General features: G+C 55.1%; 194 protein-coding genes, 4 tRNA genes, 2 pseudogenes, 1 riboswitch and 1 other annotated feature (2 of these 202 cut by a window edge). Of the genes and pseudogenes, 127 read left to right on the top strand and 73 right to left on the bottom strand.

All coding sequences use genetic code 11. From position 1 onward, the window contains the following. On the top strand, positions 1–997 hold the 3' portion of the coding sequence (dnaJ, locus tag ACL2XJ_RS02080; RefSeq protein WP_413725504.1) for a molecular chaperone DnaJ. It extends 128 nt beyond the left edge of the window; only the last 997 of its 1,125 coding nucleotides appear in the window; the start codon falls outside the window, past its left edge; the stop codon is at positions 995–997. Positions 998–1,254: 257 nt separating this feature from the next. Then, positions 1,255–2,424, top strand: coding sequence for a Na+/H+ antiporter NhaA (gene nhaA / locus ACL2XJ_RS02075; RefSeq protein WP_413725503.1), 1,170 nt, complete (start codon positions 1,255–1,257; stop codon positions 2,422–2,424). Between the two features lie 71 nt (positions 2,425–2,495). Here nhaA and rpsT read toward each other — a convergent pair whose 3' ends face one another. Continuing rightward, a complete protein-coding gene (gene rpsT / locus ACL2XJ_RS02070) occupies positions 2,496–2,759 on the bottom strand; it encodes a 30S ribosomal protein S20 (protein ID WP_203523918.1) in 264 nt (87 codons plus the stop codon). A 453-nt stretch (positions 2,760–3,212) separates the two neighbouring features. On the opposite strand from rpsT, the gene ribF reads away from it, so the two are divergent. From ribF to folA, 11 genes are all read left to right on the top strand, one after another. After that, positions 3,213–4,151: a bifunctional riboflavin kinase/FAD synthetase gene (gene ribF, locus ACL2XJ_RS02065; RefSeq protein ID WP_413725502.1), complete on the top strand. Its 939-nt coding sequence runs from the start codon at positions 3,213–3,215 to the stop codon at positions 4,149–4,151. 32 nt (positions 4,152–4,183) lie between these two features. Then, positions 4,184–7,000 carry an isoleucine--tRNA ligase gene (ileS, locus tag ACL2XJ_RS02060; protein ID WP_413725501.1) on the top strand — a complete coding sequence of 939 codons (2,817 nt, stop codon included), beginning with the start codon at positions 4,184–4,186 and terminating at the stop codon, positions 6,998–7,000. After that, complete coding sequence (gene lspA, locus ACL2XJ_RS02055) at positions 7,000–7,506, top strand: signal peptidase II (RefSeq protein WP_203523915.1); 507 nt, start codon at positions 7,000–7,002, stop codon at positions 7,504–7,506. The genes ileS and lspA overlap by 1 nt, the downstream gene beginning before the upstream one ends. Before the next feature lie 5 nt (positions 7,507–7,511). Then, positions 7,512–7,985 (top strand): FKBP-type peptidyl-prolyl cis-trans isomerase, encoded by a 474-nt coding sequence (gene fkpB, locus ACL2XJ_RS02050; RefSeq protein WP_132925901.1) that lies wholly within the window; start codon positions 7,512–7,514, stop codon positions 7,983–7,985. Next, on the top strand, positions 7,966–8,916 hold the full coding sequence (gene ispH, locus ACL2XJ_RS02045; RefSeq protein ID WP_413725500.1) for a 4-hydroxy-3-methylbut-2-enyl diphosphate reductase: 951 nt from the start codon (positions 7,966–7,968) through the stop codon (positions 8,914–8,916). Before fkpB ends, ispH begins: the two co-directional genes overlap by 20 nt. Positions 8,917–9,194: 278 nt before the next feature. After that, on the top strand, positions 9,195–10,016 hold the full coding sequence (gene dapB / locus ACL2XJ_RS02040) for a 4-hydroxy-tetrahydrodipicolinate reductase (RefSeq protein WP_413725499.1): 822 nt from the start codon (positions 9,195–9,197) through the stop codon (positions 10,014–10,016). A gap of 465 nt (positions 10,017–10,481) precedes the next feature. Further along, positions 10,482–11,630 (top strand): glutamine-hydrolyzing carbamoyl-phosphate synthase small subunit, encoded by a 1,149-nt coding sequence (gene carA / locus ACL2XJ_RS02035; RefSeq protein ID WP_413725498.1) that lies wholly within the window; start codon positions 10,482–10,484, stop codon positions 11,628–11,630. A 14-nt stretch (positions 11,631–11,644) separates the two neighbouring features. Then, positions 11,645–14,872 carry a carbamoyl-phosphate synthase large subunit gene (gene carB / locus ACL2XJ_RS02030; RefSeq protein ID WP_132925909.1) on the top strand — a complete coding sequence of 1,076 codons (3,228 nt, stop codon included), beginning with the start codon at positions 11,645–11,647 and terminating at the stop codon, positions 14,870–14,872. Positions 14,873–15,051: 179 nt separating this feature from the next. Then, positions 15,052–15,822 carry a threonine/serine ThrE exporter family protein gene (locus ACL2XJ_RS02025; protein WP_413725497.1) on the top strand — a complete coding sequence of 257 codons (771 nt, stop codon included), beginning with the start codon at positions 15,052–15,054 and terminating at the stop codon, positions 15,820–15,822. Further along, the gene (locus tag ACL2XJ_RS02020; RefSeq protein ID WP_165934301.1) at positions 15,819–16,283 is read left to right on the top strand and encodes a threonine/serine exporter; all 465 of its coding nucleotides are present in this window, start codon (positions 15,819–15,821) and stop codon (positions 16,281–16,283) included. The genes ACL2XJ_RS02025 and ACL2XJ_RS02020 overlap by 4 nt, the downstream gene beginning before the upstream one ends. A 121-nt stretch (positions 16,284–16,404) precedes the next feature. Continuing rightward, positions 16,405–16,887: a type 3 dihydrofolate reductase gene (folA, locus tag ACL2XJ_RS02015; protein ID WP_413725496.1), complete on the top strand. Its 483-nt coding sequence runs from the start codon at positions 16,405–16,407 to the stop codon at positions 16,885–16,887. A 238-nt stretch (positions 16,888–17,125) separates the two neighbouring features. Here the strand turns inward: folA and ACL2XJ_RS02010 are convergent, their stop codons facing one another. From ACL2XJ_RS02010 to lptD, 7 genes are all read right to left on the bottom strand, one after another. After that, entirely contained in the window at positions 17,126–17,758 is a 633-nt protein-coding gene (locus tag ACL2XJ_RS02010) for a hypothetical protein (protein ID WP_413725495.1), read from the bottom strand. Positions 17,759–17,943: 185 nt separating this feature from the next. After that, positions 17,944–18,792, bottom strand: a complete 849-nt coding sequence (gene apaH / locus ACL2XJ_RS02005) for a bis(5'-nucleosyl)-tetraphosphatase (symmetrical) ApaH (protein ID WP_413725494.1) — start codon at positions 18,790–18,792, stop codon at positions 17,944–17,946. A 2-nt stretch (positions 18,793–18,794) separates the two neighbouring features. Beyond that, positions 18,795–19,172: a Co2+/Mg2+ efflux protein ApaG gene (apaG, locus tag ACL2XJ_RS02000; protein WP_132925919.1), complete on the bottom strand. Its 378-nt coding sequence runs from the start codon at positions 19,170–19,172 to the stop codon at positions 18,795–18,797. Positions 19,173–19,187: 15 nt separating this feature from the next. Beyond that, positions 19,188–20,006 (bottom strand): 16S rRNA (adenine(1518)-N(6)/adenine(1519)-N(6))-dimethyltransferase RsmA, encoded by an 819-nt coding sequence (gene rsmA / locus ACL2XJ_RS01995; protein WP_132925921.1) that lies wholly within the window; start codon positions 20,004–20,006, stop codon positions 19,188–19,190. After that, positions 19,999–20,991 carry a 4-hydroxythreonine-4-phosphate dehydrogenase PdxA gene (pdxA, locus tag ACL2XJ_RS01990; protein WP_132928010.1) on the bottom strand — a complete coding sequence of 331 codons (993 nt, stop codon included), beginning with the start codon at positions 20,989–20,991 and terminating at the stop codon, positions 19,999–20,001. The genes rsmA and pdxA overlap by 8 nt, the downstream gene beginning before the upstream one ends. Continuing rightward, entirely contained in the window at positions 20,981–22,312 is a 1,332-nt protein-coding gene (gene surA, locus ACL2XJ_RS01985; protein ID WP_413725493.1) for a peptidylprolyl isomerase SurA, read from the bottom strand. Before surA ends, pdxA begins: the two co-directional genes overlap by 11 nt. A 66-nt stretch (positions 22,313–22,378) precedes the next feature. Beyond that, positions 22,379–24,721, bottom strand: a complete 2,343-nt coding sequence (gene lptD / locus ACL2XJ_RS01980) for an LPS assembly protein LptD (protein WP_413725492.1) — start codon at positions 24,719–24,721, stop codon at positions 22,379–22,381. A gap of 182 nt (positions 24,722–24,903) precedes the next feature. Here lptD and djlA point away from each other — a divergent pair, with 182 nt between their 5' ends. Continuing rightward, positions 24,904–25,728: a co-chaperone DjlA gene (gene djlA / locus ACL2XJ_RS01975; RefSeq protein ID WP_132925927.1), complete on the top strand. Its 825-nt coding sequence runs from the start codon at positions 24,904–24,906 to the stop codon at positions 25,726–25,728. An 83-nt stretch (positions 25,729–25,811) separates the two neighbouring features. Here djlA and rluA read toward each other — a convergent pair whose 3' ends face one another. The 3 genes from rluA to ACL2XJ_RS01960 form a co-directional block, all read right to left on the bottom strand. Beyond that, entirely contained in the window at positions 25,812–26,465 is a 654-nt protein-coding gene (gene rluA / locus ACL2XJ_RS01970; RefSeq protein WP_132925929.1) for a bifunctional tRNA pseudouridine(32) synthase/23S rRNA pseudouridine(746) synthase RluA, read from the bottom strand. A 46-nt stretch (positions 26,466–26,511) separates the two neighbouring features. Continuing rightward, a complete protein-coding gene (gene rapA / locus ACL2XJ_RS01965; RefSeq protein ID WP_413725491.1) occupies positions 26,512–29,418 on the bottom strand; it encodes an RNA polymerase-associated protein RapA in 2,907 nt (968 codons plus the stop codon). A gap of 337 nt (positions 29,419–29,755) precedes the next feature. Further along, the gene (locus tag ACL2XJ_RS01960; RefSeq protein ID WP_413725490.1) at positions 29,756–32,131 is read right to left on the bottom strand and encodes a DNA polymerase II; all 2,376 of its coding nucleotides are present in this window, start codon (positions 32,129–32,131) and stop codon (positions 29,756–29,758) included. Between the two features lie 229 nt (positions 32,132–32,360). Here ACL2XJ_RS01960 and ACL2XJ_RS01955 point away from each other — a divergent pair, with 229 nt between their 5' ends. Next, positions 32,361–33,128 carry a DedA family protein gene (locus ACL2XJ_RS01955; protein WP_413725489.1) on the top strand — a complete coding sequence of 256 codons (768 nt, stop codon included), beginning with the start codon at positions 32,361–32,363 and terminating at the stop codon, positions 33,126–33,128. An 86-nt stretch (positions 33,129–33,214) separates the two neighbouring features. Here the strand turns inward: ACL2XJ_RS01955 and ACL2XJ_RS01950 are convergent, their stop codons facing one another. The 5 genes from ACL2XJ_RS01950 to sgrR all read right to left on the bottom strand — a co-directional run bounded on the left by ACL2XJ_RS01950 (position 33,215) and on the right by sgrR (position 40,227). Continuing rightward, the gene (locus tag ACL2XJ_RS01950; RefSeq protein WP_413725488.1) at positions 33,215–34,633 is read right to left on the bottom strand and encodes a S8 family serine peptidase; all 1,419 of its coding nucleotides are present in this window, start codon (positions 34,631–34,633) and stop codon (positions 33,215–33,217) included. A 469-nt stretch (positions 34,634–35,102) separates the two neighbouring features. After that, positions 35,103–35,816, bottom strand: a complete 714-nt coding sequence (thiQ, locus tag ACL2XJ_RS01945; RefSeq protein ID WP_413725486.1) for a thiamine ABC transporter ATP-binding protein ThiQ — start codon at positions 35,814–35,816, stop codon at positions 35,103–35,105. Beyond that, positions 35,803–37,410, bottom strand: a complete 1,608-nt coding sequence (gene thiP, locus ACL2XJ_RS01940; RefSeq protein ID WP_413725485.1) for a thiamine/thiamine pyrophosphate ABC transporter permease ThiP — start codon at positions 37,408–37,410, stop codon at positions 35,803–35,805. The genes thiQ and thiP overlap by 14 nt, the downstream gene beginning before the upstream one ends. Then, on the bottom strand, positions 37,386–38,366 hold the full coding sequence (thiB, locus tag ACL2XJ_RS01935) for a thiamine ABC transporter substrate binding subunit (RefSeq protein ID WP_132925943.1): 981 nt from the start codon (positions 38,364–38,366) through the stop codon (positions 37,386–37,388). Before thiB ends, thiP begins: the two co-directional genes overlap by 25 nt. 43 nt (positions 38,367–38,409) lie before the next feature. Beyond that, positions 38,410–38,528, bottom strand: a riboswitch (TPP riboswitch). A gap of 37 nt (positions 38,529–38,565) precedes the next feature. After that, positions 38,566–40,227 carry an HTH-type transcriptional regulator SgrR gene (sgrR, locus tag ACL2XJ_RS01930; RefSeq protein ID WP_413725484.1) on the bottom strand — a complete coding sequence of 554 codons (1,662 nt, stop codon included), beginning with the start codon at positions 40,225–40,227 and terminating at the stop codon, positions 38,566–38,568. Between the two features lie 108 nt (positions 40,228–40,335). Between sgrR and sgrT the strand changes: the two genes are divergently transcribed. Continuing rightward, the gene (gene sgrT / locus ACL2XJ_RS01925) at positions 40,336–40,503 is read left to right on the top strand and encodes a glucose uptake inhibitor SgrT (protein WP_413725483.1); all 168 of its coding nucleotides are present in this window, start codon (positions 40,336–40,338) and stop codon (positions 40,501–40,503) included. A gap of 443 nt (positions 40,504–40,946) precedes the next feature. On the opposite strand, the gene leuD is transcribed toward sgrT, so the two are convergent. From leuD to leuA, 4 genes are read right to left on the bottom strand one after another with little or no spacing between them, the layout of a single operon-like run. Further along, a complete protein-coding gene (gene leuD / locus ACL2XJ_RS01920) occupies positions 40,947–41,549 on the bottom strand; it encodes a 3-isopropylmalate dehydratase small subunit (RefSeq protein ID WP_413725482.1) in 603 nt (200 codons plus the stop codon). Positions 41,550–41,562: 13 nt separating this feature from the next. After that, positions 41,563–42,963 carry a 3-isopropylmalate dehydratase large subunit gene (gene leuC, locus ACL2XJ_RS01915; RefSeq protein WP_132925951.1) on the bottom strand — a complete coding sequence of 467 codons (1,401 nt, stop codon included), beginning with the start codon at positions 42,961–42,963 and terminating at the stop codon, positions 41,563–41,565. 5 nt (positions 42,964–42,968) lie between these two features. Next, a complete protein-coding gene (gene leuB, locus ACL2XJ_RS01910) occupies positions 42,969–44,060 on the bottom strand; it encodes a 3-isopropylmalate dehydrogenase (RefSeq protein WP_413725481.1) in 1,092 nt (363 codons plus the stop codon). 2 nt (positions 44,061–44,062) lie between these two features. Continuing rightward, on the bottom strand, positions 44,063–45,640 hold the full coding sequence (gene leuA / locus ACL2XJ_RS01905) for a 2-isopropylmalate synthase (RefSeq protein ID WP_132925955.1): 1,578 nt from the start codon (positions 45,638–45,640) through the stop codon (positions 44,063–44,065). 593 nt (positions 45,641–46,233) lie between these two features. Here leuA and ilvI point away from each other — a divergent pair. From ilvI to cra, 3 genes are all read left to right on the top strand, one after another. Continuing rightward, positions 46,234–47,952 (top strand): acetolactate synthase 3 large subunit, encoded by a 1,719-nt coding sequence (gene ilvI, locus ACL2XJ_RS01900; protein WP_132925957.1) that lies wholly within the window; start codon positions 46,234–46,236, stop codon positions 47,950–47,952. Positions 47,953–47,954: 2 nt separating this feature from the next. Further along, positions 47,955–48,452, top strand: a complete 498-nt coding sequence (gene ilvN / locus ACL2XJ_RS01895; RefSeq protein WP_165934232.1) for an acetolactate synthase small subunit — start codon at positions 47,955–47,957, stop codon at positions 48,450–48,452. Between the two features lie 192 nt (positions 48,453–48,644). Continuing rightward, on the top strand, positions 48,645–49,649 hold the full coding sequence (cra, locus tag ACL2XJ_RS01890; protein ID WP_203523895.1) for a catabolite repressor/activator: 1,005 nt from the start codon (positions 48,645–48,647) through the stop codon (positions 49,647–49,649). A 52-nt stretch (positions 49,650–49,701) separates the two neighbouring features. On the opposite strand, the gene ACL2XJ_RS01885 is transcribed toward cra, so the two are convergent. After that, positions 49,702–50,145, bottom strand: a complete 444-nt coding sequence (locus tag ACL2XJ_RS01885) for an L-alanine exporter AlaE (protein WP_132925961.1) — start codon at positions 50,143–50,145, stop codon at positions 49,702–49,704. An 860-nt stretch (positions 50,146–51,005) separates the two neighbouring features. On the opposite strand from ACL2XJ_RS01885, the gene mraZ reads away from it, so the two are divergent. From mraZ to lpxC, 16 genes are all read left to right on the top strand, one after another. After that, positions 51,006–51,464: a division/cell wall cluster transcriptional repressor MraZ gene (gene mraZ / locus ACL2XJ_RS01880; RefSeq protein WP_132925963.1), complete on the top strand. Its 459-nt coding sequence runs from the start codon at positions 51,006–51,008 to the stop codon at positions 51,462–51,464. A 2-nt stretch (positions 51,465–51,466) separates the two neighbouring features. Beyond that, positions 51,467–52,408 carry a 16S rRNA (cytosine(1402)-N(4))-methyltransferase RsmH gene (gene rsmH / locus ACL2XJ_RS01875; RefSeq protein WP_413725480.1) on the top strand — a complete coding sequence of 314 codons (942 nt, stop codon included), beginning with the start codon at positions 51,467–51,469 and terminating at the stop codon, positions 52,406–52,408. Beyond that, on the top strand, positions 52,405–52,725 hold the full coding sequence (gene ftsL / locus ACL2XJ_RS01870) for a cell division protein FtsL (RefSeq protein ID WP_132925967.1): 321 nt from the start codon (positions 52,405–52,407) through the stop codon (positions 52,723–52,725). Before rsmH ends, ftsL begins: the two co-directional genes overlap by 4 nt. A gap of 27 nt (positions 52,726–52,752) precedes the next feature. After that, complete coding sequence (locus ACL2XJ_RS01865) at positions 52,753–54,516, top strand: peptidoglycan glycosyltransferase FtsI (RefSeq protein WP_132925969.1); 1,764 nt, start codon at positions 52,753–52,755, stop codon at positions 54,514–54,516. Further along, positions 54,503–55,990 (top strand): UDP-N-acetylmuramoyl-L-alanyl-D-glutamate--2,6-diaminopimelate ligase, encoded by a 1,488-nt coding sequence (gene murE, locus ACL2XJ_RS01860; RefSeq protein WP_413725479.1) that lies wholly within the window; start codon positions 54,503–54,505, stop codon positions 55,988–55,990. Before ACL2XJ_RS01865 ends, murE begins: the two co-directional genes overlap by 14 nt. Next, the gene (gene murF, locus ACL2XJ_RS01855; protein WP_413725478.1) at positions 55,987–57,345 is read left to right on the top strand and encodes a UDP-N-acetylmuramoyl-tripeptide--D-alanyl-D-alanine ligase; all 1,359 of its coding nucleotides are present in this window, start codon (positions 55,987–55,989) and stop codon (positions 57,343–57,345) included. The genes murE and murF overlap by 4 nt, the downstream gene beginning before the upstream one ends. Further along, on the top strand, positions 57,339–58,421 hold the full coding sequence (mraY, locus tag ACL2XJ_RS01850; protein WP_132925973.1) for a phospho-N-acetylmuramoyl-pentapeptide-transferase: 1,083 nt from the start codon (positions 57,339–57,341) through the stop codon (positions 58,419–58,421). Before murF ends, mraY begins: the two co-directional genes overlap by 7 nt. Before the next feature lie 2 nt (positions 58,422–58,423). Next, positions 58,424–59,728, top strand: a complete 1,305-nt coding sequence (gene murD / locus ACL2XJ_RS01845) for a UDP-N-acetylmuramoyl-L-alanine--D-glutamate ligase (RefSeq protein ID WP_413725477.1) — start codon at positions 58,424–58,426, stop codon at positions 59,726–59,728. Further along, a complete protein-coding gene (gene ftsW, locus ACL2XJ_RS01840; RefSeq protein WP_132925977.1) occupies positions 59,728–60,930 on the top strand; it encodes a cell division protein FtsW in 1,203 nt (400 codons plus the stop codon). Before murD ends, ftsW begins: the two co-directional genes overlap by 1 nt. Beyond that, positions 60,927–61,994 (top strand): undecaprenyldiphospho-muramoylpentapeptide beta-N-acetylglucosaminyltransferase, encoded by a 1,068-nt coding sequence (murG, locus tag ACL2XJ_RS01835; protein ID WP_132925979.1) that lies wholly within the window; start codon positions 60,927–60,929, stop codon positions 61,992–61,994. The genes ftsW and murG overlap by 4 nt, the downstream gene beginning before the upstream one ends. Before the next feature lie 87 nt (positions 61,995–62,081). After that, positions 62,082–63,563, top strand: coding sequence for a UDP-N-acetylmuramate--L-alanine ligase (murC, locus tag ACL2XJ_RS01830; protein WP_203523888.1), 1,482 nt, complete (start codon positions 62,082–62,084; stop codon positions 63,561–63,563). Beyond that, positions 63,556–64,473: a D-alanine--D-alanine ligase gene (locus ACL2XJ_RS01825; RefSeq protein ID WP_413725475.1), complete on the top strand. Its 918-nt coding sequence runs from the start codon at positions 63,556–63,558 to the stop codon at positions 64,471–64,473. The genes murC and ACL2XJ_RS01825 overlap by 8 nt, the downstream gene beginning before the upstream one ends. Before the next feature lies 1 nt (position 64,474). After that, positions 64,475–65,314, top strand: coding sequence for a cell division protein FtsQ (gene ftsQ, locus ACL2XJ_RS01820; RefSeq protein WP_203523886.1), 840 nt, complete (start codon positions 64,475–64,477; stop codon positions 65,312–65,314). Continuing rightward, positions 65,314–66,570 (top strand): cell division protein FtsA, encoded by a 1,257-nt coding sequence (ftsA, locus tag ACL2XJ_RS01815; RefSeq protein ID WP_132925987.1) that lies wholly within the window; start codon positions 65,314–65,316, stop codon positions 66,568–66,570. Before ftsQ ends, ftsA begins: the two co-directional genes overlap by 1 nt. Before the next feature lie 71 nt (positions 66,571–66,641). After that, entirely contained in the window at positions 66,642–67,802 is a 1,161-nt protein-coding gene (ftsZ, locus tag ACL2XJ_RS01810; RefSeq protein WP_132925989.1) for a cell division protein FtsZ, read from the top strand. Positions 67,803–67,902: 100 nt separating this feature from the next. Further along, positions 67,903–68,820, top strand: coding sequence for a UDP-3-O-acyl-N-acetylglucosamine deacetylase (gene lpxC / locus ACL2XJ_RS01805; protein ID WP_413725474.1), 918 nt, complete (start codon positions 67,903–67,905; stop codon positions 68,818–68,820). A 77-nt stretch (positions 68,821–68,897) separates the two neighbouring features. Here the strand turns inward: lpxC and ACL2XJ_RS01800 are convergent, their stop codons facing one another. After that, the gene (locus tag ACL2XJ_RS01800) at positions 68,898–69,425 is read right to left on the bottom strand and encodes a DUF721 domain-containing protein (RefSeq protein ID WP_132925993.1); all 528 of its coding nucleotides are present in this window, start codon (positions 69,423–69,425) and stop codon (positions 68,898–68,900) included. Between the two features lie 27 nt (positions 69,426–69,452). On the opposite strand from ACL2XJ_RS01800, the gene secM reads away from it, so the two are divergent. The 3 genes from secM to mutT all read left to right on the top strand — a co-directional run bounded on the left by secM (position 69,453) and on the right by mutT (position 73,228). Next, on the top strand, positions 69,453–69,974 hold the full coding sequence (secM, locus tag ACL2XJ_RS01795; protein ID WP_413725473.1) for a secA translation cis-regulator SecM: 522 nt from the start codon (positions 69,453–69,455) through the stop codon (positions 69,972–69,974). A gap of 88 nt (positions 69,975–70,062) precedes the next feature. After that, positions 70,063–72,777 carry a preprotein translocase subunit SecA gene (gene secA / locus ACL2XJ_RS01790; protein ID WP_413725472.1) on the top strand — a complete coding sequence of 905 codons (2,715 nt, stop codon included), beginning with the start codon at positions 70,063–70,065 and terminating at the stop codon, positions 72,775–72,777. 55 nt (positions 72,778–72,832) lie between these two features. Beyond that, positions 72,833–73,228 carry an 8-oxo-dGTP diphosphatase MutT gene (gene mutT / locus ACL2XJ_RS01785; protein WP_132928012.1) on the top strand — a complete coding sequence of 132 codons (396 nt, stop codon included), beginning with the start codon at positions 72,833–72,835 and terminating at the stop codon, positions 73,226–73,228. On the opposite strand, the gene yacG is transcribed toward mutT, so the two are convergent. Genes yacG through coaE form a run of 3 tightly spaced genes read right to left on the bottom strand, consistent with a single transcriptional unit; the run spans position 73,225 to position 74,813 of the window. Continuing rightward, entirely contained in the window at positions 73,225–73,422 is a 198-nt protein-coding gene (gene yacG, locus ACL2XJ_RS01780; protein ID WP_132925999.1) for a DNA gyrase inhibitor YacG, read from the bottom strand. The genes mutT and yacG overlap by 4 nt on opposite strands. A 15-nt stretch (positions 73,423–73,437) precedes the next feature. Continuing rightward, the gene (gene zapD, locus ACL2XJ_RS01775; RefSeq protein ID WP_413725471.1) at positions 73,438–74,193 is read right to left on the bottom strand and encodes a cell division protein ZapD; all 756 of its coding nucleotides are present in this window, start codon (positions 74,191–74,193) and stop codon (positions 73,438–73,440) included. Beyond that, positions 74,190–74,813: a dephospho-CoA kinase gene (gene coaE / locus ACL2XJ_RS01770; RefSeq protein ID WP_413725470.1), complete on the bottom strand. Its 624-nt coding sequence runs from the start codon at positions 74,811–74,813 to the stop codon at positions 74,190–74,192. The genes zapD and coaE overlap by 4 nt, the downstream gene beginning before the upstream one ends. A 196-nt stretch (positions 74,814–75,009) precedes the next feature. On the opposite strand from coaE, the gene ACL2XJ_RS01765 reads away from it, so the two are divergent. After that, positions 75,010–76,053 carry a GMP reductase gene (locus tag ACL2XJ_RS01765; protein WP_413725469.1) on the top strand — a complete coding sequence of 348 codons (1,044 nt, stop codon included), beginning with the start codon at positions 75,010–75,012 and terminating at the stop codon, positions 76,051–76,053. 140 nt (positions 76,054–76,193) lie between these two features. Here ACL2XJ_RS01765 and hofC read toward each other — a convergent pair whose 3' ends face one another. Genes hofC through ppdD form a run of 3 tightly spaced genes read right to left on the bottom strand, consistent with a single transcriptional unit; the run spans position 76,194 to position 78,982 of the window. Then, the gene (gene hofC / locus ACL2XJ_RS01760; RefSeq protein ID WP_413725468.1) at positions 76,194–77,399 is read right to left on the bottom strand and encodes a protein transport protein HofC; all 1,206 of its coding nucleotides are present in this window, start codon (positions 77,397–77,399) and stop codon (positions 76,194–76,196) included. Then, positions 77,396–78,538 carry a GspE/PulE family protein gene (locus tag ACL2XJ_RS01755; protein WP_413725467.1) on the bottom strand — a complete coding sequence of 381 codons (1,143 nt, stop codon included), beginning with the start codon at positions 78,536–78,538 and terminating at the stop codon, positions 77,396–77,398. Before ACL2XJ_RS01755 ends, hofC begins: the two co-directional genes overlap by 4 nt. Before the next feature lie 3 nt (positions 78,539–78,541). After that, positions 78,542–78,982 (bottom strand): prepilin peptidase-dependent pilin, encoded by a 441-nt coding sequence (gene ppdD / locus ACL2XJ_RS01750; protein WP_132926011.1) that lies wholly within the window; start codon positions 78,980–78,982, stop codon positions 78,542–78,544. Between the two features lie 328 nt (positions 78,983–79,310). Here ppdD and ACL2XJ_RS01745 point away from each other — a divergent pair, with 328 nt between their 5' ends. Continuing rightward, positions 79,311–80,162, top strand: a complete 852-nt coding sequence (locus ACL2XJ_RS01745; protein WP_413725466.1) for a DUF4339 domain-containing protein — start codon at positions 79,311–79,313, stop codon at positions 80,160–80,162. 57 nt (positions 80,163–80,219) lie between these two features. Here the strand turns inward: ACL2XJ_RS01745 and nadC are convergent, their stop codons facing one another. Continuing rightward, on the bottom strand, positions 80,220–81,110 hold the full coding sequence (nadC, locus tag ACL2XJ_RS01740; protein ID WP_413725465.1) for a carboxylating nicotinate-nucleotide diphosphorylase: 891 nt from the start codon (positions 81,108–81,110) through the stop codon (positions 80,220–80,222). 264 nt (positions 81,111–81,374) lie between these two features. On the opposite strand from nadC, the gene ampD reads away from it, so the two are divergent. Further along, positions 81,375–81,953 (top strand): 1,6-anhydro-N-acetylmuramyl-L-alanine amidase AmpD, encoded by a 579-nt coding sequence (gene ampD, locus ACL2XJ_RS01735; protein WP_203523876.1) that lies wholly within the window; start codon positions 81,375–81,377, stop codon positions 81,951–81,953. After that, the gene (ampE, locus tag ACL2XJ_RS01730; RefSeq protein WP_413725464.1) at positions 81,950–82,804 is read left to right on the top strand and encodes a beta-lactamase regulator AmpE; all 855 of its coding nucleotides are present in this window, start codon (positions 81,950–81,952) and stop codon (positions 82,802–82,804) included. Before ampD ends, ampE begins: the two co-directional genes overlap by 4 nt. Before the next feature lie 5 nt (positions 82,805–82,809). On the opposite strand, the gene ACL2XJ_RS01725 is transcribed toward ampE, so the two are convergent. The 3 genes from ACL2XJ_RS01725 to ACL2XJ_RS01715 form a co-directional block, all read right to left on the bottom strand. After that, a complete protein-coding gene (locus ACL2XJ_RS01725; protein ID WP_413725463.1) occupies positions 82,810–83,766 on the bottom strand; it encodes a family 43 glycosylhydrolase in 957 nt (318 codons plus the stop codon). A gap of 26 nt (positions 83,767–83,792) precedes the next feature. After that, complete coding sequence (locus ACL2XJ_RS01720) at positions 83,793–85,196, bottom strand: glycoside-pentoside-hexuronide (GPH):cation symporter (RefSeq protein WP_132926022.1); 1,404 nt, start codon at positions 85,194–85,196, stop codon at positions 83,793–83,795. 248 nt (positions 85,197–85,444) lie between these two features. Further along, positions 85,445–86,821: an amino acid permease gene (locus tag ACL2XJ_RS01715; RefSeq protein ID WP_132926024.1), complete on the bottom strand. Its 1,377-nt coding sequence runs from the start codon at positions 86,819–86,821 to the stop codon at positions 85,445–85,447. A 521-nt stretch (positions 86,822–87,342) separates the two neighbouring features. Here ACL2XJ_RS01715 and pdhR point away from each other — a divergent pair. The 9 genes from pdhR (at position 87,343) to ACL2XJ_RS01670 (ending at position 103,872) form a co-directional block, all read left to right on the top strand. Beyond that, positions 87,343–88,107: a pyruvate dehydrogenase complex transcriptional repressor PdhR gene (pdhR, locus tag ACL2XJ_RS01710; RefSeq protein WP_132926026.1), complete on the top strand. Its 765-nt coding sequence runs from the start codon at positions 87,343–87,345 to the stop codon at positions 88,105–88,107. A 128-nt stretch (positions 88,108–88,235) separates the two neighbouring features. Continuing rightward, the gene (gene aceE / locus ACL2XJ_RS01705) at positions 88,236–90,905 is read left to right on the top strand and encodes a pyruvate dehydrogenase (acetyl-transferring), homodimeric type (RefSeq protein WP_203523871.1); all 2,670 of its coding nucleotides are present in this window, start codon (positions 88,236–88,238) and stop codon (positions 90,903–90,905) included. 15 nt (positions 90,906–90,920) lie between these two features. Further along, entirely contained in the window at positions 90,921–92,900 is a 1,980-nt protein-coding gene (aceF, locus tag ACL2XJ_RS01700) for a pyruvate dehydrogenase complex dihydrolipoyllysine-residue acetyltransferase (protein ID WP_413725462.1), read from the top strand. Positions 92,901–93,132: 232 nt separating this feature from the next. Further along, the gene (lpdA, locus tag ACL2XJ_RS01695) at positions 93,133–94,560 is read left to right on the top strand and encodes a dihydrolipoyl dehydrogenase (protein WP_165934234.1); all 1,428 of its coding nucleotides are present in this window, start codon (positions 93,133–93,135) and stop codon (positions 94,558–94,560) included. A 365-nt stretch (positions 94,561–94,925) separates the two neighbouring features. Further along, positions 94,926–97,523, top strand: a complete 2,598-nt coding sequence (acnB, locus tag ACL2XJ_RS01690) for a bifunctional aconitate hydratase 2/2-methylisocitrate dehydratase (protein ID WP_413725461.1) — start codon at positions 94,926–94,928, stop codon at positions 97,521–97,523. Between the two features lie 288 nt (positions 97,524–97,811). Next, positions 97,812–99,245 (top strand): ankyrin repeat domain-containing protein, encoded by a 1,434-nt coding sequence (locus tag ACL2XJ_RS01685; RefSeq protein WP_413725460.1) that lies wholly within the window; start codon positions 97,812–97,814, stop codon positions 99,243–99,245. A gap of 23 nt (positions 99,246–99,268) precedes the next feature. Continuing rightward, positions 99,269–100,675: an ankyrin repeat domain-containing protein gene (locus ACL2XJ_RS01680; RefSeq protein WP_413725459.1), complete on the top strand. Its 1,407-nt coding sequence runs from the start codon at positions 99,269–99,271 to the stop codon at positions 100,673–100,675. Between the two features lie 111 nt (positions 100,676–100,786). Then, positions 100,787–102,355, top strand: coding sequence for an ankyrin repeat domain-containing protein (locus ACL2XJ_RS01675; protein ID WP_413725458.1), 1,569 nt, complete (start codon positions 100,787–100,789; stop codon positions 102,353–102,355). A 137-nt stretch (positions 102,356–102,492) separates the two neighbouring features. Continuing rightward, on the top strand, positions 102,493–103,872 hold the full coding sequence (locus tag ACL2XJ_RS01670; RefSeq protein ID WP_413725457.1) for an ankyrin repeat domain-containing protein: 1,380 nt from the start codon (positions 102,493–102,495) through the stop codon (positions 103,870–103,872). Between the two features lie 69 nt (positions 103,873–103,941). On the opposite strand, the gene ACL2XJ_RS01665 is transcribed toward ACL2XJ_RS01670, so the two are convergent. Together ACL2XJ_RS01665 and ACL2XJ_RS01660 are read right to left on the bottom strand one after the other, a co-directional pair. Continuing rightward, positions 103,942–106,728: a hypothetical protein gene (locus ACL2XJ_RS01665; RefSeq protein ID WP_413725456.1), complete on the bottom strand. Its 2,787-nt coding sequence runs from the start codon at positions 106,726–106,728 to the stop codon at positions 103,942–103,944. Between the two features lie 22 nt (positions 106,729–106,750). Then, positions 106,751–110,494 carry a hypothetical protein gene (locus ACL2XJ_RS01660; protein ID WP_413725455.1) on the bottom strand — a complete coding sequence of 1,248 codons (3,744 nt, stop codon included), beginning with the start codon at positions 110,492–110,494 and terminating at the stop codon, positions 106,751–106,753. A 570-nt stretch (positions 110,495–111,064) separates the two neighbouring features. Between ACL2XJ_RS01660 and yacL the strand changes: the two genes are divergently transcribed. Further along, positions 111,065–111,427 (top strand): protein YacL, encoded by a 363-nt coding sequence (yacL, locus tag ACL2XJ_RS01655; protein WP_413725454.1) that lies wholly within the window; start codon positions 111,065–111,067, stop codon positions 111,425–111,427. Between the two features lie 76 nt (positions 111,428–111,503). On the opposite strand, the gene speD is transcribed toward yacL, so the two are convergent. From speD to ACL2XJ_RS01640, 3 genes are all read right to left on the bottom strand, one after another. Then, positions 111,504–112,298, bottom strand: coding sequence for an adenosylmethionine decarboxylase (gene speD, locus ACL2XJ_RS01650; protein WP_413725453.1), 795 nt, complete (start codon positions 112,296–112,298; stop codon positions 111,504–111,506). Continuing rightward, entirely contained in the window at positions 112,286–113,191 is a 906-nt protein-coding gene (gene speE / locus ACL2XJ_RS01645; protein ID WP_132928013.1) for a polyamine aminopropyltransferase, read from the bottom strand. The genes speD and speE overlap by 13 nt, the downstream gene beginning before the upstream one ends. 120 nt (positions 113,192–113,311) lie before the next feature. Next, a complete protein-coding gene (locus ACL2XJ_RS01640; RefSeq protein WP_132926052.1) occupies positions 113,312–113,659 on the bottom strand; it encodes a YacC family pilotin-like protein in 348 nt (115 codons plus the stop codon). Positions 113,660–113,911: 252 nt separating this feature from the next. On the opposite strand from ACL2XJ_RS01640, the gene hpt reads away from it, so the two are divergent. Continuing rightward, positions 113,912–114,448 (top strand): hypoxanthine phosphoribosyltransferase, encoded by a 537-nt coding sequence (gene hpt / locus ACL2XJ_RS01635; RefSeq protein WP_413725452.1) that lies wholly within the window; start codon positions 113,912–113,914, stop codon positions 114,446–114,448. Between the two features lie 178 nt (positions 114,449–114,626). Here hpt and can read toward each other — a convergent pair whose 3' ends face one another. Beyond that, the gene (gene can, locus ACL2XJ_RS01630) at positions 114,627–115,283 is read right to left on the bottom strand and encodes a carbonate dehydratase (protein WP_132926056.1); all 657 of its coding nucleotides are present in this window, start codon (positions 115,281–115,283) and stop codon (positions 114,627–114,629) included. A gap of 109 nt (positions 115,284–115,392) precedes the next feature. On the opposite strand from can, the gene ACL2XJ_RS01625 reads away from it, so the two are divergent. Together ACL2XJ_RS01625 and ACL2XJ_RS01620 are read left to right on the top strand one after the other, a co-directional pair. After that, complete coding sequence (locus ACL2XJ_RS01625) at positions 115,393–116,328, top strand: ABC transporter ATP-binding protein (protein WP_132926058.1); 936 nt, start codon at positions 115,393–115,395, stop codon at positions 116,326–116,328. Further along, positions 116,328–117,095, top strand: a complete 768-nt coding sequence (locus ACL2XJ_RS01620; RefSeq protein WP_203524051.1) for an ABC transporter permease — start codon at positions 116,328–116,330, stop codon at positions 117,093–117,095. The genes ACL2XJ_RS01625 and ACL2XJ_RS01620 overlap by 1 nt, the downstream gene beginning before the upstream one ends. Before the next feature lie 69 nt (positions 117,096–117,164). Here ACL2XJ_RS01620 and panD read toward each other — a convergent pair whose 3' ends face one another. From panD to thpR, 9 genes are all read right to left on the bottom strand, one after another. Beyond that, complete coding sequence (panD, locus tag ACL2XJ_RS01615) at positions 117,165–117,545, bottom strand: aspartate 1-decarboxylase (RefSeq protein ID WP_132926062.1); 381 nt, start codon at positions 117,543–117,545, stop codon at positions 117,165–117,167. 115 nt (positions 117,546–117,660) lie between these two features. Next, positions 117,661–118,515, bottom strand: a complete 855-nt coding sequence (gene panC / locus ACL2XJ_RS01610; RefSeq protein WP_132926064.1) for a pantoate--beta-alanine ligase — start codon at positions 118,513–118,515, stop codon at positions 117,661–117,663. A 17-nt stretch (positions 118,516–118,532) separates the two neighbouring features. After that, positions 118,533–119,327, bottom strand: coding sequence for a 3-methyl-2-oxobutanoate hydroxymethyltransferase (gene panB / locus ACL2XJ_RS01605; protein ID WP_132926066.1), 795 nt, complete (start codon positions 119,325–119,327; stop codon positions 118,533–118,535). A 190-nt stretch (positions 119,328–119,517) separates the two neighbouring features. Then, entirely contained in the window at positions 119,518–120,024 is a 507-nt protein-coding gene (gene folK / locus ACL2XJ_RS01600) for a 2-amino-4-hydroxy-6-hydroxymethyldihydropteridine diphosphokinase (protein WP_413725451.1), read from the bottom strand. Further along, complete coding sequence (gene pcnB, locus ACL2XJ_RS01595) at positions 120,024–121,439, bottom strand: polynucleotide adenylyltransferase PcnB (RefSeq protein ID WP_413726838.1); 1,416 nt, start codon at positions 121,437–121,439, stop codon at positions 120,024–120,026. Before pcnB ends, folK begins: the two co-directional genes overlap by 1 nt. A gap of 59 nt (positions 121,440–121,498) precedes the next feature. Next, entirely contained in the window at positions 121,499–122,416 is a 918-nt protein-coding gene (gene gluQRS, locus ACL2XJ_RS01590; RefSeq protein WP_413725450.1) for a tRNA glutamyl-Q(34) synthetase GluQRS, read from the bottom strand. A gap of 82 nt (positions 122,417–122,498) precedes the next feature. Further along, positions 122,499–122,954: an RNA polymerase-binding protein DksA gene (dksA, locus tag ACL2XJ_RS01585; protein ID WP_132926073.1), complete on the bottom strand. Its 456-nt coding sequence runs from the start codon at positions 122,952–122,954 to the stop codon at positions 122,499–122,501. Between the two features lie 145 nt (positions 122,955–123,099). Next, positions 123,100–123,858 carry a DNA/RNA nuclease SfsA gene (gene sfsA, locus ACL2XJ_RS01580; protein ID WP_132926075.1) on the bottom strand — a complete coding sequence of 253 codons (759 nt, stop codon included), beginning with the start codon at positions 123,856–123,858 and terminating at the stop codon, positions 123,100–123,102. Between the two features lie 32 nt (positions 123,859–123,890). Continuing rightward, the gene (thpR, locus tag ACL2XJ_RS01575; RefSeq protein WP_132926077.1) at positions 123,891–124,430 is read right to left on the bottom strand and encodes an RNA 2',3'-cyclic phosphodiesterase; all 540 of its coding nucleotides are present in this window, start codon (positions 124,428–124,430) and stop codon (positions 123,891–123,893) included. Positions 124,431–124,681: 251 nt separating this feature from the next. Between thpR and hrpB the strand changes: the two genes are divergently transcribed. The 3 genes from hrpB to fhuC all read left to right on the top strand — a co-directional run bounded on the left by hrpB (position 124,682) and on the right by fhuC (position 130,968). After that, positions 124,682–127,141 carry an ATP-dependent helicase HrpB gene (gene hrpB, locus ACL2XJ_RS01570; RefSeq protein WP_413725449.1) on the top strand — a complete coding sequence of 820 codons (2,460 nt, stop codon included), beginning with the start codon at positions 124,682–124,684 and terminating at the stop codon, positions 127,139–127,141. Positions 127,142–127,236: 95 nt separating this feature from the next. Further along, complete coding sequence (mrcB, locus tag ACL2XJ_RS01565; protein ID WP_413725448.1) at positions 127,237–129,771, top strand: bifunctional glycosyl transferase/transpeptidase; 2,535 nt, start codon at positions 127,237–127,239, stop codon at positions 129,769–129,771. A gap of 399 nt (positions 129,772–130,170) precedes the next feature. Further along, complete coding sequence (fhuC, locus tag ACL2XJ_RS01560; protein ID WP_132926083.1) at positions 130,171–130,968, top strand: Fe3+-hydroxamate ABC transporter ATP-binding protein FhuC; 798 nt, start codon at positions 130,171–130,173, stop codon at positions 130,966–130,968. A gap of 85 nt (positions 130,969–131,053) precedes the next feature. Here fhuC and hemL read toward each other — a convergent pair whose 3' ends face one another. Then, positions 131,054–132,334, bottom strand: coding sequence for a glutamate-1-semialdehyde 2,1-aminomutase (gene hemL / locus ACL2XJ_RS01555; RefSeq protein ID WP_413725447.1), 1,281 nt, complete (start codon positions 132,332–132,334; stop codon positions 131,054–131,056). A gap of 350 nt (positions 132,335–132,684) precedes the next feature. On the opposite strand from hemL, the gene erpA reads away from it, so the two are divergent. Beyond that, positions 132,685–133,029, top strand: a complete 345-nt coding sequence (gene erpA, locus ACL2XJ_RS01550; protein ID WP_132926086.1) for an iron-sulfur cluster insertion protein ErpA — start codon at positions 132,685–132,687, stop codon at positions 133,027–133,029. 154 nt (positions 133,030–133,183) lie between these two features. Here erpA and ACL2XJ_RS01545 read toward each other — a convergent pair whose 3' ends face one another. Genes ACL2XJ_RS01545 through mtnN form a run of 3 tightly spaced genes read right to left on the bottom strand, consistent with a single transcriptional unit; the run spans position 133,184 to position 135,353 of the window. Further along, positions 133,184–133,792: a TRIC cation channel family protein gene (locus ACL2XJ_RS01545; protein WP_413725446.1), complete on the bottom strand. Its 609-nt coding sequence runs from the start codon at positions 133,790–133,792 to the stop codon at positions 133,184–133,186. Between the two features lie 2 nt (positions 133,793–133,794). Further along, positions 133,795–134,655, bottom strand: coding sequence for a vitamin B12 ABC transporter substrate-binding protein BtuF (gene btuF / locus ACL2XJ_RS01540; RefSeq protein ID WP_413725445.1), 861 nt, complete (start codon positions 134,653–134,655; stop codon positions 133,795–133,797). Next, positions 134,652–135,353 (bottom strand): 5'-methylthioadenosine/S-adenosylhomocysteine nucleosidase, encoded by a 702-nt coding sequence (mtnN, locus tag ACL2XJ_RS01535; RefSeq protein WP_203523839.1) that lies wholly within the window; start codon positions 135,351–135,353, stop codon positions 134,652–134,654. The genes btuF and mtnN overlap by 4 nt, the downstream gene beginning before the upstream one ends. Positions 135,354–135,528: 175 nt before the next feature. Here mtnN and dgt point away from each other — a divergent pair, with 175 nt between their 5' ends. The 4 genes from dgt to ACL2XJ_RS01515 all read left to right on the top strand — a co-directional run bounded on the left by dgt (position 135,529) and on the right by ACL2XJ_RS01515 (position 140,433). Next, positions 135,529–137,043, top strand: coding sequence for a dGTPase (gene dgt, locus ACL2XJ_RS01530; RefSeq protein ID WP_413726837.1), 1,515 nt, complete (start codon positions 135,529–135,531; stop codon positions 137,041–137,043). 167 nt (positions 137,044–137,210) lie between these two features. Continuing rightward, complete coding sequence (degP, locus tag ACL2XJ_RS01525) at positions 137,211–138,641, top strand: serine endoprotease DegP (RefSeq protein WP_132926094.1); 1,431 nt, start codon at positions 137,211–137,213, stop codon at positions 138,639–138,641. A 188-nt stretch (positions 138,642–138,829) separates the two neighbouring features. Next, positions 138,830–139,987: a CdaR family transcriptional regulator gene (locus ACL2XJ_RS01520; RefSeq protein WP_132926096.1), complete on the top strand. Its 1,158-nt coding sequence runs from the start codon at positions 138,830–138,832 to the stop codon at positions 139,985–139,987. 152 nt (positions 139,988–140,139) lie between these two features. Then, positions 140,140–140,433 carry a helix-turn-helix domain-containing protein gene (locus tag ACL2XJ_RS01515; RefSeq protein ID WP_203523837.1) on the top strand — a complete coding sequence of 98 codons (294 nt, stop codon included), beginning with the start codon at positions 140,140–140,142 and terminating at the stop codon, positions 140,431–140,433. 70 nt (positions 140,434–140,503) lie between these two features. Here the strand turns inward: ACL2XJ_RS01515 and ACL2XJ_RS01510 are convergent, their stop codons facing one another. Further along, complete coding sequence (locus ACL2XJ_RS01510) at positions 140,504–141,850, bottom strand: enolase C-terminal domain-like protein (protein ID WP_413725444.1); 1,347 nt, start codon at positions 141,848–141,850, stop codon at positions 140,504–140,506. Between the two features lie 53 nt (positions 141,851–141,903). After that, positions 141,904–143,241 carry an MFS transporter gene (locus ACL2XJ_RS01505; RefSeq protein WP_413725443.1) on the bottom strand — a complete coding sequence of 446 codons (1,338 nt, stop codon included), beginning with the start codon at positions 143,239–143,241 and terminating at the stop codon, positions 141,904–141,906. Between the two features lie 512 nt (positions 143,242–143,753). Here ACL2XJ_RS01505 and gudD point away from each other — a divergent pair. Continuing rightward, on the top strand, positions 143,754–145,079 hold the full coding sequence (gudD, locus tag ACL2XJ_RS01500) for a glucarate dehydratase (protein WP_413725442.1): 1,326 nt from the start codon (positions 143,754–143,756) through the stop codon (positions 145,077–145,079). Positions 145,080–145,138: 59 nt separating this feature from the next. On the opposite strand, the gene garD is transcribed toward gudD, so the two are convergent. Beyond that, the gene (gene garD, locus ACL2XJ_RS01495) at positions 145,139–146,713 is read right to left on the bottom strand and encodes a galactarate dehydratase (RefSeq protein ID WP_203523834.1); all 1,575 of its coding nucleotides are present in this window, start codon (positions 146,711–146,713) and stop codon (positions 145,139–145,141) included. Positions 146,714–147,218: 505 nt separating this feature from the next. Between garD and ACL2XJ_RS01490 the strand changes: the two genes are divergently transcribed. The 4 genes from ACL2XJ_RS01490 (at position 147,219) to ACL2XJ_RS01475 (ending at position 151,554) form a co-directional block, all read left to right on the top strand. Beyond that, positions 147,219–148,550, top strand: coding sequence for an MFS transporter (locus ACL2XJ_RS01490; protein WP_413725441.1), 1,332 nt, complete (start codon positions 147,219–147,221; stop codon positions 148,548–148,550). A gap of 61 nt (positions 148,551–148,611) precedes the next feature. After that, positions 148,612–149,382 carry a 2-dehydro-3-deoxyglucarate aldolase gene (gene garL / locus ACL2XJ_RS01485; RefSeq protein ID WP_413725440.1) on the top strand — a complete coding sequence of 257 codons (771 nt, stop codon included), beginning with the start codon at positions 148,612–148,614 and terminating at the stop codon, positions 149,380–149,382. 59 nt (positions 149,383–149,441) lie between these two features. Further along, positions 149,442–150,329, top strand: coding sequence for a 2-hydroxy-3-oxopropionate reductase (garR, locus tag ACL2XJ_RS01480; protein WP_165934236.1), 888 nt, complete (start codon positions 149,442–149,444; stop codon positions 150,327–150,329). An 82-nt stretch (positions 150,330–150,411) separates the two neighbouring features. Further along, complete coding sequence (locus ACL2XJ_RS01475) at positions 150,412–151,554, top strand: glycerate kinase (protein ID WP_203523831.1); 1,143 nt, start codon at positions 150,412–150,414, stop codon at positions 151,552–151,554. 283 nt (positions 151,555–151,837) lie between these two features. Here ACL2XJ_RS01475 and barA read toward each other — a convergent pair whose 3' ends face one another. Next, positions 151,838–154,666 carry a two-component sensor histidine kinase BarA gene (gene barA / locus ACL2XJ_RS01470; RefSeq protein ID WP_413725439.1) on the bottom strand — a complete coding sequence of 943 codons (2,829 nt, stop codon included), beginning with the start codon at positions 154,664–154,666 and terminating at the stop codon, positions 151,838–151,840. Positions 154,667–154,725: 59 nt separating this feature from the next. On the opposite strand from barA, the gene rlmD reads away from it, so the two are divergent. The 6 genes from rlmD (at position 154,726) to queE (ending at position 163,500) form a co-directional block, all read left to right on the top strand. Then, complete coding sequence (gene rlmD / locus ACL2XJ_RS01465; RefSeq protein WP_413725438.1) at positions 154,726–156,060, top strand: 23S rRNA (uracil(1939)-C(5))-methyltransferase RlmD; 1,335 nt, start codon at positions 154,726–154,728, stop codon at positions 156,058–156,060. A 9-nt stretch (positions 156,061–156,069) separates the two neighbouring features. Further along, on the top strand, positions 156,070–158,304 hold the full coding sequence (gene relA / locus ACL2XJ_RS01460; RefSeq protein WP_132926122.1) for a GTP diphosphokinase: 2,235 nt from the start codon (positions 156,070–156,072) through the stop codon (positions 158,302–158,304). A 1-nt stretch (position 158,305) separates the two neighbouring features. Further along, positions 158,306–159,118 carry a nucleoside triphosphate pyrophosphohydrolase gene (gene mazG / locus ACL2XJ_RS01455; protein WP_413725437.1) on the top strand — a complete coding sequence of 271 codons (813 nt, stop codon included), beginning with the start codon at positions 158,306–158,308 and terminating at the stop codon, positions 159,116–159,118. A gap of 265 nt (positions 159,119–159,383) precedes the next feature. After that, positions 159,384–161,021, top strand: coding sequence for a glutamine hydrolyzing CTP synthase (pyrG, locus tag ACL2XJ_RS01450; RefSeq protein WP_132926125.1), 1,638 nt, complete (start codon positions 159,384–159,386; stop codon positions 161,019–161,021). 83 nt (positions 161,022–161,104) lie between these two features. Beyond that, entirely contained in the window at positions 161,105–162,406 is a 1,302-nt protein-coding gene (gene eno, locus ACL2XJ_RS01445; protein WP_413725436.1) for a phosphopyruvate hydratase, read from the top strand. A 422-nt stretch (positions 162,407–162,828) separates the two neighbouring features. Then, positions 162,829–163,500 carry a 7-carboxy-7-deazaguanine synthase QueE gene (gene queE, locus ACL2XJ_RS01440; RefSeq protein WP_132926129.1) on the top strand — a complete coding sequence of 224 codons (672 nt, stop codon included), beginning with the start codon at positions 162,829–162,831 and terminating at the stop codon, positions 163,498–163,500. A gap of 28 nt (positions 163,501–163,528) precedes the next feature. On the opposite strand, the gene ACL2XJ_RS01435 is transcribed toward queE, so the two are convergent. After that, positions 163,529–163,657 carry a hypothetical protein gene (locus ACL2XJ_RS01435; RefSeq protein ID WP_413725435.1) on the bottom strand — a complete coding sequence of 43 codons (129 nt, stop codon included), beginning with the start codon at positions 163,655–163,657 and terminating at the stop codon, positions 163,529–163,531. 109 nt (positions 163,658–163,766) lie between these two features. Here ACL2XJ_RS01435 and ACL2XJ_RS01430 point away from each other — a divergent pair, with 109 nt between their 5' ends. After that, positions 163,767–164,126: a LysR substrate-binding domain-containing protein gene (locus ACL2XJ_RS01430; RefSeq protein WP_413725434.1), complete on the top strand. Its 360-nt coding sequence runs from the start codon at positions 163,767–163,769 to the stop codon at positions 164,124–164,126. Between the two features lie 63 nt (positions 164,127–164,189). On the opposite strand, the gene queD is transcribed toward ACL2XJ_RS01430, so the two are convergent. Continuing rightward, positions 164,190–164,558, bottom strand: a complete 369-nt coding sequence (queD, locus tag ACL2XJ_RS01425) for a 6-carboxytetrahydropterin synthase QueD (RefSeq protein ID WP_165934302.1) — start codon at positions 164,556–164,558, stop codon at positions 164,190–164,192. A gap of 341 nt (positions 164,559–164,899) precedes the next feature. On the opposite strand from queD, the gene cysJ reads away from it, so the two are divergent. From cysJ to ACL2XJ_RS01405, 4 genes are all read left to right on the top strand, one after another. Further along, positions 164,900–166,705: an NADPH-dependent assimilatory sulfite reductase flavoprotein subunit gene (gene cysJ / locus ACL2XJ_RS01420; protein WP_413725433.1), complete on the top strand. Its 1,806-nt coding sequence runs from the start codon at positions 164,900–164,902 to the stop codon at positions 166,703–166,705. Next, entirely contained in the window at positions 166,705–168,405 is a 1,701-nt protein-coding gene (gene cysI, locus ACL2XJ_RS01415) for an assimilatory sulfite reductase (NADPH) hemoprotein subunit (protein ID WP_413725432.1), read from the top strand. The genes cysJ and cysI overlap by 1 nt, the downstream gene beginning before the upstream one ends. A 13-nt stretch (positions 168,406–168,418) precedes the next feature. Next, on the top strand, positions 168,419–169,153 hold the full coding sequence (locus ACL2XJ_RS01410; RefSeq protein WP_413725431.1) for a phosphoadenylyl-sulfate reductase: 735 nt from the start codon (positions 168,419–168,421) through the stop codon (positions 169,151–169,153). A gap of 890 nt (positions 169,154–170,043) precedes the next feature. Then, complete coding sequence (locus ACL2XJ_RS01405; protein ID WP_413725430.1) at positions 170,044–170,304, top strand: hypothetical protein; 261 nt, start codon at positions 170,044–170,046, stop codon at positions 170,302–170,304. A 57-nt stretch (positions 170,305–170,361) separates the two neighbouring features. Here the strand turns inward: ACL2XJ_RS01405 and ACL2XJ_RS01400 are convergent, their stop codons facing one another. Then, complete coding sequence (locus ACL2XJ_RS01400) at positions 170,362–171,417, bottom strand: aminopeptidase (RefSeq protein WP_413725429.1); 1,056 nt, start codon at positions 171,415–171,417, stop codon at positions 170,362–170,364. Between the two features lie 260 nt (positions 171,418–171,677). Between ACL2XJ_RS01400 and cysG the strand changes: the two genes are divergently transcribed. From cysG to ACL2XJ_RS01330, 14 genes are all read left to right on the top strand, one after another. Beyond that, complete coding sequence (gene cysG, locus ACL2XJ_RS01395) at positions 171,678–173,129, top strand: siroheme synthase CysG (RefSeq protein ID WP_413725428.1); 1,452 nt, start codon at positions 171,678–171,680, stop codon at positions 173,127–173,129. A gap of 10 nt (positions 173,130–173,139) precedes the next feature. Then, a complete protein-coding gene (gene cysD / locus ACL2XJ_RS01390; protein ID WP_203523820.1) occupies positions 173,140–174,048 on the top strand; it encodes a sulfate adenylyltransferase subunit CysD in 909 nt (302 codons plus the stop codon). A 12-nt stretch (positions 174,049–174,060) separates the two neighbouring features. Further along, positions 174,061–175,488 carry a sulfate adenylyltransferase subunit CysN gene (cysN, locus tag ACL2XJ_RS01385; protein ID WP_413725427.1) on the top strand — a complete coding sequence of 476 codons (1,428 nt, stop codon included), beginning with the start codon at positions 174,061–174,063 and terminating at the stop codon, positions 175,486–175,488. A 2-nt stretch (positions 175,489–175,490) separates the two neighbouring features. Next, positions 175,491–176,099, top strand: a complete 609-nt coding sequence (gene cysC, locus ACL2XJ_RS01380; protein WP_132926148.1) for an adenylyl-sulfate kinase — start codon at positions 175,491–175,493, stop codon at positions 176,097–176,099. A 64-nt stretch (positions 176,100–176,163) separates the two neighbouring features. Then, the gene (locus ACL2XJ_RS01375) at positions 176,164–176,517 is read left to right on the top strand and encodes a DUF3561 family protein (RefSeq protein WP_132926150.1); all 354 of its coding nucleotides are present in this window, start codon (positions 176,164–176,166) and stop codon (positions 176,515–176,517) included. A gap of 157 nt (positions 176,518–176,674) precedes the next feature. Further along, positions 176,675–176,992 (top strand): cell division protein FtsB, encoded by a 318-nt coding sequence (ftsB, locus tag ACL2XJ_RS01370; RefSeq protein WP_132926151.1) that lies wholly within the window; start codon positions 176,675–176,677, stop codon positions 176,990–176,992. Next, on the top strand, positions 176,992–177,714 hold the full coding sequence (gene ispD / locus ACL2XJ_RS01365; RefSeq protein WP_132926153.1) for a 2-C-methyl-D-erythritol 4-phosphate cytidylyltransferase: 723 nt from the start codon (positions 176,992–176,994) through the stop codon (positions 177,712–177,714). Before ftsB ends, ispD begins: the two co-directional genes overlap by 1 nt. A gap of 28 nt (positions 177,715–177,742) precedes the next feature. Continuing rightward, positions 177,743–178,219 carry a 2-C-methyl-D-erythritol 2,4-cyclodiphosphate synthase gene (gene ispF, locus ACL2XJ_RS01360; protein WP_413725426.1) on the top strand — a complete coding sequence of 159 codons (477 nt, stop codon included), beginning with the start codon at positions 177,743–177,745 and terminating at the stop codon, positions 178,217–178,219. Further along, positions 178,219–179,256, top strand: coding sequence for a tRNA pseudouridine(13) synthase TruD (gene truD / locus ACL2XJ_RS01355; RefSeq protein ID WP_413726836.1), 1,038 nt, complete (start codon positions 178,219–178,221; stop codon positions 179,254–179,256). Before ispF ends, truD begins: the two co-directional genes overlap by 1 nt. A 191-nt stretch (positions 179,257–179,447) precedes the next feature. Continuing rightward, entirely contained in the window at positions 179,448–180,209 is a 762-nt protein-coding gene (gene surE / locus ACL2XJ_RS01350) for a 5'/3'-nucleotidase SurE (RefSeq protein WP_132926156.1), read from the top strand. Then, positions 180,203–180,829, top strand: a complete 627-nt coding sequence (locus tag ACL2XJ_RS01345; RefSeq protein WP_132926158.1) for a protein-L-isoaspartate(D-aspartate) O-methyltransferase — start codon at positions 180,203–180,205, stop codon at positions 180,827–180,829. The genes surE and ACL2XJ_RS01345 overlap by 7 nt, the downstream gene beginning before the upstream one ends. 295 nt (positions 180,830–181,124) lie before the next feature. Continuing rightward, positions 181,125–182,297, top strand: coding sequence for a murein hydrolase activator NlpD (gene nlpD / locus ACL2XJ_RS01340; protein WP_413725425.1), 1,173 nt, complete (start codon positions 181,125–181,127; stop codon positions 182,295–182,297). A gap of 53 nt (positions 182,298–182,350) precedes the next feature. Beyond that, entirely contained in the window at positions 182,351–183,340 is a 990-nt protein-coding gene (rpoS, locus tag ACL2XJ_RS01335) for an RNA polymerase sigma factor RpoS (protein WP_132926162.1), read from the top strand. Positions 183,341–183,612: 272 nt separating this feature from the next. Next, positions 183,613–184,326, top strand: a complete 714-nt coding sequence (locus ACL2XJ_RS01330) for a helix-turn-helix transcriptional regulator (protein ID WP_132926164.1) — start codon at positions 183,613–183,615, stop codon at positions 184,324–184,326. A gap of 120 nt (positions 184,327–184,446) precedes the next feature. Here the strand turns inward: ACL2XJ_RS01330 and mutS are convergent, their stop codons facing one another. Next, positions 184,447–187,011 (bottom strand): DNA mismatch repair protein MutS, encoded by a 2,565-nt coding sequence (mutS, locus tag ACL2XJ_RS01325; RefSeq protein ID WP_413725424.1) that lies wholly within the window; start codon positions 187,009–187,011, stop codon positions 184,447–184,449. Between the two features lie 102 nt (positions 187,012–187,113). On the opposite strand from mutS, the pseudogene ACL2XJ_RS01320 reads away from it, so the two are divergent. Continuing rightward, a pseudogene (locus ACL2XJ_RS01320) lies at positions 187,114–188,046 on the top strand (tyrosine-type recombinase/integrase). A gap of 102 nt (positions 188,047–188,148) precedes the next feature. On the opposite strand, the pseudogene ACL2XJ_RS01315 reads toward ACL2XJ_RS01320, so the two are convergent. Then, a pseudogene (locus ACL2XJ_RS01315) lies at positions 188,149–188,280 on the bottom strand (IS3 family transposase); the annotation flags it as partial. A gap of 161 nt (positions 188,281–188,441) precedes the next feature. Here ACL2XJ_RS01315 and ACL2XJ_RS01310 point away from each other — a divergent pair. Then, positions 188,442–188,612 (top strand): hypothetical protein, encoded by a 171-nt coding sequence (locus tag ACL2XJ_RS01310; RefSeq protein WP_413725423.1) that lies wholly within the window; start codon positions 188,442–188,444, stop codon positions 188,610–188,612. Here ACL2XJ_RS01310 and ACL2XJ_RS01305 read toward each other — a convergent pair. Beyond that, entirely contained in the window at positions 188,609–189,226 is a 618-nt protein-coding gene (locus ACL2XJ_RS01305; protein WP_413725422.1) for a Fic/DOC family protein, read from the bottom strand. The genes ACL2XJ_RS01310 and ACL2XJ_RS01305 overlap by 4 nt on opposite strands. A gap of 418 nt (positions 189,227–189,644) precedes the next feature. On the opposite strand from ACL2XJ_RS01305, the gene ACL2XJ_RS01300 reads away from it, so the two are divergent. The 3 genes from ACL2XJ_RS01300 to ACL2XJ_RS01290 all read left to right on the top strand — a co-directional run bounded on the left by ACL2XJ_RS01300 (position 189,645) and on the right by ACL2XJ_RS01290 (position 192,809). Beyond that, positions 189,645–190,841: a hypothetical protein gene (locus ACL2XJ_RS01300; protein WP_413725421.1), complete on the top strand. Its 1,197-nt coding sequence runs from the start codon at positions 189,645–189,647 to the stop codon at positions 190,839–190,841. Between the two features lie 122 nt (positions 190,842–190,963). Next, positions 190,964–192,028, top strand: coding sequence for a Fic family protein (locus ACL2XJ_RS01295; RefSeq protein ID WP_413725420.1), 1,065 nt, complete (start codon positions 190,964–190,966; stop codon positions 192,026–192,028). Positions 192,029–192,107: 79 nt separating this feature from the next. Further along, positions 192,108–192,809, top strand: coding sequence for a molybdate ABC transporter substrate-binding protein (locus tag ACL2XJ_RS01290; protein ID WP_413725419.1), 702 nt, complete (start codon positions 192,108–192,110; stop codon positions 192,807–192,809). Positions 192,810–192,837: 28 nt separating this feature from the next. Here ACL2XJ_RS01290 and ACL2XJ_RS01285 read toward each other — a convergent pair whose 3' ends face one another. After that, complete coding sequence (locus ACL2XJ_RS01285; RefSeq protein ID WP_132926178.1) at positions 192,838–193,389, bottom strand: TetR/AcrR family transcriptional regulator; 552 nt, start codon at positions 193,387–193,389, stop codon at positions 192,838–192,840. Positions 193,390–193,571: 182 nt separating this feature from the next. Between ACL2XJ_RS01285 and ACL2XJ_RS01280 the strand changes: the two genes are divergently transcribed. Next, complete coding sequence (locus ACL2XJ_RS01280) at positions 193,572–194,360, top strand: SDR family NAD(P)-dependent oxidoreductase (protein WP_413725418.1); 789 nt, start codon at positions 193,572–193,574, stop codon at positions 194,358–194,360. Positions 194,361–194,530: 170 nt separating this feature from the next. Here the strand turns inward: ACL2XJ_RS01280 and ACL2XJ_RS01275 are convergent, their stop codons facing one another. Continuing rightward, entirely contained in the window at positions 194,531–195,301 is a 771-nt protein-coding gene (locus ACL2XJ_RS01275) for a DeoR/GlpR family DNA-binding transcription regulator (protein WP_165934241.1), read from the bottom strand. Between the two features lie 472 nt (positions 195,302–195,773). Between ACL2XJ_RS01275 and ACL2XJ_RS01270 the strand changes: the two genes are divergently transcribed. From ACL2XJ_RS01270 to ACL2XJ_RS01235, 8 genes are all read left to right on the top strand, one after another. Continuing rightward, on the top strand, positions 195,774–196,211 hold the full coding sequence (locus tag ACL2XJ_RS01270; protein ID WP_413725417.1) for a PTS sugar transporter subunit IIA: 438 nt from the start codon (positions 195,774–195,776) through the stop codon (positions 196,209–196,211). A 270-nt stretch (positions 196,212–196,481) separates the two neighbouring features. Further along, positions 196,482–196,760 (top strand): HPr family phosphocarrier protein, encoded by a 279-nt coding sequence (locus tag ACL2XJ_RS01265; RefSeq protein WP_243701524.1) that lies wholly within the window; start codon positions 196,482–196,484, stop codon positions 196,758–196,760. Positions 196,761–196,826: 66 nt separating this feature from the next. Beyond that, the gene (locus tag ACL2XJ_RS01260; protein ID WP_413725416.1) at positions 196,827–197,534 is read left to right on the top strand and encodes a ribulose-phosphate 3-epimerase; all 708 of its coding nucleotides are present in this window, start codon (positions 196,827–196,829) and stop codon (positions 197,532–197,534) included. Between the two features lie 23 nt (positions 197,535–197,557). After that, positions 197,558–198,115 carry a 6-phospho-3-hexuloisomerase gene (gene hxlB, locus ACL2XJ_RS01255; RefSeq protein ID WP_413725415.1) on the top strand — a complete coding sequence of 186 codons (558 nt, stop codon included), beginning with the start codon at positions 197,558–197,560 and terminating at the stop codon, positions 198,113–198,115. A gap of 10 nt (positions 198,116–198,125) precedes the next feature. Continuing rightward, a complete protein-coding gene (locus tag ACL2XJ_RS01250) occupies positions 198,126–198,926 on the top strand; it encodes a sorbitol-6-phosphate dehydrogenase subunit (protein ID WP_413726835.1) in 801 nt (266 codons plus the stop codon). 148 nt (positions 198,927–199,074) lie between these two features. After that, a complete protein-coding gene (locus ACL2XJ_RS01245) occupies positions 199,075–200,418 on the top strand; it encodes a PTS transporter subunit EIIC (RefSeq protein WP_413725414.1) in 1,344 nt (447 codons plus the stop codon). Between the two features lie 668 nt (positions 200,419–201,086). Continuing rightward, the gene (locus ACL2XJ_RS01240; protein WP_413725413.1) at positions 201,087–202,745 is read left to right on the top strand and encodes a hypothetical protein; all 1,659 of its coding nucleotides are present in this window, start codon (positions 201,087–201,089) and stop codon (positions 202,743–202,745) included. A gap of 271 nt (positions 202,746–203,016) precedes the next feature. After that, positions 203,017–204,027, top strand: a complete 1,011-nt coding sequence (locus ACL2XJ_RS01235; RefSeq protein ID WP_413725412.1) for a hypothetical protein — start codon at positions 203,017–203,019, stop codon at positions 204,025–204,027. Between the two features lie 157 nt (positions 204,028–204,184). Here ACL2XJ_RS01235 and ACL2XJ_RS01230 read toward each other — a convergent pair whose 3' ends face one another. Next, on the bottom strand, positions 204,185–204,844 hold the full coding sequence (locus ACL2XJ_RS01230) for an amino acid ABC transporter permease (RefSeq protein WP_132926198.1): 660 nt from the start codon (positions 204,842–204,844) through the stop codon (positions 204,185–204,187). Positions 204,845–204,871: 27 nt separating this feature from the next. Next, entirely contained in the window at positions 204,872–205,642 is a 771-nt protein-coding gene (locus tag ACL2XJ_RS01225; protein WP_413725411.1) for an amino acid ABC transporter substrate-binding protein, read from the bottom strand. Between the two features lie 406 nt (positions 205,643–206,048). Here ACL2XJ_RS01225 and pncC point away from each other — a divergent pair, with 406 nt between their 5' ends. The 12 genes from pncC (at position 206,049) to luxS (ending at position 215,819) form a co-directional block, all read left to right on the top strand. Then, positions 206,049–206,537: a nicotinamide-nucleotide amidase gene (gene pncC, locus ACL2XJ_RS01220; protein ID WP_132926202.1), complete on the top strand. Its 489-nt coding sequence runs from the start codon at positions 206,049–206,051 to the stop codon at positions 206,535–206,537. A 238-nt stretch (positions 206,538–206,775) separates the two neighbouring features. After that, positions 206,776–207,846 (top strand): recombinase RecA, encoded by a 1,071-nt coding sequence (gene recA, locus ACL2XJ_RS01215; RefSeq protein WP_132926204.1) that lies wholly within the window; start codon positions 206,776–206,778, stop codon positions 207,844–207,846. 50 nt (positions 207,847–207,896) lie between these two features. Continuing rightward, positions 207,897–208,436: a regulatory protein RecX gene (locus ACL2XJ_RS01210; protein WP_413725410.1), complete on the top strand. Its 540-nt coding sequence runs from the start codon at positions 207,897–207,899 to the stop codon at positions 208,434–208,436. 202 nt (positions 208,437–208,638) lie between these two features. Continuing rightward, positions 208,639–211,266, top strand: a complete 2,628-nt coding sequence (gene alaS, locus ACL2XJ_RS01205) for an alanine--tRNA ligase (RefSeq protein ID WP_413725409.1) — start codon at positions 208,639–208,641, stop codon at positions 211,264–211,266. Between the two features lie 250 nt (positions 211,267–211,516). Then, on the top strand, positions 211,517–211,702 hold the full coding sequence (gene csrA / locus ACL2XJ_RS01200; protein WP_132926210.1) for a carbon storage regulator CsrA: 186 nt from the start codon (positions 211,517–211,519) through the stop codon (positions 211,700–211,702). A gap of 263 nt (positions 211,703–211,965) precedes the next feature. Beyond that, positions 211,966–212,058 (top strand) — tRNA-Ser (locus ACL2XJ_RS01195). A gap of 9 nt (positions 212,059–212,067) precedes the next feature. Beyond that, positions 212,068–212,144 (top strand) — tRNA-Arg (locus ACL2XJ_RS01190). 160 nt (positions 212,145–212,304) lie between these two features. Then, a tRNA-Arg gene (locus ACL2XJ_RS01185) sits at positions 212,305–212,381 on the top strand. Positions 212,382–212,540: 159 nt separating this feature from the next. Next, positions 212,541–212,617: transfer RNA gene (locus ACL2XJ_RS01180), tRNA-Arg, on the top strand. A gap of 201 nt (positions 212,618–212,818) precedes the next feature. Further along, positions 212,819–213,385: a fructose-1-phosphate/6-phosphogluconate phosphatase gene (gene yqaB, locus ACL2XJ_RS01175; protein ID WP_132928018.1), complete on the top strand. Its 567-nt coding sequence runs from the start codon at positions 212,819–212,821 to the stop codon at positions 213,383–213,385. A gap of 194 nt (positions 213,386–213,579) precedes the next feature. Continuing rightward, positions 213,580–215,142, top strand: coding sequence for a glutamate--cysteine ligase (gshA, locus tag ACL2XJ_RS01170; protein ID WP_413725408.1), 1,563 nt, complete (start codon positions 213,580–213,582; stop codon positions 215,140–215,142). Positions 215,143–215,303: 161 nt separating this feature from the next. Next, positions 215,304–215,819, top strand: a complete 516-nt coding sequence (gene luxS / locus ACL2XJ_RS01165) for an S-ribosylhomocysteine lyase (protein ID WP_203524815.1) — start codon at positions 215,304–215,306, stop codon at positions 215,817–215,819. A 59-nt stretch (positions 215,820–215,878) separates the two neighbouring features. Here luxS and ACL2XJ_RS01160 read toward each other — a convergent pair whose 3' ends face one another. Together ACL2XJ_RS01160 and ACL2XJ_RS01155 are read right to left on the bottom strand one after the other, a co-directional pair. Then, positions 215,879–217,171: an HlyC/CorC family transporter gene (locus ACL2XJ_RS01160; protein ID WP_132926214.1), complete on the bottom strand. Its 1,293-nt coding sequence runs from the start codon at positions 217,169–217,171 to the stop codon at positions 215,879–215,881. 52 nt (positions 217,172–217,223) lie between these two features. Beyond that, positions 217,224–218,015 (bottom strand): inner membrane protein YpjD, encoded by a 792-nt coding sequence (locus ACL2XJ_RS01155; protein ID WP_132926216.1) that lies wholly within the window; start codon positions 218,013–218,015, stop codon positions 217,224–217,226. 166 nt (positions 218,016–218,181) lie between these two features. On the opposite strand from ACL2XJ_RS01155, the gene ffh reads away from it, so the two are divergent. The 5 genes from ffh to rplS all read left to right on the top strand — a co-directional run bounded on the left by ffh (position 218,182) and on the right by rplS (position 221,732). Next, a complete protein-coding gene (ffh, locus tag ACL2XJ_RS01150; RefSeq protein WP_132926218.1) occupies positions 218,182–219,543 on the top strand; it encodes a signal recognition particle protein in 1,362 nt (453 codons plus the stop codon). A gap of 168 nt (positions 219,544–219,711) precedes the next feature. After that, positions 219,712–219,960 (top strand): 30S ribosomal protein S16, encoded by a 249-nt coding sequence (rpsP, locus tag ACL2XJ_RS01145; protein WP_132926220.1) that lies wholly within the window; start codon positions 219,712–219,714, stop codon positions 219,958–219,960. A gap of 18 nt (positions 219,961–219,978) precedes the next feature. After that, on the top strand, positions 219,979–220,527 hold the full coding sequence (gene rimM, locus ACL2XJ_RS01140; RefSeq protein WP_203524814.1) for a ribosome maturation factor RimM: 549 nt from the start codon (positions 219,979–219,981) through the stop codon (positions 220,525–220,527). Positions 220,528–220,565: 38 nt separating this feature from the next. Further along, positions 220,566–221,318, top strand: coding sequence for a tRNA (guanosine(37)-N1)-methyltransferase TrmD (gene trmD, locus ACL2XJ_RS01135; RefSeq protein WP_413725407.1), 753 nt, complete (start codon positions 220,566–220,568; stop codon positions 221,316–221,318). A 66-nt stretch (positions 221,319–221,384) separates the two neighbouring features. Further along, positions 221,385–221,732: a 50S ribosomal protein L19 gene (gene rplS, locus ACL2XJ_RS01130; protein WP_132926226.1), complete on the top strand. Its 348-nt coding sequence runs from the start codon at positions 221,385–221,387 to the stop codon at positions 221,730–221,732. Positions 221,733–221,797: 65 nt separating this feature from the next. Here the strand turns inward: rplS and ACL2XJ_RS01125 are convergent, their stop codons facing one another. Together ACL2XJ_RS01125 and ACL2XJ_RS01120 are read right to left on the bottom strand one after the other, a co-directional pair. Beyond that, a complete protein-coding gene (locus ACL2XJ_RS01125) occupies positions 221,798–223,654 on the bottom strand; it encodes a hypothetical protein (RefSeq protein ID WP_413725406.1) in 1,857 nt (618 codons plus the stop codon). 378 nt (positions 223,655–224,032) lie between these two features. Then, on the bottom strand, positions 224,033–224,401 hold the full coding sequence (locus ACL2XJ_RS01120; RefSeq protein ID WP_413725405.1) for a DUF2799 domain-containing protein: 369 nt from the start codon (positions 224,399–224,401) through the stop codon (positions 224,033–224,035). A 588-nt stretch (positions 224,402–224,989) separates the two neighbouring features. Here ACL2XJ_RS01120 and ACL2XJ_RS01115 point away from each other — a divergent pair. Both ACL2XJ_RS01115 and tyrA read left to right on the top strand, forming a co-directional pair. Next, a complete protein-coding gene (locus ACL2XJ_RS01115; RefSeq protein ID WP_413725404.1) occupies positions 224,990–226,066 on the top strand; it encodes a 3-deoxy-7-phosphoheptulonate synthase in 1,077 nt (358 codons plus the stop codon). Positions 226,067–226,071: 5 nt separating this feature from the next. Continuing rightward, positions 226,072–227,193 (top strand): bifunctional chorismate mutase/prephenate dehydrogenase, encoded by a 1,122-nt coding sequence (gene tyrA, locus ACL2XJ_RS01110; protein WP_132926232.1) that lies wholly within the window; start codon positions 226,072–226,074, stop codon positions 227,191–227,193. A gap of 182 nt (positions 227,194–227,375) precedes the next feature. On the opposite strand, the gene pheA is transcribed toward tyrA, so the two are convergent. From pheA to bamD, 4 genes are all read right to left on the bottom strand, one after another. Further along, positions 227,376–228,533, bottom strand: coding sequence for a bifunctional chorismate mutase/prephenate dehydratase (pheA, locus tag ACL2XJ_RS01105; protein ID WP_132926234.1), 1,158 nt, complete (start codon positions 228,531–228,533; stop codon positions 227,376–227,378). 25 nt (positions 228,534–228,558) lie between these two features. Continuing rightward, positions 228,559–228,684 (bottom strand) — a sequence feature (Phe leader region). Further along, the gene (gene pheL / locus ACL2XJ_RS01100; protein ID WP_132928019.1) at positions 228,636–228,683 is read right to left on the bottom strand and encodes a pheA operon leader peptide PheL; all 48 of its coding nucleotides are present in this window, start codon (positions 228,681–228,683) and stop codon (positions 228,636–228,638) included. It overlaps the preceding feature by 48 nt. 141 nt (positions 228,685–228,825) lie before the next feature. Beyond that, the gene (gene raiA, locus ACL2XJ_RS01095; protein ID WP_203524810.1) at positions 228,826–229,158 is read right to left on the bottom strand and encodes a ribosome-associated translation inhibitor RaiA; all 333 of its coding nucleotides are present in this window, start codon (positions 229,156–229,158) and stop codon (positions 228,826–228,828) included. A gap of 271 nt (positions 229,159–229,429) precedes the next feature. Next, the gene (bamD, locus tag ACL2XJ_RS01090) at positions 229,430–230,161 is read right to left on the bottom strand and encodes an outer membrane protein assembly factor BamD (protein WP_132926238.1); all 732 of its coding nucleotides are present in this window, start codon (positions 230,159–230,161) and stop codon (positions 229,430–229,432) included. A 129-nt stretch (positions 230,162–230,290) separates the two neighbouring features. On the opposite strand from bamD, the gene rluD reads away from it, so the two are divergent. Continuing rightward, positions 230,291–230,686, top strand: partial view of a 23S rRNA pseudouridine(1911/1915/1917) synthase RluD gene (gene rluD / locus ACL2XJ_RS01085; protein ID WP_132926240.1) — the beginning only. 579 nt of this gene lie beyond the right edge of the window; the window shows 396 of its 975 coding nt (coding positions 1–396); the start codon lies at positions 230,291–230,293; the stop codon falls past the right edge of the window.

The following is a 230,686-nucleotide window of genomic DNA, read 5'->3' as shown; positions in this document are numbered from 1 at the left end:
CGAAGCAAAGTTCAAAGAAGTCAAAGAAGCGTATGAAATTCTGAATGACCCGCAAAAACGCGCGGCCTACGATCAGTACGGCCATGCCGCTTTTGAGCAGGGGGGCATGGGCGGCGGCGGTGCCGGCGGAGCGGATTTCACCGATATCTTCGGCGATGTGTTCGGCGATATTTTCGGCGGCGGTCGCCGCCAGCGCGCCAGCCGTGGTTCGGATCTCCGCTACAATATGGAGCTGACGCTGGAAGAGGCGGTGCGCGGCGTTACCAAGGAAATCCGTATCCCCGCTCTTGAAGAGTGCGACGTTTGCCATGGCAGCGGCGCCAAACCGGGCACTTCGCCCATAACCTGTCCTACCTGCCACGGCGCCGGACAGGTGCAGATGCGCCAGGGCTTTTTCGCGGTGCAGCAAGCCTGCCCCACCTGCCAGGGACGCGGCAAGGTAATCAAGGATCCTTGCCATAAATGCCACGGCCACGGCCGGGTAGAGAAAGCCAAAACCCTGTCGGTCAAAATACCGGCCGGGGTGGATACCGGCGATCGGATCCGTTTGGCGGGGGAAGGTGAAGCAGGGGAGCAGGGGGCGCCGGCCGGAGATCTGTACGTTCAGGTTCAGGTCCGCCAGCATCCCATTTTCGAACGTGAAGACAATAACCTGTTTTGCGAAGTCCCCATCAATTTCGCCATGGCGGCGCTGGGCGGCGAAATCGAAGTGCCGACGCTCGACGGCCGGGTAAGCCTGAAAGTGCCGGCGGAAACGCAAACCGGCAAGTTGTTCAGAATGCGCGGCAAAGGGGTTAAATCGGTACGCGGCGGCGCTCAGGGGGACCTGCTGTGCCGGGTTGTAGTGGAAACGCCGGTGAAGCTTAATGAAAAGCAAAAACAGCTGCTGCGCGAGCTGGAGGAGAGTTTCGGCGGCGCCGGCGGTGCGCAAAACAGCCCGCGATCCAAGAGCTTTCTTGACGGCGTGAAGAAGTTTTTCGACGATTTGACGCGCTAAAAATCCGAAAGGGCCGTTCGCCTTCGCGGCCCCGGCGATAAATGTCTCCCCCGGCTATGCTGATGATAGTGTTCGGCAACGCTGTTGGGGAGGTTATCTATCCGCTATGGTGCGCCAGTAAGCTATCCCGGCTGGAGATAAAACCGCGTTTTGCGAAGCGGCTTGTAATACCTTCCGATTATCAGTCCCTTTTGTTTACCCACAGCGCCAATTCCCGCACAATAAAACTCATCTAGCGTATACCGAGGTAAGGGACTTTGATTTTTATTATTCGCCGCTGGCTCTCGCATGAAGCTTCAAGCGGTGTGTTATTGATTCTGGCAGCGCTGGCGGCATTGATCATCGCTAATTCCCCGGCCCGTGAGGCCTATGAGGCCACCCTATATTACCCCCGGGCCGCCGCCGGCGAACAGGGCGCTTCCTTTAACCTGCTTGCGCTAATCAATGACGGTTTGATGGCGATGTTTTTTTTACTCATCGGGCTGGAGGTTAAGCGGGAACTTATCCAGGGTGCGCTGGCCAGCCGCGCCCAGGCGGCATTCCCGGCTATCGCTGCGCTGGGAGGAATGATAGCGCCGGCCATCATCTATATGCTGATGAACCGGCATGCCCCGGCTAATTACGCCGGCTGGGCCATTCCGACGGCAACGGATATCGCCTTCGCGGTGGGCGTGCTGGCACTGCTGGGAAAACGCGTGCCCGCCAGCCTGAAGGCCTTTTTGCTGGCGCTGGCCATTATCGACGATTTAGGGGCCATCGTTATCATCGCCCTGTTTTACAATCACCAACTTTCCCCGGCGGCGCTGGCGGGCGCCGCCGGGGTAGCGGCGGTTATGTGGCTGATGAACCGCAGAAATATCAGTCATCCCGGCCTCTATCTGCTGGCCGGCGCGGCGCTTTGGACATGTGTCCTGCTCTCCGGCATCCACGCCACCCTGGCCGGGGTGATTGCCGGCGCCCTGATACCGCTGAGCCTGCCGGGGAAGGCTTACTCCCCCGCGCTGGTGCTGGAGCACCGGTTGCAGCCCTGGGTCATCTATTTGATCTTGCCGCTGTTCGCGTTTGCCAATGCCGGGGTCTCCTTGCAGGGCTTGACGCCCGGCAGCCTGCTTTCGCTGCTGCCGGCCGGCATCGCCGCCGGGCTAATCCTGGGGAAACCCGTGGGGATAATGGCGTTCTGCCTGCTGTCAGTGAAGCTGCGTATGGCGCGCTTGCCCGATGGCGTGGCCATGGGGCAGATTGCCGCCGCGGCGGTACTCTGCGGCATTGGCTTCACCATGTCGATTTTTATTGCCGGCCTGGCATTCGGCACCGGTTCGGGAAATGAACAGCTCACCTTGGCAAAGCTGGGTATCCTGTCGGGTTCGACGCTATCGGCAATCCTGGGCTATCTGGTGCTGCGAAGGGCTTTGCCGCAGGCGGCGTAGCAGGGCATGATGTTAACAATGGCGCATAAAAAAAACCGGCCGAAGCCGGTTTTTTTAACGAATAACAACACTTACTGCATAGCGTTGATACGCGCGGTCAGATTAGATTTATGACGCGCTGCTTTGTTCTTGTGGATCAGACCTTTGCTGGCCTGACGGTCCACTAGGGGCTGCATAACAGAAAATGCACTCTGCGCAGCTTCTTTATCACCTGAATCGATAGCCGCGTATACCTTCTTAACAAAGGTACGCATCATGGAGCGACGGCTTGCATTGTGCTGACGACGCTTCTCAGACTGTACGGCGCGTTTCTTAGCTGATTTGATATTAGCCAAGGTCCAACTCCCAAACGTGTTCTATGAGACAATTCAAAGGCCGAGGAATATGCCCTTTCAGCCTTCTTTTGTCAATGGATTTGTGCAAATAAGCGCCGCTCAATAACGCAACGCCTGTTACAATGTGATGGCGCAGGATTCTACCAGTTTCAGCCCAAGGAATACAGTGTTTGCAGTGAAAAAAGCGATTATACCCGTCATCTCTCCCTTGCCCCCTTGCCGCAACATGAAATCTAGTGGGCATATCGTTATTAAGAAAGGTGACTCGCTCCCGGCGGCCCGGCCACGGGGAGCGGAATACTCCGCCCCGGGCAGAATAACCTGCGCAAAAAACCAGACCGGGCAATATAAGCGTGGTTTTCTCCGCTGTTACGGGCAAAGATTGGATTCGCGGGTTAACCTTAGGCTCCGTACAAGGTATAATCCGCCGATTTCCATTGTCTTGAGCCTGCTATGAAGCTTATTCGCGGCATACATAATCTTCAGGCGCGTCACTCCGGGTGCGTGCTCACCATCGGCAATTTTGACGGCTTTCATCGCGGGCATCAGGCGCTGATAGCGCAATTGCAGTCCGAAGGCCGTAAAAGAGGCCTGCCGGTAATGGTGATGATATTCGAGCCCCAGCCGCAAGAACATTTTGCCGGCCGGGACGCCCCGGCGCGGCTGACCCGCCTGCGGGATAAAGTGAAGTACCTGGCCCAGGCCGGGGTGGACATAGTACTCTGTGCGAAGTTTGATCAGCATTTTGCCGCCATGGACGCCCGGACGTTTGTTTCCCGGCTGCTGGTGGACAAGCTCGGCGTCAGGCTGCTTTGCGTGGGTGATGATTTTCGGTTCGGCGCCTGCCGGGAGGGTGATTACGCCTTTTTGCAGCAGGCGGGTACCGACGCGGGTTTTGATGTCATGAGCACCGCGACCTATACCGAAGGCGGCTTGCGTATCAGCAGCACCGCGGTACGGGAAGCGCTGAATACCGATCTGCTTGCCGAGGCCGAAATGCTGCTTGGCCATCCCTACCGAATTTCCGGCCGGGTGGAGCACGGCGACGAGCTGGGCCGTACCCTGGGATTTCCCACCGCCAACGTCTCGCTGAAAAAGCGGCCGGCGCCCATTAACGGCGTGTATGCGGTGGAGGTCCTGGGTCTGTCGGCCATGCCGCTGCCGGGCGTGGCGAACATCGGCACCCGACCCACGGTGGCCGGGCTGGTGTCGCGGCTGGAAGTCCATTTGCTGGATACGTCGATGGACCTGTACGGCCGCCATATCGAAGTGGTGTTTCGTGCTAAATTGCGTAATGAACAACGGTTTGCCTCCCTTGATGAGTTGAAGCGGCAAATCCAGAATGATGTGGTGACCGGCCGGACGTTTTTCGCACTGACGGCGCCCTTTTAAACTCTCAAACCGAAAACGGAACCGAGAATCGAATGAGTGATTACAAAAATACCCTGAATTTGCCGGACACAGGGTTCCCGATGCGCGGCGACCTGGCCAAGCGCGAGCCTGGCATGCTGCAACGCTGGTATGAACAGGACCTGTACGGGATTATCCGCCGTGCCAAGAAAGGTAAAAAAAGCTTTATTTTGCATGACGGCCCTCCCTATGCGAACGGCAATATTCATATCGGTCATTCGGTTAACAAGATTCTCAAAGACATTATCATCAAATCCAAAGGGCTGATGGGCTATGACTCGCCTTACGTGCCCGGCTGGGATTGCCACGGGCTGCCGATTGAACTGAAGGTTGAGCAGTTGATCGGCAAACCGGGTGAAAAGGTCAGCGCCGCCGAGTTTCGCGCCGCCTGCCGTAAATACGCCGCCGAACAGGTTGCCGGTCAGAAAAAGGATTTTATCCGTCTCGGCGTGCTGGGTGATTGGGAACATCCCTATCTGACGATGAATTTCGGCACCGAAGCCAATATCATCCGCGCGTTGGGTAAAATCATCGAAAACGGCCATTTGCAAAAAGGGGCCAAGCCGGTGCACTGGTGCATCGATTGCCGTTCCGCCCTGGCGGAAGCCGAGGTGGAATACTACGACCGCACATCCCCTTCCATCGATGTAGCGTTTCAGGCCGTGGATGCCGCCGCGGTGGCGGCGAAATTCGGCGTTTCTGCTTTGAACGGACCGCTGTCGCTGGTCATCTGGACCACTACGCCCTGGACCTTGCCCGCGGACCGGGGAATTTCCGTGCACCCGGATTACGACTACCAGCTGGTGGCCGTGGACGGGCAGAACTGGATCCTGGCCGCCGACCTGGTGGAAAGCGTTATGGCGCGGGCCGGCGTCGCCCACTGGACCGTTCTGGGCAGTTGTAAAGGCAGCGCGCTGGAACTGCTGCGCTTCCAGCATCCGTTCATGGCATTCGACGTGCCGGTGATACTGGGGCAGCACGTGACGCTTGACGCCGGTACCGGCGCGGTACATACCGCCCCCGGCCACGGTCCGGACGACTATGTTATCGGCCAGCAGTACGGTCTGGAAGTCTCCAATCCGGTGGGGCCGGACGGCTGCTTCCTGCCCGGGACCTATCCCGGGCTGGATGGCGTACAGGTCTTCAAGGCCAACGATTTGATAGTGCAGCTGCTGCGTGACCGCGGCGCGCTGGTGCATGTGGAAAAACTGCTGCACAGCTACCCCCACTGCTGGCGCCACAAGACGCCGATTATCTTCCGCGCCACGCCGCAGTGGTTTATCAGCATGGATAAAAAGGGACTGCGCCAGCGCTCTTTGGAGGAAATCAAGGATGTGCAGTGGATCCCCACCTGGGGCCAGGCACGCATCGAGAATATGGTGGCCAACCGCCCCGACTGGTGTATCTCGCGCCAGCGCACCTGGGGCGTGCCGATGTCGCTGTTCGTGCATAAAAACACCGAGGAGCTCCATCCGCGCACCCTGGAATTGATGGAAGAAGTGGCGAAGCGGGTAGAGCAGCAGGGTATCCAGGCCTGGTGGGATTTGGATCCGGCGGAGCTGCTGGGGGCCGAGGCGGCCGACTATGTCAAGGTGCCCGATACGCTGGATGTCTGGTTTGATTCGGGATCCACCCATTCGTCGGTGGTGGCGGTGCGGCCCGAGTTCGCCGGCCACGAGCCGGACATGTACCTGGAAGGCTCCGATCAGCACCGCGGCTGGTTTATGTCATCGCTGATGATCTCCACCGCCATGAAAGGCAGGGCCCCGTACCGCCAGGTGCTGACCCATGGCTTCACCGTCGACGGGCAGGGACGCAAAATGTCCAAATCCATCGGCAACACCGTCAGTCCGCAGCAGGTGATGGACAAGCTGGGGGCGGATATTCTTCGCTTGTGGGTCGCATCCACCGATTATACCGGTGAAATCGCGGTATCGGATGAGATCCTCAAGCGCTCCGCCGATTCCTATCGGCGCATACGTAATACCGCGCGCTTCCTGCTGGCCAACCTGAACGGCTTCGACCCGGCGCTGCACAGCGTTAAGCCGGAAGATATGGTGGTGCTGGATCGCTGGGCCGTGGGCCGGGCGCAGGCGGCTCAGGCCGACATTATCGCCGCCTACGACAGCTATGACCTGCATAACGTCGTGCAGCGCATGATGCAGTTCTGCTCGGTGGAAATGGGCTCTTTCTATCTTGATATCATCAAGGACCGGCAGTACACCACCAAGGCAGACAGTATCGCCCGCCGCAGCTGCCAAACCGCCCTGTACCATATCGCCGAGGCGCTGGTGCGCTGGATGGCGCCGATTCTCTCCTTTACCGCCGACGAGATCTGGAGCTTTATGCCCGGAAAACGCCAGCAGTACGTCTTTACTGAAGAGTGGTATGACGGCCTGTTCGGGCTGGACGAAGGCGAGACCATGAACGATGCTTACTGGGAGCAGGTGCTGAAAGTACGCGGCGAAGTGAATAAAGTGCTGGAGCAGGCCCGTGCCGATAAGCGTATCGGCGGCTCCCTGGAGGCCAGCGTCATCCTGTACGCCGATGAGTCCCTGGCGCCGACCCTGCGCGCCCTGGGAGAGGAGCTCTATTTCGCCCTGTTGACGTCCCGGGCGGAAGTGGCGGATTACGGCGCGGCGGGCGATGATGCCCTGCAGGCCGAAGGCCTGAAAGGGCTGAAAATTGCACTGGCGAATGCCGAGGGCCGGAAGTGTCCCCGCTGTTGGCATTTTGAGACGGATATCGGCGCCGACCCCGAACATCCGGAAATCTGCGGCCGCTGCGTCACCAACGTGGCGGGCGCCGGCGAAGAGCGTAAGTTTGTCTGATGAAAACACCCCTGATGTCAACCGGATTGCGCTGGCTGTGGCTGGCGGTAGTGGTACTGGTCATTGATCTTGGCACCAAGCAGTGGATTATGACGCACTTTATGCTGCATGAAACGATGGCGATCATACCCTCTGTGAATTTTTTCTATGCACAGAATTTCGGCGCGGCCTTCAGCTTCCTGGCGGATAAAGGCGGCTGGCAGCGCTGGCTGTTTGCGCTGATTGCCCTGGTTATCGCCATTGCGCTGCTGTTTATGATGTACCGGTCGGATTATCGGCAACGGATGTCCAACTGCGCCTATGCCCTGATTATCGGCGGCGCGTTGGGCAACCTGTCCGATCGGCTGGTGCACGGCGTGGTGATTGACTTTATTGACGTCTATGTCAATGAATGGCACTGGCCGACGTTCAATGTGGCGGATTCCGCTATTTGTATCGGTGCGGTATTGATCGTGCTGGAAGGGTTCTTCCGCCCTTCCGATCGGGCCGCCAAGCAGAAAGGCTGAGTAACATGACCGAGCAGGTGCAGTCCGACAGCGCGGTGCTGTTGCATTTCGATCTCAAGCTTGAGGACGGTACCCTGGCGGAATCCACTCGCCGGGAGAATAAACCGGCGCTGTTCCGCCTGGGGGATCAGAGCCTGTCGAAGGGATTGGAGCAGGCGCTGCTGGGATTGCGGGTGGGGGATAAAAAATCCTTTTCCCTGGGTCCCGAAGAGGCGTTCGGGCCCTCGAATCCCGATTTGGTCCAATTTTTCTCGCCGCGGGATTTTCTGGATACCGGCGTGCCCGAAGCGGGCACCATCATGCTGTTTACCGCCATGAACGGTAATGAAATGCCTGGGGTGGTCCTGGCGGTGACGGATGAATCCGTCACGGTGGATTTCAACAATCCGCTGGCCGGCCGCCGGGTTTATTTTGATATCGATGTCTTGGCTATCGATCCGGAGCAGGAGGAGGATAAAAATGCGCATATTGCTGGCTAACCCCCGCGGATTCTGCGCCGGTGTCGACCGGGCAATCAGTATTGTGGAACGGGCGCTGGAAATCTACGGCGCCCCCATCTATGTCCGCCATGAAGTCGTGCACAACCGCTATGTGGTGGACGCGCTGCGCGCCGGCGGCGCGATCTTCATTGAACAAATCGATGAGGTGCCGGACGGCTCCATACTGATTTTTTCCGCCCACGGCGTATCGCAGGCGGTGCGCAACGAGGCGAAGAATCGGGATCTGACGGTATTCGACGCCACCTGTCCCCTGGTGACCAAGGTGCATATGGAGGTGGCGCGCGCCAGCCGCAAAGGCACTGAGGCGATTCTCATCGGCCATGCCGGGCATCCTGAAGTGGAAGGCACCATGGGGCAATACAGCAATCCGCAGGGCGGCATGTATCTGGTGGAATCGCCGGCGGATGTCCGCAAGCTACAGGTCAAGGACGAGGCCAATCTCACGTTCATGACCCAGACCACGCTTTCCGTCGACGATACCTCCGAGGTTATCGATGCGCTGCGTGAACGCTTTCCCCAGATCATCGGGCCGCGTAAGGACGATATCTGCTACGCCACCACCAATCGCCAGGAAGCAGTGCGGGACTTGGCGTCCGAGGCGGACATCGTGCTGGTGGTGGGCTCAAGAAACTCCTCCAACTCCAACCGGCTGGCGGAACTGGCCCAACGGGCGGGTAAGCCGGCCTATCTCATCGATACCGCCGCGGATATCCAGGAGAGCTGGCTGCGGGGCATGGCGGTGGTGGGCGTGACCGCCGGGGCCTCTGCCCCGGATGTGCTGGTGAAGGCGGTGATTGAGCGTTTACGTGCCTTGGGCGGCGTAGATGTCGAGGAGCGCCGGGGACGGGAAGAGAACATCGTGTTCGAAGTGCCGAAAGAACTGCGGGTAAAAGTGCAGATTGTGGAATAAGCCGGACGACTATCTCATTATGCTGAAAAACCCGCTTGGGGTTAAAGCGTACAGGGACGTATTTACAGCAGGGTTGCCGTTTCGCTACGATCCGGCATCTTGTTCCCACTGGACACCTTGCTTTTCAGTCAAATGAATAAAAATTCATTTTACCCCGAGTCATTTCCGCTAATATCCCTCCTTTTTTATCATATTATCCTTATCACCGGTTAAATAAACTGGCGGCGGCCGGCGCCTCCGGTTAACCTGACACTGATTTTTCACTTAGCAGAGAGAGCATGGATATGACACCAATCCGCATAGCCGTCGTCGGGGCAGGGGGCCGCATGGGCCGGCAATTGATCCAGGCGGTGCAACAATCTCAATCCGCTTGCCTGGGGGCGGCGATTGAGCGTGAAGGCTCAAGCCTGATGGGTACCGATGCCGGTGAACTGGCGGGTTTAGGTCATATTGATGTCAGGGTCGGCCATAGCCTGGACGCGGTAAAAGACCGGTTTGACATATTGATTGATTTTACCCGCCCCGAAGGCACCCTGGAATACCTGGCTTTTTGCCAAACCCATGGCAAAGGCATGATTATCGGCACCACCGGCTTTGATGAGGGGCAAAAAGACCTCATTCAACAGGCGTCCCGGGATATTCCCATTGTTTTTGCCGCTAATTTCAGCGTCGGCGTGAACGTAATGCTAAAGTTGCTTGAAAAGACCGCCCGGGTGATGGGTGAGTATTGCGACATCGAAATAATCGAGGCGCATCACCGCCATAAGGTGGATGCCCCCTCCGGTACCGCCCTTGCCATGGGCGAAACCATTGCCGGAGCCTTGGGACGCCAGCTGAAGGATTGCGCCGTGTACAGCCGCGAGGGCCATACCGGCGAGCGTAAGCCCCATACCATCGGCTTTGCCACCGTGCGCGCGGGTGATATAGTGGGTGAGCATACGGCGATGTTTGCGGATATCGGTGAGCGGGTAGAGATAAGCCATAAGGCTTCCAGCCGCATGACCTTTGCCAATGGCGCCGTTCGCGCGGCGATATGGCTGAATGGTAAAAAAGCCGGGCTCTATAATATGGCGGATGTGCTCGATCTCGGTAATTTATAGACAGAAAAAAATATATATGTGAATGATGTATTTTTATGTCTATGATTTTAATAAGATATATTTTATCATTTTTAAAACATTTTAATAATATACGCTTGCCTGGTTTTTTTCATCAAAATCGTTATAAATAGCGTTTTTAAGAAGTATTTTTCATTAAAACCTTCGCGTTCCCGCCAAAAACGTTCCTGGCGGGAAAATGCTTCATTGATATTCCCTGTTTTTGTCAGGCAACCGATTACTTTTGCTCTTTTACAGTGCTTTTTAACCGGTTCGCTCTGCTTAACAGGTGAAATGACGATTAATTGAATGAATTATTGTTGCGGGGGTAGACAAGTGCCCTATGCATCATTAAAATGCGCCCAATTTGCCAAAAATCCACCTTGAAGGTGTTTTTTGCATTGATTTAGACCGTTAAATCTGAATTAATATGCAAATACAATGACTGAATATTCCTTGGAGGGTGTTTTGATAAAGTCAGCGCTATTGGTTCTGGAAGACGGAACCCAATTCCACGGTCGGGCCATCGGGGCGGAGGGTACGGCAGTGGGGGAAGTGGTCTTCAACACCTCGATGACCGGATATCAAGAAATTCTCACCGATCCCTCCTACTCCCGCCAAATCGTTACTCTCACTTATCCCCATATCGGCAATGTCGGCACTAATCCAGAAGATGAAGAATCCTCCTGCATTCAGGCCGAGGGCCTGGTTATCCGGGACTTGCCGCTGATAGCGAGCAATTTCCGCAGCACCGGCTCCCTGTCTGACTATCTTAAAAAGAATAACGTAGTGGGCATCGCCGATATCGATACGCGTAAACTGACCCGGCTGCTGCGGGAGAAAGGGGCGCAAAACGGCTGTATCATCGCAGGCGATGCTCCCGATGCCGGGCTGGCGCTGCAAAAAGCGCGGCAATTCCCGGGTCTCAAGGGCATGGATCTGGCAAAGGAAGTCAGCACCACCGAACAATATCCCTGGACCCAGGGCAGCTGGCGTCTTGAAGGCGGCCTGCCGGCCCCTGCTTGCGCCGACTCACTGCCGTTCCATGTGGTGGCTTACGATTACGGCATAAAACGCAATATCATGCGCCTTCTGGTGGATCGCGGCTGCCGCCTGACGGTGGTGCCGGCGCAAACCCCGGCGGCGGACGTCCTGGCAATGAACCCGGACGGCATCTTCCTGGCGAACGGTCCCGGCGATCCGGAGCCTTGCGATTACGCTATCGCCGCCATTAAAACCTTTCTTGAAACCGACATACCGGTGTTCGGCATCTGCCTGGGGCATCAGCTGCTGGCGCTGGCCAGCGGCGCCAAGACCCTGAAAATGAAATTCGGCCACCACGGCGGCAACCATCCGGTGAAGGATTTGGACGCCAACCGGGTAATGATAACCGCGCAAAACCATGGTTTCGCCGTGGATGAAACGTCGCTGCCGCCTACGCTGCGGGTCACTCATGTCTCGCTGTTCGACGGTTCGCTGCAGGGCATTTGCCGCACCGATAAACCGGCGTTCAGCTTCCAGGGGCACCCGGAGGCCAGCCCCGGCCCCCATGACGCGGGTCCGCTGTTCGATCACTTTATAGAATTGATTAAGTCATATCGTTCTCAGGCGAAATAATCAGGAGCCAAGCAATGCCAAAACGTACAGATTTAACCAGTATCCTGATTCTGGGTGCCGGCCCGATAGTCATCGGCCAGGCGTGCGAGTTCGATTATTCCGGCGCGCAGGCCTGCAAGGCGCTGCGTGAAGAAGGTTACCGGGTGGTGCTGGTGAATTCCAACCCGGCCACCATCATGACCGACCCCGATATGGCGGATGCCACCTATATCGAACCCATACACTGGGAAGTGGTGCGCAAAATCATCGAGAAAGAGCGTCCCGACGCCATACTGCCCACCATGGGCGGCCAGACGGCGCTGAACTGCGCGCTGGATCTGGAGCGTGAAGGGGTGCTGGCGGAATTCGGCGTCACCATGATAGGCGCCACCGCCGACGCCATTGATAAAGCGGAGGATCGGCGCCGCTTTGACCAGGCCATGAAAAAAATCGGCCTGGAAACCGCCCGTTCCGGCATTGCCCATAATATGGAAGAAGCGCTGGCGGTGGCCGCCGACGTGGGGTTCCCCTGTATTATCCGCCCTTCCTTTACCATGGGCGGCTCCGGCGGCGGTATTGCCTACAATCGTGAAGAGTTCGAAGAAATCTGCGAACGCGGCCTCGATCTCTCCCCCACCACCGAACTGCTGATCGATGAGTCGCTCATTGGCTGGAAAGAGTATGAGATGGAGGTGGTGCGGGACAAAAACGACAACTGCATTATCGTCTGCTCCATTGAAAATATGGACGCCATGGGCATTCACACCGGCGATTCCATTACCGTCGCGCCGGCGCAGACCCTCACCGACAAAGAGTATCAAATCATGCGTAACGCCTCCATGGCGGTACTGCGTGAAATCGGCGTGGAAACCGGCGGATCGAACGTGCAGTTCTCGGTGAATCCGGAAAACGGCCGGCTGATTATTATCGAAATGAATCCGCGCGTATCCCGCTCATCCGCACTGGCGTCGAAAGCCACCGGTTTCCCCATCGCCAAGGTGGCCGCCAAGCTGGCGGTGGGTTATACCCTGGATGAGCTGATGAACGACATTACCGGCGGACGTACGCCGGCCTCCTTCGAGCCCTCCATCGATTATGTCGTCACCAAGATACCCCGCTTCAATTTCGAGAAATTCGCCGGCGCCAACGATCGGCTGACGACCCAGATGAAATCCGTGGGGGAAGTCATGGCCATCGGCCGCACCCAGCAGGAGTCGCTGCAAAAAGCGCTGCGCGGGCTGGAGGTGGGCGCCACCGGTTTTGATCCCAAGGTCAGCCTGGATGACCCGGAGGCGCTGACGAAAATCCGCCGCGAGCTGAAAGATGCCGGCGGCGACCGCATCTGGTACGTCGCCGATGCGTTCCGCGCCGGGCTGTCAGTGGACGGGGTGTATAATCTCACCAATATCGATAAATGGTTCCTGGTGCAGATTGAGGAACTGGTCCAGTTGGAAAACGAGGTGGCGAAGCAAGGCGTTACCGCCCTGGACGCCGGCTTCCTGCGCCGGCTCAAACGCAAAGGGTTCGCCGATGCGCGCCTGGCCGCCCTGGCGGGCGTATCGGAGGGGGAAATCCGCAAACTGCGGGAAGAGTATAATCTCCATCCGGTTTACAAGCGGGTGGATACCTGCGCGGCGGAATTCGCTACCGACACCGCCTATATGTATTCCACTTACGATGAAGAGTGTGAATCCAACCCGACCCGGGATCGTGAAAAGATCATGGTGCTGGGGGGCGGGCCCAACCGTATCGGCCAGGGTATCGAATTCGACTACTGCTGCGTGCACGCGTCGCTGGCGCTGCGGGAAGACGGCTACGAGACCATTATGGTCAACTGCAACCCCGAAACGGTGTCCACCGATTACGATACCTCCGACCGGCTTTATTTCGAACCGGTGACCCTGGAGGATGTGCTGGAAATCGTGCGCGTGGAGCAGCCTAAAGGCGTTATCGTGCAATACGGCGGCCAGACCCCGCTGAAACTGGCCCGTGAACTGGAAGCCGCCGGCGTGCCGATTATCGGCACCAGTCCGGATGCCATTGACCGCGCCGAAGATCGCGCCCGTTTTCAGCAGGCGGTGGAAAGGCTGGGTCTCAAGCAGCCGGCCAACGCCACGGTGACCACCATCGATCAGGCGGTGGAGAAGGCGGCCACCATCGGTTATCCGCTGGTGGTGCGGCCCTCCTATGTCCTGGGCGGCCGGGCGATGGAAATCGTCTATGACGATGTTGATCTGCTGCGCTATTTTCAAACCGCGGTCAGCGTGTCCAACGATGCCCCGGTATTGCTTGACCGGTTCCTGGACGATGCGGTTGAAGTGGATGTGGACGCCATTTGCGATGGCGAGCAGGTGCTTATCGGCGGCATCATGGAGCATATCGAGCAGGCGGGGGTGCACTCCGGCGACTCGGCCTGTTCGCTGCCGTGTTATACCCTTAGCCAGGAAATTCAGAATGTCATGCGCCGCCAGGTGGAGAAGCTGGCGTTTGAGCTGCGGGTCCGCGGCCTGATGAATGTGCAGTTCGCCGTCAAGGCCAACGAAGTCTATCTCATCGAGGTGAACCCCCGCGCCGCGCGCACCGTGCCGTTTGTCTCCAAGGCCACCGGGGTGCCGTTGGCGAAGGTGGCCGCCCGGGTCATGGTGGGACAATCCCTGGCGCAACAGGGTGTGACCAAAGAGGTTATTCCGCCTTATTACTCGGTGAAGGAAGTGGTGCTGCCGTTTAACAAATTCCAGGGCGTCGACCCGATCCTCGGGCCGGAAATGCGTTCCACCGGCGAAGTGATGGGCGTGGGGCGGACATTTGCCGAAGCTTTCGGCAAGGCCATGCTGGGCAGCCAGTCGCACATGAAAAAAACCGGCCGGGCCTTGCTGTCGGTGCGTGAGGGGGATAAAGGCCGCGTGGTGGATTTGGCGGCCAAACTGCTGAAGCACGGCTTTGAGCTGGATGCGACCCACGGTACCGCGGTCGTGCTGGGGGAGGCGGGCATCAATCCCCGGCTGGTGAATAAGGTCCATGAAGGGCGTCCCCATATCCAGGACCGCATCAAAAACGGCGAATACAGCTATATCGTCAATACCACCGCCGGCCGCCAGGCCATTGCGGATTCCAAGCTGATCCGGCGCAGCGCGCTACAGTACAAGGTGCATTACGACACCACCATGAACGGTGGTTTCGCTACCGCCATGTCGCTGAATTCAGACCCCACCGAGCGGGTTATTTCCGTTCAGGAGATGCACCTTCAGCTCAATAAAGCCTGATAGCCGGGCCGCAAGCCGACAGGTTTCCGTCCTCTTGCGGCCCGGGCGGGTCTGTCCTGGAATGCGGTCCTGATTGTCGTCCTAACAAAGGCTTGCTGACGGATTTTTTACGTGTTATTAAACAGCATCTTTGGGCTTAGGCACTCGGGGTATGGCAGGGCATGGCAACGGTTAAGGAAATGTCAGAGGACCACCAGCGGGTTATTACCCGGCTCTGTATCGAGTGCGCGATATTATTGCTGCAGCATGGCGCTGAAAGCATGCTGGTGGAGCAGCTATCCACCCGGCTGGGGCTGGCGCTGGGAGTAGAGCGGGTGGAAAGCTCCATTTCCGCCAATGCCGTGGTGCTCACCACCATCAATAAAGACTTTTGCCTGACGTCAACCCGTAAAAATAACGATCGCGGCATCAATATGCATGTCGTCACCCAGGTGCAGCATATCGTCATCATGGCTGAGCACCATTTACTGGATGCGGAGGATGTGGCCAAGCGGCTGGGAAATATTCGGCCGCTGCGTTATCCGCGCTGGCTGATGGTCTGTGTGGTCGGCTTATCCTGCGGCTGCTTTAGCCGGCTCAACGGCGGCGGCTGGGATGCGTTCGCCGTCACCCTGTGCGCCAGCGGCCTGGCCATGTATGTCCGTCAACTGCTGACCGCGCGGCAAATGAACCCTCTGATTAATTTTTGCATCACCGCGTTTGTCGCCACCTCCGCTTCGGGCTTGTTAATGCGTTTGCCGGTATTCCACGACACGTCGCTGGTGGCGATGCCCGCGAGCGTTCTGCTGCTGGTGCCGGGCTTTCCGTTGATCAATGCGGTGGCGGATATGTTCAAAGGCCATATCAACACCGGTTTGGCGCGCTGGACCATGGCCAGCCTGCTGACGCTCTCTATCTGTATCGGTATCGTCCTGGCGATGGCGGTATGGGATTTCAAGGGGTGGGCATGAATCTGCTGCTGGCGTTGCTGGAGGACATGGTATTGGCCGCCGTGCCGGCCCTGGGGTTCGCCATGGTGTTCAATGTACCGGCCAAGGCGCTGCGTTATTGCGCCCTGCTGGGAGCCATCGGCCATGGCTCGCGCACGCTGATGATACACTATGGCCTGAACATTGAGTGGGCCACCCTGCTGTCCTCTATTTTAATCGGTGTGATCGGTATCCACTGGTCTCGCTGGCTGCTGGCCCATCCCAAAGTCTTTACGGTGGCGGCGGTCATTCCGATGTTTCCCGGTATTTCCGCTTACAGCGCCATGGTGGCGGCGGTGCAGATTTCCCATCTGGGCTATAGCGAGGCGCTGATGTCGACGCTGGTAACGCAGTTTCTCAAAGCGGGGTTTATTGTGGGCGCCCTGTCCATCGGCCTCTCTTTACCGGGACTATGGCTTTACCGCAAACGCCCGGGCGTGTGAGACCCCTAACCCGGCAGGATAGGCGCTTTCCGAATTTTGCCGGTGGAGTGGGGCGGCCCTATCGACGGCAGTTTGTAGTTTCCGTATAGTGGCAGCAATTTTATAGCCGGTAAGAGTTTATATGATTATCAGTCTGATTGCCGCCCTGGCGGTAGATCGCGTGATTGGCCTTGAAAACGCCATGCCCTGGCACCTGCCCGCCGATCTGGCATGGTTCAAACGAAACACCCTGAATAAACCGATCATCATGGGCCGCAAGACCTATGAATCCCTTGGCCAGCCTTTGCCGGGCCGCCGGAATATCGTGCTCAGCCGCCATCCCGCCGCCGGCGATGGGGTCATCTGGGCGGCATCGGCATCAGACGCCCTGGCTGCCGCCGGCGAGGCGGAGGAAGTCATGGTAATCGGCGGGGGGAATATTTATCAGCAGTTCCTGCCCCGTGCTCAGCGATTATACCTGACCCATATCGACGCGGAAATCGACGGCGACACCTACTTTCCCGATTACGAGCCGGATCAATGGCAATCCACCTTCAGTGAATTCCACGATGCCGACGACAAGAACAGCCACAGTTTCTGTTTTGAAATTCTGGAGCGGCGTTAGCTTTTCTTGCTAGGCCGGCTGAGTCCCTGTCGCCGGCTGAATATTTATCCACACGCGTGCCAGGGTACCGCGCCGTGGAGGATGGCTTTCTGCGATTCAGGCACAGAAAGAGATGCAAAGAACGCAGTTTTTTTAATAAAAAGGATTTTAATAAGATATTGCCGAAACAATGCTAGCGGATGAATATTCCCGAAACCATGTAAGCCTGGCCTCGGGAATATTTGTGAAATGATCGGGTTTAATTATGTTGTTCAGCTTTAGCCGCGGTGTAATGCCAGTTGTCTTTCAAATCCTTCAGAATTTTCAATATCTGCGTTCTAAACGCTTCTCGACCTTCGGCAGTACTGAAAACATTGCCGTGCCGCTGTGGATTAAGATCGCCAAAGCTCTTAAATGGATGGCCGCAAAGCTCTTTTTGTAATGTATTGAGCGCTAACGTTTTATTATATTCATCGCCATTTTCGGATGTAGAACAAAGATAGAGATCGGTAATCAGCGCTCTTAAAAAGTTGTGCTTGTTAGCCCCTTCAATCCGTTCATTAATAAGATATTCAATATTATCATAGGAAATCTCCCTGCTATCATCTTCTAAATAACGTATTAGCGGTTCAAGAGTCGATAAACCCCCACACAGGCTTTTGGCGCACGCAGTCAACTGGGCTTTAATGGATTGCGCGAGTGCGGCCATTTCTTCGGCGCTCTTTAATGGCGGTTGGACGGCGGCAGTAGACTGGCTGTGTTCGTTTCGAGGGGACAACGCGGCGTTATAGCCTCTGGTAAAGTATTTGCCTAATGAGGTAAGTAACGCCGGTATGGTTTTATCTTGGGCAACAGTTTTGACAAATGCTTCATTCACAATCGCATTATTCATATTTGAGTCCTTTCTAAAAGGCATTACAGCCCCGGAGGACTGTATCGTAGCCGACATCTGGTTTTGTCCGTTGAGGGTTGTGCCCCAGCCAATAACCCTGGCTGCATGATACGTTTATTGGGGAGTGGTAATATCTAATAAAATAAAAAGCTAATAAAAAAATGAGTAGATTTCGCCTGCCGGTATTATTCCACCGGCATTGCTTCAATGCCGCTTTCACCCCGGCGGTTGGACGGTTGCCGGAAATACTGCTTATCTTCCCAGCGCAGCATGGTTAATTCGCCGCCCCAGCAGCAGCCGGTATCCAGGGCATAAATACCCTCCGGAGTGCCTTTTCCTTCCAGCGAGGCCCAATGGCCGAAAACAATGCCGTACTCTTGCGCCACTGGTCCGGGCAACAAAAACCAGGGGCGCAGGGGAGGGGGGGCGCGATCCGGCGCATCTTTGCTTATCATGTCCAACTGGCCGTTGGGAAAACAAAAACGCATTCGGGTAAAGGCGTTGGTGCAAAAACGCAGCCGAGACAGGCCGGTAAGCTCAGGAGACCAGTTGTTCGGCATGTCGCCGTACATGGAATCGAGAAACAGGGGGTAGCTATCGCTGGACAGCACCGCTTCCACTTCGCGGGCGCACATGCGGGCGGTGGCCAAATCCCACTGCGGCGTAATGCCGGCGTGGGCCATCACCAGCTTTTTTTCCTCATCCACCTGCAGCACCGGCTGGCGGCGCAGCCAGTTGATCAACACATCGGCATCCGGCGCTTCCAGCAGCGGCGTGATGCGGTCCTTGGGCTTGTTGCGGCTGATGCCGGCGTATACCGCCAGCAAATGCAAATCATGATTGCCCAGCACCAGCCGCACGCAGTCCCCCAGATCCCTGACATATCGCATGACCTCCAGGGAAGCCGGCCCCCGGGCCACCAAATCTCCGGTCAGCCATAACTGGTCCCGGGCAGGATTAAAATCCACCTGGGACAAAAGTAGCTTCAGCTCCTCAAAGCAGCCGTGTATATCACCGATTAAATAAGTCGACATAGTTAGTGTATTAGTGATGGTATCGCTAAACGGAAGACGGGAATGGCAATACGGAAGGACTGCCCCTGATGATCCAGCATTTCGTAATGGCCTTCCATGGTGCCGAGCGGCGTTTCAAGGATAGCCCCGCTGGTATATTGAAACTCATTGCCCGGCAGGATAAGCGGCTGTTCACCCACCACCCCTTCCCCCTGGACTTCGGTTTCTTTACCGTTGGAATTGGTAATGAGCCAGTAACGGCCCACCAGCTGTACATTATGCCGACCGAGATTACGCACGGTAATAGTGTAGGCGAAGACATAACGCTCCTCTTCCGGGATGGATTGTGTCTCGACGTACATACTTTGAACCTGCACGCAAACGCGCGGCGAATTAATCATACAGCCTGACTCCTATCATTCTTGTTGCGATGGGTGGTCCGCCAGCCAGTTCGCCAGGTGGCAGTACTGCGCCACGGTAATATTTTCAGCGCGCATGACCGGATCGATCCCCAGCTCCGTCAGCTGCGCCTGGGTAAAGAGATGTCCAAGGCTGTTGCGAACGGTTTTCCTGCGCTGGTTAAACGCCTGACTGGTAATCCGGGCCAATACCTGCAAATCGCTGACCGGGTGGGGCAATTGGCTGTAAGGCACCAGGCGCACCACGGCCGAGTCCACCTTCGGCGCCGGTCTGAAAGAGGTCGGCGGAACTTCCAATACCGGTATGATCTGGCAATAGTATTGCGCCATGACGCTCAAACGACCATAGGCCTTACTGTCCGGTCCAGCCACCAGACGGTTCACCACTTCCTTTTGCAACATGAAATGCATGTCGCGGATTGCCTGAGTATAGCTGAAAAGATGGAACATCAGCGGCGTGGAGATATTGTAAGGCAGGTTACCGAACACCCGCAACGGCTGGCCCAGCTGCTGCGCCAGGGCGGCGAAATCCACGGTCATGGCGTCCTGTTGCAGAATGGTCAGCTTGCTCTGCATAAAAGGGTGCGTTGCAAGCCTGGCGGCTAAATCACGGTCCAGTTCAATGACCGTCAACTGGGTCAGCCGCTCCGCCACCGGTTCGGTCAATGCGCCGAGACCGGGGCCGATTTCCACTAGCGCCTGGTCCGGCAAGGGATGGATGGCGGAGACGATGGCATCGATGATATTGCCGTCGTGGAGAAAATTCTGCCCGAAGCGTTTACGGGCGAGATGGCCTTGATGAAGACGTTTATCCATTACAATTATTTATCATTTTTATGGCGAGATTAAGCGCCGTCTTGATGCTGCCGGCCTCCGCCTGACCAGTGCCGGCCAGTTCCAGGGCGGTGCCGTGATCGACGGAGGTACGAATAAAAGGTAATCCCAGGGTGATGTTAACCGCACGGCCGAAGCCCTGATATTTCAATACCGGCAACCCTTGGTCGTGATACATCGCCAGCACCGCATCGGCATGCCGGAGGTATTTGGGCTGGAAAAGGGTATCGGCGGGCAATGGCCCCACCAGATCGAGTCCTTCGGCCCGCAGCGCATCCAGCGCCGGGATCAGGGTGTCTATTTCTTCCCGGCCCATATGGCCGCCTTCCCCGGCGTGGGGATTGAGGCCGCACACATAGATCCTCGGCCGGGGAATACCGAACCGGCGGCGCAAATCATGGTCGAGGATGGTGATGACTTCCCGCAGGGATTCGCGGGTTATGGCGCCGGCGACCGCCGACAGGGGCAAATGCGTGGTGGCCAGCGCCACCCGCAGCGATTCGGTGGCCAGCATCATCACCACGCGCTGGCACTGGCTGCGATCGGCGAAGAACTCGGTATGGCCGGTAAAGGGCAGGCCGCCGTCGTTGATAATGCCTTTATGCACCGGACCGGTGAGCAGTGCCGCGAATTCGCCGTTCAGGCAGCCATCGCAGGCCCGGGCCAGGGTTTTCACCACATAAGCGCTGTTGCCCACGTCCAGCTGACCCGCCCTTATCGGGACCGGAGCGTCCACCGCCAGCACGGTCAGGGTGCCGGCCGGCTGCGAAGCGGCCGGCAGCTCCGGACGGTAAGGATTCAATCGCAAGGGTAAACCGAGCTGCCGGGCCCGGTCCGCCAGAACCGCCGGGTCGGCGCACACCACCAGCTCCACCGGCCAGGCCTGCTGCGCCAGCACGGCCATCAAATCCGGACCGATGCCGGCGGGTTCGCCGGGCGTTATCACCAGCCGAGCATTACTGTCCATTATCACCGTTGCTGCCATTGTCACCGTTGCCGCCATTGTCATCCAGGATTTTGACGTAAGCGGCGGCGCGCTGTTCCTGCATCCAGGTCTGCGCCTCTTCGGCGAATTTACGGTTGAACAGCAGGCGGTAGGCCTGATCTTTCTTGGCCGCGTCGGTGCGGTCAACCTGGCGCGTATCCAGCAGTTGAATCAAATGCCAACCGAAAGAGGAGCGCACCGGCGAGCTGATCTGGCCTTTTTTCAGGGAGGCCAGCGCGTCACGGAAAGCGGGATCGTAGGAGTCAGGAGAGGTCCAGCCCAGGTCGCCGCCCTGGTTGGCGGAGCCGGGGTCCTGGGAAATCTGTTTAGCCACGGCGGCGAAATCGGCTTTGCCGCTTTTGATTTGCGCCAGGACATCGTTCAGCTTGTCCTGGGCCTGCTGATCGGTCAATACCACCGACGGGCGCAGCAGAATGTGCCGGACGTGGACTTCGGTAACCTGTACTTTCTGATCGCCGCCGCGAATATCATTAACCCGCAGGATATGGAAACCGACCCCGGAACGAATGGGCCCGACGATTGCCCCTTTGGGGGCTGACTGCAACCGTTCAGCAAAGATGGTCGGCAACTCTTGCAGCTTGCCCCAGCCCATCTGGCCGCCTTTGAGCGCCTGGGGATCGGAGGAGTAGCTGATGGCCATTTTACCGAAATCGGCGCCTTTATTGAGCTGCGCCACCAGGGAATTCGCCAGGGCTTCCGCTTTATCCACCTGCGCCTGGGATGGGTTCTCCGGCAGCGGGATCAGGATATGGCTTAAATTGTAGTCGGCGCCGTTACCGGTTTGCGCGGCAATTTGCTGCGCCAGGGAATCCACTTCCTGCGGCAGGATGGTTACCCGGCGGCGCACCTCGCTGTTACGCACTTCGGCAATCAGCATCTCTTTGCGGATTTGCTTACGATAGGTGTCGTAGCTGATGCCCTGATCCGCCAGACGGCTGCGCAACTGATCCAGCGTCATGTGGTTTTGTTCAGCGATATGGCTGATGGACTGCGTCAGCTGATCTTCCGTTACGGTAATATTGGCCCGCTGCGCCAATGACAGAATGATATTGTCCATGATCAGGCGATCGATAATCTGGCGGCGCAGGGTCGCATCGTCGGGAAGCTGTTGATGGGCATCCGCTGCGTTGCGCTTGACGGAGTCCAGCAGTCCATCCACATCACTTTCGAGAACAACGCTGTTATCCACCACGGCCGCCACTCTATCCACCACTTGCGGGGCTGCAAACGCGCTGCCAGCAAAGAGGGCCATGCCGAGAATAACCGTTCTCCAGTTTTTCATACCTTTTCCATTTCTATCAGCCGCATTCGCGGATTCATGTTCAATGTTTGCCCGTTTGATTCAGTATCAAAACGCCCGTTGATAGGGAATGATGCCGGAGCCCAGCATCTTTCTCGTACCCAGACCGTAATCGCTGGTCAAACCGCGCAGTTCTATGTTTAACGACACGCCGTCGTCATAAACGCTGGTGCTATTGGTACTGTTCCAACTGGTAATCTTTCGTTCGTAGCCGACATTCACCGCCCAGCAACAGGTATTGTACTGCAGTCCCAGGAACTGTTCCGCGGGCTGGCTTGCCTTGGTGTCGTAATAATAGGCCCCCACCACTGACCAGCGATCCGCAATCGGCCAGCTGCCTATGGTGCCGATCTGTGAAATACCCTGCTGGTAACCCGGACTGGTCACTTGGGGCAACGTCGCCTCGATATATTCGGGGCTGGCATAACGGTAGTTCAATTGGATCATCCGGTTTTCGTCCCGGCGATACTCCAGGACCGCATCCCCCAGGGCGACGCTGTCCAGGCGGGTATCATACTGCACGCCGCCGCGCACGGCCCACTGATCGCTTATCTTCCAGTAGGTGTCGCCGGCCCAGACCACGCTGCCGGTTTCGGCGTCGTTGTCCAGGCTGCTGTTGGTATCGCCGGTGCGCGGTTTCGTGAAGTAGTAGATTTGACCTAGGGAAGCATTAAAACGTTCAACCAATGCATCATCATAAATGCGGGTAGTGACACCTCCCGCCAGCTGGTTGGCCGAAGCGATACGATCCAGGCCGCTGTAGCTGCGATCGCGGAACAAACCGGAATAATCGGTTTGCAGCAGCGTGGAGTCGTAAAGATTGATATCGCTCTGGTTGCGGTAGGGCACATAGAGGTATTGCAGCCGCGGCTCCAGCGTTTGGGTATAATCCTGCGACCAGTCCATACTCCGTTCAAAGACCATTCTGCCGTCAGTCTTGAACTGCGGCAGGACCCGGTTCACCGTGCCTTGCAGCTGGTTATTGCCCGCGGTGTTGTTCCAGTCTTCAAGGTTATCTTGCTGGTAATGGGTCGCCATCACCTTGGCTTCGGTATTCAGGCTGCCCCAGCGGTTGGATAGCGGCAAATCGATGGTAGGCTCGATATGCAGCCGCGTGGCATTGGGATTGTCGCCGTTGGCGCTGGTGAAATTGACGGCCTGGCCGTAAATCTTGGTATCGAACGGGCCGACGTCATTCTGGTAATAGGTCACGTCCAGCTGCGGCGCGGCGCGATAGGAGCTGCTGTTGCCGTAATCGGAAAAAAGCTGGAACTGTTTGCTGGCCAGCGTCACTTCCCAGTTGGGATCCGCATAGCCGACGCTGAATTTCTGCGTGGCGTAGCCGTCGGTGGTGGAGCCGTACTGCGAGGTCAGATCGTCGAAGTAATAGGGATCGCTGACCCGGGTATAATCGACGTTGAAACGCCAGACATCATCCATGACCCCGTTGTGCCGCCAATATAACAGCCAGCGGTCGCTGCTGCCGTCGCCGGGGTGATCGTCGCTGTATTCAGAATCGTTGGGCAGATAGTCGAATTGCACCAGGCCCGCGCCGGGCGTGGTGAGGTAGCGGAACTCGTTTTGCAATTGCAGTCCGCGCTTGCTCATGTAATTCGGCGTAAGGGTGTCGTCGTAGTTGGGCGCCAAATTGAAGTAATAGGGCGCGGAAAATTCAAAGCCGTTCTTGCTGCCGTATTTTGCATTGGGCAATAGGAAGCCGGACCGCCGTTTATCCCCGGTGGGGAATTGCATGTAAGGGCTGTAAAAAACCGGAACGCCGCCGATGCGAAAGCGGGCATTGTATATTTCCGCCACTTGCTCCTGGCGGTCATGGATGACTTCCGAACCCTTGACGCTCCAGCTGTCGTTGCCGGGCAGGCAGGAGGTAAAGGTGCCGTTCTCCAACACCGTATAGCGATTATTGCCGCGCATTTTCATCGTGTCGGCGTCGCCGCGGCCTTGCCGGCCCACCATCTGATAGTCGCCCTGATAGACGTCGGTATCTTTGGTGTTCAGGTTTGAAAAGGCCTTCGGCCCGTTCAACTTGATTTGATTATCGTTGAAATGCACGTCACCGGTGGCGGTCACGGTGCGCACCGGCGCTTCCTGGCCGGTCTGTTTTTGATCCAGCTCGGCCTGCTTGGCGGTCAGGGTGCTGTTGCCCTGCTGTATATCCACATTGCCGGTAAAGGTGGCGTTGGCTGGATAATTAGCCTGGGCATGGTCCGCCTGGATATGCACCGGCAGCTGGTTCGGATTACCGGTGACCAGCGGCTTGGTGTATTCAGGCACGCCCAGCAGGCACTGATCGGCGAAATCAGCCAGGGCATTCTGGCTATAAAGCGCCGACCAGATCAGGCTGGCCAGCAATGTAGGGAAACTTTTCTTCATATGCTTTTCGGGTGTTCCGTCATCTTGGGCTTCATGCCGTCAAACGGTCAGAGACTAACTCACTCACCGGAGTTGCGCTAGTGTTAAATCCCGCCGTTTATCCGCGCACCGTTAGGCACAGCGATAAATGACAGGTATGATAAAGCAAATTTGAACCGACGGCATGGTGAATTGAGGAGTATATGCGGTATTGGGGTAAGCTGTTGGGCGTAATAGTGGGTTTTCTTTCCGGAGCCGGCTTTTGGGGCGTGGTATTAGGCTTTTTAATCGGTCATATGGTGGATAAGGCCCGGATGGCCAGAACCGCCGGTCCGGGTTTCTTCGCCGATCAGCAAACCAGGCAGAACGTTTTTTTCCGTACTACGTTTCAGGTCATGGGGCATTTAACCAAGTCCAAGGGACGGGTAACCGAAGCGGATATACTCAATGCCAATGCGTTGATGGAGCGTTTGCGTCTGGATGAGCAGTCTAAGGTCGCCGCGCAGCAGGCTTTTCGCGAAGGCAAGGGCAGTCAGTTCCCGTTGCGGGAATCCTTGCGGGAGTTCCGGCAGGTGTGTTTCGGTCGGTTCGATCTGGTGCGGATGTTTCTGGAAATTCAGATTCAGGCGGCGTTCGCCGATGGTTCGCTGCATCCTAACGAGCGGCAGGTGTTGTATGTTATTGCCGAAGAGCTGGGTATTTCCCGCATGCAGTTCGATCAGTTTCTCAGCATGATGGAAGGCGGCCAGCAGTTCGGCGGTCAGGGCGGGCACTATTCCCAGGGCGGTTACCAGCCCGGCGCCCGGCCAGGTCCTACCCTTGAGGATGCCTGCAAGGTGCTTGGGGTGCACAGCACCGATGATGCCGTGACCATTAAGCGCGCCTATCGCAAGCTGATGAGCGAACATCATCCGGATAAGCTGGTGGCCAAGGGCCTGCCGCCGGAAATGATGGAGATGGCCAAGCAGAAGACCCAGGAAATACAATCGGCGTATGATTTGATCAAGCAGGAAAAGGGTTTTCGCTGAGAACCTTGGTAAAAGCGGTCTCCCTTTAACAGGCTTGTTGCGCGATCGATGATCGCGGGCCTACCGCGCTGTGGGGCGGTTTGTTAGAAATCCGCTTCGCAGCGGAAATGTATAGGCGTGTGAAAGGCCGGGTGGGTGATGGAGAGTTCCTGCGCATGGAGCAGCAGGCGGTCTGACAAGGCCTTGACCTCGGGCGGTGCGTAAAAGCCATCGCCGAGGATGGGATGTCCCAGCGCCAGCATATGCACCCGCAGCTGATGTGAGCGGCCGGTAACGGGCATCAGCAATACCCGGGCCGTCCCGTCGTCTTCACAGGACAATACCCGGTAATGCGTTTGCGCCGCCTTGCCGGTGTCAAAGCACACCTTTTGCATGGGCCGGTTCGGCCAGTCGCAGATCAGCGGCAAATCCACCAGGCCTTCAGGCAAAGCCGGATGTCCCCATACCCTGGCGATATAGCTTTTCTTCGGTTCCCGTTCGCGAAACTGCCGTTTGAGCTCCCGTTCCGCCGCTTTGGTCAACGCCACGACAATCACGCCGCTGGTGGCCATATCCAGCCGGTGCACGCTTTGCGCCAGTGGAAATTCCGCCAGAATACGGGACATTACGCTGTCCCGATGCTCCTCAGCGCGACCGGGGACCGACAGTAAACCGCTGGGTTTGTTCACCACCATGATGTGCGCGTCCTGATAGAGGATATGCAGCCAGGGCTCTCGCGGGGGATTATAGGGTTCCATGGGGCTCCGGCGGGGTCTGTGGGCGGCGCCCCAGACCCCGCAACAATTATTGATCGGTGACCACAATCAGGCGTATGGCGTCCAGCCGCCAGTTGGCCTGATCCAGTTGGGTTAGTGCATGCTCGCGATTATACGCCAGCGTCTCCAGCTCGTCTTCCCGGATTGCCGGGTTCACCGCTTTCAATGCCTCCAGGCGGTTAAGCTCGGCGCTCAGGCTCTCATCCGCCTGCTGCCTGGCGCTATGGATTAACGTCCGGGCCTGTTCGGCCGCCAGCGCTTCGCCTTTTTGCAACAGCTTGTGTATTTCCTGATGTACCGCGCTCACCAGTTTACCGGCGGTATGGCGTTTTATGGCGTTGAGCTGCCGGTTGAAATGTTCGAATTCCACCTGCGATGCCAGATCGTTACCGTTTTGATCCAGCAGCAGCCGGATGGGGGTTGCCGGTAAAAAACGGTTCAGCTGCAATTTTCTCGGGGCCGATGCCTCAACCACATAGATCAATTCCACCAGCAGGGTGCCCGCCGGCAGCGCTTTGTTTTTCAGCAGCGATACCGCGCTGGTGCCGCTGTCGCCGGATAATACCAGATCCAGGCCGTTACGGATGATGGGATGTTCCCAACTGATAAACTGTGTTTCCTCCCGGGCCAGCGCCTGCTCGCGGTTGAAGGTAATAGTGCAGCCCTCTTCCGGCAGGCCGGGGAACTCCGGTACCAGCATGTGATCCGACGGGGTGAGGACAATCAGGCTGTCGCTGCGATCCTCCTGATTGATGCCTACGATATCAAACAGGTTGAGGGCGAAATTCACCAGTTGGGGGTCGCTGTCCTGCGCGGCAATGGCCTGCGCCAGCGCCTGGGCCTGTTCGCCGCCGTTGGAATGCTGTTCCAGCAAGCGATCGCGTCCCTGTTCCAGTTGCAGCTTTAACCGATCGTGCTGTTTGCGGCATTCAAGGATAAATTCGTTCAGTCCTTCCTGCTGCGCCGGTTCGCCCAAATAGCCGATAAGGGTGGCGTAGGCTTGATCGTACTGGACGCGGCCGGTGGGGCAGGTATGTTCAAACGCATCCAATCCTTCATGATACCAGCGGATCAATATCGCCTGGGCGGTCTGCTCAAGATAGGGTACAAAAATCTCGATGTCATGAGTCTGGCCGATGCGATCCAGCCGGCCGATGCGCTGCTCCAGCAAATCCGGATTAAACGGCAAATCAAACATCACCATTTGATGGGCAAACTGGAAATTTCGCCCTTCGGAACCGATTTCCGAACAGAGCAGGATCTGGGCGCCGTCATCTTCCGAGGCAAAATAGGCGGCGGCGCGGTCCCGTTCCAGTAAGGACAACCCTTCGTGGAATACCGCGGCGCGGATGCCTTCACGCTCCCGCAGCACCTGTTCCAATTGCAGGGCGGTATCGGCGTGGGCGCAGATCACCAGTACTTTTTCCTGCCGGTTCTGCAGCAGGTATTCCAGCAGCCATTCAACGCGGGGGTCGAAATTCCACCAGGTGGCGCTCTGGCCTTCGAATTGCTGATAAATATGTTCAGGGTAAAGCATGTTGCGCGCCCGCTCATCCGGCGCCTGTTTGCCCCCCATGATGCCGGCCACTTTGATGGCGGTCTGGTATTGGGCCGGCAGCGGCAGCTTGATTTGATGCAGCAGCCGGCGCGGAAAGCCTTTAACGCCCTGCCGGGTATTGCGGAACAGCACCCGGCTGGTGCCGTGGCGATCCATCAGCATGGCCGTCAGCTCGCGGCGGGCGCTGCGGGCGCGCGTATCGTCGCCGTTGGTCACCGCCAGCAGCGGCTCGATATCCTGTTCGCTTAGCATCTCCCCCAGCAGATTTTTTGCCTCGTCGGTTAAATCCTTGCCGTTAAGCAACAGGGTGACTGCATCCGCCACCGGCCGGTAACGCTGCTGTTCCGCCACGAATTCGGCGTAATCATGGAAACGATCGGGATCCAGCAGCCGCAGGCGGGCGAAGTGGCTTTGCAGCCCCAGCTGTTCGGGCGTCGCGGTAAGGAGCAGGATGCCGGGAATACTGCGGGCCAGCTGCTCGATCACCTGGTATTCCCGGCTGGGAGCCTCTTCGCTCCAGGCCAGATGATGGGCTTCGTCCACCACCATCAGATCCCATTCAGCGTCGGCCAGCTTTTCCAGCCGCTCATGGTTGCGGCGCACAAAGTCCAGCGAACACAGCACCAGCTGTTCGGTTTCAAAGGGATTCTCGCTGTCCTGCATCGCTTCGGCGTAGCGTTCTTCGTCAAACAGGGAAAACAGCAGGTTGAAGCGGCGCAGCATTTCCACCAGCCATTGGTGCAATAATGACTCCGGTACCACGATCAGCACGCGGTCTGCGCGGCCGGTGAGCAACTGCTGATGGATTATCATGCCGGCTTCGATGGTTTTGCCCAAGCCCACTTCGTCCGCCAGCAAAACCCGCGGCGCGTAACGCTGCCCCACTTCCGAGGCGATATGCAACTGATGGGGGATCAGGTTGGCGCGGATGCCCCGTAAACCGTTCCAGGCCTGGCGAAATTGTTCGCTATGAAATTTTCGCGCCCGATAACGCAGGACGAATCGGTCCATTCGATCGATTTGCCCGGCAAACAGTCTGTCCTGCGGTTTGCTGAAGGTCAGTTTACTGTCCAGCATCACTTCCCGCAGCACGGTGTCGGCCTGGCCGCTATCCAACCGGGTGCCGATATAGGTTAACAGGCCGTCCTCTTCTTCCACGGATTCTATCAGTAGTTGCCAGCCTTCATGGCTGGTTACGGTATCGCCCGGATTGAAAATGACCCGGGTGACGGGAGCATCGGCCCGGGCATAAAGACGATTTTCACCGGCAGCGGAAAACAGCAGGGTGACCATGCGGTTATCCACGGCAACCACGGTTCCCAATCCCAATTCACTTTCCGTATCGCTGATCCAGCGTTGACCTGATTTGAAAGGCATAAATTCTCGGCTCGGTGTTATGTTAGGCAAAATTACCGGCAATATACCCGTCATACTTCAAGTCGCAGGTGCGTTGGTTTTGTTACTCGGCTCGTCCATGAGCCTCGCCCCTTCGGGGCCGCCGCAAGCAGCGTTCAAATCTGCTCCCTGCAGATTCGTCGCTGCGTTGCCGCCTTCCTGCAACTTGAATTAGTTAGGGTATAGCGCGGCTTACCGTGGCTGGCGCTGGCCTGAGGTCACGGCGTTAAACTCGGTAAGGGTTAGCGTTGAGGTCCGAAAAGGCGTTATGTTAATGGATAGATGCCGCTGCGTCACCTACCAATATTCGCTTTTACGCTTAAAACAGACCCATTTGACCCGATATAAGCGTAGCAAAATCATCCCGGACAAAAGGCAGTATAGCGTCCGCCACCGGCTGTAACTGCTTGGTCAGGTAGTGGTTGTAATCCGGCGCGGTGCGGCGTATCTCCAGGGGCTCAGGTCCCTGGGCGGTGATAATATAGCTTATCCAGCCGCCGTTCTGGTACTGCTGCTGCCTGCCATGCTGTCGATTATACTCGTCGGCTGCCCTTGCCGCGCGGGCCTGCGGCGGTACATTGCGTTGATATTCGCTTAATTTTCGGCGCAGGCGTTTACGATACACCAAGAGGTGATCCTGTGAGCCGTCCAGGGTCCGGCGGACAAAATCCCTCACGAATTCCTGATAGGGCTGGCGGCGGAATATGCGCTCGTAAAGCTGCTGCTGAAACTGCTGGGCCAGCGGCGTCCAGTCGCTGCGAACGGTTTCCAATCCCTTGAATACCATATGGTCGCCTTCCTCGGTTTGCGCCAGTCCGGCATAGCGTTTTTTGCTGCCCAGCTCGGCACCGCGGATGGTGGGCATCAGAAAACGGCTGAAATGGGTTTCATATTCGATTTCCAGCGCGCTTTCCAGACCCAGGGTTTCCTGTAAATGGGTTTGCCACCACTGATTGATGGTCTTTGCCAGTTGGCGGCCGATGGCATCGGCGGCATCGCGATCGTGGGCCTGCTTCAGCCAGACAAAGGTGGAGTCGGTATCGCCGTAAATAACCGGATAGCCTTGCTCTTCAATGAGTTTTCGCGTCTGGTGCATGATGGCGTGGCCGCGCATTGTGATGCTTGATGCCAGCCGGGCGTCAAAAAAACGGCATCCCGGCGCGCCCAATACACCGTAAAAGGCGTTCATGATAATTTTCATCGCCTGGGAAAGGGGCTGGTTGTGATCCCGCTTGGCGCGTTCCCTGCCCAGCCAGAGTTCGCTAACGATGCCCGGCAGGCAGTGGTGGCGACGGGAAAAGCGCGCATCGAGAAAACCGGCCACCGTCTGGTCGCTTTCAGGTTGCGCCATGCCCTCGATCAAACCTACCGGGTCGATGAGAAAGGTACGGATAATCGAGGGGTAAAGGCTCTTGTAATCCAATACCAGCACCGAATCATACAAACCCGGCCGGGAGTCCATCACATAACCGCCGGGGCTGGGCTGCGGCGGGATATCCCCCATGTTGGGGGCCACGTAACCGGCGCGGTGCATGCGCGGCAGATACAGCCAGGTAAACGCGGCCACCGAACCGCCGCTGCGGTCCGCCGCCAGGCCGGTGACCGAGGCGCGCTCCAGCAGGAACGCCAGCAGGCGGGTATGCTCGAAAATCCGCACCACCAGTTCGCAATCCTTGAGGTTATACCGCGCCAGGGCCGGTTTGTCTTCGCGGTACAGGCGGTCTATCTCATCCATGCGCTGATAGGGGGTGGAGATATCTTTACCTTCGCCAAGCAGGGTCTGAGCCACGTTTTCCAGGCTGAAGGAGGTAAATTGCCAAAAAGCGGACTTCAGTCCCTCGATACCGTCGATAATCAGCCGGCCGGCGGCGCCGGCAAAAAAGTGGCCCGCTTTCATGCCGTGCTCGCGCCATTCCAGGGCTTCCCTCCCGCGTCCGAGGCGCAGCGTGCGGTGGTGGCGTTCCGCCTGCTGCTGCAGGACGCGCAGGTCGAATTGCACTACATTCCAGCCGATGATAGCGTCCGGGTCGTGGTTGACGAACCAGAGGTTAAGCCGGTCGATAAGCTGGCCGCGTGTCGGCACATACTCAAGACAGCCGTCGGCCCAGGCGACGGGTTCCGCCGGAGGTTCCCCCAGCATATAGACCTGCCGCTGCCCACAGCCGTACAACCCGATACAGTACAGCTCGCCGAAACGGTTGGTTTCGATATCCAGCGAGACGGTTTTTAACCGGGGGCGATAGCCTGCGTCCGGTTTCAACCGGGCATCGATCAGCGTGCCGTCGTCTTGCCTGCTGCCGTCAAACAGGACCGGGGCGGTGATAAACCGCTCCATCAGATAACGCTCGGGGGGGCGGATATCTGCTTCATATAGAGGAATACCGGCCTCTTTGAAGGTTTTTTCCAGTCGACCGATATCCCGGTAGTGGCGACAATAGACTCCCGTCACCGGCCGGCGGTGGAAATCACGCAGTTCAAGGGGCCGCAGACTGCATTCCGCCACGGCGGCCAGCAGGAGGCGGGCCTGTTCGGCGAACTCGGTGGCCATAAAGGCTACCGCCTGCTGCGGCGGCAGAGTGACTTTTTGCGGCCCCTCGTCGGTAGCCAGCCAAAAGTCAACGCTGATACCTTTGGGGGTATCGCGCCAATGACGGGTAAGTACAAAACCCTGGCGGGGCAGGGCGGGTTCTGACATCGGGTCTGTTTTTCCTCAAAAAGCTTAGCCTGCGACCAGCCTGTCGAGCGCGGGCATCTTGTCAACAAGCTCACTATAGAAGCATCATTAATAAGTATGATTATTCATACAGTCATTGTCCAGCGGCCAGGTTATAATCTGATATTGCCAAATATTTATACAAATGAGTGATTGACGCTGTGGACAAGAGCACTGACAATCCGCCAGCTTTGATAAACAAGAGGGGGCTATGGAAGCCTTTTTACAGCATTTAACCACGATATCTTTGGCTGTTACATTATTGGTCGTTGCGCTGGTGGCATTTTTGGAGTCGTTGGCCCTGGTGGGATTGTTATTGCCGGGCACGGTGATGATGGCGACGCTGGGCGCGCTGATCGGCAGCGGCGCCCTGGGTTTTTATCCCGCGTGGGCGGCCGGCATTGTGGGATGCTTCTTGGGCGACTGGATATCCTACTTTCTCGGTCATGGTTTTAAAAAGCCCTTGAAAAGATGGTCTTTTTTAAAAAAACATCGCGCCATGCTCAACAAGACCGAATATGCCTTGCATCAGCACAGCCTGATGACGGTGCTGATCGGCCGTTTTGTCGGCCCCACCCGGCCGCTGGTGCCCATGGTGGCCGGCATGCTGGATCTGCCGCCGCTGAAGTTTGCGCTGCCCAATATCATTGGCTGCCTGACCTGGCCGCCGGCCTATTTTATGCCGGGCATCCTGGCGGGTGTGGCCATCAATATCCCCGACGGCCAGCATACCGGCGGATTCCGTGCCCTGCTGCTGACGGTGGCGCTGCTATTTTGGCTTACCGGCTGGCTAATCTGGCGCTGGCGCCGCAGCCACAAAATATCCACGCGACCGGCGGCCCGCCTGCTGCCTTTGCGCAGGCTGCGCTGGCTGACGCCGTTATGCATCCTGGGGACGGCGGCGGTCATCGCGGCGTTAATCCGCCATCCGCTGATGCCGGTTTATGCCGCTCAGTTTTGTAAAGTACTCAGCTTCTGATTATGTTGGCGATTTTATGTCGCTTCATAATAAGCAAAACACATATCTGTTATTGATATGCCTTTGCGGGTTGATGAAGCAAAACGTCAGGAAATGGTTTTGAAAGTAGATAAAGCCGCAGACAGATTGGGCTGGGTGCCAATGATGAGGGAGTCGTTATTCTGGAATACCGTACCTGTCTCGGTGAATATTTGCCTGAGTAATCTGGGGGGGAGCGACCAGTTATTCGCTTTGGCGATACTAGACAGGCTGGCCGCGGCGCCGGCGACAATGGGATTGGCGGAGGACGTGCCGCCGTAGTTGTTGATATACCAGGCATTGGGATAATTGAAAAGATTTCCGCTGCCATAAAAAGTCGTGACGACGTACGCGCCCCAACTGGAGCTGTCGATACGCGAGCCGTAATTGCTAAAGGAAGCGCGTCTCGCGGTGGTGGGGTCGATGGCTCCCACATAAATTGCGCCGGAATCTCTGACGTTCCGATTAAATTTGCCGTTAAAGGCGGCATGATCCAAATTTATCGCCCCGTTGCCGGCGGCGATAATAACATGAACGCCCTTATCGGTTAATGCCCGGATAATATCATAATAGGCATTGTTATACTCCAGCGGGACATAACAATCAGCCGTACACCCTGTTTCTGTTCCGCCGATGAGCTGTATGCCCATTTGTACCACATCTCCCGCATTCAGCTGATAGTAGGCATTATAAATATTTTCTATCGGCCACGCCGCGTAGGCGACCCGGGCGTTATAGGCTATTCCCACTATCCCGCTCATTGTCGCCGTCGGCAAAAACCTTGCTGCCGCCACGCCGACGGAAGCGGTATCATGAAAATCAATGTTTGCCGCTCCCTGTACAAACGCGCGCTCATGGGGCAAATTGACGTGGCTGGTATCCCAAGCGGATAACTCGTATGACAGGATGGTGACATAACTTCCATCCCCGCCAAGTGTCCCCCAGGTGCCATGCACATATATTCCGCCTATCTTATAATTGCCCGTCCTATATGCCGGCGAACTGAGGTAATACTGGTATTGATAAAAATCGGGTATAATGAGATCGGTCGTAATGAACTCGGTATTGCACCCATCACCATGCTGGCGAGGATCATGGTGAAAATTTATGCCTGCCGAGGCATCCACAGGTTTGCCGGCCGGATAGACCAATTCTATAAAATCCTGCTCGGCGATAAGCTGTAAAATGGCATTGAGATGATTAGCGCTAGGGTTAACCTCTGACAAAACAACTTTAAAATAGCGATCAAAACCATAAATTTCGTCCACGGCGGATGAATTCGCCGGATAAGACCTAGCGGTTTTTTCCAATAATTTATGTACCTCGCAAGTGGTTATGTTTCTATTCAATAATGCTTTTATATGCTGCGCCTCAGCTTGATAAGTGCAAGCGTTACCATTTTTTTTTAACACCTTGAATACGATATAGAGATATTCGACACCTTGCTGCGCATAGTGATCTATTTTGCCGTGATTGATATTTAACATGATTTAAGTATCCTGGTGTCGGCGAACGAGAAATATTGATGTAACTCTATGAATTATATAAAATAAGCATTATTTTTTATCTAAATTTTTTAGCGGTAGATCCTGCTTTAAATATTATTGGAAATGAAAGGTACATACAATCTTTCACTCATTTCAGATCATATTATGAATGAAAGAAAATAATGTGAAGTGCTTCAAGAGTGCCATATTCGGTCATTTAACCCAATCATAGTGCTAATTATTGCCGGGTCGTTGTGCCTGGGCAATAATATTGATTGTTATAAGCATATAATCTGGCGGGCAAAATTGCGATATCATCAAAATATCACCAAGCCTGCCGCAATCGTGCAAACGTGCAAACGTGCAAACGTGCAAACGTGCAAACGTGCAATCGTGCAATCGTGCAAGCATGCGGCCTTCGGACGAGCGTGAGGGGCGGGAGCGTTTGTCGCCCATGGCTACCTGCTTGCTATCTGCCGCCGTCGCCGGGCTTGATACCCAATATGGCGGCCTCGGGCGCCTCTCCCGAGGCCAGGCGGCGGGTCGGACCGTCATAATAAACGCGGCCGTCCACGATCAGCAGGGTGCGCGGCGCGATACGCACGGCGTCATCCAGATTGTGCGATACCATCAGCAGCGTCAGGCCGCGCTGGTTGCAGACCTCCTCCACCCGTTGCAGCATATCGTTGCGCAGCGCCGGGTCCAAGGCGGAAAACGGCTCGTCCAGCAACAGAATCGGCCGATCCCGCACCAGACAGCGCGCCAGCGCCGCCCGCTGGCGCTGGCCGCCGGATAACTGGCCCGGCAACCGCTGCAGCAGGTCTTCAAGCCCCACCTGCAGCGCCACGCCTTGCACCCGATCCCGTTGTTCGGCGGTGAGCCGCAGGCCGGGATGCAGGCCGAGGCCGATGTTTTCCGCCACCGTAAGATGGGCAAACAGGTTGTTTTCCTGGAACAGCATGGATACCGGTCGCCGATCGGGCGGGGTGTTACTGTGATCCTCGCCGTTCAGCGCTATCCGGCCGCAGTCCGGCGATAAAAAGCCGGCGATGAGATTGAGCAGCGTGCTTTTCCCCGCGCCGCTCGGCCCGAGCACCGCGACCTTTTCACCCGCCGCCAGCCGCAGATCGAAACGCATCGGCAGATGACGGTAAAGATAGGTCACGTTATCAAGCTGGATCATGGGACTCCGAGAGTTTTTCAATGACGGAAAACAGTATAAAGCACAACAGCAGCAGGACCAGCGCGCTCACCGCTCCGTCCTGACTGTGGTAGGCGCCGATTTGCTGATAGAGGTAGTAAGGCAGGGTGCGGAAATGTTCGTTGCCGAACAGGGCCACCACGCCGAAATCCCCGATGGAAAGAATGCTGGCAAAGGCCATCGCCCGTCCGAGGGGCTGTCGCAGCGCCCGCCACTCCACCACGTTTAACCGCGCCGCGCCCCGGATGCCCAGGGACAGGCACAGACGGTTGTAGCGCTCCGCCACGTCCAGCATCGGTGTTTCCAGAATTTTCAACGCATAGGGTACGGCCATCAGGGCGTTGGTCAGTATCACCAGCCCATAGGGTGACTGCGGTAGCCCGACGCTGTTATTGGCCAGCAGAAAGAAGCCGGCGGCCAGGACAATGCCCGGCATCGCCAGGATCAGCATGCCGCTCAGGTCGAGCATCTGCGCTCCCCATAAAGAACGGCGTAACCGCAGTTCCCGGCTGCTCCATAACAGCATCAGCGTTAGGGTAATACACAGCAGGCCGGCGCCGAGGGCAATCCGTAACGAGGTGAGCATGGCCGACCATAAGGCTGGCCGGGCCAGGGCCGAGGCAAGGTCGCGGTTGATACCGTCGGCGACCACCGCCAGCAAGGGGGGCAGCAACAAGAGCAATGCCATGACGATAACGATCCCGTCGATGATTCTTCCCCGGTGCCTGTCGCGGGGATTGCGCCAGGCTGACGGCCGGGTGTCCCCCACCGGAAAAGCCTTGGCCAGACGCTGGCTGAACAGTACCAGGCCCAGGCAGCAGATCATTTGCAGCAATGCCAGCAGCGCCGCGCGGCCGGGATCGTAGTCGTAGCTCAGCGCTTGGTAAATGGCCAGTTCGATGGTGGTGGCTCCGGGCCCGCCCCCCAGGGATAGCACGGTGGCGAAACTGGCGAAGCACAGCATAAAAATCAGCGCCGCCGCCGGCAGTAGCTGACGGCGCAACCAGGGCCACTCCAGCAGCCGGAAAAAATTCCAGCCGCTGATATTGAGCTGTGCCGCCAGCTGGCGGTGTTCCACCGGGATACTTTCCAGTCCCTGCAGCAGCAGCCGCGTCGCCAGCGGCAGGTTAAAAAAGACATGGGCCAGCAGAATACCCGGCAAACCATAGGGGGAGAAACCATAAGGCAGGTGCAGCGCCGCGCTTATCTGCGCCAGCCAGCCCTGGCGGCCGTAAACGTCCAATATACCGAATACCGCCACCAGCACCGGCATCACCAGCGTCATGGCGCAAAAGCGCAGCAGCAGCAGGCGGCCGGGGAAACGACGGCGAAAAAGCGCCCGGGCGAGAAAAATCGCCGGCAAGACCGACAGTACCGCCGACAGCAGCGCCTGCCAGAGGGTAAAACGCAGCACATGGCGAAGATAGCCGTCGGTCAGCATATCCCGCCATTGGGCGGCCGGGGCATTGATCCATAACGCGCCCACGGCCGACAGCGCAATGGCGGCCAGCAGCGTGGCCGCCAACAGTCCCGGCCATAGCCAGCGGGGGATTATTGGCTGACGGCGCGCAGCCATGTCTGGGTCCAATTGTTCCGTTGTTTCGCCACTTCCTGCGGCGTATAGGACAGCGTTTTTTGCGGCGGCTGGTCAAAACCGGCCGGCAGCGGAGTCTTTATCACCGGGTACATCCAGTTGCCGGTGGGGATGGTCTGCTGGAAGGCCGGCGTCACCATAAAATGCATAAACTGCTGCGCCAGCTCGGGATTTTTACTGGCGGCCAGTTGGCCGGCCACTTCCACCTGCACATAATGCCCTTCGCTGAAGGACGCGGCGGCGTAATTATCCTTTTTCTCTTCCACTATATGGTAGGCCGGCGAGGTGGTGTAGCTGAGCACCATATCCGCTTCCCCTTTCAGGAACAGCCCATAGGCCTCGCTCCAGCCCTTGGGCACGGTAACGGTCTTTTTCGCCAGACGTTGCCAGGCCTGTGGCGCGTCGTCGCCATAGACTTTTTGCACCCACAGCAGTAAACCCAGTCCGGGGGTGCTGGTGCGGGGATCTTCATAGATGATTTTCAGCGGCGCCGGGCCATCGATAAGCTCATGCAGGCTGGCGGGGGGATTTTTAAGCTTGTTTTTATCGTAGACAAAGGCGAAATAGCCGTAATCAAAAGGCAGAAAAGTAGCGTCATGCCAGCCGCCGGGCAGGGTAAGTCCTGCGGTATCCACGTTATGGGGTTTAAACAGATGGGTATCCTGGGCGGCCTGGATCAGATTATCATCCAACCCTACCACCACATCCGCACTGCTTTTTTTCCCTTCGATGCGCAGGCGATTGAGCAGCGCGACGCCGTCTTCCTGGACGATGAATTTCAGTTCACAGCCGCATTGGGCTTCAAAGGCCTTTTTAATAGCCGGGCCGGGACCCCATTCGGAGGCGAATGAATCATAGGTGTAAACCGTCAATACGGGTTTTGCCCATGCGGGTATGGAAGCCAGTAAAATAAGGGAAGGTAACCATTTTTTTATCACGTTGCGCTCCTGAAAAGAAGTATGGCAAAGGAGTTCTGAGGCAGCGCGGCGCGCTCTCAAATCCCTTCGCCGGTATTAACCGGATCAGGTTCGACGGGTGTGGTCTCAGCGAAATTCACCGGCGGCATAGCGCCGGAAAAAATCGCACCCCGTTGAGAACGCGTTCATTGTAATGGGTTTGTTCGCCTCTTGACAGCGTTTAGGAATCCGGCGGCGCAAACCAGGCGGATTTGAAATCGAACCAGCCGAGGGCATTCATGCGCACGCCGCGCATGCTGCGTTGCCCTTGCAATATCATCCGGTGGTGAAACAGAGGGTGCAGGCGATAATCGGTGACCAGCGCGCTGCACCACTCCGCCAGCGGTAATTGCCGGCTGCGCCAGGTTTGCGCTATCCGGGCGAAATCAGTTTGCAGGCAGTGATGCAGTAACGGCATTTCATAGAAGGTAGCGAACAGCGAGAATTCCAGCGGCGGGGAGAAGTTGGCGCTGCCAAGCCAAATGTCGCTCTGCGCCGCGCCCTGATGCCAGGCTTCGTAGTTCAGGGTGTTGACGGTCAACTGGATATCCAGTCGTGCCAGGACCTCGGTCAAGGCGCGGCATAAATCATCAAATTCGGAATGGGCGTGGTAAACCGTCAGCCTGAGATGGGTCAGTCCCGACGGTTTCGGGCGCGCCTCGGCGACCTTGTTGTGGTGCCAGCGCGGCAGGATACCGTAGGCCGGCGACCAGTAGTGCTGATAGGCCGGTCCGGCCTGCACCAGCATGGATATCGGGTCGATGTTTTCGCAGAGCCAGCGGCGATGTTCCGGGTTTTGCATCAGCGGCGAGCGCTGATCGAACAGAATAAAATAGCAGCCGTCCCCCAGGCGGGTTTCCAGCTCATCATGGCCGCTGTCGTCCCCTTGCAGTTGCACCCCTGAGTAGGTCAGCTCAGCGGTAAGATCCGGCAATACCCAGATATTCACCTCATCAATCAGTGCTCGATAGCCGAAATAGTCATCAAAAGCCCGGATTTTCAGCTGGCTCGGGCCATTGTTGACCACGGCGTAGGGCCCGGTGCCGATGGGACGTCGGGTAAAATCAGGTAATGTTTGCCACTCCTGCGGCAAGATCATGGCCGATACGCTGCTCAGCAGCCAGGGCAGCCATTCGTCCGGCGCGGACAGGGTGATATCAACGGTATTGGCGGTGGCCGAGCTGACGCTATCCAGATGGCTGAACAGCGGCTGGTCTTTCAGGCGCAGCAGCGACAGGCGCACATCGTCGGTGGTCAGCTCGCGTCCATGATGAAAATGAATGGCCGGGCGCAGATAAAAACGCCAATGGAGCGCCGAGACCCGCTGCCAATGGTGGGCCAGATCCGGCTCCAGTTCCCCATTTTCCTCATTTATCCGGGTCAGGCCGCTGAAGATCTGCCGTACCACATGGTTCTCCGAGCGGCGCAGCGGCGTGCCGGGCAGCAAATTTTGCAGTGAACGATAGTAGAGGACCCGCAGAATATGCTTGCCTTGCCGGAAGCTGCGGCCCACATGGGACAACAGCATCTGGCGCACTACATCTTTGTCCCCCACCAATTGCACCAACTGGTCGATGCGATCCTGCTCCAGCAGGTCTTCGGCCCGCTGCTGTTGCAACGCCAGGCCGGTATAAAGAAACCGGAGATGTGAGTGTTTGCCGCGTCCGGCCTGGGAACGCCACTCCAGCCAGCCCATATCCTGCATCGCTTTCAGCAGGGAACGGACATGGCGCCGAGAGCAGCTGAGCACCAGCGCCAAATCCTGCAGAGTGGTCTCTTGCTCCTGCCCCTGGCAGCTTTGCCACAGGCGGATAAATTGCTGATGCAAGCGGGATGAAGTCATAAAAGAGGAACTCTCCTTCGAAAGCCGTCTATTTTTCTTCCGCTATAATAAGCCGATAATGCTTTTGTCGAAAGGGGAGCATCGAAAGGAGGCGACGGGGGCAAACAGATGAAAAAAACGACGTTACGACGATTCTATCAATGTTATCTGCGTGCCATCGGTAAAGGCGGTCGCCCTGATAAGGCTTCAAGCGCAGCAAGGATGGCGCTGTTATTACAGGTAACCCAGTGGCACATCGATAAGATGTCGGAAAACGAATACCAGCACTGGATATAATATTCTATGAATAGAGTATCCATGGTATGGAGCAATAAAAAGGATTTTGCTGCTTTGATAAACGTAAGCTTGTGAGTATTGGTGAAATCAACCAGCCGGGAAGCGAAAGCTTGCCGGTTTTTTTAATGTCAGGGGGGTAAAAGTATCTCAGAGGCGGGTGAAGATATTTATATATATTTAATTTAAAGGTTTTTTGTGAAAAAATTTATGAGGCTTCAGCTATAAAATACTTAAACGCAGCCTCGAATAGCCCGTATCGATTGGCGCACCGAGAAGAGCCAATTGGCGTCATGTCCCAGATATTAAGGCCAGCCTGCCAATAAAACGGGCTCTGTATCCTCTTCCCAGCAAATAAAAGCCGGAGAGTAAAACTCCCCGGCTTGCAACAGAATGTCAGACGACGGAAGGACCGGTGTCTTAAACACGGTGAAAAACACTACAGGCTAGTGCAGAAACACCGGCTGCTTGGCTTCGTACTCGGTAATGGCGGTCTCGTGCTGCAGCGTCAGGCCGATGCTGTCGAGGCCGTTGATCATGCAATGACGGCGAAAAGCATCTATTTCGAACGGATAGGTTTTATCGCCGGCAATCACCTGCTGCCGTTCAAGATCCACGGTAAAGGTCGTGCCTTCTTGAGCGTTCACCAAAGTAAACAGCTCATCCACCTGTTCAGCGGGCAGGGCCACCGGCAGCAATTGGCTGCTAAAGCTGTTGCCGTAAAAAATATCGGCGAAGCTCGGGGCGATTACCACCTTGAAGCCATAATCGGTCAAAGCCCAGGGCGCATGTTCGCGGGAAGAGCCGCAGCCGAAGTTTTCCCGGGCCAGCAAGATACTGGCGCCGCGATAACGGGGCTTATTCAGCACAAAGTCGGGATTGGGCTGCTGGCCGGCATTATCGAGAAAACGCCAGTCGTTGAACAAGTGCTGGCCGAAGCCGGTGCGGGTGACTTTCTGCAAAAATTGCTTTGGAATGATGGCGTCGGTATCCACATTCGCGGCATCCAACGGCGCCACCAGTCCGGTATGTTGTGTAAATTTTGCCATGTTGCTGACTCCCTTAATTCAATTCGCGAATATCGGCAAAATGCCCGGTGACCGCCGCCGCCGCCGCCATGGCCGGACTCACCAGATGCGTGCGTCCGCCGCGGCCCTGGCGGCCTTCGAAATTACGATTGCTGGTGGATGCACACCGTTCGCCGGGGTTCAGGCGGTCATTGTTCATCGCCAGGCACATGGAACAGCCGGGCAGGCGCCATTCAAAACCGGCGTCGATAAACACTTTGTCCAGCCCTTCGGCTTCCGCCTGTGCCTTAACCGGACCGGAACCCGGCACCACGATGGCCTGCACGCCCGGGGCCACCTGACGGCCTTTGGCGATGGCAGCCGCCGCGCGCAGATCCTCGATGCGGGAGTTGGTGCAAGATCCGATAAACACCTTGTCAATGGCCACGTCGGTCAGGCGGATGCCCGGCTGCAAATCCATATAGGCCAGCGCCTTGGCGGCGGAGTTACGCTCCGCCGGATCGCTGAACGACTCCGGCGAGGGGATATTCTGATTGATGGCGATAACCTGGCCGGGGTTGGTGCCCCAGGTCACCTGCGGCGCGATATCTTCAGCGCTCAGGGTAACGATTTTGTCGAATACCGCGTCGTCATCGGAGCGCAAGGTCTTCCAATAGGCCACCGCCTGCGGCCAGCTATCGCCTTTCGGCGCAAACTGGCGGCCCTGCAGATAAGCGAAAGTGGTATCGTCGGGGGCCACCAGCCCGGCCTTGGCGCCCATTTCGATAGCCATATTGCACAGCGTCATGCGGCCTTCCATGCTCAGGGCGGTGATGGCGTCGCCACAGAATTCCACCACATGTCCGGTGCCGCCGGCGGAACCGATCTTGCCGATAACCGCCAATACAATATCCTTGGCGGTTATGCCTACGGCGGCCTTGCCGGTGACTTCCACTTTCATGGTCTTGGCGCGGCCCTGCTTCAGGGTCTGGGTGGCCAGCACATGTTCTACTTCCGAAGTGCCGATGCCGAAGGCCAACGCACCGAACGCTCCGTGGGTAGCGGTATGGGAGTCGCCGCAAACGATGGTCATGCCCGGCAGGGTCATGCCCTGTTCCGGGCCTATCACATGCACGATACCCTGGTAGGGATGGTTCAAATCGTAAAGCTGAACGCCGAACTCAGCACAGTTCTTGATCAGTTCCTGCATCTGGATGCGGGCCATTTCGCCGCTGGCGTTGATGTCACGGGTCTGGGTGGAGACATTGTGATCCATGGTGGCGAAGGTCTTGCCCGGCTGGCGTACCGGACGGCCCATGGCGCGCAATCCGTCGAATGCCTGGGGAGAAGTCACTTCGTGCACCAAATGGCGGTCAATGTATAACAATGGTGTTTCGTCCGGCGCCTGATAAACCACATGCGCATCATATAATTTTTGGTATAACGACTTGCCCATAATATTCATGCCCCTTGAGTAATATAACCGGCAATAATGGTACCCATTTCGTCGGTGCCGACCCCTTGGCCGTCGCCAGCCAAGTCCGCGGTACGGTGACCGGCGGCCAGCGCCCGGTTCACCGCTTGCTCGATGGCGTCGGCGGCGTCGTCCAGGCCCAGGCTGTAGCGCATCAACAGCGCGGTGGAAAGAATCTGCGCCACCGGGTTGGCGATGTTTTTACCGGCGATATCCGGTGCGGAACCGCCGGCGGGTTCATATAAACCAAAGCCCTGGTCGTTCAGGCTGGCGGAAGGCAGCATGCCCATGGAGCCGGTGATCATGGCGCATTCATCCGATAAAATGTCGCCGAACAGATTTGAGCACAGCAGCACATCGAACTGCGAAGGATCTTTGATCAACTGCATGGTGGCGTTGTCGATATATAAGTGCGACAGGGCGACGTCGGGATAATCCTTCCCGACTTCGTTGACGATTTCCCGCCACATAATGGACGTTTGCAGCACATTGGCCTTGTCGATGGAGGTGACCTTGTGGCGACGCTTGCGGGCGGATTCAAAGGCGATACGGGCAATGCGCTCGATTTCGAAACGGTAGTACACTTCGGTATCGAAGGCGCGTTCATGCATGCCGCTGCCTTCGCGGCCTTTGGGCTGGCCGAAATAAATCCCGCCGGTGAGTTCCCGCACGCACAAAATATCGAAACCCCGGGCGGCAATGTCGGCGCGCAACGGGCAAAAAGCCTCCAATCCCGGATAAAGGCGGGCCGGACGCAAATTGCTGAACAGTTTGAAATGCTTGCGCAACGGCAATAACGCGCCGCGTTCCGGCTGCTCGGCCGGCGGCAGGTGTTCCCATTTCGGGCCGCCCACCGAGCCGAACAAAATGGCGTCGGCCTGCTCGCAGCCGGCGATGGTGACGTCGGGCAGCGGATTGCCGTGCCTGTCGATGGCCGCGCCGCCCACATCGTATTCGCTGGTGGTAATCCGCAGCGCGAAACGTTCGCGCACCGCGGCTAAAATCTTATAGGCCTGCGCCATGACTTCCGGACCAATGCCGTCTCCCGGCAATACCGCAATATGATAGTTCTTGCTCATGTTTACACCGTTTCCTGATAATCCCGTTTATTGTTTTGTCCCTGCAGACGCTGCAGTTCGATTTCCACCTGCTGCGCCCGCCAGATATTGTTCATGACGTGCACCATGGCCTTGGCCGAGGACTCGATAATGTCGGTGGTCAAACCGACGCCGTGGAACCGGCGGCCCTGGTAATCCACCACGATATCCACCTGGCCCAGCGCATCCCGGCCGTGACCCTTGGCGGTCAGCTGGTATTTTTGCAGGGTGATGGAATAGCCGGTAATGCGGTTCAGCGCCTGGTATACCGCGTCCACCGGGCCGTTGCCGGTGGCGGCTTCCGCCGTGACCTCATCGCCGCAGGCCAGTTGTACCGAGGCGGTGGCGATATCATGGGAGCCGGACTGTACGCTAAAAGAGTCCAGGCGGAAATGCTCGGGCTCTTCCTGTTGCTTGCTGATAAAGGCCAACGCTTCCAAATCATAGTCGAACACCTGGCCCTTTTTATCCGCCAGTTTGAGGAAGGCGGCGTACAGCTCGTCCAGGTTATAATCCTGTTCCTGATAGCCCATTTCATGCATGCGGTGTTTCACCGCCGCGCGGCCGGAGCGCGAGGTCAGGTTCAGTTGCACCTCTTTCAAGCCGATGCTTTCCGGCGTCATGATTTCGTAGTTTTGCCGGTTTTTCAGCACCCCGTCCTGATGGATGCCGGAAGAGTGGGCAAAGGCGTTGGAGCCCACCACCGCCTTGTTGGCCGGGATCGGCATATTGCACAGCTGGCTGACGATTTGGCTGGTACGGTAAATTTCCTGATGGTTGATATTGGTGTGCACGCCCATGATGTCCTCGCGCACTTTAATGGCCATGATCACTTCTTCCAGCGCGGTGTTGCCGGCCCGTTCGCCGATGCCGTTCAGCGTGCCCTCCACCTGGCGCGCCCCGGCCTGTACCGCGGCGATAGAGTTGCCCGTCGCCATGCCTAAATCGTCATGGCAGTGTACGGAAATGATGGCTTTATCGATATTGGGCACACGCTGGAACAGAGAGGTAATGATGCCGCTGAATTGCAGGGGAGTGGTATAGCCGACGGTGTCCGGAATATTAATGGTGCGGGCGCCGGCGGTAATGGCCGCCTCGACGATCCGGCACAGATTATCAATGGGCGTGCGGCCGGCGTCTTCACAGGAGAACTCCACGTCGTCGGTATAGTTGCGCGCGCGTTTGACCGACTGCACCGCCATTTCCATCACCTGCTCGAAGCTGCGCTTGAGTTTGGATTCAATATGCAGGGTGGACGTCGCCAGGAAAACATGGATACGAAATGCCTCGGCAACCCGCAGCGCTTCGGCGGCGACGTCGATATCTTTCTCCACGCAGCGGGCCAGGCCGCAGACCCGGCTGTTTTTGATCTGCCGGGCGATGGTTTGTACCGATTCAAAATCCCCCGGCGAAGAGACCGGGAAGCCCACTTCCATGATATCGATGCCCATCCTTTCCAGCGCCAGGGCGATTTGCAATTTTTCCTTGACGCTGAGGCTGGCCTGCAACGCCTGTTCTCCGTCGCGCAGCGTGGTATCGAAAATAATAACTTGTTGGCTCATATCCTGTTCCTGTTTCGCTACTCTGGTTCGCAGTTCGGGGCGCATTGCGGGCATAAAAAAACCCGCGCAATGCGCGGGTTTTTATCTGGGACGTTTGAGTCAGTTCTAAACTCCGTGTACCAGCATACCGCGCATCAAGGGTGCGAGTAGTAGTAGGCTTAGTAGACGGGTAGAAACGAACATGTTATATCGGCGTCCAGGTCATGAATGGTTATTGGTATTTATTGGTACATGAATCGTTCTTCGATGTCAACATTTCATACATAATGCTTATTACCGGGGGACAAATGTCTTCCTTGGAGCGGCAATGTTAAGCTCCGTAATTGTTTACAGAGGCAGTGCCGGGAAGTCATTTTCGGAAATTTACCAGTTTAATCTGCCATTAACTCATCTTTGTGCGGAACTATATGTAATACATCATGGGCCGACAATATTTTTGGCAATTGCCTGGTTCATCAACAGGCGCTATCGTTACCGGTCATAAATTAATAATAAGCAGTCATTCAGGGTGTCATTACTGATAATTTCCCTGTGCCAAGCGACAGTCGGCATTGCCGCTGTCGCAGAACCTACGTAAGCCTGGAGGCAAACCCATGGAGATGTTGTCAGGAGCCGAGATGGTGGTCCGGTCGTTGATCGATCAGGGCGTTAAACATATATTCGGTTATCCCGGCGGGGCCGTATTGGATATTTACGATGCATTGCATACGGTCGGTGGGATTGAACATATTTTGGTGCGCCATGAGCAGGGCGCGGCTCATATGGCCGACGGCTATGCCCGCGCTACCGGCAAGGTGGGCGTGGTGCTGGTGACATCCGGACCCGGCGCCACCAATGCCATCACCGGTATTGCCACCGCCTATATGGACTCCATCCCGCTGGTGGTGATTTCCGGCCAGGTGGCAAGTCAGCTTATTGGTTATGACGCGTTCCAGGAATGCGACATGGTGGGCATCTCCCGCCCGGTGGTAAAACACAGTTACCTGGTGAAAAAGACCGAGGATATCCCCGGCGTGCTGAAAAAGGCTTTCTATCTGGCCTCCACCGGCCGCCCCGGACCGGTGGTGGTGGATTTGCCCAAGGATATCCTCAGCCCGGCGGTGAAATTGCCTTATCTCTATCCCGATTCGGTATCGATGCGCTCCTATAACCCCACCGTGCACGGCCATAAAGGGCAGATTCGCCGGGCGCTGCAAACCCTGCTGGCCGCCGAACGGCCGGTTATCTATACCGGCGGCGGGGCGATAACCTCAGGCTGTTACCAGGAGCTGCGCCAACTGGCGGAAAAGCTGAATATTCCGGTGGTAAGTTCGCTGATGGGCCTGGGCAGTTTTCCCGGTACCCACCGCCAAAGCCTCGGCATGCTGGGAATGCACGGCACCTATGAAGCCAATATGGCCATGCACCGGGCCGATGTGATCTTTGCCGTCGGCGTGCGTTTCGACGATCGCACCACCAATAATCTGCTGAAGTACTGCCCCGATGCCCAGGTATTGCACATCGACGTGGACCCGGCGTCGATTTCCAAAACCGTGACGGCGGATATACCCATTGTCGGCGATGCCCGGCAGGTGCTGATTCAAATGCTGGAACAGCTGGATCAGAACGATAAACGGCAGCCCTTCGATGCGCTGCGCGACTGGTGGCAGGACATTGAGCAGTGGCGCGGCCGCCACTGTCTGAACTATGACCACCACAGCGGCAAAATCAAACCCCAGGCGGTCATTGAAACCCTGTATCGTCTCACCGGCGGCGACGCTTATGTGGCCTCCGATGTGGGACAGCACCAGATGTTCGCCGCGCTCTATTATCCGTTCGATAAACCCCGGCGCTGGATCAATTCCGGCGGCCTGGGCACCATGGGGTTCGGCCTGCCGGCAGCCCTGGGGGTGAAATTGGCCCTGCCCGAGGAAACGGTGATTTGCGTCACCGGCGACGGCAGCATCCAGATGAATATCCAGGAACTTTCAACCGCCTTGCAGTACGGATTACCGGTGGTAGTGGTGAGTTTGAACAACCGTTACCTGGGCATGGTCAAGCAGTGGCAGGATATGATCTATTCCGGGCGCCACTCCCAGTCCTATATGGAATCGCTGCCGGATTTCGTCAAACTGGCGGAAGCCTACGGTCATGTGGGGATTTCCATTCAAACGCCGGAAGAGCTGGAGCCAAAGCTTACCGCCGCCCTGGCGCAAAAGAATCGCCTGGTGTTCGTCGATGTAATGGTTGATGGTACGGAACATGTCTACCCCATGCAGATTCGCGGCGGCGGCATGGACGAAATGTGGTTAAGCAAAACGGAGAGGACGTGATTATGCGCCGGATTTTATCGGTATTATTGGAAAATGAATCGGGCGCTTTATCGCGGGTTATCGGTCTGTTTGCCCAGCGCGGTTATAATATCGAAAGCCTGACCGTGGCGCCTACCGACGATCCCACCCTGTCGCGCATGACCATCCAGACCATGGGCGATGCCAAGGTGCTTGAACAAATCGAGAAACAGCTGCACAAACTGGTGGACGTGCTGCGGGTCAGCGAACTGGGCCAGGGCGCGGGAACCCATGTGGAACGGGAAATCATGCTGGTGAAGGTGCAGGCAAGCGGCGGGATGCGCGAGGAAGTCAAACGCTGCGCCGATATATTCCGTGGGCAAATCGTGGATGTGACCCCCTCGCTGTATACCGTTCAGTTAACCGGCACCAGCGACAAACTGGACGCGTTTTTGGCCACTATTCGCGAGGTGGGGGAAATTGTCGAGGTAGCCCGTTCCGGCATCGTCGGTCTCTCCCGCGGCGACAAGGTGATGCGCTGATTGCCGGCCCGGGCGGCCTGCCCGGGTAACAGAGCCTCTCCATTCAGAGGCTTATCTTACTTCGGCTATCTCATCTCTTCCATTTACTTCTTAGCGTTTTCTGCTGATAGTTGTAGCATAGTTTAATTCCCCGATGGGATTATGGATATCTAGGGTAATTTTTAACCTTATCATCAGCGCAAAGGAGTCTCTGTGAAACTGGATGAAATCGCGCGCCTGGCTGGTGTTTCGCGCACAACCGCCAGTTATGTGATTAACGGCAAAGCGAAACAGTACCGCGTCAGCGATAAAACCGTGGAAAAGGTGATGGCGGTGGTGCGTGAGCATAACTACCATCCCAATGCGGTTGCCGCCGGCCTCAGGGCAGGCAGAACGCGCTCCATAGGTCTGGTCATCCCGGATCTGGAAAATACCAGTTATACCCGTATCGCCAATTATCTTGAGCGGCAGGCGCGCCAGCGCGGTTATCAACTGCTGATCGCCTGTTCCGAAGATCAGCCGGATAATGAGATGCGCTGCGTCGAACACCTGTTGCAACGGCAGGTGGATGCTATCATCGTCTCCACCGCCCTGCCGCCGGAACACCCCTTTTATCAACGCTGGGCCGATGACCCCTTTCCCATCGTGGCGTTGGATCGCGCCCTCGATCGCGAGCATTTTATCAGCGTGGTGGGTGCGGATCAGGAGGATGCGGAAATGCTGTCCCGGGAACTGCGCACGTTCCCCGGCAAGCAGGTGCTCTATCTCGGCGCGTTGCCGGAACTGTCGGTGAGTTTTTTACGCGAGCAAGGTTTCCGGCAGGGATGGGGTGACGATGCCCGGCAGCCCGATTACCTGTATGCCAACAGCTACGAACGTTCGTCCTCGGCGGCGCTGTTCAGCCATTATCTGGAAAGCCATCCGATGCCGCAGGCTATCTTCACCACCTCGTTTTCCCTGCTGCAGGGCGTCATGGACGTGACGCTAAAACGCAGCGGGCGTCTGCCGCCGGATCTGGCCATCGCCACCTTCGGTGATAACGAGCTGCTGGATTTCCTGGAATGCCCGGTGCTTGCGGTGGCGCAGCGCCACCGGGAAGTGGCGGAACGGGTGCTGGAACTGGTATTGGCAAGCCTGGATGAACCCCATCGGCCCAAACCCGGATTGACGCGTTTACGGCGCAGCCTTTTTCGGCGCGGTTCCCTTAGCCGCGCCTGAGACAGGGAAATAGTATTGACACCATGGCTCCGAAACGGGGGAGCCATGTGAATTAATTGACGTAACCCGCCACGTGGAACAGCCGGCGGCAATACTCGAGAAAATAGCCATAAGCCACGCCCAATATCATCGAACCGACGGCATTGGACGCCACGGCGGTCATCATTTGCTGCATATCCGCTCCTACCGACCAGAGAATAACGGCATAAACCGGTGACTGGAAACTGACATAGGCCAACAGGTCGGCGACATTGCGGGTCCAGAACGAATCGGGACCGTAACGCCGGGCCAGACGCAGCGCCGCATCGCGGTACTGGCCGAACGGCCACGCAATGGCAATATTCACCGGTACCGAAACCAGCCGCGAGGAAAGGGACTGCTCCACGCTCATTCCCGACATCAAAATCTCGATAGCCATCCCGGCTATAAAACAATACACCACTAAAGCAAACGTATCGGCCGCGGCCATGCGTAAACGAGACGAACGGGAAAACATAGCAGGGCTCCAGAATAAAAAGTGGGCTAAATGTTTCAGATTTAACGATTAGCCAACATAGCGTATTATGATGCTTATTTAATATGATATAGGTTACATCACTGGATGTGTATAGTTAACTAGTGATTTATCTTTATTTTTAATATTAAATTGGACCAATGCACTGGAAAAATATTTTTTTGGCGAGAAGCGGACTATTAACCTCGGCCTGGATGACAAAATCTATATTTTACATATAGTTATAAACATGGCATTTGCGACGGTACTTTTAGCTCGTGGTTAAACGCAAAGAGGGTAGGGGTATTTCTTCAAAGAAGGATCTTTTAGGATAATTCCGGTTTAATGGAATAAACGGTCTGGCAACAAATTAAAAAATGCAGAGAAAATCGCCAGCCGCAGACCTATTTTTGCGGCAAAAACGGGTTTTAATTTATACCGGCGGCATCGTTATATTTCGCTGACAATTTCATTTAGCGAAAAGTAACGGTTTTAAAAAAAACCTGATGTTAAACAAATCGGGCGCGTTTTGGGGTCAGATGCCGATTGAGCGCCTCGCCGCGGATGGCGTATAATCAGCCCGCCGGACGATCCGCACCCCATCGGGAGATGGGTTTTGGGATATATCACAAATTTACGTATTTTTTATCAGAATGCCCTCTTTATGAATATCATGATGTTATTTGTATACTTTTTTACCCTTCTTCAACTAATTCCCTTCAGAGTGTCTTATTTCATGCATAAATAATCCCCTTCTTGCTCTTTAGTAGCTTGACAATGTTTTAATACCATTCGTACACTCTTTTGCGTGGGAATAAGTGGGATAATGTGGTGAAAAGGGTTTTAGAGGGGTAAATCAGCATATGTTCCGTGGGGCAACGTTGGTTAATCTCGACAGCAAAGGCAGGCTCGCCGTGCCGACCCGTTACCGGGATAAGCTGATTGAGGAAACGGAGGGCTTGATGGTCTGCACCATTGACCTTCACCAACCATGCCTGTTGCTTTACCCGCTGCCTGAATGGGAAACCATTGAACAAAAGCTGTCGCGTCTGTCCAGTATGAATCCCGCCGAACGCCGTGTTCAGCGTTTGTTGCTGGGGCATGCCAGTGAATGTCAGATGGACGGCGCCGGTCGGTTGTTAATCGCGCAAACATTACGGCTGCATGCCGGACTTACCAAACAAGTGATGCTGGTCGGACAATTCAATAAGTTTGAGTTGTGGGATGAACAGACCTGGTATCAACAAGTCAAGGACGATATAGACGCTGAACTGTCGGCACAGGAACCGCTTTCTGTGCGACTACAAGACTTGTCTCTATAGCTATGGCAGAAACTTATCAACACACCACCGTCTTGCTGGATGAAGCGGTTAACGGCCTGAATATACGCCCCGATGGTATTTACATCGACGGCACCTTCGGGCGCGGTGGTCATTCACGTCTTATCCTGTCCCGCCTGGGCGCGGAAGGACGGCTGCTGGCTATCGATCGCGACCCGCAGGCCATTGAAGCCGCGCGTGCGCTGCAAGACACCCGGTTCAGCGCGATTCACGGCCCGTTTTCCGCTCTGGCCGAGTACATGGCCGAGCGGGAACTGACCGGACGCATAGACGGGATTCTGCTGGATTTGGGCGTCTCTTCCCCGCAGCTGGACGATCCGATGCGGGGATTCTCATTTATGCGCGACGGACCGCTGGATATGCGGATGGACACCACCCGCGGCCTGTCCGCCGCCGAATGGCTGCTGAAGGCGGACGCCGAAGACATCGCCTGGGTGTTGAAAACCTTCGGCGAGGAGCGGTTCGCCAAACGTATCGCCCAGGCCATCGTGGAAAAAAACCAGCAATCGCCGATGACCCGTACTCATGAACTGGCGGAGCTTATCTCCAATGCCAGTCCGTTTCGCGAAAAACATAAGCATCCGGCCACCCGGAGCTTCCAGGCGATTCGCATTTATATCAATAGCGAACTGGAAGAACTGGAACGGGCGCTGGATAGCGCCCTCGCCGTATTGGCCCCGGGCGGGCGCTTATCGGTGATCAGTTTCCATTCCCTGGAAGACCGGCTGGTTAAACGCTTCATACGCGATCATAGCCGCGGTCCGCAGGTGCCCGCCTATATGGCGTTGACGGAAACGCAGATTGCCGAACTGGGCAAACCGCAGTTGAAGGCCGCGGGCAAAATGCAGCCCTCGGAGGACGAGGTGGCGGGCAACCCGCGCGCGCGCAGTTCGGTGCTGCGCCTGGCGGAGAAACTGCCGGCATGATGGGCAACGAACGGCACGGGCTGATTGGCGTCATCGGTTCGGACCTGCTCCGCCATGCCAAGATACCGGTGATATTGCTGGTGGCGGTGCTGGTATCGGCTGTCCTGGTGGTGACGACCACGCACGAAACGCGCCGGCTGACCGCCCAGCGGGAACAGCTGGTCTTGGAGAGGGACGCGCTGGATATCGAATGGCGCAACCTGATCCTGGAAGAAAACGCCCTGGGGGACCACAGCCGGGTGGAACGTATAGCGACGGAAAAACTGAAGATGCAGCATGTGGATCCTGCACAGGAAAATATCGTGGTTCAACAATAACGAACGCAAACGGATGGCCAAAAATTAATGAAAGCCGCACGGGCGATTAGATTGAAACGCTATGTTGATCAAGCCAGCTTTGTAAGCTGGCGTTTTGCGTTGTTGTGCGGCTGTATCGTTATCGCCTTGCTGGGGCTGGTCTTCCGGGTGGGTTATCTGCAGGTCATTAATCCCGACATGCTGGTGCGTGAAGGGGATATGCGATCGTTGCGCGTCCAGGAAGTGCCCACCTCCCGGGGCATGATCAGCGACCGCGCCGGTCGCCCGCTGGCGGTGAGCGTGCCGGTGAATGCCGTCTGGGTCGATCCGAAGGAGCTTAACGACCAGGGCGGCATTACCGCCGATAGCCGCTGGAAAGCGCTGTCGGACGCGCTGTCGCTGCCGCTGGATCAGATGGCGTCCCGTATCAACGCCAATCCCAAAGGGCGTTTCGTTTATCTGGCCCGGCAGGTTAACCCGGCCATCGGCGACTATATCCGCAAACTGAAGCTGCCGGGCGTCAACCTGCGGCAAGAATCGCGCCGCTACTACCCCGCCGGGCAGGTCACCTCCCATCTGATCGGTTTTACCAATATCGACAGCCAGGGCATCGAAGGCGTGGAAAAAAGCTTTGATCGCTGGCTGACGGGGCAGCCGGGGGAACGCACGGTGCGCAAGGACCGTTTCGGCCGGGTTATCGAGGATATCTCCACGGTGGACAGCCAGGCGGCGCATAACCTGGTGCTGAGCATTGATGAACGGCTGCAGGCATTGGTTTATCGCGAACTGAACAACGCGGTGGCGTTCAATAAGGCGGAGTCCGGCACCGCCGTGCTGGTTGACGTCGGTACCGGCGAAGTGCTGGCCATGGCCAACAGCCCCTCCTACAATCCGAATAATCTCACCGGCACCGCGAAAGACGTGATGCGCAACCGCGCCATCACCGATATTTTCGAGCCGGGATCCACGGTGAAGCCGATGGTGGTAATGACCGCGCTGCAGCGGGGCGTTATCAAGGAAAACAGCGTACTCAACACCGTGCCCTATTACATTAACGGCCATATAATCAAGGATGTGGCCCGTTATCCTGAGCTGACCCTGACCGGGGTTTTACAAAAATCGAGTAACGTCGGCGTTTCCAAACTGGCGTTAGCGATGCCGTCCTCGGCGCTGGTAGATACCTATTCGCGTTTTGGGCTGGGAAAAGCGACCAATTTGGGGTTGGTCGGAGAAAGCAGTGGCTTATTTCCCCATAAACAACGGTGGTCTGACATAGAGAGGGCCACCTTCTCTTTCGGCTACGGGCTAATGGTGACGCCGTTACAGCTGGCCCGGGTCTATGCAACGATCGGCAGCCTGGGCATATTGCGCCCGCTGTCCATTACCCGTGTTGATCCGCCGGTGGCGGGGGAAAGAATTTTTCCCGAGCCCCTGGTGCGAACCGTGGTGCATATGATGGAAAGCGTTGCCCTGCCGGGGGGCGGCGGCACCAAAGCCGCCATTAAAGGCTATCGCATCGCCATCAAAACCGGCACCGCCAAAAAGGTTGGCGCGGACGGCCAGTATATCAATAAATATATTGCCTATACCGCGGGCGTGGCGCCGGCCAGCCAGCCGCGGTTCGCGCTGGTGGTGGTGATAAACGATCCGCAGGCGGGAAAATATTACGGCGGCGCGGTTTCCGCACCGGTATTCGGCGCCATTATGAGCGGCGTGCTGCGCACCATGAATGTGGAACCGGATGCGCTGCCCACCGGGGATAAAAATGAAATGGTAATTAATCAAAAAGAGGGATCAGGTGACCGAACGTAATTTGCGCGAACTGCTGGCTCCGTGGACGCCATCGGCGCCGGAGCAGGGGCTTCGGGAAATGACGCTGGACAGCCGCACCGCGGCTTCCGGGGATCTGTTCGTGGCCGTCGCCGGCCATAAAACGGACGGACGCAGCTATATCTCCCAGGCTATTGCGCAAGGTGTTGCCGCGGTGGTAGCGGAAGCGGACGGCGTGGCCGGGGATGGCGAACTGCGCGTATTGCACGGCGTGCCCGTGGTCTATCTGAGCCAGCTCAACCGGCGGCTGTCGGCCCTGGCCGGCCGTTTTTACCAGCAGCCGTCCCTTAAGCTGCGGCTGGCGGGGGTCACCGGCACCAACGGCAAGACCACCACTACCCATCTGCTGGCGCAGTGGACTCAGCTCCTGGGCGAAGTGAGCGCCGTGATGGGCACCGTGGGCAACGGCCTGTTCGGACAGGAAGTCCCAGTGGAAAACACCACCGGTTCGGCCATTGACATCCAGCAGACCCTGTACCAGCTGCAGCGGCAGGGAGCGACCTTCGCCGCCATGGAGGTCTCCTCCCACGGCCTGGTGCAGTACCGGGTGGCCGATCTGCATTTCGCCGCCGTCGTCTTTACCAACCTCAGCCGCGACCATCTTGACTACCACGGCGATATGGAACATTACGAAGCGGCCAAATGGCGGCTGTTTGCCGATTATCCGGTGGCGCAGCGCGTCATCAATGCCGACGACGAGGTGGGCCGGCGCTGGCTGGCCCGGCTGCCGGACGCGGTGGCGGTCTCGGTGGCCGGGCAGTTGCCGGACCCGCATCCGGCTCGCTGGCTGCGGGTGGACAATGTGGAATACCACAATACCGGCGTCAGCATCCGGTTCGATTCAAGCTGGGGCGACGGGCAGATCAAAAGCCGGCTTATCGGTGAATTCAATGTCAGCAACCTGATGCTGGCGCTGGCTACCTTGCTGGCGCTGGGATATCCCCTGGCGGAGCTGGCGCGCACCGGCAGCAAGCTGCAATCGGTTTGCGGGCGTATGGAGGTGTTCCACGGCGGCGGCAAACCCACCGTGGTGGTGGATTATGCCCATACGCCGGACGCGCTGGAGAAGGCGCTGACGGCGGCGCGGCTGCACTGCCACGGCAAATTATGGTGCGTGTTCGGCTGCGGCGGCGATCGGGATAAAGGTAAGCGCCCGCTCATGGGCGGCATTGCCGAGCAGTATGCGGACCGGGTGGTCATTACCGACGACAATCCCCGCGGCGAAGCGCCCCAGGCCATTATCGACGATATCCTGGCCGGGTTGCTGGATGCGGGCCGGGCCATGGTGATTCCTGGCCGCGCGGAAGCGGTTACCAGCGCCATCATGCAGGCATCGGAACAGGACGTGGTGCTGGTGGCAGGTAAAGGCCATGAGGATTATCAGCTCATCGGCCAACAGCGCCTTGATTACTCCGACCGGACCACCGTGGCGCGTTTGCTGGGGGTATTGGCATGATTAACGTCTCTCTGCGCACCCTGGCGCCGCTGCTGGACGGGAAATTGATCGGCGCCGATTGTACCGTCGAATCGGTGACCACCGATTCCCGCGCCGTGGGAGAGTCTTGCCTGTTCGTGGCCCTTCAGGGTGAAAATTTTGATGCCCATGATTTTGTCCCCCAGGCCGTCGCCGCGGGAGCTCGGGCATTACTGGTAAGCAAGCGCTTACCAGTGGATGTGCCCCAACTGCTGGTGAGCGATACCCGCCGCGCCCTGGGATTGCTGGGGGCCTGGGTGCGCCGCCAGGTGCCGGCTAAAGTGGTGGCCCTCACCGGTTCGTCGGGGAAGACCTCGGTAAAAGAGATGACCGCCGCTATCCTGCGCCAGTGCGGACAGGTGCTGGCCACCGCAGGCAACTTTAATAATGATATCGGCGTGCCGCTGACCTTGCTGCGGCTGACCCCTGAGGATGCGTTCGCGGTCATTGAACTGGGCGCCAATCACATTGGCGAGATAGCGTATACCGCCGCCCTGGTCCGCCCCGACAGCGCGCTGGTGAACAATATCGCCGCCGCCCATCTGGAGGGGTTCGGCTCGCTGGAAGGGGTGGCCCGGGCCAAAGGGGAAATTTTCTCCAGCCTGCCGGACGAGGGATACGCCATTATCAACGCCGACAGCCACGACTGGCCTAACTGGCAAAGCCTGCTGCGGCGCCAGACCGTCTGGCGTTTTTCAGTGACCGACAAAACGGCGGAGTTCCATGCCGAGGGCATCAAGGCGCAGGGGGGCAGCGTGTTTTTTACGCTGCATACGCCGCTGGGTGCATGCCCGGTAACCCTGCCGCTGCCGGGACGCCATAATGTAGCCAATGCCCTGGCGGCGAGCGCCCTGGCGCTATCGGCGGGCGCTCCCCTCGAGGCGATAAGCGCCGGACTGGCCAAGCTCGCCGCCGTGCCGGGGCGGCTGTTTCCCATTTCTTTGGGCAATAACCGGTTATTGCTGGACGACAGCTATAACGCCAATGTCGGCTCAATGACCGCCGCCGCGCAGGTATTGGGAGAGATGCCCGGCTACCGGGTCATGGCGGTGGGGGATATGGCCGAACTGGGGGACCAGGCCGCGCAATGCCATCGGCAGGTGGGCGAGGCGGTGCGCCGCGCGGGCATCGATAAAGTATTAAGCGTCGGCGAGCTGAGCGGCCTTATCGGCGAGTCCAGCGGACGGGGCGAACATTTTTCGGATCAGGCGTCGCTGACTTCGCGTCTGGCGCAGTTATTGTCCGAGCATGCTGTTATTACCGTGTTGGTAAAAGGTTCACGTAGCGCCGCAATGGAGCAGGTCGTGCGTGCGTTACAGGAGAAAGCGTCATGTTAGTTTGGCTGGCCGAGCATTTGGTCCAATTCTATTCGGGCTTTAACGTCTTTTCGTATTTGACGTTTCGCTCCATTGTCAGCTTGCTGACCGCACTGTTTATTTCGTTATGGATGGGCCCGCACTTAATCGCCTGGCTGCAGAAACTGCAAATCGGGCAGGTGGTGCGCAGCGACGGACCGGAGTCCCATTTCAGTAAACGCGGGACCCCCACCATGGGCGGTCTGATGATCCTGTTTTCCATCACCGTATCGGTACTGATGTGGGCTTACCCGTCCAACCCTTACGTCTGGTGCGTGCTGTTTGTGCTCTTGGGCAATGGCGTGGTGGGTTTTATCGATGACTACCGCAAGGTGGTGCGTAAAGACACCAATGGCCTGATCGCCCGCTGGAAATATTTCTGGCAGTCGGTGATAGCGCTGGCGGTGGCGTTCACCATGTACGCGGTAGGTAAAGGGACGCCGGCCACCCAGCTGGTGGTGCCGTTCTTTAAAGACATCATGCCGCAGCTGGGCCTGCTGTATGTGGTCTTGGCGTATTTCGTTATCGTCGGCACCAGCAACGCGGTGAACCTTACCGACGGGCTGGACGGGCTGGCGATTATGCCCACGGTGTTTGTCGCCGCCGGGCTGGCCCTGGTGGCCTGGGCCACCGGCAACATGAATTTCGCCAACTACCTGCATATACCCTATATCCGGTTTGCCGGGGAGCTGGTCATCGTATGCACCGCCGTGGTGGGGGCCGGATTGGGCTTCCTGTGGTTCAATACCTACCCGGCGCAGGTTTTTATGGGGGATGTGGGTTCCCTGGCCCTGGGGGGAGCGCTGGGCACCATCGCGGTGCTGCTGCGCCAGGAGTTCCTGCTGGTGATCATGGGCGGGGTATTTGTGATGGAGACCATGTCGGTGATCCTGCAGGTGGGGTCATTTAAACTGCGCGGCCAGCGGATATTCCGCATGGCGCCTATCCATCATCACTATGAATTGAAGGGCTGGCCGGAGCCACGCGTCATCGTGCGCTTCTGGATTATTTCGCTGATGCTGGTCCTGATTGGACTGGCGACGCTGAAGGTAAGGTAAACATGAACGATTATCACAATAAGAAAGTCGTCATTATCGGGTTAGGACTAACCGGCCTTTCCTGTGTCGATTATTTTATCAGCCGGGGCGTCACGCCGCGGATGATGGACACGCGTTTTAACCCTCCCGGATTGGATAAACTCAGCGACGGGGTGGAGCGCCATCTGGGCAGCCTGAATGAAGAGTGGCTGCTGGAGGCTGATTTGATCGTGGCCAGCCCCGGCATTCCCTTGTCCCATCCTGCGCTGAGCGCCGCCGCCGATGCGGGAGTGGAGATTGTCGGCGATATCGAGCTGTTTTGCCGCGAAGCGAACGCGCCCATTGTAGCCATCACCGGTTCCAACGGTAAAAGCACCGTCACCATGCTGGTGGGGGAAATGGCCAAGCAGGCCGGCCGGCAGGTGGGGGTGGGCGGCAATATCGGCTGGCCGGCGTTAATGCTGCTTAACCAGCCCCAGGAGCTCTACGTGCTGGAATTGTCCAGTTTTCAGTTGGAAACCACCTCCAGCCTGCGGGCCGCCGCCGCCACAATTCTCAACGTCACCGAAGACCATATGAATCGTTATCCCCTGGGCATGCAGCAATATCGGGCGGCCAAATTGCGGATTTATGAAAACGCCGGGGCGTGCGTGGTGAATGCCGAGGATCCGCTGACGCTGCCGGTGCGCGGCCGGGACAACCGCTGCATCGCTTTCGGCGCGGCGGCGGGAGAGTATCGTCTGGACGGCCGGTGGCTGCAGGTAAGGGGAGAGCATGTACTGGATACCGGCGAGATGAAGCTCACCGGCCGTCACAACCACACCAATGCGCTGGCGGCCCTGGCCCTGGCGGATGCGGTGGGAATTCCCCGCGACGCCTGCCTGGCCGCGCTGAGGAGTTTCTCCGGCCTGGCCCACCGATTCCAATTGGCCTATGAAAATCACGGCGTGCGCTGGATAAATGATTCCAAGGCCACCAATGTCGGCAGCACCGAAGCGGCGCTTAACGGACTGAAGGTGGACGGTACGCTGCACTTGCTGTTGGGGGGCGACGGTAAAGGCGCGGATTTCACGCCGCTGTTCCCCCTGTTGCAGGGGGAAAACATCCGCTTGTACTGCTTTGGCCGCGACCGCGACCCGCTGGCGGATCTGCGCCCGGATGTCGCCATCCGGACCGAGACCCTGGAGCAGGCAATGCGGGAGATTGCCGGCCGGATTAAACCGGGGGATATGGTGTTGCTGTCGCCGGCCTGCGCCAGCCTCGATCAGTTCCGCAGCTTCGAACACCGCGGTGATGAATTCACGCGACTGGCGAAGGAGCTCGGCTGATGCGGATACCGGGAATGAGCCATTTCGGCGGGTTGAAAGATTGGATAATGGGCGTGCGCGAAGTCGAGGCCCCCACCAATGTGCTTTACGATCGCACCCTGCTGTGGCTGACCCTGGGCCTGGCCTGTCTCGGTTTTGTCATGGTCACCTCGGCCTCCATGCCCATTGGGCAGCGGCTGTCCGACGACCCGTTTTATTTCGCCAAGCGCGATGCCTTCTACCTGGCGCTGTCGTTCGGGCTGGCGATGGTGACGCTGCGGGTGCCGATGGAGGTGTGGCAGCGCTACAGCTCGGCGATGCTGCTTATCACCATGGTGCTGCTGCTGGTGGTGCTGGTGGTGGGCAGCTCGGTGAACGGCGCGTCGCGCTGGATAGCCCTGGGCCCGTTGCGCATCCAGCCCGCCGAACTGTCCAAGCTGGCGCTGTTTTTTTACCTCGCCAGCTATCTGGTGCGCAAGGTGGAAGAAGTGCGCTCCAATTTCTGGGGATTCTGCAAACCCATGGGGGTGATGGTGGTGCTGGCGGTCCTGCTGCTGGCGCAGCCCGACCTGGGGACGGTGGTGGTGTTGTTCGTTACTACCCTGGCGATGCTGTTTCTGGCCGGCGCCAAGCTGTGGCAATTCCTGGCCATTATCGGTTCGGGCATCTTCGCGGTGGTCCTGCTGGTGGTCGCCGAGCCCTATCGTATGCGGCGGGTCACCTCGTTCTGGAATCCCTGGGAAGACCCGTTCGGCAGCGGCTATCAGCTGACCCAATCGCTGATGGCGTTTGGACGCGGCGAGTTCTGGGGACAGGGCCTGGGTAATTCGGTGCAGAAGCTGGAGTACTTACCGGAGGCGCACACCGACTTTATCTTTTCGATTTTAGGCGAAGAGCTTGGCTATTTCGGTGTGGTTTTAACGCTGTTGATGGTATTCTTCGTGGCTTTTCGTGCTATGTCCATCGGCCGCAAGGCCCTGGAAATCGATCAGCGCTTTTCCGGTTTCCTGGCCTGCGCCATCGGTATTTGGTTCAGCTTTCAGACCTTGGTGAACGTCGGCGCGGCGGCCGGTATGTTGCCCACCAAAGGGTTAACCCTGCCGTTGATCAGCTACGGCGGTTCAAGTTTATTGGTGATGTCTACGGCGATAGTGTTGTTGATGCGTATTGATTTTGAAACGCGCCTGACCAAAGCGCAGGCGTTTGCAAGGGGTCCCCGATGACCGGGAAAACCCGACGTTTAATGGTCATGGCCGGCGGAACCGGCGGCCATGTCTTTCCCGGACTGGCGGTGGCCCATTATCTGATGGACCAGGGCTGGCAGGTGCGCTGGCTGGGTACCGCCGATCGGATGGAAGCTGATTTGGTGCCGAAAAACGGTATCGATATCGATTTTATCCGTATCTCCGGTTTGCGGGGCAAGGGATTACGCGCCCAACTGGCTTCGCCGCTCAGGATCTGGCGCGCGGTGCGGCAGGCGCGAGCCATTATGCGCGCCTACCGGCCGGATGTGGTGCTGGGCATGGGCGGCTACGTTTCCGGACCGGGTGGATTGGCGGCCTGGTTATGCGGCGTACCGGTGGTCTTGCACGAGCAAAACGGCATCGCCGGGCTGACCAATCGCTGGCTGTCGAAAATCGCCAAAAAAGTGCTGCAGGCCTTTCCCGGCGCGTTTCCCCGGGCCGAGGTGGTGGGCAATCCGGTACGCACCGATGTGCTGGCGCTGGCGCCTCCCGCCGAACGGTTTGCCGGCCGGCAGGGGCCGGTACGGGTGCTGGTTATCGGCGGCAGCCAGGGGGCGCGGGTACTGAATCAGACCATGCCGGGCGTCGCCGCCGGGCTGGGGGAACGGATCACCCTGTGGCACCAGGTGGGCAAGGGCGCGCTGGCGGAGGTAAACCGCGCCTATGCCGAAGCCGGACAATCCGGCCACAAGGTGGTGGAATTCATCGACGATATGGCGGCGGCCTATGCCTGGGCCGACGTGGTGGTCTGCCGCTCCGGCGCATTGACGGTGAGCGAAGTGGCCGCAGCCGGACTGCCGGCGATTTTTGTGCCCTTTATGCACAAAGACCGGCAGCAGTACTGGAATGCCCGGCCGCTGGAGCAGGCGGGCGCGGCGAAGATTATTGAACAACCGCAGTTTTCGGTGGCAAGCGTGAGCGAACTGCTCGCCGCCTGGGATCGAACAACGCTGCTGACGATGGCGGAAAACGCCCGCAAAGCAGCGATTCCGGACGCGACGGAGCGGGTGGCGCGGGTAGTGGCGGCGGCGGCTAAAGCCTGACAACAGGCGCGGCGCGGCAACGAATAAAAGACCGGATGGGCCCTCGGGCCCGGCCGATGAGAAACATCATACTTAAGTGGTTAAAACGTGAATACACAACAACTGGCGAAACTGCGATCCATAGTGCCCGAGATGCGTCGAGTGCGGCAAATTCACTTTGTCGGCATCGGCGGCGCCGGCATGGGCGGCATCGCGGAAGTGCTGGCGAATGAAGGTTATCAAATCAGTGGCTCGGATCTGGCCCCCAACGCCGTGACCCAGCAATTGTCCGAGCTGGGGGTGAAGATATTCTTCAACCACCGGCCGGAAAATATCAGCGAAGCCAGCGTCGTGGTGGTCTCCAGCGCCATTGCCGCCGATAATCCGGAGATCGTGGCGGCCAAAGAGGCGCGTATTCCGGTGATCCGCCGCGCGGAGATGCTGGCGGAACTGATGCGCTTTCGCCACGGCATCGCCATTGCCGGTACGCACGGTAAAACCACCACCACCGCCATGGTGGCCAGTATCTATGCCCAGGCCGGACTCGACCCGACCTTTGTCAACGGCGGTCTGGTGAAGGCGGCGGGAGTGCATGCCCGCCTGGGGTGCAGCCGCTACCTGATTGCCGAGGCGGACGAAAGCGACGCGTCGTTCCTGCATCTGCAGCCGATGGTGGCGATTATCACCAATATCGAAGCCGACCATATGGACACCTACCAAGGCGACTTCGAAATTTTAAAACAAACGTTTATCAGCTTTTTGCATAACCTGCCTTTTTACGGGCGCGCGGTGATGTGCGTGGACGATCCGGTGATCCGGGAACTGCTGCCGCGGGTAGGCCGCCATATCACCACCTACGGTTTTAACGAGGCGGCGGACGTACGTATCGCCGATTACGTGCAGCAAGGGGCCCAGGGCAGCTTTAGCGTCTATCGGCAAGACAAGCCGGTACTCTCGGTGGAATTGAACGCGCCGGGCCGCCACAACGCGCTGAACGCGGCTGCGGCCATTGCGGTCGCGACCGAGGAAGGCATCGACGACGACAGCATCCTGCAGGCGCTGGCGCAATTCCAGGGGACCGGCCGCCGCTTTGATTTCCTCGGCACCTATCCGCTGGAGAATGTCAACGGCAAGCAGGGGAATGTGATGCTGGTGGATGATTACGGCCATCACCCCACCGAAGTGGACGCTACCATCAAGGCGGCGCGCGCCGGCTGGCCCGATAAGCGGCTGGTGATGGTATTCCAGCCTCATCGGTATACCCGGACAAGAGATTTGTATGAGGATTTTGCCACCGTATTGTCCGGAGTGGATGTGCTGTTTATGCTGGATGTGTATCCGGCGGGCGAGGCGCCCATCCCCGGCGCCGATAGCCGCTCGCTGTGCCGCACCATTCGCGGGCGCGGCAAAATCGATCCCATCATGGTGGCGGATATGGACGCGCTGCCCGATACGCTGGCGCTGGCTTTGCAGGACAACGATCTGGTGCTGATGCAGGGCGCCGGTACCGTGGGTAAAATCGCGCGCAAACTGGCCGATACCCATTTACAGCCGAACCTTGCCACTACGCTTGAGGGGCCTCATGTCTGAGAAGGTAGCGGTTTTATTGGGCGGGACTTCCGCCGAGCGCGACGTCTCTCTGCAGTCGGGACAGGCGGTGCTCGCCGGCTTGCAGGCCGGCGGGATAGACGCCCATGGGGTTGATACCCGCGATATCTCGGTACTGAGCCTGAAGGAGCGGGGTTTCGATAAGGTTTTTATTGCCCTGCACGGCCGCGGCGGCGAGGACGGTACCCTGCAGGGGGCGCTGGAGTTTCTCGGCCTGCCGTATACCGGCAGCGGCGTGATGGCCTGTGCGTTAACCATGGATAAGCTGCGCACCAAATGGCTTTGGCAGGGCAGGGGACTGCCGGTACCGCCTTATGTGGCCCTGGATCGCGAAGGTTACCGGCAAAACCCGTCGGCAGAGGCGGAACCGCTGCGGGCGCTGGGCATGCCGGTGATAGTGAAGCCCAGCAACGAAGGCTCCAGCGTCGGCATGGCCAAGGTTGAGCGTCCGGAGGATTTACCGGCCGCACTGGCGGAAGCCTTCCGTTATGACGAAAGCGTGCTGGTGGAAAAATGGCTGAGCGGACCGGAATTCAGCGTTTCCATCCTGGGAGACCGGGTATTGCCGTCGGTGCGTATCCAGCCGTCGGCGACGTTTTACGATTACGAGGCGAAGTATCTGTCGGACGAGACCCGTTATTTTTGTCCGGGCGGGCTGGATGACGAACAGGAACAGGCATTAACGCAGCTGGCGCTCGGCGCCTGGCGGGCGGCGGGATGCGGCGGCTGGGGACGGGTGGATATCATGGCCGACGATGACGGGGAGCTATACCTGCTGGAGGTGAATACCTCACCGGGCATGACCCGGCATAGCCTGGTGCCGATGGCGGCACGGCAAAGCGGAATGGATTTTTCCTCTTTGGTCATGAACATTCTGGCGTTGGCGGGCTGATATGTCCCAGGCAGCGATAAACATCCGCAACCGCGAGACGGAAGATGACGCCGGCAGACGCAGCAACGGCGGCCAGCTCGCGGGTTTGCTGTTTCTGCTGATGGTGCTGGCCACCATTGTCTGGGGCGGCTGGATGGTGGTTGCCTGGATGAAGGATGTGCATCGTTTGCCCCTGTCCCGACTGGTGGTTACCGGGCAGCGTTATTACACCACCAATGACGATATTCGCCAGGCGATTTTGTCCCTGGGGGCGCCGGGGACGTTTATGACGCAGGACGTCAACGTTATCCAGCAGCAGATCGAGCGATTGCCTTGGATCAAGCAGGCCAGCGTACGCAAGCAGTGGCCTGACGAACTGAAAATCCACCTGGTGGAGTATGTGCCGGTGGCGCGCTGGAACGATCTTCATATGCTCGATGCCGGCGGCAAGGTGTTCAGCGCGCCGGCGGAACGGGTCGGCCATCAGACCATGCCGCTGCTGTACGGTCCGGAGGGCGGAGAGCAGGATGTGCTGACGGGTTACCGCGAGATGAATGAGGTGATGGCGGCCCATAAGCTTACGTTGAAGACCGTCAGTATGAGCGCGCGCCATTCATGGCAGCTCACTCTGGCGGATGATACCCGGCTCGAATTGGGCCGGGACGACAGAACCCGGCGTTTACAGCGCTTTATCGGGATTTATCCGGTCCTTCTCCAGCAGGCCCGGACCGATAATAAACGTATTAGTTATGTGGACTTGCGTTACGACGCGGGGGTTGCCGTTGGATGGGCGCCGGCGTTTATCGACGATGCAAAAAGCAATTCGCAACAGAGTCAGAATCAGGTACAGGCTAAACAATAATGATCAAGTCGACGGACAGAAAATTGGTAGTTGGACTGGAGATCGGTACGGCAAAGGTCGCCGCATTGGTAGGGGAAGTTCTGCCCGATGGCATGGTCAATATTATCGGGGTGGGCAGTTGCCCGTCCCGGGGTATGGATAAAGGCGGCGTCAATGATCTCGAATCGGTGGTGAAGTGCGTGCAGCGCGCCATCGATCAGGCCGAACTGATGGCCGATTGCCAGATATCTTCGGTATACCTGGCGCTGTCCGGCAAACATATCAGCTGCCAGAACGAGATAGGGATGGTTCCTATTTCAGAAGAAGAAGTTACGCAGGAAGATGTGGAGAATGTGGTGCATACCGCAAAATCCGTGCGCGTTCGTGATGAACATAGAATTTTACATGTGATTCCACAGGATTATGCTATTGATTATCAAGAAGGTATCAAAAATCCGGTGGGATTGTCCGGCGTGCGGATGCAAGCCAAGGTTCATCTGATTACCTGCCATAATGATATGGCGAAAAATATTGTTAAGGCCGTTGAACGCTGCGGCCTGAAAGTGGACCAGCTGATCTTCGCCGGCCTGGCCTCCAGCTACGCGGTACTGACCGAAGATGAGCGGGAACTGGGGGTTTGCGTGGTGGATATCGGCGGCGGCACCATGGACATGGCGGTGTATACCGCCGGCGCGCTGCGGCATACCAAGGTTATCCCGTACGCGGGCAACGTGGTTACCAGCGATATCGCCTATGCTTTTGGTACGCCCCCCGCCGATGCGGAGGCCATAAAAGTCCGGCACGGGTGCGCGCTGGGGTCGGCGGTGAGCAAAGACGAAACCGTGGAAGTTCCAAGCGTCGGCGGACGTCCGCCGCGCAGTCTGCAGCGGCAGACCCTGGCGGAGGTGATTGAACCCCGTTATACCGAATTGCTGAACCTGGTGAATGACGAAATCCTGCAACTGCAGGAACAGCTTCGCCAGCAGGGAGTAAAGCATCATCTGGCCGCCGGTATCGTGCTGACCGGCGGCGCGGCTCAAATTGACGGCCTGGCGGCCTGCGCGCAACGGGTGTTCCATACCCAGGTGCGCATCGGGACGCCGCTGAATATTACCGGTCTGACGGATTACGCTCAGGCGCCTTATTATTCAACCGCCGTCGGGTTATTGCATTATGGTAAAGAATCTCATTTGAGCGGTGAGGTTGAAGTAGAAAAACGTACCTCGGTAAGCAACTGGGTAAAACGTATCAGCAGCTGGCTGAGGAAAGAGTTTTAATATCTTACTTGCGGGATCTTGCTGTGCAGGCGGCGGATTCCGATGCGACAGGCACAAAACGGAGAGAAATTATGTTTGAACCTATGGAATTAACCAATGACGCGGTGATTAAAGTCATCGGCGTCGGCGGCGGCGGCGGCAATGCCGTGGAACATATGGTGCGCGAACGCATCGAAGGCGTGGAATTTTTCGCGGTGAATACCGATGCCCAGGCATTGCGTAAAACCGCGGTGGGTCAGACCATACAGATTGGCGGCGGCATCACCAAGGGTCTGGGAGCCGGAGCCAATCCAGAGGTGGGCCGAAATTCCGCCGAGGAAGACCGTGAGGCGCTGCGTGCGGCCCTTGAGGGCGCGGACATGGTGTTCATCGCGGCCGGCATGGGCGGCGGCACCGGTACCGGTGCGGCGCCGGTGGTGGCGGAAGTAGCCAAGGAATTGGGCATCCTTACCGTGGCCGTGGTGACCAAGCCCTTCAATTTCGAAGGCAAGAAGCGCATGGCCTTTGCCGAACAGGGCATTGCCGAGCTGTCCAAGCATGTGGATTCGCTGATTACCATCCCCAACGACAAGCTGCTGAAGGTGCTGGGCCGCGGCATTTCGCTGCTGGATGCGTTCGGTGCGGCCAATGACGTGCTCAAGGGCGCGGTCCAGGGCATCGCCGAGCTGATAACCCGGCCGGGTCTGATGAACGTCGACTTTGCCGATGTGCGTACCGTCATGTCCGAAATGGGCTATGCCATGATGGGCTCAGGCGTGGCCTGCGGCGAAGACCGGGCGGAAGAAGCGGCGGAGATGGCCATTTCCAGTCCCCTGCTGGAAGATATCGACCTGTCCGGCGCGCGCGGCGTACTGGTCAACATCACCGCCGGCTTCGATTTGCGTTTGGACGAATTCGAAACCGTGGGCAACACCATCCGTGCTTTTGCGTCGGATAACGCCACCGTGGTTATCGGCACATCCCTGGACCCGGATATGAACGACGAACTGCGCGTGACCGTGGTGGCTACCGGTATCGGCATGGACAAACGTCCGGAAATCACGCTGGTCACCAATAAGCAGAACACGCAGCAGGTGATGGATAACCGCTATCAGCAGCACGCTCACGGCATGTCGCCGATGCAGCAGGAGCAAAAGATCGCGGCGAAAGCGGTAAACGAACAGGCTTCGCAGGCAGGTAAAGAACCTGATTATCTTGATATTCCCGCTTTTCTCCGCAAACAGGCGGATTAAGGATTGGGGTATTTGGAATCTCCGCTCTTTGTGCTAAACTGTCCCACCGACGCTCGGCTATAATTTGTCGGTGGTCTGGATAACATTGCGAGATAAATTGATGATCAAACAGCGGACACTTAAACGTATTGTGCAGGCCACAGGTGTGGGTCTACATACCGGTAAAAAGGTCACACTGACTTTGCGCCCTGCATCGGCTAATACCGGGGTCATCTATCGCCGTACGGATCTCAATCCTCCGGTGGATTTCCCGGCGGATGCGAAATCGGTGCGTGATACCATGCTTTGTACGTGTCTGGTCAATGAGCATGATGTTCGTATATCCACCGTCGAACATCTCAATGCCGCATTGGCGGGTTTGGGCATCGATAACATCGTCATTGAAGTCAATGCGCCTGAAATTCCTATTATGGACGGCAGCGCGAGCCCCTTTGTCTATCTGCTGCTGGATGCCGGAATCGAAGAGCTGAATTGCGCTAAGAAATTCCTGCGCGTCAAACAGCCGGTTCGCGTGGAGGATGGCGATAAATGGGCTGAATTGACGCCGTTTAACGGCTTCAAGCTCGATTTTACCATTGATTTCAATCATCCTGCGATTGATGCTAGCTCGCAACGTTATCGCCTGGATTTTTCCGCCGAGTCCTTCGTCCGGCAAATCAGTCGTGCACGCACCTTCGGGTTTATGCGCGATATCGAATATCTGCAGTCCAGGGGCCTGTGCCTGGGCGGCAGCTTCGATAACGCCATTGTGGTGGACGACTACAAAGTGCTGAACGAAGACGGTTTACGTTTCGAAGATGAGTTCGTCCGCCATAAAATGCTGGACGGTATCGGCGACCTGTACATGTGCGGTCACAACATCATCGGCGCGTTTACCACCTATAAACCCGGCCATGCCCTGAACAACAAGCTGTTGCAGGCGGTGCTGGCGCGTCAGGAAGCCTGGGAACTGGTGACCTTTGAAGACGAAGCCGAAATGCCGCTGACCTTTACCGCCCCCTCTTTTGTTATGGCATAAAGGTTTCGCTCCAGCCTTGCCGCGCCGTCTTGCCTGATGGCGCAAGGGTTTGGTTTTAGCCTGCAATGATGTGTTTTTTAATCGTTTCGATTGGCGGGGTCGGCACCTTCTCCGGCCAGCCTCGCCAGTCGTTCGAGCATTTTTTTCAGCTTCTCCGGGCTTCGCGCCGCCAAATGCCGAATCGCTTCGCCGCTTTGCCGGCTCAGTTTTCGCTTCTGCCCTTCACTATTCCCCTCCCCAGGTAACGGTTCGCCGCGGTTTTGCATAATCTGATGGCCTTTTGTGGCGAGAGTCGGGTTAATCCTGATGTCGATTGATGACAATGATGGTAGAATCTGCGCTCGTAACGCGGATAATAACGTAGATTGTTCATAGCGTAACCTCATCATCCAGCTGGCATTGGCGGTTTCAATAATCAAAACGCCCTGGCGGAAGTTGGCTACGCGACACCAGGGTTGCAGTGGCGCGGGCAATATGCCGGCCACCGCGCGGTTCAGCTTTAACAGCGCCACTGCCCGTTGCTGAATATGCAACAACGAATCCCGCTCCGGTGTCGTCAGGGAGCCAAGCAGGATATCAATGGATTGTGGACGACTGTCACGCATAAAAACTCCGGCGGAATGCATTAAGTTATGGGTATTTTAAATCGTTGGCGACAATTTGGCAGACGTTATTTCTGGCCGCACCTCCTGTTGGGGATGGTGGCGGCGGGACTCGGCGTGCCTTTGGTGCTCAACAGCGGGCAGGAACAGGCACACCTGGCCAATACCCTGTCCAGCCCCAGCCGGCAAAACGCGTTTACTGCCGGCTTCGCCAATCTTTCGTTTCTGAAAGAAACCCAGCGACGGCCTTACTTTGCCGTGGATTATTGGCACCAGCATGCCATTCGTACGGCTATCCGCCATCTTTCCGTGGCGTGGGTGCCGGAGCCCCTGGGACAAAAATTGCCGCTGGCGGAAAACGTCGCGCCGCTGAAGGTCCAGCATCAGGTACTACTCACCGTCCTGAACGGTCTGCTGACCCGGGAATCCAAACAACCCTCGGTCATCCGCTCCCTCCGGCAGGGAGTATACCAACCCTTCTTTGATCATCGTACAGGAATTCGCCTGGCCCAGGTACAGGGAATTCGAGCCGGACCCGCCCGCGCAGTCTAACCTGCCGCCACGAAATTTTTTTATCCTTTATGCCATTATGGGCCGCTGCATTTCAGTCAGTTCCGGCCGTGACGAGATTTAAATAATTATGTTATCAAAATTGCTTACTAAAGTTTTTGGGAGTCGTAACGATCGTACCCTGCGCCGGATGAACAAAACGGTTGAGATTATCAACCGGATGGAGCCGGATATGGAGAAGCTCACCGATGAGCAACTGGCGGCGAAAACCATCGAGTTTCGCGAACGCCTGGCCAACGATGCAACGGTGGACAGCCTGCTGCCCGAGGCTTTTGCCGTGGTGCGCGAAGCCAGTAAACGGGTATTCGCCATGCGCCATTTCGACGTCCAGCTGGTGGGCGGTATGGTGCTCAACGACCGCTGTATCGCCGAAATGCGTACCGGTGAAGGTAAAACCCTGACCGCAACCCTGCCGGCATACCTCAACGCGCTGAGCGGTAAAGGCGTTCATGTGGTTACCGTCAACGACTACCTGGCGCAGCGCGATGCTGAAAACAACCGCCCGCTGTTCGAATTTCTCGGCTTGACGGTGGGTATCAACCTGCCGCAGATGCCGGCTCCGGCCAAACGAGCCGCCTACGCCGCCGATATCACCTACGGCACCAATAACGAATACGGTTTCGACTACCTGCGCGACAATATGGCGTTCAGCCCGGAAGAGCGCGTACAGCGCAAGCTGCACTATGCCCTGGTGGATGAAGTGGACTCCATCCTTATCGATGAAGCCCGTACGCCGCTGATTATTTCCGGCCCGGCGGAAGACAGCTCCGAACTCTACATCCGGGTGGATACGCTGATTCCCCATCTGATTCGCCAGGATAAAGAAGATTCCGACACCTTTCACGGCGAAGGGCACTTTTCGGTGGATGAAAAATCCCGCCAGGTCAACCTGACCGAGCGCGGATTGGTGCTTATCGAAGAGTTGATGGTGCAGGCGGGCATTATGGAGGAGGGGGAATCCCTTTATTCGCCGGCCAATATCATGTTGATGCATCACGTGACCGCCGCCCTGCGCGCCCATGTGCTGTTTGCGCGGGACGTGGATTATATCGTCAAGGACGGTGAAGTGATCATCGTCGATGAGCACACCGGCCGTACCATGCCGGGGCGCCGCTGGTCGGACGGTCTGCACCAGGCGGTGGAAGCGAAGGAGCATGTGGCGATCCAGAACGAAAACCAGACCCTGGCCTCCATCACGTTCCAGAATTACTTCCGTTTGTACGAAAAACTGGCCGGCATGACCGGTACCGCCGATACCGAAGCCTTTGAATTCAGCTCGATCTACAAGCTTGATACCATCGTGGTGCCCACCAACCGGCCGATGATTCGCAATGATATGCCGGATCTGGTCTACATGACGGAAAAAGAGAAGATCGACGCCATCATCGAGGATATCAAGACCTGTTCCACCCGGGGGCAGCCGGTGCTGGTGGGGACCATCTCCATTGAAAAATCGGAAGTGGTTTCCGCGGAACTGGATAAGGCCGGTATCGAACATAAAGTGCTGAACGCCAAATTCCATGCCATGGAAGCGGATATCGTGGCCCAGGCCGGACAGCCGGGCCAGGTGACCATCGCCACCAACATGGCCGGGCGCGGTACGGATATCGTGCTGGGGGGGAGCTGGCAGGCGGAAATCGCCCATCTGGAAGAGCCCACTGAAGAACAGATCGCCGCCATCAAGGAAGCCTGGCAGATTCGCCACGATCAGGTATTAAAAGCGGGCGGCCTGCATATCATCGGTACCGAACGTCATGAATCCCGCCGTATCGATAACCAGCTGCGCGGACGTTCAGGCCGCCAGGGGGACCCCGGCTCGTCCCGTTTCTATTTGTCGATGGAAGATGCGCTGATGCGTATATTCGCCTCCGATCGGGTCTCCGGCATGATGCGCAAGCTGGGCATGAAACCCGGCGAGGCCATCGAGCACCCCTGGGTGACCAAAGCCATTGCCAACGCCCAGCGGAAAGTGGAAAGCCGCAACTTCGATATCCGCAAGCAGCTGCTGGAATATGACGATGTGGCCAATGACCAGCGCCGCGCCATTTACAGCCAGCGCAACGAATTGCTGGACGTGGCGGATATCAGCGAAACTATCCTCAGCATCCGTGAAGATGTGCTTAAAACCATCCTTGATATCTATATCCCGCCGCAATCCCTGGAAGAAATGTGGGATGTGCCGGGACTGGAACAGCGCTTGAAGGATGATTTTGATCTGGACATGCCCATCGCCGAGTGGTTGGATAAAGAACCGGGCCTGCATGAAGAGACGCTGCGCGAGCGTATTCTTGAACAGACCCTGGAACAATACCGCCGAAAAGAAGAAGTGGTGGGCGTGGAAATGATGCGCAGCTTTGAAAAAGGCGTCATGCTGCAAACGCTGGATTCATTGTGGAAAGAGCATCTGGCGGCAATGGACTACCTGCGGCAGGGTATACATTTGCGGGGCTATGCCCAAAAGGATCCCAAGCAGGAATATAAACGCGAATCCTTCGCCATGTTTGCCGCCATGCTGGAATCGCTTAAATATGAAGTGATAAGCACTCTGAGCAAAGTCCAGGTACGGATGCCGGAAGAGGTCGAAGCGCTGGAGCAGCAGCGCCGCGAAGAGGCGGAACGCCTGGCGCGGCAGCAGCAGCTTAGCCATCAGCCCGAACCCATGATGGCGGAACCGGCGGAGCTTAACCAACCGCTGCGGGAAGGGCGCAAGGTGGGACGCAACGACCCGTGCCCATGCGGTTCAGGCAAAAAATACAAACAGTGCCACGGCAAATTACAGCAATAATTAATGGAGCAGGCGCGACCAGAGGTCGCGCATGTCGCTCGGAGAACCTGTGACAATGAATTTAATGACGATTGCCGTGGGCATTATCCGTAATGCACAGCATGAAATTTTTATCGCCCAACGGCCTGAACATACCCATATGGGCGGCTTTTGGGAGTTCCCCGGCGGCAAAGTGGAAAAAGGCGAAACGCCTGAACAGGCGTTGATCCGGGAATTGCGTGAAGAAACCGGCATCGAGGCGGAGCATCCGGAGTTGTTATCCACCAGCCAGCACCATTTCCCCGATCGCGAGATGGCGTTCTATTTTTACCTGGTGGAGCACTGGCAAGGCACTCCCTATGGCAACGAAGGACAGCCGGTGCGGTGGTGCCCGCAGGAAGAACTCGATGCATCCGAGTTTCCTCCCGCCAATGCCGCCATTATTCGTCAGCTTATCGCCGCAACGTCCTAATACTTATCCTCGCTCCAGTCATCGCTATCGGTTATCTGGCCGTCGCTGGGGATAAACTTTTCCTCTTCCGCCCACTCTCCCAGGTCTATCAACTGGCAGCGTTTGCTGCAAAACGGACGGAATTTGCTTTGTGGTTCCCATTTCACTTCGGCGCCGCACGTGGGGCAGCTTACCAGAATAATATCTTCACTCATCAGTACCTCTTACATTCAACAGCAGGCCAATTCAAACGGTAAACGATTGGGGATGACGCCGTTTTCGCTATCCAGGGATAAAAAGCGGATGGCATAACGGGTCTTGTGGCCGGAAACCTGCGGGTAGAGCTGGTAAACCAGGGGGATGCGCATACGCAGCAAATCCGCATCCTCGGCGTTATCCTGAAAAAAACCGTTCAGGCTGATTTGGTTTTTAAAGGGTTCGGTATGCCGCACCAAGTCCAGGGTTAAGGTTAATGCGGCATTCAAGGGGGCCAGGGTTTTCAGCCAGGTGTTGATCTGACCGTTGCGATGGGTCTGCGGCAGATGCAGCCAAATATGCAAACCGGGTAGATCGAAACTGCAACAGCCGCCGGGGATGGAGAGCCGCTGGCGCACCGATGCGATTAAGCGGTCTTCACGCAACGCCTGCCCCAGCCTTGGTGCGGACATCAATACGGCGGCGCATTGTTTTAAATTGTTGCGCAGCGTTCGCACCCGCTCGCTGTCAACACCGGGTACGCCGTCCCACTGCAGCATTTTTTGCTGCTGCCGGTCCAGCTCTTTCAACATTTCAGTGCGCACATCGCCGCGTTCGAGAACGTCCAGCAGGTCGGCGACGGTGCGGAAAAACGGCAATGCGCTTGAGATATCAACCAGCTCCGAACAGTTATACAGTTGTTGCAGTAAAAATTCCAGGCGCAGCCAAGTGCGCATTTTTTCATTTAACGGATGCTCGAAAAGCACCGTTGTCGAGTAGATTTCACTCATAATGATTGATCCTGTCGGGTTGCTGATGCCGCAAGTCCGAGATAACGCTGGTGCAGCTTTGCCACACTGTCCGTTATATCCCCGGGATGCCCGTTATTATTAATAATATCATCGGCACTGGCCAGACGCTGTTCCCGTGATACTTGCGCAGCGAGAATATTGTTTATCTGGCTGCGGCTTATGCCGTCGCGTTCCATGGTACGCGCCACCTGTGTTTCGGTATCGACATCCACCACCAATACCCGGTTCGCACGGTTCTGCAGGTGGTTTTCAATCAATAGCGGCACTACCCACATGATATAGGCCCCGGAGGCGCGGGCCATTTCCTGTTGGGTTTCCTGCTGAATAAGGGGATGCAGCAATGCGTTCAGCCACGCCTTATCCGGCGGGGAGCTGAAGATGCGCTGCCGCAGTTGGGCACGGTCCAGCGTGCCGTCGGGCAAAAGCATGGCGTCGCCGAAACGTTCGCGGATTGCCTGCAAAGCGTCGCTGCCCGGCTCCACTACCCGGCGGGCGATAATATCGGCGTCGACTATCGTGGCACCCAGTTTGGCAAAGGCGTTGGCCACGGTACTTTTGCCACTGCCGATTCCCCCTGTCAATGCAACAATGTAACGCATACTATTAGCTGTCTCCCACCGATTCGGGAATGATGAATTTAGCGGTCCGTGGATAAATTGGTACGATTGTAGCGTAAATCCGGCGATTTTCGCAGTCTTGCCGTAACAATAATCCGGCGTATGATACCGTCACTGGAACTGGCATTTTGTACCCGGACATTTTTGCGATTCTTCGCCATCCACCAGGAAATCCCGCATGCGTATTGAAGAAGATATCAAGCTAGGTTTTAAAGACGTACTTATCCGCCCAAAGCGGTCCACTCTCAAGAGTCGTTCCGACGTTGAGCTCCAGCGCGAGTTCACTTTTAAACATTCGGGATGCAACTGGTCGGGTATTCCCATCATCGCCGCCAATATGTATACCGTCGGAACCTTCCGCATGGCGGAAGCGCTGGCGGCCTTTGATGTTCTCACCGCCGTCCATAAGCATTATAGCATTCAGCAGTGGTCAGACTTTATCAGCCGTATGCCGGATGCTATTTTGCGGCATATCATGGTTTCCACCGGCACGTCGGATGCCGATTTCCTGAAACTTCAGCAGATCTTGGCCCTGTCGCCGTTATTACGCTTTATCTGCATCGACGTCGCCAACGGCTATTCCGAACATTTCGTGAATTTCGTGCAGAAGGCGCGGGAAGCCTGCCCGGATAAAGTCATTTGCGCCGGCAACGTGGTTACCGGCGAAATGGTGGAAGAACTCATTCTCTCCGGCGCCGATATCGTCAAAGTCGGCATCGGGCCGGGTTCGGTGTGCACGACCCGTGTGAAAACAGGGGTCGGCTATCCGCAATTGTCCGCGGTAATTGAATGCGCGGACGCCGCCCATGGGCTAAGCGGCCAGATAGTCAGTGACGGCGGTTGCGCGGTGCCGGGAGACGTGGCCAAAGCCTTTGGCGGCGGCGCCGATTTTGTGATGCTGGGCGGCATGCTGGCCGGCCATGACGAGTGTGAAGGCACGGTAGTGGAGGAGAACGGCGAGAATTTCATGCTGTTTTACGGCATGAGCTCTGAAGATGCGATGAAACGGCACGTGGGCGGCGTCGCGGAATATCGCGCCGCGGAAGGTAAAACGGTGAAGCTGCCATTGCGCGGACCGGTGGAAAACTCCATCCGCGATATCCTCGGCGGTTTGCGGTCGGCCTGTACCTATGTCGGCGCGTCCCGGCTAAAAGAGTTAACCAAGCGCACCACCTTTATCCGGGTGGCCGAGCAGGAAAATCAGGTATTTACCCAGCTGTAACAACCCTGATCCGGTCATGCCGACGGCCGTTAGGGTGTAAGGCGATCCGCACCGGCAACCCCCTGCGCGTTCAGGCGACGGGGGGTTGCTATTTTACTGCCCGGTAACTGCGGGTCTTGTTTTACTGCCGAAACGATGCCTCAAAAATCACCAAACACCTCCCCTAGCTGCAGCAGCGGCAAATAAAGCACTATCACCATGGCGCATACCAGGCCGCCCATAATCAGCAGCAGCAGCGGTTCGGCCAGCTGCGCCAGACCGTCGGCGAGGCGGTAGGTCTGCTGTTCATGCAGGCGCGCCAACTGCTGGAATACCTCGTCCAGCGTTCCCGTATGCTCGCCGGTTTTGATAAGATGCCGGCAATGGGGCGGAAACAGCCGTTGCCCTTCAAATGCCTGGTATAAGGCGAAGCCTTGCCTGATATGCTGTTGCAGCAATTGTGCCGCGTGGCGGAAGCTGGGATGGTGGAGGGTGCGCACGGCCATCTCCAGCCCGTTATCCAGGGTGATGCCCGCCTGGTGGGTGATGGCCAGCGTCTGGAACAATTGATGCAGATTATGATGGCGTACCAGCCTGCCCAGCCACGGCAGGTATAACAGCGTCGCCTGGGTCCGCTGTCGCCAACGGGGATGATAATAGCAGACACGCCGATATCCTCCGTACAGCGACAGGGCGCCCAGCAACGCCGTCAGGCAATGATCGCCCGCCGCCGCCGCCAAAGCCATCAGTCCGCGGGTCGGAGCCGGCAGCGGGGCATTCATGCCGGCGTAGAGCCTGGCGAATTCAGGCAGTATCAATGTCAGCATCAGAGTGAGCACCGCCGCCGCGGTCAGGCAGATAAACGCCGGATAGCGCAGCGCGCCGCGGACCTTCTTTTTCAACTGTCCTAGGCGTAACTCGTGCTCCGCCAGTAAGCGGCAACAGCGGTCCAGTCGGCCGGTAAGCTCTCCCAGCGCCAAAAGCCCGCAATAGAGCGGTGAGAACACCACGGGAAAATCGCCGCAGGCCAAAGAAAGGGTGTGGCCCTGCTCGATTTTTGCGCTCAGTAAACGCAGCAGGCAGCGCCAGCCGAGGCGGGGATGATCGTCCGCCAGCAGGCGCAGGCTCTCCCTAATCGGCAGTCCCGCCTCCAGCAGCGATGCCAGCTGTGACGTCAAATCCATCAGACGGCCGTCGTGCCAATACCCTGAGGACAGGTAACCGATAGTTCGCACCGTCAGCGGCTGAACATCCTGATTGATCAAATCCTGCCTGACCGACATTTTCCCGGCGGCAAGCAAGTGGCCCTCCCGCATTTCGCCCTCATCGGTAATACCGCGCCAGCGATATAACCAATAACCGTTCATGCCGGTTCACCCAGTACGCGCCGCAGCTCTTCCACCGTGGTGACGCCCTGTGCCACCAGCGCCAGGCCCGCCCGCCATAAACCGTCGGGGCGCTTTGGGCTTTCTGTCTGCGCCCGCGCCGAATCCGGCAGTAACTCCCCGGACGACAGATGGAATACCCCGTGCCGGCCGTTATACCCCTCATGGCATTGGTTGCATCCCACCGCGCGCCAGGATTGGACCGGCATAAAGTCTTCCCGGGGGCGGGCCGCGCCTGAAGCTGTTTCCTTACGGCAGGCCGGGCAAAGGCGGCGTACCAGGCGTTGCGCCATCACCAGCCGCAGCACCGGCCCGATGCGGGCCGGATCCACTCCCAGCTGGCGCAGCCGCTGCAGGACGTCGGCGGCGGTCAGCGTATGCAGCGTGGACAAGACCAGATGGCCGGTTTGGGCGGCATTGATGGCAATCTCGGCGGTTTCGGCATCGCGGATTTCCCCCACCATAATCACATCCGGATCCTGGCGTAACAGGGCGCGCAGCAATACCGGAAAATCCAGCCGTGCTTTACGGTTCACCTGGCACTGCGCAATGTCCGCCAGCGGAATTTCCACCGGGTCCTCCACGCTGCAGATATTAAGCCGGTGGCGGTCCAGAGCCTGTATGGCGCTATAAAGCGTCATGGTCTTGCCGCTGCCGGTGGGGCCGGTGAACAGTACCAAACCCTGCGGCTGCTGCAGCCGGCGCAGGAACTGCCGCCGCAGGGCCGCGGGCATGCCGAGATTCTCAAGGGTGAGCCCGCCGGTCTCCCGCCGCAGCAGACGCAGCACCAGTTTTTCTCCCCACAGGGTCGGCAGGGTGGCAACGCGGCATGAATGGCCGCTATCCGGTTTCCCAAAGGATAATTGTCCGTCTTGCGGAAGCCTGCGCTCGGCGATATCCATCCCGGCCATCATCTTTAGCCCCACTACCAGGCGCGCCGCCAGGGCCGGAACGCAAAAGCCATATTTGCGCAGCAGGCCGTCAATGCGAAACCGTACGCGGTACTCCGACGACGGGCAGGGTTCGATATGGATATCGGAAGCCCGGCTGGCCGCCGCCTCGCCAAGCAGTCCCTCGATGTAGTCCTCGAGCTGTACCGGCGTATCATGGGCGGCAATCATGTCCTACTCCTTTGCGCCGTCGAAACGGAACAGCGCCTGGCAGGGGCGCTGCAGATGCTGACCTTTGCCGGCGGCATCGCAGCGGCGGGTCCAAAGCAACCCGCCGGCATGCCGCTCCGGCGTAAGCACCAGCGTGAGCCCTTCCAGCGCCTGCTTGCCGGTCAGGCGGATAACCCCCTCGCTAACCTCCACTCCGGCGACATAGCGGGAAGAGAGTCCGTCCGGAATGCCGGACTCCCCGGCGCGGCATTCCTCCATATCCCCATGCTCCATGGCGCATAATTCCACCGCCGATTTGTAGGGGGACAGCATATGCAGCATATCGGTCAGGGCGGCATTATCGAGGTAACGTTGATATCCCGGCAATCCGATGGCGCTTAATGTGGCGATGATGGCCATCACCACCATCAGTTCCACCAAAGTAAATCCCTGCTGATTATTCACCGGCGTTCCCCTCCCTGTTGATCCAAGGCCGACCTTACCGATAACACCGGAGGCAGGCCAGCGGCAGTTCGCGGCGGGGGAGGGAATGCCGCAAAAAAAACGTGGCGGCCGATAGAGCCTTAAGGGAATTTGCGCGGGGGTTGGCAATAGCGGACGGTCAAGGGGTGTGCGAAAAGAAGATGATGATAATGTGAATATAGAATAAAATATGACCTTAACAAGAATTTACAATGTACGTTGCTGTACGCGAGAAAGTCCTTTGCCTCAGTTCCCTTCGGCATATTGGCGGTAATGTGTCCGTATTGATATCCCTATTAAAATAATGGCAATGCTCAATATGATCGGCTGGTGGTACATTGTGGATGGTAAGCGGCAAGGTCCGGTAACCTTGGCTACGCTGGAGAAGCTATTACAACATCGGATATTGGGTGCGCAGAGTCTTGTCTGGCGTGAAGGGATGCCGCAGTGGACCCCGTTGGCCGCCATGGATGAGTTGAAACCGCTTTTAAACTCCCCGCCGCCGCTCTTGCCGGCCGCGCCCCATAAAACCAGCGTTACCCATCCCCGCGCCGCGCGCCGCGGCGTTACCGTCGTGCTATCGGCGTGTCTCCTGATCGCGGCGGGGGCATTTGTTTACCTTGCTACGAGTGCATACCTGCCGGGCTGGGGCGTTTATCTCAGACAAAAAGTCACGCTACCCCTGCTAATCCCCCGCTCGCAACAGCCTCATGACGGCATCACCATGGCGGCGGAACACTTATGGCGCAACCCCATTACCCAGGTACCGGCGAATATCGGCAGCGGTTGGACCATCAAGCAGCTTGCGGCTGACCCTACTACTCTCGCCAGTTCTTTTACCAGCGATGATATTGTGGTGAATCTCAGTGTCGTGAAAAACCAGAACCAGACGTTGGTTCAACTGGTGGATTATTTGAAAACCAGTGAACCCAGCCTGCGTTTTATCAATACGGGGACTTACAGCCACACCAGCGTATTGTCCAATTGGACCGGCATTGCCACCAGTCGGGCCGATCACGCCAGGCATTATGTGGTGCATGTCACCAATGCCCAAGGCGGCTATGGAATTTTTATCGCCGCCGTTAATCAACAGACCGCCGCAAGCTTCAGCCGGCTCGAAGCGCTGATAGCGGAACTGGACCGGACATTCAGCGGTCACTAAGCGATACGGTACCGCTGCCATAACTGCCTGGACACCCTGTCCGCCATGCCGGCGCTGCTATTGGAATCGCATGGACAGATCGAGGGCGCGGATGTGTTTGGTCAGCGCGCCGACGGAAATATAATCCACGCCGGTGGCGGCGTATTCGTGAAGGGTTTCCAGGGTAACGTTACCGGAAACCTCCAGCAAAGCCCGTTGCCCGGTGGCGGCAACGGCCCGCTGCATATCCGCCAGCGTAAAGTTGTCCAGCATGATGATATCGGCGCCGGCCTCCAGGGCCTGGCGCAGTTCATCCAGGCTTTCCACCTCTACCTCCACCGGCACGTCGGCGCGCAGAGCCACGGCGTTTTCCACCGCCTTGGCGATGGACCCGGCGGCGATGATATGATTTTCCTTAATCAAAAAGGCGTCCGCCAAGCCCAGCCGGTGATTGCTGCCGCCGCCGCACAGTACCGCGTATTTCAGCGCGGTCCGCAGTCCGGGCAAGGTTTTACGGGTATCCAGCAGTTGGGTATGGGTACCCGCCAGCTTATCGACATAACGCTTCACCTCCGACGCCACGCCGGACAAGGTCTGCACAAAATTCAGCGCCGTGCGTTCACCGGTCAGCAATAAATGCGCCGGTCCACGCAGCCGGCACAGCGGCTGGTTAACCCGGATGGCATCGCCGTCCTTCACCTGCCACTCCACCCGGATCCCGTCCCCTAACTGGCGAAACACTTCCTCCAGCCATTGCTGCCCGCAGAAAATACCGTTTTCGCGGGTGATGATAACCGCCTCGGCCTGGCTGTCACGGGGCAATAATTGCGCCGTAATATCGGCCTCGGGATCGGCGGTGCCCCCCAGGTCTTCGCTGAGCGCCCGGGTAACGGTCAAGGGGATATCATACTGAATACGCTCAAGCAATTCGGCCCGGCGGCGTTCAGCGTTATAACGACGTGTCGGCATAAAAACTCCGAAATAGCGAATAAAGAGAATAGAGGAAACATGCTACTCTGTTGCTTAGATAAGTACTACTGCCGACAGCCATACCCGTCATACTTCAAGCTGCAGGTGCGTTGGCCATACCCGGCCCCTCCATGGGCCTCGCCCCTGGCGGGGTCGCGGCAAGTCGCGTTCAAATCTGCTCCTGCAGATTTGTACTCGCTCATCCCACCTGCAATTCGAACTATTTAGGGTAAAGAGCGTGGAGGCAGAGAGCGGAGGTGGCGAATGGAGTTGGAAAACGGCTGGTTAACAGGCACTAAACGGGTCCCGTCCCCCCATAGCGATGAACGGCCGAACGGCGAAATTCCTTCGCTGCTGGTGGTGCACGGTATCAGTTTGCCGCCGGGATCGTTTGGCGGACCCTATATCGATCGCTTATTTACCGGCACGCTTACCCCAGACGAACATCCTTTCTTCTCACAGATACAGGGCCTGCGGGTATCGGCCCACTGCCTGATCCGGCGCGACGGCGAGATTGTGCAATATGTGCCGTTTCATCGCCGCGCCTGGCATGCGGGCGTCTCATGTTTCGCCGGGCGGGAACGCTGTAATGATTTTTCCATCGGCATCGAGTTGGAAGGTACCGATAATCAGCCTTATACCGATGAGCAATACCTCCGGCTGGCCGAACTTACGCGGCTACTGATGCGGCATTATCCGATTACGCCGGCCCGCATAGCCGGTCATAGCGATATTGCCCCCGTCCGTAAAACCGATCCCGGACCGGCTTTTCTATGGCATCATTATAGGGAGTTGATTTCACCGAGCACCGAGGACCGAGACAGGGAGCACCAGGATTCATGACACTGTTTACATTATTACTGGTACTGGCATGGGAACGCTTATTTAAAATGGGCGATCACTGGCAATTGGATCACTATTTTGAGCGGGTGTTTGCCCGTACCCGCTTTGTATCTCCGGCACTGACGATTTTGCTGGCGATTTGCTGGATGGTCGCGGTGGCGCTATGCCTGAGGCTGGCGGGGAATTTTTTCTTCGGCGCGCCGCGGCTGCTGTTATGGATTTTGATTTCCCTGCTTTGCATCGGTGCGGGCGGCATTCGCAAGCACTATCGGGCCTATATCACCGCCGCCGCGCGGGGAGACGGCCATGCCTGCGACGCGATGAGCGAAGAGTTGACTCTGATTCACGGTCTGCCGGTGGATTGCGATAAAGAAGAACGTTTGCGCGAATTGCAAAATGCGCTGCTATGGATCAATTTCCGTTTTTATCTGGCGCCGTTGTTCTGGCTGGTGTCCGGCGGACCCTACGGTCCGGTTCTGCTTGCCGGTTATGCTTTTTTGCGCGCCTGGCAGACCTGGCTGGCGCGCCGCGCCACTCCGCTGAAGCGGGCGCAGTCCGGTATAGACACTATGCTGCACTGGCTGGACTGGATACCCGTCAGGCTGGCAGGCGTAGCTTACGCCTTGCTGGGACACGGCGAAAAAGCCCTGCCGGCCTGGTTTGCCTCGCTGGCGGACCTGCATACCGGCCAGTATCAGGTACTGACCCGCCTGGCGCAGTTCTCCCTGGCGCGGGACCCGCACCTGGATGAGGTGCAAACCCCGCGGGCGGCGGTTTCGCTGGCGAAAAAGATAACCAACGTGATCGTGGTGGTGGTGGCGCTATTGACCATTTACGGCGCATTGGTCTGAGGCCATCAGGCGTAGTCCGCCGGCGGTTCGCCGAAGCGGGGCATGCCTTCTTCATCCCAATGAAAAACCTTGATCCGCGTATGGCGGTTGGGGTCGTATAACGGGTCGCCGGTGATTTCTGTATAGGATCGGGCGTGATAGACCAGCACATCCTCGCCGTTTTCACTTAGGGTAAAGCTGTTGTGGCCCGGGCCGAACTGCCGGTTTTGCCAGTGGGTGCGAAAGACCGGCTGCGGCAGTTTATGCCAGGCCCGGGGATCGGTGATATCGTCGTTGATATCCGCCCAAAGCAGGCCGATGCAATAATTGGCGTCGGTGGCGCTGGCGGAATAGGTGATAAACAGCCGCTGTCCGTGGCGCAGGACCGCCGGCCCTTCGTTGACCCAAAAACCATTGGTTTCCCAGGGCAGTTCAGGTTTGCTCAGCATTGACGGCGGGGTTTTCAGCGACCAGGGCGTGGCCATCTCGGCCAGATAGAGATTGGAATTGCCCCGGATGTCCGGATCGTTTTGCGCCCAGACATAATAGTGCCGCCCCTGATGGAAAAAATGGGTGGCGTCCAGGGAGAATGTGTCCAGCGGGGTCCGTATGCGCCCTTTTTCGATCCAGGTGCCGGTGAGGGGATTGCCGTCGGCGCATTCCAGGACGAACATGCGATGCTGGAAGAGCCCGTCGACAATCTCCGGCGAATGGGCGGCGGCAAAATAGAGATACCATTTTTTGTCGATGAAATGCAGTTCCGGCGCCCAAATCAGCGCGCTCATTTCCCCGTGCTGGTGTTTATGCCACACCACCGCCGGTTCGGCATGGGATAATCCTCCCAGGGTAGCCGAGCGTCGAATCTCCAGCCGATCGTATTCCGGCACCGAGGCGGTGAAATAATAATAACCATCGAAATGCCGGTAGATGTAAGGATCGGCACGCTGCTCGATTAATGGATTGGGCCACTGAGTTTGGCTCATGATGTTCACCTCTCCCTTTTTCGCGGTTAAGGATGCTTGGTTTCCAGCGGCCGGGGTTCGCGCCATTCAGCGGACTCGTGGGGCTGTAAGCGTCTTGCTTCCAGATCGGACTGGATTTGACGCATCAGTTGGCGATCGACTTTCAGCAGCCGGACCACCCCGGCGGTTATCAGATAACCGATACCCGGAATGACGGTAAACAGCAAAACGATCCCCTGTATCGCGCCGGGGCTTTGCCGGACGGCGTCCCCATGATAACCGTAGGCGGAAAGAATAAAACCGACGAACGCCCCCGCCACGGCCAGCCCGACCTTCAGGAAAAACAGATTGCCCGAAAAGCTGATGCCGGTAATGCGCTTACCGGTTTTCCATTCGCCGTAATCGTCCACATCCGCCATCAGCGACCAGTGCAAGGGGGAGGGAATCTGATGCAGAATATTCAATATGAAGTACATCACCAGAATCAATCCCGCCAGATGCGGATTGAGGAAATAGAATCCGCTGGAGAAGACAGCCAATACGATATTGGTCCAGAAAAAGACTTTAAGTTTGCAATATTTATCGGTCAGGGGTTTGGCCAGGGCGCTGCCGATCATCATGCCCACCACGCCAAGGCTGATGAACAAACTGGCGAATCCCGAACTTTTCTCCATGGCATAGGTAACGTAATACATGGTGGCGGCCATACGGATAAATCCCGGGCAGACATTAAAAAAGGTCAGCACCAGTATGCGTACCCACTGATCGTTTTTCCAAATATCCCGCAGGTCGGCTTTCAATGCATCATTGGTGGGGGTCGCGGGTTGTATCCGTTCCCGAACGGTGGCGAAGCAGAACAAAAACATCAGACAGCCGATAATGGATAATACCGTCATCGCCCATTGAAATCCTTGCGCCCGGTTGCCGCCGCCGAACCAATCCACCATCGGCAGCAGGGTGAGGGAAATAATCAGGGTTGCCACTCCCACCAGAATAAAACGCCAGGATTGACAGGAAACCCGTTCCTGGGGATCGTTGGAAATCACCCCACCCAGAGCGCAATAGGGAATATTGATGGCGGTATAAATCAGCGACATCAAGAAATAGGTGACAAAGGCGTAAACTACCTTGGCGGAATAGCTCCAGTCGGGCGTGGTGTACATCAGGACACTGAAGACGGCAAAAGGCACCGCCAGCCATAATAAATAAGGCCTAAAGCGGCCCCATCGGGATCGGGTGCGGTCGGCGATGGCGCCCATGACCGGGTCGGTGACGGCATCGATAATGCGTATCGATAGCAGCAATATTCCCACCAGCGCCGGCGCCAGGCCGAAAATATCGGTATAAAAATAGGCCAGGAACATGGTGATAGATCCCCACACCATGTTACAACCGGCGTCCCCCATGCCAAATCCGATTTTTTCCTTTAATGACAATGCCTCTGCTTTCATGGTTCACCTCTCCTTTGTATACAGGACATGCACTACCCGCAGCCAGTATTGGCCTATTCAAGGGAGAGGAGGGTGTAACAACCGGTTATAGAAATGGATAAACCGGTTATCACCTTAAATTTGTGAGGGCTATGGCATAGGCCGTGATACCGCGAGGGAGTAGCGGATGTGTACTTCTGCGGGTCGGTACGGATGGTTTTTACGGCGTTTTTTTCGCCGATCGGGACCGATCGGCGAAGGGGATAAGATCAGCGGGTCACAGCGCCGGCGGCGCGCTGGCTTTTTTGCTTGAAGTAAAAACCGATACCCAGCAGACATACCCATACGGGGATGAGATAAACCGAGATTTCCATCCCTGGGGTCATCAGCATAATCACCAGGATTGCCGCCATAAACAGCAGGCAAAGGTAATTGCCGAACGGATACCATAACGCCTGGAATTTGGTGACCCGTCCGAGCTGCGCCATTTTGCGGCGAAACCGCAAATGGGCGAGGCTGATCATGCCCCAGTTGATGACCAGCGCTGATACCACCAGCGACATCAGCAGACCGAAAGCCTTGCCCGGCATCAGATAGTTAATCAGCACACAGATGGCGGTGGCCAGCGCCGAAACGCCGATGGCGGCGACAGGTACGCCGCGGCGATCGACTTTCTGCAGAGCCTTGGGGCCGTTGCCCTGGCGCGCCAGGCCGAACAACATGCGGCTGTTGCTGTAAACGCAGCTGTTATAGACCGACAGCGCCGCGGTCAACACCACCAGATTCAGTATCGTCGCGACCCAATCGCTATTGAGGGCGTGAAAAATCAGGACAAACGGACTGCCTCCTTCCACCACCTTACTCCAGGGGTAAAGGGACAGCAAAATAGCCAGTGAGCCGATATAAAACAGCAGGATACGGTAGATAACCTGGTTGGTGGCCTTGGGAATGCTGATTTCAGGCGTGTCGGCCTCGGCGGCGGTAATACCCACCAATTCCAGACCGCCGAAGGAAAACATGATAACCGCCATAGCCATAAACAAGCCGTTGACGCCGTTAGGGAAAAAACCTCCCTGGGCCCAGAGGTTGGTCACGCTGGCTTCGGGACCGCCATGGCCGCTCAGAAGCAGCCAGCCGCCGAACAGGATCATGGCAATGATGGCCGCTACTTTGATAATGGCGAACCAGAATTCCATCTCACCGTAGATTTTGACGTTGGCCAGGTTAATGGCGTTGATGAGTATGAAAAACACCGCCGCCGATATCCAGGTAGGCAGGTCCGGCCACCAGTAGTGCATATAGATGCCCACGGCGGAAAGTTCGGCCATGGCAACTAATACGTACAGTACCCAATAGTTCCATCCCGATGCAAAACCGGCAAAATTGCCCCAATACTTATAGGCAAAATGGCTGAATGACCCGGCCACCGGCTCCTCAACCACCATTTCGCCCAGTTGCCGCATAATAAGAAAGGCGATAAAACCGCCGATGGCATACCCTAGAATTACCGACGGTCCCGCCATTTTAATGGTTTGCGCAATGCCCAGAAACAAGCCGGTACCAATAGCGCCGCCTAAGGCGATAAGCTGAATATGGCGATTTTTCAACCCGCGTTTCAGCGTCTCACTGCGCTGTTTACCATCCATCGTAAAATCCTCTGTCGTTTTTGTACTTATTTTTTTACGTTCGCCGAAAAAAGAAATCACTTCCCGGTCTGTCGTCGGCACAAGAATAGTGGTAAGGGAAAAAGTTTGCACCTGATTTATCAAGCCGCTGGCGAGAATTGTAAAACGCCGTGATCTGCCGCATTTTTCCAAGATCGGCGCCATGAGCGAAAATTGTAATAATTCCAGTTAAAAAAAAGTTAAAATTTTAAAATTATTCGATATCTGGTTTTTTTGTGCGAATTTTAGCTGGCTCAAACGCTTCAGCAACAACATTTAAAGTTGCATAATCGTTAAATTTGTCACAATCCATTCTCGGTGGTTTATACTGGATGGTTATCAAATTGCAGCACATGCATAGTGCAATTGTTTAAATGTGCGGGGTTTCATGATTTAGGTCAATGCCAGGATGGACAGAAGGTGAATACTTTGTTACTTTAGCGTCACGTTTATGAAATTGGTATTACCAATTGACTCCGCGCCATTCGCAGAGATGAAGATAAATGGCTTACAGTAAAATCCGCCAGGCAAAGTTATCGGACGTTATAGAGCAGCAATTGGAGTATCTCATCCTGGAAGGCACGCTGCGTCCCGGTGAAAAATTGCCACCCGAGCGTGAACTGGCAAAACAATTCGACGTTTCCCGGCCCTCCCTGCGAGAAGCAATCCAGCGTTTGGAAGCCAAAGGATTGCTGTTGCGACGCCAGGGCGGGGGGACCTTCGTGCAAAGTAATCTTTGGCAAAGCTTCAGCGACCCCCTGGCTGAACTGCTGGCCGAACATCCTGAATCGCAATACGACCTATTGGAAACCCGCCATGCCCTTGAGGGCATTGCCGCTTATTATGCCGCATTGCGCGGAACCGAAGAAGATTTGGACCGTATCCGCGACTGTCACCAGATTATCCAGCAGGCTCAGGAAAGCGGCGATCGCGACGCTGAAGCCGACGCCGTTCTGCAATATCAAATTGCTGTCACCGAAGCCGCACATAATGCGGTTTTATTACATTTGGTGCGCTGCATGGGGCCGATGCTGGAAAAAAACGTACGACAGAATTTTGAATTGCTCTACTCACGCCGCGAAATGCTGGCACAGGTGAGCAGCCACCGCGCCGGGATCTTTGCGGCGATAGTAGCACGCGAGCCGGAAAAAGCGCGCGAGGCTTCACATCGCCACCTGGCGTTTATTGAGGAAATTTTGCTGGATCTCAGCCGAGAACACAGCCGGCGCGAACGTTCCCTGCGCCGTCTCCAGCAACGCAAGGACTAAGATCCCGGCAACGGGATCTGAATGCGGCAACGAAAGCAATGGGCCTGTCTTCGTGTGTTTACCTTAGTGAATACAGGAAGACAGGCTCCAACTAAACCAATTATTAGCGATAGATAAGGAACACCACCATGTCAGAACGTTTATACAATGACGTGGATCCGATCGAAACACGCGACTGGCTACAGGCGATCGAATCGGTTATCCGTGAAGAGGGTATTGAGCGCGCCCAGTTCTTGATTGATCAAGTGCTGGACGGGGCTCGTAAAGGTGGCGTCAGTATCGCTGCTGGTGCTTCAGGCCGTAATTATATCAATACCATCCCGGTAGAAGATCAGCCTGAGTACCCTGGTAATTTGGAACTTGAACGCCGCATTCGTTCGGCCATACGCTGGAACGCGGTGATGGCGGTATTGCACGCCTCGAAGAAAGATCTGGATCTGGGCGGCCATATGGCATCGTTCCAATCCTCAGCCACTATTTATGAAGTGTGCTTCAATCATTTCTTCCGCGCCCGCAGCGACAAGGACGGCGGCGATCTGGTCTATTTCCAGGGCCATATCTCCCCTGGCATCTATGCCCGCGCCTTTCTTGAAGGCCGCCTGACCGAAGATCAAATGAATAATTTCCGGCAGGAAGTGCACGGTAAAGGCCTGCCTTCTTATCCCCATCCGAAGCTGCTGCCGGAGTTCTGGCAGTTCCCCACGGTGTCCATGGGATTGGGGCCGGTGAGCGCCATTTATCAGGCCAAATTCCTGAAGTATCTTAATCACCGCGGTTTGAAAGACACCACCGCTCAGACCGTGTATGCCTTCCTGGGCGACGGCGAGATGGATGAGCCGGAATCCAAGGGGGCGATTACCATCGCCACCCGCGAAAAGCTGGATAACCTGGTCTTTATCATCAACTGCAACCTGCAGCGCCTGGACGGCCCGGTGACCGGCAATGGTAAAATCATCAACGAGCTGGAAGGCATCTTCGGCGGCGCCGGCTGGGAAGTGATCAAGGTGATTTGGGGCACCCGCTGGGACGAACTGCTGCGCAAAGACACCAGCGGCAAACTGATTCAATTGATGAATGAAACCGTCGACGGCGATTACCAGACTTTCAAATCGAAAAACGGCGCCTACGTGCGTGAGCATTTCTTCGGTAAATATCCGGAAACCGCCGCGCTGGTCAAGGACATGAGCGACGACGAGGTCTGGGCGCTGAACCGCGGCGGCCACGACCCGCGCAAAGTCTTCGCCGCGCTGCAAAAAGCGCAAAAGACCACCGGTAAACCCGTCGTCATCCTGGCCCACACCATCAAGGGCTACGGCATGGGAGAAACGGCGGAAGGCATGAATATCGCCCATCAGGTCAAGAAGATGAACATGGACGGCGTGCGCTATTTCCGCGATCGTTTCAATCTGTCCGACATGGTGCCTGATGACCAGGTGGAACAATTGCCGTACATCACCTTCAAGGAAGGCTCCGAGGAGTACAAATATCTCCACGATCGCCGCAAGGCCCTGCAAGGTTATGTGCCCACCCGCCTGAAGAATTTCACCAAGCCGCTGGTTTTGCCGTCTCTGGAAGATTTCGGCGCGCTGCTGGAAGAGCAGAAAAAAGAAATTTCCACCACCATCGCCTTTGTGCGGGTGCTGAACGTCATGTTGAAAAACCCGTCCATCAAAGATCGCCTGGTGCCCATCATTGCCGATGAAGCACGGACCTTCGGTATGGAAGGTCTGTTCCGGCAAATCGGTATCTACAGTCCGAACGGCCAGCAATATACGCCTCAGGACCGCGAGCAGGTAGCGTACTACCGCGAAGATGAAAAGGGCCAGATCCTGCAGGAAGGCATCAACGAACTGGGGGCGGCCTCCTCCTGGCTGGCGGCGGCAACGTCCTACAGCAGCAACGACCTGCCGATGATCCCCTTCTATATCTACTATTCCATGTTCGGTTTCCAGCGCATCGGCGATTTGTGCTGGGCGGCGGGGGATCAGCAGGCGCGCGGCTTCCTTATCGGGGGTACCTCGGGCCGCACCACCCTGAACGGCGAAGGCTTGCAGCATGAAGACGGCCACAGCCATATCCAGTCCCTGACCATCCCCAACTGTATCTCCTACGATCCGGCATACGCCTATGAAGTGGCGGTGATCATGCATGACGGCTTGACGCGCATGTACGGCGAACATCAGGAAAATGTCTATTATTACCTGACCACGCTGAACGAGAACTACCATATGCCGGCCATGCCGCAAGGGGCGGAAGAGGGCATTCGCAAGGGCATCTATAAACTGGAAACCCTGGAAGGCTCCAAAGGCAAGGTACAGCTGATGGGGTCCGGGGCCATACTGCGCCATGTGCGCGAAGCGGCGGCCATTTTGGCGAAAGACTACGGCGTCGGCTCCGATGTCTACAGCGTCACTTCCTTCACCGAACTGGCCCGCGACGGGCAGGATTGCGAGCGCTGGAACATGCTGCATCCGGCGGAAAAACCGCGGGTGCCTTATGTTGCCCAGGTGCTGAACGACGCGCCGGCGGTGGCCTCCACCGATTATATGAAACTGTTTGCCGAACAAATCCGCAACTTCATCCCGGCCAGCGAATTCCGGGTACTGGGCACCGACGGATTCGGTCGTTCCGACAGTCGTGAAAATTTGCGCCACCACTTTGAGGTGGATGCGGCTTATGTAGTGGTTGCCGCTCTGGGTGAACTGGCCAAACGCGGCGATATCGACACCGGCGTGGTGGCGCAGGCCATCACCAAGTTCGGCATCGATGCTGATAAAGTCAACCCGCGCCTGGCATAAGAGGTAGATAACTTAATGGCTATTGAAATCAACGTGCCGGATATCGGTACCGATGAAGTTGAAGTGACCGAAGTGCTGGTCAAGGTTGGCGACAGCGTCAGCGCCGAACAATCCCTGATCACCGTGGAAGGGGATAAAGCCTCGATGGAAGTCCCTTCCCCCCGGGCGGGGGTAATCAAAGAGCTGAAAGTGGCCGTGGGGGACAAAGTCACCACCGGCTCGCTTATCATGGTCTTTGACGAGGCCGCGGCGGGCGAAGAAGCGCCGGCCAAGGCCGAGGGGCAAGGCGATGCCAAACCTGCCGCGTCCGGACGGCAAAACGACGCCAGGCAGGCGGAATCCACACCGTCACCGGTTAAATCCGGCGGCAGCAAAGAGGTTAACGTACCGGATATCGGCGGCGACGAAGTGGAAGTTACCGAGGTCATGGTCAAAGTGGGCGACACCGTGGCGGCGGAGCAATCCCTGATCACGGTGGAAGGGGACAAAGCCTCGATGGAAGTCCCGGCGCCCTTTGCCGGCACGGTGAAAGAGATCAAGGTCGCCACCGGCGATAAGGTCAGCACCGGCTCGCTGATTATGGTGTTCGAGGTGGCGGGCGAGGGCGGTGAAGCCGCCGCGGCCCCGGCGGCTAACAAGCCTGCCGCCGAAGCCGCTCCGGCCCAGTCGGGCGGCGTCAAGGACGTTAACGTACCGGATATCGGCGGCGATGAAGTGGAAGTCACCGAGGTCATGGTCAAAGTGGGCGACACCGTGGCGGCGGAGCAATCCCTGATCACGGTGGAAGGGGACAAAGCCTCGATGGAAGTCCCGGCGCCCTTTGCCGGCATGGTGAAAGAGATCAAGGTCGCCACCGGCGATAAAGTCAGCACCGGTTCGCTGATCATGGTGTTTGAAGTGGCAGGCGCCGCGCCTGCCCCGTCTACCGGCAAAACCGAAGCCGCGCCGGCCCCCGCTGCCGGTAAAACGGAAACCGCGGCGGCGGCCGCTCCTGCTCCGGCATCGGCGGCAAACAAGAATGCCGCCGCCACCACCGGCGCCGGGGCAAAAGGCGAATTTGCCGAAAACGACGCTTATGTCCACGCTACCCCGGTCATCCGCCGTTTGGCGCGGGAGTTCGGTGTCGATCTGGCCAAGGTGAAGGGTACCGGGCGCAAAGGCCGGATCCTGCGCGAAGATATCCAGGCTTATGTAAAAGACGCGGTCAAACGCGCGGAAGCCGCGCCGGCCGCCGGTACCGGCGGGTCTCTGCCGGGTCTGCTGCCCTGGCCCAAGGTGGATTTCAGCAAGTTCGGCGAAACCGAAGAGGTGGCGCTGGGCCGGATTCAGAAAATTTCCGGCGCCAACCTGCATCGCAACTGGGTCATGATCCCCCATGTCACCCAGTTTGACGAAGCGGATATCACCGAAGTCGAGGCGTTCCGCAAAGAGCAGAATGCGGAAGCCGAGAAGAAAAAGCTGGATGTGAAAATCACCCCCCTGGTGTTTATCATGAAGGCGGTGGCCAAGGCCCTGGAAGAAATGCCGCGTTTCAACAGCTCCCTGTCCGAGGATGCCCAGACGCTGACGCTGAAAAAATACATCAACATCGGCGTGGCGGTAGATACCCCCAACGGACTGGTGGTGCCGGTATTCCGCGATGTGAATAAAAAGGGCATCGTCGAATTGTCCCGCGAGCTGGCGGTTATTTCCAAAAAGGCCCGCGACGGCAAGCTGACCTCCTCCGATATGCAGGGGGGATGTTTCACTATCTCCAGCCTCGGCGGCATCGGCGGCACGTCCTTTACGCCCATCGTCAACGCACCGGAAGTGGCTATTCTCGGCGTCTCCAAATCGGCGTTCAAACCGGTCTGGAACGGCAAAGAGTTCACGCCGCGTCTGATGTTGCCGCTCTCCCTGTCTTATGATCACCGGGTTATAGACGGTGCGGCGGGTGCTCGTTTTATCAGCTTCATCAATAACGTGATGTCCGATATTCGTCGTTTGGTGATGTAAACCCAGGGCCGGCCCGCCGGGCCGGCCGGATTGTTTGATGTGACTCCGGCGGGGAGCGCGGCTTCCCCGCCCGGGCAAACAGGTTTCGCCCCGTTCGAACAGGCTTTGCAGATTATTAACATTTCTGTAAACTGGGCTCGATGGAGGCGTCCCGGTGGCGACAGTACGTTATGTCTCTGATTCCTATGAAAATGAGCGACTTACCCGCCGGATAAACAAATAAGAGGTCATGATGAGTACTGAAATCAAAACCCAGGTAGTGGTACTTGGGGCCGGTCCGGGAGGATATTCCGCCGCCTTCCGCTGCGCCGATTTAGGGTTGGAAACCGTGCTGGTGGAACGTTACGCCACCCTGGGCGGCGTTTGTCTGAACGTTGGCTGTATCCCTTCCAAAGCGTTATTGCACGTGGCCAAGGTCATTGAAGAAGCAAAAGCATTAAGCGAAAACGGCATTACCTTCGGTGAACCGAAAACCGACATTGATAAAGTGCGTACCTGGAAAGAACGGGTGGTCAATCAGCTGACCGGCGGCCTGACCGGCATGGCCAAAGCCCGAAAGGTCAAGGTTGTGCAGGGGGTGGGTAAATTCACCGGCGCCAATACCCTGCAGGTGGACGGCGAGAATGGCGCCACCATTATCAATTTTGACAATGCGATTATCGCCGCGGGCTCGCGCCCCATCACTTTGCCTTTTATACCCCATGACGATCCCCGCGTCTGGGATTCAACGGATGCGTTGGCGCTGCGTACGGTACCGGAGCGTTTGCTGGTCATGGGCGGCGGCATCATCGGCCTGGAAATGGCCACCGTGTACTATGCCCTGGGTTCCAAAATCGACGTGGTGGAAATGTTCGACCAGGTCATTCCGGTCGCCGATAAAGACGTCGTGAAGGTTTACACCAAACGGATCAGCAAGCAGTTCAACCTGATGCTGGAGACCAAGGTCACCACCGTTGAAGCGCGTGAAGACGGTATCTACGTCAGCATGGAAGGAAAAAAGGCCCCTGCCGATCCGCAGCGTTACGATGCGGTGCTGGTGGCCATCGGCCGCGTGCCCAACGGCAAGATGCTGGATGCGGGCAAAGCCGGCGTGGAAGTGGACGATCGCGGATTTATCCGGGTCGATAAGCAGCTGCGGACCAATGTACCGCACATCTATGCCATCGGCGATATCGTCGGACAGCCGATGCTGGCGCACAAAGGCACCCATGAAGGCCACGTGGCGGCGGAAGTGATCGCCGGTAAAAAACACTACTTCGATCCCAAGGTGATCCCCTCCATAGCCTACACCGAACCGGAAGTTGCCTGGGTCGGCGTGACTGAAAAAGAAGCCAAGGAAAAAGGCATCAGCTATGAAGTCGCCACCTTCCCATGGGCGGCGTCCGGCCGCGCCATCGCGTCCGATTGCCAGGACGGCATGACCAAGCTTATCTTCGACAAAGAGACCCATCGGGTTATCGGCGGCGCGGTGGTGGGCGTTAACGGCGGCGAACTGCTGGGAGAAATCGGTCTGGCCATTGAGATGGGCTGCGATGCGGAAGACATTGCCCTGACCATTCATGCCCACCCGACCCTGCATGAGTCGGTGGGTTTGGCGGCGGAAGTCTACGAAGGCAGCATCACCGATCTGCCGAATGCCAAAGCCAAGAAAAAGAAATAGTCTCCTCTCCCCCTGTCACCTGGCGATACCGTCAGGTGATTTTTTTTGCTTACAAACTCTCCTTAGTATTTCGCTGCTTTGCTATGGCTGGTCATAGGTAAAGGATGTTAATTTAAATCCGCTAAACGCCGTTTTAAGAGCAACTGCCAGGATCGCTAACGCCTTAACGTTTCAGCGAAAAAAATAATGTTACTTAGATGTAAACAAATTAACAATGCAAATTAATCCTGATAAACTGGCAACCCGACACCGGGTATAAAGGTCCTTTTTTCAATGGCGGCGCCCCGCGACGATGCGCTGCAAACCAGGTGCTGTCAGTTCAGTATTGAACAACGAGCAATGACAATAAAAGCGAGGAGAACGTCGTGCTAGATGATTATCGTAAGCACGTTGCCGAGCGTACTGCCCAGGGGATTGTGCCAAAACCTCTTGATGCCGTACAAATGGCGGCGCTGATTGAATTACTGAAAAATCCGCCCACCGGCGAAGAAGCATTCCTGCTTGATCTCGTGAGTAACCGAGTTCCTCCCGGCGTCGATGAAGCGGCCTACGTAAAGGCCGGTTTTCTGGCGGCCGTCGTCAAGGGTGAAGCCGTATCTCCCCTGATAAGCCCTGAAAAAGCCGTTGAGCTGCTGGGTACCATGCAGGGCGGCTATAACATCCAGCCCCTGGTGGATGCGCTGGACGATAAGGCGCTGGCGCCCTTAGCCGCCAATGCATTGAAATCCATGCTGCTGATGTTCGACAGCTTTTACGACGTTGAAGCCAAGGCCAAGGCCGGCAACCCCCACGCTTTGGAAGTCATGCGCTCTTGGGCTGATGCCGAATGGTTCCTGTCCCGTCCGCCGCTGGCGGAAAAGATCACCGTCACGGTGTTCAAGGTCACCGGCGAAACCAATACCGACGACCTGTCGCCGGCGCCCGATGCCTGGTCCCGTCCGGATATTCCACTGCACGCGGTAGCCATGCTGAAGAATGCCCGTGATGGGATTGTGCCCGATCGGCCGGGAGTGGCGGGGCCGCTTAAGTTGATAGAAACCCTGAAGCAAAAAGGCTTCCCCCTGGCCTACGTCGGCGACGTGGTGGGCACGGGATCTTCACGTAAATCCGCCACCAACTCGGTGCTGTGGTACATGGGTGACGATATTCCCCACGTGCCCAACAAACGCAGCGGCGGCGTGGTGCTGGGCAGCAAGATTGCGCCGATTTTCTTCAATACCATGGAAGATTCCGGCGCGCTGCCTATTGAAGTGGACGTCTCCGAGCTGAACATGGGCGATGTCATCGATATTTACCCGTTCAAGGGCGAAATCCGCCGGCACGATACCGACCGGCTGCTGGCCAGCTTCTCCCTCAATACCCAGGTGCTGGTGGATGAAGTGCGGGCCGGCGGCCGTATACCGCTGATTATCGGCCGGGGATTGACGTCCCGCGCCCGGGAATCCCTAGGATTGCCCCCAAGCGAAATCTTCCGACATGCACGGGAAGTCACCGCCAGCGCCAAGGGTTTTACCCTGGCGCAAAAAATGGTCGGCCGCGCCTGCGGCGTGGACGGTATCCGTCCAGGGCAATACTGCGAGCCCAAGATGACCTCGGTGGGCTCACAGGATACCACCGGGCCGATGACCCGCGATGAGCTCAAAGATTTAGCCTGCCTCGGTTTTTCCGCCGACCTGGTGATGCAGTCCTTCTGCCATACCGCCGCCTATCCGAAGCCGGTGGACGTGCAGACCCATCACTCCCTGCCGGACTTCATCATGAACCGCGGCGGCGTCTCGCTGCGTCCCGGCGACGGCATCATCCACTCCTGGCTGAACCGTATGCTGCTGCCGGATACCGTGGGCACCGGCGGCGACTCCCATACCCGCTTCCCCATCGGCATTTCTTTCCCGGCCGGTTCCGGTCTGGTGGCGTTTGCCGCCGCCACCGGGGTCATGCCGCTGGATATGCCGGAATCGGTGCTGGTCCGCTTCAAGGGTAAAATGCAACCGGGCATTACCTTGCGGGATCTGGTGCACGCCATCCCTTACTTCGCCATTAAGCAAGGTTTGCTGACGGTGGAGAAAAAGGGCAAAAAGAATATCTTCTCTGGTCGTATCCTGGAAATCGAAGGCTTGCCGGAACTCAAGGTTGAACAAGCCTTTGAGCTGGCCGACGCGTCGGCTGAGCGTTCTGCGGCGGGCTGCACCATCAAGCTCGATCAGGCGCCTATCGTTGAATACCTGAGTTCCAATATCGTGCTGCTGAAGTGGATGATAACCGAAGGTTATGGCGACCGCCGCACGTTGGAACGCCGCATCAAATCCATGGAAAGCTGGCTGGCGGATCCTCATTTGCTGGTGGCTGATGATGATGCGGAATATGCCGCGGTACTCGAAATCGACCTGGCGAATATTACCCAGCCCATTGTCTGCGCGCCTAACGATCCGGACGATGCGCGGCTGTTGTCCGATGTCGCCGGCAGTAAAATCGATGAGGTGTTTATCGGTTCCTGCATGACTAATATCGGTCACTTCCGTGCCGCAGGCAAATTGCTGGATCAGCATAAAGGCGCGCTGCCAACCCGGCTGTGGGTCGCGCCCCCCACCAAAATGGATGCGGCGCAGCTCACCGAAGAGGGCTACTACAGCGTATTCGGCAAAAGCGGAGCCCGCATCGAAATCCCGGGCTGCTCGCTGTGCATGGGCAACCAGGCGCGGGTAGCCGCCGGTGCGACGGTGGTCTCCACCTCCACCCGCAACTTCCCCAATCGCCTGGGGGACGGGGCGGATGTCTATCTGGTCTCGGCCGAGCTGGCGGCGGTGACCTCGCTGCTTGGACGTCTGCCGACGCCGGAAGAGTACCTGCAAGCCATATCCATGGTAGATAAAACGGCGGCGGATACCTACCGTTACCTGAACTTTGACAAGCTGACGGCTTACACCGATAAAGCGGATGAGGTAATTTTCCAAACCGCGGTATAACGGAATGCCCTGCGGGGCGAGAGATAACTCATCAGCGTTGACGGACCAGAACCGCACCCCAAAAGTTGGATACCAACTGATTAAGGTGCGGTTTTTTTATAATTCAATTTGTCATGAAGTTTAACAAGAAGCGCCCTCAATTTCTCTTAAACAGGCTATGATTATTTCTGAAGAGTAAACGTACCACTCTTTAAGTACAAAATTTATATACTCACTTTTTTATTCAGTATATGTTTTAGTCTCCGAGACCACTATTGACTGCACGGATATAAATTTTAGGGATAATATATGAACGCGACATTACAATCCTTTATGCCTTACGGCTCGATTAACCCTATGCCTATGCCTATGCCTATGCCTATGCCTATGCATATGCATATGATATCTAACTATACAAATTTTATTAAAAATAGAGAAGAGTTAAATATTCTTACAAAGAACGTAAAGAGGGCAATTAATGAAAGCGAGAAACGATTCGAAATGAAAGTAAACGAACGGGAGTATACTAATAAATGGGTTGAGAAGCTTAAAATAAGTAAACGTGAAATTTTTTTTGCTGAAGTTGACGCAAAAAAGAATATTAATAACCACGATCGATATGATTGTCGAAAAAATATATCAAGTATAAGCAGGTTTCCAGAAATGGACGTTGTGTTCGACAACGGCAAAAAGGCGTATGCTAAAAACATTAATAATACCCTACAGGATAACGATGGCATTACTCCTTTAATGAAGGCGATCGGTAACAACGACTCCTTAAATAAAATACGTGATTTGATTCATAGTGGCGTTTCCTTAGATATTCAAGATAAGCAAAACAATACTGCTGTGATATGGTTGATAAAAAGCCTTAACAATCTAGGCAATGAAACGCAAATACAAACTAAATTGGAAATAATGGAAAATCTATTTCTTGCGGGTGCAAACCTGACTATCGCAGGCACTGCCGGATTTACTCCGATGATGTATGCCGTCGCCGTAAATAGCGTGCCTGCATTTAAGATGTCATATAGAAGTGCGGAGGACTTTAGATGTGTAAATGATGCAGGCGAGACATCGTTACATTTGGCGTTAAAATTTGATGCAGATCCAAAAATATTAACTGTTCTCATCGACCTTTATAAATTTATGAATGTTAAGGATACGCGTGGTTATACACCTTTTATGATGGCGTCATTTCGCTCCCGGTACGATATTATGGATACCTTTCTCACTAAAGGGGGGGATATCAACGATTTCGATGCCTATGGTTGGACGGCGTTGATGCATGCTGTGAACTGCGATGATGTAGAGACGATGAATTATTTGCTGGCCAAAGGCGCCAGCGTTCTTATCAAGGATTGCTGCAATAAAGATGCGCTAAACATCGCCCAGGAGCAAGGGCGAAATCATATGGTGAATCTGCTGCTTCCCAAAATAAAAGTAGAATCAGAGACAGTGAAAGGTGTAAAAAATGATCCTCAGCTGGTCTGCGGGAATATATGCGACCTCATCGCTGGGCCACGCCTAAATGATAGTCATAATATAACAGTCCACAATAATACCCAGTATGAAATAATAGATATTGAACATCGTGAAATGTTAACCGATGTCGCGGCATCCGCTGCGAGCAGGTCTGTGCCTTTTACGCCGATGTTAATCACAAGAGTTATGCAAGGTATATATGATGGAGTTAGAAAACTCAGTATTACCCAGACGTTTTGCAAAAAAAAACCAGTTTAATAAATCATATTTAGGAGATATATATGAATGTGACTTTACAGCCCTACGCCCCCTCACGTTTAATTGATTTTTCTCAACCAAGCCAGCCTATAGAAAGCGGAAAATATTCTACTAACTATACTAGCCAAATTCAGATGCTATCTAATAATATTTTACCCATGATTAACGCAGCGGAAAAGAGGTTTGGAAACAATTCTGCAGAATTGAGAACCAAGCGTCATATAGTAGACCTTAAGGAAAGAGGTCTTAAGGTTAACCCTAATCAAGCTCGGCTGGATTGCTTGGATCATAAGGATAAAAGAGCGAGCCTACCGGAAAGTACGGTCGACGTGGACATTGAATATCTTGACCCCAAAACGGTAACCCGCCTCAATGTCAATGACAAGAATCAGGATGGGCTTACCCCGTTAATGCGGATTGCTCTTACCGGTGGTAACAACGAGGATATTAAATCCTTGATTAGGCTAGGGGCCAAGGTGGGCTTGCAGGATAATGCAGGCAATACGGCGGTGATGTGGGTTGTAAAAAGCCTTTTTCGTCTTGCAAATGAAACAAGAATCCAAATTAAATTAAATATCTTAGATGTGTTGATAAACAGCGCTGCAGATCTGGACTTGGCGGATAAAGAAGGATTTACTCCTTTGATGATTGCTGCTATGGGTGATGACAAAAATAGCTTTAAAAAATTACTTATCAACAAAGCAACTGTTGAATTAAAGAATAATGACGGGAAAACCGCATTGCATTTGGCAGTTGAATACAATGCATCAAACACTATCATTGATCAGCTCTGCGTGTTTTATCAAAAATTGAATGTGGATGATAAAAAGGGTCGTACGCCATTTATGATAGCGTCCTATTACGGTAATTTGGCTCTTATGGACAGCTTCTATAACAAAGGCGTAGATGTTGATCATGTGGATTTAAATGGCTGGACGGCGTTAATGCATGCGGTGGACTGTCGTAAAGAGGAAGTGGTTAAGAAACTTTGTTCATATGGCGCCAATGTCAACTTCACGACCCTATATCAACGAAGCGCTCTGGTAATTGCTTTTGAAAAAAAGGACAAAATAATGGCCTTAACGCTCATAAAGGCCGGCGCGGTGATGCCGAATGAAGAAATAAAGCATTGGCTTAAGGATGAGCTCAAGGAAAATGTGAATACAAATCATATGACGTGGCAGGTAATAGCTAATGACAATAATGTGGACCCCGATAGCAATACTATAGATGCTTCAGACAAAAAAGATGAAACGATAGTTGTCAAACCTATTCTGCAAAGCGATCTTAATGACGATAAAACAGCTGAAACAGATTCATCACAATCCAGCGGATCCTCGTATTTGATACCAGGGTGGCTTGTTTATAAGATGAAGAGTGCTTATGAGGCATTTAGACGTTATGCTTCTCCATTCCCTCCTTTGTCATAGGCTGATGTATCATAATTTTTATTTAGCAGCACTGAGTTTACTCGCCTGGTCTCAAAAAATACTTTGAATAGGCAACATTCTTTAAGCATACCATACTGTAAGGATGTACAGATGAATACAACATTATTGCCATGCGCACAGCCAACTATGGCTAAAGTTTTTGAATATATGCCAAACAAATCAAATGAGCATAATATTCGCAATTACAATGAAGTAATAAATATCACCTCTCTAAATGTTTTACCCATGATTAATAGGGCGCAACGACGTTTCGATGCCCATTCCAGCGAGATTACCACAAAGGGTGGAAGTAACTTGCTAAAACAATTAAAGTTAAAGAAACGCGAAACTTCCTTGGTTGAAAAAGATTTTGATAAAAAATTAGAACAACAAGCGAGCCTAGGTTGCCTATCACCTGAAAGAAGAAGAGGAAGATTGCCTTATTGTAACATTCCATTAGATAACGAACTTTTGAAAACAACGGGCGAAAGGGGGGTAGGCTTTAACGCACAAAACAAAGATAAGCTCACTCCGCTGATGCAGGCAGTGGCAACGCACAAAGACGTTGGATTTATTAAATATCTGATGAGCAGAGGCGCCGATATGACTCTTAGGGATAATGAAAACAATACGGCGCTAATGTGGCTGCTTAAAAGTCTTTTTAGATTGAAGGATGAGGCGCTAATTACAGAAAAATGGAAGATATTAGACATATTTCAGCAAAATAAAAGTATGTCTAATGTGCCTGGTACAGCCGGTTATACCCCTTTGATGGTGACGGTGCTAGGGGAAGATCATAGGACATTTTTTAAGCTCCTAATAAATGGCGCACTAACCAATGCTACTAACGATGCAAAGGAGACGGCACTGCACTTAGCCATAAAGTATGATACGCATTGGATGATATCCGTGATTCTTCGTTATGATCATTATGATATTAACATTAAAGATAAAAATGGGCATACGCCATTTATGTTAGCAACATTTCGAAAAAATCGTGAAATTATGGATTTCTATATTAGAAGAGGTGTCAATATAGATAATACGGATGCTCAGGGTTGGACTGCGTTAATGCATGCGGTGAACTGTGGTGATGTTTCGATGACTGAGTATTTGCTTAGTCAAGGCGCTTGTGTCAATTATGCAAATCGAAGTAATGAAACGGCAATGAGGGTGGCTTTGTACAAGAACGATCAGCAAAATGTGCATGTGCTTTCAAAAGCAATATCTGCGCTAAAAGCAGCTAACAAAGACTGTCGTCCTGTATCATCTGGAGATCATGTGCCCGCAAACGTTAACGATACAGCTTATACTGAAAATGATGCCTTGAAGAATCGCGCAGTGGCAGAGGATAATGCCGGTTCTTATATCAAAACTACCGATAAGAAACTTAATGCCACCGAGACGATAATCAATACCATGATGACCGCGTCTGATGATGAGGCCAATACTACCGAAGCCATGAATGAAACGCTTTTAGATAAAAATGAGGATACAGAATATCCTTTGTATGAAAATGGCCGGCGCGAAAATAAGGAAATATCAACTGACATAGCCTCCACCAAATCAAGTGGCTCATCCTTATTTTTATCATCGCATATTACCGGAGACATCGATAAAATCTACCAGAGTCTTAAGAGAATAATGTCACGTCGCTCAGTTCCTAATAATAATTCTTGAATAGGCCTTCGGGGATAGCCCTGTTTTATCATCTTTGCTTCAGAAGACTCAAGTAAGGTTCTTATGCTGCTAATGAAATATGAAGGGCCGGAGGGCCCGTTTAACATATTTCTTTTCAATTCAACTTAGGTGACGGCATGTCGTTAATGGTACCCTATAATTCTCAGTTCAATTTTATGATTTCTCATGCTATACCCAATCATATTGATGGGAAAAAATTACTTTATTCCTCCCATGGATATTTAAAAAACAGTATTGATTTGGCAAAGTTGCCAGTGACGGCTGCGGTAGGTTTTCCAATAATATTACATAGTAAAAATAATGTGACTTTAGCAAAAACAAACGGGATAGAGTCAAGCAATATTAACTATTTTTCAAAAAAAGACCAGCTCAATCGTTTAAAAAGAACATCAAGTCCTGCTTTTCAATGTCCATTGAAATTAAATGACTTAAGAACTAAAATTCCTGTGAGTAATATCATTTTTAATAGAGAAATTCTTGATCAGGTAAACAGAAGTGAAGTGGATGTTAACACACAGGATAAAGATAATCGGACGGCATTGATGGCTTCCGTGCTTTTAGGCAATGGTTTACAGGATATTGCCCGCCTGTTACAAAAAGGCGCTGAGCTTGATTACTTAGACAGTGATGGCAATACTGCCTTGGTATTAGCCATAATGACCAAAGAGAACGCTATTATAAACGCTCTGCTCCAGGCTGGGGCTAATGTTAATCTTGCGGGTAATATGGCTTTGACGCCTTTAATGTTGGCAGTGTTACATAACGATTTCAAATTGGTTGATAAGCTGGCGACAAAAGGAATAAAACCTGATGTTAAGAACGATGATGAAGATACCGCGCTTACCCTAGCGTTAAAAAATGGCGTGAGCGGAAAAGTTATTGATAGCCTTCTACGATTAGGCTGCGGAGTCAATGTTCCGGGTAAAGACGGCTTGACGCCGCTGCTGCTTGCCGCTGGCAATGGTAACAAGATGTTCCTTAAAAAAATTTTACCGCTTGGCGCCGATATCGACGCATTGGATAATAAGGGTTGGACAGCGCTGATGCGCGCCGTTGCGTGCGGTAATCAGAATATCATGAAATATTTGGTTGAAAGAGGCGCTGCGGTTAATATAAAGGACCCCAATAATATAACCGCGCTTTCACTGGCTTTAGATCGCGGCCACAAGACGATGATAAAAATTTTGCGTAAAGCCGGGGCTACCGAGGGCAGGCACTCTATACGGCATCAACGGCCAACGTCTGCGGCGCCCCAAGCCACTCTGTCAACAGCGAACGCGCCTATCGCTACATCATGGCCAGCAGGCATTCTGTATACCAGTACTATCCTGCCCGATGTGGATGTCGGGTCTACCCACTTTTACACGACAGTTGAACCAGCCCGATCGGGGAGCAGCGATGCCAGGCTAAACTGGCTGCCGGAGATGATAATTTCTTCAATTAAGATGATATTTAGCTCTGTTCGGCAATATATGTTTCGCCGACGGCGTACTTAGATCACTGAAGGCGTTGGCTGTTGAAGATATTACCGACCTTGATAATATTTAACGCATAAAAAAACAGTTTTATGGGTAAACACTCGAATCGCCAATCAAAGTACAGATTTCCTCGTTATAGTGGACCAGAAAATTATGTAGTTTTTCTCCTTGCGGCATGGGAACGGGTATAAGTGTTTTATCCTCGGCCAGGGTATATTTTTGGCTGTAAATGTCATTATTCTCAGGGTTTAATCGCAGATAAATATCTTTACTGTGAAAGGTATCACCGCCCACTTTGACTACCGGAACTTCCAGCTCCATGGATGGCAAATGGGCCATTTCATATTGTTTAACAAGTTGATTGCCGGCGGGATCAATTTTTTTTGCTACAAATGCGGCGTGTAGTCTTTGCAAAGACGGCAGTGAGCGGCTCGCAACAGCAACACCTTCGGCAATTTGTTTGAACATAACCTCGCTCAATCCGCTGTTTATCTCAAGGCCTGGATCAAACATAAGGAGGTATTCCACTCCTAATTTGCTCAAGGCAATTGGATTGAGTTCATGTGACGCAGGTAGTTCAATGGTTTTAACCAAAGAAGACGGACCCTGCTTCATCGCCATTACAAAAGATTGCCTTGCAGCCAGGCCGCTTGCCATCCCGCCCGAGGCGGTCCGTGAATCATATTTCGTTTTTATTGGCGTCCGGAGGTCCAAATCAGATTTGCCCGCAATAGAAGACAGAGCTGCAAAATCAATACTACAAGATGAATTTTTTGTGTCTTGTTTCGCGGCCTGATCATCTTTGTTACAGATATAAAACGGTACTATGGTTGGAAAAAAAGTTTTTTTCTCAAAACTAGCTCTATTGTCATAACCATACGCATTCAGGTATTGTAGCATTTTATTGCGGTGTATTTGACTCAGCTTACCGGCTAATACTTGCAGCGAATCATGGGTATCCTTCAGTATTTCATTGCTATCCTGCGAAAACGTTAATTTAATACTATCGGTGTCCAGTTCCGGTTTAAAATAGGATAAATAATCATAATATGAAGTAATGCTGCTAGTGATTCGTCGTATTTGATATTCCTCTTTTTCTTTCATGAGCGCATACATTCTTTCTTCATCACCTAAAGTCGCTGAGAATACATCGACATCTTTCCTTATGTCCAACTCTTCAATTTGGCAAAATCTTTCTTCGGACTGCATCCTTTCGGAATCATAGTTGTATTCTAAACTGACCCTGCTGAGTGTGACCATGGCCGCATTCAGGAACTGGGTCTCCTTTTTATGCATACCGTTAAAAGCATCTCTAATAACGTTTTTATCCACATCAGCAAAAGTATCGGCGATTTCAACACTTTGCCTTTCAAATAACGAGTAAGGATCGGGAGTATGCCAATTGCCTATTTTTGTTTCATTTATTTCCTCCGTTAAAACATCTCCAAAAACATCATATTCGTAGTAAGAAAAATAATATTCTTGAGGTTTAATTAATATGTTGGAGTTAAGATTATGCAATGCATCCACCAAATCCGCAAGAGATTGGTAGGTGTCCAACCTTTGAGTTAAACAGGCTACGGGATCTTTTGCCGCATGATAACGATCGCAGGCGGAAAAGTATTGTGCAAGAATATGCTGTCTAATCCTATTCTCCCAAAAAATGTCTTCTACATCAGTAGAAATATTATTATCATGGCAATATTTGACGTGATAAAGCATAGCGGGAATCATAAAAAGCTTAATGAGATTGGGCGCGGTGATACCCTCTTTTAACAAGGCTTCAAGTATGATCCCTAAAGATAAAATATCATTAGCAGATAATGTTTCCAGATTGATATCTGCACTCATGGCTAACCCTAACCCAACATGAAAAAAGCCCCACTCAATTGAACCAACCGAGTATGCCATCGCAGAGGTGTTAACTTTGCCTTGAAAAAAAGTAGGCATTAGTGGGTTCAATAGCCTGTCAAAAATGACTTTCGGAGGATTATCCTGATTGACGCCCATATACTCGGATGGGTTTTTTTGTAATAAATTCTCAACGCCTTTAGAAAGATGATTTGCAAAGTCCCGTGTATAAACAGCTTTGCCATGATTTTTTTTAGTGAGAGTCATAAATTCGCTGACTATAAATTTTTCGATATTATCGTTAAAGACAAACGAATTGATCCACGCGGCCATAATTTTTTGCTGATGGCATTGAGTTAATAATTCCTGGTCTTTATACCCAAACAGGCCAGATGATTTTAACAAGCTTTGCGTTACTTTTTTGAATGCATCATTATTTTTAGATAAAAATTCATCTAAAGCTTTAATTACATTATATGTGGACTCAAGCTCTTTAGAAGTGATATGGGATTCAGAAATAAGCAATGACGTTAGCCCTTCCAATGCCGATCTATTTGGTGGCGAATGCATAGATTGTGACTGTTCCGGGCTTCTGATGATGCGTCTTACATTATGCTCTTCCATTAAACCGTAATCGAATTTATTGTTAGTGTTATTTCCCGCAGGCATTACTGGTAAAATATGCTCAGAGCATTTTATAGTATGTTTCGAGCCAAAAGAAGATATGTTTGTGTTGCATTGTAAACCTGGGATGATAGGGAGATTATTTTTAGAGGTAATGTTGCTCGCCAAATTACTTACCGATGAATAACCGGTAGCTAAGAGAAAGCGTAAAGCGAAATCTTTTAAAGAAGACTTATTGTTTTTTGCTGGTTTATTCAATTGAAGCCTGTCATGTCGACTAATGGATTTCAACGAATCAAATAGAGCTTTTGTGTCAAAATATTCCTGAGAGTTTGTTGAGTTGGATAATAATTCTTTTTCGATACTGATTCCATAATTTATGTGCGATAAAAGATGCATGCCAGATTACTCCTTTAAATGACTATACTGGGTTGGGCGAATCATGTATATAAACTTTTCCTGAAAATAGATTTCTTGCACTATAAGGGATCTCCGACGCTTCTTCCAAAATGATCCCCACTCGTTCCGTCGGAGAAATACTGGGCGGGCTGGCTTTGGCGATACTGATTCCCTTAATAATAAAATAGGATTTGGGGGGATAGAGATAATTTACCGGCGGTGTCGACTGTGTTATGATTTGGGGTAGAAGCGGAGTGCCTTGAATCGCATTATCAATACGATATGTTATTAACTGTTGCAAACGCACCCCGTTTATCTTCTTGTAATGATTTGCCTGCTTGGCCAAATCTCGGGCAGCTTTATTATTTGCTGATACAATCATGAATTGTGGGTAGTTTGTCACTATATCCCCTACGCGAGGATCATCCCCCCATTGCATGTCACTGTGTATGTATTCCATGCTAAGCAGATAGCTTCCGCGATGCCGAGGAATATCCGCTTGCGTGAGTTCCATCAGGCTGTCATAAATTTCTTGTTGTGCGTGGGTAAGCGTTTCACCTAACTTCAGCTTTCGGTTCATTTCTGTACTATTTGACTTTGAAAACAACGGCTCATTATAACGCAATGTATCTTTGTATCCCCTGATATCATCTTCATTCAAAATCCATTCTTGTAATGTTTCTTTTTGTTTTTTTGCCAACCTATGATAGGAAGTAACAAATTTATTAAGGTCTATGCTTTCATGCCTCAATGTAATACCCACTTCCGGAAAAAGGATTTTCTCACTTCCTCGGTCTCCAAAGGTATTGATATCAAATCTATAGGTAAAGAACGGATTCGGCCAATCATCAGACCGGATGTTATCTGAAAAGATGATCTGAGAAGCACCATTTGAAGTATTCAAGTAGGAAACATAGCCATTTTTTCCCGTCGGGGTATATTCAATAGTCAGCTGGGACTGATGATACGGATAGAACGATCTGGTGTGTTTCGAAACCCATTGTTTAGCATCTACTGCCGCGTCCGGCCAGTCGAGTCCGGCAGGGCGTGTATTTTTCAGTCCTCTACCTTTAGGCATGGGAACGGGAATCAATGTTTTATTTGCGGTCATAGTATATTTTCGGCTGAAAATATCATTATCCTCGGGATTGATTCGTGCATAGATTTCTTTTCCGCGAAATTTATCTCCCCCCAGTTTTACCACTGGCACCTCCAATTCCAAGGCAGGCAGTCGCGCCATTTTATAAAAAGAATCTGTCGGGTTTAAATAATGTTCAATTTCTTTTTCCCGCAAACGCAACAATAAATTTTTCAGCGTGGGAGAATATCGTTGCACTATGTCTACACTCGCGGCAACCTCTTTTAATATAGTGCTACTTATTTGGCCAATAATCCCCAGTCCTGAATCAAAGAGGTGAACAAATTCTGTGGCTAATTTACTGATTACCATTCCATTAAATGTTTCTGATGCGGGCAGATGTGTAAATGCCGTTAGAGAGTGCAGATCTTTTTTTATAGCCATCTTCAGGGCCTGCCTAGCGACAAAGCCATTCACCACATTACTCCCCGTCCCCTTGGTCACATTACCGCCCTTGGTTGCGGCTAGCACGCTGATGTCTAACTCCGCTCCCATAACCCTGGCCAGCGCAACGATATTCAGGCTGCAGGCAGGAATAGCAGTTTTTTTTCTCCTGGGCCGCAAACGTTCTTTACAGGTATAAAAAGGAATTAAGGATTGGAATATGACCTCTGCCTGTTTATTGACTGCATTATTGATGTTTAATATATTCAAATGACTGAGTAATTTGTCTCGGTGTATTTGACTAAGACTGTTTGCCAGCACGTCAAGCGGTTCATGACGCTCTTTGAGAAGTTTTAGAGCATCTTTGTATAATTCCAGCTTAATGTTATTATCAGTTGTTAACTGCCGAGAATAGTTTTCCAAAAGTTCAAAGTAGGCTGTGATCTGTTCATCAACACGCTTAATTCGATATTCTCCTGTTTCCTTGATTAAGGCGTAGATTCTTCTAGAATTATTTTTCTCCGCTGCGAAGATATCTATATTTTCCTTGATTTTTAAATAACAATATTCTGCACTATTATCATGCTTTGTATTTTTTAAATTCAGTTTTGGCTTAAAATGGACTTTAAATATCACCATCTTAGCTTGCGTCATAAATCCGACTTCATCTGCATCGATCCCAGAGAGGGCATCTAAAATAATTGCTTTGTTGACAACTAAATATGCGTTGGCAACGTCGGCATTTTGCTTTGCAACGATCGCGTCCGCGGTTGGATATTGCCGGACATCATTTTCTTCTCTTCCTGTGGTGTTCACGCAATTCTTGTTAGAACTCAAGTATTGATAATTCTGAAAATAAGGTATGCCCGGCCGAATCTCCATATTACAATGCAAGTTTGTCAATTCTGTTTCAATGGTTTTTCGAGATTGATAGGCTTTTAAAGCTTCGGCCAAACGAATTATGGGTTCGTTAATGGCATTGAATATATCGCAGGCGGAAAAAAATTTCTCCAGAATACCCTCTCTTATTCCGTTAGGGCCAATAATCTCATTAAGTTGAACATCACTATCTTTATCCAAGCTTTCTTTGATGTGGTAAAACATGGCCGGCATCATAAATAATTTCGCCAAAGACAAACTTGTTAACCCTTCTCTTAGCATGGATTCCAATATAATGCCCAAGGAGATCACATCTTTTTCTGACGATAAGGTGAGGTCCAGTTCGGCGCTCATGGCAAAACTCAGCCCAGCGTGCAAATAACCCCATTCAATGGAACCTATTGGGTAAGCCATCATTATATCGTTAATGTCATTATAAAAAAATGTCGGCATTATGGGCAATAAAAAATTATCCTTGATAAAATTTATTGATGTTTCATAATAATATAAATACTCAAAATCGGTACTATTCATTAATTTTTTTCGTATGCAATGAGCCAGAAAACTTTCAAAATTTCTCGATGTGACTTTTTTTTCAAACACGGTATATTTAGAGATATTAATGAATTCACTAACTAAAAATCTTTCCCATGATTTTTCGAAAACATAAGAGCTCACCCAGGCTGTAAGAATCTTTTTTTTATGGCGTTCGGTTATTTTTTCAGGCCATTTGGCACCGAACAGACCGGAATATCTAAGTAAATATCTAGCTGCATATATTTCATAATCTTGCATATATTTAATGTGAAATGCCAAACTATGTATTAAAGGATCCGGATGTCCAAAATAGTGCTCAGTTTCCCGGTATATTTTTCTAAGCATCCGATTAATGCCTTCCAAAGATGAAGCGGCAGGCGGCATATAGAGTGATTCTTCACGGTCGGTGCTTCGGGCTACGCGACGGGCATGGTTTTTTCCTGTTATTGGGACACTGCGTGGATAATCATAAACGGCCTGTCCCGGCAAAAAGGTCTCCCCGGCGCTCTTAACGGACGACGCGTGGTCAGCGGGCGGCAAGAACCTATCTTTTGCCGACACCGAATTGAAGTTTGGGACTGCAGCATTTTGCGTGATAAGATGATCGGAAAAAAAAGTTATCGGTGCACAGGCTGAGGCGAGCAATAGGCGTGTAGCGTAATTTTTATAAGTAGATTTTCCACTTGTCACGCGCAATTGTGATTCTCTATTTCCCTGCATCCTTACGCATTTTAAGGTACGGAATAAATGCTTGGCCTCATGATATTCCTGCAGGGTAGTTGAATTGCTTATTAGATCCTTTTCAATCATATTATCTATAATACGCATGTATTGGCCCTTTAGAAAAGAATGTAGAGTAAATCTACTTTTTTTAAGTCTAGCGAGCCAGAGATATTGTTAATGGAGTTTAAATAACAGAAGTAAAAAGTCTTCTTTTCTGTTTTAGGCGGCTTTTGTGTGCATTCAGTATGTTTTTAATGTGTTTAAGGTAAATATTACTAATCCGTTTAATACCAAATTAATATCGTTCTGATAAGTCCATAAATGACGCATTAAGCAATTGATGAGGAATAAAAAACGCTGCGAAAAAAAATCTATAGGTGGGATAGCCAGCAGAACCTAATGATTGGCATACAGCCGACAAAAAACGTGATAACAGGTAGGTACGTTCAGGCTTCGGTGAAGCCCCTTCGGCGGCGTCGGAGACTGTGAACTCAATGGACGTTTTTTAACTCCCGTCTTGCTGGAGGCAACAGGGATTTTTTCTCAGCCAATACGTTCTGATTGATTATATGCGGCAATATATTTTTATGAAATCCCATTCAGCTAACGCTTTCTTATAGCAGACCGGTTAAAATTCTATCTTGGGCGGGTCACTTGCAGCAGGCGGGAAAGATAATGGATTATGAATTTTTGCGCGATATCACCGGGCAGGTAAAAGTCACCTTTTCCATGGGACACGAGGCCATCGGCCATTGGCTCAATGAGGAGGTCAAAGGCGATTTCGCACTGCTTGACGAGGTAGAGGCACAGATACGCCAACTCGCCGGCACCGAACGCAGCTGGCAATGCGAGGGCCATGAATATACCCTGTGGACCGATGGCGAAGAAGTGATGATACGCGCCAATGAACTCACCTTCGTCAATGAAGAGTTGGAAGAGGGCATGAACTACTACGATGAAGAGAGCCTGTCTTTATGCGGATCAGACGATTTTTTGCAGGTGTTAAGCCAGTATCGCGATTTCTACCGCCAGGCATAAGCCCGCAGTCTTGCTACGTCCGGTTAAGGCGACAACGTTAACGAACGTTGGCTACCCTCCTACCCTCCACCCTCTATCAGGATTCCGGTAAATTCCGGCCATAATAAATTTCCCGCATCTCTTTATATAACAACCGGGTGATGGTTTTACGCTCATCAGGGCTGAGATCGGCCGGCGTGGCGTTAAACAGATAATGCTTCAAGTCGAAGTCCTTAAGCATCATCTTGGTATGAAACATATTCTCCTGGTAGATATTCACGTCCATCATGTGATAGAGCGCTTTCATATCCTCGGACAGGAAGTTCTGGATGGAGCTTATCTCATGGTCGATATAATGTTTGATGCCATACACGTCGCGGGTAAAACCCCGCACACGGTAATCGATGGTGACGATATCCGATTCCAGTTTATGTATCAGATAATTCAGCGCCTTCAGCGGCGAAATCACGCCGCAGGTGGAGACCTCGATATCGGCGCGGAAGGTGCATAAACCGCCTTCCGGGTGGCTTTCCGGATAGGTATGGACGCAGATATGGCTTTTATCGAGATGCGCCACTACAGATTGGGACAGCGGACCGGGCTGCTCGGACTGGTCGATGCTCAGCGGATCCACCGGCTCTTCACTGACCAGAATCGTCACGCTTGCGCCCTGCGGCTCGTAGTCCTGGCGCGCCACGTTGAGAATATTGGCACCGATCATGGCGCAGGTTTCGCTCAGAATTTCCGTTAAACGATTGGCGTTATAACGTTCGTCAATGTAAGCAATATAGCCGTCACGGTCATCGGCGGTCTTGGCATAACAGATATCGTAAATACAAAAACCCAGGCTCTTGGTCAAATTATTAAAGCCGTGCAGTTTTAACTTCTGCAATTGGATTCACCCCCTTGCAAATGCCCTTTCGGACGGGCCTCTGATAACGCGTTCAGTATGTATTGCGGCAGGGCGAAGCTGCCGACGTGAATCGCCGGATTATAATAGCGGCAAACCAACCCCGCCGTTGCCGCCCGCGACCGTAACGTGGCGATATCGCACCGGCGTAGCGCCGGATCCTGACTGGCCCAGGCAAAGGTCATGATGCCGCCGTAATAAGTAGGTATCGCCGCCTGGTAAAAACCCACATCGGCAAAATAGCGGCCGAGCTTGCGATAGCTGTCCACCGCTTCGTCCTGCTGTAAAAAGCAGACGCCGTTTTGCGCGACAAAAATACCGCCGTCGTTAAGGCAGCGGGCACAACCCTGGTAGAACGATGAGGTAAACAGGCTGGAACCCGGACCGATGGGATCGGTGCAGTCGGAGATGATCACATCGAATTTTTCCTGGGCGCGGGTGACGAAGTTTACACCGTCATCAATAACAAGGTGAAAACGTGGATCGTCAAAGGCACCGGCGCTGTGCCGGGGTAGATATTGACGGCAAAACTGCACCACGCCGGCGTCGATTTCCACCATGGTGATATGTTTGACCTGCGAGTGGCGGCACACTTCCCGCAACATGGCGCCGTCGCCGCCGCCGATAATCAGGACCTTTTCGACCTGGCCGTGCGCTATCAAAGGCACATGGGCCATCATTTCGTGGTAGATGAATTCGTCGCGCTCGGTGGTTTGCACCACGCCGTCCAACGCCATTATCCGGCCAAAGGCGGCATTTTCGAAGATAGTCAGCTCCTGGTGACCGGTCTTTTCCCGGTACAGGATTTTCTCTACGTCAAAGCGCTGGCCGAAGCTATCATGCAGCGTCTCGCACCAAATTTCTTTTTGTCGCAAATCGGGCTGTGACATGTCGGGCTGCTCCTCGGCATCATCGCCATGAGAAAACGGCGCAACATCATAACCAACTCCGCCGGGGGATGCACGGAGCAATTTCACACAAAATGCAATTATCGGTTATTTGGCGTAGGCAAGTAAACTGAGCGAATTGGTGGCCAGGGATTCACACTTTTTCGGTGTAGGGACAGCGATGCCGCTAAGATCACGGTAGCTGTCTTCCCCCATGGCGCGCATATCATAGCTGCCGTAGTTGCTCAGATCCCAGCGATTCTGCTGGGCGAAGATCAAAATGGCCCGGCGGATCTGTTCATTGGGCATATCGGTATAACCGCAGTTGTTTTTCAAATAAACAAACACGGCGGTCAAATCGGCCATGTCCTCGGCTTCGGCTTCGGATAGGGCCTGCGACGCTGAAGAAAAGCCCAGTAACCCCAACAACAGCATCGTCAATACGGTGTGTTTCATGTTAAAACCTGAATCAGTCATTATGCGATGACGTTATCATATTTAATGATTTGCGCCCTATGTTTTTTGCCCCTCGCCTCACTCGTTGACGCGGACCTGTTTAAAGTATGGGCCAGCATGGACAAGCTGTCCCTCGCCGCGGATAAAAAAGCTTGCCTGGGAATCTGCCCGGCATCGCCACGGACATATCGCCCCGTTCGGCGGGTTGTGATAAAATCCGCTTCCTTTCCCGATTCTTTTTCTGGCTTCGTTATGAAACACACCGTGGACGTCATGATTTCCCAACAGGAGATCGCTACCCGTATTGCCGAATTGGGGCGCGAGATCAGCGCGCATTATCAGGCGAGCGGCAGCGAAATGGTTTTGGTCGGCCTATTGCGCGGCTCTTTTATGTTTATGGCCGATTTATGCCGCGTCGTGACCGTACCTCATGAAGTGGATTTCATGACCGCCTCCAGCTATGGCAACGGCATGAGCAGCACCCGCGATGTCAAGATCCTCAAGGATCTGGATGAAGATATTCGCGGCAAAGACGTACTGATCGTTGAGGATATCATCGATTCCGGCAACACCCTGAGCAAAGTCCGCGAGATATTGCAACTGCGCCAGCCCAAGTCGTTGGCCATTTGCACCCTGCTGGATAAACCGGAGCGGCGCGAAGTGCCGGTGACGGTGGAGTGGGTGGGTTTTGCCATCCCGGATGAATTTGTCGTCGGATACGGCATCGATTACGCTCAGCGCTACCGCCACCTCCCCTATGTCGGCAAAGTGGTAAAGCTGGCGGAGTAATCGCTGCCGCACACCCCAGATGCCGCGGTAGGCCCGATGACACCGCACGTGCAACAATCCTGTTAAAGGGAGAGCGTCCTATGGTGCAATAGGCCCGCTTACACTGAACGTGCAACGAGCCTGTTGAAGGAAGACCTCGTTTGCCGAGGCGGGGCGAACCGGCGAATGCCGGAGGAGCTTACTTGCCGTGTTGCTGCAGTAGCGTAGCGATACCCTGCCGGTAACGCTGTTCCAACGTTTCCCGACTGGTGGCGGAAACGTCCAGATTACGCAACAATCCATCATGTATACTGTAAACCCAGCCGTGCAGCTGGACCTTCTGCCCACGCTTCCAGGCTGAACGCATAATAGTGGAGTGGCCAAGGTTGTACACCTGTTCTATCACGTTGATTTCACATAACGTATTGATACGCTCATCCGGGTGGAGCTCCCCCAGCAATGAGCTATGCTTGTACCACAAATCACGGATATGCAGCAGCCAGTTATCTATCAGGCCCAGCTCCGGATTATCGATAGCGGCCTGAACGCCGCCGCAGCCATAGTGGCCGCATATGATAATATGCTCGACCTCCAGCACATCCACGGCATATTGCACCACCGACAAACAGTTCAGGTCGGTATGAATGACCAGGTTGGCGACATTGCGATGAACAAACAGCTCGCCGGGCTCCAGTCCGGTCAGACGCTCCGCCGGGACACGGCTGTCTGAACAGCCGATCCATAAAAAACGCGGCCGCTGGGCCAACGATAATTGCTCGAAAAACCCCGGGTCTTCCTCTTTAAGATGTTTGGACCAAGCCTGGTTATTGGAAATGAGGTCAGTGATGTCTTTCATTGTGGTTTTTAGCCCGTAGCGTCGTATTGCGATGGGTTAATATAGGCTAAGCCTATTTTTTTTAAAATAAGTTCGTCACTTCCATTGAGAATAAGGTAATTCGCGACATATGACATATGCACTGGAATTGGAAAAGTTGGCCAAGACCTACGCGGGAGGCGTACAGGCGCTAAAGGGAATTGATTTGAATGTGGAAGCCGGGGATTTTTATGCGCTGCTGGGGCCGAATGGGGCAGGGAAATCCACCACCATCGGCATTATCAGCGCATTGGTAAACAAATCCTCCGGCAAGGTCAGGGTGTTCGGCTACGATATCGATAAGGACATCGTTAACGCCAAACGCCAACTTGGCCTGGTGCCGCAGGAATTCAATTTTAACCCCTTTGAAACCGTTTCGCAGATCGTGGTGCATCAGGCCGGCTATTACGGTGTCGAGCATAAGCTGGCGGAGCAGCGCGCCGAAAAATACCTTAAGCAGCTGGATCTCTGGACCAAACGCGATGAGCGGGCCCGTATGCTCTCCGGCGGCATGAAGCGCCGCCTGATGATAGCCCGCGCCCTGATGCACGAGCCCAAGCTTTTGATTCTCGACGAGCCCACCGCCGGCGTGGATATCGAGCTGCGCCGCTCGATGTGGGGCTTTCTGCGCGACCTGAACAGCAGCGGCACCACCATCATCCTGACCACCCACTATCTGGAAGAAGCGGAAATGCTGTGCCGCAATATCGGCATAATCCAAAACGGCGAGCTGGTGGAAAATACCTCTATGCGCCAGCTGCTGTCCAAGCTGAAATCAGAGACATTTATCCTCGATCTGGCGGCCAAAAGCGCGTTGCCCAAATTACAGGGCTATCGCAACCAACTGCTGGATACCAGTACCCTGGAGGTGGAAGTGATGCGCGAGCAGGGTTTGAACAGCCTGTTCAGCCAGCTCAGCGCTCAAGGGGTACAGGTATTAAGTATGCGCAACAAGGCCAACCGGCTGGAGGAACTGTTTGTGACGCTGGTAACGGACGATAGGGATAGCAGGAGAGCCAAAGCATGATGCGGCTTTATTGGATAGCGTTACAAAGTATTTGGCGCAAAGAGATTAACCGTTTCGGCCGTATCTGGATTCAGACCCTGGTGCCGCCGGTGATTACCATGACGCTCTATTTTATCATTTTCGGTAATCTTATCGGTTCGCGTATCGGCGATATGCACGGCTTCTCCTATATGCAATTTATCGTGCCGGGGCTGATTATGATGGCGGTGATCACCAATGCCTACACTAACGTGGCCTCGTCCTTTTTCAGCGCCAAATTCCAGCGCAATATCGAAGAGCTGCTGGTGGCGCCGGTGCCTACCCATGTGATTATTGCCGGCTACGTGGGGGGCGGGGTGGCTCGCGGGATTTGCGTCGGGATCCTGGTGACTGCGGTGTCGCTGTTTTTTGTGCCTTTCCATGTCCACTCCTGGTGGGTGGTGACCATTACCTTGGTGCTCACCGCGGTACTGTTCTCCCTGGCGGGCTTGCTAAACGCGGTCTTCGCCAAAAGTTTTGACGATATCAGCCTGATTCCCACTTTCGTCCTGACGCCGCTAACCTACCTGGGGGGGGTATTCTATTCCTTGACCCTGCTGCCGCCGTTCTGGCAGGCGGTGTCAAAATTGAATCCCATCGTATATATGATAAGCGGTTTCCGGTTCGGCTTTCTCGGCATCAGCGATGTTCCGCTGGCGCTGACCCTGTCGGTGCTGATTATTTTTATCCTGGGGTTCTATTGGCTGTGCTGGTTTCTGATTCAGCGGGGAAGCGGGTTGCGTACCTGACGGGAGAGGGTTTTACCGGCGTCCCTTATTCCGAAGAGAGGGGACGCCGCGGCGGCATAACGTGAAAAGTCAGGCCACCTGAACCGGTACCGCCTTGGCGGTCCGTTTCAATTGGTTTTCGTCGTCGAAGTAGGCGACTTTCGGCTGATGTTGCCGGGCTTCTTCATCGGGTAATTGCACGTAGGCGCAGATAATCAGCAGATCGCCGACGCAGGCGCAACGCGCGGCGGCACCGTTGACCGAGATAATGCGCGACCCGCGTTCGGCGGCAATGGCATAGGTGGAAAAACGCTGGCCGTTATCGACGTTGTAAATATCGATAGCTTCGTATTCCAGAATACCCGCCGCCTCAAGAAAATCCTGATCGATGGCGCAAGAACCTTCATAGTGTAAATCTGCCTGGGTGACATGAACCCGGTGCAGTTTACCTCGTAGCATGGTGCGTAGCATAACGTTAAGCCTTTGTACTTTCCCCCGAAGGGGAGTTCAAATATAGATTTCGGTCGGTGCAAACAATATATGCCCTAACTCATTCCAAGTATGACGGGTATAGAGTCAAACACCTTTACAGTGTCAGGTCAACTTGCGCATTGTCGATTAACCGCGCCTTGCCCAGCCAGGCGGCCACCAGGATCACCGCCCGGGTGCTTTCGGCGGTCAGCGGCCGCAGGGTGAGCGCATCGCGGATATCCAGGGCGTCCGGAGTCAATCCCGCCAGCTTCAGCTGGTTTGCCGCGTCTTCCAGCAGTTCGCCGGTGTGCCGTTCGCCGCTCTTCAAGCGGGCCACCACCGATTCCAGCACCCGGTGCAGCTCCGGCGCCAGCCGGCGCTCCTCGGCGCTGAGATAGCCGTTGCGCGAGCTTAACGCCAGGCCGTCGTCGGCCCGTACCGTGGGCACGCCGACAATGTCGATATCGTAGCCCATATCCGCCACCATCTGGCGGATCAAAGCCAGCTGCTGGTAATCCTTCTGGCCGAAGCAGGCCACGTCCGGCTGCACCAGATTAAACAGCTTGCTGACGATGGTGGCCACGCCGCGGAAGTGGCCCGGACGCAGGGCGCCTTCCAATATGCCGGAAAATCGCGGCACATCCACGTAAGTCTGGCTGTCCAGGCCCCGCGGGTAGATGACCTCCGCCGCCGGGGCGAACACCATGTCCACACCCCGGCGGGTCAGTTTTTCACAGTCTTCCTGCAAGCTGTGCGGATAAGCCGCCAGATCTTCGGCGCGATCGAACTGCATCGGGTTAACAAATATACTGACCACCACAATATCGGCACGGGCCCGGCTCTCGTCCACCAGGGCCATATGGCCGTCGTGGAGATTGCCCATGGTGGGAACCAGCGCAATGCGTTTACCTTCCTGCCGCCACTGTTTGACGGTTTGACGCAATAGCGGCGGAGTCTCGATAATTAGCACGCCATCTCTCCTGTCAATTAGTAAAAACTATGCTCCGGGGCGGGGTAAAGGCCTTGCTCCACTTCTTCGGCATACAAGCGGACGGCTGAACGGATATCTCCCCCCTTGGCAAGGAAATCCTTCGCGAATTTGGGCGTACCCTGCCCGGTAATGCCCAGTGCGTCCTGCATAACCAGAATCTGTCCGTCGGTGACGTTGCCGGCTCCGATGCCGATAACCGGTATGGACAATGCCTCGGTGACCCGCTGCGCCAGCGGGACCGGCACGCATTCCAGCACCAGCAGTTGCGCGCCGGCCCGCTCCAGGGCCAAGGCGTCGTTGTATAGCTGCTCGGCGCTGTCGGCGTCGCGGCCCTGTATTTTATAGCCGCCGAAGATGTTCACCGACTGCGGGGTCAGGCCCAGGTGGCCGCACACCGGCACGGCCCGTTCCGTCAGTCCGCTGACGGTGGGCGCCAGCCAGGCGCCGCCTTCCAGTTTTACCATGTTGGCGCCGGCGCGCATCAGTTCCGCTGCGCTGTCATAGGTTTGCTCCGGAGTGGCGTAACTCATGAACGGCAAATCAGCCAGCAGCAGGCAGGCCGTCGCTCCGCGGCGTACGCAGCGGGTGTGGTAAACGATGTCTTCCACCCGGACCGGCAGGGTTGAGTCATGGCCCTGCATAGTCATGCCGAGGGAGTCCCCCACCAGCATAACCTGGATGCCCGCCTGCTCGAATAAACGGGCAAAGCTGGCGTCGTAGGCGGTAATGGAGGCGAATTTGCGCTTTTGCTGTTTCCATGCGCGCAAATGGGAAACGGTGGTCATTTTCATCACAACCTCAGTCTGGCCGGGATAGGCAAAACAATTCGGAATGGCGGATTATTCTAAAGGAACCGGCTAACCGGTGATAGCGATCTCTGCATAAAACGTGCGGAAAATTATCCGGCCCGGCCGGCGGATGCGAGCGGCGTAAGTCATCGGTTATGAGGAAAGCATTGTGATAAGGGGGGGCGGCAGTCGGTCAGAAGCGTTGTACGCGGTGCTGGTCATCCCAATAGTCCAGGCCGTTGAGCGGAACACGGTCAAGCAGGGCGGCAAGCCGCTGTCCATCCGGGAAGACCAGTCCGGGCGCCAATTCCGCCAGCGGATAAAGCATGAATTCGCGGTTTTGCATATCGTAGTGAGGTATGGTCAGCCGTTCGGTATGGATTTGCAGGTCGCCGAACAGCATGATATCCAAATCAAGCGTGCGCGGTCCCCAGCGGTTGACCTTGCGTACGCGCCCCTGCTGCCGTTCAATGGTCTGGGTATGTTGCAGCAGCGTCTCGGGGGACAGCCCGGTATCGAATCCTACCACCGCATTGAGATAATCGGGCTGATCCTGCGGTCCCAGCGGCCGGCTGCGGTAATAGGAGGAGCAGGCCGTTAACCGGGTGTCGGGCAGCGCGGCCAAAGCCGCCAGGGCGGCATCAACCTGGCGCAAGGGTTCCGCCAGGTTACTGCCGATAGCCAGCCATACCGGCGTCATCAGGCGGGATCGCGATAGGGGGTACGGCGGCGGGGGCGGCGCGGACGCTGATGGGCGGCGCCGTCCTCGCTCAGGGTGCCCAGCAGGGAGTTCTGGCTGGGCGGCGCTGCAACCTGAAATTCTCCCCACCACTGCGTCAGGCGCTGCAGCTCGGCGCTGTTTTCCACTTCGGCGCGCAGCGCCAGCAGATCGTAGGCCGCGCGGAATTTCGGATGTTCTATCAGCTTGAAGGCGCGTTTACCCTGGCGCCGGGACAGGCGCAGCTGCAATTGCCAGATATCGCGCATCAGCGTCGTTAGGCGCTTGGGGATGGCCAGGGAGCGGCATTGTTCGTCGAGAATATCGTTCAGCGCCAGGGAAAAAGCGTCGAAATACACCAGCCCGCCTTCCTGCGCCAGCTTTTGCGCCTGTTCCAGCAACGGATACCACAGCATGGCGGAAAACAGAAACGCCGGGTTCACCCGTTTGTCGTTCTGTATTCGCTGATCGGTGTTTTTGAGCACCTGGGTAACCATGCGTTCCATATGACTGTCGCCATGCTCGGTGAAGTTGCGGCTGATCAGGGGGAACATCGGCTGGAATAACTGGTATTCGCACAGCAGGCGGTAGGTGGGTTCGCCGTAACCGGCCTGGAGCAGCTTGAGGGATTCCTCAAACAGCCGCGCCGCGGGGATGTCCCGCAGCAGGGAGGCCAGACGCGGGATCGGCTCGGCGGTAGTCGCATCCACGGTCATGTTCAGCTTGGCGGCGAAGCGCACCGCCCGCAGCATGCGCACCGGATCTTCCCGGTAGCGCGTTTCAGGGTCGCCAATCAGGCGGATGACGCCCGCCTGCAAATCGCGCATACCGCCGGTATAATCGCGTACGGTGAAATCCGCCACGCTGTAATACAGGCTGTTGATGGTGAAATCGCGGCGCTGGGCATCTTCTTCGATGGAGCCGAAGATGTTATCCCGCAGCAGCATACCGTTATGGGCCTGCAGGGAAGCCACCGGCGCCTGCGAGGCCGCGTCATCGTCATCCGGCTCGTGGGCCGAATGGTGGCCGCGGAAGGTGGCGACTTCGATGATTTCCGGTCCGAACATAACGTGGGCCAGGCGAAAGCGGCGGCCCACCAGGCGGCAATTGCGAAACAGCTTACGCATCTGCTCGGGGGTGGCATTGGTGGTAATGTCGAAATCCTTCGGCTTTCTACCCAGCAGCAGGTCGCGTACACCGCCCCCGACCAGATAGGCCTCATACCCGGCTTTGTTCAAGCGGTAAAGCACCTTCAATGCGTTTTCACTGATCTCTTTGCGGGAGATAGAGTGCTGGTCGCGCGGGATAATCGTCAAAGGGCGTCTATCCTCTGGTGCCGTCTCCGCGCTTTCACGGTTCAACACCTTACGGCAGAAGTTGGCTACACGGGTAAAAATAGTACACCTCAATAGTAACAAATAAACAGTAGCAGCAAATAACAGCGGCTAATCATAGCTCACCCCGCGTTTTTTGAGAACGGGGCAGGGCCTGTAACCGGTTCGATGGCGCAAGACGATAACGGTACGGCCGACAGCGACCAATGTTCTATCGCCAAGTCTAACATACTCTCCAGCGTCAAATCCCGCCACCCTTGCGCTACCGGTTGATTTAAAAAACGTAACGCCGCCAGCAGGGTCGGGCGGGGATCGCCGCCGGGCAGCACAGGGGCGTGGTTTTGTTTGGAAAGCTTCATCCCCGAGGACGTCAGCGCCAGCGGCAAATGAATATACGCCGGTTCTTTATAACCCAATTGCCGGTAGAGCGCCAATTGGCGTACGGTAGGCTCGATCAAATCCGCCCCTCGCACCACTTCGGTAATCCCTTGCGCCGCGTCGTCAACCACCACCGCCAGGTTATAGGCGAACAGCCCGTCGCGGCGGCGGATGATAAAATCCTCCCGTGCCAACGCCGGGTCGGCCCGAATTACGCCGCGCAGGCCATCGCGAAACGACATGACCGGACGGGTCTGGCGCAAACGGATGGCGGCATGCTCCGCCGGCAAATCGAGCTCGCTGCAATGGCCGTCGTAGCGGCCGCCGAGGGCCTGGATGCGGGCGCGGCTACAATGGCAGTAATAGCTGAGTCCGCGCCGCTTCAACTCCGCCAGCACGTCGAGATAAGCCTCGCGGCGTTGCGACTGGTACCACACCTGTCCGTCCCAATGCAGGCCATAATCGGCCAGCTGGCGCAGGATGGTATCGGCGGCGCCGGGAATTTCGCGGGGAGGGTCTATGTCTTCGATACGCACCCGCCACAGTCCGCGGGAGGCACGGGCCTGAAGATAACTGCCGAGGGCGGCCACCAGGGATCCGAAATGGAGCGCGCCGGATGGCGAAGGGGCGAAACGCCCCGTATATAGGCTATGTGTAGACATTCAAGAGGAAAGGCGAACCCGTAGCGTTACCCCGATGCCCGCACTCTGCTCCCTGAGAGGCATCGGTGAACGTGATTGATTCTTAACCTGCCATCTGCTTTTCGCGGATTTCAGCAAGTGTCTTGCAATCAATGCATAAATCGGCTGTCGGACGCGCTTCCAGGCGACGAATGCCGATTTCAACCCCGCAGGATTCGCAGTAGCCGAAATCACTGTCTTCCACCTTTTTCAAGGTCTTTTCGATTTTCTTGATTAACTTTCGTTCCCGATCACGGTTGCGCAGTTCCAGGCTGAACTCCTCTTCCTGCGCCGCCCGGTCGACCGGGTCGGGGAAGTTGGCCGCCTCGTCCTGCATATGTGAAACGGTACGCCCCACCTCATCTCTGAGCTGATTGCGCCACGCATCAAGAATACGCCTGAAATGCAGCAGCTGGGCAGGGTTCATATACTCTTCACCCGGCTTCTGCTGGTATGGTTCCACCCCGGCGATGGCGAGAATGCTCAAGGAGGATGTCTTACGGTCTTGCCCTTCTTGCATGTTGCTTCTCCTTCATAACACGCACTATCGATCCCCAACGTGGGGAAAAAACAGGCCGCTATAAATAACAGATGACGCTAAGGTTGGCAATTATTCCTGACGCCCACTTGACAAGTATGTGAAGAAAGGCGTATTCGGCGACCCGTTAAGCCAAGGAAATACGGGACCTTTTGCTCTTTTCCCGGCTTGGATCGCCATCAAAATTAAAAAACGGTATCGGGGTATGCAACCTGATACCGCCAGGAGATAACTGCGCACCGTAGCAAAGTACTTCTACGCCTCTGCGCTGCGCCTGCAATAACATTTCTGCATAGAGCGGATCAATGTGCCGCGCGGGCGCCATCCTGGTGATCCCGGAATGCAGCACCGCAAAAAACAGCACGGCGCGCTGCCCCGATTCCGCTATAGCTTGTAATTCTCGTAAGTGTTTTTGTCCGCGTAATGTTACGGCATCGGGAAAATATCCCCATTGTTGCTGCAACAATGTTACCGATTTCACCTCAATATAGCAGTTGGGGCGATTTTCTGCTGCTAATAACCAGTCAATACGGCTATTTTCTGCGCCATAAGCCACTTCGGCCCTGAAGCTGTTATAACCGGACAGCTCCGGAATGGCGCCGGCAGCCAATGCCTCGCCCAGTAAATAATTGGCCCGCAGCGTATTTACACCTATCCATTGACCACAAGCGGTTTGGGTTAGTTCCCAACTGTGGGGATATCGGCGCTTGCGATTATCCGAGGTTGAATACCACACCTGATCGCCGGGCGCCCCACAGCCGGTCATGGCGCCGGTATTGGCGCAATGAATCGTCAGCTCCTCGCCGTCGGGGGTGACCACATCCGCCAGAAACCGCTTGTAACGTTGTACCAGGCGGGCGGGTTTTAAAACCGGTGTAAATTCCATAGATTTTCCGTTAAGGAGTTTCCGTTGGCGGATCAGGGGAGTCGCGCCGCGAGCGGCCAGCTTTCCAGCAGCATATATCGGGTACGTCCGTTTTCAAACGCCGAATGATAAAGATTGAAGGCGTTGACCTCCGTTTGCCAGCCCGGCGTGGCGGCGGGCAGGGATACGCCGGTAAACGCCTGGCGCAGCAGCGATATATGCGGATGATAGGGCATAGGGCTTTGATAACAGCCGTTGCGGGCGGCCTGGGCCCGCAGCCATTGCGCCAGTTGCAGCAATCCCCGCGGCGGGCTGCGCAAACCGAGCCATACTACCCCCGGACGCGGCCAATGACCGCAATCATCCAGGGTCAGCGTAAACGGCGATTGTTGCAATCGGGCGGCGGCCGCGCGCAATGCCTGCTCTTTATTGGCGCTGACCTCACCGAGGAACGCCAGAGTGAGATGCAGATTTTCTGCGGCCACCGGTCGCCCGGTCTCGGCCGAAAACTGCGCGGCACGCCATTGGATCACCTCTTGCCGGAGATTTTCAGGCAACGGCAGGGCAAAAAACAGACGTCGGGTGTCGGTCATTAGGCATATACCTCGCGAAATCCTGGACAATAGTATATACCCGTCACCTTTCAAGTTGCAGGCGCGTTGGCTACGTTCATTCACCCGAATCACTTACTGATGTAAGCTCATCGGGTTCTCTCGCTTGCCGCCTGCCTGCAACCCGAAATGTATTGGGTATAATCCCCGCGGTAAATCCGGTGGCGGGGATGTTGCGCGGTTGCCGATTGTTCTGTTCTTTAATCAAGCGATGCTACAATGCCCGACTTTAAATGTTAACCCTTAGTGGAGACGACGTGACGTCATTACCGGTCAGCGCCGTGGTGGATGAACTGCTGGCGGCGTTGCGAGACGCCGGCCAGGTGCTGCTGCATGCCCCCACCGGCGCCGGCAAATCCACCTGGCTGCCGCTGGAATTACTGCGCCGCGGCGGGCTGCCGGGGCGAATAGTAATGCTGGAGCCCCGGCGGCTGGCCACCAAAAATATTGCCCTGCGGCTGGCGTCGCAGCTGGGGGAAAGCGTCGGCGCAACCGTGGGCTACCGTATGCGCGCCGAGAGCCGCATCGGCGGCGGGACCCGGCTGGAGGTGGTGACCGAGGGCATACTGACCCGAATGCTGCAGCAGGACCCCGAGCTGCCCGGCGTGTCGCTGGTGATCCTGGATGAGTTCCATGAGCGCAGCCTGCAGGCGGATTTGGCGCTGGCCCTGCTGCTTGATGTGCAGCAGGGGTTGCGCGGGGATCTGCGTTTGTTGATCATGTCCGCCACCCTTGACGATGAGCGTCTGCTGTCGCTGCTGCCCGGCGCGCCGGTTATCCGCTCCGTCGGGCGCAGTTTCCCGGTGGAGCGCTCGTACCATCCGCTGCCGTCCCAGGGGTGGCCGGAACCGGCCATCGCCGCCGAGGTGAACCGCATGCTGCGGCTCCATTCCGGTTCATTGCTGCTTTTTTTACCCGGCGTCGCCGAGATACGCCGCGTGCGGGATTTGCTGGCGGAGCGGGTGGCGGAGGACGTGGATTTATGTCCGCTGTACGGCGCATTGTCCCTGGACGAGCAGCAGCGGGCCATCCGCCCGGCGGAGGAGGGACGCCGTAAAGTAGTGCTGGCCACCAATATCGCCGAGACCAGCCTGACCATTGAGGGGATCCGGCTGGTGGCGGACAGCGGTCTGGAGCGGGTAGCCGATTTTGATGCCCGCAGCGGCCTGAGCCGGCTGCAGACCCAACGCATCAGCCAGGCTTCCATGGCGCAGCGCGCCGGCCGCGCCGGCCGGCTGGCGCCGGGCATCTGCTGGCATCTGTTCAGTCAGCCGCAGGCCGAGCGGGCGCCGGAATACGGTCAGCCGGAAATCCTGCACAGCGACCTGTGCGGCATGTATCTGGAACTGCTGCTGTGGGGCTGCCGGGACGCGTCGGAACTCCGCTGGCTTGACAGTCCGCCGGAGCCGATGATGGCCGCGGCCCGCGACACCCTGCGGCAATTGGGCGCTATTGATGATGCCGGCCGGCTTACCACCGTCGGGCGCGCTATGGGCCGGCTGGGCTGCGATCCGCGCCTGGCGGCCATGCTGTGCCACGGAGAAGGCCACGACGACGGGCTGGCCACGGCCGCGCTGCTGGCGGCGATTATTGAAGAGCCGCCCCGCAGCGGTTCCCCCGATCTGCGCGATTACCTGGCCCGCCCGCAATCCCACTGGCTGCGGCGCGCCAAACAGTTGGCGGGCCGGCTGTCGCCGCGCTGGGGCACGCCGGACGGCGGGCGGGCGGAAGCGCTGCTGGCATGGGGGTTCCGGGATCGCATTGCCCGGCGCAGGGACCTTTCGGGGCGTTATCTGCTGGCCAACGGGCTTGGGGCCGCGCTGCCGCCCGACGAGGCCCTGTCCGCCGCCGAGTGGCTGATTGCGCCGGGTCTGCTGCAGGTGAGCCGTAATCCCGACGCCACCATTCGGCTGGCGATGCCGCTGGATATTGCTATGCTCATCGCTCGGTTTCCACAGTGGGTAACCGTGGAAACCGCCATGCGCTGGGACCGGGAGAAAGGCAGTTTGCGGGTGGTGCGGCGGGAACAGATCGGCAGCCTGGTATTGCTTGAGCAACCGCAGGCCAGGCCGTCCGCCGAGCTGATGCAGCAGGCGCTGTTGAACTGGGTCGCGGAGCAGGGACTGCCGGTGCTCAATTGGGATGAGCCGGCGCAGCAGCTTCGCCAGCGCCTGCTGTGCGCCCGTGAGTGGCTGCCGGAAACGGACTGGCCGGCGGTGGACGATGCCGCGCTGCTGGCGGAGCTGCCGCGGTGGTTGCAGCCCTCCCTGACCGGCGTGCATGATGTGCGTGCCCTACAGCAGGTAAATCTTGGCGAGGCGCTGATGCGGCTATTGGACTGGCCGCAGCGCCAGCGGCTGGAGAGTGCGTTGCCCAGCCATTACACTGTGCCCACCGGCAGCCGGCTGCCGGTGCGTTATCGCCACGGCGAGCCGCCGGTGCTGGCGGTGCGGATGCAGGAGATTTTCGGAGAACAGAGCACGCCGCTGCTGGCGGAAGGCCGCGTCGGGCTGGTGCTGGAACTGTTGTCGCCGGCGCGGCATCCGTTACAGAAAACCGGCGATCTGGCGGCATTTTGGCGGGGCGCTTACCGCGACGTGCAAAAAGAGATGAAAGGCCGCTATCCCAAACATGCATGGCCGGATGACCCCGGCCGGGCGGCGCCAACCCGGCGCACCAAGAAATATCAGTAATATCGAGTTGAATTTCAGAGGTTTCCTCTATCGCAGATGGCGGCAGTGGAACAGAGTAGGCGGGGATTCCGTCGGTAGTAGGGAGAGTAACAACGATGTCTGGGGATGACCGTGAACCAATCGGACGTCATGGAAGGCCGTCCGATCGCAAAGTGCCGCGCAGGCAACCGGTGCGCAGCCGCCGGGACGACGATGATGAAGACGATCAGGAAGATTATGACGACGAAGAGGAAAAGGTAATGCCGCCGCATAAAGGGAAGTCGCGTCCGCCGCGTAAAAGAAGGCGCCTGCTCGGCTGGATGATCAGGATTTTTATTCTGCTGATCATCTTACTGGTTTGCTATGGATTCTACCTCGACGCCCAGGTACGCAGCCGAATCGACGGCAAGGTCTGGCAATTGCCGGCGGCGGTCTACGGCCGTATGGTTAACCTCGAGCCGGGCATGCCCTATAACAGGAACGAGATGGTCAACCTGCTGGAAGGCATGCAGTATCGCCAGGTAAGTCGTATCACCCGTCCGGGGGAGTTTACCGTGCGGGCCAATAGTATCGAAATGCTACGCCGCCCGTTCGATTTCCCCGACAGCAAAGAGGGACAAATCCACGCCCGCCTGACCTTCGATCGCGATAAGCTGCTGGAAATCCAGAATCAGGATACCCAGCGCAGCTTCGGCTTTTTCCGGCTCGATCCCAAGCTCATCACCATGCTGCAATCCCCCAACGGCGAGCAGCGGCTGTTTGTGCCCCGCGCCGGTTTCCCCGATTTGCTGGTGGACACCCTGATTGCCACCGAGGACCGCCATTTTTATCAGCATGACGGTATCAGCCTCTCTTCCATCGGCCGCGCGCTGCTGGCGAATATCACCGCCGGCCGCGCGGTGCAGGGCGGCAGTACCCTTACCCAGCAACTGGTGAAAAACCTCTTTTTGACCAATGAGCGATCCCTGTGGCGAAAAGCCAATGAAGCCTATATGGCCCTGATCCTCGACTACCGCTACAGCAAGGATCGCATCCTCGAGCTTTATCTTAACGAGGTGTATCTCGGCCAGAGCGGCAGCGAGCAAATCCGCGGATTCCCCTTGGCCAGCCTCTATTATTTCGGCCGGCCGGTGGAGGAACTCAGCCTCGATCAACAGGCGCTGCTGGTGGGCATGGTCAAAGGGGCCTCCCTGTATAATCCCTGGCGTAATCCGCAGCTGGCGCTGGAACGGCGTAACCTGGTGTTGAGACTGCTGCAGGAACAGCAGGTGATTGACGGAGATTTGTATAACATGCTCAGCGCGCGTCCGCTGGGGGTACAGCCGCGCGGCGGGGTGATTACGCCTCAGCCGGCGTTTATGCAGATGGTACGCCAGGAACTGCAGCAGAAGCTGGGTGACAAGTATAACGATTTGTCCGGCGTGAAAATCTTTACCACCCTGGACCCCATTTCCCAGGATGCGGCGGAAAAAGCGCTGGAAGACGGCGTTCCGGCGCTGCGTGCCGCCAGGGGCGTCAATGACCTGGAGAGCGCGATGGTGGTGGTGGACCGCTTCAGCGGCGAGGTTCGGGCCATGGTGGGGGGATCGCAGCCCCAGTTCGCCGGTTTCAACCGCGCCATGGACGCTCGCCGTCCGGTGGGGTCGCTGGCAAAACCCGCCACCTACCTTACCGCCCTGAGCCAGCCGGATAAATACCGACTTAATACCTGGCTGGCGGACGAGCCGATTTCCCTCCGGCAGCCCAACGGCACCCTATGGGCGCCGAAAAACTACGATCGTGAATTCCGCGGCAAGGTGATGCTGGTGGATGCCCTGGCCAATTCGCTGAATGTGCCGACGGTGAACCTGGGCCTGTCGGTGGGACTGACGGATATCAGCGGCACCTTGCAAAAACTGGGCATTCCGAAAGAGGTTATCAACCCGGTGCCGTCGATGTTGCTGGGGGCTATCAGCCTGACGCCGATGGAAGTGGCGCAAGAGTACCAGGCCATCGCCAGCGGCGGCAACAAAGCGCCGCTTTCGGCGGTGCGTTCGGTGATAAGCGAAGACGGACGGGTGTTGTACCAGAGCTTCCCCCAGGCGGAACGCGTGGTGCCGGCCCAGGCGGCGTACCTGACCCTATACGGTATGCAGCAGGTAGTGGCGCGCGGCACTTCGCGCTCGCTGTCGGTGAAATTCCCCAACTTCCATCTGGCGGGCAAGACAGGTACCACCAATGATCTGCGGGATAGCTGGTTTGCCGGGGTGGACGGCAAGGAAGTGTCCATCGCCTGGGTCGGCCGCGACAATAACGGTCCGGCCAAGATAACCGGCGCCAACGGCGCGCTGACCATCTATCGGCGTTATCTGGAAAACCAGCCTCCGCTGGCGCTGAATCTGATTCCGCCCGAGGGTATCAATCAGATTTCCATCGATTATGCCGGCAACTTTGTCTGCGGCGGCGACAGCAATATGCGGGTAATCCCGGTATGGACCGATAATCCGCAGTCGTTATGCCAGGCCAGCCAGCCCATCGCCCAGCAGCCGAATGTACCGGCGCAGCCCGGCGATGGACAGCCGGCCCAACAGCCTTCCCAGCAGCAACCGGCCCAGGACTCGGAAAAGAGCGATGGGGTCGCCGGCTGGATAAAGGACATGTTTGGGAAATAACAGCCGCCGATCGTGCAACGACCGTGTTAAAGGGAGAGCGCGCCAATGGGGTCGAAGCCGCCGTCTGGCGGCGGCCGGAGCGCCCCATGGCACGCTAGATACCGTTCGGTCTTTATGGCGGAGGGAAGATAAGTCATGGGGGATGAGTCTAGCTACAGGCTTCAATGCCCAAGGCCCGCCACCATCTCACCCATGACTTCCCGATGATCAATCGGGGATTGTTACCCGAACAGGGTAGGCAATCAAGATATAAGGCCCGCCATCACCCAGACCTCAATCGGGGCGGGCCATGCAATTCAACGGGAGATTCTCCTTGCAGTCCCCGATCCGTTATGTCTATGATTGCGTCTTTGAATAATTCTCATTAACTTTATCAGCCGCGCAAACAAGATTGGGCTTATGCAAGATTCTCTCATATCACAGCACGCAGATTTCGTCTTAGACCAGGTCAGCTTTTCGGTTCCCGGCCGGGTACTGCTTCAACCCCTCTCATTTTCATTCCCCCACGGCAAGGTTTGCGGCCTTATCGGCCACAACGGCTCGGGGAAATCCACCCTGCTGAAAATCCTCGGCCGCCACCAGGACGCCACCGGCGGCGTGGCCCGGCTTAATGACAAACCGCTGTCGGCCTGGGAAAGCAAAGCGTTTGCCCGGCAGGTGGCGTATTTGCCACAGCAGTTGCCGCCGGCGGAAGGCATGACGGTGCGTGAGCTGGTGGCATTGGGCCGTTATCCCTGGCACGGTGCACTGGGACGTTTCGGCACCGCCGACCGGGAACATGTGGACGACGCCATCAAGCTGGTGGGCCTGCAATCCTTCGCGCAGCGGCTGGTGGACAGCCTGTCCGGCGGGGAACGCCAACGCGCCTGGCTGGCCATGACCGTGGCGCAGGACAGCCGGTGCCTGTTATTGGACGAACCCACCTCGGCGCTGGATATCGCCCACCAGGTGGATGTCCTGGCGCTGATCAAACGCATGAGCCGCGAGCGCGGCCTGACGGTTATCGTCGTACTGCATGATATCAATATGGCGGCCCGTTATTGCGACCATATTGCGGCGTTGCGCGGCGGCGAAATCATTGCCCAGGGATCGCCGGAAGAGTTAATGCAAGGGGACGTGCTGGAGCAAATCTATGGCATTCCCATGGGCATTTTGCCGCATCCCGGCGGCGGCGCGCCGGTCAGCTTCGTCTATTGATTACCAGGTTCGGGCTACACCGTCCTGGCCCGGTCCCGCAGCCTTTTAGCGGTAAAATTCACCGCCGTGTGTGTCTAAACGCAGGTTATAATCTGGCGAAACTGCGGCGGGCGGCATCCACCGTGCGGTCAATATCCTCGTGGCTGTGGGCCAGCGACATAAAACCCGCCTCATAAGCCGACGGCGCCAGGTAAATCCCTTCATCAAGCATCATATGGAAAAAGCGCTTAAAGCGTTCGGTATCGCAGGACATGACGTCCTTATAGCAGGTCACGGCAGGGGCGTCGGTAAAGAAAAGTCCGAACATGCCGCCCACATGGTTGACCGCCAGGGAGACGCCTTCGGCCCGCGCCGCGTTCAGCAACCCCTGCGCCAGCCGATCGGTAAGACCGGCCAAGGTCTGGTAGATACCGGGCTTGGTGAGTTCATTCAAACAGGCGTAACCGGCGGCCATGGCGATAGGATTGCCTGACAGGGTACCGGCCTGATAGACCGGGCCGGTGGGCGCCAGCGCCTGCATCACTTCACGGCGGCCGCCGAAGGCCCCCACCGGCATGCCGCCGCCGATGATCTTCCCCAGGCAGGTCAGGTCCGGCGTTACGCCGTAATACGCCTGCGCCCCCGCCAGCGCCACCCTGAAACCGGTCATCACCTCGTCGATAATCAGCAGCGCGCCGAACTCATCGCACAGTGCCCGCAGCCCCGGCAGGAAATCCGGCAGCGGCGGCACGCAGTTCATATTACCGGCCACCGGCTCGACGATAATACAGGCGATTTCCCGCGGATACAGCTCGAATACCTGGCGCACCGAATCCGTATCGTTAAAGGTACAGGTCAGGGTATGCTTGGCGAAATCCGCCGGCACGCCCGGAGAACTGGGCTGGCCCAGGGTGAGCGCGCCGGAGCCGGCTTTCACCAGCAGGCCGTCGGCATGGCCGTGGTAGCAGCCCTCGAATTTGATGATTTTATCCCGGCCGGTATAGCCTCTCGCCAAGCGGATGGCGCTCATGGTGGCTTCTGTGCCGGAGTTGACCATGCGTACCATATCCATTGACGGCACGAGCTCGGTCACCAGGGCGGCCATTTTCACTTCCATTTCCGTCGGCGCGCCAAAGCTCAGGCCATGGCCGGCCGCTTCGATGACCGCGTCGCGTATCGCCGTATGATTATGGCCGAGCACCATCGGTCCCCAGGAGCCGACATAATCGATATAGGCCTTCCCGTCCACATCATACAGCCAGGCGCCGTCCGCCCGCTCGATAAACGGCGGCGTTCCTCCCACGCCGTTGAAGGCGCGCACCGGAGAATTCACTCCGCCGGGGATCAACTGTTGTGCCTGCGCGTACAGTGTTTCGGAATGGCTCATTACTCGGTTCCTCGTTGGAAAAAAACATCGGCCCGGTAAGTGTAATAAACTGGCCCGCAATAAGACATCTTTGTGAGCCTCCGCAGGCCAAAACTTTTCTTTAAAACGCAGGGACATCCCCGCCGGTGACGCAGTTTTCAGGCGGGAAACCGCTTTATTCGTCGATCTTGGTCCTTATGGCCGGAACGCCAGGCGCTAACCCCAGCATCGGAAAAGAGGTAGCACTCAGCGGTAAACAAAATATCCTCAATGGACAATACTTGAACGTTAAAGACAGGTAGCGGATAATGATTTTACTAATCAGGTTGTTTTGCCTTCAGCCTGACGGCCATGTTTGGGAGTGAGAGTCAATGAGTGAAACTGCGGTATTGCCATTACAATTTACCGATTCGGCGGCAAAAAAAGTCAAGAATCTGATCGCGGATGAAGAAAACCCGAATCTTAAACTGCGGGTTTACATTACCGGCGGCGGTTGCAGCGGCTTCCAGTATGGATTTACTTTTGACGACAAGATTAACGAAGACGACATGACCATTGAAAAACAGGGCGTGGCGCTGGTGGTGGATCCCATGAGCCTGCAATATCTGGTAGGCGGATCGGTGGACTACACCGAAGGACTGGAGGGATCGCGTTTTGTGGTCAATAACCCGAACGCCAAAACCACCTGCGGCTGCGGCTCGTCCTTCAGCATTTAATATTCAGGGGTCCTCGCGGCCCCCATTCCTGATTATCATCCTGCGGGCCGGCGCATTCACTGCGCATCGGCTCCGTTAATGCCGCCTGAGCATTCAATCCTATCGACCCTTGCCCCGGACGCATCATCTTGCAAACGCGTTGAGTCGTCCGCGGTTATTTCTCCAGTTCAAAGGTCGGCAACTTGAGATGCCAGCGGATGGCCGCCAGCCGGATAATCAGGGTGACGGCCATGCCCATTATCGACGCATGCTGCGCGCCCACCTGGAAAGTATGAAAAGCGGTGGTATGGACGATGCCGCCGGCAATACAGGCGGTAGCGTAAATTTCCGTACGCAGGATCATGGGGATTTCCCGCGCCAGCACGTCCCGCAGTATGCCGCCGCCAACGCCGGTGATAACCCCCATGCACACCGCCACCAGCGGACCGGTGCCGCCGGCGAAGGCTTTATTCACGCCGATGCCGACAAAGACCGCCAGCCCGATGGCATCGAGCACCGGCAGGATCCAGGCCGGTAAATGGCGGGGTTGCCTTACCACCATGATGGTGACGAAACAGGTCACCATCGCCACCACCAGATCGGTGGGATCCCTCACCCAGAATACCGGACCGTTGTTAAGGGCCATATCCCTGATGGTGCCGCCGCCGATGGCCGTCACCACTCCCAGCACCAGCACGCCGAAAGGGTCCATGCGCAGCTTTCCCGCCAGCAGGACGCCGGAAATGGCAAAAACCGCCGTGCCCAGAATATCCAAAATAGCCAATATCAATGCACACCTGAAATTTTCACGGCCGCGGTATTATCCCCGTCCGGCCGATCACGAGCCGCCAGCGTTCGGCATAGCTGCTCCGCCGCCAGCATGATGCGCGGACCGCTGCGGTTGAACCAATCCTCGTTGAGGGCGATAACCGGCACCGTCAGCTGCGGCTGCCAGAAGGCTTTAACCAGGGGAATGCGACCATCGTCGCCGGCGGTCACGATGGCCTGCGGTTTGCGGATCAGCACCTGTTCGCGGCTGACCTGCGGCCAGGGCACCGGGCTGTCGTCGAAAATATTCCGCGCGTTGCACAAGTTCAGGATCTGGCTTTGCAGCGTCCGCTTGCCGGCGGTGAACAAGGGTTGATTGCCGAACTGCATAAACACCCGTATCGGCGGATTGGCGGCATAGCGTTTTTTCAGATCCGCCGCCCGCTGGCGAATGTCCCGCGCCGCCTGATGAGCCTGCTCAGGATGGGGGCTATAGGCGGCCAGGCTGTCCAGGCTTTTGGCGATATCCTCCACCGTAAGCGGATCGATATAGAGTATCGGGATGCCGAACGCCGCGAGCTGATCCAGCTGCCGCTGCGGATTCCCCCCGCGCCAGGCCAGGATCAGGTCCGGTTTCAACGCCAGAATCCGCTCAAGATTGATGCCTTGCCAGGAGGCCACCTGTTCCAGCTTTTTTGCCTCAGGCGGGTAATCCGACCAGGCGCTGGCCGCCACCAGCACCGTGCCCATACCCGCTGCGTAGGCCAGTTCGGTGGTATGGGGAGCCAGGCTTATCACCCTGTGCGCCGACCAGGCCGAGGGCGCAAGGAGTATCAGCAGCAGCAATAGTCCGGCGCGCCGGGACGTCGCTAATATCATTGGTGCCCGGCCAGGGCGCCTATCATGGTGTCAACCAGACGGCTGGACTGTTTGGCCGCCACTGCCAAAAACTCATCAAAGCTGAGGTGGGAAGCCCGGTCCGCCACGTCGGAAATGGCCCGCACCACGACAAAGGGCACCACGAACTGATGGCAGACATGGGCAATGGCCGTGGCTTCCATTTCCACCGCGATAGCCTGCGGGAAGAGGGTGCGGATGCGGCTAAGGGGCTGCGCGCCGTTGATAAACGCATCGCCGCTCACCACCAGGCCGCGCACCGCGCGCATATCCAGCCGGGTGATGCACTTTTCCGCCAGGGCCACCAGCGAGGCGTCGGCGGGAAACGCCGCCGGGCACTGGGCCATCTGTCCCGGCTCGTAGCCGAAGGCGGTGACGTCCACGTCATGGTATCTTACCTCGGTGGACACCACGATATCCCCCACCTCCAGGGACGATGCCAATCCGCCGGCGGAGCCGGTATTGATCACGAAGTCGGGCTGGTAATGATCCAGCAGCAGCGCGGTGCCCAGGGCGGCGGAAACTTTACCGATGCCGGATTTCAGCAGCACGACTTCTATGCCGTGCAACCGGCCGCTGTAGATTTCGCATCCCGCTTTTTGCCAGGTGGTCCGATCCTCGATCAGGTCACGCAGCAAGGCGACTTCCTGTTCCATCGCGCCGATAATGCCTACTCTCATTTCATTGCCCTTACTGTTAATCAATTTTTGATATCCAAGATGGATGTTAATTTACCCTTGGGGTAAGTTCCGGCATTCTATCATGTCCGGAGACGGGAAATAATTGCCGCCGTGGTTGCATTTAACTCCTGCTATGGGTATCACGGTAGTTCAGGAACAGCATTGGGGGAACATGATGTCCGCGATCGACTTTCGCAAGAAACTGAGTTTTCAGCGCCCTTCCGGTCAACCCATCATCGCCGAGGACGAATATGCCGTTATCCGCCAGTTTGAAAGCGATCGCGGACGCATCATCAACTCCGCCGCCATTCGCCGCCTGCAGCAGAAAACCCAGGTCTTTCCCCTTGAACGCAATGCGGCGGTGAGGTCTCGGCTGACCCACTCCCTGGAGGTGCAGCAGGTGGGCCGGCATATCGTTAAGGAGGTCTTCCATCAGCTCAAGAGCGAACGGCGTATCGAGGATCTGGGCTTGTCGCAGCTGGAGGCTCCCTGTGAAAGCATCGTCGAAATGGCTTGCCTGATGCACGATATCGGCAACCCTCCGTTCGGCCATTTTGGCGAAGCGGCGATTAACGACTGGTTCGGCCGCCGTCTGGATATCGCCGGTTTAGGCAATGAGGCCCAGGGCAACGATCGCTGCCAGGTGGAAATTTTGCGCCTGCGCGCCGGTGAAAACGACGATAACGAATTGCGTTCCCGCATCCGTCTCGATTTGTGCCATTTCGAAGGCAATGCGCAGGCTATCCGCATGGTGCACAGTCTGCTCAAACTAAACCTGACCTATGCCCAGGTGGGCTGTGTTCTGAAATACACCCGCCCGGCTTACTGGCAGGGCGCGGCGCCGGCGGAATTCAGCTATCTCATGAAAAAACCGGGCTATTATCTGGCGGAAGAAGGGTATATCAAGACATTGCGCGATGAATTAGGGCTAGGGGAGTACCATCGGTTTCCTCTGACCTATATTATGGAAGCCGCTGACGATATTTCTTATTGCATAGCCGACCTGGAAGATGCAGTGGAGAAAAAGATATTTACCGTAGAGCAATTATATAACCACCTTTTGCAGGAATGGGGCGAGGTTACGAAAGGCGATTTATTCCAGCAGGTGATCGGACAGGCTTTTGACAAGATAATGCGCAATCAGGGGTTACGCAGCGGCGATCAGTTTTTCATGTATTTACGGGTTAATACCGTCGCCAGTCTGGTGCCCCATGCGGCACAGCGTTTTCTTGACAATCTGGCGACAATATTTGACGGATCTTTTAATCAGGGATTATTGGAGGACTCAAGCCCAGCTTATCAATTGCTCAAGATATTCAAAGGGGTGGCATTCAAACATGTCTTCAACCATCCGGAGGTTGAGCAGCTTGAACTGCAAGGTTACCGGGTCATCAGCGGGCTGCTGGAAATCTACAGTCCCTTGCTTGAGATGCCGTGGGAGGCGTTCAGGGCATTGGTGGCCCAGGATTATCACCGGGATTATATGATCCCCACCCGGCTGTTTCACAAATTATCCACTAAACATCGCCTGGCATATGGTGAAGCGGTAGCTCAATTAAATCAGTATCCTCAACGACAGCAATCGATGATGGAATTTTATTATCGGGCGCGGTTGGTTCAGGACTATATTAGTGGTATGACCGATCTTTATGCTTGGGATGAATATCGCCGATTAATGGCGGCGGAGTGAGCCGGACGGCATTGCCGAGTTTTGTAAAGCCGGCCAATATTTATTTACCATTGCGGTTTTTAGTCTACTGAACTTCGTGTTATTTCATTACTCTCACATAATGACTACGGCAGTCGATTCGAATCATTATCTGGTACTACTAATACTAATAGTCGAGACAACGTTAAATGAAAAGAATGAATTTGGTCCTAAGTGCAATGGCGTTAAGTTTAGGGCTGGCGCTAAACCCCGTTTCCGCTTTTGCGGCGGAAACCGCCTCGACCAACCAGCAGCTTCCCAGTCTGGCCCCAATGCTGGAACAGGTAATGCCTTCGGTTGTTAGCATTAGCGTGGAAGGCAGCACGGCGGTGAATTCGTCGCGGGTACCGGAGCAGTTCCAGCAGTTTTTCGGCCAGGATTCCCCTTTGTGCCAAGACGGTTCGCCCTTCCAGGGTTCACCTCTATGCCAGGGCAACGGTGGCGGCGACAATAATACCCCTCCCGCCAGAGAGAAATTCATGGCCTTGGGCGCGGGTGTAATCATCAATGCGGAAAAAGGCTATGTGGTCACCAACAACCATGTGGTGAATGACGCCAACAAAATCCAGGTTCAGCTGTATGACGGGCGCAAATTCGACGCCAAGATCATCGGCAAGGATCCCCGTTCAGACCTGGCCCTGGTGCAGCTTATCGATTTCAAAAACCTGACCGCCATTAAAATGGCCGATTCGGATCAGCTGCGGGTAGGGGACTACACCGTCGCCATCGGCAATCCTTACGGCCTGGGGGAAACCGCCACCTCCGGCATTGTTTCGGCCTTGGGACGCAGCGGCCTGAATATCGAGAATTACGAGAATTTCATCCAGACCGATGCGGCTATCAACCGGGGTAACTCCGGCGGCGCGCTGGTCAACCTGAATGGGGAACTGATCGGTATCAATACCGCCATCCTGGCGCCGGACGGCGGCAACATCGGCATCGGTTTCGCCATCCCGAGCAACATGGTGAAAAACCTGACTGCGCAAATGGTTGAATACGGCCAGGTCAGGCGCGGCGAAGTGGGTATCATGGGCACCGAGCTGAATTCCGAACTGGCGAAGGCCATGAAGGTGGATGCCCAGCGCGGCGCCTTTGTCAGCCAGGTCCTGCCGAAATCCGCCGCTGACAAGGCCGGGGTGAAGGCCGGGGATGTGATAGTCACCATGAACGGCAAGGCCATCAGCAGCTTCGCCGCTTTCCGGGCCGATGTGAGCTCAATGCCGGTGGGCACCAAAGTCTCCCTGGGCTTGCTGCGCGACGGCAAACCGGTGACGGTGGTGGTTACCCTCGAACAGAGTACCCAATCGCAGCTGGATTCATCCAATATTTTCACCGGCATTGAAGGCGCGGATTTGAGCAATACCCAAACCGGCAATGTGAAAGGGGTGAAAGTGGATAACGTCAAGCCCGGCAGCACCGCGGCGCGTATCGGCCTGAAAAAGGGCGATATCATCCTGGGCGTTAACCAGCAACCGGTGCAGAATATGGGGGATTTACGCAAGATCCTCGACACCAAGCCCTCGGTGCTGGCCCTGAACGTACAGCGCGGCGATACCACTATCTATCTGCTGGCGCAGTAACATCACAGCGTCTCCAAGCACATTATCTACCTGCTCACGGCGCCTCCGGGCGCTGTTTTTTTTTGCCCGGAATGTGATATCTCGCACAATTTACGCGGGTAACCCCGCGCTTTATGCATTTGCACAATGAATGTCGCCATCTCAATGGGTATGCTAGTGCAAAGGGCTTAATGAGGGGCGGGAACAGGATGGCGACATATCATCTCGACGCGAGATTGGCGCAAGAAATTGTGGCAAGGACGATGCAGATCATCGATAGCAATATCAACGTCATGGATGCCCGGGGCCGCATCATCGGCAGCGGCGATGAAGAGCGCGTCGGTGAATTGCACGAAGGCGCGCTGCTGGCCTTGTCCCAGGCACGGGTGGTGGACATTGACGATGGCGTGGCGCGTCATCTGCACGGTGTCCGCCCCGGGATTAATCTGCCGCTGAAAATCGACGGCAATATCGTGGGCGTTATCGGCCTGACCGGCAATCCCAGCCAGCTGCGCCAGTACGGCGAACTGGTGTGCATGACGGCGGAAATGATGCTGGAGCAGGCCCGGCTGCTGCATATGCTGGCGCAGGACAGCCGGCTGCGTGAAGAGCTGGTGCTGAACCTGATCCGCGCCGAAGAGGTGACGCCGGCGTTAATTGAATGGGCGCAGCGGTTAGGGATCGATATCAACCAGCCGCGGGTGGCGGCGGTGGTGGAAGTGGACAGCGGCCAGTTCGGCGTGGACAGCGCCATGGCGGAGCTGCAACAGTTGCAAACCCTGCTGACCACGCCGGAACGGGATAACCTTATCGCCATCGTCTCCCTTACCGAAATGGTAGTGCTGAAACCGGCCCTGAACGGACATGGGCGCTGGGATGCGGAGGAACACCGCCGCCGGGTCGATACGCTGTTTTCCCGCATGACGGAAAGCAGCCGTCTGCGGGTGCGCATCGCGCTGGGCAACTATTTCCCCGGCGCAGGCGGTATTGCGCGCTCCTGGCGAACCGCGCGCACCACCATGGCGGTGGGCAAACAGCGGCTGCCGGATCAGCGCTGCTATTTTTATCCGGACCTGATGCTGCCGGTACTGCTGGACAGCCTGCGCGGCGGCTGGCAGGCCAGTGAGCTGGTGCGCCCGCTGGCCAAACTCAAGGCCATGGACAATAACGGCCTGTTGCGCCGCACCCTGATTGCCTGGTTTCGCCACAATGTACAGCCGACCCCCACCTCGAAGGCGCTGTTCATCCACCGTAATACCCTGGAGTACCGCCTGAACCGCATTTCGGAAATGACCGGCCTGGATCTGGCCAATTTCGACGATCGCCTGCTGCTTTATGTCGCGCTGCAGCTGGATGATGAGGCCTAATCGGCTATAAATACAACTTTCTAAGTGTGATCATAAATTAGTCTGTAGGATAATATTTCCTCTTGAGGGAAGTTTCCCTATGAGCTAATAAATTGAGAAGACCCCTCGAAACGAAATCGTTTTAGCATTGCAACGGTTGGAGGAACTTACTGATGAGTAAGATAGTCGCTATTAAACACGCCGAGGTCATGAAACGCTTGCTGAATACGCCTGAAGCTGTTGCCGCCTATCAGGAGGCGATGGAAGAAGACGCGTTGCTTGAACAATTAACCGAGTGGCGGGAAAACGCCGGACTGACCAAAGCGGAAGTGGCCAAGCGGATGGGGGTCAACCCGCCGGCGATTAACCGGCTGGAGCGAAATGTTACCAAAGCCTCTTATCACACGTTAAAACGTTATGCTGCGGCATGCGGCATCAATATGACCATTGTTGCAGCCAGTAAATAAATCTTAAACTGTCATCTGCTACCCATAGATCATAGATAGAGGGGACGCCATGCCGTACCCCCCCACATTATTAACGCACCAGCGCCGGCCTCTTCTTATCAAATGTCCAGCCCGGGATCAGATACTGCATGGCGGCCGCATCATTTCGGGCGCCGGAAGGCATCCGCCTATACAGCTCATGCTGCTTCTCGATAAGTCCCATATCGATCTCGACACCCAACCCCGGCTTATCGCTCAGCTCCACCGCGCCGTTGATGATTTGCAGCGGATTTTTGGTGAGATGCTGTCCCTCTTGCCAAATCCAGTGGGTATCCAGCGCCGTGGGTTTACCCGGCGCGGCGGCGCCCACATGAATAAACATCGCCAGGGAAATATCAAAATGGTTGTTGGAGTGACAACCCCAGGTCAGCCCCCATTCGTCGCATAACTGCGCAACGCGGATGGCCCCCTGCAATGTCCAGAAGTGCGGGTCGGCCAGGGGAATATCAATGGAATTCAGCTGCACCGCGTGGCTGAGTTCGCGCCAGTTGGTGGCTATCATATTGGTTGCCACCGGCAAGCCCGTGGCGCGCTTGAATTCCGCCATCACTTCCCGGCCGGAAAAACCTTGTTCCGCGCCGCACGGGTCCTCGGCATAGGCCAGAATGCCGCGCATATTTTTGCACAGATGAATGGCTTCTTGCAGTGACCAGGCGCCGTTGGGATCGATGGTAATGCGGGCGTCGGGAAAACGCCTGGCCAACGCGGTGACCGTTTCAATCTCCTGTTCGCCCGCCAGCACGCCGCCTTTTAGCTTGAAATCCTTGAAGCCATAGCGATCCTGCGCGGCTTCAGCCTGGCGCACAATAGCCTCAGCGGTCATGGCCTCTTCCCGGCGCAACCGATACCAGTCATGGGACGCGCGCTGTGGGCCGGCCTCGTAGGGCAGGTCGGTACGATTTCTGTCGCCGACATAAAAGAGATAACCCAGCACCGGCACGCTGTTACGCTGCTTGCCCGGGCCAAGCAGTTCGGCCACCGGTACGCCCAGATGCTGGCCCATTAAATCCAGCAGCGCGGCTTCCAACGCCGCCACGGCGTTAACCCGCAGCTCAAAGGTCCAGGCGCCCTGGGCGAAAGAATCAAAATCCTGGCCGATATGGCCCTTATGCACGTCATAGACAATCCGGTTCAGCGTGGCGAGCTTCTGTCCTATGACCCGCTGCCTCGCGTCCAGCAGGGTATTCAAGATGACTTCGCCGCCCGGCGCCTCGCCGACGCCGGTATGCCCGGCATTATCGGTCAGTATGACGATATTGCGGGTGAAATAGGCGCCGTGGGCACCGCCGATATTCATCAGCATGCTGTCATGGCCGGCCACGGGTACCACTTTCATATCGGTGACAGTCGGCGCGCCGGAAAAATCACACTTATCCATTACTCATTCCTCGTATTCCTGGCCGCCCGCTTGGCGGCCAAAGCAAAAAACCGTCATGCCGCCAGGGGTTTCAGCACCAGGCGCTGGATTTTCCCGACGATAAACAGATAACTCAAAATCACCACCAGGCCGTTGCCGGCCACATAAAGCAACGCACCGTCGAAGGAACCGGTTTTGTTCAAAATATAGCCAATGACGATAGGGGTGGTAATCGCACCGATCTGGGTCACCAGATTCAGCACCCCGCCGCTGAGGCCGACTATTTCCTTCGGCGCGGTATCGGCATTCACCGTCCAGCCCAGCGCACCGATGCCTTTACCAAAAAACGCCAGAGACATTGCCGCCACGACCACCACATCGGATGTCGTGTAATTACAAATCACCATGCTGGTACACATCAGCATACCCACAATGATGGGGGTCTTGCGGGCCACCGACAGCGAATAGCCCTTGTTGAGCAGATAATCGGAAAATACGCCTCCCAGCACGCCGCCGATACAGCCGCATATCGCCGGCAGGGCCGCCACGAAACCCGCCTCCAGGATGGACATTCCCCGGCCTTTCACCAGATAGATGGGAAACCAGGAGAGAAAAAACCAGGTAATGGCATTCACGCAGTAATTGGCAAGATAGATGCCCAGCAGCATCCGGCTCGACAGCAGCTGCTTGACATAGCCCATCTGCGGACCGGCGCTTTTCTTTTGCAGCGCCGGGTCGTTATCCATATCCACCAGGCCGCCGCCGGCCCGGATATACTCTACTTCTTCTTTACTGACCCGGGGATGATTCAACGGGCTGTACATGGTTTTAAACCACACCAGGCCAAGCACTGCGCCCACCAGTCCCATCACGATAAAAACGTATTCCCAGCTGACTTCCTGGGTTATCCACCCCAGCAGCGGGTTAAAGATCACCAGCGCCGCGTATTGGGAAATATTGAAAATCGCCGAGGCGGTGCCGCGTTCCCTGACCGGGAACCAGGCCGAAACAATGCGGCTGTTGGCGGGCATCACCGGCGCCTCGGCAAATCCCACCATAAAGCGTAAAATAAACAGCATCAGCGCCGCAGTGGCGAAGAAATGCACAAATCCCTGGGCGAAAGTAAACGCTGACCAGATAATGACAGCGCTACCATAAACGATTTTAGAACCAAAGCGATCCAGAAGCCAGCCGCCCGGCAGCTGCGCCAGGGTATAAGCCCAGCCGAACGCGGAGAAAACATAGCCCATTTGCAGCGGATTCAGCCCGAGATCGCTGGCGACATGCGGGCCGGCAATGGATAGGGTTGAGCGGTCGGCATAATTAACGGTACTGATAATAAATAATATTGCCAGTATCCAAAACCTGGAATGGGTTTTATGGGTGGCAACGGAAATTGAGTTTTCAGCCATGATTCCTCTCCCCTGTGGGGTATAGGGTAATTTTTATCTGTCTGCATCCGGCGATTGTTCGAGCTTAACGTTCGTAGAGTAGGTAAATGGATGCGGCTATCAATAACGGGTCATCAGGGAGTGAGTATAAATTGAGTTACTCCGCCGCACATTGTGCTTTTGACTGAATGAGTGCTGACAAAGGGGGAAGCTTTAAGGCGATAGAACAGCCTCATGTGATCCCAATCACCATGAATAAGCGTTTTGTGATCAGGTTCGCAATGGTGAAAATAGAGTAAATATTCAGCGAAAAAAAGCCGGTAGCGTTTATTCAAGGCAAAAAGCCGCCGGTTTCACTCTGTTGGCTGAAGGGGGGATCCCTTCGTCACAGAGGAACAGAATGTTGGATTTTGACGAGATATACCTTCGTGGCTTAGGCATTTGCATAGTGCCTGGGCCGACAAGTGTCGTTATAGTCGATTCCAACTTGTTATCACTTGCGCCTAAATATGAATATCAGGAGAGGAAGGATTATGACTCCGGCTATTACCACCATGAAAGTCATTCCGGTTGCCGGCCATGACAGTATGTTATTGAATCTGAGCGGGGCCCATGGCCCCTTTTTTACCCGCAATATCGTCATCCTTACCGATAATGCCGGGCATACCGGCGTGGGGGAAATTCCCGGCGGCGAAAAGATACGTCTCACCCTTGAGGAATCCGCCGGCCTGGTGGTGGGCAAGTCCCTGGGGGAATATAAAAACGTCATGCGGGCCGTGCGGTTGCGGTACGCGGATCGCGATATCGCCGGTCGCGGATTACAGACCTTTGATTTGCGTACCACGATCCACGTGGTGACCGGCATCGAAGCGGCGATGCTCGATTTGCTGGGGCAATTTCTCGGCGTGCCGGTGGCGGCGCTGCTGGGGGAGGGGCAGCAGCGGGACGCCGTGGAGATGCTGGGGTATCTGTTTTATATCGGTGACCGCAAGCGGACGGATTTAGCCTATCGCAGCCAGCCGGACGATCCCTGTGGCTGGTATCGCCTGCGTCACGAAACCGCCATGACCCCGGCGGCTATTGTGCGCCTGGCACAAGCCGCCTATGAAAAATATGGTTTCAATGATTTCAAGCTTAAGGGCGGGGTGCTGGCAGGCAGCGAAGAAGCCGAGGCGGTAACCGCCCTGGCGGAACAATTTCCCAAGGCGCGTATCACCCTGGATCCCAACGGCGCCTGGTCGCTGGCGGAAGCGATTACTCTTGGTAAACAGCTGCGCGGCGTGCTGGCCTATGCCGAGGACCCGTGCGGAGCCGAGCAGGGCTTTTCCGGGCGAGAGGTCATGGCGGAGTTCCGTCGCGCCACCGGCTTGCCTACCGCCACCAATATGATTGCCACCGATTGGCGGCAAATGGGCCATACCTTGGCCCTGCAGTCGGTGGATATTCCCCTGGCGGATCCCCATTTCTGGACCATGCAGGGTTCGGTGAGCGTTGCCCAGCTTTGTCACGAATGGGGACTGACCTGGGGTTCGCACTCCAACAACCATTTTGATATTTCTCTGGCGATGTTCACCCATGTCGCCGCCGCCGCGCCGGGTAAAATTACCGCTATCGATACCCATTGGATCTGGCAGGAAGGCGATCAGCGCCTCACCAAAGAGCCGCTGCAAATTATCGGCGGCAAGGTCAAGGTACCGGAAAAACCGGGACTGGGCATTGAGCTGGATATGGCTCGGGTAATGGAAGGCAACGCGCTTTATCAACAACACGGCCTGGGGGCGCGGGACGATGCCGCCGCCATGCAATACCTGATTCCCAACTGGACATTTGATAATAAACGCCCGGCGCTGGTGCGGTAGTCCGGCATTGGCATAAAAACAAAAAGGCCGGGTAATCCCGGCCTCTGTTTAATGGTTTATCAGGTCACCGGCGCCGGGTTGAATACCGACAGGGCGTTATGGATGCCCCATTGATCGGACCAGGTTTTTTTGCGGCCGCTGGCGATGTCCAGAATAAAGTTGAACAGCTGCCAGCCCACGTCTTCGATGGTGGCTTCGCCGGTGGCGATGGTACCGGCGTTGATATCCATCAAATCGTACCAGCGATCCGCCAGGGCATTGCGGGTGGCCATTTTAATTACCGGTATCGCCGCCAGGCCGTAAGGGGTGCCGCGGCCGGTGGTGAATACCTGGACGGTAATGCCCGACGCCAGCTGCTGCGTGCCGCAGATAAAATCGCTGGCCGGGGTGGCGGCGAATATCAGCCCGCGTTTAGTGGGGCGCTGGCCGGGGGACAGCACTTCGACAATGGCGCTGGTACCGGATTTGGCGATGGAGCCCAGGGCCTTTTCCACCACGTTTGCCAGTCCGCCTCTCTTGTTGCCTGGGGAGGGGTTGGCGCTACGGTCGGTTTGGCCGTTGCTCAGATAATTGTCGTACCAGGCCATTTCCTCAAGCAGCCGGCGGCCTACATGCTCATCGGCGGCGCGCGGGGTCAGCAGATGGATGGCATCGCGTACCTCAGTGACTTCGGAAAACATCACCGTAGCGCCGCAGCGTACCAGCAGATCCGAGGCGAAACCCACCGCCGGATTGGCGGTAACGCCGGAAAACGCGTCGCTGCCGCCGCACTGCATGCCGATCACGAGATCAGAAGCGGGGCAGGTTTCGCGCTTGCGGGCATTCAGGCGTTTCAGATGCTCTTCCGCCACCTGCAAAATATCATCCACCATGGATTTAAAGCCGACGTGCTTTTCATCCTGCAACCGCGTGATACTGACGCCCGCGCTCTCAACCGCGATGGGAATTTCATCCTCGGTGCCGGTCAACAGGCGTTCCGGCTGCAGCTTTTCGCAGCCCAGGCCGACTATCATGATTTCGCCGCCGAAATTGGGATTCAGCGCGATATTGTGAATGGTGCGAATCGGCACCACCGCGGCGGGGGCATTGATGGCCACTCCGCAGCCGTACAAATGGTTCAACCCCACCACGCCGTCCACATTGGGATATTTCGGCAGCAGATCCCGTTCAATAAGCTTGACCACGAACTCCACCACTCCCGCCACACAATGGACGCTGGTGGTAATGCCGAGCAGATTTTTGGTGCCGACGCTGCCGTCCGGGTTGCGATAGCCTTCAAAGGTATACCCTTCCAACGGCGGCAACGGGGCCGGCACTTTGGTGGCCAGGGGCAGTGATTCAAGGGGCGGCGCCTCGGGCAATACCACCAGGGATTCGTCTATCCAGCTGCCCTGTTTAATATCCCGTACGGCATAGCCGATGATTTCTCCATATCGAACAATATTACCGCCTTTGGCAATATCATGTAATGCGACTTTATGTCCTTGGGGAATATGCTCGACAAGCTCCAGCCCATCAGGAAATTTAGTACCGGCCGGCAGACCGTTATTGTTCACGATAATAGCAACATTATCGGTATCGTGAACTTTAATATACAATGCGTTGTCGACATTGTGGGTGATAATTGATGACATAAATGTCTCCGTAAATACTACTTGAGGGTCATAACCTCGAAATAGCAGAGCATCAACGCTAACGGTATGGGTGTAACGATAGTATAAGCGGTTTTAGTAGGGTTTTGCATTGTGCAACTGAACTATTTTTAGCGTGTAAATGCGCTAATTATAGTGCTAATGACATACATAAAGTGATGCTGGTCGCTATTCCCCGCGTTAAAAAAAACCTGTCGCCAATAACGTGATACGGCACGGGTTTTGTCATGTTTTTGCCTAAAAAAATTGAGTTTTAACGTTAAATACTTGGGCGGATGCATAATGCCATTTTGTGCTGCTGTTTTTATACTAGCATTGCCTTTGTAATGAAAGGAAAAAGGAATGGATTTGGCGCTGCGGTAAAAGCAGCACAATATAAAATCACTGAGTGAAAAATATCAACTTCATATATAGACGCGTAGCGCAAAAATATTATCACCCTGATTTTTGCATTCTTAAATAGACTCCCTTGATGAGAGCATATTCTATGAGCACTACACCTCTGGCTACCCATAAAACAACATCTCACGTTCGTTACGTTATTTTATTGATCATTTTCCTGGTGACCGCCGTCAACTATGCCGACCGGGCCACCCTGTCCATCGCCGGCACCAGCGTTGCCAAGGATCTCGGGCTTGATCCCGGCCAGATGGGCGAGATATTTTCCGCTTTCGGCTGGGCCTACCTGGTAATGCAAATTCCCGGCGGCTGGCTGCTGGACCGTTTCGGTTCCAAGCGGGTCTACACCTACAGCCTCTTTTTCTGGTCGCTGTTTACGCTGCTGCAGGGATTTGTCGGCTGGTTTCCCCTGGCCTACGGGGCGTTCACGCTGTTTGTGCTGCGCTTTATGCTGGGTTTTGCCGAAGCGCCGTCATTTCCCGCCAATGCCCGCATCGTCGCCGCCTGGTTTCCCACCAAAGAGCGCGGCACCGCCTCGGCCATCTTCAACTCTGCACAGTATTTTTCCCTGGCGATTTTTTCACCGCTACTGGGCTGGTTAACCTATGCCCTGGGCTGGATGCATGTCTTTACCGTCATGGGCGTGATTGGCTTTATCCTCACCATCGCCTGGGTGAAATATCTTCATAATCCCAATAAGCATCCCAGCGTGTCCCGCGCCGAATTGGATTATATGGCGGCCGGCGGCGCGGTGGTGGATATGGATGCCCCCGGTTCTATCAGCCGGGACGGCCCGAAGTGGAATTATATCAAGCAGATGCTCACCGATCGCATGATGCTGGGTGTGTTCTTCGGACAATATTTTATTAATAGCATTACCTGGTTTTTCCTTACCTGGTTCCCGATTTATCTGGTGCAGGATAAGGGTATGTCGATATTGAAGGTCGGCCTGGTGGCCTCCATTCCGGCGTTGTGCGGTTTCGCCGGCGGCGTGCTGGGCGGCGTAGTGTCCGACTACCTGCTCAAGCGGGGATTTAGCCTTACGGCGGCGCGCAAGATCCCCATCGTGGTGGGAATGCTGCTGGCCACCAGCGTCATTTTATGCAATTACACCAACAACAATGTGATTGTGGTGGCGCTGATGGCGCTGGCTTTCTTTGGCAAAGGTTTCGGCGCCCTGGGCTGGCCGGTAATTTCCGACACCGCGCCAAAAGAGATCGTCGGGTTATGCGGCGGCGTATTCAATGTTTTCGGCAATGTCGCCTCCATCGTTACGCCGCTGGTCATCGGTTATATGGTTAAAGAGTTGCATTCATTCAACGCCGCATTGATTTTCGTCGGCTGTTCGGCCCTGGCGGCCATGTTGTGCTACCTGGTGGTGGTCGGCGAGATTAAACGCCTGGTGTTGGTCAAGTCCTGATTCAGGGGGGCCGGTTGACTGCGGCCCGAGCACATTTTGTTTCTTTGCTAAGAGGTAAATTATGAACAATCCACTACTGCCAAACCGTTTTCGTCAGAGCCTGCTGCAGGGGGACACCCTGATTGGCTGTTGGTGCGCGCTGGCGAATCCGATCACGACAGAAGTTCTTGGTCTGGCGGGGTTCGACTGGCTGGTATTGGACGGTGAACATGCGCCCAATGACGTGACGACGTTTATCCCCCAACTGATGGCGCTGAAGGGAAGCCATAGCGCACCGGTCGTCCGCCCCCCCACCAATGAACCGGTGATTATCAAGCGTCTGCTGGATATTGGATTTTACAATTTCCTGATCCCGTTCGTTGAAACCGAAGAACAGGCGGTACGTGCGGTGTCTTCTACCCGTTATCCCCCGGCGGGCATCCGCGGCGTGTCGGTTGCCCATCGCAACAACAATTACGGCACCATACCGGACTATTTCTCCACCATTAACGACAACATCACTGTACTGGTGCAAATCGAAAGCCAGCAGGGCGTTGACAATATCGACGCCATCACCGCGGTTGACGGAGTGGACGGAATTTTTGTCGGTCCGGGGGATTTATCGGCGGCGTTGGGATATCTCGGCCAACCGAATCATCCGGAAGTACAGCGGGTTATCCGCCATATTTTTGACCGGGCCGAAGCCTTGGGTAAACCCAGCGGCATCCTGGCGCCGGCGGAAGCCGATGCCCGACGTTACCTGGAATGGGGCGCGCGATTCGTGGCGGTGGGCAGTGATTTAGGCGTCTTTCGCGGCGGTACGCAGGCGCTGTACGACAAATTTAAAAAATAATTTTCCGCGGCGTGCCGGGCGCGCCCCAACCTTAGTTAATGATTTAAGAGGCTATTTTCATGAAAATCGGATTTATCGGCCTGGGCATTATGGGCAAGCCCATGAGTAAAAATCTGCTGAAAGCAGGCTATGATCTGGTGGTACTGGATCGCAATAAAGAGGCTGTGGCGGAAGTGGTTGCCGCCGGCGCCGGCTCGGCGGACACGCCGAAAGCCATCGCTGAACAAAGCGACGTTATCATCACCATGCTGCCGAACTCCCCCCATGTAAAAGAAGTGGTGCTGGGTGAAAACGGGGTAATTGAAGGATTCAAGGCCGGCGGCGTTGTCATTGATATGAGTTCCATCGCGCCTTTGGCCAGCCGCGAAATTGCCGCGGCCCTGGCGGAAAAAAATATCGCCATGCTGGATGCGCCGGTAAGCGGCGGCGAACCCAAAGCCATTGACGGAACGCTGTCGGTGATGGTGGGCGGCGATGAAGCGGTTTTCAAAAGCCACTATGACGTGATGAAAGCCATGGCGGGCTCGGTGGTCCATACCGGTGATATCGGCGCGGGCAACGTCACCAAGCTGGCGAATCAGGTGATCGTCGCGCTGAATATCGCCGCCATGTCCGAAGCCCTGGTGCTGGCCACCAAAGCCGGCGTGGATCCGGAAAAGGTCTTCCAGGCCATTCGCGGCGGCCTGGCCGGCAGCACGGTGCTGGAAGCCAAGGCGCCGATGGTGCTGAACCGCAATTTCAAACCGGGATTCCGTATCGATTTGCATATCAAGGATCTGGCCAACGCATTGGATACCTCCCACGGCGTGGGCGCGCAATTACCCTTGACCGCAGCGGTGATGGAGATGATGCAGGCGTTGAAGCAGGACGATCTGGGTACGGCGGATCACAGCGCATTGGCTTGTTATTATGAAAAACTGGCCAAGGTTGAAGTTAAACGGCAGTAAGTTGGTCGGGCGCCGAGAGGCGCCCCATCAGGCGGCGAAAAAGTCATTTCGTCGGCCCCAGTTCAACAGGCGCAGGTAGTCTATGAAAATAGTAATCGCACCGGATTCGTATAAAGAGAGCTTGTCCGCGTTGGAAGTCGCGACGCAGATTGAAAAGGGATTTCGCGAAGTGTTTCCCGATGCCCACTACGTCAAATTGCCGGTGGCGGACGGCGGCGAGGGAACCGTGGAAGCGATGGTGGCGGCCACCGGGGGGGAAATTGTCAAGGTGCGGGTCACCGGACCGCTGGGGGAAAAGGTAGACGGCTTTTTCGGCCTGTCCGGTGATAAAAAAAGTGCGTTTATAGAGATGGCTGCCGCCAGCGGACTGGAATTGGTGCGCGCCTGTGATCGTAATCCGCTGTTAACCACCTCGTACGGCACCGGCGAGCTGATCCGTTGCGCCCTGGATCACGGTGTCAAACATTGTATTATCGGTATCGGCGGCAGCGCCACCAATGACGGCGGCGCCGGTATGGTGCAGGCTCTGGGCGGCGGACTGCTGGACGCCGAGGGCAAACAAATCGGCTATGGCGGCGGCGAGCTTGATAAGCTGTCGCGCATCGATATCAGCGCCCTGGATCCCCGTATCCGCGACTGCCGTTTCGAGGTGGCCTGCGATGTCACCAGCCCCCTCACCGGCGACGATGGCGCAACCGCCGTGTTCGGCCCGCAAAAAGGGGCAACGCCGGATATGATAAAGGTGTTGGATGCATCGCTGAAGAACTATGCCAGGATTATTAAACGGGATCTGGATAAAGACGTCGAACATATTCCCGGCGCCGGCGCTGCCGGCGGCATGGGAGCGGGTCTACAAGCATTTTGCGGCGCCGAACTGCGCCAGGGTATTGAAATCGTCACCGAAGCCCTGGGGCTGGATGCGCTGGTGCGGGACGCCACGCTGGTTATCACGGGCGAAGGACGCATTGACAGCCAGACCATACACGGCAAGGTGCCCATCGGCGTGGCGCGGGTGGCGAAGCGTTATAACAAACCGGTAATCGGCATCGCCGGCAGCCTCACCGCCGATGTGGCGGTAGTGCATGAGCACGGCCTGGATGCGGTATTCAGCGTGATTTATCAGATATGCACTCTGGAGGAAGCGCTGGACAACGCGGCGGAAAACGTGCGCATGACCGCCCGCAATATCGCCGCCACCGTTAAACTGGCGATGCGGTTTCCCTGAAATGCCAGGCCCGTCATCATCGTGGTCAAACCAAACGCGTTAAAGGGAAACCGTGCTGATGGGGTCGAATCGGGCATGGTTTTCCTGCCCGACAGAGCGCCCGGCAGCGCGGTAAGCCCGCCAAAACCTTACCTTGAACCATGCCCGGTCGGGACAGGATGCTGGATCGTAAACCCGCCGTGAATCCATCCCTGGAGGCTCGATCCGCGCCGTCCTGGCGCGGACGGTTTACTCTTCCAGCATCCTGCCCCTCCTCGTTGAATTCGAGCGCGTTTTTCGCCGGTTACTCCGCGATAAACGGCTCCGACGCCAGCGTCACGTTCTCGATCTCATCCAGCATCTCCAACCATTCCGGCTCCAGCGCCGCCGCCGGCACCCCACCGCGCAACTGCCGTTCGATACCGGCGCAAAGCTGCTTGAGCCGGGGAACCCCGCTGTAGCTGCAACTGCCGTGCAGTTTATGGATCAACGCACAAATATCCTTATCCTCCCCGCCGTCCACCAGCGCCTCCACCCGCTGCTTCACCTCCGGCAGAAAAGCTACCAGCATAGCCAGCAAATCCTGGGCAAGATCGGTTTTGTTGGCCGCCTGACGCAAGGCCAGCTGCCAATCCAGAGTAATATCCTGCTGCCCCCCCGCCTCCGGCACCGCCGGTTGCGCTGATGGCGCACGGGGAGACACCGACGGCTGAACCGACTCCGATGCCTCATGACCAGGCGCCGCGCCGGCCGGGGAAAAAGACGCCGCCGCAGGGGCGGGGTGCGAAGAATAACGTGCCAGCAGCTGCTGCAGCATGCTCTCATCAATGGGTTTGGCGAGATAATCGTCCATGCCGGCCTCTAGCAGATCCGCCCGCTCATTGCCCAGCGTATGCGCCGTTACCGCAACTACTGGTGTACGTCCGTGCAGCGGCAGCCCCCGCAGCAGTTCAGCCGCCCGCAGGCCGTCTATCTCCGGCATCTGTATATCCATCAGCACAATATCCAGCGGATGCAGTTCGGCATAGGCCAGCGCCTCCCGGGCGCTGCCGCACAACACCGTCTGCTCCACCTGCTCCTCCAGCAACGCGCCGATAAGCTTGAGATTGGCCGGGTTGTCGTCCACCGCCATCACCCGCAGGGAGAGACGGGAAGGGGAAGGCGGTTTTATCCGCGCCGCCGCCGGACGGGATTCTTTCCACAATAACGGCAAAAAGCGATTGGCTGAAACCGGTTTCGCCAGGCAGGCGTAGGCGCCCATGCGTTTAATCTGTTCCGCCTCCACCATGGATTGGCTGGGCAGCGCCAGGATAATGCAGTCCGCCAGGAGCGCGGCCTCCGCCAGTTCACGTTTGATATCAATCAACGGCGTCCGCTGGGCTACCGGTTTGCCGATAAGCAACACATCGTAGTGCCCCGCCGGCAACTGCGCCAGGGCCGGGCTGAAACTGATATTCAGCGGAGTGACGCTCAGCATATCCAATGTCGCCTGGGCGGCGGCGGGATTGGCTTCCACATACGCCAGCCGCTTGTCCCGCAGATGTTCAAAATCCCCGGAGTGAGGCCGGCCCGGATGCGTGAGCTGCAGGGGAATATGAAACCAGAACGATGAACCGCGGTTGATTTCGCTGTGAAAACCGATGTCGCCGCCCATTTCCTTAATCAGCTTTTGGGTGATGACCAGCCCAAGCCCCGTACCGCCGTGCCGGCGGGTGATGCTGGCGTCCGCCTGGCGAAACGCCTGGAACAGCTGCGACTGCTGCCGCTCTGAGATGCCGATGCCGGTATCGTGTATCTGCACCTCCAGCTCCATTTGCCGGTTATCCGCGCCGTGCTGCTCAATGCGCAGGTCAATATTGCCCCGCTCGGTGAACTTGATGGCGTTGCCCAGCAGATTGGTCACCACCTGTTGCAGGCGCAGCGGGTCGCCGATAACCTGATCCGGCACGTCCCGCTGTACGTTAAGGGTGATTTCCAGCCCTTTTTCATGGGCGGTCTGCGCCAGCAGGACCACGACCTCGTCAAGGGTGGCCCGCAGTGCGAACGGTATGGCTTCCAGGATAAGCTTGCCGGCCTCCAGCTTGGAAAAATCCAGCACATCATTGATGATACTGAGCAAATTATTTCCCGAACGTTCAATGGTTTGCAGATAATCCCGCTGGGTGGGGGACAAAGGGGTTTTTAGCGTTTGGCGGGTGAAACCTATCACCCCGTTCAGCGGTGTGCGCAGTTCATGGGACATATTGGCCAAAAACTCGGACTTGATACGCACCGCTTCCTGGGCGCGCTTTTTGGCCAAATCCAGTTCCACGTTCTGAATTTCCATTTGTTCCAGGGTCTCGCGCAGATCCGAGGTGGCCTGATCAATGTTCTGCTGCATCTCTTCATGGTACGCCGCCAGGGACATGGCCATGGAGTTGATGCCGTTTTTCAGCATATCCAGTTCCCCCAGCATATAACCCTCCACCCGGCTATCAAGCTGGCCGCGCCGGATGCGATCGACGGTACTGACCATATTGCGGATCGGGCCGGTAACGTCTCGCATCAGGCGATAGGCGAACAGCATGGCGATACACAGACAGAGCAGCAGCAGCAGGGTGGAAACGAAGGCTTCTTTGTACTGCTGCAGGCGCACCGAATCCAAATCCAGCTCGATGGCGATGTAGCCCAGGGGCGGCGCCTGTCCGGCGGCTCGATCGGCGCTGTCGGGCAGATCTTCCCCGGCGAGGATGGGCGCCCGCATCACCAGCACGCCGTCTTGCCTGTTCAGCGTCAGTTCGCCGGGTAAACGGGCTCCCGGCGGCAGCTGTAGCTGACCGAGATTGTGATGATAGTTCGAGCTGGCGAATAACGCATTATCGGCGTCGAAGACGCTGATGGAGCGCACAATATCGGAATGGTGGCGGTGCAGCATGTCAATCAAATGGCGCACGGCATCCCGGTTATGCAAAGCCATGCCGTTGGCGCTGGACGCCGCCAGCGGCTCGATAATGCTCGCCCCGGCTTCCACCAACTGGTTTTGCAGTTCGTTATAGCGGTGCACAACAAAAAAAGCGCTCAGCAGCAGACCTATCAATAATGTCGGCGCCAGGATCAGGATCATCATCCGCGCGCGCAAGCTGTAGTTGGTCATAGCGTTCCAATATGGGAGAATGACGTATCGGCTATCCGGGAAATCCCTTACCAGCAATTATGGCGCAATTCTACTCTGCAAACCGTCGCGTGGCGACACAGCAAACCCTCAGCGTTACCTGTCACGAACTGGACGCCTTCGGCCAGGGCGTGGCGCGCCACGAGGGGAAAACACTCTTTATTCCCGGACTGCTGCCCGGCGAACGGGCCGAGGTGCGCATGACCGAAGACCGGCGCCAGTTTGGCCGGGCGCGAGTGATTCGCCGGGATAATGACAGCGAGGAGCGGGTGGCCCCGCGCTGTCCGCATTTCACCGTCTGCGGCGGCTGCCAGCAGCAACATGCCGCCCAGGCTTTGCAGCAGCGGAGCAAGGCGGCGGCCCTGGAGAATTTACTGGCGCGGGAAACCGGCGCGCCGATCCCGGCGGCGGAAGTATTGGGGGGCGCCCCTTACGGCTACCGGCGCCGCGCCCGCCTGGCGCTGGATTACCGGCAGAAATCCCGCCAACTGGCGATGGGTTATCGCCAGGCAAAATCCAGCGAAGTGGTGGATATCCGGGCTTGCCCTATACTGCAACCCGCACTGGAAGCGTTGCTGGCGCCGCTGAAACGCTGCTTGCAGACGCTGAACGGGGTAAAGCGTTTGGGACATGTGGAACTGGTGCTGGCGGATAACGGGCCGCTGGTGGTGTTGCGGCATCTGGACGCGCTTGGCGGCGATGACCGGCGCCGGCTGGAGGCGTTTGCCGAGCATCATCAGGCCATGATGTGGCTGGCCGCCGACGGCGACTCCCTGGAATGCCTGCGGGGCGCGCCGCCGGTTTATCATATCGACGGTTTGTCCCTGCGGTTCAGTCCGCGGGATTTTATACAGGTAAACGACGAGGTAAACCGGAAAATGGTCGCCATGGCGCTGGCATGGCTGGAGCCTCAGGCCGGGGAGAGCGTACTGGATCTGTTTTGCGGCATGGGTAATTTCACCCTGCCGCTGGCCAAGCGCTGCGGGCAGGCGGTCGGTGTCGAAGGGGTTGCGGCGCTGGTGGCGAATGGGCAATATAATGCACAAAAGAATTTAGTGAACAACGTCACTTTCTACCATGAAAATCTGGAAGGCGAGGTGGCAAAACAGCCCTGGGCCCGGCGGAAATTTGATAAAATAGTATTGGACCCGGCCCGTGCCGGTGCGCCGGTGGTCATGCCGCTGATAGCCGGCTGGTCGCCCCGGCGCATTGTCTATGTTTCTTGTAACCCCGCAACGCTTGCACGGGACGGCAAAGCGTTGTTGGCGTCGGGTTATACCCTGGCGCGCGTGGCTATGCTGGATATGTTTCCGCATAGCGGACATCTTGAGTCGATGGCGTTATTTATCAAAGATACAGACGGCTTCGCAAAGTAGGGAGAAGATATGGTTGCGGTAAGAAGTGCGCATTTGAATACGGCGGGCGAGTTTGTCCCGGAGGACTGGGTAGCCAGTCTGGGTCTTTCCAACCCGCAATCAAGTGAGCGGCTGGCCGAAACCTGGCGTTATTGCGAACAGCAGTGCAAAGACCATCCCGACGCCCCGCTGTTATTATGGCGCGGTATCGAAATGGTGGAAATCCTCTCCATGCTCAGCATGGACAGCGACAGCCTGTGCGCGGCGCTGTTGTTCCCCCTGGCGGACGACAATGTGGTGGCGGAGTCGGTGCTGGAGGAGCAGTTCGGCAAAAAAATCGTCGATTTGGTGCACGGCGTGCGTGATATGGACGCCATCCGCCAGCTCAAGGCCACCCATAACGACTCCATGGCGCCGGAGCAGGTGGATAATGTCCGGCGCATGCTGCTGGCCATCGTCGAGGATTTCCGCTGCGTGGTCATCAAGCTGGCGGAGCGTATTGCCCATCTGCGGGAGCTGAAGGACGCGCCGGAAGACGAACGGGTGCTGGCGGCCAAAGAGAGCTCCAATATCTACGCCCCCCTGGCCAACCGCCTGGGCATCGGCCAACTGAAATGGGAGCTGGAAGACTTCTGCTTCCGCTATCTGCATCCCGACGAATACAAACGCATCGCCAAGCTGCTGCATGAACGCCGTATAGACCGCGAACAGTATATCGAGGACTTCGTCGCCTCGCTGCGCAGCGCCATGAAGGAAGAGGGCATCAAGGCCGACATCTACGGCCGGCCGAAGCACATCTACAGCATCTGGCGCAAAATGCAGAAAAAGTCGCTGGAATTCGATGAGCTGTTCGACGTGCGCGCGGTGCGGGTGGTGGTGGAGCGGCTGCAGGATTGCTACGCCGCCCTGGGTATCGTCCACACTCATTTTCGCCATCTGCCCGACGAATTCGACGACTATGTGGCCAACCCCAAACCCAACGGCTACCAATCCATTCATACCGTGGTGCTGGGACCGCGCGGCAAAACGCTGGAAATCCAGATCCGCACCCGGCAGATGCATGAGGATGCGGAGCTGGGCGTGGCCGCGCACTGGAAATACAAAGAGGGCACCGTCACCACCGGCGTGCGTTCCGGCTATGAAGAGCGCATCGCCTGGCTGCGTAAGCTGCTGGCCTGGCAGGAGGAGATGGCGGATTCCGGCGAGATACTGGACGAAGTGCGCAGCCAGGTGTTCGACGACCGGGTCTATGTCTTCACCCCCAAAGGGGACGTGGTGGATTTGCCCGCCGGCTCCACGCCGCTGGATTTTGCCTACCATATCCACAGCGATGTGGGCCACCGCTGCATCGGCGCCAAAATCAGCGGGCGCATCGTGCCGTTCACCTATCAGTTGCGCATGGGCGATCAGGTGGAAATCATCACCCAGAAGCATCCCAATCCCAGCCGCGACTGGCTGAACCCGAACCTGGGCTATGTCACCACCAGCCGGGGACGTTCGAAGATCCATAACTGGTTCCGCAAACAGGATCGGGACAAAAATATCCTGGCCGGCCGCCAGCTGCTGGACGATGAGCTGGAGCATCTGGGCATCGGCATCAAGGAAGCGGAAAAGCTGCTGTTGCCGCGCTATAACGTCAACTCGCTGGATGAACTGCTGGCCTCTATCGGCGGCGGGGACGTGCGCATCAACCAGATGGTCAACTATCTGCAGGGCAAGCTCAACCAGCCCAGCGCAGAAGAGCAGGATCGGGAGGCCCTCAAGCAGCTGACGACGCCCAAGGCCACGGCGGTGCCGCGCTCCAAGGACAACGGGCGGGTAGTGGTGGAAGGGGTGGGCAACTTGCTGCACCATATCGCCCGCTGCTGCCAGCCGATTCCCGGCGATGATATTATCGGTTTTATCACCCGCGGCCGCGGTATTTCCATTCACCGCGCCGACTGCGAACAGTTGGCGGACCTGCAGGCCAACGCGCCGGAGCGCATTGTCGACGCGGTCTGGGGGGAAAGCTACTCCAGCGGCTATTCGCTGGTGGTGCGGGTAGTGGCCAACGATCGCAGCGGCCTGCTGCGCGATATCACCACCATCCTGGCCAATGAAAAGGTCAATGTGCTGGGCGTCGCCAGCCGCAGCGACGTCAAACAGCAGTTGGCCACCATCGATATGGATATCGAAATTTATAATTTACAGGTGCTGGGGCGCGTACTGTCCAAGCTGAACCAGCTGCCGGACGTTATCGACGCCCGCAGATTGCACGGGGAATAACATGTCCGATATCGTCAACGCCTCTTCATCCCAGCAGCGGCTGCTGGGCATCATGACCCGCCTGCGCGATCCGCGGGGCGGCTGTCCCTGGGATCGGCGGCAGACCTTCGATACCCTGGCCCCTTACACTCTCGAAGAGACCTATGAAGTGCTGGACGCCATTGCCCGGGGCGATTATGACGATTTGCGCAGCGAACTGGGGGATTTGCTGTTTCAGGTGGTGTTTTACGCCGAGCTGGCGCGGGAACAGGGTTTGTTTGATTTCGACGATATCTGCGATGCCATCAGCGATAAGCTTGAGCACCGCCATCCCCACGTTTTCCCGGACGCCGACGGCAAGATTTCAGCGGCCCGGCCGGGACAGTGGGAAAACCTCAAGGCGCAGGAGCGGGCGGAAAAGGCCAGGACGTCGCCTATGGACGATATTCCCGATAACCTGCCGGCGCTGATGAAAGCGCAAAAAATCCAGCAGCGCTGCGCGGCGGTAGGCTTTGACTGGACCTCCCTCGGCCCGGTGGTGGACAAGGTCCATGAAGAGATCGAGGAAGTAATGTACGAAGCCCGCCAGGCGGTGGTGGATGAGGATAAACTCGAGGAGGAGCTTGGCGATTTGCTGTTCGCCACGGTAAACCTTGTCCGTCATTTGGGTAAAAAAGCCGAAACCGCCCTGCAAAAGGCCAACCGCAAGTTCGAACGGCGCTTCCGCCAGGTGGAAGCCATTATCCTCGCCCAGGGCCTGACGCTGCAGCAGGCTTCCATCACCCAGATGGAAGCCGCCTGGCAGCAGGTGAAAAAGCAGGAAAGCGCCGGCTAACAACGGGTTCTTCGCAGACAGCTGACGTACGTACCCGGCGTCAATAGGGGGGGCAGGATGGTAGAGGAGTAAACCGTCCGCGCCATGGATGGATTTACGGCGGGTTTACTGATAGCTACCCTGTCATCCTGTCCCGACCCGGCATGTGACTGCCGTGCCGGCGTCGCATTTAGCAAAACGAACGTTTGTGGCCGATTAGCGCTTCAGGTATACTGTTTTCCCGTCTTGGTTATTCCGTCTTTACACCCTAATTCTCAGGTTCAGCATGACAACTAATTATATTTTTGTAACCGGCGGGGTTGTGTCCTCATTGGGTAAAGGTATTGCCGCGGCCTCCCTGGCGGCTATTCTCGAAGCCCGGGGACTCAATGTTACCATCATGAAGCTGGACCCTTATATCAATGTGGATCCCGGCACCATGAGTCCTATCCAGCACGGCGAGGTTTTCGTTACCGAAGACGGGGCGGAAACCGACTTGGACCTGGGACATTATGAGCGCTTCATCCGCACCAAAATGTCGCGGCGCAACAACTTCACCACCGGCCGCATCTACTCCGACGTGCTGCGCAAAGAGCGCCGCGGCGACTATCTCGGCGCCACCATCCAGGTTATCCCCCATATCACCAACGCCATCAAGGAACGCATCATTGAAGGCGGCGAAGGCCACGACGTGGTGCTGGTGGAAATCGGCGGCACGGTGGGGGATATCGAATCCCTGCCGTTCCTGGAAGCCATCCGCCAGATGGCGGTGGATGTGGGACGCGAGCACACCATCTACATGCACCTGACCCTGGTGCCCTATATGGCGGCTTCCGGCGAGGTGAAAACCAAGCCCACCCAGCATTCGGTGAAAGAGCTCCTCTCCATCGGTATCCAGCCCGATGTGCTGATCTGCCGTTCCGATCGTTCGGTGCCCAATAACGAGCGGGCAAAAATTGCTTTATTCTGCAATGTGCCGGAAAAAGCAGTTATATCCCTTAAAGACGTTGATTCCATTTATAAAATCCCGGCCCTCTTGAAATCACAGGGCCTGGACGATTATATTTGTAAACGATTCAGCTTGAACTGTCCGGAAGCGGACCTGTCTGAATGGGAACAGGTGGTTTACCAGGAAGCCAATCCGGGCGGCGAAGTCACCATCGGCATGGTGGGCAAATATGTCGAGCTGCCGGACGCCTACAAGTCGGTTATCGAAGCACTGAAGCATGCCGGCCTGAAAAACCGTTTGACGGTAAACATCAAGCTTATCGATTCGCAGGACGTTGAAACCCGCGGCGTGGAAATCCTGAAAAATCTCGATGCCATATTGATCCCGGGTGGTTTCGGCTATCGCGGGGTGGAAGGCAAAATCCTCACCGCGCAGTATGCCCGCGAAAAGAAAATTCCTTACCTCGGCATCTGTTTAGGGCTGCAGGTAGCGTTAATCGAATTCGCCCGCCACGTGGTGGGCATGGAAAATGCGAACTCAACTGAATTTGTGCCAGACTGTAAGTACCCGGTGGTGGCCTTGATCACTGAATGGCGCGATGAAAACGGCAACGTTGAAGTCCGCAGCGAACAAAGCGATTTAGGCGGCACCATGCGTCTGGGCAGCCAGGCCTGCCAGCTTACCGAAGGCAGCCTGGTGCGGGCGATGTACGGCGAACCGACCATCGTTGAACGCCACCGTCATCGCTATGAAGTCAATAATATGCTGCTTAAGCCCATTGAAGCCGCCGGCATGCGCGTTGCCGGTCTGTCGGGGGATAACCAGCTGGTGGAAATGATTGAATACCCGGATCACCCGTGGTTCGTGGCCTGCCAGTTCCATCCGGAGTTCACCTCGACGCCCCGCGACGGTCATCCGCTGTTTACGGGCTTTGTGAAGGCTGCCGGCGAGTTTCAAAAGCGTCAAATGAAATAAAAACGACGTATGATCGGCGTGCCGTACCCCGGCGCGCGGGGTTCGTCCAGAATTTTGTTTTAACTTGTACTGAGGAAATACTAATGTCCAAAATTGTAAAAATCATCGGCCGTGAAATCATCGACTCACGCGGAAATCCGACTGTTGAAGCAGAAGTGCATCTGGAAGGTGGTTTTGTTGGTTTGGCCGCTGCGCCGTCAGGCGCTTCCACCGGTTCACGCGAAGCGCTTGAACTGCGTGACGGCGACAAATCCCGTTTCCTGGGTAAAGGCGTGACCAAAGCGGTTGGCGCTGTTAACGGCCCGATTGCCGAAGCCTTGCTGGGTAAAGACGCTAAAGACCAGGCCGCTCTCGACAAGATCATGATCGATCTCGACGGCACTGAAAACAAATCCAAATTCGGCGCCAATGCCATTCTGGCCGTATCACTGGCCGCCGCCAAGGCTGCCGCCGCGTCCAAGGGCATTCCGCTGTACGAACATATCGCCGAACTGAACGGCACCCCGGGCAAATTCTCCATGCCGTTGCCGATGATGAACATCATCAACGGCGGCGAACATGCCGACAACAACGTCGACATCCAGGAATTCATGATTCAGCCGGTAGGCGCGAAGACCGTTAAAGAAGCCATCCGTATGGGTTCCGAAGTTTTCCATAACCTGGCCAAAGTCCTGAAGTCCAAAGGTCTGAACACCGCGGTGGGTGACGAAGGCGGCTATGCGCCGAACCTGGAATCCAACTCCGCCGCCCTGGCCGCCATCAAGGAAGCCGTTGAGAAAGCCGGTTATGTGCTGGGTAAAGATATCACCCTGGCCATGGACTGCGCCGCGTCTGAATTCTATAACAAAGAAACCGGTAAATATGAGCTGAAGGGCGAAGGCAAAACCTTCACTTCTGAAGAATTTACCCATTATCTGGAAGGCCTGACCCAGACCTATCCTATCAAGTCCATCGAAGACGGCCTTGATGAATCCGATTGGGACGGTTTTGCTTACCAGACCAAAGTGCTGGGCGACAAAATCCAGCTGGTGGGCGACGACCTGTTTGTAACCAATACCAAGATCCTGAAAGAAGGTATTGAAAAAGGCATTGCCAACTCCATCCTGATCAAATTCAACCAGATCGGTTCTTTGACTGAAACCCTGGCCGCCATCAAGATGGCGAAAGATGCCGGTTACACCACCATCATCTCCCACCGTTCCGGCGAAACCGAAGATGCCACCATTGCCGACCTGGCAGTAGGCACCGCGGCCGGCCAGATCAAGACCGGTTCCATGAGCCGTTCCGATCGCGTCGCTAAATACAACCAACTGATCCGTATCGAAGAAGCGTTGGGTTCACGCGCTCCTTTCAACGGTCTGAAAGAAGTGAAAGGCCAGGCGTAAAATCTTGGTGCCGGTAGTCAAAGCCCCATTGTGGTGGGGCTTTTGAGCCTACTGGCATAGTGCCCGGTCGGGACAGGATGCGAGATCGTAAACACGCCGTGAATACCAGCATCCTGTCCCGCCTTGTTGACTCCGTGCATATTTGTTAGTCGTCTGCGCCACATTGTTTTAGAATTTTCATCATCCCTCTTACTTACCACCGCTCTACCTCCCTTAACCGCCGCTTTGCAATTAACGCGATACCGTCCGTTATGGATTAGTGTTACTCTGCCCGCCACAATTTCGGACCCGCCGGTGAAGCGGTGGAAGATAACATCCGCCGAATGTCGCGCTTTATGCCGGAAATTATCGCGGGTTTGGCCTAAGCCGCCTAATCTGTAATAATCAGCGCCCTATTTGATGTGACATCAATCGAGAAAAACATGCAGTACCCGCTCAACGAACTGTTTCAGACCCTCCAGGGTGAAGGCTACTTCACCGGCGTGCCCGCGATTTTTATCCGTCTGCAAGGCTGCCCGGTGGGCTGCAGCTGGTGCGATACCAAACACACCTGGCAACAAGATCCCCTCGAGGAAGTGCCGGTGGGGGATATCCCGCTGAAAACCGCGGACAGCGCGAAATGGGCCCTGGTATCGACGGAGGAGATGCTGGAGATTATCACGCAACAGGGCTATACCGCCCGCCATGTGGTGATAACCGGCGGCGAACCCTGCCTGCACGATCTCTTTGCGCTGACCCAGATGCTGGAGCAGCAGGGTTACAGCTGCCAGATTGAAACCAGCGGCACCCATGAAGTGCGCTGCACCAGCCAGACCTGGGTGACGGTATCGCCGAAAGTGGGGATGCGCGGCGGGCTGGAGATCCTGCCGCAGGCGCTGCAGCGTGCCGATGAAATCAAGCATCCGGTGGCGCGAGAGCGCGATATTGAACAGCTGGAAGCGCTGCTGGCCACGCTGGATGATGACAAGCCGCGCATTATCGCCCTGCAGCCGGTGAGTCAACAAGAAGCCGCCACCCGGCTGTGCATCGAAACCTGTATCGCCCGCAACTGGCGCTTATCCATGCAAACCCATAAATATTTGAATATTGCCTGATTCATGGCGTGCGTAATGTTTTAAATTTTTACGGCATCTCAATCACTATCTTGCCGAAAGCGCCCCGGTCGAGATGCTCCAGCGCCGCGGACAAATAGGCCATGGGATAACACTTATCGATGACCGGCTTCAGCCCGGTCCCGTCGACGGCTCTCACCAGGTCTTCCAGCCCACGGCGATGGCCGGTGCCGATACTTGAATGGTGACGTCCTTGAACATTAACGGCGCGGACGGCGTCGTCGCCTCGAATCCCTCCAGCGCGCCTATTGTGGAGTGAAACCGGCGCTTTGTTTCGCTGGCACTTTGAAGGTCACGGCGAGTCTATCGACGTCGATGTGGATAGCGTGGTGACCGCCAACGACACGGACCTGCTGCTGACGGCGGCGCTGCAAGGCACGGGGCTGGCATTCCTTCCCGAAAGCTTCGTGGCGGCCCGCATAAAGAGCGGGGAGCTTATCCAGGTGCTGGAGAGCTGGTGCAAGCCTTTTGCGGGATTTTATCTCTATTATCCCAGCAAGCCGCATATGCCCGCGGCGCTAAGAGCCTTCATCGACTTTATCAAGCTGCCGGCTTCGCCCCTGGCGCCGGGGGAAATGGCTGCGCCGGCGCAGACGCGCAAGCCATGACGAAATGCGTGTTCCATATCGCCATGGGTGCTGTCGTTGGGATAGAGCAGCGGGGTAAAGGGGTTACTCTTCACCGCGGTAAATACAGCCGGCGGTGCAGGTTTCCTTCACCATGATGGCGCTAAGCAACGGCAAGCGCGGCTTCAGCTGGCGCCAAATCCAGCGGGCGAGGATTTCGCTGGTGGGATTCTCAAGGCCGGGAATATCGTTCAGATAATAGTGATCCAGCTGTTCCAGCACCGGGCTGAACAGGGTCTTCAGTTCACCGAAATCCATTACCCAGCCGGAATGGGGATCCACCGGGCCGGTAATTTCCACTCGCACCATAAACGAATGCCCGTGCAGGCGGCCGCATTTATGGCCGTCGGGCACATGGGGCAAACGGTGCGCCGCCTCAAAGGTAAAATCTTTAAATAACGTGGTTACCACGATGGGGCCTCTATAAAAAACGAACGTTGCATGGTACAGAAATACCGCAAATCTTGCCATGCAATAATTAGCCGCAATTCTAACGCACTTTTACCGCTTTGCCCGGCGCATGTCCTGGATTTTCGTCGCTTGCGGCCACTTCGCCCTCCCTTTTTGCCGGAGCGGACAGGGGGTTATTACTTTAATCGATAAGTTTAACCGAAATTACTCTTTAGGCTATTTGGTTATTTATTATTGCCATCGCATCTTTTATAGATTGCATCACACTGGGTAACCTTACAAACTCTAACGATCCCATAATAAATGCCCGGCTAACCCGGTAAGCATAAGGAAATTCAGCAGCAATGACGACTCAGGCTCCACCCACTTCTTTGCTCCCGTTGGATCCGGAACAATTGGCCCGTTTGCAAGCCGCCACCGGCGACCTCTCACCCTTGCAAATGGCCTGGCTATCCGGTTACTTTTGGGGGCAGGTCCAGCAACCGGTCACGGCGGTAGCCGCCGCGGCGCCGGCCCAGCCCAAGGCCCAGTCCGTCACGTTGCTGTCCGCCTCGCAAACCGGCAATGCGCGGCGGCTGGCCGAACAGCTGCGGGATGCCCTGATAGCCGCCCCGCTGGATGTCAATCTGGTGAACGCCGGCGACTATCGATTCAAGAATATCGCCCAGGAAAAGCTCCTGGTGATTATCGCCTCCACCCAGGGCGAGGGGGATCCGCCGGAAGAAGCGGTTGCCCTCTATAAATACCTGTTTTCGAAAAAGGCGCCGCGCCTGGATGATACCCAGTTTGCCGTATTCGGTCTGGGGGATACCTCATATGAGCATTTTGCCAAAATCGGCAAGGATTTTGATCAGCGCCTGGCGGAGCTCGGCGGGCAACGGCTGCATGACCGGGTTGATGCCGATGTGGAATATCAGGCCGTGGCGGAAGCCTGGCGCAAGGATATCGTAGCGCTGCTCAAAGAGCGGATCCCGCGGGAAAGCCCGGCGGGGCAGCAACAGACCCTGAGCGGCGCCCTGGACCAAGTGGATGCGACGCCTTATACCAAAGAGCAGCCGCTGGCGGCGACGCTGTCGGTAAATCAAAAAATCACCAGCCGCCGGTCGGTAAAAGATATCCGGCACCTGGAAATTTCGCTGGGGGATTCCGGCCTGCGTTATCAGCCGGGCGATGCCCTGGGCGTCTGGTTTGAAAATGACCCGGCCCTGGTGGATGAGCTGTTGGAACTGCTGTGGCTCAAAGGCGAGCAGCCGGTGCAGGTGGACGGCACGCTGATGCCCCTGGCGGAGGCCCTGCGCGGCCATATTGAACTGACCCAGAATACCACCGTCATCGTGGAAAAATACGCCGCCCTGGCCCGTGATGAGGGATTGCTCTCCCTTACGGCCGATAAAGCCGCGCTGCAGCACTATGCCCAGACCACGCCCATCGTGGATATGGTCCGGCAAGCGCCGGCGGAGCTGACCCCGGAGCAGCTGCTGGGCTTGCTCAGACCGCTGACGCCGCGCCTCTATTCCATCGCGTCGTCACAGGCCGAGACGGAAGACGAGGTGCACATTACCGTCGCCGCCGTGCGTTATGAGGTGGACGGACGGGCCCGCGCCGGCGGAGCGTCCGGATATCTGGCGGATCGGCTGGCGGAAGATGGCCAGGTGCGCGTTTTTATCGAGCATAATGATAATTTCCGCCTGCCCGAGAGCGGCGACACGCCGGTCATCATGATTGGTCCCGGCACCGGCATCGCCCCGTTTCGCGCGTTTATGCAACAGCGTGAAGCGGATGGCGCCACCGGCAAGAACTGGCTGTTTTTCGGCAACCCGCATTTTACCGATGATTTCCTGTATCAGGTGGAATGGCAACGCTATAAAAAAGAGGGATTGCTCACCCGGATAGATCTCGCCTGGTCCCGGGATCAGGCCCAGAAAATTTATGTCCAGGATCGGTTGCGTGAGCAAGGCGCGGAAGTCTGGCGCTGGCTCCAGCAGGGCGCGCATATTTATGTTTGCGGCGACGCCAATCATATGGCAAAGGACGTCGAGCAGGCATTGCTGCAACTGGTGGCCGAACACGGCGGCATGGATACTGAACAGGCCGATGAATTTTTAAGTGAACTGCGCGTTGAGCGCCGTTATCAGCGGGACGTCTATTAATGAGTGAAAAAAAACCTTCCCCGCCCCTGTCCGATAATGAGCGGATAAAAGGGCAGAGCAATTTTCTGCGCGGTACCATCGCCGAAGATCTTAACGACACATTAACCGGCGGATTTACCAGTGATAATTTCCAGCTGATCCGCTTTCACGGCATGTATCAGCAGGATGACCGCGATCTGCGCGCCGAACGGGCCGAGCAGAAGCTGGAGCCGCTTATCAATATGATGCTGCGCTGCCGCCTGCCGGGGGGGATTATCACCCCTAAGCAATGGCTGGCCATCGATGAGTTCTCCGCCTCGGATACCCTGTACGGCAGCATTCGTCTCACCACCCGCCAGACCTTTCAGTTCCACGGCGTGCTTAAGCCCCATTTGAAGAAAGCGCATCAGATGCTGCACCGGCTGGGACTGGATTCCATCGCCACCGCCGGCGACGTTAACCGCAACGTGATGTGCAGCGCCAACCCGGTGGAATCTGTGCTGCATCAGCAAGCCTATGAATGGGCGAAAAAAATATCCGAGCATCTGCTGCCCAGAACCCATGCCTACGCCGAAGTTTGGCTGGATGGTGAAAAAAGCGAAACCACCGATTCCGAACCGATTCTCGGGCCCGCTTATCTGCCGCGCAAGTTCAAAACCACGGTAGTTGTACCGCCCCTGAACGATGTGGATGCCTATGCCCACGATCTTAACTTCGTAGCCATCAGCGAACAGGGGCAATTAGTCGGCTTTAATGTCCTGGTGGGGGGCGGCCTGGCCATGACCCATGGCGATACCTCCACCTATCCCCGCGCCGCCAGCGAATTCGGCTACATTCCGGCGGAGCACACCCTGGCGTTCGCCGAGGCGGTGGTGGGCGTCCAGCGCGACTGGGGCAACCGTTCCAATCGCAAAAATGCCCGCACCAAATATACCTTGGAACGGGTGGGGGTTGAGGCGTTCAAAGCGGAAGTGGAAAGGCGCACCGGCATTCAATTCGAACCCATCCGCCCTTATCATTTTACCGAACGGGGCGATCGTTTCGGCTGGGTCAAAGGGGTGGAAAACCGCTGGCATCTTACCCTCTTTATTGAAAACGGCCGTATACTGGATTATCCGGACCGATTGCTCAAAACCGGGATGGCGGAGATCGCCCGTATCCATAAAGGGGATTTCCGGCTGACCGCCAACCAAAACCTGATTGTCGCCGGCGTGGCGACCCGTGATAAAGCCAAAATCGAAGCGCTGGCACGGCAATACGGTCTGATCAATGACGACGTGACCCTGCAGCGCAAGGCCTCAATGGCCTGCGTGGCGTTTCCGACCTGTCCGCTGGCCATGGCGGAAGCGGAGCGTTTTCTGCCGGGGTTCGTGACCCAAGTGGAAGGGATCATGTCGGCCCACGGACTGGCGAACGACGAAATCATTTTAAGGGTGACCGGCTGCCCCAACAGCTGCGGCCGTTCCATGCTGGCGGAAATCGGCCTGGTGGGCAAAGCCGTCGGCCGCTATAACCTCTATCTGGGCGGCGATCGCAGCGGTGTGCGTATTCCGCGCATGTACCGGGAAAATATCACCGACAGCGAGATTTTAAAGATTATTGATGATACGACCGGCCGCTGGGCCGCCGAGCGCCAGCCGCAGGAAGCCTTTGGCGATTTTGTCTTGCGTGCCGGAATCGTCAAGCCGGTTATCGATCCGGCCCGCGACTTCTACGATTAACCCGGGGGTTTCTATGACCGAACTGAATCTGAACAGCCTTAACGCGCTGGATAAGGCGCAACAGACGGAGGCCCTGGCCGATATCAACCTTCGGCTGGAGGCGCTGACCGCCGAGCAGAGGGTGGGCTGGGCGCTGGACAACCTGCCGGGGGAAGTGGTGCTGTCGTCCAGTTTCGGCATCCAGGCGGCGGTGTGTCTGCATCTGGTCACCCGACAACGGCCGAATATCCCGGTGATCCTCACCGATACCGGTTATTTGTTCCCGGAAACCTATCAGTTTATCGACGCCCTGACCGAAAAATTGCAGCTTAACCTGCAGGTCTTTCGCGCACAGCTGTCCCCCGCCTGGCAGGAAGCCCGCTACGGCAAGCTGTGGGAGCAGGGGGTGGAAGGTATCGAGCAATATAACCAAATCAATAAAGTCGAGCCCATGAACCGGGCGCTGAGCCAGCTGCAGGCGCAAAGCTGGCTGGCCGGCCTGCGCCGGGAGCAGTCCGGCAGCCGCGCCAGCCTGCCGGTGCTGGCTATCCAGCGCGGCGTATTCAAGCTGCTGCCGATTATCGACTGGGATAACCGCCAGGTGTACCAGTATCTGAAGCAGCATGGCCTGGATTACCATCCGCTGTGGGAACAGGGTTATCTTTCGGTGGGGGATACCCACACCACACGCAAATGGGAGCCGGGTATGAGCGAAGAGGAAACCCGCTTTTTCGGCCTGAAGCGGGAATGCGGCCTGCACGAGGGCTGAGTTCGTGGTAAAACCTGCCGTGCAGACTTTTCAAGGGATAAGTTGCAGGTGTGTTGGCAATACTCGGCTTATCCATGAGCCTTGCCCCTATCGGGGCCGCGACGAATCGCGTTCAAATCTGTTCCCGGCAGATTTGTCGCGGCGTCGCCGCCTTCCTGCAACTCGAATTAGTTTGGGTATATTAATAAATCCCGCTAATCTATTTATAGGTTTAAATTATTGCAGAGCCTTGGTGGCGAATTATTCAGCATGCTGAAGTATGATAAATCTTTGTTTAAATATAACTGACTGAAACAAATCTAAGAATAAATATATTTTTATGTACCTTGGTTTTACCGGTCATTCATCATGACCTCATGTAAATTAATATGTCGCTATTCATAATTGTACGATAGTTAAAATCGGCATCTGCGTATCCTCTTTTCCCCAAACCCCGCCTAACGGCCTTATTTGTGACAGGCAGATGAATTTTTCTGGTCTTATATTTGCTGATTGTTTCCCGCTGCTGCCAGTTGTGCTGCAATATCTATTGAAAACCCATGATTTTCTTAATATCTTATCTTGTGATGCGACAGAACGCCCATTCATCCGCCTTGCCAAGTCTGACACAAATCATACTTAATCCTTAATTTCTTCATGATTTTTACGCAGAACTTACATTACAAGGGATTATTTTTCTTTAAGGGAATAATAACGCCACTAAATAGTCTGTCTTTGAATAAAATATCAGAAAACCTCAAAGAAAATTGTTACCCGGACGAACTTTTCAACGCGCCGGATTACCTTCATTTTTAACGCTAGCGGCCAGACGGATAAATGACGCCATGCCGGCATGCCGCACTACGTTGGCCATTATCGTTTAACATTCATTCAATCTGACGGGTTATATCATGAACATAAAATTTTGTCTCGCCGGCGTTTTCATCGCTATACCTATTCTTTTCTCAGACGTGGTCTTCGCCGATCCCATCGTCGCTCCGTTCTGGACCGGCAATATGATGGATGATTTCAAACGGCCCAAACCCGCGCCGGTCGTCACCGCAAGCCAAAAGACCGCCGCCGCTCAGCCGCAGGCCTCAAAGATGAGCGGCGAGGTGAAAACGGGCATGGGCGCGCCTTTCTGGTCCGGTAACGCCATTGGGACTAAATAATCCCCCGGTAAGCGTAAGTTAGCCGGCGGCGGGCGAAGCACGCACCGTTGCCGGCGATTATCCCTTGGGCTTATCTGCCCCGGTGAGTCTTTCCAGCATCGGTCCGAGCAGCGCCAAGCTATCCCGGGCGCGTTTATCCATTTGGCCGGTGAGGTGGCGATCCAGGTAGGTCAGATTATCGAGGGGACTCTGGTAACGCACCATGCCGTGGGGGAAATTGCGGCTGACGTTGCGTTCACGGCATCGGTTTCCGGCGATGCCCGAACCGACATCCAGTACCGCGAAGCCGGCTTTGGCGAAGGGCAGGGCGTCGGTGCTGCATTCGGCGGCGGCGCGGATGCCGGTATTGAGTATCAACGGAATGCCCGCCTGGCGCGCCCGGGTTCCCAGGTCTTTCACCAGCCCCAGCAGACGGCTGTCGCCGCTGTCCGGACTGTAGTCCACCCGCAGTTTTTCGCCGCCGATCAGGCTATCAAGATTAATCACCAACAGGGTATTGCGCTTTTCCTGCGGCGTCATCCGCTGCAGATAATCCTCGGCCCCCAGTGTCTCGGGTTCGCCGGCGCTGAGCGCCACGAAACGCACCCCTACCGCGAGGGGAACCGGCCCGAGCCGCCGGGCCAGATCGAGCATGACGCCGAGGCCGGAGGCATTATCGTCCACCCCCTGCAAGGTCAATCCCCCAAGATTGTTATTCAGATCGCCGTCGCTGCGCGGCATAAACGTATCTGAATGGGCAATGACCAAGATTTCGCCGCCGGTGGCGCCGGCTTTGGCGGCAATCACCGAGGTGGCGGAAATCTTGCGCCAGTCGGCCTTGCCGTCGCTGCCATGAAATTGGTATCGGGTATTAAAGGTACGCAGATTGCTTTGGTAACCCATCTGCGCCAGGCGCCGCTGCAGGTATTCCGCAGCCATCAATTCAGCCGGACTTCCCGCCATGCGCCCGGGGAAATAGGTGGCGATATAGCGCATCTGCTCTTGCGCATAATGGTCTGGCGCCGCGAAGGCCGGCAGACATACCGTCAGCAAACCGCTTAAGCCCAGAACGAGCCTGGCGCGCTTACTGTGGCCCACGAACCTGGTTCGCGTAATGCGACCGAGGTGAAACATAAACCTTTTCCTTGTTAATCGATGCGGCTGTCTGTATTGCCGCTACTCACTGGGTATAGTATGTAACGCCCGCAGGGCTAACACAATTTGTACCCTCCGGCTTATGGCGCTTACCGCACGATTGGTTGCGCTTCGGCGGCCGTATGTCAATTGCAGCGTTATTCCATTAAAGCAAATGTAATTCCAATTAAGAATTTAATAGAACCTATCTGCAAGACGTATAGTCATTTTATTGCTAAGTCACATCGTTAAAGGTTGCCGTGGATTATTTACCTCTGTTTGCCGATCTCAGGCAACGCCCTGTGCTGGTTGTCGGCGGAGGCGATGTCGCCGCGCGTAAAATCCAATTGCTGCTGCGCGCCGGCGCGCAGGTCAGGGTGGTCGCGCGCCGGCTGTCGCCCGAACTGGAACAACAGGCGCAGTTGAAGGCTATCCACTGGCTTGGCCAGGAATTTTCCGAAGATATGCTGGAGGGCGTTTTCCTGGCGATCGCCGCCACCGATGATGGGGATCTCAATGCCGAGGTCTTTGCCGCGGCCGATAAGCGCCAGATATTGGTCAATGTGGTGGACTGCCAGCCCTTATGCTCCTTTATTTTCCCCTCCATTGTCGATCGGTCGCCGATAACCGTCGCCATCTCCTCCGGCGGGAAAGCGCCGGTGCTGGTGCGTATCCTGCGGGAAAAGCTGGAATCGCTGCTGCCGTCGTTCCTCGGGCCGATGGCGGATATTGCCGGTGCCTGGCGTGAACGGGTCAAACGGCATATCCCTTCGGTTGCCGGGCGCCGCCGTTTTTGGGAAAAGGCTCTTGAAGGCCGCTTCGCCACCCTGGTGGCGCAGGGGCAGCTTGTTAATGCCGAGGAGGTCTTGCAACAAGGGCTGACAGCCAATGCCGAAGAAGCGCTGCAACAGGGCCTGACCGCCGAAGCAGAAGCCGGGGGCGACGTTGCGCTGGTGGGGGCCGGCCCCGGCGATAGCGGGCTGATGACCCTGCGCGGCCTGCAACTGATTCAACAGGCGGACGTGGTACTGTTCGATAACCTGGTGAGCGAGGACATCCTGGAACTGGTGCGGCGCGATGCCGAGCGGATTGCCGTGGGCAAACGGTGCGGCGCCCACTCCATGGCCCAGGAAGAGATCAATCGGCTGCTTATTCTTCATGCGCGGCAGGGCAAACGGGTGGTGCGCCTCAAAGGCGGCGACCCCTTTATATTCGGCCGCGGCGGCGAAGAGCTGCAGGCGGTGGCCGCCGCCGGCATTCCATTCCAGGTGGTGCCCGGCGTGACCGCCGCCGCCGGTGCCGCCGCCTACGCCGGCATCGCGCTGACCCACCGGGATCATGCCCAAAGCGTGACTTTTATCACCGGCCATCTGCGCCCCGGCGGCGAACAGCTGGATTGGCCGGCCCTGGCCCGCGGCCGGCAAACCCTGGCGATTTATATGGGCGTGATGAAAGCGGCCGAAATCAGCCGGCAGCTCATCAAACACGGCCGATCGCCGTTCACGCCGGTGGCGGTTATCGGCCGCGGCACCCGGCCGGATCAGCAGGTTTTCACCGGCACGCTGGAAAAACTCGCTGACCTGGCGCAACAGGCGCCGACACCGGCCTTGCTGATTATCGGCGAAGTCGTCTCCCTGCATGACGAAATCGCCTGGTTCGGACAAACAGCTTTAGCGGCGCAGAAACGCGCGTCGTTGGTCAATCTGGCTTGAGGATGTAAATATGGATCAACAACGACTCACTCATTTGCGGCAACTGGAGGCGGAAAGTATCCATATCATCCGTGAAGTCGCCGCTGAATTCGCTAATCCCGTGATGATGTACTCCATCGGCAAAGACTCGTCGGTGATGCTGCATCTGGCGCGCAAGGCGTTCTTTCCCGGCACGCTGCCGTTCCCGCTGCTGCACGTGGATACCGGCTGGAAATTTCGCGAAATGTATGAGTTCCGGGACTATACCGCCAAAGCCTATGGCCTTGAATTACTGGTCCATCGCAATCCGGATGGGGTCGCCATGGGGATCAATCCCTTTATTCACGGCAGCGCCAAACACACCGACATCATGAAAACCGAAGGGCTGAAGCAGGCGCTGAATAAATACGGTTTCGATGCCGCCTTTGGCGGTGCGCGGCGCGATGAGGAAAAGTCCCGCGCCAAGGAACGCATTTACTCCTTTCGCGATCGCCTGCACCGCTGGGACCCGAAAAACCAGCGTCCTGAGCTGTGGCGCAACTACAACGGCCAAATCAACAAAGGGGAAAGCATCCGGGTATTCCCGCTCTCCAACTGGACCGAGCTGGATATCTGGCAGTACATCTTTTTGGAAAATATCGAAATCGTGCCGCTTTATCTGGCTAAGCCTCGTCCAATCCTGGAACGCGACGGCATGCTGATGATGGTGGACGACGACCGTATCAATTTACAACCCGGTGAAGTGATTGCCCAGCGGATGGTGCGTTTTCGCACCCTGGGCTGCTGGCCGCTCACCGGCGCGGTGGAATCCAACGCCCGCACCCTGCCGGAAATCATTGAGGAGATGCTGGTGGCCACCACCAGCGAACGGCAGGGCCGGGTAATCGACCGCGATCAATCCGGATCGATGGAACTGAAAAAGCGTCAGGGTTATTTTTAAGGAGCCATCGCCATGAATGATGTAATCGCTAAACAAATCGCCGAGCAGGGCGGTGTGGAGGCCTACCTTCACGCGCAGCAGCATAAGACCCTGCTGCGTTTTCTCACCTGCGGCAGCGTGGACGACGGCAAAAGCACCCTCATCGGCCGCCTGTTGCATGACACCCGGCAAATTTATGAAGACCAGCTCTCCACCCTGCATTCCGACAGCAAACGCCTGGGCACCCAGGGGGAAAAGCTGGATCTGGCCCTGCTGGTGGACGGCCTGCAGGCCGAGCGCGAGCAGGGTATTACCATTGATGTGGCGTACCGGTACTTCTCCACCGAAAAACGCAAATTCATCATTGCCGACACCCCGGGACATGAACAATATACCCGCAATATGGCCACCGGCGCCTCCACCTGCGATTTGGCGGTCCTGCTGATTGATGCGCGCAAGGGCGTCTTGGATCAAACCCGGCGGCACAGCTTTATCAGCACGCTGCTGGGGATCCGCCATCTGGTGGTGGCGGTAAACAAGATGGATCTGGTGGACTACGATCAGGCGGTTTTCGAACGGTTCAAACAGGATTATCTGCTGTTCGCCGAAGAGCTGCCGGTGGACTTGAGCATTACCTTTGTGCCCATTTCAGCCCTGGACGGCGATAACGTGGCGCAGCCGAGCCGCACCATGCCCTGGTATAAAGGCCCGACGCTGCTGGATGTCCTGGAAACGGTGGAAGTGATTCATCTGGACGAACAGCAGCCGATGCGTTTTCCGGTGCAGTATGTCAACCGCCCCAACCTGGATTTCCGCGGCTATGCCGGCACCGTCGCTTCAGGCGTATTGCGGGTCGGCCAGGCAATCAAAGTACTGCCCTCCGGCGTCACTTCCACCATTGCCCGCATTGTCACCTTTGACGGCGATTTGACCGAGGCCTGGTGGGGCGAGGCGGTGACCCTGGTTCTGGCGGATGAGGTGGACATCAGCCGCGGCGATATCATCGTGGATGCCAAAGAGACCCTGCAGCCGGTGCGTAACGCCAGCGTGGACGTAGTATGGATGACCGAGCAGCCGCTGGTGGCGGGGCAAAGTTTCGATATTAAAATCGCCGGTAAAAAGACCCGGGCCCGGGTGGAGAACATCCAGTACCAAGTGGAGATCAACAGCCTGACGCAGCGGGTGGCGGACAGCCTGCCTCTTAACGGCATCGGTTTGGTGGAACTGGCCTTCGACGAGCCGATGGTATTGGACAAATATCCGCATAACGCCGTAACCGGCGGCATGATTTTTATCGACAGGCTGAGCAATGTCACCGTCGGCGCCGGCATGGTGCGCGAACCGCTGGCGGACGTTTACCGGGAGCCGGCCCTTTACAGCGAGTTTGAACTGGAACTGAACGCTTTGGTCCGCCGACATTTTCCCCACTGGGGCGTCCGTGATTTAATGGGGGGAAAATAGCCATGGCGGACCCGGCGGAAGAGAATATCGTCTGGCACGATCATCCCGTGGCGCGGGAAGATCGCGAGAAACTGCACCGGCACCAGGGCGTGGTCATCTGGTTCACCGGCCTGTCGGGATCCGGTAAATCCACCCTCGCCGGCGCTCTCGAGCAGGCATTGCACCGGACGGGTGTAAGCACTTATTTATTGGATGGTGACAATGTCCGCCACGGTTTATGCCGGGATCTGGGTTTTAACGACGCCGACCGGCGGGAAAATATCCGCCGGGTGGGGGAAGTCGCCCGCTTGATGGTGGATGCGGGTCTGGTGGTGCTGACGGCGTTTATTTCGCCCCATCGCGCCGAGCGGCGCATGGTGCGCGATATGCTGCCGGCGGGACGTTTCATCGAAGTATTCGTGGATACGCCGCTGGCGGTGTGCGAAGCCCGGGATCCGAAGGGGCTGTATAAAAAAGCCCGCGCCGGCAAGCTGCCTGATTTCACCGGTATCGACTCGGTTTATGAAGCGCCGGAACAGCCTGAAATTCATCTGGACGGCCAACAATTGGTAACATATTTGACCGACCATTTATTAGACCTGCTGCGCGGCCGCGTTATTATCAAACCCTGAGATATCTTGTCGGCTCTGCGTCTCGGAGCATGCCGGTGTATTTAGAGCCCAGGGATTAAGATGTATGCTGAATGTTACCCAGTCCAAGCACGTCATACCCGTTACGGTGAAGCCTATCAGCGCCCGTGGCGGTGAACGCGGAACCGAGGAGCCGGCCTATGGTTTCTGGGGCGCCATGGCGGGTTTTCTCTTTTATTGGGTGGCCTTCGCCGTGCCGATTATGGTTTATGGCGCCAACGCCCTGTTTTTCCTGCTCTACACCTGGCCGTTCTTCCTGGCGTTGCTGCCCCTGTCGGTCCTGATCGGTATTATTATCGGCACCCTGCTGGCGGCACGGGTCTTGCTGATGATACTGCTAAGCGGCCTGTCGGTATTCAGCCTTTTCTGGCTGGTTTTCTCCTTGCTCACCGGCTGGTAATGGCCGTTTTGAGTGAGTTCCGGTAACAAATGGTAAATAGCCATCGTCAATCAGGGCGGAAAAACGTCTTTTTGCCGGTTTTGCACGTCATTTTATCGGCTGGAGTGGAGTCCGGTCACAAGTTATGGGATGATTGCGCAGTCTATCAGGGGGCGGAATGGGTAAACTAACGCTGCTATTACTGGTACTGCTTGGCTGGCTGCAATATTCCTTGTGGCTTGGAAAGAACGGTGTTCATGATTTAGTCCGGGTTCAGGACGACGTTTCGGTCCAGCAGGGCAGTAATGCCAAGCTTAAAGCGCGCAATGATCAGCTGTTTGCTGAAATCGACGATCTCAACGATGGCCAAGAGGCCATTGAAGAACGATCGCGCAATGAACTCGGCATGATAAAGCCGGGGGAAAGTTTTTATCGCCTGGTGCCGGATCAATCCAAACGCCAGCCGGCCGCCCCGATTTCACAAGATAATCAATAATGGCCTCTGAAGTTTTCCCCGATGTTATCGCCATCTTGCCGGCCGCCGGTATCGGCAGCCGCATGCAGAATGACTGTCCGAAGCAGTATCTCACCATCGCCGGTAAAACCTTGCTGGAGCATGCCGTTGAGGCGCTGCTGCGCCAGCCTTGCATCCGCCGGGCGATCGTGGCGGTGAGCGCGGACGATCGGCGCTTCGCCCGTCTGCCCCTGGCGGATAATCCGCGGGTGAGCCGGGTCATCGGCGGCAAGGAGCGGGCCGATTCGGTGATGGCCGCCCTGGACCAGGCCCATGGCGCCGACTGGGTGCTGGTACACGACGCCGCCCGCCCCTGTCTGCACCAGGACGATCTGGCGCGTTTGCTGGCGATTACCGCGTCCTCCGTCGTCGGCGGCATTCTGGCGACGCCGGTAAGGGACACCATGAAACGCGCCGGTCCCGGCGGCGCCATCGATCATACCGTGGAGCGCCGGGATCTCTGGCACGCACTGACGCCGCAATTATTCCCGCTGCCGCTGCTCAAGTCCTGCCTTTCCCGTGCGCTGAACGACGGCGCCGTGATCACCGATGAAGCGTCGGCGCTGGAGCATTGCGGTTACCAGCCGCTGCTGGTGCCCGGCCGTTCGGACAATATCAAAATTACCCGCCCGGAAGATCTGGCGTTGGCGGCATTCTATTTTTCCCGATTGTTATCCCCCTCGTTGCAAAACGCGCACTTTTAACGCGCCCGCATAAAAAGGAGAACCGTTAATGCGAATCGGTCATGGTTTTGATGTGCATAAATTCGGCGGGCCCGGCCCGCTGGTTATCGGCGGCGTCCGCATACCCTACTGCCAGGGCCTGTTGGCGCATTCCGATGGCGATGTGGCGCTGCATGCCGCCACCGATGCCCTGCTCGGCGCCGCGGCGCTGGGGGATATCGGCAAGCTGTTTCCGGATACCGATCCGGCGTTTAAAGGCGCCGACAGTCGGGTGCTGCTGCGGGAGGCCTGGCAACGCATCCGGGCCAAAGGCTACCGTCTGGGCAACATCGATATCACCCTTATCGTCCAGGCGCCGAAAATGGCGCCGCATATTCCGCAGATGCGCATCAATATCGCCGAAGATCTCGGCTGTCATATGGACGAGGTCAGCATAAAGGCCACCACCACCGAGCAATTGGGGTTTACCGGCCGGGGCGAGGGCATTGCCTGCGAGGCGGTGGTCTTGCTGCATAAAACCCTATGATGGATTTCCAGACACTGTACCGCCTGCATGGCGAACCGGCGGCGAGCGGCCTAATCAAGGCCCGCCCGGAGGATTTCCTGGTGCAGGAAGACCTGGGCTTCGAGCCGGACGGTGAAGGGGAACACGTTCTGGTGCGCGTGCGCAAACAGGATTGCAATACCCCTTTCGTGGCGCAGGCTCTGGCGAAATTCGCCGGCCTGCCCGACCGGGCGGTGAGTTATGCCGGCTTGAAAGATCGCCATGCGGTGACCGAACAATGGTTCTGCCTGCACCTGCCCGGCAAGGAAACGCCGGATTTCAACGTCTTCCAGCTGGCGGGATGCACTGTCCTGCAAACCCACCGCCATCGCCGAAAACTGCGCATCGGCACCCTGAAGGGCAACTGCTTCACCCTGGTGCTGCGCGACGTCAGCAATCCCCCGGCGGTTGAGCAACGGTTAACGGCTATCCGCAGGGACGGCGTGCCGAATTACTTCGGCAGCCAGCGTTTCGGCCATCAGGGCAACAATATCGCCCAAGCGCTGCATTGGGCCCGTGGGGAAATTCACGTCAAAGATCGCGCCAAACGCAGCTTTTATCTCTCCGCCGCCCGCAGCGCCCTGTTCAACGCCGTGGTGAGCGAACGGCTGTCCCGCTTGGGGCGCTGGCATCTTATGAGCGGCGACGCGCTGCAGCTGGCAGGCCGGGGCAGCTGGTTTGTCGCCACTGACGACGAACTGCCCTCCCTGGATGCGCGCGTGCGGCAAGGCGAGCTGAACATCACCGCGCCCTTGCCGGGAAACGGCGAGCCGGGCACGGTGCGTGAAGCCTTGCTGTTTGAGCAAGCCTGTCTGGAGCGCCAGCCCGACCTGCTGGCGTTGCTTGTCCGCGAGCGGGTAGAACCGGCCCGCCGCGCCATGCTGCTCCATCCGGCGGACATGCAGTGGCGCTGGCATGACGACGCCACCTTGCAGCTGTCGTTTGCGCTGCCCGCGGGAAGTTTCGCCACCAGTGTGGTGCGTGAATTGCTGGACGCGCCGCTGGAGGGCGCCTGGTGATCCCGGCCGCGGCGAATTTTACGTAACGGCCTGAACTCCAGGCTTCACCACCGTGGCGTTTCATGCCATTATTGCTTTTATTCCCAGCCTGCTGCCGTTCATTGATAACCTCAAGGAACAGGCTGGTTTTTGCGTCCTATGGGTGGACGGCGCGTTATTCACTATTAATAATTAATAAAGCCAATCATGATATGCGCATATTGCTAAGTAATGATGATGGAGTCCATGCCCCCGGCATTCAAACGCTGGCGGTTGCCCTGCGTGAATTTGCCGACGTGCAGATTGTCGCGCCCGATCGCAACCGGAGCGGGTCGTCCAACTCGTTGACGCTGGATATGCCGTTAAGAACGGTTAAGCACGCCAACGGCGATATCGCGGTACAGTCCGGCACGCCTACGGATTGTGTTTACCTCGGCGTGAACGTCCTGATGCGGCCGGTGCCGGAGATCGTGGTATCGGGTATCAATGCCGGCGCGAATCTGGGGGACGACGTCATCTATTCCGGTACCGTTGCCGCGGCTATGGAGGGACGGCATCTGGGGTTCCCGGCGCTGGCTATCTCCCTCAACGGCGAACGACATTACGATACCGCCGCCATGGTGGCCTGCCGCCTGATCCGGGCGTTGGCGCAGGAGCCGCTGCGCACCGGTAAAATCCTTAACGTCAACGTACCGGATCTGCCGTTGTCTTCACTGAAGGGCATTAAGGTGACCCGCTGCGGCAGCCGACATCCCGCCAATCAGGCCATCGCGCAGCGGGACCCCCGCGGGCACGAAATGTTCTGGATCGGGCCGCCGGGGGAAACCTTTGATAACGGGCCCGATACCGATTTCGCCGCCATTGAGCAAGGCTTTGTTTCCATCACGCCGCTGCAGGTGGATTTGACCGCCTATTCCGCCCAATCGGTACTCACGTCATGGCTGGCTAAAGCGGAGGTCAGCGGGAAATGGTAAACCGGCGCACGCAGACACTGATAGCTCAACTCAGGCAGCAAGGCATCCAGGATGAGCGGCTGCTGCAGGCGATAGAAACTGTCCCCCGGGAACGCTTTATCGATGAAGCCTTCGAGCACAAGGCTTACGATAATACGGCCTTGCCCATAGGCTCCGGCCAGACCATCTCCCAGCCTTATATCGTCGCCCGCATGACCGAGCTGCTGCGCCTGCAGCCCACCTCCAGGGTCTTGGAAATCGGCACTGGATCAGGCTATCAGACCGCGATTCTGGCCCACCTGGTGCAGCATGTCTGCTCGGTGGAGCGCATAAAAAAGCTGCAATGGCAGGCCAAGCGCCGCCTAAAACAGCTGGATCTGCATAATGTCTCCACCCGTCACGGCGACGGATGGCTGGGCTGGCCATCCCGCGGACCCTTCGACGCCATTATCGTTACCGCCGCGCCGCCGGAAATACCTTCCGCCCTGATGGCGCAATTGGATGAGGGCGGCATTATGGTGTTGCCGGTGGGAGAGGATACCCAGGACCTGACCACCGTTCGCCGCCAGGGCGGCGAATATCTGGTGGAAACCGTGGAAGCGGTTCGTTTCGTGCCGCTGATTAAAGGGGAACTGGCGTAACGCCGCCCTGGCGATAGATTAGCGAATTTCATGTATCAGTCCTTGACCTTCCCCGATGCTAACGGAGCGGACCTGTCCCCCCTTTGCCACTATCGCCTTTTTTTAAACTTCTATACAACTGGTGTATGGCACCCTCCGCCTTATATTGCTAGCATTGACAACAGAATGTTTGTTTTCGGAAAGCGCTGAAAATACTCTCATTCATGGGGTCATGAGAGGTAATTGGATGTATAACGTTAGTGTCTAGCATGTTTGGAATGATAATTGGCGTTGCTGCCATAGGGGAGAGATGAGCATGGGAAGCCCAAAATGCTATTGGCGCCGCGTTGCGGTTTGTGCAATGGCGGGCAGTATCGGGTTGGCCGGTTGCGCCAGTAATGAATCTTCAGCACCCATCAGCAGCGTGGGCGGCGATAATAACGGCGAAATGACGACTCCGCCACCCCCGTCGCAAATGTCGATGCCGATGCCGGTTCAGCAAAATCGGGCCGCACCCGTCAGTGGAATCAACACCCCCCAGCAAGGGAATTATGTTTATAACCGCAGTTACAATACCATTCCCAAAGGTTCCTATGCCGGCGGCTCCACGTACCAGGTAAAGCGGGGCGATACGCTGTTCTATATCGCCTGGATCACCGGTAACGATTACCGCGATTTGGCAAAAAGAAATAATATTCCGGAACCTTATGGGTTAAATGTTGGTCAAACATTACAGGTAAGTAACGGAACGGCACCCCTTACCGGTAGCACAGCTGTAGTAAGTAACGGAACGACATCACCTCAACCCGGTAGCGGAGCCGTAACGGGTGGCGGCGGCATGCTGGCAGGCACCTATAATCGGCCGATCAGCGCAGGCGCCAATGTCGTACCAAACCCGCCGTCAAATACGAAAATGGTGAGCACGGGTATTGATTCCCAAGCAAACAATGCGTATTCTGACGATTCAGGTAAACAGAATGTAGGGAAAATGTTGCCCTCAAACGGCAGCAAAATGTTACCCTCATCTGGCGCTGTTGTGACCACCACTGTCACGACTACCGCGCCAGTTACCGCCCCAAGCACGACGTCAGGCGCTGTTTCGTCTGGCAGCACTGCGATAGCCGGCTGGCGCTGGCCGACGGACGGGAAAATCATCGACAGCTTCTCCGCGGCAGAAGGCGGAAACAAGGGCATCGATATTTCCGGTTCACGCGGACAGCCTGTGAAGGCTACGGCAGATGGCCGGGTTGTTTATGCCGGCAACGCGCTGCGAGGGTATGGTAATCTGATAATCATCAAACATAATGATGACTATCTGAGTGCTTACGCCCATAATGATACGATGCTGGTCCGGGAACAACAGGAAGTGAAGGCGGGACAGTCTATCGCTACCATGGGTAGTACAGGAACCAGCTCAGTAAGATTGCATTTTGAAATTCGTTACAAGGGGAAATCCGTAAACCCGCTGCGTTATCTTCCGCAGCGATAAATTGGTCGGAATATTTCGGTATTCTGTCCTGGGATCACGGGTAGGAGCCACTTATGAGCCAAAATACGTTGAAGCTTAACGAGTTACATGAAGATGCTGAATTCGATGAGAATGGTGCTGAAACATTTGACGAGAAGGCGCTGGTAGATGAGCCCGCTGATAATGATTTAGCGGAAGAAGAGCTGCTTTCTCAGGCAGCAAGCCAGCGAGTGCTGGATGCTACTCAGCTTTATTTGGGTGAGATCGGATATTCGCCGCTGCTTACCGCTGAGGAAGAAGTTTATTTTGCCAGACGTGCACTTCGGGGTGATGTTGCCTCACGGCGTCGGATGATTGAAAGTAACCTGCGGCTGGTGGTGAAGATTGCCCGTCGTTACGGTAATCGCGGACTTGCCTTACTGGATTTGATTGAGGAAGGCAACCTCGGCCTGATTCGTGCGGTAGAGAAATTCGATCCTGAAAGGGGATTCCGTTTTTCTACTTACGCAACCTGGTGGATTCGGCAGACTATTGAACGGGCGATCATGAATCAAACCCGTACCATTCGTTTACCAATCCATATCGTAAAAGAACTGAACGTTTATCTGCGTACCGCCAGAGAACTGTCGCATAAACTGGATCACGAGCCAAGCGCGGAAGAAATCGCCGAGCAGCTTGATAAACCCGTTGATGATGTCAGTCGCATGCTGCGGCTTAACGAGCGGATAACATCAGTTGATACCCCGCTGGGTGGGGATTCCGAAAAAGCGCTGCTGGATATCTTGTCTGACGAGAAAGACAGCGGGCCGGAAGATACCACTCAAGACGATGACATGAAACAAAGCATCGTGAAATGGTTATTCGAACTGAATGCCAAACAGCGCGAAGTGCTGGCCAGACGTTTCGGTTTGTTAGGCTATGAAGCCGCTACGCTTGAAGATGTCGGTCGTGAAATCGGTTTGACCCGCGAGCGCGTTCGTCAAATCCAGGTTGAAGGGCTGCGTCGACTGCGTGAAATCCTGCAAGGGCAGGGGCTGAACCTCGAGGCACTTTTTCGCGAATAATATCCGTGAATTTGCCCGGCGCGCCACATAAAAACGGTGGGATGTAAATCCCACCGTTTTTTATTGTGCCGCCGCACATGGAACCTTCAACGGTGGCATGTTTGGTCAGCGTGTGTCCTCCCGTCTCCTGCACAATTTTTATACGTTGTTTACACGACGCTAAAGTTTGAGCAGGTCCTACTCTGTTGAATGCCATCAATGTGAGTATTGTTAACTTTACCCAATGGAAAAGTAATTTCTTTGAGTCGTTTAACAATCTGCAGGAGGCCTATATGGAGCAGCAAAACACACCGGGGAATGGATGTTTAACGATTGATTCATTGAGTAAAATTCCCATCATCTCGATGATGGAACATTCGACAATCCCCTGGGCGATAAAAACTAATGATTCTCGTTTTGTTTACATCAATGAATCGTGCATGGATTTTTTTAATATCCCGGCTGGGTTTGACTTTGAGGGGCGGCTTGATGAGGAATTTCCAACCAAATGGTCCGAACAGGCCCCTGAATATAAGGCGCATGATAGAAAGGCCGAGTCCAGTAAAGAGGGTGCGGAAATCATCACGACATCCTATTTTGGTCGCGATTCCATACTAGAGCCGTGGTACTGTCCAAAATTTCCTATATACAATCACGATGGAGAGGTTATCGGCAGTATTTTTTATGGTAAAAAATTTAACTTTCTTTCAGTGTGCGATTTTTTCAATAATCTAAAGCCATCCATAATCACATTGACTCCTCCAGACAATATTTTTACTGAAAAGGAACTCGATGTAATTTTTTATGCAACTCAAAAACTTACATCTAAAGAGATTGCCGGCAGATTGTGTCTTTCAGCCAGAACTGTCGAGAACAGATTGGGTGTGATCTATAGCAAAATCGGCGTCAATTCCTCACAAGGGCTCATTGAATACTGCCAAAATTCCGGGTTAAGCAGCTATGTCCCCAAAAAAATCCTCAGGCAGGGTGTGGATTTTTTTTGGTAAAAGAACAGAAGGTTTAATTTTAGCCCGCCCCGAGCGGGCTTTTGAATTGTTAAGGCTGAACCTGTGACGTCGGGAAGCGGTGGCGGGAGTCATGCCACCGCCAAAAACACAGTAATATGATTACAGCATTCCCTTCAGCCGGTAGAGCCACTCCAGGGCCTGGCGCGGAGACAGCGCGTCGGGATCCAGTTCGGTCAGTGCCGTCACTACCGGCGATATCTCTTCCGGCTCCGGCTGCAGCAACGAGAGCTGTGAACCATCCACTGTACCGGTGGCGGCGTGGACAGACAGGTTTTCCAGCTCCTTCAGCTTTTGCCGGGCGCGTTTAATCACTTCCCGCGGCACCCCCGCCAATGCCGCCACCGACAGGCCGTAGCTCTTGCTGGCGGCGCCGTCCTGTACGGTATGCATAAACGCAATGGTCTCTCCCTGTTCCAGCGCGTCCAGATGCACATTCACCACCCCTTCCATTTTTTCCGGTAGCTGGGTGAGCTCAAAATAATGGGTGGCGAACAGGGTCATGGCCTTGATGCGGCCGGCGAGGCTCTCGGCGCAGGCCCAGGCCAGGGAGAGCCCGTCATAGGTAGAGGTGCCCCGGCCGATTTCATCCATCAGCACCAGGCTTTGCGGCGTCGCGTTATGTAAAATATTCGCCGTTTCGGTCATCTCCACCATAAAGGTGGAACGGCCCGAGGCTAAATCGTCCGCCGCTCCCACACGGGTGAAGATGCGATCCACCGGACCGATGACCGCCTGTGCGGCCGGCACAAAGCTGCCGATATAGGCCATCAGCACAATCAGCGCGTTCTGCCGCATATAGGTGCTTTTACCGCCCATGTTCGGACCGGTAATAATCAGCATCCGCCGCTGGGCCGACAGCGCCAGCGGATTGGCGATAAAGGGTTCGCTCAGCACCTGCTCCACCACCGGATGGCGGCCGGCGGTGATTTTGACGCCGGGCACGCTGGTGAGGGTCGGGCAGACATAATCCAGGGTTTCCGCCCGTTCCGCCAGATTGCTCAGCACGTCCAGCTCCGACAGCGCCGCCGCGCTTTGCTGCAATGCCGCCAAATGGGGCAACAGCATATCGAACAGCTGATCGTAAAGCGCCTTTTCCAGCGCCAGGGCTTTGCCTTTGGACGTCAGCACCTTGTCTTCGTACTCTTTAAGCTCCGGAATAATATACCGCTCGGCGTTTTTAAGCGTTTGCCGGCGGACATAATGGATCGGCGCCTGGCGGCTCTGACCGCGGCTGAGCTGAATATAATAACCGTGCACGGCGTTGAAGCCCACCTTCAGCGTGTCCAGGCCGGTACGTTCCCGCTCCCGCAGCTCAAGGCGGTCCAGATAGTCCGTGGCGCCGTCCGCCAGCGCCCGCCACTCATCCAGTTCCGCATTATAGCCCGGCGCGATGACGCCGCCGTCCCGCACCAGTATCGGCGGCGTTTCCACCACCGCCCGTTCCAGCAGTTCTTTCAGGTCGGTAAACAGCCCGGTTTGCCCGAGCAGCAGCCGGATATGTTCGTTGTCATGCCCGGCGAGCACGGCATGGATTTCCGGCAACTGCTGAAAAGCATGGCGCATGCGTCCCAGATCGCGGGGACGGGCGGAGCGGAGCGCCAGGCGCGCCAGCACCCGTTCCAAATCCCCCACTTGCCGCAGCAGGGGCTGCAGCTCGGCATAACACTCCTGAAGGGCCTGTATGGTTTGCTGGCGATGGGTCAACACGGCGATATCCCGGGTGGGCATATGCAGCCAGCGTTTCAGCATGCGGCTGCCCATAGGCGTCACGGTATGATCCAGAATATCCGCCAGCGTATTATCGGTTCCGCCGCCGAGATTCTGGGTCAACTCCAGATTGCGGCGGGTAGCGGCATCCATCACGATACCGTCCTGCTGGCGCTCCAGGGTGACGGCGCGGATATGCGGCAGACTGGTACGCTGGGTATCCTTAGCGTACTGCAGCAGGCAGCCGGCTGCCCGCAGGGCCCGCACGGCGCGCTCGATGCCGAAACCGTTCAAATCACGGGTGCCGAACTGCAGATTGAGCTGCTGGCGGGCGGTTTCCAGCTCGAATTCCCAAATCGGCCGCCGGCGCAATCCCCGCCGATGCTCAATCAAACCCATTTCCGAAAAGGTCTCCGGATAAAGCAGCTCCGCCGGGTTGGTGCGCTGCAGCTCGGCGGCCATGGCCTCGCTATCCGCCGGCTCGCAAACCAGAAAACGTCCGGAGCTGATATCCAGGGTGGCATAACCGTAGCTTTGCTGGTCATGCCATACCGCCGCCAGCAGGTTGTCCTGGCGCTCGCTCAGCAGGGCTTCATCGCTCAAGGTGCCCGGCGTCACGATCCGCACCACCCGACGCTCCACCGGGCCTTTGGTAAGGGCAGGATCGCCGATTTGCTCGCAGATGGCCACCGATTCGCCGAGCTGAACCAGCTTGGCCAGATAGGTCTCCACCGCATGATAAGGTACGCCGGCCATGGGAATCGGCTCGCCGGCGGATTGTCCCCGCCGGGTCAGGGAAATATCCATCAGCTGCGACGCCCGTTTGGCGTCGTCAAAAAACATCTCGTAGAAATCCCCCATCCGATAGAACAACAGGATATCCGGATGCTGCGCCTTCAGGCGCAGGTACTGCTGCATCATGGGTGTATGGCTGTCTAAATCTTCTGTGGTACTCATGGAGTTATGATATCCATTTCTCTGTTTTTCATGAAGTTAGTGATGATGATTGTTCTCATGAATTATCACTTATAGCGTAGCGCCCATGATAACGGAGTCTTTATGGCAGGGAAACAAGCGGGGACGCCTCTTTCGTCAAAAGCGATAGAAATGATGAAACCTACAGATAAAGATAAGGCTGATACCGGTGAAAACCGTGGCCTGCGTGTCGGTTGCGGTTCGACCGGCGTCAAAACCTTTTTTTACCGTTATACCGGCCCACTGATCAATAAGCTGACCCAGGTCAAAATCGGCAACTTCCCGCACACGTCACTGGCCGTGGCGCAAAGGTTCAGGCTGGCGGTCTTCTAAGGGAACTCACGCTGGCATACGAGTTTGCCATTGGCTTAGGGTGCTTGGAAGAAAGTTTTGCTAATCCGACCTTGCTGGCAAAATCAAGTTTACGGCAGACCAGAATCAAGCTCACCTGTGGGGGTGGCACCCGGGTATTGAGCGAGAGCGAGTTGGCTAAGTTTCTTAAATGGCTGCCGGGATCAGCCTATGCTCCCACCATTAAAAATGTATTGCGCTTGACCTTATGGACGGGATACCGAACGGGCGAAGTGTGCAATATGGCCTGGGACGACGTGGATCTTGCTAAAGGGACCATGCATCTTCGGGAAACCAAGGCCGGGGTAGAGCGCGATGTACAGTTATCCACCCAGGCTATCGATTTCCTGAAAATTTTACGCCTTAACTCCAATAAATATCTATTTCCCTCGCAAGCAACCAAGCTGCCTATTCAGCAGAAGTACCTGACGGAAAACTCATGGCGTTTGCGTGAGTCAGATCAAATGCTGGATATTCCCCCCCCATGACTTGCGGCGCACCGTTCGTACCGGATTGTCTCATTTGCAATGCCCGAATGAAATTGCCGAGGCAGTGCTGGGGCATACGCGTGGCGGGGTTGAAGGGATTTACAACCTGTATAAGTATGGCGCCGAGTGCAGGAAGTGGTTGCAGGTATGGGCGGATTATTTGGATAGCGTGGCATAAGGGATATATCTGATTTGTACTGACTCGTAATTAATCTGACAGCCTTGCTACTCTGGGTCCAATCAGATCTGACAGTCAGCTTAGTGAATCGCCACGGATCATTTAGACACTTTCGAGCCGTTGATAATATTGATGTTCATATTCCGCCGGTGACATCTGATCGCTCGAGCCATGCCGACGCTTACTGTTATAAAACATTTCGACGTAATCAAAAATATCGCTCCTGGCTTCTTCCCCCGCTCAGTTGCTGTGCATGTGTAATAGCAAGCAAGATGATCAATCGCATACTCTGCATCTAACCAACATCCTTTTTCATTGAAAAAAATGCCGACACATCAGCATCGTTTTTAGCTTATAATATGTGCTTGTGGTAAGTCGTTAGCACGGGAGTTGTGATGAGCAGTAGTAAAAAAGTGGTGGGATCTTATACCAAACCCTCACGCGAACAGATTGTCCGTTCGGTGGTGACCTCGACGGCAATCGAAACAGGCCGGTCTTCGGAGCAAGTTGAGGCCTCCCTCAACGCCCAGCGCAAAAAATTCGCCCATCTTCGTCTAGGAGATTAAGCGTTTTCCAGTGCTTTGCTAACCCAATATTTTATCGGCTCATAATTCATGGACATGCCTGCATGAATGGCTGATATGTATTGGCTTTTGTTTTGCTCCCAGCTTTGATAATCCAATGGATTAAACCCTCCCTGCACCGCCATAACGTCAGCCAGTAGCCGCGATAATCGTCCGTTGCCTTCCCTGAACGGATGGATGAGTATCAGCTCGACATGGACAATGGCGATCGCTTCAGTGACGTGCTCTTTGTCCATCCCCGAGCGGGGAGTGTATTTGGCGAGGTATCTTATTTCGAACTCATTCAATAATTTCGGTACTTGGGCTGAAGGCGCAAACATAAAGCCGCCTTTACTGATATTCACCGTTCTTTCTTGTCCTGCCCACTCATAGATGTTCTCTAGCCAGCGCCGATGCCAGCTTTTTATCATGGCAACGGTTATTCGCCCAAGGGGGAATTGCTCTTCAAAAATAGTCTGATAAAATTTTTCCAACAGAACCAATTCCGCGCCGTCAATTTCATCAGGATTGGAAATCCCCAGCTTGTTTGCCAAGACCTGTTCGCCAGAGCCTTCGGCAAACTTTCCTTCGCTGTTGGAAACATCATATCGGTTCATTGGGGAATTCCACTTTGCGGATGTTACTGCCAGAGCGTCAGCCTTTAATTATAGTGCTATACTCGACTGGGTGAAATTAATGAACTATAAATCAATAAGTTATAACAATGTAGGTTAAAGTGTAGTCTTTCCTTCTTTTCTAAAAATAATCGTTAAATATCAACATCAACACACCAATGCATCATGGGTGTATGGCTGTCTAAATCTTCTGTGGTACTCATGGAGTTATGATATCCATTTCTCTGTTTTTCATGAAGTTAGTGATGGTGATTGTTCTCATTAATTATCACTTATAGCGTAGCGCCCATGATAACGGAGTCTTTATGGCAGGGAAACAAGCGGGGACGCCTCTTTCGTCAAAAGCGGATGAAATGGTAAAATTCCAGCAACAGGCGGTCTTCCGAGAAAGGATAATTCGTTGGCACAACGCAAATTGGCAAAATCCAGGCCCGTCACTAAATCTTCTACAGGCGATCCGCAGCGGCAATTTCAGATGCACTGGGAAACCATTGACCGGTTGCAGCGTGAGATGGCAACAAAACAGCAGCAGCAAGATGCTGTCATGGCCCGATTCCGCCAGGAAGTGTTGCCCATTGAGCACCAATACGTCCAGGCGCTCTACGACAAAACCCTCCGGCTAATCTCATTTGCCGATAAAAAAACGCTGGGAAAGTATAATCGCGAAGCGCTGTTTTCATGGATAGGGGAAGAATTGGAAGAGCTGTTTCATTATCCATTTAATGAACATCTCGATCTGGAAGCGCTACGTCAGCAGTTTCTCGCCATGAACACGGTACCGGACGACGAGCCAACTCAATATGAGATTGATGAATTTCGCCAGTACGTCAAGGATGAGTACGGCTCAGACGGACAATTGAGCGACGCGGAATTGATTGAGCTGATGATGAATCCTGAAAAGATGTTCAACACATTGGACCGTCTGTTCACTGATGCTGAAAGTATCTTCGATGAAGATGACTATGACTATGAAGATTTTGATAAAGCCGGCTTGCATGATGATGACGCAGGTTATGACGACGACTATGGTGATGGCAATGAAGCTGATGACGGCCGCACCGATCAAAAAATTGACAACGCGCAGCAAACCTTGGATGGTCTGTTAAAATCGCCAGAAGTGAAGAAGATGTACAAAAAGCTCGCTAACATCCTGCACCCCGATCGGGAAGGCGATCCGGCGAAAAAAAATGAAAAGCATCTTTTGATGGTGCAATTGTCCAAGGCTAAAAAAAACCATGATGTCTGGACGATACTGGAAATGTACCACCGATATTCGGACCCGGATTTCCATTTTAGCCAGGCTGAGATACCCGCTATCAACGCGCTGATGCAGCAGCGGATTAAGTCGCTTAGTGCCGAACTGGCCGAGACGGAAAATCCTTCTTCGTTGTCGGGCATGATTTGGGAAAAATTCGGCGCCAAAACGACTAGAGGTATCGATAACAAGTTCAAGAAGCACATCGAAAAATTACATCAACTGCTTGAAGAGCAGGTTCAGCAACGCCAGCAATTACGTTCGCTGGCGGTGTTGAAAATCTATTTGGCCGCTCGGCGTGCGGCATATGAATTTGAGTGGCAGAGGGGGGATTTTTTTTAGTCTGCCCTGCCCGGGCCGCGTTAAATCGGAGCTGGGTGGTCTGATAAAAATGAGATGACCGCTTATTGGACTGATTTTACAGATTAATTTATTATAAGGTCAGAATCAGCAAGGGGAGCCGAATGGCAGATTATCAACCGCCTTACAGTATCACACCCACGATCCTGACTCGGGTGGCGGAGGTCGGCGAGTTATTGGGACATTGGTCCGAGCAAGCCGGACGATCTTCCCCGTTATTACGCAAAGAAAACCGCATCCGTACTATTCAAGCGTCATTGGCCATTGAACATAACAGTCTTACCACTGAGCAAGTTACCGCCATTATGGACGGCAAACGGGTGCTGGCGCCGGTAAAAGATATCCAGGAAGTACGTAATGCCATTCAGGCCTATGAAAAAATGCCTTACTGGCGTAGCGATCACATGCCAGATTTATTGGCCGCCCATCGGCTACTGATGACAGGGTTAGTGGACACTCCGGGTCAATTGCGTAACGGTAATGTTGGGGTTTACCGTGAAAAGCGGCTTATCCATATGGCTCCGCCGGTTCATCAGTTGCCGCGTTTAATGGGCGATTTACTGAAGTGGTTACATTACACCGATGCTCATCCTTTGATTGCCAGCTCTGTCTTTCATTATGAATTTGAATTCATTCATCCCTTTGCAGATGGCAATGGTCGCATGGGACGCTTATGGCAAACCTTGATTTTAGGTGAATGGCGTCCGGAGCTGGCCTGGTTGCCAGTAGAAACGTTAATCCATCACCGGCAGCAGGAATATTACGATGTGCTGGGTGAATGCGATGGCGCCAGTGACTGCACGGCATTTGTGACTTTTATGCTGGATATCATTATCTCAGCTTTGGCCGAAGGCATTGCTGCTCTGCGAAATGATGCTATCATCATGCCGGTAGAAATGCCGGTAGAAATGCCGGTAGAAATGCCGGTAGAAATGCCGGTAGAAATGCCGGTAGAAATGCCGGTAGAAATGCGATTATCTTTGAATGCCACCGCACAACAAATTCTATCGATCATCGCTAAATGTCCTTCCATTACCATGGCCAGGCTGGCAGAGGATCTGGCAGTGAATCGTCGCACTGTTGAGCGCAATATCAAGATATTGCAGGACAAAGGGTTACTGGTGAGGCAAGGGCCGACCAAAAACGGCTCATGGCGAGTTGTCCTATGATGGCTAGCAAAAATCAGGTCCCCAGCCGAATCATAACGTTTAGCAACGGGGAAAAGCCTTTGGCGGAGAAGCGTCATCAGTGAACGATCTCTATATCATCAGCGCGGGCGCCGCCCGCGGCTTAATTGAATCCACCTGCGAGGAATTTTCCGCGCCCCGGCAATTGACGCCGGCAAAAGAATTCGCGGCGGTGGGGACGACCTTTGATCGGGCGCGCCAGGCCATGTCGGTCCATGAGCGCTGCGATCTGCTGGCCCTGACCCCGGACCTGCTGCAACGCCTAACCGGAGAATTTCCGGGACGTATCGCTCCCGCGGGGACCTTGGGTTTTACTCCTACCTGTCTTGCCTGCCGCCAAGGCGTGGAGCCGGTTGATATTTCCACCGTTGATGCGTTGCGCCGGGCGATAAGCGAGACGGATGCGATTTTCACCGGCGATCTGCGCCAGTCCACCATCGGCCGCCACACGGTGCATCTTTTGGCCAGCCTTGGCCTTGACCCCCTTGCAACGCCCGAAGTGGTTGAGTTTCCCGGCGGCGCGCAGGCGGTGGCGGCCATGGCGACCACGGAAAAATCCGTCCTCGCCATTGCACAACTGACGGAAATACGGCAGCATCCCTCAGCCGTATTGGTGGGGTCGCTTCCCGCTGAATTCTACCTCGCCACCGAATATGTCCTGGGGGTAGTTGATGATTCTCCTGCGGCATGGGACTACGCCGCCTTGCTCACCGGCGTCTCGCGGCAGGAGACGCGCAGGCAATGCGGATTTAATCCCTGCTGACGTTTGCTCTGCCTGCGGCTAAAGATTGCTAGGATTCGAAAGAGGCCAGCGTTTGTGCAAGCAGTTCTTCGGACAGGGCTTCATCATCCACCGCCCGCGCCAAAATCATCGCCCCAATCATGGCCGACCAGCGAGCAATCGCTACGCGCCGGCGTTCTTCCTCGCTGTTGCCGGGGGCGGTTTGGCTAAAACGCTCGATCTGCGCTTTGACGGCGCGGGTGGTGATGGCTACGGTTTCCGGCGACGTGCGGGAAATTTCGCTGCCCAGAGCCGAGAACATACAGCCGTGGCGCCGATCGTCCCGTTGCTGTTTGCTCAGGTAACGTTGCCCGAAGGTCTGCAAATCCAGATCGGCGAACGGTGAGGTACCGTCTTGAAGGAACAATACATGTTCAAATACCTTGGCGATAAGATCGTCCTTTGACTTGAAGTGGTTGTAAAACGCGCCGTGGGTCAGCCCGGCGGCCTTGGTCACGTCGGCAATGCTGACCGTTTCACATCCCTCTTCACGCATCAGTTGCGCAGCGGCATCCAGAATCCGGCGTCGATTATCGGCAAGATGGTCGCGGCTGATTTTCATCTCAAAGATCCGTCAGGGTAATGTTCAGAATGATAATAAAGAGTATCCGACAAAACGCCTTTTTTTGCAATGATGATAGATAACACTATTGCATAAGACGTTTGCCGCTCTTATGATGATGATCGTCACTATTAGCAAACCTATGCATGAATGTTATCGACTTCTCTCCTAAGGATACCTTTATGACTTCACTACACTCCACGGCCCTGGTCACCGGCGCATCCACGGGCATTGGCGCCATGTACGCAAAAAAACTGGCTGGCCGCGGCTATCATCTGGTCCTGGTGGCCAGGGATATCAAACGCCTTGAATCGCTGGCGGCAGAGCTGAGATCCGATTTTGGCGTTCAGGTCGATGTCGTACGCGCAGACCTGACAAGTCCGCAAGACCTTCATCAGGTGGAAAAGCGTTTGCGGGAAGATCCCGCCATCGGATTATTGGTGAATAACGCCGGCGCGGCCAATCACGGTTCGTTTATCGATGCCGACCCGGACAAAATGGAAACCTTGATTGATCTTAATGTGCTGGCGGTAACTCGCCTTACCGCCGCCGCGCTTGCCGGCATGCTGGCCCGCGGGCAAGGCGCCATTATCAATATCGCCTCGGTTGTGGGCCTAGCCCCCGAGTTTCCCTTGGGCATCTACGGCGCCACCAAGTCCTTTGTCATCGCCATGTCGCAGGCGCTCAACGCTGAGCTGGGTGCAAAAGGAATTTATGTCCAGGCGGTGCTGCCCGCGGCCACCCGTACGGAAATCTGGGAACGGGCCGGACGCGATGTGAACGCGCTGCAGGGGGTTATGGAGGTGGAAGAAATGGTTGACGCCGCGCTGGTGGGGTTCGATCGCCGGGAGACGGTAACAATCCCCCCGCTGCATGACGAAAGCCTGTGGCAGGCCTATGATACGGCCCGCCAGGCGATGCTGCCGCATTTTGCCCAGTCCCATGCCGCCGACCGTTATCAGACAAAATAACGGCATTAACAGCGACTGGACCGTATTTTGAAATTAGGCGGCCTGACCCCGCTCTTTCGAGCGGGTATTCTCGTCACCGACGGACGGAATTATCATATTCAATCCGCGCGGCGGACCGGAGCAGGCTGTCGCCGGTTATTGGACATCCCGCAATAAAGGGTGGGGTAAAGTCAATCGACGACAATCACTTCCGTCAGGCTCTCCAGATCCTTGAATTCATTTTCGGGGATGGCGGAGTCGGTAATAAAATAGTCGATATCGGACCAATTGCAAAATTGGAATAGCCCGGAACTGCTGAATTTCGTACTGTCGCTGACCACCACTTTAATGGTGGCGCATTTCACCATGGCTCTTTTGATTTCCGCTTCTTCATAGGAAGCGGTACAAGGGCCATGCCTGCCTCGCAGTCCGTCGGTGCCGAGAAAAACAATGTCGGCATTCAGCGATTCGAAAACGTTAACCCCCCACAGGCCCACCATGGCTAAACTGTTGGAATGGATTTTACCGCCCACCAGGTAAATATCATTATCGGTACCCGCCAGCGGTTGCACGATATTAATAGCATTTGAAATGATGGTAAGTTTACTTTTCATGACCAGCGTATTGGCAACACACTGGATAGTACTGCCGGTATCTAAAATAACAACGCCTTTTTCAGGAATAAGCTGCGAAGCAACCTGGGCGATTTTATTTTTAATATCCAGATTTTCCGTGTTTTTGCGCGCCAGCGGCTGCTCTATGGTCAAGATGCTGCCCGAGGCGATGGCGCCGCCGTGTCCTTTGGTAGCGATCCCTTTACGATCCAGATAAATAAGGTCTTTGCGTATGGTTTCGGTGGATACGCCGAAAATTTCCGCCAGCTTGCCGACTTTAACGCTGCCTTCCGCAATCAGAATCTGAGCGAGCCTATTTCTGCGTTCTATGGTCAGGGAATTGCTCATCCGAATTACCACGCTCAAGATAATTAATAACATCAATAAGATAGATTATAAAGACCGGTAAAGGAAGTCAATACCGGTTCTTTTCCTTTGTGAGCGAGAGTTTTCCTGGTTTATACCCGCCGGCGTTTCCCGAGCAGCGCGGATTTGCCCCTGCTAAAAGTGCGGCTTTTTTAGCCGAATCGTTCTTTCATGGATTTTTTGTGAGGCATATCAAATTTATTAGACAAAAATCTTGCCTGACTTGTTTTTCCCATAGATATTGCGATTATGGTTGCGATTGTGAGTGTTTGGTTGGGTATTATCGTATATATAGCTTTAAAGCCTTTGGATGCCAAGGATGAAATCCAACATAGAGTTCGTTGGATTGGCTAAAAGAGGGTGAGAATGTCTTTTTTGTTGCAAGGTTGTGATAAGCCTTTAACATCAATGAAATGGCTAAGACTTATCTGACGCAGGATCAAAGGAGCTTAAAATGACCACTATCCTCAATGAAAATAACATCGTATTAAACGCCTCTTTCAGCTATAAGGAAGATGCGATCCGAGCTGCAGGAAAATTGCTGCTTGATGGCGGTTATGTAACTGAAAAATATATTGATTACATGCTGAAGCGAGAGGAGGTGGTTTCCACCTACCTGGGAAATAACCTGGCATTGCCCCATGGCATCGACGGTTCGGAAAATGAAATCATACGGTCGGGCATTGCCGTGATCCAGGTTCCAAACGGAGTCAGCTTCGGCAAAGACAATCAAAATGATATTGCCCATATTGTTATTGGCATCGCCGGCAAAGACGGTAGCCATATGGATATTCTTAATCAGATTGCCATTGCGTGCATGGAAGAAGAAAACGTCCAGCAAATGCGGCATGCGACGAATAAAGCCGAAATTTTGAATTTGCTCGGCCTGTGATGTTTCTGCCGAGAGGAAAAATAGGTCTAGTCCTGCGTGTTCTATCCGGCTGTGCTCGCATTATGATGCTGCTTTTTGGCAAATTTATGCAGCGTCGACTTAATCTGATTGGATAAATTGGCGCGCAGTAAAGCAAGGATTGTGGTTTTTCAACAGCGAAAAAAAAATGCCGGTGTATTACATCGGCAACGAATAGGCATTGCCGCAATAAGGCGCACTTGCATCCCATGTCTATAGAGTAATCTTATTTGCCGTGAGAAGAGAATGAGCATGAACTGTTTAATTGAAGATTTTATTATCAATAATCCCAATGGATTACATGCCAGGCCCGGTGCTTTTTTTGTTGATACCCTCAAGCCTTTCAAGAGCGAGGTGAAAATCTGTAATACACACCGCGGTGAAAAACAAGTTAATGCGCGCAGTCTGCTTAGTCTTATGGTCTTGGGAATAAAACAAGGGCATAACGTGCGCGTATTTGTTCAGGGAGACGATGCGCCCCAAGCGTTGGAAGCGTTGCGAAACGCCATTGCGTCTGGTTTGGGTGAATAACGTTTTAAAAGAAAATCTGTTTAGCCAAAAAAATAAACAGACTGATATATTTAGAAGGAATGAAGGATGGAAAAGAAAATAATTACCTCGCCATCAATAATGTGCGCGGATTTGCTAAACCTGGAAACATCAGTTAAAGCGCTGGAGGATATTGGGATTGATGCATTGCACATTGACGTAATCGACGCTTCTTTTAGTCCCAGTATGCCGTTAGGACTGGACACGATTAAAAGGTTGCGGGCAAAAACCTCATTGGATTTTGATGTTCACATCATGTCCACCAATAATGATTGGTTTATAGAACAGATTCTTGCCATCGGCGTCCAGCAAATCTCGTTTCATTATGAAACCAGCCTGCACGCGGACCGCTTGGTGAATTTAATCAAAAGGAAGGGGGTGAGGGCAGGTTTGGCGCTGAATCCGGCCACCTCGCTTTCCTGTCTGGATTATTTGCTGCCTCAGCTCGACCAGGTGTTATTGATGCTTATCAATCCCGGTTTTGCGGGCGATGCGGGAGAAAAACAGGCGGCGTATTCAGAACAGAAAATCTCCGATCTCGCTGCTTTGATCAGACAACGAAGACTCAGTACGGAAATTCAGGTTGACGGCCGGGTTTCGCTGGAAAGCATTCCGCACCTTATCCGTGCCGGGGCCACCAATCTGGTGCTGGGCAGCACCAGTCTTTATATTCCCGGCCGCTCTTTGCTGGAGAATAAAAAGCTGCTGGATGCAGCAATACAAAACGGCAAGCTGGAAAAACCGGAAAGTATGTAACCGATGTCAGGGGATGCGCAGCGATGGATTATTATCAGACTGAATCAGCGATTATCAAAGAATTGGAAAATACCATGGGCAGTATCGCTGCCGATGATGTGCTGGCATTAGTGGAGCATATACAACGTGCAGAAAAGGTTTTTTTTGTCGGCGTGGGAAGGGTCCTGCTTTCCCTGGAAGCCATCGCCAAGCGGCTCGCCCATTTAGGGATAAAAACCTATATCGTCGGGCAAATCACCGAACCGGCCATCACGAACAATGATTTGCTCATTGTGGGTTCCGGCAGCGGCGAGAGCATGTTTCCGCTGGGCATCGCCAAAAAGGCCCGTTCTTTTGGCGCCGCCGTGGTACATATAGGCTCCAACCCCAGCAGCTCGATGCGCGAATATACCGATACCTTTGTTAGGATCCCGGTACAAACCAAGCTGGACCGGCCGGATGAAGTCCATTCCATACAGCCGATGACCAGCCTGTTTGAACAGGCATTATTATTGTTGGGCGATACCATAGCTTTGATGATGGTACGTGAAAAAAATATCGACATGCATAATTTGTGGCAATTCCATGCAAATCTCGAATAGGACTAATGTTATGAGTACTTCAGGCTGGCTGGATTTAGGTAAGAAGGTTGTTATTGTCACCGGCGGCATGTCGGGTATCGGTGCGCAAATTGCGAAAACCCTACACGCCAACAATGCCACGGTAGTGGTATGCGATCTGAATATCAATGAAGAGGCCAAGAGCTATGCTTCTTTGCTGATTAAATGCAATATCGCCAACAAAGCGGATGTCGATGCCATGATACGCACCGTCATTGATGAATATCATCAAATTGATGCGCTGGTTAATAATGCCGGTGTTAACCGACCTCGGTTATTAGTGGATTATTATAAAAAGGACAAACAATACGAGGCCACCGAGGCGGATTTTGATTTTATCGTCAACGTCAATCAAAAAGGGCCGTTCCTTTGCACCCAGGCCGCGGTAAGGCAAATGATTGATAACGGCAAAGGAACGATTGTGAATATTTCTTCTGAGGCCGGTACGGAAGGATCGGCGGGACAGAGTATTTATTCCGCGACCAAAGGAGCGCTGAATAGTTTTACCCGTTCCTGGGCGAAAGAATTGGGAAAATTTGGTATCCGGGTGGTGGGTATCGCGCCGGGCATCAACAAGCGGACCAATATGAACAATGACGAAAATTATCGTGCATTGGCCTATACGCGCGGCTGGGATCCCAACAAGATAGACGATGATTATACCGGTTCCATACCTCTGGGCAGACCGGGGGAACACTATGAATTAGCGGATTTGGTCAGTTATCTGGTCTCGGATCATTCAAGCTATATAACAGGTACGATTGTTAATATATCCGGCGGAAAGTCGAGATAAATTTTTTATCAAATAAAACGATAGAAGCTCTTATTATCCTACAAACGGGGCGAAAGCAATGCTGATTGATAATACTGAACAAATAGGTGAAAAGAAATCATTCCTCGTGAAGGTTCAGCGATTTGGAAACTTCTTAAGCGGAATGGTAATGCCCAATCTCGGCGTGTTCGTCGCCTGGGGACTGATTACGGCGCTGTTCATCCCCACAGGATGGATACCCAATGCGCATCTGGCCGCTCTGGTCAGCCCGATATTAACCTATCTGCTGCCGTTGCTGGTGGGCTTTACCGGCGGCTATATCGTCCATGGCCAGCGCGGCGGGGCATTGGGAGCGCTGGCTACGATGGGTATCATTATCGGCTCCAATGTTACCATGCTCGGCGGCGCCATGATTATCGGCCCCTTCGCCGCATGGCTGATGAAAAAAGTCGATCACTACCTTGAAGGGCGCTTCAGGGCGGGATTTGAAATGCTGATCAGCAACTTCAGCATGGGGATCGTCGGTCTTGTCATCACCTTGCTAGGGTATTTGATCATCGGTCCGGTTATCTCGGTATTGATTCATATCCTCTCAGCCGGCGTCAATTGGAGCATCGCCCATGAGGTCCTGCCGCTGATTTCCATATTTGTCGCGCCGGCCCAGGTGCTGTTTTTGAATAATGCCATCAACCACGGCATCATGGGTCCGCTGGGCCTGCAGCAGGTGGCTGAGCACGGCAAATCAGTGCTGTTCCTGGTTGACGCCAACTGCGGTCCGTCGGTGGGCACATTGCTGGCCATCTCCTTCTTCGGAAAAGGAATGGCGAAAAAAACCGCGCCCACCGCCGCGCTGATAGCGGGTGTCGGCGGCATCGGCGAAGTGTACTTTCCCTTCGTGCTAATGAAACCCGTGCTGGTATTCGCCACCATGGCGGGGATTACCACCTCCTTGACCTGTTTCCTGATGCTGGGCGGCGGGACCGTCGCCACGCCGTCGCCGGGCAGCTTTTTCGCCATGTTGGTATTGACGCCTAAAGGGGCGATGTTAGGCAATCTGGTGGGTTTCTTTGCCGGAATGGCGGTGGCTTTCGCCGTGGCGACGGTACTGCTGAAGATGGATAAGAGCCCGGAAGAAGCGGACGCGCCGGAACTGGCTGATGCCGACCCCTACGCCGCCGCAGCGCTCAATCAAGAGGCGTTGGCGCGTGTACACGGCGTCACTATCCGTAAAATCATCGTAGCATGCGATGCCGGTATGGGATCCAGCGCCATGGGGGCTTCAATTCTGCGAACGAAGCTTAAAAAAGCCATGCTTGATATCGACGTCAAGAATGCCAAAATCGAAGAAGTCCCCAAGGACGTCGACCTTATAGTCACCCATGCCCAGCTTTTTGATCGGGCGAAGAAATTGCATGACAACGGCAAGGTGGTTTTTATGTCCATCACCAATTTCATGGAAGGCGGCCAGTACGATTCTATCGTAGAATATGTGAAAAACAGCCGGGGAGGTTAATAAGCTTTATGAACCGGTTTCGGAAAGCGATGGCGACGGCCTGACGCCCCCGCGTGAGAATAGCTGGCCCGCGGATCCGGTGACAAGCAAGTCGCCGGACCTTCAAAATCATTCTAAAATATATAATATTCCCCCAGTCTTCAATTTCCCCTTCCTTATGCTGCCGCTAACTCTATTTGAATGTTAGTGTGTCAATTTTCAGATAATAATATGCAATATTTTCTATATTCTATTGCAATATTTTTAATAAAAATAAACGATTAATTATAACTACTTGATTTTTAAAATGTCTATTACGTTTCTAATTCATTAATTTTCATATGATTTTGATAATATCATGTCAATGATAATAAGTTATTTCTAGGTGGCGTCTCTCTAAAGGATGACAAATGATGACCACCACGACATGATAGATTTTGTTTTTGTCAATTGGGCAATATGGATTTTCTAGAATATAGAGATTCGATCGTTATGATATATATTTTCGTCTGCGTTTTTTAATAATTATTCTGGCCTAGATATATTCCGTTGATTATATTCCGGAACCTGAAGTATAGGTTGCGGTAAAAAGAGGAAATTTATGCATGATACCTTTACACTCTCTTCAGACGAAAATCCCCGTCGAACCCGTGAGGCATGATAGCGTTAATCTTGGGGATGAGGCCGATGTGTCTTCCAGCACCGAGAGTGCGTCGAGACAATTGGAATGGCAGTTCAATGAAAATAACGCGCTGGGACAAACAGAATTAACGACCGAAGCGTTAAAAACCTGCGCGATAAATCTCGACCGTCAGCTAGATGCTCTCAACGGCGAGTTGTTGGCTACGTTGCGCCCCCATGAACTCAATGGCGCGGAACGTCTCCTGGCGAGCGCCGAAGATTTATTGAAGAACGGAGAAGATGCGCCGCTCTCTACCTTAGTCGGTACAGACGAAGATACCATCGCGAAGCATTTGCGCGATCAGTTACAGCGCCAACCCTCCGCTGAATTTATGGAACGCGGCAGGACGCTGCTGGATTGCATCGGCAGCGTGCTGGCCAATGATTTTACCCTGTTATCCGGCAACGCGGCGCGCCGTACGGGGAATGTGATTGCGGTGGCGGCGCGAACCGGCACCATCGTTGCCCTGACCACCATGTTGCGCCAGCTGCTGGGTTTTGCCCTGGAGCAGAACTTCCATTCTTTGGGAAAAGACGCTTCGCTGACGCCGCGTATGGTGGCGGGAATCGCTTCACTCCTGATTGGGCCGGGACTCAATCTGGCCGGTGCGGTACGCGATGAAAGAAACGGTTTAGCCACCCCGGCATCACGGATTTCGCGCACCTGGATGGGGCTTTTGAGCCTCGGCGGTTTGCTGATTGCCTCAGCCTATGATCCCGTCGCCGTAATCGGACATAAGCTGGCCGCCATCGGACCGCAAATGGCGGCATATACCTTGGCCCGCGACCTGCTGCAGATGTTTTTTCCGCTTCATGAGAATGGCGGGACCAATGCCACCGGGATGTTGTGCTCCGGCTTTATGTATGGCATCGCTCAACTATTACTCGGCGAGGGCATGGTGAATTTCGCCCCGCAATCCGGCGCGGAATATCTGATCTCGGAAGCGGGCCGGCTGGGAGAGCCCATGGCGGACTGGGCGGCGGCAAGCGCGGCCATGGCCCTGATTGAACCAAACCATCTGCACGATCTGCTGCGCAGCGCCATGAATACCGCCGTGGAAATGTTTGATGAGCTGCAAAGGCCGGCGTTGATGCGCTATTTTTCAACTCAACAGGGAACCGGTGCGGCGCAGGGGGAGGCCGAGGCAGCCCCTGAGAAAGAGCCGTTGACCGCGGGCACGGCTGCTTTTGCCTCGGGCGCGGTTACAACCCTTAGGTCAGCGTCGGATAAAAACAGCAGCCGCAGTATATCGGCCGAACCGTCGTCTGCCGGGGACAAGCGCCGCCGGTCCTCCTCGTTCAACGGACCGGACCAGGGCCGGGAAGGAGTACGGATAGGCCTTGATCGGCCGCGCATCGGTACCGGTTCCTGGCCCACATCGGGTCAGTTGGCCGACAGTATGCTCACCACCTGCGCCATGCGCACCTCGGTATTTGAAGCGGTAGTGGCTATTGCGCTGACGGTGTCAACCGCCCTGCAAAAAACCCGGCTGGAGCAAACGGAACAATGCCATATTGTGAGCGCCCTGATTGGCGGGTTGGTCATGGTGGGATATCCCGCCTTTGTCTGTGCTCATTTGACCGGCTCTTCGTCTCCGGACTCATTAGCGCCCGCTGCCGACCCCGGTACCAGTCCAGATCCCGCAGCGATAGAAAAACAGGGATAAGCGCATAGCGGCGACAAAAACATGCCATGGTCCGGCCCGGTTTATGGCCGCGTGCTAATAATTAATCTTGCTTAAAGCTTGCAGCCTTGATTCCATGTTTCTAAATAAAGCGGATAAAACCTCGAATGTCGCGCTACCGGGGGTGTCTATGGGGCAAAGGCCGGCCGGCTCTTTTATCCGCCTTGGCCGTTTAAGCTATGAAATGAAGCGTTTACCATCAAAATGGTAAACTCGACCAGCGTTATCACAATCTGATTTATCGGGGGACGGCATGGATGGAGTTTTGATTTTCTGTAAAGACTCAATATTGAGGTTTCGTTCAGATTATGACGATCTGACGGCGGTCCCCCTCTTATCTATCCAGGATTGTCTTGAGGAAGAAAATGCGCTTTTCCTCCTGCAATATTTTCGCCATCGCGTGATCATTGAAGAGGGCACGACGCTATCTGATATGTTTTTGGCCATAGAGCCCTGGGCCGGCGTACTGGCGGCGTACCTTGACATAGATGTGAGGGCCTATATCGATGAAATCAGAAAACCCTCGCAGGTGGAGGCGGTATTCGACTGGATTGGCATTCAGAAAGTGACGTCGGTGCATCGCGCTTATCAGCATCATGACATTCATGATGGTGAGGACCTCACCAGCTATTTCAACCGTGAACGCATACCCACCAAGCATTTTGATATTGAAGCCGCCTGTACGGCCAATGGCTATAAAAATGGCGATAAGGAGCATTACAGTATCAGCGGTGATATACATACCATCAAAAACGTCCCGGTGGTGATAAGTGACCGCCAAGTTTTGGTCAGCTATGGACAGGATAAAAATAATCTATTGAATCATCGGCATGCGGGTGTCGTGGTTAATAATAAGACAACCTATATACAGGGTGGGATAGCCTTTTCGTTGAATGAAGTTATGGAGGCGCTGTTCAATGACGGCTTGTTTTATTTTTCGCCGCAAATCGCCAGCCATGATATGGCGAAGATTAAAGAAATGGCTGAAATAATTGAAAAAAATGAGGATGAAAGCAGAGAGGCGGCCCTGTATTCCGGAATTGATGAAGAGGAGAAGCTGGAGGCAGTCAATAAGATAAAAGTTGAAATTGCCGAAGGGGCATTCGACCCGATGATTGATCATATGGAGTCAGAACAGGCCTATTGGCAATATGTTAAATCCCTGTGCGACTCAAACAGCGAACTTCCCATTCGCATCGGCCAAATCGATGAGGCCAAATCTCCAGAACATCGGTTTTACAATTTTATAATGGATGACAACTGAGTGCGTTATCATCTTTCCATCAAATTTTTAGCTCTATTTCTTGAGAGTATTTACTCTAAATTTCCATGACTACCCGTTATTCATGATGACGCCCCCTTCAGCGCCATTAAGCATGCCGCCAGGCGTGCGTTTAGTGTAAGGGGGCGGGAAGCGTGCGTCATTCGTAACGGCGGAAATAGATTTCCAGCTTGGTTTGCAACTTGCCCAGTACCGTACAGAACATTAGATAGATAAACGCCGCTTCAATATACAAAATGAGCGGTTCATAGGTGACGGATACGATGCGCTGGGCCGCCAGAAACATTTCCGGTACCGTAATCACCGCAGCCAGGGAGGTATCCTTGATAAGCGAGATAAACGAATTGGCCAGCGGCGGCAACGAGACAAATACCGACTGGGGCAATATAACCCGCCGCATGGCCTGCGGACTGCTCATGCCGATGGAATATGCCGCCTCCCATTGTACCTTCGGCACCGAAATGATGGCGCCGCGGATAATCTCCGAGCTGTAGGCGCCCACGTTAAGGATAAAACCTATTAATGCGGCCGGGAAGGCGTCCAGCGTGATGCCTGCGCTGGGCAAACCGTAAAAGATAACGAACAGCTGTACCAGCAAGGGGGTGCCGCGAATCACCCAAACATAAAAGTCCGCTATTCCTTTAAACGGCTGTGGGCCATACAGCCGGATCAGCGCCACCACAAAAGCCAGCGCCAATCCTCCGATAAAGGAAAGAACCGCCAGCGGCAGGGTAAACATCACTCCGGCTGTAAATAACCGCCAAAAGGAGTCCAACATCAGTTGAAGCCAGGATGGCATCGGCAAGAACTCCTGAATGTTAAAAAATTACTTGGAGATATCCTGTCCGAAATAACGGATAGAAATAGTTTTATAGGTGCCGTCCGCTTTCACTTCATCCAATGCGGTATTCAATGCTTTCACCAACTCCGGCTGATCTTTGCGGATCAGGATGCCTGAAGGCGCGTTTGCATCCTGGGATGCCACCACTTTCAGCGGCGCGTCAGGTTTGTGCTTTTTGAAATCGAGATAGGATAGGTTGTCGTTAAGGGTCGCCGCGGCGCGTTTGCTTAAGACCAAATCCAAAGATTGATTGAATCCGTCAGTGGGCACCAGTTCGGCGCCGTATTTGGTCGCCAGCTGTGAAAAATTACTGGTTAGACTTTGTGCCGCCTTTTGCCCCTTTAAATCGGCAAAATCTTTGATGGTGGTATTATCGTCACGGGTAATCAGAACCACTTTTGAATCGATATAGGGTTTGGAGAAATCAAATTTAGCCTGGCGCTCCGGTGTTATTCCCACTTCGTTGATAACCGCGTCATACCGCTTTGCGCTCAGTCCGGCGATAAGCCCGTCCCAGCGGCCCTCGATAAACTTGGCCTTAACCCCGAGCTTGGCGGCAACGGCACGTCCCAAATCAACGTCGAACCCCACCAGATTATTATTGCTGTCGTGAAAGGTATAAGGGGCGTAAGTTCCTTCGGTACCGAAACTAATGGTGCCCGCGGCCTTGATTGCCGCCAGTCCGTCTTCCGCCTGGGCCTGCAGCGCGGTAAAAAACAGGGACCCGGTTACCAGAGCTAATGTGATTTTTTTCATCGTTATTCCTGAAAGTGACAGTGGAAAAGACGCAAGAGGCGCCTTATATGTCGGAGAATGCTAATCCACTTTGTATTTTGCAATAAATTCCATTAAGTCATTAGAAAGCACATTAAATTATAACGGATATTTTGGAAAGAACGATAGTGCATCAGCCCTGGAGAGACAAGCGAAAAATCGATTTTGCCAATCCGTGGTCCGGCCCGGCTATAATAGACCTGCGAGCCCCGTTTATCCATTCGCCCATTGCCGTTGCGGCCGGCTGTCGCCGAAGCCGCTATGCTGTTTGTCGGATGCCGGAGCCCGAGGTAAAAATTGGAATGCGCCTTGCACTAATTCAATAAAAACGTTACGGGAGCCTGCGAGTGCATTCCCGTTGGCCTATTTCACATCAGGATGGGGTATTATGAAAGACGACGAACTTTTTCAACTGAGCGCCCGCCTCGGGGCGGCCCTGAAAGAGAAGGGCAAGTTTATTACCTGTGCCGAATCCTGTACCGGCGGTTGGATAGCCAAGACCATTACCGATACGTCAGGCAGCGCCGGCTGGTTCGATCGCGGTTTTGTGACTTACGGGAACCAGGCAAAATCGGATATGCTGGGGGTCAAGGCCAGTACGCTGGAGCACCATGGGGCGGTGAGCGACCCGGTGGTGCTGGAGATGGCGCAGGGAGCGCTGGCGGCGGCGGGGGCTGATTACGCCGTGGCGGTCAGCGGCATTGCCGGGCCGGACGGCGGGACGATTGAAAAACCGGTGGGCACGGTGTGGTTCGGGTTTGCCGCGCGGCATCGCGCGCCGTTTTCCCAACTGATGCATTTTGACGGCGGCCGGGATGACGTCCGCAGACAGGCGGTTCACTTTGCCCTGAAAACCCTGTTGGACACATTTTTCTGAAAAACACTTGATACTGTATGATTGTACAGTATAATTGGCAACACTAGCGGTATGTGCCCAATGGCTTTCAAGTTGCAGCAAGGCGGCAAGGCGGCAAGGCTGAGAACCCCCGGGAGCTTGGTAACCAAGTGACTGGGGGGGTGGGCGCGGCCAACGCCGCTGCAACTTGAAAGATGACGGGCATAGATGTTTGGCGAAAGAGGGTGGCGATGTCGCTCCCCGCTTGATAGGAGTTGAAATGGCTATTGATGAGAATAAACAAAAGGCGTTGGCGGCGGCATTAAGCCAGATTGAAAAACAATTTGGCAAAGGCTCGATCATGCGTCTCGGTGAAGATCGGTCAATGGATGTCGAGACGATCTCCACAGGTTCTCTTTCCCTTGATATTGCGCTGGGCGCAGGCGGTTTGCCCATGGGGCGCATAGTTGAAATCTATGGGCCGGAATCCTCGGGTAAAACAACGCTGACCCTGATGGTCATCGCCTCCGCGCAGCGCGAAGGTAAAACATGCGCATTTATCGATGCCGAGCATGCCCTGGATCCCATCTATGCCAAAAAATTGGGTGTGGATATCGATAACCTGCTGTGTTCACAGCCGGACACCGGTGAACAGGCCCTGGAAATTTGTGATGCATTAACCCGCTCCGGCGCGGTGGATGTCATTATCGTCGACTCCGTCGCGGCGCTGACGCCGAAAGCGGAAATCGAAGGTGAAATCGGCGATTCCCATATGGGACTGGCGGCGCGCATGATGAGCCAGGCCATGCGTAAACTGGCGGGCAATCTCAAAAACGCCAATACCCTGCTGATCTTTATCAACCAGATCCGTATGAAAATCGGCGTTATGTTCGGGAATCCCGAAACCACTACCGGCGGTAACGCCCTGAAGTTTTACGCGTCAGTACGCCTTGATATCCGCCGCATCGGCTCCATCAAAGAGGGCGAAGTGGTGGTGGGTAGCGAGACGCGCGTGAAAGTGGTGAAAAACAAGGTAGCCGCGCCCTTTAAACAGGCTGAATTCCAGATTCTTTATGGGGAAGGCATCAACGTCCACGGCGAATTGGTCGATCTGGGCGTCAAGCATAAGCTGATTGAAAAAGCCGGCGCCTGGTACAGTTACAACGGCGAAAAAATCGGCCAAGGCAAGTCCAACGCCTGCGTCTTCCTCAAAGAACGCCCCGAGATTGCCGCCGAGCTGGATAAAAAATTGCGGGATATGTTATTGCACAATACCACTGACGCCGGTTTTGCCGGTGAGAGCGAAAGTTTTGATGAAAGCACCGCCAATGAAAGCAGTGAGGAAATGTAAGCTTTGCATGCCGGGAAAGCGCTCTTTTTCGGCGAGTGAAGGTTAACGCCATGGCCGCGTTGCTCGATCGTGCACTACATATACTTTCAATGCGGGATCACAGCGAAGCCGAGCTGCGGCGCAAGCTGGCGATGCAGCCGCCTGCGCAAGGGCGGCGATGGAGTCGTCGTCCGTCCGCAGCGGCGGTAGATCCCACGGTAAAAGAAGACATTGAAAAGGAAGTCGATGCAAAAGAACGTATGGCTGAAATCTCTGAAGCCGAGCTTGAGGCCGCCATCGACTACTGTCGCCAAAATGATTGGCTGAACGATAGCCGCTTTGCCTTAAGGTATGTTAGCAGCCGCAGTAAAAAGGGGTATGGCGAACAAAAAATTCGCATGGAGCTTATCCAAAAGGGAATAGACCGGGACACCATTGATACCGCCTTTAGCGAGGCGGGTATTGATCGATCTGCGCAGGCCCAGGCAGTGGCATGGAAAAAATTCGGGCAACCTCTTTCCACCGATCGCCTGGTAAAAATCAAAGTGCAGCGTTATCTTCTTTCCCGCGGTTTTTCTTTTGAAGAAATACAATCAATCTATACCCAGTAGATTTCAGGTTGCAGCCAACATTGCTGCAACCCTAAAGATGATGGGTATAATAAATTTATAAATTGGTTGCGATGGGATTTTACTTCGCATCAAAGAAAATTTATCTTATTCCCACTTTTGAGTTCGTGAACGCTACTGTAGCGCCCTAATACTGCGCTATTCTGTTTTCGATCCGTTTGTTTAGCTTGATTCCGGGACAACTATGAGCAAGAGCACCGCTGAGATCCGTCAAGCGTTTCTCGATTTTTTCCATAGCAAAGGACACCAGGTAGTCGCAAGTAGCTCCCTGGTGCCTGATAACGATCCGACATTATTGTTCACCAATGCCGGCATGAACCAGTTCAAAGACGTTTTCCTCGGTCTGGATAAACGCCAGTACCAGCGCGCCACCACGTCGCAGCGCTGCGTTCGCGCCGGCGGTAAGCATAACGACCTGGAAAATGTCGGTTATACCGCCCGTCATCATACCTTCTTTGAAATGCTGGGCAATTTCAGCTTCGGCGACTATTTCAAACAGGACGCCATCAGTTTTGCCTGGGAGTTATTGACCGGCGAGCAGTGGTTTAACCTGCCGAAAGAAAAACTGTGGGTGACCGTGTATGAAACCGATGATGAAGCCTACAACATCTGGGCGCAGGAAGTGGGCGTGCCCCGTGAACGCATCATCAGGATCGGCGATAACAAAGGTAGCGCCTATGCCTCGGATAATTTCTGGCAGATGGGGGATACCGGCCCATGCGGTCCCTGCTCGGAAATCTTCTACGATCATGGCGAACATATCTGGGGCGGCCCTCCGGGAAGCCCGGAAGAAGACGGCGATCGTTATATTGAAATCTGGAATCTCGTTTTCATGCAGTTCAACCGGCAGTCGGACGGAACCATGCTGCCCCTGCCGAAACCCTCCGTGGATACCGGCATGGGATTGGAGCGCATCACCGCGGTATTGCAGCATGTGAATTCCAATTACGACATCGACCTGTTCCGCACGCTGATCGGCGAAGTGGCGAGCGTGACCGGCTGCACGGATCTTTCCAGTAAATCCCTGCGGGTGATTGCCGACCATATCCGGTCTTGCGCCTTCCTGGTGGCGGACGGCGTGGTGCCTTCCAACGAAGGTCGCGGTTATGTCCTGCGGCGCATCATCCGCCGGGCCGTGCGCCACGGCAATATGCTGGGCGCGCGGGAGACGTTTTTTTATAAGCTGGTGGGGCCGTTGATCGACGTGATGGGACCCGCCGCTGAAAGCATGAAGCGGCAACGCGCCATGGTTGAACAGGTGCTTCGCACGGAAGAAGAGCAGTTTGCCCGCACCCTGGAACGCGGCCTGGCCCTGCTGGATGAAGAGCTGGCCAAGCTTAAAGGCGATACGCTGGATGGGGAAACCGCTTTCCGTTTGTATGATACCTACGGGTTCCCCCTGGATCTCACCGCCGATGTTTGCCGCGAGCGGCAGTTAAAAGTGGATGAGGAAGGTTTTGAACGCGCCATGGATGAGCAGCGTCGCCGCGCCCGCGAATCCAGCGGGTTTGGTGCCGATTACAACAGCATGCTGCGGGTGGATGACGCCACACGATTCTTCGGTTACGAAGAGGTGCGGCATCAGGGTAAGGTTACCGCGCTGTTTCGTAACGGCCAGTCCGTGCCCGCGGTACAATCCGGCGAGGATGCCGTGGTGGTGCTGGATGAAACCCCCTTTTACGGCGAGTCCGGCGGTCAGGTGGGCGACAAGGGCGAGCTGAAAACGTCGCTGGGGCTGTTCAAGGTGAGCGACACGCAAAAATACGGCCAGGCCGTAGGCCACCTGGGGCAGCTCGTCTTCGGGGAATTGAAGGTCGGCGATCGGGTCGAGGCCAGCGTCGATGAAGAGCGGCGTAGCCGCATCCGTTTGAACCACTCGGCCACGCATTTGCTGCACGCCGCGCTGCGCCAGGTTTTGGGGGATCATGTGGCGCAAAAAGGGTCGTTGGTTAACGATCAGTACCTGCGCTTTGACTTCTCCCACCCGGAAGCCATGAAACCCGAGCAGATTCGCAGGGTGGAGGATATTGTGAATGAGCAGGTTCGCCGCAATCTTCCCATCCATACCGATATCATGGATCTGGAATCAGCACGCGCCACAGGCGCCATGGCGCTGTTCGGCGAGAAATATGATGCCAAGGTACGGGTGTTGACCATGGGGGACTTCTCCACCGAGCTGTGCGGCGGCATTCATGCTTCCCGCACCGGTGACATCGGGCTGTTCCGGATTTTGTCCGAATCCGGCACCGCCGCCGGCATCCGCCGTATCGAGGCGGTGACCGGGGAAGGCGCGCTGGCAACCGTGCATCAGCAGAGCGATATTGTCCGCGATCTCGCCCAGTTGGTGAAGGGCGACAGCCAGAACCTGTCCGATAAGGTAAAAGCCTTGCTGGAGCGTACCCGCCATTTGGAAAAAGAGCTGCAGCAGCTCAAAAGCCAACAGGCTGCCCAGGAGAGCTCCGCGCTGCGCGGTAACGTAAAATTGATTAACGGCGTCAAGGTGCTGGTGAGTAAACTGGACGGAGTGGATCCCAAAATGCTGCGTAACATGGTCGACGATTTGAAAAACCAGCTGGGTTCCGCGGTGATTGTCCTGGCGACCGTGGCGGATGATAAGGTCAGCTTGATTGCCGGTGTAACGAAAGATTTAACCGATCGTATCAAAGCCGGTGATCTTATCAGTCATCTGGCGGGTCAGGTCGGTGGTAAAGGCGGCGGACGGCCCGATATGGCCCAGGCCGGCGGCAGCGATGTCCAGGCTTTGCCCGCGGCATTGGCAGGCGTTGAAACTTTCTTGGCAGCCAAATTCTGAGCGCGATAAGAATACGTTATTATCAACGCCATAGCTTTCTGTTAAGTTATGGCGTTTGGATTCGTATTATTCCCGGGGTCAAAAGTTAGGCGCGAAGCTGGTCATATCGACTAAACTTATACCTGATGTTGAAAGTTGTCAGCCTGCTGGCATTTTATGTCACTAACATGACTTACGTTTTCACGGTATATGATGGATAATGGCGGGAAACTGAGAGACCCGACTCTTTTAATCTTTCAAGGAGCAAAGAATGCTTATTCTGACTCGTCGAGTTGGTGAAACCCTCATGATTGGCGATGAGGTAACGGTTACGGTTTTAGGAGTCAAGGGCAACCAGGTACGTATCGGTGTCAATGCGCCTAAAGAAGTTTCAGTTCACCGTGAAGAAATATACCAGCGTATTCAGGCTGAAAAGTCGCAACAGAACCCATTCTGATTTTCATGCGCCTTGCATTAGCGAGGCGTAGCAAATTATGTTTCGAAGTTTTCTAATTCATTTCTAAATATTCCTCAATTCAATCGCCCTTAAGCTGCTTTCAGCGGATTAAGGGCGGTTGTCCGCTATTGCGCTGTCAATGTGTTCAAGTTGCATGGGATTTAGGCAAACGCTTCACAGACGGGAAAAATTGTTTGACTTATCAGGCCGGGAAAGTAATATGTGCGCCACGCAGTGCCGATGAGCTTTAACACCGGCGCGTAGGTGAGGTGGCCGAGAGGCTGAAGGCGCTCCCCTGCTAAGGGAGTATACGGTCAAAAGCTGTATCGAGGGTTCGAATCCCTCCCTCACCGCCATTTATTAATGCATCCATAGCTCAGCTGGATAGAGTACTCGGCTACGAACCGAGCGGTCGGAGGTTCGAATCCTCCTGGATGCACCATTCACTGTTGGAATAGCGCCATCAGTGGTAAGTAGTGAATAAAATAATCGATGTTAGTTGTTACAATATCATTGTTTATTAGGAGATACATTGGATTATGCCGGCATCTTGCGGCAAGTAACAAAAGCGAACGCTTGGGTTATTATCCATCAAACACAATGCATCCATAGCTCAGCTGGATAGAGTACTCGGCTACGAACCGAGCGGTCGGAGGTTCGAATCCTCCTGGATGCACCATTTCCGCCCTGATTAATATCAGTATGAAAACGCTTGTTAATAACAATTAACGCTAATAGCTGAATATTGTTATTTATCAGCGAAAATACTTGATTCAAGCAGAGAGATACGGTTGCTCAGTAAAGCGGGCTCCGGGTTTTATCAACCACTCATCGTATTGCATCCATAGCTCAGCTGGATAGAGTACTCGGCTACGAACCGAGCGGTCGGAGGTTCGAATCCTCCTGGATGCACCATTTCGCTCTTATCTGCAAACCCTTTCAGCCGTGCGACTCAACCTTTTCCCATGATTCCCTGTGGCCGTAACGCGCTCGTTTCTCCGCAATTCCTCCAATGCCGCAGACAGCTTTCACTCCCGGGTTTCCCTCACGGAAAAAAAGACAATGTTATGACTTTGCGTTACAGTAAAGCCCTATTATGGGTATCAGGAAGCGATGATGTACGACCAATACGATGGGCTGATCTTTGATATGGACGGAACGCTGCTCGATACAGAGCCCACCCACCGCAAAGCCTGGCATCATGTCCTTAAGCAATACGGTATGCAGTACGATGAGTCTGCGATGGTATCGTTAAATGGATCGCCAACATGGCTTGTTGCTAAAACGATTATTGACTCTCATCATGCCGCTATGGATCCCTATATCTTAGCCAGTGAGAAAACCGCGGCAGTCAAGGCTATGTTATTGGAATATGTCAGGCCGCTGCCGCTGGTCTCGGTGGTAAAAGAGTACTATGGCAAACGTCCGATGGCGGTTGGCACCGGCAGCGAGCATAGCATGGCTGTGGCATTGCTCGAACATCTGGGGTTGCTGAGTTATTTTGTTGCGGTGGTGGGGGCGGATGACGTGAGCCATCATAAACCGCATCCTGAGACCTTTTTGCGCTGCGCCGAACTGATGGGTGTCGTTCCGGAAAAATGCGTCGTTTTTGAAGATGCCGATTTTGGAATTTTGGCCGCAAAATCCGCAGCAATGGCCTATGTTGATGTAAGGTGCCGTTAATCGTTAACCGCCAGTATTATTCTTGGCGAAACGGGCCTGCCCAGCCGAGGGTATTTCACTCGCGGCGACCCGGTATAGCACATTCGCACACATATGGGCCGGATGTTAAATGCGTTAATGATAACGATAGATAGCCATAAACGGGCAGATTCAATTATGCTAACCCAATTCAAATTTTTCCGCGGGAGGTCAATTTGATCCCGGACGTATCAAAAGCGCTTTCATGGCTGGAAGCCAACCCCCACGCATTAAAAGGTATTCGTCGGGGGGTCGAACGTGAAACGTTGCGTATTTCCGCCGATGGAAGTTTGGCGCAGACCCCGCATCCCGAATCCCTTGGTGCGGCGTTGACACATAAATGGATTACCACGGATTTTGCCGAGGCGCTGCTTGAATTTATTACGCCGGTAGATGACGATGTTGATCATCTATTAACATTTTTGCGGGATATTCACCGCCATGTGTCGCGCCATCTGGGTGACGAACGCATGTGGCCGCTGAGCATGCCCTGTTTTATCGATAGCTCACAGCCCATCGAGCTGGCGCAGTATGGCTCCTCCAACCAGGGCCGCTTCAAGACCCTGTATCGCGAAGGACTGAAAAATCGCTACGGCGCGTTAATGCAGGCCATTTCCGGCGTACATTACAATTTTTCGCTGCCCTTGGCATTCTGGCAGGCGCGCGCGGGCGTCAAAGACGAGATCGATGGAAAAGATGAAATTTCCGCCGGCTATCTGCGCTTGATCCGTAATTATTATCGCTTTGGCTGGATCATCCCGTACTTGTTCGGCGCGTCGCCGGCAATCTGCTCGTCATTTATTGACGGGCGCAAGACCAATTTGCCGTTTGAAAAAGCCGAATCCGGCATGATCTACCTGCCATACGCCACCTCGCTGCGGTTAAGCGACCTGGGGTATACCAGCAAGTCGCAAAGTCAATTGGGCATCACCTTTAACCGTTTGCCTGAATATATTACCGCCCTGAAACAAGCCATCAAGACTCCGTCCGCGGATTATCAGCGCATCGGCCTGAAGAAAAACGGGCAATATTTGCAGCTGAACACCAACGTCCTGCAAATTGAGAATGAACTTTACGCGCCAATCCGTCCCAAACGCATTACCCGGCCGGGGGAAACGCCTTCAAACGCCTTGCAGCGCGGCGGCATCGAGTATATCGAAGTTCGCTCCCTGGACATCAACCCCTTTTCCCCTATCGGTATCGATGAACAACAGTCGCGCTTCCTGGATCTTTTCCTGATATGGTGTACGTTGGCCGAGGCGCCGGAAATGAGTGCGCAAGAGCTGTTGTGCACCCGGACCAATTGGAATAGCGTCATTCTGGAAGGGCGTAAACCCGGCTTGATGCTAAGCGTTGATTGCGGCGCGGCGCAGATGCCGCTGGCGGACGTGGGCAAAGAATTGTTCAGGGATTTACGGCGCGTGGCGGAAATTCTCGACAGCAATAATCATAACCGGCTCTACCGCCAGGCCAGCGATAATCTGGTGGCGGCTTTCGACGATCCTGAACTGACGTTTTCCGCCCGGATATTAAAGGGCATGCGAGAGCATGGGATCGGAGGGCTGGGTATGAAGCTTGCCAATGATTACCGCCGGATGCTGTGCGACGAGCCGCTGGAAATCTTGACCGAAGAGGCGTTGGCGGCGGAACAGGCGCGTTCATGGCAGCGTCAGCGGGAACTTGAGGCGGCGGATACATTGAGTTTTGATGAATATCTGGCCAAACAGAACGGCGAGTAGATGATAAAGAAAAGGCCACAGAATATGTGGCCAAATAAACATCTCTGAAGACAGGGATGATGATAACAAATGCGCGTCTTTCATATATTCAGACTCGCGGCCAGTAAAAAAGTTTCCACGATCAGTAAAAAAATTAATTATTTTTTAGAGGAGGTGACGATATGCCACTGTTGGATAGCTTTACCGTAGACCACACCCGCATGGCGGCGCCAGCGGTTCGTGTTGCTAAGACCATGAAAACCCCCCATGGCGATACCATCACTGTCTTTGACTTGCGCTTTTGCCGACCAAATCTGGAGGTTATGCCTGAACGCGGCATTCACACTCTGGAACATTTATTTGCCGGTTTTATGCGTAATCATCTCAACGGCGACGGCGTGGAAATTGTCGATATTTCCCCTATGGGATGCCGCACCGGGTTTTATATGAGCCTGATCGGCGCACCGGATGAACTCCGGGTTGCCAAAGCATGGAAAGCCGCGATGGAAGATGTGCTGAAGGTAACCGATCAGAGAAAAATCCCTGAACTGAACGAATATCAATGCGGAACCTATCATATGCACTCCCTGCCGGAAGCGCAGGAAATAGCCCGGCATATTCTCGATAGCGACGTTCGGGTAAATCACAACGAAGAATTGGCTCTGCCGAAAGAAAAACTGGCGGAACTGCATATCTAAGTTAGCTAAAGCCCTTCTAGCGAAGGGCTTTTTTATAGGATGGTGTTTTATGCAGGGGGCTAAACGGCTTCTTCCACGCCCGCTTTAAACGCTTTGAGGGGGGTGATGCGCACCTGCTTGATCATATTGTCCTGTACCGCCAGAATCTCTATCTGGTAATTGCCTATCTGGGTGTGTGTGCCCACTTCCGGAATATCCTGCAACGCCTCCAGCAGCATACCGTTCACCGTGCGCGCCTCTTCCTCGGGCAGCGTCCAGTTAAAGGCCTTGTTCAATTCGCGGATATTGGCGCCGCCTTCAATCAATACCGAGCCGTCGCTTTGCGGGATAACTTCTTCCGCCAGGGTCGGCGACATGGAGGTGGTGAAATCGCCGACGATTTCTTCAAGAATATCTTCCACCGTCACCAGACCCTGTATATCTCCGTATTCATCGACAATCAGCCCGACCTTTTCCTTATTGCGCTGGAATTTGACCAGTTGAATATTCAGCGGCGTGCCTTCGGGGATGTAGTATATTTCATCGGCGGCGCGCAGCAGGTTTTCCTTGGTGAACTCCTGCTTTTCCGTCATCAGGCGGTAGGCTTCGCGCACCCTCAGCATACCGATGGCGTCGTCAAGATTATCCCGGTAGAGCACGATGCGTCCATGGGGCGAATGGGTAAGCTGGCGAATGATGGAGCGCCATTCATCGTTAACATTGATGCCGACTATTTCATTGCGCGGGACCATAATGTCGCCGACGCTGACCTTTTCCAGATCCAGCACTGAAATCAGCATGTCCTGATTGCGGCGGGAGATAAGCGAGCGGGATTCGTTCACGATGGAACGCAGCTCGTCTTTGCTTAAGGCATCATTCAGATTGGAAGGGACTTTTATGCCCATGATGCGCATCAGGATGCGGGTGATAATATTGAGCAGCCACACCAGCGGCAGCATGATTTTTTGCAGCGGCACCAGCAGCAGGCTGCTGGGCAGCGCGATTTGTTCGGGATAGAGCGCCGCCACCGTTTTCGGCAGCACTTCGGCGAACAGCAGGATCACAAACGTCAGGACACCGGTGGAAATCGCCACGCCGATATCGCCATAGAGCCGCATACCGATAATGGTCGCCAACGCCGATGCGAGAATATTCACCAGGTTATTGCCGATCAGCACCAGGCTCAGCAGACGATCGGTGCGGCGCAGTAATTTTTCCACCCGACGGGCGCCGCGGTTGCCCTGTTTGGCCAGGTGGCGCAGACGATAACGATTGAGGGTCATCATCCCGGTTTCCGAACCGGAAAAATAGGCGGACACCAGTACCATAATGACTAATATTATTATCAGTGTACTGGTTGAAACATGTTCCAACGTGGAAATTCCTTATAGGCGTTAAACGTGACGGCTGATTGCGGACAGTGATTCAGCCCGCCATGACATTTTGCCAAACGCGGCTACCGAAGTAGGCCAGTGTCAACAACAGTATCCCCAGCAGGCTGAGCCACACCACGCGGCGGCCTCGCCAACCCTCATGGTAATGACCCCATAATAATGCAATATAAACAAACCAGGCCGCAATCGAGAGCACCGCTTTATGCTGATTTTCGCCGCTGAACATGTTTTGCATATACAGCAAGCCGCTGCCCAGGGTCAACGTTAACAGAATCACGCCAACCTGGGTGATGTGGAACATCTTTCGCTCAATGGTCATCAACGGCGGCATATCAGCGCTGAAGCTCAATTTTTTGGTCTTCAGCAAATGATCCAGCCAGGCCAGCTGGCCGGCATACAGCGCGGCGATAATCAGCACGGCATAGGAAAACAGCGCCAGTCCGATGTGCACCAGCAGTCCCGGCGTTGACTCCAGATGGGTAATGAATTCTCCCGGCATAATGGTGGCGGCCGCCACATGGATCATCGCCAGAATATAAACCACCGGCAGCAGGAACCAGCCCCGGTTGCGGGTGGCCACCACGGTCATCACGATGCAAATCATCAGGCTGACTAATGAGCTGATATTCAGCAGACTCAGGTTTTGCCCCGCCTGAACCGAAAAAATCCGCAGATAGAGCGCACAGGCGTGGCTAACCAGCGCCACGAAGGCCGACAGCAGCGCCAGACGGCGGTAAGCACTGTTCCTGCGCAAAATGCCCGGCAGAATCAGGCCAAGACTTAATGCATAGGCAATAAAAGCCAGAAGGGCTATCCAGGACATATCGGCTTGGGACTTAACCTAAAGAGAGTGAAACGCACAGTATAACGTTAGCGGCGCCCCGCACCAACCGTTCTCGTCGTCAATGCAGCGATATGTCGCTGCTTCGTGTTATAATGGCCGTAATAATGTCGCAGCCGCGGCCGGACCTCAGGTTGAGTAGAGAACGATGTTTGAAAATTTATCCGATCGGTTATCCCGTTCATTGCGCAATATCAGCGGCCGGGGCCGCCTGACAGAAGACAATATCAAAGAAACGCTGCGTGAAGTGCGCATGGCGCTGCTGGAAGCCGATGTGGCTTTGCCCGTGGTGCGTGATTTCATCAACCGGGTGAAGGAAAGCGCGCTCGGGCAGGAAGTGAACAAAAGCCTGACGCCGGGTCAGGAATTCGTCAAAATCGTCCGCACCGAACTGGTCACCGCCATGGGGGCCGAGAACAACGAGCTCAATCTGGCCGCCCAACCGCCGGCCGTGGTGCTGATGGCGGGCCTGCAGGGTGCCGGTAAAACCACCAGCGTGGCGAAGCTCGGGAAGTACCTGCGCGAGAAGCACAAAAAGAAAGTCCTGGTGGTCTCGGCGGACGTCTATCGTCCGGCGGCGATTAAACAGCTGGAAACCTTGGCCCAGGCCGTCGCGGTGGATTTTTTCCCGTCAGACGCGGGACAGCGTCCCCTGGATATCGTTAACCAGGCGTTGCAGCACGCGAAGCTGAAATTCTACGATGTTCTGCTGGTGGATACCGCCGGTCGCTTGCACGTCGATGAAGCCATGATGGACGAAATCAAACAGATCCACTCGGCCATCAAGCCGGTGGAAACGCTGTTTGTGGTGGACGCCATGACCGGCCAGGATGCCGCCAACACCGCCAAGGCTTTTAACGAGGCGCTGCCGCTCACCGGCGTGATACTGACCAAGGTTGACGGCGACGCCCGCGGCGGCGCCGCACTGTCCATTCGTCAAATCACCGGCAAACCGATTAAATTCATGGGGGTCGGCGAAAAAACCGAGGCCCTTGAAGCGTTCTATCCTGACCGCATCGCCGGCCGCATCCTCGGCATGGGGGATGTTCTCTCGCTGATTGAGGATATCGAAAGCAAGGTAGACCGCGCCCAGGCTGAAAAATTGGCCAATAAGCTGAAAAAAGGCGATGGCTTCGATTTAACCGATTTTCTCGATCAGCTTAAACAAATGCGCAGCATGGGCGGCATGGCCAGCATGATGAGCAAGCTGCCGGGGGTAGGCCAGCTGCCGGCCAATGTGAAATCGCAAATGGACGACAGCGTCTTGACCCGCATGGAGGCCATCATCCATTCCATGACGCTTAAGGAGCGCGCGCAGCCGGAGATTATCAAAGGCTCGCGTAAACGCCGTATCGCCAGCGGCTGTGGGCTGCAGGTTCAGGATGTCAACCGTATGCTCAAACAGTTCGACGATATGCAGCGTATGATGAAGAAGATGAAGAAGGGGGGAATGGCGAAAATGCTGCGCGGCATGAAGGGTATGATGCCGCCCGGATTCCCCGGTCGCTAGCTGTATACCCTTCATCTTTCGCGTTGCCGCCTTGTCGCGACTCGAAATCTATTGGGTATAGAGATTGCTTTTTGCTCCAAAACGAGTAATATTTTGGGGCTTTTTATACGGCAACCGGACCCCGTTCCTCGATGGGGCCCGGTTGTTTTATTCACTAAAGAGGATGTTATGGTAACAATTCGTTTGGCACGTGGCGGCGCAAAAAAACGCCCGTTCTATCAAATCGTCGTGACCGATAGCCGCAATGCGCGTGATGGTCGCTTTATTGAACGTATTGGTTTCTTCAACCCGATCGCAACCGGTCAGGCGGAAACCCTACGTTTGGATCTGGATCGCATCCAACATTGGGTCGGCCTGGGCGCAACTGTTTCCGATCGCGTTAGCGCGCTGATCAAAGATGCTAAGCAAGCGGCTTAATCTGTCGCGGTGGTCGTTATGAGCAAACAACTCCTTACCGCTATTCCCACCAAGCCCGTTGTTCTGGGTAAATTGGGGTCGACGTATGGTATTCACGGTTGGCTCAGAGTGTTTTCTTCCACTGAAGAATCCGAAAGTATTTTTGACTACCAGCCCTGGTTTATCAAACGGGGCGGCGAGTGGCAGCAGCTTGAGCTGCAAGGCTGGAAACACCACAATCAGGATTTGATCATAAAGATCAAAGGCATGGAAGACCGGGAAGCCGCGAGTCTGCTGACGAATTGTGAAATCGTCGTCGATTCAACGCAATTGCCGCCGCTGGAAGCGGGTGATTATTACTGGAAAGACCTTATGGGTTGCCAGGTAGTGAACACCTCGGGTTATCAGCTCGGCAATGTCATCGATATGATGGAAACCGGCTCCAATGATGTGATGGTGGTGAAGGCCAACCTGAAAGATGCCTTCGGCATGCAGGAGCGATTGATTCCGTTCCTCGACGGGCAGGTTATCAAGAACGTCGATCTCAACGCTCATATCATCGAGGTTGAATGGGATCCGAATTTTTGACCCCGAATGTCAAGCAGTGATACTGGGTGGAATGTGTTATGTGGATTGGGGTAATCAGCCTGTTTCCCGAAATGTTCCGCGCGATTACTGATTACGGGGTAACCGGCCGGGCAGTAAAAAACGGCCTGCTGGATATGCAGTGCTGGAGTCCGCGTGATTTTACCTATGACCGGCATCGTACCGTGGACGAACGCCCTTACGGCGGCGGACCGGGCATGCTGATGATGGTGCAGCCTTTACGGGATGCGATTCACGAGGCGAAAAACAAGGCAGGCGAAGGGGCGAAGGTGATTTATCTCTCCCCCCAGGGACGCAAGCTCGATCAGCAAGGTGTGAGCGAGCTGGCCGCGAACCGGAAGTTAATCCTGGTGTGCGGCCGTTATGAAGGTATAGACGAGCGCCTGATAGCCACCGAAATTGATGAAGAATGGTCAATTGGCGACTATGTGCTCAGCGGCGGCGAACTGGCCGCCATGGCGTTGATTGACGCCGTTTCCCGGTTTATCCCCGGGGTGCTGGGACACGAGGCATCGGCGGCGGAGGATTCATTCGCCGAGGGGTTGCTGGATTGTCCTCACTATACCCGTCCCGAGGTGTTGGCAGGCATGGAAGTTCCGCCGGTATTGCTGTCGGGCAACCATGCTGAAATTCGTCGCTGGCGCCTGAAACAGTCGCTGGGCCGCACATGGCTTAGAAGACCTGAACTTCTGGAAAGCCTAGCTCTGACTGACGAGCAAGCAAAGTTGCTGACTGAATTCCAACGGGAATATCAGTTTGAGCGACAACACTAATAGGGGTATGGCAGCTTTGTCGCTGACAACCCGAACACTCAGTTTATCTAGGGTAAGAGACCTATTATGAGCAACATAATTAAACAGATTGAAGAAGAGCAGATGAAGCAGGACGTACCTGCATTCCGTCCGGGTGATTCCGTGGAAGTCAAGGTATGGGTTGTTGAAGGTACTAAAAAACGTCTGCAGGCATTCGAGGGCGTGGTTATCGCTATTCGTAACCGCGGTCTGCATTCTGCATTCACTGTTCGCAAAATTTCCAACGGCGAAGGTGTAGAGCGTGTTTTCCAGACGCACTCACCGGTTATCGACAGCATAACAGTTAAACGCCGTGGTGCCGTTCGTCAGGCCAAACTGTATTACCTGCGTGAACGTACCGGTAAGTCCGCTCGTATCAAAGAGCGCCTTGGCTAAGCGTACGCTTTCGCAACATCCGAAAGCAAAAAGTTATCAAGGTCGGCCTAAGGGCCGGCCTTTTTTTACCGCATTGCTTCGACGGCATGCCGATATAACGCTGCTGGAAGGCTAACCATATCCCTTAGCAGCCGATACAAAGCTGACGAGGATTGGGAAAGCATTGCTGGGATAAGCGTGTTTGCTTCGCGCGCGCAATAGGCTGGGATGCCGTATTTCTGCGTAACATCACAGGGCTTATAGCTATCAGACATTTTTATGAGTTTATCCTCACTAAGCGCTTCTACTTGTTTGAATGGGCTCGTCGCGCCGTAGTCGTTAACATCGAGGCCAAACATGTCTGATAACATTTTTGCCATTGCATCCAGAAAAGTCTGATTTATAAATAATTTTTCATGGGATTTATCTATTGTAAATTCGAAATTTTCAGGTATGTAACAACTATGTCCATATTCACTATAGACTTGCTTAAGGTTTTTTATTTCAAAAATTTTATTAACAAATGAATCGAAGATAATAGAACGTCTCCGATTGTTAATTACAAAATCAAGCCGCGCTGCGCCATGGTCGCCCGTTGATTCAACCGCTGTAACGCACTGTACGGTTAATTGAAGGGATTCTATGGTTTCGTTATCATAACCATGGGCAAGGAGGTTTTTTCTCAAAAAGAGCGCTAACAGCGTCGCGGTGAGTATGGCAAATGCGCCACAGTTGCCGCAGCGGGTGTTGAGCGTGTTATGCATAAGATTTATTGTATAAGGAATAATATAATCTATTTCAATATTATCCTGAATTTTCATGAAGTAAAAATTTTTTTTGATAATATTATCATACTTAAATAATAATCTATTTTTCACATTCTTCTTAAGTTCACAAATAGCGGACTTGGTCAGGTAAAAAGACTCTTTCTGTGCTATTTCAATAGCCGAACGGCTGCTGGAATAACAAATAATGGAACGTGTAAAGTCCATGCATTCCGTCGCTATATTGATAATGTTCTTTATAACTCTGGTTATCTGTTGCTGATCCAAAGGTGTCATAATGACGCGCGCCCGGTTTTTAGCAGCAGCAAAAAATTTATTTGGATATTTAATATCATGCTGATTTTTTTCATTGGCGGTCCAGCTAGATTTATCTTGCTCTTTGGAACAGAGCATTACCAATTCATTCCGTAAACTAGAATCAGATTGTTGGGACAATAACATGCTAAAATAAGCAAGAAATTCTTGATCATTGACATAGCCGGTGTAAACCCTGTCAATCTCCATGGTTGTATTGGCCGAAGCATAGGCAGGGAAGTTCAATCTCTTGAAATTAGCCTGTATTTCTTCTTCTTGGTATATTTCATTTAACAAGGGTTCTATAATATAGCCGTGCTTATAGCCATCAAAATCGTAGAATTCCAATCTGACCACTACGCAGTCGCCCGTTCCCGTGATTGCTTTTAATACGGAAATTTTGGGTGCGATTAAGTCAATTTCTGTTTGATTATAATTATTACTCTTAAGGGTTTTTATCAGCGTGCTCTTTAAAAGTAGTGCAATCAGGATATTTACTTCTCCTATTTTTCCTACGCCTTTACGAAAAAATTTTACCAGTGCTTCAACATAGGATAATTCTCTATCTGCAATTTCCTGTTCAATATTAACCGATTCCAAAAAATCGTGATAAACATAATTGATATATTCTTTATCATAGTGGGGATAACTAAGTGAGTCGCCGGAGTGATCTCCCGCCGCGACAAGCCTATAAAACTTTATGGCAGAAGATGCACTCATTTTTTTAACGGTATATTCAACTATCTGCTCGCAGTGACAGAGAATATTTTTTATCAGCTGTTCATTGCGCAAGGAATCTGAGAAGGTGGACATCGGTAAAACTGTCCATGGAATAGAAGCGTTGAACGTATTTGATATCAGCATTGGGTGATCTCTTGGTATTGATAGGGTCATTAAGGCTTAAGGGAGACACCCTATATTAAAAAATGGTAACACCAATGTAAAGCCTCTTAATAGCATGAGGTGGGGGCGTTTTTTACTATTTTTTCAATTTGAGATGTTTTATAAATCCCATAATTTATTACTTATAAATATATTAGATTAAAAATTATGTTGATGGTTTTATAAATATGACTATGCGTATAAGAGAAATGTTATTTTAGGAAACAAAGGTTCACTGCGGTGGGAGTTGCGCTCCAAGCACAAGTCTCAGCGGATAAAATCAGCCAAGCAAGAATTTATGCTAGGGTGGGATTGTCATTTCGACACTCTTCGCAAGCCGATATGACAAACAGGTCATGCCTATCCTTTATCCCGGCCCTTTAGCCATTCCTGCCTAAGCTGCTCCGCATTATCCGAGGCATCGCAAGCCGCGGGAAATTTACGTCCTTGCTTCCCTAAGGCCAACATCTTGTCCGGCAGGCAGATCTCAGACTTTCCCGAGCTATAACCCTTCAAATAATCATCGCGGTCGATTTGCGGGTTGCCGTACCATTCAGCCAGCGTATTATTGTCGCGCACGATTTTCCCCGCCAACGCGTCGTGATAACCCGCTTGAAACCATTGTGAACCACCCGATCCCGTGGACGGCGGTGGAGACGTCGATCCACAACCTGTCAGGCCACAACCTGTCAGGAGAAACAGCAGGGTGCATAGGGCGGGTTTTTTCATTGGCACCGGACCTTAATGCGGGATGGTTATGGTTTATGATAGGAGGTAACCCGGTATTATGCGACAGGTTTTCGCGGACGCAGAGGCTGTCCGGGGTGTGCTTGACAACCGGTAGGGCGGCCATCGTACCCTTGCATTAACAATTTCCCCTCTATCCCCTTAGCGTTAATTGCGTGTACTTTTTCTGTAAATTAAAGTTTACATTGGCTTCTATTGTAGCGCCGCCAAGTGCCGGTAAAGCCTTTTTTTCTGCAGCGAAATTCGATTTTATTGCTGTGTAATATATTAATTTATATATACTTTATGGGGCAATATTGGTTATTGCCCACGTGATCCAATCCTTGATTTGCCGCGTGTCAAAAATGGGTACAGGTAGTACTATTATATTTACACTTATGGATTGAAAACTTTACGTGCTGTGGTATCGTATGTGCCATACGCTGACGGCGGGTGATGACTTTACGATATACGGCATGGTTCATTGCTGAAGAGGTTATTTTGCGTTAACTCTCTTTCATCGGCAATCTTCAGCCAGATAACCTTTACCGTCAGAAACTTTGGCAAGGCAATATGGGTCAGGACAGTATCATGCAAAAAGACGCGCTCAATAATGTGCATATCATCGACGAGCAGGTGATGATTACCCCGGAAGAACTGAAACGGCAGCTACCCTTGACCCGGCAGGAACAGCAATCCATCGCCACGTCCCGTCAAACCATTGCCGATATCATACACGGCCGGGATCCGCGCCTGCTGGTAGTCTGCGGTCCCTGTTCCATACACGACCCCGATTCCGCCCTGGATTACGCCCGTCGTCTTAAAGCGCTGTCAGAAGAATTAAGCGACCAGCTCTTTATCGTCATGCGGGTCTATTTCGAAAAGCCGCGCACCACCGTGGGCTGGAAGGGGCTTATCAACGACCCGTACATGGACGGTTCGTTTGAAGTTGAAGCCGGGCTGAAAATGGCCCGCGGCCTGTTGCTGGAACTGGTGCGCCTGGGCCTGCCTTTGGCCACCGAAGCATTGGATCCCAATAGTCCGCAATATGTCGGCGATCTGTTCAGCTGGTCGGCCATCGGGGCGCGGACCACCGAATCGCAGACCCATCGGGAAATGGCGTCGGGGCTTTCGATGCCGGTGGGGTTTAAAAACGGCACCGACGGCAGTCTGGCCACCGCCATCAATGCCATGCGCGCCGCCGCCATGTCGCACCGTTTTTTAGGCATCAATCAGGCGGGGCAGGTGAGCCTGTTGCAAACCCGGGGGAATCCGGACGGCCACGTGATCCTGCGCGGCGGCAAACAGCCTAACTACCATCGCGAAGATATTCTCGACTGCGAGCTGCAGATGGCCAAAGCCGGTTTGAACGCGGCCCTGATGATTGATTGCAGCCACGGCAATTCTAATAAAGACTACCGCCGCCAGACGGAAGTGGCACAATCGGTACTGTCGCAAATCAAGGAAGGAAACCGTTCCATCATCGGCCTGATGCTGGAAAGCCATATTAATGAAGGCAATCAATCATCCGATCAACCGCGCAGCGCGATGCAATACGGCGTTTCGGTCACGGATGCCTGTATCAACTGGCAAAGTACCGATACACTGTTACGACAGATGCACGATGAGTTGCGCGACGTTTTGACAGGACGATTGTCGGGAGAATAAGACGTATGGTTGCCGAGCTGAACGCATTACGCGATCAAATTGATGAAGTGGACAAATCGCTGCTGGCATTGTTGGCCAAGCGCCTGCAACTGGTGGCAGAGGTGGGCGAGGTTAAAAGCCGCTACGGCTTGCCTATCTATGCACCGGACCGCGAAGCGGCCATGCTGGCGTCACGCCGCGATGAAGCCGTAGCGCAGGGGGTTCCCCCCGATTTGATTGAAGATGTGTTAAGACGGGTCATGCGCGAGTCTTACAGCCACGAAAACGACAAAGGGTTCAAAACCCTTTGCCCCCATTTGCGTCCGGTGGTGATCGTCGGCGGCCGGGGGCAGATGGGGCGGCTGTTTGAAAAGATGCTGGGGCTGTCAGGCTATCAGGTCAGAATATTGGAGCAGGAGGATTGGCCCCGGGCGGAGTCTCTGCTGGCGGATGCGGGCATGGTCATTGTCAGCGTGCCCATCCATCTCACCGTGGAGGTTATCGAACGCCTGCCGCCGCTGCCGGAAGACTGCATTTTGCTTGATGTCGCATCGATAAAAAATGCGCCCCTGCAAGCGATGCTGGCGGCTCATCCCGGCCCGGTCGTGGGGCTGCACCCGATGTTCGGTCCCGACAGCGGCAGCCTGGCAAAGCAGGTGGTGGTCTATTGCGACGGCCGGCAGCCGGAGGCCTATCAATGGCTGCTGGAGCAAATACAGGTCTGGGGCGCGCGCCTGCACCGCAGCAGCGCGGTGGAACATGACCAGAATATGGCCTTTATCCAGGCGCTGCGTCATTTCGCCACCTTTGCCTACGGTATGCATCTGGCGGAAGAGAATGTCCAGCTGGAGCAGCTGCTGGCGCTCTCATCCCCCATCTACCGGCTGGAATTGGCCATGATTGGCCGCTTATTCGCCCAGGATCCGCAGCTCTACGCCGATATCATCATGTCTTCCGAAAGCAACCTGGCGCTAATCAAACGCTATTATCAGCGTTTTGGCGAAGCCATTACCCTGTTGGAACAAGGTGATAAAGACGCTTTTATTGCCCGTTTCAAAAAAATCGAACGCTGGTTCGGCAGCTATGCGCAACGTTTCCTGGAGGAGAGCCGCCTGCTGCTGCGCCAGGCCAACGACAGCCGCCGGTAGCGCCGGTAGGTCTTGGTGGGCGGCAGTGTCAAATGCCGCCCATCGTCATATCTACTGCAACGGTTGCCAGTGCCCCGATGCCGGGTTAGGGAGCACCGCGTAAGCGGTTCTCCCGGTTATCGATTGCCCGGCTATTTCCAGACTTAATGCCGCAGGCAACCTCAATGCCCTTGGCTATGCGGCTAACTGGGATCCACCGGTACCACATTCTCGCTGGGATAGCAGCCCAGAACTTTAAGGGAACGGGTAATGGCCAGTAATTCCGTCAGGGCTTTTTGCATCGCCCCATCGCGCAGGTTAGCCTGCACATCGATATAAAACATCTCTTCCCGCGGGTTGCCGTTAATGGGGCGTGATTCAAGGCGGGTCATCACGATGCCGTGATCACGCAGCACCAGCAACGCTTCCACCAGCGCGCCGGATTGCTGGCCGGTGGCCATAATCAAGGTGGTTTTAGCCGGCACCTGCTCCGAAACCTCAATGGCTTTACGGGCGAGAATAATAAAACGCGTGAAGTTCTGCTGCTGATTGGCCAGATTCTGCTCCAGCACCTGCAAACCGTACAACGCTCCGCCGGGACCGCTGCCAAGGGCGGCCGCTTTGGGTGAATTCAGCGCCGCCACTTTTTCCATGGCAGCGGCGGTGCTTTCGCAATATTCAATTTTCCACTGCGGATGGCGGGCGATAAATTGACTGCACTGCTGGAAGGGCTGCGGATGGCTGTACACCACCTCGATTTGCTCCAGGGTGCTCTCGCCGGCCACCAGCATGCAGTGATCGATAGGATTGGTCAGTTCCCCCACCAATGACAAATTGGTGTGCTGCAACAGATCGTAAACATCGTTGATTGAACCGGAACTGCTGTTTTCAATGGGCAGCACCCCGTAGTCGGCCTGACCGGTTTCCACCATCTGCACAATGTCGGTGAATTTCAGGCAGCCGCACTCTACCACCTGATCGAAATAACGCGCTCCGTATTGCCGCGCGGCCAAATGGGAGTAGGAGCCCTTCGGTCCGAGAAAGGCAATGCGCGCCGAGCGTTCAATGGTCTGGTTTAAATTCGATTGCAACAACGCCTGCTGCGTCAGCACCGAATCCTCGATAATCAGCTGGAACAGGCGCGTGACATAAAACCCGTCGAGATTGCGTTTTTTGCCTTCTTCCACCAACTGTCCGAGCATATCGCTCTCACGGCTTTTATCGCGAATGGGCCGGTGAGTGGTCAATTTGTTGCGCGCGACCTCCAGCGCCAGTTCGCGTCTTTCCGCCAGCAGCGACAATAGTTTCAAATCCAGCGCGCTGATGCGCTCCCGTAGCGCTAATAATGGGTTGTCACTCATATGTTTAGTTACCTTTCACGCCGTAATAAAAAAAGCCCCCTGTTGTCAGGAGGCTTTTTGTTCGTCTTCGCATTCTTTCTCACATGACGAGCTGCCTCCCATTCAGGGGAAGGTAAAAAAGAAGGCGAAGAAAAACGGGGTCATGTGCATTGTATCGGCTTAGTGATCTTTTGGAGTGTTTACAGTAACCGCTGGCTTTTCATTCTGTCAATATAAAACGCGCCGTTACGGCGCGTTGTGGGGTGTGACCCGTTATGCGGCGGGAGAAATCCTCCCGGGCCGCCCCTATCGGTTAGAAAACCGCCAGGTTGTTGTTGATCTTGACGCATTCGGTGGCGCGGCGGGCTTCGCCTTTATGCTGCACTTTATTGAGCTGCCGTTCCAGCTTGGTTATCAGCTCATTAATGGCGGCATACATATCCAGGTTACCGGCGCTGGCTACAAGCGGACCGTTTGGCGTGTTCAATGTGGCGTCAGCCACAAATCCCTGCGGTTGTTTTGAGAGGATTATATGAGGGTTTATCAATTGCGTCTGCCACTTGGCGAGCTTTGCCAGACGTTCTTCCACATGTTGACGAATGGCCGGGGTGATTTCCATTTGTTTGCTGGTAATATTGATAATCATATCACTGCCTCTCTGTGTTTTCCCGTCTACGTAATGCCAGCATACCCTCTCGAAGGGCAAAAAGTGTGATAAAGATCACTTTTTATCGGCGGTTCAACAGAGGCTAAGGGGTTTTGTGAACCGGTCTCAGAAAAGGACAATGGGGGCTTGAGAGTTGCCGGCGGATCGGTCATTATCGATGAGATGATTCAGATGCATTCTTGTCGCCGGCGCATGGCGACAAACGAAAACGGCAGCCTTGGCTGCCGTTTTACGTTCATGTAGGCGAGGTTCAGGCGGGATTGGCCTGGATAATCTTCGCTACCTTGTCAGCCTGGCCGGGCAGCCGCAGCTCTTCATAGGCGTTTTGCATTAACGGCAATGCTTGATGGGTTGCCTGGGTATCAGGGAAATCAACCATCATCTGCTCGACCCGGTTGACTACCGCCACATAGGCGCCGCGACGGGTGTAAAAACGCACCACCGCCAGCTCGTAGTTGGCGAGCCGGTCTTTAAGATAAACCAGACGTTTATTGGCATCCGTGGCATACTGGCTGTTAGGATAGCCGCGAATCAATTGGGTGAAGTCCCGGAAAGCCGCACGGGCATGTTCCGGATCGCGGTCGGAACGATCGATGCCGAAGAACCCTTGAATCATGCTGTCATCCAGCGCCATATCCGTCAGACCACGCATATACAGGACGTAATCGACGTTCGGATGTGTCGGGTTCAGACGCAGGAAGCGATCGATGGAGGCCTGGGCCAACGTGAGATCCGCCGATTTGTAATAGGCATAAATCAAATCAAGCTGAACCTGCTGCGCGTAAGGACCGAAGGGATAACGGTTATCCAGTGCTTCCAGTTCTTTGATGGCTCCTTTATAGTCGCCGTCCTGTAATCTCTGTTGTGCGGTGCTGTACAGCTCGGAGGGCGGATTATCAGGAACGGCATCCTTGGAACTGGAGCAACCGACCAGCATCAGGCTCAATGTGGCTGCTGCCACCAGATATTTCATACGCATCATGACGTTTTGCTTATCCTCAGAGTGTTATTCCGGGAGACTGTCCGTTAAGCTCCCGAATGAGACCAGCTACAATAGCATAATTCTAAACGGCATTGCCGTGAAAACCCAACGATAACGAAGAAGCTGCATATGGCACAACAACAACTCCTCACCGCGATGGTGAATGAATCACAACTTGGGCAACGGTTAGATCAGGCTTTGGCCGAATTGTTCCCTGATTATTCTCGCTCCCGTATAAAAATCTGGATCCTCGACAGCCGGGTCCGGGTGAACGGAAACGTGACCGCTACGCCCAAAGAGAAGGTTCTTGGCGGCGAAGCCATTGAAATCGACGCGATTATCGAGGAAGAAACCCGCTGGGCGGCGCAGGATATCGCGCTGAATATCGTGTACGAAGACGACGATATCCTGGTGATAAATAAACCCCGGGATCTGGTGGTGCATCCGGGGGCGGGCAATGCCGACGGCACCATTCTGAATGCGTTGCTGCATTATTATCCCGCCATCGCCGAAGTGCCCAGGGCC

Source organism: Sodalis sp. RH16 (assembly GCF_047324245.1).
GTDB classification, from domain to species: Bacteria; Pseudomonadota; Gammaproteobacteria; order Enterobacterales; family Enterobacteriaceae; genus Acerihabitans; species Acerihabitans ligni.
This window is presented reverse-complemented; position numbering and strand designations above follow the sequence as displayed.

Excerpts from the sequence above, each read along its gene's own strand:
- ribF (WP_413725502.1), top strand. The coding sequence starts at position 3,213 with ATGAAGCTTATTCGCGGCATACATAATCTTCAGGCGCGTCACTCCGGG.
- ileS (WP_413725501.1), top strand. The coding sequence starts at position 4,184 with ATGAGTGATTACAAAAATACCCTGAATTTGCCGGACACAGGGTTCCCG.
- lspA (WP_203523915.1), top strand. The coding sequence starts at position 7,000 with ATGAAAACACCCCTGATGTCAACCGGATTGCGCTGGCTGTGGCTGGCG.
- fkpB (WP_132925901.1), top strand. The coding sequence starts at position 7,512 with ATGACCGAGCAGGTGCAGTCCGACAGCGCGGTGCTGTTGCATTTCGAT.
- ispH (WP_413725500.1), top strand. The coding sequence starts at position 7,966 with ATGCGCATATTGCTGGCTAACCCCCGCGGATTCTGCGCCGGTGTCGAC.
- dapB (WP_413725499.1), top strand. The coding sequence starts at position 9,195 with ATGGATATGACACCAATCCGCATAGCCGTCGTCGGGGCAGGGGGCCGC.
- carB (WP_132925909.1), top strand. The coding sequence starts at position 11,645 with ATGCCAAAACGTACAGATTTAACCAGTATCCTGATTCTGGGTGCCGGC.
- ACL2XJ_RS02025 (WP_413725497.1), top strand. The coding sequence starts at position 15,052 with ATGTCAGAGGACCACCAGCGGGTTATTACCCGGCTCTGTATCGAGTGC.
- ACL2XJ_RS02020 (WP_165934301.1), top strand. The coding sequence starts at position 15,819 with ATGAATCTGCTGCTGGCGTTGCTGGAGGACATGGTATTGGCCGCCGTG.
- folA (WP_413725496.1), top strand. The coding sequence starts at position 16,405 with ATGATTATCAGTCTGATTGCCGCCCTGGCGGTAGATCGCGTGATTGGC.
- ACL2XJ_RS02010 (WP_413725495.1), bottom strand. The coding sequence starts at position 17,758 with ATGAATAATGCGATTGTGAATGAAGCATTTGTCAAAACTGTTGCCCAA.
- apaH (WP_413725494.1), bottom strand. The coding sequence starts at position 18,792 with ATGTCGACTTATTTAATCGGTGATATACACGGCTGCTTTGAGGAGCTG.
- apaG (WP_132925919.1), bottom strand. The coding sequence starts at position 19,172 with ATGATTAATTCGCCGCGCGTTTGCGTGCAGGTTCAAAGTATGTACGTC.
- rsmA (WP_132925921.1), bottom strand. The coding sequence starts at position 20,006 with ATGGATAAACGTCTTCATCAAGGCCATCTCGCCCGTAAACGCTTCGGG.
- pdxA (WP_132928010.1), bottom strand. The coding sequence starts at position 20,991 with ATGGACAGTAATGCTCGGCTGGTGATAACGCCCGGCGAACCCGCCGGC.
- surA (WP_413725493.1), bottom strand. The coding sequence starts at position 22,312 with ATGAAAAACTGGAGAACGGTTATTCTCGGCATGGCCCTCTTTGCTGGC.
- lptD (WP_413725492.1), bottom strand. The coding sequence starts at position 24,721 with ATGAAGAAAAGTTTCCCTACATTGCTGGCCAGCCTGATCTGGTCGGCG.
- djlA (WP_132925927.1), top strand. The coding sequence starts at position 24,904 with ATGCGGTATTGGGGTAAGCTGTTGGGCGTAATAGTGGGTTTTCTTTCC.
- rluA (WP_132925929.1), bottom strand. The coding sequence starts at position 26,465 with ATGGAACCCTATAATCCCCCGCGAGAGCCCTGGCTGCATATCCTCTAT.
- rapA (WP_413725491.1), bottom strand. The coding sequence starts at position 29,418 with ATGCCTTTCAAATCAGGTCAACGCTGGATCAGCGATACGGAAAGTGAA.
- ACL2XJ_RS01960 (WP_413725490.1), bottom strand. The coding sequence starts at position 32,131 with ATGTCAGAACCCGCCCTGCCCCGCCAGGGTTTTGTACTTACCCGTCAT.
- ACL2XJ_RS01955 (WP_413725489.1), top strand. The coding sequence starts at position 32,361 with ATGGAAGCCTTTTTACAGCATTTAACCACGATATCTTTGGCTGTTACA.
- ACL2XJ_RS01950 (WP_413725488.1), bottom strand. The coding sequence starts at position 34,633 with ATGTTAAATATCAATCACGGCAAAATAGATCACTATGCGCAGCAAGGT.
- thiQ (WP_413725486.1), bottom strand. The coding sequence starts at position 35,816 with ATGATCCAGCTTGATAACGTGACCTATCTTTACCGTCATCTGCCGATG.
- thiP (WP_413725485.1), bottom strand. The coding sequence starts at position 37,410 with ATGGCTGCGCGCCGTCAGCCAATAATCCCCCGCTGGCTATGGCCGGGA.
- sgrR (WP_413725484.1), bottom strand. The coding sequence starts at position 40,227 with ATGACTTCATCCCGCTTGCATCAGCAATTTATCCGCCTGTGGCAAAGC.
- sgrT (WP_413725483.1), top strand. The coding sequence starts at position 40,336 with ATGAAAAAAACGACGTTACGACGATTCTATCAATGTTATCTGCGTGCC.
- leuD (WP_413725482.1), bottom strand. The coding sequence starts at position 41,549 with ATGGCAAAATTTACACAACATACCGGACTGGTGGCGCCGTTGGATGCC.
- leuC (WP_132925951.1), bottom strand. The coding sequence starts at position 42,963 with ATGGGCAAGTCGTTATACCAAAAATTATATGATGCGCATGTGGTTTAT.
- leuB (WP_413725481.1), bottom strand. The coding sequence starts at position 44,060 with ATGAGCAAGAACTATCATATTGCGGTATTGCCGGGAGACGGCATTGGT.
- leuA (WP_132925955.1), bottom strand. The coding sequence starts at position 45,640 with ATGAGCCAACAAGTTATTATTTTCGATACCACGCTGCGCGACGGAGAA.
- ilvI (WP_132925957.1), top strand. The coding sequence starts at position 46,234 with ATGGAGATGTTGTCAGGAGCCGAGATGGTGGTCCGGTCGTTGATCGAT.
- ilvN (WP_165934232.1), top strand. The coding sequence starts at position 47,955 with ATGCGCCGGATTTTATCGGTATTATTGGAAAATGAATCGGGCGCTTTA.
- ACL2XJ_RS01885 (WP_132925961.1), bottom strand. The coding sequence starts at position 50,145 with ATGTTTTCCCGTTCGTCTCGTTTACGCATGGCCGCGGCCGATACGTTT.
- mraZ (WP_132925963.1), top strand. The coding sequence starts at position 51,006 with ATGTTCCGTGGGGCAACGTTGGTTAATCTCGACAGCAAAGGCAGGCTC.
- rsmH (WP_413725480.1), top strand. The coding sequence starts at position 51,467 with ATGGCAGAAACTTATCAACACACCACCGTCTTGCTGGATGAAGCGGTT.
- ftsL (WP_132925967.1), top strand. The coding sequence starts at position 52,405 with ATGATGGGCAACGAACGGCACGGGCTGATTGGCGTCATCGGTTCGGAC.
- ACL2XJ_RS01865 (WP_132925969.1), top strand. The coding sequence starts at position 52,753 with ATGAAAGCCGCACGGGCGATTAGATTGAAACGCTATGTTGATCAAGCC.
- murF (WP_413725478.1), top strand. The coding sequence starts at position 55,987 with ATGATTAACGTCTCTCTGCGCACCCTGGCGCCGCTGCTGGACGGGAAA.
- mraY (WP_132925973.1), top strand. The coding sequence starts at position 57,339 with ATGTTAGTTTGGCTGGCCGAGCATTTGGTCCAATTCTATTCGGGCTTT.
- murD (WP_413725477.1), top strand. The coding sequence starts at position 58,424 with ATGAACGATTATCACAATAAGAAAGTCGTCATTATCGGGTTAGGACTA.
- ftsW (WP_132925977.1), top strand. The coding sequence starts at position 59,728 with ATGCGGATACCGGGAATGAGCCATTTCGGCGGGTTGAAAGATTGGATA.
- murG (WP_132925979.1), top strand. The coding sequence starts at position 60,927 with ATGACCGGGAAAACCCGACGTTTAATGGTCATGGCCGGCGGAACCGGC.
- ACL2XJ_RS01825 (WP_413725475.1), top strand. The coding sequence starts at position 63,556 with ATGTCTGAGAAGGTAGCGGTTTTATTGGGCGGGACTTCCGCCGAGCGC.
- ftsQ (WP_203523886.1), top strand. The coding sequence starts at position 64,475 with ATGTCCCAGGCAGCGATAAACATCCGCAACCGCGAGACGGAAGATGAC.
- ftsA (WP_132925987.1), top strand. The coding sequence starts at position 65,314 with ATGATCAAGTCGACGGACAGAAAATTGGTAGTTGGACTGGAGATCGGT.
- ftsZ (WP_132925989.1), top strand. The coding sequence starts at position 66,642 with ATGTTTGAACCTATGGAATTAACCAATGACGCGGTGATTAAAGTCATC.
- lpxC (WP_413725474.1), top strand. The coding sequence starts at position 67,903 with ATGATCAAACAGCGGACACTTAAACGTATTGTGCAGGCCACAGGTGTG.
- ACL2XJ_RS01800 (WP_132925993.1), bottom strand. The coding sequence starts at position 69,425 with ATGCGTGACAGTCGTCCACAATCCATTGATATCCTGCTTGGCTCCCTG.
- secM (WP_413725473.1), top strand. The coding sequence starts at position 69,453 with ATGGGTATTTTAAATCGTTGGCGACAATTTGGCAGACGTTATTTCTGG.
- secA (WP_413725472.1), top strand. The coding sequence starts at position 70,063 with ATGTTATCAAAATTGCTTACTAAAGTTTTTGGGAGTCGTAACGATCGT.
- mutT (WP_132928012.1), top strand. The coding sequence starts at position 72,833 with ATGAATTTAATGACGATTGCCGTGGGCATTATCCGTAATGCACAGCAT.
- yacG (WP_132925999.1), bottom strand. The coding sequence starts at position 73,422 with ATGAGTGAAGATATTATTCTGGTAAGCTGCCCCACGTGCGGCGCCGAA.
- zapD (WP_413725471.1), bottom strand. The coding sequence starts at position 74,193 with ATGAGTGAAATCTACTCGACAACGGTGCTTTTCGAGCATCCGTTAAAT.
- coaE (WP_413725470.1), bottom strand. The coding sequence starts at position 74,813 with ATGCGTTACATTGTTGCATTGACAGGGGGAATCGGCAGTGGCAAAAGT.
- ACL2XJ_RS01765 (WP_413725469.1), top strand. The coding sequence starts at position 75,010 with ATGCGTATTGAAGAAGATATCAAGCTAGGTTTTAAAGACGTACTTATC.
- hofC (WP_413725468.1), bottom strand. The coding sequence starts at position 77,399 with ATGAACGGTTATTGGTTATATCGCTGGCGCGGTATTACCGATGAGGGC.
- ACL2XJ_RS01755 (WP_413725467.1), bottom strand. The coding sequence starts at position 78,538 with ATGATTGCCGCCCATGATACGCCGGTACAGCTCGAGGACTACATCGAG.
- ACL2XJ_RS01745 (WP_413725466.1), top strand. The coding sequence starts at position 79,311 with ATGCTCAATATGATCGGCTGGTGGTACATTGTGGATGGTAAGCGGCAA.
- nadC (WP_413725465.1), bottom strand. The coding sequence starts at position 81,110 with ATGCCGACACGTCGTTATAACGCTGAACGCCGCCGGGCCGAATTGCTT.
- ampD (WP_203523876.1), top strand. The coding sequence starts at position 81,375 with ATGGAGTTGGAAAACGGCTGGTTAACAGGCACTAAACGGGTCCCGTCC.
- ampE (WP_413725464.1), top strand. The coding sequence starts at position 81,950 with ATGACACTGTTTACATTATTACTGGTACTGGCATGGGAACGCTTATTT.
- ACL2XJ_RS01725 (WP_413725463.1), bottom strand. The coding sequence starts at position 83,766 with ATGAGCCAAACTCAGTGGCCCAATCCATTAATCGAGCAGCGTGCCGAT.
- ACL2XJ_RS01720 (WP_132926022.1), bottom strand. The coding sequence starts at position 85,196 with ATGAAAGCAGAGGCATTGTCATTAAAGGAAAAAATCGGATTTGGCATG.
- ACL2XJ_RS01715 (WP_132926024.1), bottom strand. The coding sequence starts at position 86,821 with ATGGATGGTAAACAGCGCAGTGAGACGCTGAAACGCGGGTTGAAAAAT.
- pdhR (WP_132926026.1), top strand. The coding sequence starts at position 87,343 with ATGGCTTACAGTAAAATCCGCCAGGCAAAGTTATCGGACGTTATAGAG.
- aceE (WP_203523871.1), top strand. The coding sequence starts at position 88,236 with ATGTCAGAACGTTTATACAATGACGTGGATCCGATCGAAACACGCGAC.
- aceF (WP_413725462.1), top strand. The coding sequence starts at position 90,921 with ATGGCTATTGAAATCAACGTGCCGGATATCGGTACCGATGAAGTTGAA.
- lpdA (WP_165934234.1), top strand. The coding sequence starts at position 93,133 with ATGAGTACTGAAATCAAAACCCAGGTAGTGGTACTTGGGGCCGGTCCG.
- ACL2XJ_RS01685 (WP_413725460.1), top strand. The coding sequence starts at position 97,812 with ATGAACGCGACATTACAATCCTTTATGCCTTACGGCTCGATTAACCCT.
- ACL2XJ_RS01680 (WP_413725459.1), top strand. The coding sequence starts at position 99,269 with ATGAATGTGACTTTACAGCCCTACGCCCCCTCACGTTTAATTGATTTT.
- ACL2XJ_RS01675 (WP_413725458.1), top strand. The coding sequence starts at position 100,787 with ATGAATACAACATTATTGCCATGCGCACAGCCAACTATGGCTAAAGTT.
- ACL2XJ_RS01670 (WP_413725457.1), top strand. The coding sequence starts at position 102,493 with ATGTCGTTAATGGTACCCTATAATTCTCAGTTCAATTTTATGATTTCT.
- ACL2XJ_RS01665 (WP_413725456.1), bottom strand. The coding sequence starts at position 106,728 with ATGCATCTTTTATCGCACATAAATTATGGAATCAGTATCGAAAAAGAA.
- ACL2XJ_RS01660 (WP_413725455.1), bottom strand. The coding sequence starts at position 110,494 with ATGCGTATTATAGATAATATGATTGAAAAGGATCTAATAAGCAATTCA.
- yacL (WP_413725454.1), top strand. The coding sequence starts at position 111,065 with ATGGATTATGAATTTTTGCGCGATATCACCGGGCAGGTAAAAGTCACC.
- ACL2XJ_RS01640 (WP_132926052.1), bottom strand. The coding sequence starts at position 113,659 with ATGAAACACACCGTATTGACGATGCTGTTGTTGGGGTTACTGGGCTTT.
- hpt (WP_413725452.1), top strand. The coding sequence starts at position 113,912 with ATGAAACACACCGTGGACGTCATGATTTCCCAACAGGAGATCGCTACC.
- can (WP_132926056.1), bottom strand. The coding sequence starts at position 115,283 with ATGAAAGACATCACTGACCTCATTTCCAATAACCAGGCTTGGTCCAAA.
- ACL2XJ_RS01625 (WP_132926058.1), top strand. The coding sequence starts at position 115,393 with ATGACATATGCACTGGAATTGGAAAAGTTGGCCAAGACCTACGCGGGA.
- ACL2XJ_RS01620 (WP_203524051.1), top strand. The coding sequence starts at position 116,328 with ATGCGGCTTTATTGGATAGCGTTACAAAGTATTTGGCGCAAAGAGATT.
- panD (WP_132926062.1), bottom strand. The coding sequence starts at position 117,545 with ATGCTACGCACCATGCTACGAGGTAAACTGCACCGGGTTCATGTCACC.
- panB (WP_132926066.1), bottom strand. The coding sequence starts at position 119,327 with ATGAAAATGACCACCGTTTCCCATTTGCGCGCATGGAAACAGCAAAAG.
- folK (WP_413725451.1), bottom strand. The coding sequence starts at position 120,024 with ATGACGCCGGTATGGCTGGCTATCGGCAGTAACCTGGCGGAACCCTTG.
- gluQRS (WP_413725450.1), bottom strand. The coding sequence starts at position 122,416 with ATGTCTACACATAGCCTATATACGGGGCGTTTCGCCCCTTCGCCATCC.
- dksA (WP_132926073.1), bottom strand. The coding sequence starts at position 122,954 with ATGCAAGAAGGGCAAGACCGTAAGACATCCTCCTTGAGCATTCTCGCC.
- sfsA (WP_132926075.1), bottom strand. The coding sequence starts at position 123,858 with ATGGAATTTACACCGGTTTTAAAACCCGCCCGCCTGGTACAACGTTAC.
- thpR (WP_132926077.1), bottom strand. The coding sequence starts at position 124,430 with ATGACCGACACCCGACGTCTGTTTTTTGCCCTGCCGTTGCCTGAAAAT.
- hrpB (WP_413725449.1), top strand. The coding sequence starts at position 124,682 with ATGTTAACCCTTAGTGGAGACGACGTGACGTCATTACCGGTCAGCGCC.
- mrcB (WP_413725448.1), top strand. The coding sequence starts at position 127,237 with ATGTCTGGGGATGACCGTGAACCAATCGGACGTCATGGAAGGCCGTCC.
- fhuC (WP_132926083.1), top strand. The coding sequence starts at position 130,171 with ATGCAAGATTCTCTCATATCACAGCACGCAGATTTCGTCTTAGACCAG.
- hemL (WP_413725447.1), bottom strand. The coding sequence starts at position 132,334 with ATGAGCCATTCCGAAACACTGTACGCGCAGGCACAACAGTTGATCCCC.
- erpA (WP_132926086.1), top strand. The coding sequence starts at position 132,685 with ATGAGTGAAACTGCGGTATTGCCATTACAATTTACCGATTCGGCGGCA.
- btuF (WP_413725445.1), bottom strand. The coding sequence starts at position 134,655 with ATGATATTAGCGACGTCCCGGCGCGCCGGACTATTGCTGCTGCTGATA.
- mtnN (WP_203523839.1), bottom strand. The coding sequence starts at position 135,353 with ATGAGAGTAGGCATTATCGGCGCGATGGAACAGGAAGTCGCCTTGCTG.
- dgt (WP_413726837.1), top strand. The coding sequence starts at position 135,529 with ATGTCCGCGATCGACTTTCGCAAGAAACTGAGTTTTCAGCGCCCTTCC.
- degP (WP_132926094.1), top strand. The coding sequence starts at position 137,211 with ATGAAAAGAATGAATTTGGTCCTAAGTGCAATGGCGTTAAGTTTAGGG.
- ACL2XJ_RS01520 (WP_132926096.1), top strand. The coding sequence starts at position 138,830 with ATGGCGACATATCATCTCGACGCGAGATTGGCGCAAGAAATTGTGGCA.
- ACL2XJ_RS01515 (WP_203523837.1), top strand. The coding sequence starts at position 140,140 with ATGAGTAAGATAGTCGCTATTAAACACGCCGAGGTCATGAAACGCTTG.
- ACL2XJ_RS01510 (WP_413725444.1), bottom strand. The coding sequence starts at position 141,850 with ATGGATAAGTGTGATTTTTCCGGCGCGCCGACTGTCACCGATATGAAA.
- ACL2XJ_RS01505 (WP_413725443.1), bottom strand. The coding sequence starts at position 143,241 with ATGGCTGAAAACTCAATTTCCGTTGCCACCCATAAAACCCATTCCAGG.
- gudD (WP_413725442.1), top strand. The coding sequence starts at position 143,754 with ATGACTCCGGCTATTACCACCATGAAAGTCATTCCGGTTGCCGGCCAT.
- garD (WP_203523834.1), bottom strand. The coding sequence starts at position 146,713 with ATGTCATCAATTATCACCCACAATGTCGACAACGCATTGTATATTAAA.
- ACL2XJ_RS01490 (WP_413725441.1), top strand. The coding sequence starts at position 147,219 with ATGAGCACTACACCTCTGGCTACCCATAAAACAACATCTCACGTTCGT.
- garL (WP_413725440.1), top strand. The coding sequence starts at position 148,612 with ATGAACAATCCACTACTGCCAAACCGTTTTCGTCAGAGCCTGCTGCAG.
- garR (WP_165934236.1), top strand. The coding sequence starts at position 149,442 with ATGAAAATCGGATTTATCGGCCTGGGCATTATGGGCAAGCCCATGAGT.
- ACL2XJ_RS01475 (WP_203523831.1), top strand. The coding sequence starts at position 150,412 with ATGAAAATAGTAATCGCACCGGATTCGTATAAAGAGAGCTTGTCCGCG.
- barA (WP_413725439.1), bottom strand. The coding sequence starts at position 154,666 with ATGACCAACTACAGCTTGCGCGCGCGGATGATGATCCTGATCCTGGCG.
- rlmD (WP_413725438.1), top strand. The coding sequence starts at position 154,726 with ATGGCGCAATTCTACTCTGCAAACCGTCGCGTGGCGACACAGCAAACC.
- relA (WP_132926122.1), top strand. The coding sequence starts at position 156,070 with ATGGTTGCGGTAAGAAGTGCGCATTTGAATACGGCGGGCGAGTTTGTC.
- mazG (WP_413725437.1), top strand. The coding sequence starts at position 158,306 with ATGTCCGATATCGTCAACGCCTCTTCATCCCAGCAGCGGCTGCTGGGC.
- pyrG (WP_132926125.1), top strand. The coding sequence starts at position 159,384 with ATGACAACTAATTATATTTTTGTAACCGGCGGGGTTGTGTCCTCATTG.
- eno (WP_413725436.1), top strand. The coding sequence starts at position 161,105 with ATGTCCAAAATTGTAAAAATCATCGGCCGTGAAATCATCGACTCACGC.
- queE (WP_132926129.1), top strand. The coding sequence starts at position 162,829 with ATGCAGTACCCGCTCAACGAACTGTTTCAGACCCTCCAGGGTGAAGGC.
- cysJ (WP_413725433.1), top strand. The coding sequence starts at position 164,900 with ATGACGACTCAGGCTCCACCCACTTCTTTGCTCCCGTTGGATCCGGAA.
- cysI (WP_413725432.1), top strand. The coding sequence starts at position 166,705 with ATGAGTGAAAAAAAACCTTCCCCGCCCCTGTCCGATAATGAGCGGATA.
- ACL2XJ_RS01410 (WP_413725431.1), top strand. The coding sequence starts at position 168,419 with ATGACCGAACTGAATCTGAACAGCCTTAACGCGCTGGATAAGGCGCAA.
- ACL2XJ_RS01405 (WP_413725430.1), top strand. The coding sequence starts at position 170,044 with ATGAACATAAAATTTTGTCTCGCCGGCGTTTTCATCGCTATACCTATT.
- ACL2XJ_RS01400 (WP_413725429.1), bottom strand. The coding sequence starts at position 171,417 with ATGTTTCACCTCGGTCGCATTACGCGAACCAGGTTCGTGGGCCACAGT.
- cysD (WP_203523820.1), top strand. The coding sequence starts at position 173,140 with ATGGATCAACAACGACTCACTCATTTGCGGCAACTGGAGGCGGAAAGT.
- cysN (WP_413725427.1), top strand. The coding sequence starts at position 174,061 with ATGAATGATGTAATCGCTAAACAAATCGCCGAGCAGGGCGGTGTGGAG.
- cysC (WP_132926148.1), top strand. The coding sequence starts at position 175,491 with ATGGCGGACCCGGCGGAAGAGAATATCGTCTGGCACGATCATCCCGTG.
- ACL2XJ_RS01375 (WP_132926150.1), top strand. The coding sequence starts at position 176,164 with ATGCTGAATGTTACCCAGTCCAAGCACGTCATACCCGTTACGGTGAAG.
- ftsB (WP_132926151.1), top strand. The coding sequence starts at position 176,675 with ATGGGTAAACTAACGCTGCTATTACTGGTACTGCTTGGCTGGCTGCAA.
- ispD (WP_132926153.1), top strand. The coding sequence starts at position 176,992 with ATGGCCTCTGAAGTTTTCCCCGATGTTATCGCCATCTTGCCGGCCGCC.
- ispF (WP_413725426.1), top strand. The coding sequence starts at position 177,743 with ATGCGAATCGGTCATGGTTTTGATGTGCATAAATTCGGCGGGCCCGGC.
- truD (WP_413726836.1), top strand. The coding sequence starts at position 178,219 with ATGGATTTCCAGACACTGTACCGCCTGCATGGCGAACCGGCGGCGAGC.
- surE (WP_132926156.1), top strand. The coding sequence starts at position 179,448 with ATGCGCATATTGCTAAGTAATGATGATGGAGTCCATGCCCCCGGCATT.
- ACL2XJ_RS01345 (WP_132926158.1), top strand. The coding sequence starts at position 180,203 with ATGGTAAACCGGCGCACGCAGACACTGATAGCTCAACTCAGGCAGCAA.
- nlpD (WP_413725425.1), top strand. The coding sequence starts at position 181,125 with ATGGGAAGCCCAAAATGCTATTGGCGCCGCGTTGCGGTTTGTGCAATG.
- rpoS (WP_132926162.1), top strand. The coding sequence starts at position 182,351 with ATGAGCCAAAATACGTTGAAGCTTAACGAGTTACATGAAGATGCTGAA.
- ACL2XJ_RS01330 (WP_132926164.1), top strand. The coding sequence starts at position 183,613 with ATGGAGCAGCAAAACACACCGGGGAATGGATGTTTAACGATTGATTCA.
- mutS (WP_413725424.1), bottom strand. The coding sequence starts at position 187,011 with ATGAGTACCACAGAAGATTTAGACAGCCATACACCCATGATGCAGCAG.
- ACL2XJ_RS01310 (WP_413725423.1), top strand. The coding sequence starts at position 188,442 with ATGAGCAGTAGTAAAAAAGTGGTGGGATCTTATACCAAACCCTCACGC.
- ACL2XJ_RS01305 (WP_413725422.1), bottom strand. The coding sequence starts at position 189,226 with ATGAACCGATATGATGTTTCCAACAGCGAAGGAAAGTTTGCCGAAGGC.
- ACL2XJ_RS01295 (WP_413725420.1), top strand. The coding sequence starts at position 190,964 with ATGGCAGATTATCAACCGCCTTACAGTATCACACCCACGATCCTGACT.
- ACL2XJ_RS01285 (WP_132926178.1), bottom strand. The coding sequence starts at position 193,389 with ATGAAAATCAGCCGCGACCATCTTGCCGATAATCGACGCCGGATTCTG.
- ACL2XJ_RS01280 (WP_413725418.1), top strand. The coding sequence starts at position 193,572 with ATGACTTCACTACACTCCACGGCCCTGGTCACCGGCGCATCCACGGGC.
- ACL2XJ_RS01275 (WP_165934241.1), bottom strand. The coding sequence starts at position 195,301 with ATGAGCAATTCCCTGACCATAGAACGCAGAAATAGGCTCGCTCAGATT.
- ACL2XJ_RS01270 (WP_413725417.1), top strand. The coding sequence starts at position 195,774 with ATGACCACTATCCTCAATGAAAATAACATCGTATTAAACGCCTCTTTC.
- ACL2XJ_RS01265 (WP_243701524.1), top strand. The coding sequence starts at position 196,482 with ATGAACTGTTTAATTGAAGATTTTATTATCAATAATCCCAATGGATTA.
- ACL2XJ_RS01260 (WP_413725416.1), top strand. The coding sequence starts at position 196,827 with ATGGAAAAGAAAATAATTACCTCGCCATCAATAATGTGCGCGGATTTG.
- hxlB (WP_413725415.1), top strand. The coding sequence starts at position 197,558 with ATGGATTATTATCAGACTGAATCAGCGATTATCAAAGAATTGGAAAAT.
- ACL2XJ_RS01250 (WP_413726835.1), top strand. The coding sequence starts at position 198,126 with ATGAGTACTTCAGGCTGGCTGGATTTAGGTAAGAAGGTTGTTATTGTC.
- ACL2XJ_RS01245 (WP_413725414.1), top strand. The coding sequence starts at position 199,075 with ATGCCCAATCTCGGCGTGTTCGTCGCCTGGGGACTGATTACGGCGCTG.
- ACL2XJ_RS01235 (WP_413725412.1), top strand. The coding sequence starts at position 203,017 with ATGGATGGAGTTTTGATTTTCTGTAAAGACTCAATATTGAGGTTTCGT.
- ACL2XJ_RS01230 (WP_132926198.1), bottom strand. The coding sequence starts at position 204,844 with ATGCCATCCTGGCTTCAACTGATGTTGGACTCCTTTTGGCGGTTATTT.
- ACL2XJ_RS01225 (WP_413725411.1), bottom strand. The coding sequence starts at position 205,642 with ATGAAAAAAATCACATTAGCTCTGGTAACCGGGTCCCTGTTTTTTACC.
- pncC (WP_132926202.1), top strand. The coding sequence starts at position 206,049 with ATGAAAGACGACGAACTTTTTCAACTGAGCGCCCGCCTCGGGGCGGCC.
- recA (WP_132926204.1), top strand. The coding sequence starts at position 206,776 with ATGGCTATTGATGAGAATAAACAAAAGGCGTTGGCGGCGGCATTAAGC.
- ACL2XJ_RS01210 (WP_413725410.1), top strand. The coding sequence starts at position 207,897 with ATGGCCGCGTTGCTCGATCGTGCACTACATATACTTTCAATGCGGGAT.
- alaS (WP_413725409.1), top strand. The coding sequence starts at position 208,639 with ATGAGCAAGAGCACCGCTGAGATCCGTCAAGCGTTTCTCGATTTTTTC.
- csrA (WP_132926210.1), top strand. The coding sequence starts at position 211,517 with ATGCTTATTCTGACTCGTCGAGTTGGTGAAACCCTCATGATTGGCGAT.
- yqaB (WP_132928018.1), top strand. The coding sequence starts at position 212,819 with ATGTACGACCAATACGATGGGCTGATCTTTGATATGGACGGAACGCTG.
- luxS (WP_203524815.1), top strand. The coding sequence starts at position 215,304 with ATGCCACTGTTGGATAGCTTTACCGTAGACCACACCCGCATGGCGGCG.
- ACL2XJ_RS01155 (WP_132926216.1), bottom strand. The coding sequence starts at position 218,015 with ATGTCCTGGATAGCCCTTCTGGCTTTTATTGCCTATGCATTAAGTCTT.
- ffh (WP_132926218.1), top strand. The coding sequence starts at position 218,182 with ATGTTTGAAAATTTATCCGATCGGTTATCCCGTTCATTGCGCAATATC.
- rpsP (WP_132926220.1), top strand. The coding sequence starts at position 219,712 with ATGGTAACAATTCGTTTGGCACGTGGCGGCGCAAAAAAACGCCCGTTC.
- rimM (WP_203524814.1), top strand. The coding sequence starts at position 219,979 with ATGAGCAAACAACTCCTTACCGCTATTCCCACCAAGCCCGTTGTTCTG.
- trmD (WP_413725407.1), top strand. The coding sequence starts at position 220,566 with ATGTGGATTGGGGTAATCAGCCTGTTTCCCGAAATGTTCCGCGCGATT.
- rplS (WP_132926226.1), top strand. The coding sequence starts at position 221,385 with ATGAGCAACATAATTAAACAGATTGAAGAAGAGCAGATGAAGCAGGAC.
- ACL2XJ_RS01125 (WP_413725406.1), bottom strand. The coding sequence starts at position 223,654 with ATGCTGATATCAAATACGTTCAACGCTTCTATTCCATGGACAGTTTTA.
- ACL2XJ_RS01120 (WP_413725405.1), bottom strand. The coding sequence starts at position 224,401 with ATGAAAAAACCCGCCCTATGCACCCTGCTGTTTCTCCTGACAGGTTGT.
- ACL2XJ_RS01115 (WP_413725404.1), top strand. The coding sequence starts at position 224,990 with ATGCAAAAAGACGCGCTCAATAATGTGCATATCATCGACGAGCAGGTG.
- tyrA (WP_132926232.1), top strand. The coding sequence starts at position 226,072 with ATGGTTGCCGAGCTGAACGCATTACGCGATCAAATTGATGAAGTGGAC.
- pheA (WP_132926234.1), bottom strand. The coding sequence starts at position 228,533 with ATGAGTGACAACCCATTATTAGCGCTACGGGAGCGCATCAGCGCGCTG.
- raiA (WP_203524810.1), bottom strand. The coding sequence starts at position 229,158 with ATGATTATCAATATTACCAGCAAACAAATGGAAATCACCCCGGCCATT.
- bamD (WP_132926238.1), bottom strand. The coding sequence starts at position 230,161 with ATGATGCGTATGAAATATCTGGTGGCAGCAGCCACATTGAGCCTGATG.